Here is a 220,626-nt window from a genome sequence, read left to right as displayed (position 1 = left end):
GCTGTGAGGCGTTGAGCTAACCAATACTAATTGCCCGTGAGGCTTGACCATATAACACCCAAACAATTTGGCTGTTAGACGGAAAGTCGACAAACAGACCGAAAATCTGCACGAACACGCAATACCAATTCATCACATACCCGATTGGCTGCAGCGGCTAAACCCCGAGGCAGCAACTGAATTGCTTGACGACCATAGAGCGTTGGAACCACCTGATCCCTTCCCGAACTCAGTAGTGAAACGACGCATCGCCGATGGTAGTGTGGGGTCTCCCCATGTGAGAGTAGGTCATCGTCAAGCTCCTTTCCCAAACCCCCGACCCGCGTAAGCTGGTCGGGGGTTTGCTTTTGGGGCAGAGAAAAGCACAAGGCGCTAAGGCGGTACTGGAATTGCCGATAGTGCAACTGAACTGCAGTTATCTTGTGCTGTTTTCGTCTGCCTGGAGCCGGGGGGCGACCAACCACGTAGTCCTTTGCAGTTTTTCCGGCTCCGCGTACCGTTAGTGCTTCAGCACTTCCACAGCCATTCATTCGCTCATCGCCCAGCATCTACAGCTGGTGTAATGCATGTGCCACGCTGTCAAAATGCGTAAAATCGCCCCTCAATCTGGCGACCAGACTGTGAGTCTATCTAGTGGAAATATTCAAAGAGTTTACGTTTGAGTCAGCACATCGTTTGCCGAATGTACCGCAGGGACACAAATGTGGCCGACTGCACGGGCATTCTTTCCGGGTAGCGTTATATATCAGCGGTACGGTGGATCCGCATACGGGCTGGATCCGCGATTTTGGTGAAATCAAGTCTGTCTTCAAGCCGTTGTATGAGCTGCTGGATCACAATTACCTGAACGATATTCCTGGGTTAGAAAACCCTACAAGCGAGAATCTTGCGAAATGGATCTGGACTGAGCTCAAACCGCTTCTGCCTGAGCTTTCGCGCATCCGTATTCATGAAACCTGTACAAGCGGTTGTGAATACTGCGGCGATTAGGCATTGCCTAGAGCGTGCGGTCTGATCATTCCTATGCTTGGCATCTATATCAGACAAAGGTGGGCTAAGTAGGCATTTGGGTAAAGCATTCTCGTGCCAGCGCGTTGCCCAGGTAGATACGTGTAAGTTGCTTATCGTGCAGATCTGCTTTTGACACCCCAGTTCCGTTATTGCAGAGTACGGCGTTTTTTTCGCGACGTTTGTCGTTTGTATGGAGAGTTCAATGAACGCAGTTGTTGCGGCTGTTGGCATCATGCTGATCCTGAGTCTTTGCCGCGTGCATGTAGTGGTCGCGCTCATCGCTGGAGCCCTGGCTGGCGGTTTGATTGGTGGCTTGGGAATTGAGGGTAGCTTGGCGGCATTCAACAAGGGGCTAGGCGGTGGCGCAACAGTTGCCTTGTCTTATGCGTTGCTGGGTGCGTTTGCCGTTGCCATTGGAAAAAGCGGGTTGGCTCACGCCCTTGCTGACAAGGCGCTAGCTTTGGTTGGAAAGCAAGGAGCGCAAGGGGGCGGAGCGGTCAAGTGGATGATGATCGGCTTGCTGCTTGCCGTTGCTGTTTCATCACAGAATATCCTTCCTATTCATATCGCATTTATTCCCCTACTGGTTCCCCCGCTGCTTTTTGTGCTGTCGAAGATGAAGATCGACAGGCGTTTGATTGCATGTGTGCTCGCGTTCGGTCTGATTACCCCGTATATGTTTCTCCCGGTCGGGTTCGGCAATATTTTCTTGAACGAGATCTTGCTGGCAAACGTTGCTAAAAGTGGCGTGGATGTAACTGGAATCAAAGTCACGCAGGCAATGCTGATCCCCGCAATCGGGATGCTCGCGGGATTGCTGATTGCTTTTTATAGCTATCGAAAGCCCCGCGAATACGACCTCGTGCGTGTCGAGCAGCTTGAAAAAACTACAGTGACCTACAGTCCCCTCACGCTGCTGGTGGCTGCTGTCGCAGTTGCAGCGGCCTTCGTGATTCAGCTTTGGCTGGACTCGATGATACTTGGCGCGCTTGCTGGGTTCGTGATCTTTTCCGTTTCCGGCGTGGTGCGCTGGCGCGAAGCGGATGACCTGTTCACCGACGGGATGAAGATGATGGCCATGATTGGCTTCATCATGATCGCGGCCGCTGGTTTTGCCGAGGTGATGCGTGAAACGGGCGAGGTCAAGTTGCTGGTAGACGCTTCGACTCAATGGATCGGCGACAGCAAGGCTGTCGGCGCGCTGTTGATGCTCCTGGTGGGATTGCTGGTAACTATCGGAATTGGGTCTTCTTTTTCCACAGTGCCGATCATTGCCGCGATTTTTGTTCCCCTAGGTGTCGAGCTGGGTTTTAGTCCGTTGGCGATCGTCAGTCTGGTCGGGACTGCCGGCGCGCTGGGCGATGGCGGTTCTCCCGCATCCGACTCCACTCTCGGTCCGACCGCCGGCTTGAATGCGGACGGTCAGCACAATCATATCTGGGATACTGTCGTGCCGACGTTTCTACATTACAACCTGCCACTTCTGGCATTTGGTTGGTTGGCGGCAATGACGCTGTAACGCATCAAATTCAGTGTCAGCTGTACGCCTAACCCCGGCCTCACACTGAATCATCTGCCAGACCCGCACTCGTACCGTCGCTCGTTGACTAAACAGAACCAAACGCAGCGACAGGGTCAACAATGGACAATTCGAGGCTCGAGCAGAAGGTCTTTCTTGCGCTGCTGGTGGTGGTGTCTCTGGCTTTTGGGTGGATCCTGCTGCCGTTCTATGGGGCAGTCTTCTGGGCGGTGATACTGGCGATCATCTTCGCCCCCTTGCAGCGCTATCTTTACAGACGGTTTAGCCAGCGACGCAACCTGACAGCTCTGATCACCTTGCTAGTTTCGTTGCTGGTCGCCGTACTGCCGGTGATTCTGATCGCCGGGATGCTGGTTCAAGAGGGGGCGATCCTCTACAAGCAGATCGAAAGTGGCGAGCTGGACATCGGCAGCTGGGTCGTCAACTTCCGCGAGCTGCTGCCTCAATCGATCCAGCTGCAGCTTCAGCGCTTCGGTTTCGGTGACCTCGATTCCATGCGTGAACGGCTGGCCTCTGGGGCGCTCGAGGGAAGTCAATTCCTCGCGACAAAAGCGTTCAGTTTTGGCCAGGGGACGTTCCAGTTTCTGGTCAGCTTCTTTGTCATGCTGTACCTGCTGTTCTTCTTGATTCGCGACGGGCGTGATCTGGTGGCGCGTATCAGGAAGGCCATTCCGCTCAGCGATGCTCAGAAGCGGCGCCTGTTCAGCAAGTTCACGCGAGTCGTACGCGCGACGGTAAAAGGAAACATTGTCGTCGCCGTTACCCAAGGAGCGCTCGGCGGAATCATCTTCGCCGTGCTCGGGATCTCCGGGGCGCTGCTGTGGGGCGTGCTGATGGCATTCCTGTCATTGTTGCCCGCTGTCGGGGCGGGCCTGATATGGACGCCGGTAGCCATCTATTTCCTGATGACCGGCGCGATCTGGCAGGGCGTGATACTCACGCTTTATGGTGTGTTGGTAATCGGCTTGGTGGATAACATCCTCAGACCAATTCTGGTTGGAAAGGATACAAAGATGCCGGACTACGTCGTGCTTATCTCGACGCTGGGGGGGCTGGCATTGTTCGGACTGAATGGTTTCGTGATCGGCCCGCTGGTCGCGGCGCTATTCATATCGACCTGGGGCCTTTTCACCTCACCAGATGAGCCTTGAGTGTGGTCAGTGGATTTATGGGGGGCCAGCCTTGCGGCTTGGCCCCTCCGCAGTTACATCAGGCGCTTTCCGTCGTCCCGCGTGACGATGACGGTTGCTGAGCGGGGTCTGCGACCCGGCCCGTCCGGCCACGTGCTCGTGTAGTTCGTCGCGGTCGAGTCTTCGCCAGGGTGCTGGATGTTGACGAACAGGGTCCGGAAGTCCGGTGTAGCTGTGATTCCGGTTACCTCAGCGCCCTGAGGCCCGACGAGAAACCGTTTGGTCTCACCGGTTCTGGGATCGGAAACCAACATCTGATTGTTACCAAACGGCCCGCTGCGCAGTTGGCTACCGCTCATGTCAGTCTGAATCCACAGTCGACCCTCGTCGTCGAACCACAACCCATCCGGGCTGGCCATGATGTTGCTTTCATCCAGCGCTCGACCCTTCGGCCCCCGGCTGTTGTCCTGTGGCCCGGCAAGCAAATAGATATCCCAGTTGAATCGCGTGCCTGCAAAGTCGCGGCTCGCTTCACGCCAGCGAATGATGTGACCAAATGCGTTTGGTGCTCGCGGATTGGAGGCGTCGGTTTCCTTGCGTCCGCTGTTGTTGGTGAGGGTGAAGTAGACCTCACCGCTATCTGGGTTAACCGCCCCCCATTCTGGGCGGTCCATCTTGGTGGCTCCGACGATGTCGGCGGCCAGACGGGTGTTGATCAGAACTTCACCTTGATCTGCAAATTGAACGCCGGCGGTCTCGCAGGCCCGCTGGAAGGCCGGATTGGCATGATCGAGAGCGAGCCAGTCACCACTGCCGTCGGTGTTGAAACGCGCGACATAGAGGGTCCCCTCGTCCAGCAGCCGCCCATCGCTTCGTTGCGGCCGATAGCGGTCGCGGCTGACGTACTTGTAGATATATTCATTCTGCGAATCGTCGCCGGAATAACAGACAACGGGGCGGCCCGGCCTGACGGGGGCAAACACCAGTCCTTCGTGGGCGAAACGGCCGAGGGCCGTGTGCTTGACTGGCGTTGAGTTCGGATCGAACGGATCTATCTCGACGATCCAGCCAAAGGTGTTGGGCTCGTTACGATAATCCGCTTGTGGATCGGTCGCGATGCGCGAGGCGTTGAAGCGCTCGAACTCATCGCCGGCAACTGTCTCCCAGCCATAACGACCGCTACCGCGCACACCATAGCGGCTAAGTTCACGAGGTAGGTCGCTGTCGGCGGTGGCGAAGTAACCTGCCCAGTTTTCCTCACAGGTGAGGTAGGTACCCCAAGGCGTATGCCCGTTGGCGCAGTTGTTAAGGGTTCCGCGGGTTGAGGTGCCGCTCGGGCTGTAGCGGGTGCGCATCAGCGCATGGCCGCGCGCGGGGCCTTCAATGCGCATCGGCGTGGCACCCGTAATGCGGCGGTTACGGGCTGTCGGCAAGACCGACCAATCGCCGCGCGGGCCCCGGCGGATTTCTACTACCGAAACGCCGTGGGCGTTGATTTCCTTGCGGACCTCGTCGACATCGACACGCTTACCATCGACCACCGTCGGGCCGTTGGGGTGGAGCAGAGGCGCTTGAATGTATTCGTGATTTAGCACCAGCAAGCCGTGATCGCTCTGGCGCCCGCCGAGTTTTGCGTTCATCGGGAAGAAATGCATTCCGTCGTGATGCATGCCGACTTGTTGAGCCTGGTCTTCGGCGCTATTGCTCGCGTCTTCCATCCAGGTCGGGTAGCTACCGGTAATCGGGGTGCCCCATGGAATGAAAGTGGTCGCGGAATAGCCAGCAGGAACGGTAATAGCATCGGCCCGCGTTACCGCCACTGGCGAAAACGGCAGACGGGTACGGCGTCGGAAGGGGAGCTCCTTGAGTCCTTGCGCGGATGGTTCAGCCGCTCGCGCAAGTCCGGGAATAGCCGCACCTAGAAAGGCCATGGCTCCCAGGGCTGCGCCGCCAACCACTACCTTTCGACGGCCAGCAGAGATCACATCCTGAATGTGTGGGTTCGTCGATTGGTTACTGGGCAACTCGTCCCCGTTGCCAAACAAAATGTCGTTGTTCTCAGTAGTCACGGCGCAGCTCCATTACGATTTTTGTCGGACCCATGACGCTAAATTCGATATGCGACAACAGAATGACAGGTAGGGGTCGTGCCGACGAAATGTCGCCTCGTCTACGCAGTCTGCTTGCTCGCAAAAAAAAAGCCTCGGCAGATGCCGAGGCTTTTTGTTAACACCTGCGGCCGGTGAGGGCCGCGAACCGATTCTTAGTGGAACTGGTTCATGGTGTTGTCTTTACCGCTTGCCTTCAGAGCGGCTTCGCCAGCGAAGTACTCCTTGTGGTTGTCGCCGATGTCGGAACCAGCCATGTTCTGGTGCTTGACGCAGGCGATGCCCTGACGCAGTTCCTGACGCTGAACGCCCTTCACGTACGCCAGCATACCCTGGTCGGCGAAGTACCCCTTGGCCAGGTTGTCGGTGGACAGCGCGGCGGTGTGGTAGGTCGGCAGGGTGATCAGGTGGTGGAAGATGCCGGCGTGAGCCGAACCGTCGCGCTGGAAGGTACGGATCTTCTCGTCTGCAACCTGGGCCAGTTCGGTTTCGTCGTACTCGACGCTCATCAGCTTGGCGCGGTCGTAGGCGGAAACGTCCTTGCCTTCGGCAACCATGGCGTCGAACACCTGCTGGCGGAAGTTCAGGGTCCAGTTGAAGGACGGGCTGTTGTTGTAAACCAGCTTGGCGTTCGGGATGGTCTTGCGGATTTCGTCAACCATGGCCGCGATCTGACCAACGTGCGGCTTCTCGGTTTCGATCCACAGCAGGTCAGCACCGTTCTGCAGCGAGGTGATGCAGTCCAGTACGCAGCGTGCTTCACCGGTGCCAGCGCGGAACTGGAAGAGGTTGGACGGCAGACGCTTCGGACGCAGCAGCTTGCCTTCGCGGTTCAGAACTACGTCACCGTTGTTCAGATCGGCGGCGGAGACTTCTTCACAATCCAGGAAGGAGTTGTACAGGTCGCCCAGGTCGCCCGGCTCTTTGGTCACGGCGATCTGCTTGGTCAGGCCGGCACCCAGGGAGTCGGTACGAGCAACGATCACACCGTTGTCGATGCCCAGTTCGAGGAAGGCGTAACGCACAGCTGCGATCTTGGCGAGGAAGTCGGCGTGGGGAACGGTCACTTTACCGTCCTGGTGGCCGCACTGCTTCTCGTCGGAAACCTGGTTCTCGATCTGGATGCAGCAAGCGCCTGCTTCGATCATGCGCTTGGCCAGCAGGTAGGTGGCTTCCGGGTTACCGAAGCCAGCGTCGATGTCTGCGATGATCGGTACGATGTGGGTTTCGTAGTTATCGATCTGGTTCTGAATGTCGGCAGCCTTGGCGCTGTCGCCAGCTTCGCGAGCGGCGTCCAGAGCGGTGAACAGCAGGTCCAGCTCGCGGCTGTCAGCCTGACGCAGGAAGGTGTACAGCTCTTCGATCAGGTCGGAAACGGCAGTCTTCTCGTGCATGGACTGGTCCGGCAGCGGGCCGAACTCGGAGCGCAGAGCAGCAACCATCCAGCCGGACAGGTAGAGGTAACGCTTGTTGGTGGTCTTCAGGTGCTTCTTGATGGAGATCAGCTTCTGCTGACCGATGAAGCCGTGCCAGCAACCGAGGGACTGCGTGTAGACGGACGAGTCGGCGTCGTACTCGGCCATGTCCTTGCGCATGATGTCGGCGGTGTACTGAGCAATCTCCAGACCGGTCTTGAAGCGGTTCTGGGCGCGCATGCGAGCGACGGACTCAGGGTTGATGGCGGCCCAGCTGCTGCCGTGTTGCTCTTTCAGGGCGGCAACTGCCTTGATGTCGTCTTGATATGCGGACATGTTCAATCCTTCAAAAATGAGTGTGGTTGAGCACCGACTTTTCCCACCGAAACCTACGTGCTATCGCTGATCATTGCGGGCAACACGCGGCAGAGCGTCGAAATATCGACCGGGACGAGGATTGAACCAAGAGAAGGGGGGATACGACCGCCGGGCTGGTTCCGGTTGCTGCGCCCACAGCCGGCGTGGCTGCCGTGTGCGCTACAACAACGAGAAGCTTTCAGTCTGGCTGATGCGTCAATCGCTACCCCGTCCCTCAGGACGACTCGTTCCAGTCGCAACCTCGTCAGTCCGCCTTGTGGGCAGTACAGTCACGGAACGGCTCGGCTGGTTGGCTTGAGCACGCCCCGGAGACCCTTGCCAGGGCCCCTGGTTAGCGGGAGCGGGGCAATAATGCTCCGCTGAAATTGCATCGTCAATCGTTTTGTAGTGTTTTCTTTGGGGCACTACATCGTGGCGTGGCTGTCAGGGACCTGCTGATGTTCAGTCCAGAACATCGACCTTGAGGCGCATCGACAGGTTCTGGCCGCTTTGGGTGGAATAGCGACGTAACGTGCCTTGCTGCTCGGAGCTCGCGCTTTCATCGACGCCGCCGATGGTGATCCATTCACCGATACGACCGCTTACCCGAGTGTCCGCGTTCTGAACCTCCACCACGCCACCACGGCCTTGCGCAAGCCGGTCTCGGGTACTGCTTATGGTAACTTGCACCCGGTCGCCGTGCACTGTGGCGGTGGCGTAGAAGCCGCGGAGAACGTCGCGATATTGCGTCTGCTGGTAGATCTGGCCGTAGCCATCTGTGCCCTGGGTGGTCAGCGGCACACTCTGGCCCACCTGAATCAGCGCCGGATAACCCTCGCTGGCCTGAACCTGCTGAACGCCGCCATCCCTGCTGTTCGTGCTGCGGCGGATGATTCGCACCCGATCACGCCCACCAATCTCTCCGCGTCCGGTTTCAAACTCCACGTCGCCGGAGCGTACCGAGCCGTCCACCTGATAACCGCCTGCGGAGCTGCTGGCCGAGTCCTGAGTATCGACACTGATGAGCAGACGCTTGGGCTCGACGTCCAGCTGATCGATCACCTGCCGCAGTTCGCTGATGAGCGCGTCCGGTGCATTGACGATCAGCTGGCTGCCGTAGGCTGTGACCCGTCCCTGACCACCGAGCACCGACTCCGCTACGGGAATAACGTCTTCGGCCATGCGGTTGTCGAGCTGAATGACTTCGGTCGCCGCTTGCAACGGAAGACAGATGCTGACAGCAACGGACAGCAGAAAGATTCGAGGGCTCATAGCAGAAAACTCCGCAGGTTTGCATCCGCTAATCCATGTTCCCAGGCCTTGTCGAATTCCGCTTGGCGTATGCGCACCCGGGCGAGGTCGTGGTACAGGGCATAGCCAGCGTATTGGTCAGCCTTGGGGCGTTGCAGCAGACCACAATCATCGGCGATCAGATAGGCGCCGCTCTGCTCGGGATAATCGGGGTTCAGCTTGCGGATATGTACATTGCTGGTCAATCGCCGAGCAAGCTGCAGAAGACGGTGGCCTTTTTTGATCGCTCGTGTCGGGTCGCCGATCAAGATACGCAGGCGGTTGCGCGGGTGGGCCAGCAGTAGGCGAGTGCAAGCCTGCTGAACGCTGCTGTGATGATAAAGCCAGGGTTCCAGATCCGTGCTGTAGATGCACAGCGAGCGAGTCGCCTGCTGCAGCATGGCCAAAGCATGCTGGCGAACCTCGTTGGGTTCGCTGAAGCGTTGCAGTTCGGTGTCCTGTCCAAGCTCAAAGGTGGCCGCTCTCCAAGCGAGAGGCTCGGGAAGGTCGGCTTGGGGGTTGTGAACGGCAAAACGCCCCGGAGAGTGAAAGTCTATGGCCGGGAGTTCGGCCTGATCGCAACTTTCGTCAGGGGCGCTGTCGCTCATACGGCTCAGTGGCTCCGGCGGAGCATGTCGACGTGGGGGATTCCAGCTTCGAGAAACTCGTCGCTGACCACTTCAAAACCAAGTCGCTCATAGAAGGCGGTGGCGTGAACCTGCGCAGTCAGTGTCTGCTCCGTCAGGCCCCGGCGCTCCGCCTCCGCAAGGACGGCGCGCATCAGCGCATCGCCCACGTTCATGCCGCGCCAGTCGCGCAGGACTGCTACCCGGCCAATCTGCCCGTCGGCCAGCAACCGTGCGGTACCGATCGGATAGTCGCCCTCGAGGGCGAGAAAATGCACGGCTTCGCTATCGTCGGCATCCCACTCCTGCTCGGGCGGAACGGCCTGCTCGGCAATGAACACGGCCTCCCGAATGCGCCGCAGTTCGGCGTTGTCCTGCTGCCAGTCGGCGATCCGTACCTGAACGCTATTCATCAGCAAACTCCAGACTTCCTTGTTTGACCAGTTCGCACAAAAGCCCCCGGCCATCGTCGTCGCTCAGCCAGTCGCCGATGTTATCGGCGTGCAACGCATCAGCCGAGCAGATCAGTTTCAACAGTTCGCGCAGCTTAGAGGGAAGCAGGCGACTCTGGCCACTGGCGAACAGTAGCAGGCCGATGTCGACTTCGCTCCAGGCCAGGCGTGCCGCCGGGTTGCGGACCAGCAGGGCGCCATCTTCGATTGCCGAGCGCAGATCGATCTCATCCAGCTCAGGCCCCTCCACGCGCTCCGGATAGCGCGGCTCGGTCATGAACTGGCCGAACCAGGTGAGCAACAAACGCTCGTCGCTCATGTGCTCGGCAAGCAGCGCTTTCAATCGGTCCAGTGCGTCGCTCTGGATCTGGTAGGGGTCGTCGCTCGGTTGCAGATCGGCGTCGCTGTAACGATCCTCGTCCGGCAGGAACTGCGCCAGGAAGTCGGTGAAATGGGTCAGTACCTCGGCAGCGCTAGGGGCACGGAAACCGACCGAATAGGTCATGCAGGCATCCTCTGCGGTGCCGAAGTGGGCCAGGCGAGGCGGAAGGTAAAGCATGTCACCGGGTTCCAGCACCCATTCATCGGTGCCTTCGAATTCGGCCAGGATGCGTAGATCGCCGTGGGTCAGCATCGGGCTTTCGCTGTCGCACATCTGCCCGATGCGCCAGCGGCGCTGACCATGCGCCTGCAGCAGGAATACGTCGTAGTTGTCGAAATGCGGGCCGACACCGCCGCCCGGTGCGGCATAGCTAATCATCACATCGTCGATGCGCCAGTTGGGAAGGAAGCGGAAGTGCTCGATCAGATCGGCGACTTCCGGTACCAGCTGGTCGACGGCCTGGACCAGTAGGGTCCAGTCACGCTCGGGCAGCTGCTGGTAGGTGTCTTCGGCAAAGGGACCGCGACGCAACTCCCAGGGGCTTTCGCCGTGCTCGATGATCAGGCGGGATTCGACTTCCTCTTCCAGCGAAAGGCCGGCCAGTTCGTCCGGCGAGATGGGGCTCTGAAAGTCTGGGATGGCCTGGCGAATGAGCAGCGGTCTCTTCTGCCAGTAGTCGCGCAGAAATTCCCGGGCGCTGATGCCGCCCAGAATTTGAAGTGGAATATCAGAAGTCATGCGTAATACCTTGCTCTATATACAGAGCTGAAAATAAAAACGCCCGGCACAGCCGGGCGTGCATACATGGTCGTACTCAGATGCGCTTGGCCTGGGCAACGGCGTTGCCGATGTAGTTGGCCGGCGTCAATTTGCGTAGTTCGGCCTTTGCTTCGGCAGGAATATCCAGACCGTCGATGAAAGACTGCAGGGCTTCGGGCGTAATGCCTTTGCCGCGGGTCAGGTCCTTCAGTTTTTCGTAGGCGTTTTCCACGGCGTAGCGGCGCATGACCGTCTGTACCGGTTCGGCCAGCACTTCCCAGCAAGCGTCGAGGTCTTCGGCGATGCGGGCGATGTTGAGCTCCAGCTTGCCGATACCCTTGAGGCTCGCTTCGTAGGCTATGACGCTGTGGGCAAAGCCGACGCCAAGATTGCGCAGCACGGTGGAGTCGGTCAGGTCACGCTGCCAGCGGGAGATCGGGAGCTTGCTGGCCAGGTGCTGGAACAGTGCATTGGCGATACCCAGGTTGCCTTCGGAGTTCTCGAAGTCGATCGGATTGACCTTGTGCGGCATGGTCGACGAGCCGATCTCGCCAGCAACGGTCTTCTGCTTGAAGTAACCGAGCGCGATGTAGCCCCAGACGTCGCGGTCGAAATCGATGAGGATGGTGTTGAACCGGGCGATGGCATCGAACAGTTCGGCAATGTAGTCGTGCGGCTCGATCTGCGTGGTGTAGGGGTTCCATGTCAGGCCGAGGTCGCCTTCGATGAACTCGCGGGCGTTGGCTTCCCAGTCGATCTCGGGATAGGCGCTCAGGTGGGCGTTATAGTTGCCCACTGCGCCGTTGATCTTGCCCAGCAGCGGAACGGCGGCGACATGGGCGATCTGGCGCTCCAGACGGTACACCACGTTCGCCAGCTCCTTGCCGAGTGTCGTCGGCGACGCCGGCTGGCCATGCGTACGCGAGAGCATCGGTACGTCAGCGAAATGCACGGCCAGGCTGCGGATCGATTCGGCAAGCTGGCGCATCAGCGGCAGCAGAACGCTGTCGCGGCCTTCACGCAGCATCAGCGCGTGGGAGAGGTTGTTGATATCTTCGCTGGTGCAGGCGAAGTGGATGAATTCGTTGACCTTGGCCAGTTCCGGCAGCTGCTTGGCCTGCTCCTTGAGCAGGTACTCGACGGCTTTTACGTCATGGTTGGTGGTTCGCTCGAATTCCTTCACGCGCTCGGCGTGCTCCAGCTGGAAGTTCTCGGCCAGCTGGTTCAGCACCGAGTTGGCTTCGGCGGAGAAGGGGGGGACTTCCGGAATGCCTGGGTGGGCTGCCAGGCGCTGGAGCCAGCGGACTTCGACCTGAACGCGGCAGCGAATCAGGCCGAATTCGCTGAAGATCGGGCGCAGGGTGCTGGTTTTGCCGGCGTAGCGGCCGTCGACGGGGGAAACCGCCGTGAGCGAGGAAAGCTGCATAGAGGGCATTCTCGGACAGTCAGGCAACGAAAAGAGGGCGCAGATTATACACGAATGGACCGGGCGGGCCCGGTACATTCGCCACCGTTAGCGGTCGTCATCCTGGGTCGAGCGCAGCCGTGGATAGAGCGCATCGAGCAGCTTGCGGCGGCTGAAGATCAATTGCCAACGGTGCCCGCCGAGCTGGCGCCACAGACGTGCCGAGCGAATTCCGGAGAGCAGCAGGGCGCGAATCTTGGCTGCATTGTCCGTCTGCTGCAGGTGCCGCATGTCGCCTTGAACCTGAATGCGCTGGCGAAATGTGCTCAGGGTGTCCTGGTACAAACCGCCGAACGAGGCCACGACATTTTCGTGGGTGATGCCGAAGTGCTCGACCTGCTGTTGAATCTGATCCAGACGGCTGCCAATGACCTGAAGCATGTCGTCGCGCTTGTCCAGCTGGCGCTCCAGACCGATCATCGCCAGTGCGTAACGCAGTGGTTCTCGCTGCAGTGCGCTGCTGTCGCGCTCCAAGGCACCGACCAGAGCGCGATAGCCATCACGCAGATTGAGGTCATCACCGCCGTAGATTTCCAGTGTGGTTTCCGGATTGCGGGCCAGCAGGCTGCCCAGCATGCAGCCGAGCGAGGCGTTCGGAACCTGGCCGGTGCGAGCGATGCGGTCCACCAACGTTGCTGATTCGAATACTGCGCCGAGTGCGATCAGCTGTTCGTCGAGCGTATTCATGCTCTGCCCTCGAACCAGGGTTCGGCCTGCTCGATCACACCGCCGCCCAGGCAGATTTCGCCGTCGTAGAACACGACCGACTGGCCCGGTGTCACCGCCCGTTGTGGCGCTTCGAAGACGGCACGATAGCCGTCTGCCGTCTTTTCCAGCGTGCAGGCCTGATCGCTCTGGCGATAGCGGACCTTGGCGGTCAGCTGGAGCGGAGCGCTGAGGTCGATGAGGTTCACCCAGTAGATTTCCGACGCCAGCAGCGCGCGCGAGAACAGCCACGGATGATCGTTGCCCTGGCCGACCACCAGCACGTTGCGCTGCAGGTCCTTGCTCAGCACGTACCAGGGCTCGTCGGAAGCATCCTTGAGGCCGCCTATGCCCAGGCCCTGGCGTTGACCGATGGTGTGATACATCAAGCCGTGATGACGACCGATCACTTCACCATCGATGGTTTCGATATTGCCGGGCTGGGCCGGAAGGTATTGCTTGAGAAAGTCGCTGAAGCGTCTTTCGCCGATGAAGCAGATCCCGGTGGAATCCTTTTTCTTCGCCGTGGCAAGCCCGTACTTCTCGGCGATCGCCCGCACTTCGGGCTTTTCCAGCTCGCCGACAGGAAACAGCGTCTTGCTCAGCTGCTCGCCACCAACCGCATGCAGGAAATAGCTCTGGTCCTTGTTCGGGTCCAGCCCTTTGAGCAGCTCGCTGCGATCGTCCACGTCGCGCCGGCGCACGTAATGGCCGGTCGCGATGAGATCTGCCCCCAGCATCAATGCGTAGTCGAGAAAGGCCTTGAACTTGATCTCCCGGTTGCAAAGGATGTCGGGGTTCGGCGTGCGCCCCGCCTTGTATTCGGCGAGGAAATGCTCGAAGACGTTGTCCCAGTATTCAGCTGCGAAGTTTGCCGTATGCAGCTTGATGCCGATCCGATCGCACACTGCCTGAGCGTCGGCCAAGTCTTCCTTGGCGGTGCAGTATTCCGTGCCGTCGTCCTCTTCCCAGTTCTTCATGAACAGGCCTTCGACCTGATAACCCTGCTCGAGCAGCAGGAGGGCGGAGACGGAAGAGTCCACTCCACCGGACATGCCGACGATGACACGTGTTTTTTCCGGGGCGGTGAGGGTGGTTACAGACATAGGAACACGCTGAGGCTCTGCAAAGGGGCGGATTCTATCAGGCTGCAGCAGGCATGACGAAGCCGCGTTCAGTTGCGAATCACGTCAAGCGAATGCAGCGGCCCGGCCAGATAATCATCGATGCAGCGTGGCACCAGTTCGCTGCGCCAGCGTTCAGGTTGCGCCTCCAGCTCGTCGCGGCTCAGCCACCGAGCCGCGACAATGCCCTCGTCGAGCTGACGCTGCGGATCATGCTGCAGGGGCCTGGCGGCGAAGCACACGCGCTGATAGGTCACGCCATTGCTGGGCGCGGTGTACAGATAAATTCCCACGACGCCAATGAGTTTGACGTCCCAGCCGGTTTCTTCGAGGGTTTCCCGTACTGCCGCCTGGCGCAGATTTTCATTGGCTTCGAGATGCCCGGCAGGCTGATTGAGGACGAGACGGCCCGCCTTGAGTTCTTCTACCAATAGAAAGCGTCCTTGGTCCTCGATAACGGTCGCGACGGTGATATGCGGTTGCCAGTCCATAAGAGCTGCCTTGTTTAAATGACGGGGATGATAACAGTCACCTCCGTTCAGAAAGCACGAACCCCGGCACCAGGCCGGGGTTCGTGGTAACGCTCAAGCGTTGACTCAGGCGTTCAGCGCGGCCAGGGCTGCGTTGAAGGTTGCGCTGGGGCGCATCACCTTGCTGGTCAGTTCCGGATTGGAGCGATAGTAGCCACCGATATCCACCGGCTTGCCTTGCACCTCGGCCAGTTCGGCAACGATGGTTGCTTCCTGCTCGGTCAGTTGCTTGGCCAGCGGGGTGAAATGGGCCTTCAGTTCGGCGTCTTCGTCCTGAGCGGCCAGAGCTTGTGCCCAGTACAGCGCCAGGTAGAAGTGGCTGCCGCGGTTGTCGATCTGACCTACCTTGCGCGCCGGCGACTTGTTGTTGTCCAACAGTTTGCCGGTGGCCTGGTCAAGGGTCTTGCCGAGGATCTTGGCCTTGCTGTTGCCGGTTTTGATTCCGGTTTCTTCCAGGGACACAGCCAGAGCAAGGAACTCACCCAGGGAATCCCAGCGCAGGTAGTTCTCTTCTACAAGCTGCTGCACATGCTTTGGTGCGGAGCCGCCGGCACCGGTCTCGTACATGCCGCCGCCCGCCATCAGCGGAACGATGGAGAGCATCTTGGCCGAAGTGCCCAGTTCCATGATTGGGAACAGATCGGTCAGGTAGTCGCGCAGCACGTTGCCGGTCACCGAAATGGTGTCCTGGCCAAGAATCATGCGCTCCATGCTGACTCGGATGGCTTCGTTGTAGCCCATGATGCGGATGTCCAAGCCGCTCAGGTCGTGTTCCTTGAGGTAGGTTTCGACCTTGTTCTGCAGCTGACGATCATGGGCGCGTTCCGGGTCAAGCCAGAAGATCGCCGGAGTGTTCGACTGGCGGGCGCGGGTCACGGCCAGCTTGACCCAGTCGCGGATCGGGGCGTCCTTGGTCTGGCAAGCGCGCCAGATGTCGCCCTTCTCGACTTCGTGCTGCATCAGAGCAGTGCCATCGGCCAGCACGACGCGCATGGTGCCGTCGGCCTGCATCTCGAAGGTCTTGTCGTGCGAGCCGTATTCCTCGGCTTTCTGTGCCATCAGGCCGACGTTCGGCACGCTGCCCATGGTGACCGGGTCGAAGGCACCGTTGGTTTTGCAGAAGTTGATCATTTCCTGGTAGATGCGGGCGTAGGTGCTCTCCGGCATTACCGCTTTGGTGTCCTTCTGCTTGCCGTCCTTGCCCCACATCTGACCGGAGTTGCGGATCATCGCCGGCATCGAGGCGTCGACGATGACGTCGCTCGGGATGTGCAGGTTGGTGATGCCCTTGACCGAGTCGACCATCGCCATTTCAGGGCGGTGGCTGTAAACCTCATGGATGTCGTGCAGGATCTCTTCCTGCTGCGAGACCGGCAGCGACTTGATCTTGTCGTACACGCTGCTGATGCCGTTGTTCGGGTTGACGCCCAGTTCCTTGAACAGCTCGCCGTACTTGTCGAACACGTCCTTGTAGTAAACGCTGACCGCATGACCAAAGACGATCGGGTGAGAGATCTTCATCATGGTGGCCTTGACGTGCAGGGACCACATCACGCCGGTTTCCTTGCAGTCCTGCAGGGTGTCTTCGAAGAAGGCGCGCAGCTTGTTGCAGCTCATGAACATGCCGTCGAGCACTTCGCCTTCCTGCAGAGACAGCTGCTTCTTGACCTCGACCTGGCCGTCCTTGCCAACGAACTCGATGCGCACGTCACCGGCTTTTTCCATGGTGATCGACTGCTCGCTGGAGAAGAAGTCGCCGCCGCGCATGTAGTCGGCATGGGACTGCGAAGCCTTGCTCCACTTGCCCATCGAGTGCGGGTGCTTGCGGGCGTAGGCTTTCACGGCGGCCGGAGCGCGGCGGTCGGAGTTGCCTTCGCGCAGCACGGGGTTCACGGCGCTGCCGAGTACCTTGCCATAGCGGGCGCGGGTATCTTTCTCCGCATCGGTCTGCGGGTCTTCCGGGAAGTTGGGGATGTTGTAGCCCAGGGCCTGCAATTCGGCGATGGCGGCCTTGAGCTGCGGCACGGAAGCGCTGATGTTGGGCAGTTTGATGATGTTGGCATCGGGCTGAACGGTCAGCTCGGCAAGCTTGGCCAGGTCGTCGTCGACTTTCTTGTCAGCGTCGAGCTGGTCGGCAAAGCTCGCAAGAATGCGCCCTGCAAGAGAGATGTCGCGTGTTTCGACGGCTATGTCAGCGGAGGCGGCGAAGGCTTCTACAATAGGAAGAAGCGAATAGGTAGCCAGCGCAGGGGCTTCGTCGGTGAAGGTATAGATGATCTTCGAAGGGGTGGACATTTAGCGATAACTCTCTTCTTGCAGGGCGTGCACAGAATCCCGAGTGCGCCGGGTAGGCGCTCTGGCTCTCCGTCTAGATGAAACCAGAAGGGGGATTCGCCGCGGTGATGATGGATGCACCAATAGAGTGTCGAGCATTTGAACCGCCGAGCCGCGGTAGCGACTCTGAGGTTTCAAGGGGCGGGACTTGTACAAGACAGGTTCGTCCCTTATGACTTGTGAGTCATCGCGGCAGTATACCATCGAGCCAGCCTCGGGCAGAACGGCATTGCGCATACGACGAACGAACATGTAGTTTCAGGCAATTCGAGTGGGTTACCCTCAAAGATGATCGATGTCTAACCACGAAGACGGAGTCCAGCATGGGATACCAAAAGATCCAGGTGCCATCCAGCGGTGACAAAATTACCGTTAACGCCGATAACACCCTGAACGTCCCCGACAACCCGATCATCCCTTATATAGAAGGGGACGGTATCGGCGTCGACATCAGCCCGGTGATGATCAAGGTCGTGGATGCCGCTGTTCAGAAGGCCTATGGCGGCAAGCGCAAGATTGCCTGGATGGAGATCTACGCGGGCGAGAAGGCTACGCAGGTCTACGATCAGGATACCTGGCTGCCGAAGGAAACCCTCGAAGCTGTCCGCGATTACGTCGTGTCGATCAAAGGCCCCCTGACCACTCCGGTCGGCGGTGGCATCCGCTCCTTGAACGTTGCGTTGCGCCAGGAGCTTGATCTCTATGTCTGCCAGCGTCCGGTTCGCTGGTTCACCGGTGTGCCGAGCCCGGTCAAGAAGCCGGGCGACGTGGATATGGTGATCTTCCGGGAGAACTCCGAAGACATCTACGCCGGTGTCGAGTGGAAGGCAGGCTCCCCGGAAGCGGAGAAGGTCATCAAGTTCCTTACCGAGGAAATGGGCGTCAAGAAGATCCGTTTTACCGAAAACTGCGGAATTGGGGTCAAGCCGGTTTCACTGGAAGGTACGAAGCGTCTCGTTCGCAAGGCGTTGCAGTACGCCGTCGACAATGACCGCAGCTCCGTCACCATTGTCCACAAGGGCAACATCATGAAGTTCACCGAGGGTGCCTTCAAGGAGTGGGGCTATGAAGTGGCCCGCGACGAGTTTGGCGCCGAGCTGCTGGATGGCGGGCCCTGGATGCAGTTCAAGAACCCTAACACCGGCAAGAACATAGTAGTCAAGGACGCCATTGCCGATGCCATGCTTCAGCAGATCCTGCTGCGCCCGGCCGAGTACGACGTCATCGCAACACTCAACCTGAACGGTGACTACCTGTCCGATGCGCTTGCCGCTGAGGTTGGCGGTATCGGTATTGCCCCCGGGGCAAACCTTTCTGACACGGTCGCCATGTTCGAAGCTACGCACGGTACCGCGCCGAAGTACGCCGGTCAGGACAAGGTCAATCCGGGCTCGCTGATTCTCTCGGCTGAGATGATGCTGCGCCATATGGGTTGGTTGGAAGCGGCAGACCTGATCATCAAGTCGACCGAGAGCGCTATCGCCGCCAAGACCGTCACCTACGACTTCGAGCGTCTCATGGAGGGCGCCCAGTTGATGTCATGCTCGCAATTTGGCGACGCGATGATCAGCCATATGTAAGGCGTGGAATGAAAAAAGGCCGATCAGATGATCGGCCTTTTTTTGTTTTGTTTCAGGACAAATCAGGCATCTACCGTCGAGACGCCTTGGGCAGCAGCAGGGGTCGTCGCCTCGGACACGGCCTGCTGTGGCCTGATGTCGGTTGCGTGAAGGCCTTTCGGACCCTGCAGGATGTTGAACATGACCGCTTGCCCAGCTTTCAGAGTTCGATAGCCTTCCATCTGGATGGCCGAGTAGTGGGCGAACAGGTCCTCATCGCCGCCGTCTGCTACGATGAACCCGTAGCCTTTGGCGTTGTTGAACCACTTGACCTTACCGCTTAGCATGCTGTTATCCCTCTGCAAAGGAGTCCATTACTGGAGTAACATCCATTTCATTCCGCGCTTATGCAGCCCGAGGCCTCATGTTGCGCAACCCGTTTGCCCTTGTAGGCACATACTGTTTGTATCACCGTTTTGCCGATAGTCAAGGCGACTCGTCAGCTGGCTGCGAAGCTGTCCATATTTATCTGGCCCCCGCGCCACGACCTAGAACCGTTATGCGCATGCATGCATTTGCTCAGATTCGACTAACATTCAATCAGGACCGGCCTCAACGGGACGAAGACGACGCGTCTGGTCTCGCTGTCCAAGAGGCCAAGCCGGAATTAAAGGCACCACCGATGTATAAAGTTGTCATGTTCAATGACGACTACACACCGATGGATTTCGTCGTCGAGGTGCTAGAAGGCATTTTCAATCACAGCAGGGAGCAGGCCACCAAGATCATGCTGGCCGTCCATACCGAGGGGCAGGCCGTCTGCGGGCTCTATACGCGCGACGTAGCCGAAACCAAAGCGATGCAAGTGAATCAATATGCAAGGGAATGCCAGCACCCGCTGCTCTGTGAGATCGAGAAGGACGGTTAACTCCGACTGCTGGAGAAGAGGTGAAAGCTATGTTGAACCGTGAGCTCGAAGTCACTCTGAATCTGGCTTTCAAAGAGGCACGTACCAAACGTCATGAATTCATGACGGTTGAACACCTCCTGTTGGCCCTACTGGACAATGAAGCGGCAGCCACCGTGCTGCGGGCTTGTGGCGCGAGCCTGGACAAGCTGCGCCATGATCTGCAGGAGTTCATTGATTCCACCACTCCACTAATTCCACAGCACGATGAGGAGCGCGAAACCCAGCCTACGCTTGGCTTTCAGCGCGTACTGCAGCGTGCCGTATTCCATGTCCAAAGCTCTGGCAAGCGGGAAGTGACCGGGGCAAACGTGCTGGTCGCGATTTTCAGCGAGCAGGAGAGCCAGGCCGTATTCCTTCTCAAGCAGCAGAACGTCGCGCGTATCGACGTCGTCAACTACATTGCTCACGGTATTTCAAAGGTGCCTGGCAATGCTGGTAGCCCGGAGAACGATGCGGAGATGCAGGATGAGGACGGTGGCGAGCCGGGTGCGTCAGGCAATCCTCTGGATGCCTATGCGAGCAATCTGAACGAGCTGGCGCGTCAAGGACGGATCGACCCGCTGGTTGGGCGTGAGAACGAAGTCGAGCGTGTCGCGCAGATTCTCGCGCGTCGGCGTAAGAACAATCCGCTTCTCGTAGGTGAAGCTGGCGTCGGTAAGACCGCTATTGCTGAGGGCTTGGCAAAACGCATAGTGGATAATCAGGTTCCGGACCTGCTCGCCGATAGCGTCGTCTACTCGCTAGATCTGGGTGCGCTGCTGGCGGGTACGAAGTATCGAGGTGATTTCGAGAAGCGCTTCAAGGCGTTGCTCGGAGAGTTGCGCAAGCGGCCGCATGCCATTCTTTTTATTGATGAGATCCATACGATCATCGGTGCCGGAGCTGCGTCTGGCGGCGTGATGGACGCGTCGAACCTGCTCAAGCCCTTGCTTTCTTCCGGTGAAATCCGCTGCATCGGTTCTACGACCTTCCAGGAATTCCGTGGGATCTTCGAGAAGGATCGCGCCCTCGCGCGTCGCTTCCAGAAAGTCGATGTCAGCGAACCTTCAGTCGAAGACACGATCGGTATTCTGCGTGGCCTTAAGGGGCGTTTCGAGCAGCATCACAACATCGAATACAGCGATGAGGCGCTTCGTGCCGCGGCAGAATTGGCCTCGCGCTACATCAATGATCGGCATATGCCTGACAAGGCCATCGACGTGATCGATGAGGCGGGCGCCTATCAGCGCCTGCAGCCGGAAGAGCAGCGGGTCAAGTGCATTGATGTCGAACAGGTCGAAGACATCGTGGCAAAGATTGCGCGGATTCCTCCGAAGCACGTCAGCAGTTCGGACAAGGAGCTGCTGCGTAACCTCGAGCGCGATCTGAAACTCACGGTTTTTGGCCAGGATGATGCGATCGACTCGCTGGCGACAGCCATCAAGCTTTCACGGGCTGGATTGAAGGCTCCGGACAAGCCGGTTGGATCGTTCCTTTTTGCCGGGCCTACCGGCGTGGGTAAGACAGAGGCTGCACGCCAGCTGGCTCGAGCGCTGGGCGTCGAGCTGATCCGTTTCGACATGTCCGAGTACATGGAGCGTCACACCGTATCTCGTCTGATCGGTGCGCCTCCGGGATACGTTGGGTTCGACCAGGGTGGCTTGTTGACCGAGGCCATCACCAAACAGCCGCATTGCGTGCTGTTGCTGGACGAAATCGAAAAGGCGCACCCCGAGGTCTTCAACCTGCTGCTGCAGGTCATGGATCATGGCACGCTCACGGACAATAACGGTCGCAAGGCCGACTTCCGCAACGTGATCATCATCATGACCACCAATGCTGGTGCGGAGACCGCGGCGCGGGCTTCTATCGGTTTTACCTTGCAGGATCATGCCTCTGACGCGATGGAGGTCATCAAGAAGAGCTTTACGCCAGAGTTTCGCAATCGTCTGGATACCATCATCCAGTTCGGCCGTCTGAGTCACGAAGTCATCAAGAGCATCGTCGACAAGTTCTTGATCGAGCTGCAGGCGCAGCTCGAAGACAAGCATGTGACGTTGGAGGTGTCAGATGCTGCGCGCAGCTGGCTGGCGGAGCATGGCTACGATGCGCAGATGGGTGCGCGGCCGATGGCACGGCTTATTCAGGACAAGATCAAGAGGCCGTTGGCTGAGGAGATCCTGTTCGGTGAGCTGGCCGAACATGGTGGCGTGGTTCACATCGATATTCGGGGCGGCGAGCCGTTCTTCGAATTCGAGACCACTGCAGAGCTGGCCTGACCTTAGGTGGTATCGAGCGCCCGGCTTCGGCCGGGCGTTTTTCGTTCCGGCATTGCGTGCTGCCGCCTCCGCCTGTTTGCTGCTGCAACAAAAAAGCCCGGCATAAACCGGGCATTTTTCTCGCGGCTCGCTTAGCGGGCGCGGTAGGTGATGCGACCCTTGCTCAGATCGTAGGGGGTCAGTTCCACGCGAACCTTGTCACCGGTAAGAATCCGGATGTAGTTCTTGCGCATCTTTCCGGAGATGTGCGCAGTAACGACGTGCCCGTTTTCCAACTCCACACGAAACATGGTGTTAGGCAGGGTGTCGACGACAGTACCTTCCATTTCGAAGCTGTCTTCTTTCGACATTCAGTAAAGTCCTCGGTGTCCAAATGAGTGACCCGACGCATGCATGCGCGGGCAAAAGCGGCAAGCATTGTGCCCGAAATGGGTCGATGAGCCAAGGACTTCAGCTGAGCGTCACCCAGCGCTGGTTGACCAGCAGTTCGATGGGGCGATATTCGGTCTTGTAATTCATCTTCCGGCAGTTCTTGATCCAGTACCCGAGGTACACGGCCTTCAGGCCGAGACGCGCTGCTTCGCCGATCTGCCAGAGAATCGCGTAGCGCCCCAGGCTGCGCCGTTCTTCTTCGGGATCGTAGAAGGTGTAAACGGCGGACAGTCCATTGGGCAGTACATCGGTGACGGCGACTGCGAGCAGTCGTCCATCCAGCCTGAATTCGTAGAATCGACAAAACGGTAGGTCGCGCACGAGGAAGGTATTGAACTGCTCGCGGCTGGGGGGGTACATGTCGCCGTCCGCATGGCGCTTTTCGATGTAGGTCGCGTAGAGCGCGTAGAGCTCCTCGCTGAACGCCGGGCGAACACAACGTACCTGCAGGTCAGCGTTGCGTTTGAGGATTCGTTTCTGTTGCCGGCTGAGCTCTGGCGAGTTTGCCGGAATGCGAGCCGGAATGCAGGCCGAGCACCGCTGGCAGTGGGGGCGGTAGAGGTGATCGCCGCTACGCCGGAAGCCCATCTCGGAGAGTTCCGCGTACACCTGCGCGTCCATCGGCTGGCTAGGGTCGAGGAACAGCGTGGTGGCCTGTTCATCGGGCAGATAGCTGCACGCATGGGGCTGTGTGGCGTAGAACTTGAGGCGAGCCAGTGAAGTCATGGTCAACTCTCAGAAATCATGAGCTGAGTGTAGGTTAGCTTGCGGTAGCCGGCTAGGCGCGCCAGTCGGCTGCGCTGGGCTGATCCAGATGCTCGGCAAGTGCGGCGGCGAATTGCTCACGCGCAATGCTGCGGGCGCCAAAGCTTTCCAGATGACGTGTCGGCATCTGGCAGTCAATCAGGACAAAACCCCAGTCACGCAGCTGTTCCACCAGTGTGACGAATCCAACCTTGGACGCATCGGTAGCGCGACTGAACATCGACTCGCCGAAAAATAGCTTACCGATTGCCAGTCCGTAGAGTCCGCCGACGAGATGCTGCTCCTGCCAGACTTCTACCGAATGTGCGACACCCATTTCGTGCAACTGAACATAGGCTTGCTGCATCGGTGTGGTGATCCAGGTTCCGTCCGAATAGCTACGAGGCCCGGCACAGCCTTGGATCACGTCGGTAAACGCTTGATCGAAGGTCACCTGAAATTCGCCCTGACGGATGCGCTTGCGCAGGCTGCGCGACACATGCAGTTCGTTCGGGAACAGCACCGTTCGCGGATCGGGAGACCACCACAGCAACGGCTGCCCATCCTGGTACCAGGGAAAGCAGCCGTGGCGATAGGCGGCCAGCAGGCGTTCATGGCTAAGGTCACCCCCAGCAGCCAAAAGGCCGTTGGGTTCTCGCAAAGCCGCTTCGAGAGGGGGGAAGCAGAGATCGTCGCGCTTTAGCCAGGTCAGCATGTCGCCACGCATATGCAGGTAGGAGAGGGCGGGCCGAGGGCCCGCCACTAGATCAGTTGTCGAGGTACTTTTCTGCGTCCAGAGCGGCCATGCAGCCGGCACCGGCCGAGGTGATCGCCTGGCGATAGACGTGATCAGCCACATCACCAGCAGCGAAGACGCCAGGAATGCTGGTGCAGGTGGCATCACCCTCGCCGCCACCTCTAATCTTCAGGTAGCCATCCTTCATTTCCAGCTGGCCCTGGAACAGGTCGGTGTTCGGCTTGTGGCCGATGGCGATGAATACGCCGGCGAGGTCCAGCTTGTTCTCTTCGCCGGTGAGAGTGCTCTTCAAACGGACACCGGTCACGCCGCTGGCATCGCCGAGTACTTCCTCGAGGGTATGGTTCCAGTGCAGGCGGATGTTGCCGTTGGCCGCCTTGTCCATGATCTTGTCCTGCAGGATCTTCTCCGACCGCAGTTTGTCGCGGCGGTGGATCAGGTGGACTTCCTTGGCAATGTTGGACAGGTACAGCGCTTCCTCGACCGCAGTGTTGCCGCCGCCGATCACCGCGACGACCTGGTTGCGATAAAAGAAGCCGTCGCAGGTGGCGCAGGCCGATACACCACGGCCAGCGAACGCATCTTCAGAGGGCAGACCGAGGTATTGTGCCGAGGCACCGGTGGCGATGATCAATGCGTCGCAGGTATAGACGCCGCTGTCGCCGCGCAGGGTGAATGGGCGCTGCTGCAACTCTGCGGTATGGATGTGATCGAAGACGATCTCGGTGTCGAAGCGCTCGGCGTGCTTCTGCATGCGGACCATCAGGTCCGGGCCGGTCAGACCTTCGACATCGCCGGGCCAGTTGTCGACTTCGGTGGTGGTGGTCAGCTGACCGCCGGGCTGGATGCCGGTGATCATCAGTGGCTTCAGATTGGCGCGGGCAGCGTATACCGCAGCGGTATATCCGGCCGGGCCGGAGCCGAGGATGATCAGACGCGAATGCTTGACTTCACTCATAAAAAGCCCTCATAAGCCTTTGTTGCAAATAGAGAAGCGTGCTCCAGTCGAGCCGCGTCGGGAAATCGGGCGTTTATGCTACACCGAAGCATCGGCAAAAGCCCAAGCCGCCGCGGAACCTGCATGCCATCGAATCGACAAACCCGTACAATGCCGGGGTTCTGGCTGACTACGGTTCATCGCGCCGCAGGCGCAGGAAAGAAAGCGTTTTGAAGAATTCCTCATCTACCGCGCCGGCAACCGTCTGGCGACAACAATTGCACTATCGCCTCAAGGAAGGCGCGTTGATAGCGCTCGGTGCGCTCTGCGTCTACCTGTGGATGGCGTTGCTTACCTACGATCCGGGCGATCCTGGCTGGACCCACACCAGCAATGTCGATCAGGTCCGGAACGCTGCCGGCCGTGCCGGCGCCTGGTTTGCCGATGTTCTGTTCATGGCGCTGGGCTATTTCGCCTATTTGTTTCCCCTGCTGCTTGGCGTCAAGGCCTGGCAAGTGTTCCGCGCGCGTCATCAGCCCTGGGTGTGGAACGGCTGGCTGTTCTCCTGGCGCCTGATCGGTCTGGTGTTCCTGGTCCTGTCCGGGTCCGCGCTGGCCTATATTCATTTCCAGGCCGCTCCTGGCTTGCCCGCGTCTGCCGGCGGAGCGCTGGGAGAGAGCCTCGGTCAGTTGGCCGTTCTGTCCCTTAACGTACAGGGCAGCACCCTTGCGCTGTTGGCGTTTTTCCTGTTCGGTCTAACGGTGTTCACCGATCTGTCCTGGTTCAAAGTGATGGACATCACCGGCAAGATCACTCTCGACCTCATCGAGCTGATCCAGAGCTTCTTCAGTCGCTGGTGGAGCGCCCGCGCCGAGCGCAAGCAGATGGTCGCCCAGTTGCGAGAAGTCGACGATGTCGTGAGCGAGGTGGCTGCGCCGATGGTGCGCGACCGTCGTGAGCAGGCCAAGGTCAAGGAGCGCATCATCGAACGTGACGAGTCCCTGGCCAAGCACATGAGCGAGCGCGACAAGCGTGTGGCTCCGGTGATCGCTCCGCCTGCTCCTGCCAAAGCCGCCGAACCGAGCAAGCGCGTGCTGAAAGAAAAGCAGGCCAACCTGTTTGTCGATCCGCTGATCGAGGGCAGCCTGCCGCCGATCTCGATACTTGATGCTGCCGAGAAACAGCAGAAGCAATACTCGCCTGAGTCGCTGGAAGCGATGTCGCGGCTGCTGGAGATCAAGCTGAAGGAGTTCGGTGTAGAGGTCATCGTCGAGTCGGTACATCCAGGCCCGGTGATCACCCGCTTCGAAATCCAGCCGGCGGCCGGTGTGAAGGTAAGCCGTATCTCCAATCTGGCCAAAGACCTTGCGCGCTCACTGGCAGTGATCAGCGTGCGGGTGGTCGAAGTGATTCCGGGCAAGACCACTGTAGGTATCGAGATTCCCAACGAGGATCGTCAGATCGTGCGCTTCTCCGAGGTGCTTTCCTCGGCCCCCTACGACGACGCCAAATCACCGGTCACCCTGGCACTCGGCCATGATATCGGCGGTAAGCCGGTCATCGCCGACCTGGCGAAGATGCCGCACCTGCTAGTGGCTGGTACCACTGGTTCCGGCAAGTCGGTGGGCGTCAACGCGATGATTTTGTCGATCCTGTTCAAGTCCACGCCGGAAGAGGCGCGGTTGATCATGATCGATCCCAAGATGCTTGAACTGTCGATCTACGAAGGCATTCCGCACCTGCTTTGCCCCGTCGTCACGGACATGAAGGAGGCGGCCAACGCACTGCGCTGGAGCGTCGCCGAGATGGAGCGGCGCTACAAGCTGATGGCGGCCATGGGCGTTCGTAACCTCGCGGGCTTCAATCGCAAGGTCAAGGAAGCCGAAGAGGCTGGCACACCGCTTACCGATCCGCTGTTCCGTCGTGAGAGCATGGATGACCAGCCGCCGCCGCTGAAATCCCTGCCGACCATCGTCGTGGTGGTGGACGAATTCGCCGACATGATGATGATCGTCGGCAAGAAGGTCGAAGAGCTGATCGCGCGTATCGCACAGAAGGCACGCGCGGCGGGTATTCACCTGATCCTTGCCACCCAGCGTCCGTCGGTGGATGTGATTACCGGCCTGATCAAGGCCAACATTCCGACCCGAATGGCATTCCAGGTATCCAGCAAGATTGATTCGCGCACCATCCTCGACCAAGGTGGTGCCGAGCAGTTGCTGGGGCACGGTGACATGCTCTACCTGCCGCCGGGCACCGGCCTGCCGATTCGTGTCCATGGCGCGTTCGTTTCCGATGAGGAAGTGCACCGGGTGGTCGAGGCCTGGAAGGCCCGTGGCGCGCCTGACTACATTGAAGACATTCTTGCTGGCGCCGAAGAGGCGGGTAGCGGCTTCGATGGTAGCAGTGGCGAAGGCAGCGGAGAGGGCAGCGAAGAAGACCCGTTATACGACGAGGCGGTTCGCTTCGTCACTGAAAGCCGCCGTGCGTCGATTTCCGCCGTGCAGCGCAAACTCAAGATTGGCTATAACCGCGCCGCGCGGATGATCGAGGCCATGGAAATGGCTGGCGTGGTGACATCCATGAACACCAATGGCTCGCGCGAAGTCATCGCGCCGCCGCCTATGCGCGATTGAATCGCTTCGAGGGCTAAATGCAATTGATCCGTTTGCTGTGTGCATCTGTCCTGATGGTTGCCCTGGCCCCGGCACACGCCGACCAGGCTGCATCCACCAAACGACTGACTGATTTGCTGAACCAGGCTGAAACCCTGACCGGCCGTTTCTCGCAGCTGTCGCTCGACGGCAGCGGCACCCAGCTGCAGGAAACCTCCGGTGAACTGGCGCTCAAGCGCCCCGGGCAGTTCCGCTGGCACACCGATGCACCGATGGAGCAGCTGCTGGTCTCCAACGGCGAAAAGGTCTGGTTGTATGACCCAGACCTGGAGCAGGTTACCGTCCAGCAACTCGACCAGCGCTTGACGCATACGCCGGCGCTACTGCTCTCCGGTGACGTGTCGACCATCAGCGAGAACTTCGAGGTTTCCCACAAGGAGGCCGGTGAGGTTGTGGATTTCACCCTCAAGCCCAAGGCCAAGGACACGTTGTTCGATAATCTGCGCCTGTCGTTCCGTAGCGGCGTGATCAACGACATGCAGCTGATCGACAGCGTCGGTCAGCGCACCAATATCCTCTTCATGGGCGTGAAGATGAATCAGCCGCTCAACGCCGACATGTTCACCTTCGAGATTCCTGAGGGTGCCGACGTCATTTCCGAGTGACCCTCATCTGACATTCGTATCAGGCGGCCTGCGCAGCGGCTGGCCGCTGCAATCGAGGTAACCGTCCGCAATGGACCTGTTCAGCCGCGAACCTGTCGCCCAACCCCTTGCTGCGCGTCTGCGTGCAGCCAGCCTCGACGAGTACGTCGGGCAGGAGCATCTGCTCGCGCGTGGCAAGCCGTTGCGCGAGGCGCTGGAACAGGGCGCGCTGCATTCCATGGTGTTCTGGGGGCCGCCCGGGGTTGGTAAGACCACTCTGGCGCGGCTCCTGGCAAAAGTGTCCGATGCCCATTTCGAAACGGTTTCCGCCGTGCTCGCCGGGGTCAAGGAGATTCGCCAGGCGGTCGAGATCGCCAAGCAGCAGGCAGCCCAGTATGGACGGCGCACCATCCTGTTCGTCGATGAAGTGCATCGCTTCAATAAGTCCCAGCAGGACGCCTTCCTGCCTTACGTCGAAGACGGCACGCTGATCTTCATCGGTGCGACCACCGAGAATCCCTCCTTCGAACTCAACAACGCCTTGCTCTCGCGTGCCCGCGTCTACGTGCTGAAAAGTCTCGACGAAGCGGCGCTGCGTAAACTGGTCGCCCGTGCGCTGAGTGATCCAAAAGGGCTGGGTGACTTGCATCTGGAGCTGCCGGAAGAGAGCTTCCAGATGCTGCTGGCTGCTGCCGATGGTGACGGTCGTCGGCTGCTCAACCTGCTGGAGAACGCATCGGACCTGGCCGAGGAGGGCGGTAGCATCAGCACCGACTTGCTGCAGGATCTGCTGGGCGACAGCCGTCGCCGTTTCGACAAGGGCGGTGAGGCGTTCTACGACCAGATTTCGGCACTGCACAAGTCCGTGCGCGGCTCCAATCCCGACGCGGCACTGTACTGGTTCGCGCGTATGCTCGATGGTGGCTGCGACCCGCTGTACATCGCCCGGCGCGTCGTGCGCATGGCCAGCGAGGAGATCGGCAATGCCGACCCACGCGCGCTCCCGCTGTGTCTGAACGCCTGGGACGTGCAGGAGCGTCTGGGTAGCCCGGAAGGGGAGCTGGCCGTGGCGCAGGCAATCGTCTACCTCGCCTGCGCGCCGAAGAGCAACGCCGTCTACACCGCGTTCAAGGCGGCCATGCGTGATGCCGCCGAGAACGGCTCGCAGGAAGTGCCGCTGCATTTGCGTAATGCACCGACCAAGCTGATGAAAGAACTCGGCTACGGCAACGAATACCGCTACGCCCACGACGAACCGGATGCCTATGCTGCAGGCGAGGATTATTTTCCCGAAGCGATGGAGCCGCGGCGTTACTACCATCCGGCCCCGCGCGGGCTGGAAAGCAAGATCCGCGACAAGCTCGAGCACCTTGCCCGGCTCGACCGCGAAAGCCCGAAACAACGGAGAAAGGAATGATCCGCATGGCCTTCGCCGTCGCCTGTGGCGGCGTGATCGGGACTCTGTTGCGCTTTGCGCTGGCGACCTGGGTCAGCAATCAATGGCCACGGCATTTCTATCTGGCCACGTTGGCCGTGAACCTGCTGGGGTGCCTGCTGATCGGCTATCTCTATGCAACCTTTCTCGCCCGACCGGAGATCTCGCCGGAGCTGCGTGGCGCATTGATCATCGGCTTTCTTGGCGCACTGACGACCTTCTCCAGCTTCTCACTGGACGCACTGCGGCTGCTTGAAAGCGGTCAGCTGGCGACTGCCTTCGCCTATGTCGGCGGCAGCGTGTTCGGTGGCCTGTTGGCGGCCTGGGCCGGTCTGGCGCTCGCCAGGTTATGAACCGGCGCGCGTTCACAGTAAACTTCGCTCCCTCTTCGCCCTTCATCCAAGCTTTCACAGACGAGACCCACCATGCTTGATTCGAAACTGGTACGCACTCAGCTACAGGACGTGGCGGCCCGCCTGGCCACACGTGGCTACCAGCTGGACGTGGCGCGCATCGAAGCGCTGGAAGCTCAGCGCAAGACCGTGCAGACCCGCACCGAACAACTTCAGGCCGAGCGCAACGCGCGCTCCAAATCCATCGGCCAGGCCAAGCAGCGCGGTGAGGACATCGCGCCGTTGCTCGCCGACGTGGATCGCATGGGCTCGGAGCTCGACTCCGGCAAGCAGGAGCTGGATCGCATCCAGAGCGAACTCGACCAGCTGATGCTGAGCATTCCCAACCTGCCGCACGAGTCGGTGCCGGTGGGGGTGGATGAGGACGAGAACCTCGAGGTTCGCCGTTGGGGTACGCCGAAGACCTTCGACTTCGCCGTTCAGGATCATGTTGCCCTGGGCGAGCAGCATGGCTGGCTGGACTTCGAGACCGCGGCCAAGCTGTCCGGTGCGCGCTTCGCCCTGATGCGCGGCCCGATTGCCCGCCTGCATCGCGCCCTGGCGCAATTCATGATCGACCTGCACACCCGTGAGCATGGCTATGAAGAGGCCTACACGCCGTATCTGGTACAGGCGCCGGCGCTGCAGGGAACCGGCCAGCTGCCGAAGTTCGAGGAAGATCTGTTCAAGATCAGCCGCGAAGGCGAAGCCGACTTCTACCTGATCCCGACCGCCGAGGTGTCGCTGACCAACATCGTTGCTGGCGAGATCCTCGATGCTAAAGAGCTACCGCTGAAGTTCGTCGCCCATACGCCGTGCTTCCGCAGCGAGGCCGGAGCGTCGGGACGCGATACCCGCGGCATGATCCGTCAGCACCAGTTCGACAAGGTCGAGATGGTGCAGATCGTCGAGCCGTCTAGGTCCTTCGAGGCGCTGGAAGAGCTGACCGGCAACGCCGAGAAGGTGCTGCAGTTGCTGGAGTTGCCTTACCGTGTGTTGTCGTTGTGCACCGGTGACATGGGTTTCGGCGCGACCAAGACCTACGACCTGGAAGTCTGGGTGCCGAGCCAGGACAAGTACCGCGAGATTTCTTCCTGCTCCAACTGTGGCGACTTCCAGGCGCGGCGCATGCAGGCGCGTTACCGCAATCTGGAAACCGGCAAGCCGGAGCTCGTGCACACCCTCAATGGTTCGGGCCTGGCGGTCGGTCGTACCCTGGTCGCCGTACTGGAGAATTACCAGCAGGCTGACGGAAGTGTTGTGGTGCCCGACGTACTGAAGCCATACATGGGTGGTATCGAAACCATCGGCTGAGGCTGCAGCAGCGGTTCGGCATCAGGCCGGATCCTTGATATTCGACAAGGGGCATCGCGGCCGTAATGGCTGTCATGCCCATACCACCAACGACCCTCCAGGATTCGCCCATGGAATACCTCCCGCTGTTCCACAACCTCAAAGGCCGCACGGTGTTGATCGTCGGGGGTGGCGAGATTGCGCTGCGCAAGGCTCGGCTGCTGAGCGAAGCTGGAGCACGGCTGCGGGTGGTGGCGCCGAGCATCGAGGCGCAACTGGCCGAACTGGTAGGAGCGGGCGGTGGCGAATGCCTCAATCGCGGCTATGACCCGCAGGACCTCCAGGGCTGTGTGCTGGCCATCGCCGCCACCGATGACGAGCCGCTGAATGCCGCGGTTTCGCAGCATGCCAACGCGCTGGGTATGCCAGTCAACGTGGTCGACTCGCCGCAGCTGTGCAGCGTGATCTTTCCGGCGATCGTCGACCGCTCGCCGCTGGTGATTGCGGTTTCCAGTGGTGGCGATGCTCCGGTGCTGGCGCGGTTGATCCGCGCGCGTATCGAGACCTGGATTCCAGCGGCCTACGGGCAGCTGGCTGGGCTGGCCAAACAGTTCCGCGCTCAGGTCAAAGCCAAGTTCGCCAATGTTCAGCAGCGGCGGGTGTTCTGGGAGGAAACCTTTCAGGGACCGATCGCCGAACAGGCGTTGGCTGGGTGCAGCGCCGAAGCCGAGCGCCTGCTGGCGGAGAAGCTTGCCGGTGCAGCGCCGCGCGCGCTGGGCGAGGTTTATCTGGTAGGCGCTGGCCCGGGCGACCCTGACCTGCTGACTTTTCGTGCCTTGCGCCTGATGCAGCAGGCTGATGTCGTGCTCTACGATCGCCTGGTGGCGCCAGCGATCATCGACCTGTGCCGGCGCGATGCCGATCGCATCTACGTTGGCAAGCAGCGTTCGGAACACGCGGTGCCGCAGGAGCAGATCAATCAGAAGCTGGTGACCCTGGCCAAGGAAGGCAAGCGCGTTCTACGGCTCAAGGGCGGTGATCCATTCATCTTTGGCCGCGGAGGCGAGGAGATCGAGGAGCTGGCAGCCAACGGTGTGCCGTTCCAGGTCGTGCCGGGTATCACTGCCGCCAGCGGCTGTGCAGCCTATGCCGGCATTCCGCTCACTCATCGCGATCATGCGCAGTCGGTGCGTTTTGTCACCGGTCATCTGAAAGACGGCAGCTGCGATCTGCCCTGGGCGGAACTCGCCGCGCCGGCACAGACGCTGGTGTTCTACATGGGCCTGGTGGGTTTGCCGGTGATCTGCCAGCAACTGATAGCCCATGGACGTTCGGCGGATACGCCGGCGGCGCTGGTGCAGCAGGGCACCACCACCAATCAGCGTGTCTTCACAGGGACGCTGGAAACCCTCGCCCAGCGTATCGCCCAGGAGCAGGTGCAGGCTCCGACCCTGCTGATCGTCGGTGAAGTGGTTCAGCTACGCGAGAAACTGGCCTGGTTCGAAGGCGCCCAGGCGAGCGCCTAGCAGAAGATCGACGCTATCTGCGCCGTTTCAGCGGCGCAGATAGGCGGTGAAGTCGATGTCCCCGGCAGAAAGGATCGCCTGTACACGGTTGTGCACGTTGAGCTTGCGCAGAATCGCCGAGACATGTGCCTTCACGGTGGTTTCGGCGATGTCGAGGTTGTAGGCGATCTGCTTGTTGGATTCACCCTTGGTCATGCGCTCCAGTACCAGTAGCTGCTTGCGGGTCAGCGCCTGCAACAGTTCCGGCGGGATCGATTGCTCGTTGTGATGGGAGTGGCGGCTGCTGGGCTTCTGGCTGCGGATGATGTCCGAAGGAAGGTAGACGTTGCCGTTGAGGATCTGCTCGATGGCGTCGGTCATCTGCGCACGCGGCGAGGATTTGGTGATAAAGCCGACGGCGCCGTAGGTAATGGCCTGCAACACGATCTGCTTGTCCTGCTCGGCCGAGACGATCACCACCGGAATGGTCGGTGCTTCGTTGCGCAGATTGATCAGGCCGTTGAGGCCGTGCATGCCGGGCATGTTCAGGTCCAGCAGCACCAGATCGAGATCGTCGTGTTCCAGAGTCAGCGCCAGCGCGCTGTCGAGGTCGGCAGTTTCAAGGATTTCGCTGTCGGGGAAGCCGTCGCGAATGACGTTATGGATGGCTTCACGGAACAGCGGATGGTCGTCCGCAATCAGGATCTTGTACAAGGCCGGTCACCTCTTTGTTGTGATTATGGTGGGGGCATGCTGGTCAGGTGATGCTACTCATCGCCAGGCAGAGGCTCCGGAGTAGCAGGGTGCAAGGGCAGGCCCGCCTGTTCCCAACCGTCCACCCCATCGCGATACCAGTACAGTCGTTTGTAGCCCAGCGCATGGGCGCGCCTGGTGGCGTTCCAGCCGAGCCAGCAGTCAGACCGGCAGTAGAACACGATTGGCTGCTCGAGATTGCCCTGGCTGGCGCGGGCAAGGTTTTCGCTGAGGTAGCTTGCCCATTCGGGCTGCAGATCTCCATCGCCGGTGTTCGCCAGCCAGATGCTGCCGGGAAGGTTTGCATGGGGTTCGCTGTCGATGAAACGGCCGGCGAGCCACTGGCTCCGATACACGTCCACCAGCACCACATCGGATTGTTCTTCCAGCAAAGCCTTTAACGCGGTCGTATCCAGAGTCTGTGCACCGTCGATGGAAGGCGGTGTCGGGCTGCGGTACTGCGTCTGGCGATAGCCGTCGGTGGAGAACAGGGCGAGCTGCTCTTCGGCCGCGGCAATCGTGGGTAGGCAGACCCCAGGCAGCGCGGCGATCAGCAAGGGCAGCAGCGACCTGAACATAGTCCGTATTCCATGGCGTTTCGATAGGTCGATTACAGAGCAAAGGGCCTGTCTTTTAAATCCTACGATGGAGGGGAAAACCGATACCAAAGTAGTAGATCGCTCAGGCTGAGCGGCGCAAGGCCGCATGTTGTGGGTTGAAACTGATTACTGCGAGAAGACTGAACAGCAGGGTCAGTCCGAGGCAAACCATCAGTGCGGTCGGCGCCAGGCGCAGATAAAGCGCATGACGAACCAACTCCGCAGCGTGGGTGAAGGGGTTGAGGGCGCAGATCCAGTACAGCCACTCGCTTGCCTCACGCATCTTCCACAGCGGGTAGAGCGCCGACGAGAGAAAGAACATCGGAAAGATCACGAAATTCATCACGCCGGCAAAGTTCTCCAGCTGACGAATGCCGTTGGAGAGCAGCAAACCCAGGGCGCTGAGCAGCAGCGCCACCAGCAGCAGGGCGGGCAGGGCGGCGATCAGCCCAAGCGGTGGAGGCTGTACGCCGTAGAACCAGGCGATGGCGAGAAACGCATAGACCTGCAGCAAGGAGATCAACGCCGTGGCGACGAGCTTGCTGGCCAGCAGAAAGCTGCGCGGCAACGGGCTGGTCAGCAACACGCGCATGCTGCCCATCTCGCGGTCGTAGACCATCGAGAGTGAACCCTGCATGCCGTTGAACAGCAGGATCATGCAGGCCAGCCCCGGCACGATGTAGGTTTCGTAGGTAATGTAGGTGTCGTACGGCTCGATGATCGCGATGCCGAGCGCCGCGCGAAAGCCTGCGGCAAACACCACCAGCCAGAGTAGTGGCCGTACCAGGGCACTGAAGAAGCGCGAACGCTGTTGCACGAAGCGCAGCCATTCGCGCAGAACGATGCCGCGCAGGCATTCCCAGTAGATGATCATGAACTTTTCCGCCCGGAATCGAGGGTCGCGCGCGTGCCGGGAGCAGCCCCAGGGTTGGAAGCCGGCGTCGCAGACGCCGCGTGCCCGGTTTCGACTGCTCGCGGCGCGCTGTTGAGCAGGGCGCTCTGGTGATCGAGGCCGCTGCCGGTCAGCCGTGCAAAGCTCGCGGCCAGGTCTTCGCCTTCGGTGGCCAGGGTCGCGGCACGCCCCTGAGCCACCAGGCGGCCGCGGTTGAGTATCAGCAGATCGTCGTCGTCTTGGACTTCATCGAGCAGGTGCGTGGTCCACAGCACGCTCATACCCTGCTCCTGGCAGAGTAGGTGTACATGCTGGTTAAGCCCCTGGCGGCTGGCGGGGTCGAGGCCGGCGCTGGCCTCATCGAGCAACAGCAGCTCCGGTCGGTGCAGCAGGGCACGGGCGATTTCCACACGGCGACGGTGACCACCGTTGAGTTCGCGCACCTTGCTGCGTCGCCGCTCGCCGAGCTGCTGGCGCTGCAGTTCCAGCTCGATACGTTCGTTGGCCAGGGCCCGCGGCATGCCATGCAGCGCCGCGTGGTAGCGCAGGTTCTGCTCCACCGTAAGGTCCAGGTCCAGCGTGCTCTGCTGGAACACCACGCCAAGACGCGCAAGGGCCTTGCGCGGCGTTTCACGCAGATCGAAGCCAGCGATACGGATCTGCCCCTGCTGTAGATCGTACAGGCGGGTCAGCAACGCGATCAGTGTCGATTTGCCGGCTCCGTTCGGACCGAGCAACGCAGTGAAACGCCCCTGCGCTGCGGTAAAACTCACCCCGTCCAGCGCCCGCCGCTCACCATAGGCGAACGCGACGTCGCTGACCTCCAGCGCGTTCATGGAGTGACCACCACGCCCCATGGATAGCGGCCGACCTTGATCGACTTGGTGACCTTGAGCTTGTCGACGTCGATCACCGAGACGTCGCCGCTGACGCCGTTGGTGGTCAGCAGCAGGCTTTCGTCAGGGTTGAATGCCATGTGCCAGACGCGGCGGCCTACCAGCAGGTAGTCGAGCACCTCGTAGGTTTTCGCATCGACTACGGCGATGTGATTGGCCGGGCCGAGCGCAACGAAGGCGTACTTACCGTCGGAGCTGAGTTTGATGCCCACCGGCTGGACCTTGTCCGGGTGCACGCCCTTGATCTTGAACGTCAGGGTCTTGAGGATCTCGCGCTTGTCCACGTCCACCACGCTGACCGTGCCGCCGATCTCGGCCGATGCCCATAGCTGCTTGCTGTCCCTGGTGAACTCCACGTGGCGGGGGCGCTGGTCGACCAAGGTGTTGTCGACCAGTTCGTTGGTGCTGGTATCGATCCAGTGAAGCATGTTGGTGGTTTCGCTGGTGTTGACCGCCCACTTGCCATCCGGGCTCACCCCCATGCCCTCGGGCTCGACGCCGACGTCGATCTGCGCCAGCACTTCTTCCTTGTCGACGTCGACCACGGTCACCAGCGCGTCGTCTTCATTGGAGATGTACAGCCATTTGTTGTTCGGGTGCAGGGCGAACTGCTCGGGATCGGCGCCCGACGGTAGCTGCTTGATGATCTGCCGCGTGGCCAGGTCCATCACCTGCACGGTGTCCGAGTCGCTGGCGCAGATGTACAGCAGCTCGTTGTCATGGGAGAGCGTGAGGCCGCGCGGACGCATGCCGACTTCCAGGGTCTCGACGGTTTCCATCGTGTCCAGATTGATCACGCTGATGCTGTCGTCTTTTTCGTTGGAGACATAGGCGGTGGCGGCGACAGCCGAGCCTGCGGCAAGGCTGAGGGCAATGGCGATGGCGGAGGCAAGGGCAGTTCTGGGCATGGTTGGACTCTCTTGTCGTTATTGTGTGATGGGGGCAGTGGCGTCGCTGCTGTCCAGCTGACGCAGATATTCTTCGGCTTCTTCCTGGCCGCCGGCGGCTGCGCGCTGCAGCCAGTGGCGTGCGGCGACCTGATCGGCTTCGACGCCACGACCTTCGGCCAAGGCGACGCCCCAGTGGTAGCGCGCCAGGCTGACATAGCTGGCATCGTCCGGTTGCTCCGCGCCTTGCTTCAGCAGTTCGGCGGATTTGCGCAGGTCCGGCGCCATGCCGCTGCCGCTCTCGTACATTTGCGCCAGCGAGATCATCGAGTAGACGTCGTTCCAGCGCTTCACGCAGTCTTCGAAGATCGCCTTGGCGGCATCGAAGTTGCCGGTCTTCGCCGTCACGTAGCCATAGAGGCATTTGATGCGCTTGGGGCTGTCGACATAGGCCTCATAGCCCAGCTCGTCGGCGCTGGCGGGCAGTGTGGCAAGGCCAAGCAGCGCGGCTGCAGGCAGACGAATCATGGGCGCGCCTCGTTCAGGCGGCAGCTGCTTTCCGGTGCGTCGAAGCCGAGGGTGTCCAGTTCGCTGGTGGGATGCAGGAAGCCGTCCTGCGGCGAGTTCGATACCAGGGCGCGCGGGTGTACCAGCGGGATCGGCTGGCGCAGCTGGCCATTCCATGGGCGGAAGCTCAGCTTGCGACCCTTGAAACCATCCAGTGGCAGCTCACCGCTGAGCGACAACTGACGGATTGCCGCAGCGTCCGTGCTACGCAGGCGGGTGACCGCCGCCGCGAGGCTGCGTACGCCCATCCAGGCGGCGAAATCGCGGTCGTTCATCCAGCGCTTGGCATGCGCCTCGAAGCGTTTCTGCAATTGCGCGGCACCGTAGGTTTCCACCGTCTTGTGCCAGCCGGTGGCAGTCAGGCCCTGGGTGCCTGCCACCGGGCGCGGCAACCAGGTGTGATATGGCACGTATTCACCGAAGTCGCCACGTTCGTCGGCCACCAGCACCACGTCGTATTCGGCGCCCTGGGTGAACAACGGCATCTCGGCCTGGGCGCTGCGGCGTTGGTCGTTATCGAAGCTCCAGGGCTTCTCCACCACGATGCGGTGACCGAAGCGCTTGGCCGCGCGGCGCAAAGCATCGGCATAGGCCTGATCCTCAGCGGTCGGACCGACGATCAGCATCCAGCGATTCCAACGGCGTGCCGCGAGGAACTGGCCGAGCGCATCGGCGAGCATGCTGCGGCTGGGCAGGGTGTGCAGGACATTCGCCAGGCAACTCTGGCTGCGCAGTGCATCGTCGGCACTGCCGGCGTTGATCAGCAGCGCTTCCGGCATGGCGTCCGACAGCTGGCGCAGGGACGCAGCCGGAGCGTTGACCACGAACAGGCGCAGACCGTCGGCGTATTGCTTGCCAGCCTGTTCCAGAAGTTCTTCCGGCGTTTCGCTGGTGGCTGCTTCGAGCACATAGCTGTGCTTGAGAAAACGTCCCGTGCTGTTGCTGTCGGTGATCGCCAGTTCGGCGCCGCGCAGGCCGGCGTCTTCGGACTCAGGAATGACGTTGGAGAGCACCGGGCCGGTGTCTGGGCGATAACCGAGATAACCGATGCGTATCGCCAGCTCCGTGCTGGCAGCCGCTGCAGCGAACTGCGTGCAGCAAGTGAGGGCGATCAGGAAACCGGCTCGTCGTAATACGTGGCTCATGGGCAGCTCCTGTGACGTTGCAGGCAGCATAGGAACCATGGCAGAGCGGGGGAATATGCAGAAAGTACCAGTCGCTGTGTACCAAGGTCGTAGAAGTGACGATGAAAAGGCGGCGCAGGCCCTGCGCCGCCCCGGCCCTTAGCGGACTCGCCTGACCTTGAATCGGCCACCTGCACGATCATTTGCTGCGCTTGCTGCGTCAGCTCCTGTGCGGCCTGCGTCGATTGCTCGGAGTTGCTGCTGTTGTGGTGCACCACTTCATCGATCTGGCCGATGGCCAGGCTGACCTGTTCGATACCGGACGCCTGCTGGCTCGACGCCGAGGCGATCTCGTCGACCAGCTGCGAAACCTGTGCCGCGCCCTGAACGATCGCTTCCAGCGCCCGTGCCGTGTCGTCGGTGAGCTCCATGCCCTTGATCGTCCGCGCATTGGATTCCTGGATCAGACGGGTAGAGCGCTGTGCGGCCTCGGCACTGCGGGCTGCCAGCTGACGGACTTCATCGGCGACCACCGCGAACCCGCGGCCGTGCTCGCCGGCACGGGCCGCCTCGATGGCCGCGTTCAGCGCGAGGAGGTTGGTTTGCGTGGCGATCTCTTCGATTGCCCTGATGATGTTGGTGATATCCAGACCCGACTGGTTGATCTCCTGCATTGCCGCTTTCAGGGTGACCATCAACTCGTTGCCACCGCGGGCCGAATGCTCGGAATCGCGCGAGAGGGCGTTGGCTTCGCTGGCGTATTCGGAGGTCTGGCGAATCTGCGCAGCCATCTGGTTGATGGTGGCGCTGATTTCGGTCACCGCGGAGGCCGATTCCGTTGCGCCGCTGGAAAGATCCTGGCTGAGGCTCGTCACCTGGCCGGCCTTGTCGTTGATCAGCCCTGAGCTCTGCTGGACCTGGAATACCAACTCGTTGAGGTTGTCGACCATTCGCCTGAGCGCAAGCCCGAGCTGGTCGTGCTCCGAAGCCAGACGGACTTCCACCGCCAGGTCGCCCTGGGAGATGCGTTCCGCCACGTGTACCTGCTCCTGCAGGCTGTCGGCCATCCGGTCGAGGCTGGCGGATAGCTGGCCGACTTCGTCCGCGGACTGGTGCGCCAGGCGCTGGGAAAAGTCGCCTTTCTGAATGGCACCGGCCAGCTGCGCGGCTTTGCGAATGGGCAGGGCGACCGAGCGGGAAGAAAACCACAGCGCAAGCACGGCGAGGATTGAGATGAGCACGCCTGCGCCGATCTGCTGCAGCATGCTCCGATCGCTCTTGGCGTCCATCTCGGTCTTCAGCTCGGTGGCCTTGGCCAGCACGATTTCCTTGTTGATCTTCAGCATCATCGACCAGGGCTTGCCGGTACGACCCAGCTCGATGGGTGCGAACACCACGATCGTGCCGTCTGCATCCAGACGGGCGAGTTCTTCGCCCTTTTGCACGGCGCTCAGAGCCGTCTGCCACTCGTTCGGCAATACCTTCTGGAAGTGCTGGCCAATCAGGTCTGGCGAGCGGCTCTCCGCCACGATCAGCCCCTGGTCACTGATGATCGCCACTTCGCCCCGGCCCTCGAACAGCTTGCCGGATACTTCCTGGCTGATCTTCTGCACGAAGTCGAGGTTGTAGTCGGTGCCCGCCACACCCATGAAGCGGCCATCGACGATGATCGGAACCGAAAGCGTCGCCAGCCATACCTGCTTGCCCTGCACGATGTAGGGCAGCGGGCCGAGCACGCTTTCCTTGAGCGTTTCCCGCGGCCCGATGTACCAGCCGCCCTTGAGTACGCCGTTGGGGTGCTTGTCCATGGTGTCGTACTCGACCAGCGGCTGCACCGCGATCTTGCCGTCTGCGCCCCGCGTCCAGTAGGGCGTGAAGCGACCGGTCTGCTCGTTGTTACCGTTCTGGCCACCAGTGAATAGGAAATCCTGGCCGTCGATCGCGTCCGGCTCCCAGCACGAGTAGGTGCCGTTGAAGTCCGGATAGCTTTTCAGCACGTTGAGCAGAATCGAGTTCACCTCGTCCCGGCCAACCTGCAGCCCACCCGAACCCGCCGGGTTCAGCTTGCCGACCGCAAAGGTGGCGGCCCCGGAGATGTAAACGGTCTCGCACGGGGCGGCCTGAAACGGGTGATGCCCAAACGACATCATGCATACCTGGATATTGCGGCCGCGCTGGCCGGAAGTTGATCGCTACCTTGGTACCGCTACCTTGGTACTGATTCGGCTCGCTCGGCACTCCGGGTTTGCGCCGCAAGGTTGCCTCAGCAGGTGACGCCGCCGGTGTTTGGCTGGATTCGGCTCGCCGCAACTCCCATGAAAGTGGCCGGTACGCCCGATCCGTCGGTGCCAGAGCGCTACCAAGGTAGGAAGCTGGGCAGGGCGGGGCGCCTTAGGATGGCGCCACCGAAAACAATAACGAGGCCATTCCCATGCCCACTTACAAAGCGCTGTTGCTCAACCTGCTGTTCGTTGGCAGCCTGGTCGGATTCGATCACAGCCACGCCGCTGGCGACCTGACCCGTCGTACGCAGGCTTTGCCGGATCTGAAGTTCGGTTCCGAGCAGAGCGACTACGCGGTGTCGCAGAAGGAATATCAGCTGGAAACCGGCGTCGCCTACCAGCTCAAGGTCAGCTCCGATGGCCAGAAGGAGTGCGCGTTCCAGGCGCCTGAGTTCGCCCAGTCGATCTATCTGCGCAAGGTCGAGGCCGGTGGTGTGGAGATCAAGGCGATCACGCTGGTCGAGCTGGAGTTCGAGGATGCCGGCGAGGCGGAAATCTTCTTCCTGCCCGTCAAGCCGGGCAGCTACCCGTTCTACTGCAAGGGGCTGCAGAACAAGGGCATGGAAGGCCGGTTCGTGGTCAAGTGAAGCGGACTGGCGCTCGGCGCTGATCACGGGGAGTTGCCGATATGTCCGCACTCTGGCGAATCAATCTGCTGGTCACGTTGCTCTTCACCCTGATCACCATGGTCTGTCTGGCAGTATTGCTGCGCCAGGCCGCCCACGATGTAAAGCGTGAGCTCGATGCCGCGGCGGCGGTGGTTGGCTATCTCGGCGAGATGGCCGAGCGCGATCCCGACTCGCTGCGCCCGGGCCTGACCGATAGCCTGCGCCACATTCGTGTGCGCTGGCTGGACGCCACTGAATCGATGCCCGTCGGGGGCGATCCAGCGCTCGACAACTGGCTCGGGTCCTGGCTGTACCCCGCCGAACTGTCGTCACCCAGCGTCCTTCAGCTTTCCAACGGCCAGCGGCTGCACATCAGCGTCGATCCGCATGACGAAGTCGAAGAGGTCAGCGATTCGTTGTTGCAGTTGCTTGTGCTGTTCGGCCTGGCGCTGCTGCTCTGCCTGCTGGCGATCCGCTGGGCCGTGCGTCCGGGCATGCGAGTGCTCAGCGAGTTGCTTGGTGCACTGGTGAGCATCGCCGACGGCCGACTCGACACCCGCCTGCCATCGCATCGCTTCGCCGAGTCGCGCAGGCTCGCCGAACGCTTCAATCACATGGCCGCTGCACTCGAAGATGCGCGGGCCGACAATGAGCAACTGACCCAGGCGCTGCTGGCGCTGCAGGAACGTGAACGCACCCGTCTGGCGCAAGCGCTGCATGACGACCTCGGCCAGTACCTGGCCGGCATCCGCGCGCGGGCCTGTCTGCTGCGCGTCCAGGCGGACCAGCCCGACGCCGTTCGCGATACCGCGGCGCACCTTGAGCAGCACAGCCTCGATCTGCAGAACGGCTTTCGCACGCTGGTGCGAGACCTGTATCCGGTGATGCTCGATCACCTGAACCTGGAAGACGCCATCGGGCAACTCGCTGAGCAGTGGCAGAACACTCAAGGTATCCAATGCGATGTCCAGCTGCGTGGAGCTATTCCAGCACTGTCGATGGACGCCAAGGTGCATCTCTATCGCATGGTGCAGGAGGCGCTGACCAACGTGGCGCGGCATGCGCGTGCGACTCGCGTGTGCCTGCATCTGTGTGGGAATCACAACGGGCTGCGCCTGTTGCTGCGAGACGATGGCCATGGGTTGCCGCCAGAACGGCCGGGAGTCGGCCTGCGCTCGATGGTCGAGCACGCGCGCTGTCTGGGTGCCCGGCTGCGTGTGCGCCACCGCGCCGGCAAGGGTTGGACGCTCTATCTCAAGTTGCCTTTGCAAGGAGCCACGTCATGAAGATTCTGCTGGTGGATGACCACGCGGTAGTGCGTCAGGGCTACGCGAGCCTGCTCAAGGCTTTGCTTCCCGAGGTGACAGTCAGTGAAGCCGCCAGCGGTGAGCAGGCGCTGGAGCAGGTGCAGGAATCGATTCCCAGCCTGGTCGTGCTCGACCTCGGTCTGCCGGGCATCAGTGGGCTGGAAACCTGCCGGCGCCTGCGTCAGCGGTTGCCGCTGATGCCGGTGCTGATCTTCAGCATGCACGACGAGCTGGCACTGGTCCGGCAGGCACTGGATGCTGGCGCCTCCGGCTATCTGACCAAGCGCTGCGCGCCGGACGTGCTGGTGGAGGCGGTGCGCAAGGTGCTTGCCGGGCAGACCTTCATCGAGCAGCCGCTGGCGACCGAACTGGCCTGCCAGCGCCCTTCGCAGTCGCCGATGAAGGGGCGACTGGCCGATATGACGCCGCGTGAAATGGAAATCTTCATCATGCTCGCGCGCGGCATCGGTAATCGGGAGATCGCCGAGCGGCTGTGCATCAGCAGCAAGACCGTCTCGAACCATATGGCCCTGCTGAAAAGCAAGCTGGAAGTCAGCTCCCAGGCCGAACTCGTGCACCTGGCCATCGATCAGGGCTTGCTTCGCGTCGGCGACCGCATGGTGTGCGAGGCCTGATCGGCCTTAACCGTTTCGGATATTCCTGGCTCCCTGCGGCGATGCGGGGCATGCCTGTCTGCTGGGTCCGCAGCACCTCTTCAATCTACTCCCAAAAAACGCCTGCCCGCCTGTACACGGTGGGCGGGGCGCTTGTGCCTTGCGAAAGTCGTGGGCCCCAGCTAGTGCGCTGGTCGTAAGACCAATCTCCATGCGGCCGGGAATTTTTCCCGCTAGAGCCGGGAATTCTTCCCTGTCGGCACCGCGCCACGGCTCTTGATAATCGCGTCTGGCAGGTTGCCAGCATGCAGTAGTCCGCGGGTCTCGCCGCGTTGCTAATGCGGGTGGCCTGGCCAGTCCGATCGGCCAACAAGAACAAGGACCACCCATGCCGTACCAGCTCTGTTGCAGCGCGACGCCCCGACGTACGTTGCTGTCCCTCGCCATCGCCGCACTGTTGCCGGCGTCCGTTCATGCCGAGCAGACGCTCGATCTCGGCAGTCAGGAGGTGATCGGTACCACACCGTTGCCGGGCATCGAGCTGCCAAAGGATCAGGTACCGTCCAACATCCAGTCGCTGGATGACGAAGACCTGCGGCGGCTCGGCGGCCAGTCGCTGGCCGAGAAGCTGCAGCGCGGACTGCCCAGCGTCAACGTCAACGAGATCCAGGGCAATCCGTACCAGGCGGACCTCAACTATCGTGGCTTCACCGCCTCGCCGCTGCTCGGTACGCCGCAGGGTCTTTCGGTTTTTCTCGACGGCGTGCGGGTCAACGAAGCGTTCGGCGATGTGGTGCACTGGGACCTGATCCCGAACACCGCCATTGCCAACATGGCCCTGGTGCCGGGCTCGAACCCGCTGTACGGCCTGAACACCCTGGGCGGCGCGCTGGCGCTGCAAACCAAACGTGGCGATACCCATCCAGGTGGCTCGGCGGAAATCTACGGCGGCTCGTTCGGACGCCAGGGCGGTGCAATCGAACAGGGTGGTAGCCATGAGGCGTTCTCCTGGTACCTGGCCGCCGAAGGCATGGATGAGGACGGCTGGCGTGACCATTCGCCGTCCGAGGTGCGCCAGCTGTTCGGAAAGTTCGCCTGGACTACCGACACCACCGATCTGGCCCTTACGCTGGCGCATGCCGACAACGATCTGATCGGCAACGGCCTGATCCCGGAGAGCATGTACGACCAGCGGCGCGAGTCGATCTTCACCTATCCCGACCAGACCGAGAACCGCAGCCACCTGATGGCCCTGTCCGCCAGCCACTGGCTCAACGACAACGATCGGCTTTCCGGCACGGTCTATCTGCGCCGCACACGTACCGCGACGCTCAATGGCGACGGCAACGATGAGTACGAGGACGAATACGAGGCGTGGGAAGACGGCGGCTTTATCGACGAAGGGCCGGAAAGCGGCGTGCTGAACCGTACCCGCACCGCGCAACGTGCCTACGGTCTGGCGCTGCAGTGGGCGCGGCATGTAGGTGCGCATCAATTCGCCTTAGGACTGTCCCACGACAACACCCGCGCCAGCTTCCACCAGAGCGAACAGGGCGGCGAACTGACCGACGAGCGCGGCATCGCTGCCAGCGAAGAGGAGGAACAGGCCAACAGCCTGCTGGGGCGCACCCGTACTTCCAGCCTCTATGCCACCGACACCTGGGCGCTGACCGACGCGCTGCAGCTGACCGGCTCGCTGCGCTACAACCGCACCCGCGTGGTGAACACCGATCGCATGGGCGATGCACTAAATGGCGACTTCACCTATCGCAAGCTCAATCCCGCGCTGGGTTTTGCCTGGCAGCTGCAACCGGCGGTCACCGTCTACGGCGGCTTCTCCCATGGCAATCGCGCGCCGACGCCAATCGAACTGGGCTGCGCCGATCCGGCGAACCCGTGCAGCCTGCCAAACGCCATGGCGGCCGATCCCTTCCTCGAGCAGGTGGTCACCCGCACGCTGGAACTCGGTGTGCGTGGCGAACTGGCGGGCGGCACCCGCTGGAACCTCGGGGCCTTTCGCAGCGTGAACCATGATGACCTGCTGTTCGTCGGCACCGGCGGCAGCATGGGTTACTTCACCAACTTCGGTCGCACCCGCCGCCAGGGCATCGAACTGGGGCTGGCCGGCACGCAAGGGCCACTCGACTGGCGAGTGGACTACACCTATCTGCATGCGACCTTCCGCTCCGCGGCCTGCATCCTGGCCGAGAACAACAGCACCGAAGGCGAGGGCGGCTGCCCGGACGACGAGATTCGCGTGTCCAGCGGTGACTATCTGCCAGGCCTGCCGAAGCACAACCTCAAGCTGGGGCTGAACTGGAATCTCAATGAGCGGCTGCGAGTCGGCACCAGCGTCCTGGCGTACTCGTCGCAGTACGTGCGCGGCAACGAGAACAACCGTCATCAGCCCAACGACGAGGTAGAGGGCAGCGGCAAGCTGCCAGGTTACGCGGTGGTAAACCTCACTGCCGATTATCGCTTCGCCCGTGACTGGACGCTGTTCGGCCGGGTCGACAACCTCTTCGACAAGCGGTACGCCACCGGCGGTGCGTTGGCCGAGAATTCCTTCGTCGGTGCTGGCAACGCTTTCGAGTCGGACCCGGATGAATGGCGCCACGAGCAGTTCATCGCCCCAGGCGCGCCCCGGGCGGGCTGGGTGGGCGTGCGTTATCGCTGGGATGCGCTATAACCGATCAGTCGCAGCAGCACCGAGCATGCCGGGCCTTTGCGCCCGGCATGTTCGCGTCCGGCCTGGCTGCGGTGTTCGGTGTGCTCGCGGTTCAAGGTTCTGACGTGAAATCGTCACGGGCGATTGCGTATCCTGGCGAGCTTGGCCGATTGGTTGACGGCAGCACAGGAGCACGGATGAACCGCGTCCATCATTACCCCCTCGTCTCGCAACGTGCCGCTGGCGGGTGCCGCTGAGCATGCGGTCACGTCTGCGCATCGTTCTTGCACTCGGCAGTGCACAGACCCTGGCCTGGGGCTCGACCTACTACCTGCCTGCCATTCTCGCCGAACCGATGGCGAGCGAGCTGGGCATTTCCACCGGCAATGTATTCGCTGCATTTTCCCTGGCACTGATCGTCACGGCCGTCCTCGGGCCGCTGTCGGGCAAGCGCATCGACCATCATGGTGGGCGCGATGTGCTGGCGCTTTCCAGCATCGTTTTTGCCGTTGGCCTGGCCATGCTCGGCCTGGCCAACGGACCGCTGATGCTCTGGGCCGGCTGGTTGGTGATCGGCATCGGCATGGCGCTCGGCCTTTACGAGTCGGCCTTCTCCACGCTTGCCGGCATCTACGGTCGCGATGCACGCGGCGCGATCACCGGTATCACCTTGCTCGCCGGCTTCGCCAGTACGGTGTGCTGGCCGATCAGCGGCTGGCTGAACGCCGAATTCGGCTGGCGCGCCACATGCCTCACATGGGCCGGAGCGCATCTGCTGCTCGGGCTGCCGTTGAACCGGTTGCTGATCCCGGTTGGCGTGCAGCCGGCTCCGACCGCGGCAGAGCAAGCGCAGACAGAAGGACGTCCAGATGCAGGATTGACCATGGCGTTGCTGGCCTTCGTCTTCGCCGCCACTTGGTTCACCAGCACGGCGATGGCGGCGCACCTGCCGCGTCTGTTGCAGGAGTCCGGGCTGTCAGCGGCCGCGGCCATCGGAATCGCGGCGCTGGTCGGGCCGGCCCAGGTCGGGGCGCGCTGCCTGGAGTTCGTCCTGCTGCAGCGCTTCCATCCACTGATCTCGGCCCGTCTCGCCGCTATCGCCCATCCCATCGGCGCGGCTGGCGTGATGCTGGTGGGTGCACCTGCGACCACCGCATTCGTGCTTCTGCATGGCGGCGGCAACGGCATTCTGACCATTGCCAAAGGAACCTTGCCGCTGGCGATATTCGGCCCCCATGGCTATGGCCTGCGCCAGGGGCTGCTGATGGTGCCGGCACGTTTCGCCCAAGCGTTTTCGCCGCTGGTGTTCGCGCTGCTGATCGACGACTTCGGTACGCGGGCGCTGTGGCTGTCGGCGGCGCTGGGCGTCCTGGCGTATGCAGCGCTGACCTTCCTGCAACGCCGGGCGCATGGGCTGGCCTGACTCCTGTTGACTGCCGCCGAAGCCCTGTCAGCGCGGTAGCGCCGCGAGCAGCATCGCCTGCTGCTCTGCGCTCAGGCCGAGGAACACGCGCAGCGCGGCGTAGGCATCGTTGGCTGCGTAGGCCTGCTGTGCCACGGTCAGCGCGGGGTTCGCCCAATTCGAGGTGGCCACGCTGCGGGATTTTTCGATCCGTGCGTCGAGCACCGCGGCCACCGCACCGCGCAGGCCGACCTGACCTTTCTTGCCCTGATAGCGAAGCACCGAGCCCAGGTCCAGCAGACTGGTCGGCCGGATGCCCAGCTTGCCGTGCAGCCTGGAACGATCCGACTTCAGCCCGAAACCGATCTTCGCCAGCGCGGGCGATTGCAGGATTGCGCTGCCCGCTTCGATGCAGCCGGGCACGCCGATCCTGAACAGGTAGGCCTTTGCCGGGGTGGCGAACTGGATCAGGTGCGGACCGCTGGAGACTTCGCCCACCTTGAAGGTCGGTTTGGATTCGGTATCGAAACCGATGCAGGCAAAGCCCATGATTTCCTCCACCGCCGCGCGAAACTCGTCCGCCGTCGCGGGGGTGACGATGCTCGGCGACGTCAGCCCGTCGAAGCGCGGCAACCGGTCGATGTCCGGCTGCTGGCGGATATGAATGATCAGCTTCTGCGTCAAGCTGGCGTCCTCCGAACGCTGATGATCGAGTCAGCCTGCAGCGGTGCCGACTCGGCTGTAGCGCGGCCATCCCTCATGTGCCGATCTGCTGTGGACAGGCTCGCCATCAGTTCTTCAACTGGCTGGCAAACTGCCCGACCGCGCCGACCACGCGCTGCGCGCCGTCCTGGATCTCGACGATCACCGCGCCGGCCTGGTTGGCGAATTCCAGTCCCTGCTCGGCCTGGTCACGGCTCGCGCTCATGCTGTGCACGGCGGCTTGCGCCAGGTCCTGGTTCTTCTGCACCACGCCGACGATCTCCTCGGCGGCCTTGCTGGTACGGGCTGCCAGCTGGCGAACCTCGTCGGCCACCACGGCGAAGCCACGGCCCTGATCACCGGCCCGTGCGGCTTCGATGGCGGCGTTGAGGGCCAGCAGGTTGGTCTGATCGGCAATACCGCTGATGGTCTTGAGGATCGCCCCGATCAGCTGCGATTGCTTGTCCAGCGCTTCGATACCGTCGGAGGCTTCCTGCATCTGCTGGGCGATGCGATGCATCACCTCGACCGTCTGCTGGACCACTTGCGCGCCGCGCTGGGCACTGAGGTCGGTGTGCTGCGAGGTGTCGTAGGCAATCGTTGCGGCGTCGGCCACGGCCATCTCCCGGTTGACCTGATCGGTGATGACGGTGGCGAACTTGATCACCTTGTACAGCTTGCCGTAGGCATCGAGCACCGGGTTGTAGGATGCCTCGAGCCAGACGGTCTGACCGTGGGCATCGATACGCTTGAAGCGTTCGGCGATGTACTCGCCACGGTTGAGGCTAGCCCAGAATTCGCGATAGGCCGGCGACTCGCTTTCCTCCCGTTCACAGAACATGCGGTGGTGCTTGCCGTTGATCTGCTCGAGGCGGTAGCCCATGCCGTCGAGAAAGCGCTGGTTGGCGGTGATGACATGCCCGCCGAGGTCGAACTCGATCACCGCGGTGGAGCGCAGCAGCGCGTTGACCACGCTCTCGTGTTCGCGCGAGGTTTCGATGGTTCGTGTCAGGTTAGTGGCGCACAGGGTGTAGTGGTGCAACGTGCCATCCGAGCCCTTGATCGGCTGCCAGATCGAGCGCAACCAGGCTTCCTTGCCGTCGACCCGCAGCAATCGGTAGGCGCCTCTGTGATGCTCGGCGCGCTGCATGGCGGTCTTGAGGCGTGTGTAGTTCGGTTCGGTACGAAACTGCTGGCTGAAGAAGTCGTCGACGGCGCGGCCGATCAGATCGTCGCGGCGATAACCCATTTCGCTGAGGAACAGCTCGTTGGCGTGCTGAATGCGTCCTTGCGGGTCCAGTTCCAGGACCATCATCTCACTGTACAACGAGTTCTTGATCTGCTGATTGATTGCGGCTTCCTCGCGCAATTCAGCCAGTTCTCGTTTCAGGTTCTTGTTGAACATTTATTGGCATCCAGTGAAGGGCAAGATCGCCCAGTCACTTGATCGGCGCAGGAGTCATTTTCCTGAGGTCGATGGCCAATGGTTTGTTCTGTACCGGCGATTGAACTGGTCTATCGGCGGCGCCTTCATTTCTCCCAATCGACCGGGCAGTCCTTGCAGCCTTCCATGTTGGTGCCTTGAAACGTCGCGTAGTGCCGGCGCGCGCCGGTCAGCACGGCGTTGCCCAGGTTGGCGTCGTTGAGCTTGGCTTCCTGCAGGTTGGCATCGGTGAGGTCGGCGCCCAAGAGGTCGGCCTTGCTCAGCCAGGTCATTTCCAGATCGGCGGCGTGCAGCGTGCTGTCGTGCATTTTGGCACCACTCATGCGAGCGAACTCGAGGTAAGCGCCGGTGAGGTCGGCGCCCTTGAACTGGGCGGCCTGGGCGAACAGGCCCCAGCCCTGAACGGCGATCAGCCGGGCATTGGTGAAATTGGCCAGGCGCAGGTTGGCCTGTTGCAGGCTGGCGCGGTTAAGCGTGGCGCCCGTGAGGTCGGCTTTTTCCAGATTGGCCAGGTCGAGGTTGGCGTGGCGCAGGTTGGCGCCGGAGAGGTTGGCACCGGCGAGGTTGATGCGGCGCAGATCCTGATTGCTGAGGTCGGCGCCGCGCAGATCGGCGTTGGCACATTGGCTTTCGGGCTGGAGCACGCAGCCGTTGATCGTCAGAGGACCGTTATCCGCGGCGAAGGCGGACGCACTGGCCAACAGGGTCAGTAACAGGAGCAAGCGGTTAGGGCTGTTCATGGGAAGTCACCTGGGGCAGGTAAAAGAGAGAAAGCAGTCGCGCGGCGTTTCTGGCCTGTCGGCGAGAGCGCCAACCCGCAGCCGGCTAGGCCAGGCATGCCGCGCGAGCCGCTGTACGTTGAAAACAAGAGGCGTGCCCGCGCGGTGGCGGGCACGGCTCGGCTCATCGCTTGGCGGTCTTCTTCTCCCAATCCGGAAGCTTGAATACCCAGAAGGAACCACCCTGAGCGACCGGCTTGGTCAGTACGGCCATGTCGCCGCCCCACAGCGGCACGGCACCGCCGTAACCGACCGTCACGCCGATGTACTGCTCGCCGTCCTGTTCCCAGGTCACAGGCGGGGAAATCACGCCGCTGCCAGTCTGGAATTTCCACAGTTCATCGCCGGTTTTGGCGTTGAAGGCCTTGAAGTAGCCGTCGCTGGTGCCGGTGAAGACCAGGTTGCCTTTGGTCGCCAGGACGCCGGCCCACAATGGCAGTTTTTCCTTGTGTTCCCAGGCCACCTTGCCTGTGGTCGGGTCCATGGCGCGCAGGATGCCGACGTGATCGTCGTACATGCGCTTGATGCGGAAGCCCTGGCCGAGATAGGCCGAGCCCTTCTTGTAGCTGACTTCTTCGGTCCAGTAGTCCTCCTTCCAGTGGTTGGCCGGGACGTAGAACAGGCCGGTGTCCTGGCTGTAGGCCATGGGGTTCCAGTTCTTGCCGCCGAGGAAGGGTGGGGATACTTCAACCGACTTGCCGTGCTTCTCGCCCGGCTCCGGTTTGGGTGGGCGCTGGCCCTCGTTCTCCACTGGTCGCCCGGTTTTCAGATCGATATGGCTGGCCCAGGTGATACCGTCGACGAAGGGGAAGGCGTTCTGCAGCTTGCCGTCCTTGCGGTCGACGACATAGAAGAAGCCGTTGCGGTCGGCGTGGGCGGTGGCCTTGACGGTCTTGCCGTTCTTGTCCTTGTAATCGAACAGCACCAGCTCGTTGTTACCGGAGAAGTCCCAGGCATCGTTCGGGGTGTGCTGGTAGAACCACTTCACCTCGCCGGTGCTCGGATCGACGCCGACCTGCCCGGAGGTGTAGAGGCTGTCGTAGTCCTTCGGGTCGCCGCCATCGCTGGTGCGCTCCCAGCCGTTCCACGGGGCGGGGTTGCCGGCACCGACGATGATGGTGTTGGTTTCCGGGTCGAAGCTCGCACTCTGCCACGGCGCGCCGCCGCCCTGGCTCCAGGCTTCCTTCTTGCCGGTCGGGTGGTTGGGATCGTCCGGCCAGGACGGCGCCTTGATGTCGCCGGTCGGCGTGCTGTCCTTGCCGTTGAGACGGCCCATGTGGCCTTCGACGAAGGGGCGCATCCAGACTTCTTCGCCGGTATCCGGGTCGCGGGCGAACAGCTTGCCGACGACGCCGAACTCGTCACCGGAGCTGCCGTGTACCAGCAGCACCTTGCCGGTCTTGGCGTCTTTGACCAGCGTCGGAGCGCCGGTCATGGTGTAGCCGGCGCCGTGATCGCCGAACTTCTTGTTCCAGACGACTTTGCCGGTGTCCTTGTTCAGCGCCACGACACGGGCGTCGAGGGTGCCGAAGTAGATCTTGTCACCGTAGATGGCGGCACCGCGGTTGACCACGTCGCAGCACGGGCGGATGTCGTCGGGCAGGCGATGGGCATAACTCCACAGGCGCTTGCCGGTCTTGGCGTCGAGAGCGAATACGCGCGAATAGGAGCCGGTCACGTAGATCACGCCGTCATGGACGATGGCCTGGGATTCCTGGCCGCGCTGCTTCTCGTCCCCGAAAGAAAACGACCAGGCCGGGGTCAGTTTGAATACGTTGCTCTCGTTGACCTGCGCCAGGGGGCTCCAGCGCTGTGCATTGGTGCCCATGCCGTACTGCAGGACGTTTTCGGTGGACAGGTGATCGTTGGCGATGTCTTCCCAGTTGACCGGCTTGGCCTGGGCGGCTGCGGCCAACGCGAGGCTGCCGGTCAGCGCCAGGCATTGCACGGCAATGGCGAGGGGGCGTTTGCTGCCGGGGTGCGATCTTGTTGTCATGGTTGCGATTCCCTTGGTCGATTCGGACGAGGCCGCCGTATGCCGGTGGCCTGGCGATTCGATTATTGGGAGCGCGCCTTGGGCGCCGACACGGAAAAGCTCCCGCCGATGCCGGGAATCCTTCCCGAACCCTGCTGATTTAGCCTTGCTACCTCTGGGGGGCGGGAGGCGGTAGCAAAACCCAGTACCAAGGGAGGAGATGCAGGCATCCAAAGCAGGATTCTGCCGATGCACTGACACGGCCAACATGACCACCATGCGCTCCGATGGGGCTGCCTTGCACAGGTTCTCGAATAGAGGGTGGTAGTCATGAATAACAAGATCTTTTTGCGCTCACTGCTGGCAGCGGGTGTTCTCGGTATGTCCGGCCTGGTTCTGGCGCATGGCGACGTGACGCCGCAAGCGGTCAACACCAAGGGCCTGCCGCAACTCGGTGAAGAATGGCTGGACGAGAACCCCTATCGTGCGCCCAACGAGCACCACGACCTGGCGGTCGAGATCGGTTCCTCCGCCTACAACCAGAACTGCGCGCGTTGCCACGGTCTGGAAGCCATTTCCGGCGGTATCGCCCCCGACCTGCGTGAGCTGGAAGCCAGCTACGACGGCGACGAGTGGTACAAGGAGCGCGTGATCAATGGCGCGGTCCGTGATGGTGCCGTGTACATGCCGCGCATGGCCGACACCCTCAGCCAGGAAGCGCTGTGGGCGATCCGGACCTATATCGAAAGCGAAGCGGCCAAGCAGTGATGAACGCCGTCCGGCTGGTTCTGTCGCTGTGGCTGGCCCTGTGCTGCGCACTGGCGCAGGCGGACGTGGTCAAGGTGCGCGCCTTCGATGACATCATCGAATCCGGCGTGCTCAAGGTGGCGATGTACGAGAATTTCCCGCCGTACAGCTACCAGCAGGATGGCCAGCCGCGCGGTGTCGATGTGGAACTCGCACGCAAGCTCGCCGAGGGGCTGGACCTGAAGCTGGAAGTGCTGTGGGTAACGCCGGACGAAACCCTCGACGACGACCTGCGCAACTTCATCTGGAAGGGCCACTACCTGCGGCCTGGTGTACTGGCAGACGTGATGCTGCGTGTGCCCTACGACCGCGAGTTTGCCTACAAGCGCAACGAGCTGGGTGAAGTGATCAACGAGCTGGTGGTGATGTTCGCGCCCTACCAGCGCGAGCGCTGGCAGACCGCGTATGACGACCGCCGCATCGACGAGGTGCCGAGCGTGGCGGTCTTTCAATATCACCCGATCGGCGTCGAAGTGGACAGCGTGCCCTCGTTCTACCTGTCTTCGGTATTCGAGGGTCGACTGGCGAAGCACACCCACCACTACCCGAGCATCCGCGAGGCATTCGCTGCGCTGCAACAGGGCGAGGTGGACGCCACCATGGCCATGCGCGCGGAGATCGAGTGGCTGCTCGATCAAGCCGACGACAAGCACCTGAAGCTCGCCGAGAACGCTTACCCGAACATGGGCAAGCAGGTATGGGATCTTGGCATGGCAGTGCATGAATCCAACCGCCAACTGGCCTATGCGCTGGAAGAAGTGCTGGAGCCGCTGATTCTCGAAGGCGAGCTGGATAAGCTCTACGCCAGCTACGGCCTGAGCTACGAGCTGCCCGGGTTGTACCAGGATGTGGAGAGCGACGTGGCCGGGCGCTGACCGGTTGCGCCATGCCGATCCCGCTGCGGATCGCTGTTCGAGGAGTCGACATGAGCGTCCGAGTCTTGCTGCTGCTGATGGTCTTTCACGCGCCCAGCGCCCTGGCGGCGGAGGCCGATCCGCTGCAATCGGTGATGTGGGAATACCACCACAAGGGCTTGCTCAACAGCGAGCCCTATGTGTTTGACGAGCGCGTAAAGGTCCAGGTGCCGCCATTCGCCGAGGATTCGCGACAGGTGCCGGTGCACATCGATGCCAGAGCCCTCGGTGACGAGGTGGTGCGTATCGAGGCCTGGGCCGACCTCAATCCCATTCCACGTATTTTCACCTTCACGCCCGGCGAGCAGGTCGTGCCGCTGGTCGCCATCCGCATACGCGTGGAACAGGCAACACCGATCCGTGCGGCGGTGCTGACCCGTGATGGCGTCTGGCACATCGGTTCGGCCAAGGTCGATGCTGCCGGTGGCGGCTGTACGGCGCCGAGCGTGGTGCGTGCCCAGCCAGGCTGGGAAGACCGCCTCGGTGAGGTCATCGGTGGGCGCTTCGCCCGCGGCGATTTCAGTCGTTTGCGCCTGCAGGTCTCCCATCCGATGGATAACGGCCTGGTCGGCGGCATTCCCGAATTCTTTCTCAACCAGGCCGAGTTGCGCGATGCCGACGGTCAGGTCCTGGCGGAGCTGGAACTGTATCCGGCGGTCGCCGAAAACCCGAGTCTGAGCCTGGAAGTGAAGGGCGCGCAGGACACCCGCCTGTGGCTGCGTGACAACAACGGCAACGAGTTCGAAGCCGCGCTCTGAGCTGACCAGCCCGCGTTTTCTCCGAGAGCCAGCAACCAAGTCAAGGAGGCGTCATGCGCCTGTTGCTCCTGATGTTCGCGTTCTGTCTGACCCTGCCCGCATACGCCGAGCTGCGTTACACGCTGCAGCCGCGGCAGATTGCCGATGACGTGTGGCTGCTGGAAGGCTCGACCGACAACTTCGACAAGGCCAACGGCGGCAATATCGTCAACACCGGCTTCATCGTCACCGCGGCCGGCGTGGTGGTGATCGACAGCGGCCCGTCGCGGCGTTATGGCGAGGCGATGCGCGCGGCCATCGCGAGCGTTACCGATCGCCCGGTTATCAAGCTGCTGCTGACTCATCATCACCCCGACCACGTCCTCGGCAACCAGGCATTTGCCGACGTGCCCATCGCTGCGCTCGCTGGCACGACCGAGCTGTTGCGCGAGCAGGGCAACGCCATGGCCGAGAATATGTACCGCCTGGTTGGTGACTGGATGCGCGGTACGGAAGTGGTGCTGCCATCCGAGACCCTGGCGCCCGGCACGCTGGAAATCGGCGGGCGTTCCCTGCGTCTGCTGGCGTTGCGTGGTCATACCGGGGCCGATCTGGCCATTCTCGACGAACGCAGCGGCGTACTCTTCGCCGGCGACATCCTGTTCTACCAGCGCGCGCTGACCACGCCCAACAGTCCAGGCCTGGATGTCTGGCTGGAGGATCTGGATACGCTCGAGGCATTGCCCTGGAAGCGGCTGGTCGCCGGCCACGGCCCGGTGGCCGACGATGCCGCACCGTTCGTGCAGATGCGTGACTACCTCGGCTGGCTGGACGGCTTGTTGCGAAAAGCCGCCAACGGCGGGGCGGACATGAACGAGGTGATCCAGAGCCCGATTCCCGAGCGCTTCGCCGGCATCAGCCTGACCCGCTATGAGCTGATCCGTAGCGTCAGCCATCTGTATCCGCGCTATGAAGCGATGGCGCTGCAGCGCGTCGACGAGTGAAGGCGCGCCCGCGGCGCGCCGATTGGTGTTCCATTCCAGTCGCTGCATCCGGTCACTGCAGCTGTAGCTGATCGCCGCGCTCCTGCTGCCAGTCGTCCAGGCTAGGCGCGGCTTCCTCGCCATCCATGCGATGGATGATGGTGAAGTAGTCCTGCTTGAAGCGATCCTGCATGATCTCGCTGCGATCGCGAACCCGTACCGCGTAGATGCTCTGGACGTTCTGGTGGTCGAAGTCGCGCCAGTACTGCTCGTCCTTCAGCAGGCTGTAGCGATGGTTCTCCAGCGCGGCGATGACGGCTTCGCTATCCAGTCGGCCCGCCCGCCCCACGGCATCGGCCCACTGCCGGACGATGCCGTAGGCCGACGCCGCGGTGCTGCCGGGGTAGGCCTGATGCAACGCGATGTAGCGCTCGACGAACGCCTGACCGGTTTCGCTTTTCTCGCGCTGCGGTACCCGCCAGGTCCAGGCTTCGGTGCCGATCACGTTTTCCATCACCAGCGGTCCGGCTTGCTCGACGATGCTCTGGTTGAGGTTGGGCGCGATGATCTGCATGCGCTTGCCCAGCTCCAGGGTGTGCGCCAGGCGCATGGTCTGCACCAGATCCTGGCCGAGCAGAACGATCACCAGCACATCCGCATCACTGGCGGCAGCCTTCTGCAATGCGCTCAGGTAGTCGTCGCGGCGGGCACCTCGCGCGGCGATCTTCGAGTAGCCGTGGCGTGCGCGGTCGCGGCTCTTGGTCGCCTCGCGCAGGGCCTGCTCCATGCTGTGGCCCCAGGCATCGTCGAGGCTGATGTAGTGATAGCGGCGATTGGGCATGTGCCAGCTGAGGTACTCGCCGAGTACCCGCGCGCTCATCCAGGCACTGTTGGATTCGCGGAATAGATGCCGATGGCCGTCTCGTCCGGTGATCTCGTTGGCGTAGCCGAGGGTGGGGAAGTACAGCAGTCCGAGTTCGCGGGCGCGCTGGCCGGCGCTCAGCGCCTCTTCGCTGTTGGCGCCGCCGAAGATCATCGCTGCGCCCTGTTTGGCGAAACGGTCGACGTTGGCACGCGCCTTTTCCGCGCGCGCGGCAGAATTCAGGCTGACCAGCTCCAGGCGTCGGCCCAGCAAACCACCACCCTGGTTGATCTGGTCGACGGCAAGCAGGGCGCCACGGCGTAGCTCCAGACCTTCGGACTTGTAGTTGCCGGTGCTCGGGTAGTTGAGACCCAGACGGATCGGTTCGGCCGCATGGGCGCTTTGTAGTGTGAAGACGAGGAAGGCGATGATCAGGGTGGGGTGAAGCATGGCTCTTATCCTTCTGAGCGAGGGGGCATCCGTTTTAGGGGGTAGGGTGGGCCCGGCGGAATTGTCTTTTCCGGCCGAATAGGTGCGACTTTCGGTGCCACCCGGCATTGGCAGCGGGCGGAATCACGCGTCTTTTTTGGCCTGCGGCGGCGTATTGCTACCAAGGGAGGAGGAAAATCGGTACTGCGGGCAATTGTTGGCGAGGCGGTGCAAACCAAGAATCAACAACAGACCGGGAAAATTTCCCGGCATAACAATGAACCCGCAGAGGTAGCCGCAATGAAGCACACCGGTCTTCGCAAGCCCTTCGCCTTGACGGCGCTATGCGCCGCGGTGGCGATGTCCAGCCTGCACGCCTGGGCCGTAACCGACCAGGAAATCCTCAACGACGCCAAATCCACCGATCAGATCGTCACCAACGGTCTGGGTTTGCAGGGCCAGCGCTACAGTACGCTGGACACGTTGAATACCAATAACATCAATCAGTTGCGACCGGTTTGGGGCTTCTCTCTCGGCGGTGAAAAGCAGCGCGGTCAGGAAGCGCAGCCGCTGATCAAGGACGGCGTGATGTACATCACCGGCTCCTACTCGCGTGTATATGCACTGGACGCCCGTACCGGCAAGGAACTGTGGCAGTACGATGCCCGCCTGCCCGACGGCATCATGCCGTGCTGTGACGTGATCAACCGTGGTGTCGCGCTGTATGGCGATCTGGTGATCTTCGGCACCCTGGATGCCAAGCTGGTCGCCCTGAACAAGGACACCGGCAAGGTGGTCTGGAAGAAGACTGTCGCCGACTACAAGGCTGGTTACTCGCTGACCGCCGCACCGCTGGTGGTGAACGGCAAGCTGATCACCGGCGTCTCCGGTGGTGAGTTCGGCGTGGTCGGCAAGGTCGAGGCCTACGACGCGAAGAATGGTGAGCTGCTGTGGACCCGTCCGACCGTGGAAGGCCACATGGGTTACGTCTGGAAGGACGGCAAGAAGGTCGAAAGCGGCATCTCCGGCGGCGAAGCCGGCAAGACCTGGCCGGGCGACCTGTGGAAGACCGGTGGTGCCGCTCCGTGGCTGGGCGGCTACTACGATCCGGACACCGATTCGCTGCTGTTCGGTACCGGTAACCCGGCGCCGTGGAACTCGCACCTGCGCCCTGGCGACAACCTGTACTCGTCCTCGCGTCTGGCGCTGGACCCGAATGACGGCTCGATCAAGTGGCACTTCCAGTCTACCCCGCATGACGGCTGGGACTTCGACGGCGTCAACGAGCTGATCTCCTTCGACTACAAGGACGGCGGCAAGACCATCAAGGCTGCCGGCACCGCAGACCGTAACGGCTTCTTCTACGTGCTCGATCGCACCAACGGCAAGTTCATCCGTGGCTTCCCGTTCGTTGACAAGATCACCTGGGCCAAGGGCCTGGACAAGACTGGCCGTCCGATCTACGACGAAGCCCACCGCCCAGGCAATCCTGCCGACGCGGACAAGGGCAAGTCGGTGTTCGTCGCACCGTCCTTCCTCGGTGGCAAGAACTGGATGCCAATGGCCTACAGCCAGGACACCGGCCTGTTCTACGTGCCGTCCAACGAGTGGGGCATGGACATCTGGAACGAAGGCGTATCCTACAAGAAGGGTGCCGCCTACCTGGGTGCCGGCTTCACCATCAAGCCGCTCAACGACGACTTCATCGGTGTGCTGCGCGCAATCGATCCGAAGACCGGCAAGGAAGTGTGGCGCTACAACAACTACGCTCCGCTGTGGGGCGGCGTGTTGGCCACCAAGGGCAATCTGGTGTTCACCGGCAACCCTGAGGGCTACCTGATGGCCTTCGACGCCAAGACCGGCAAGAAGGTCTACGAGTTCAACACCGGCTCGGGCGTCATCGGTTCTCCGGTCACCTGGGAAATGGATGGCGAGCAGTACGTTTCCGTTCTCTCCGGCTGGGGTGGTGCGGTACCGCTGTGGGGCGGCGAGGTCGCCAAGCGCGTGAAGGACTTCAACCAGGGCGGTATGGTCTGGACCTTCAAGCTGCCGAAGGATCTGGTCGCCAAGCGCTGATCAGCCTGCGTTACGCAAACCCGGCGACCGTCGGGTTTGCGCAAACAGAACCCCGGTCGTCATGGCCGGGGTTTTGTCGTTCTGGCGCTATGCAAAGGCAGCTCATGCCTGGCGATAGGCGCTGGGGGTGACGCCCACCTCGCGGCGGAATACCTGGGAGAAGTGGCTCGGGCTCGAATAGCCCACTTCCAGCCCGATATCGATGACGCTGCGCTGCGTTTCGATCAGCAGCCGTCGCGCCCGCGCCATGCGCAGGCCGATGAAGTACTGAGACGGCGAAAGCCCGGTGGCTCGTTTGAACATCCGGCTGAAGTGGTACTCGCTCAGCTCGGCGGTTCGTGCCAGCTGAGCAAGACTGAAATCGTCGGCCAACTGCGCATCCATCGCCTCGACGACCCGGCGCAGCTTGTAGGCCGGCAAGGCGTTGCTGCGCCGGACGGCGTCTTGCCGATCCCGATAGTGGCGCACCAGATGCACGGCCAGCGCCTGGGCCAGGCCGCGAACGCAGAGCGGGCTGGGCTGGCGCTGCTCGACCAGCTCGTGGTGCAGCTTCTCCATCAACCAGCGAACCGTGTCGTCGTGGGCGCCGGAGACGTCCCGCAAGGCAACCGCTGTGCTCTGCGGCCCGAGCAGTTCCCGTGCGGCCTGGTCGATGAGCGGCAGGCCGAGATACAGGTGCATCACCTCGAATTGCTCACCTTCCAGCGTCTGCCAGCGCATTTCGTACGGCTCGTGGGTATCGGTCAGGAAGAAGTCGCCGGCGCTGACGGTTGCTGCGCTCCATTGCCCACCCGGCGCACGTTCCTCGACTCGTGCCGCACCGGCCAGTACCAGCACCAGCAGCGGCTCCAACACTGCCGGTACCTGTATCGGCTCGACGATCGTGCGATGGCTGAACAGCTGCACCACCACGTCCTGCATCGGCGGCTGCTGTGCGGTCGCGCGCGCTTCACCAGGCAGGTAATGGCTCATCAACTGGGGACAGGTCTGCCCCGCATGGGGCCGTGGTGGGGCTTGTGATAACCGCGGCATGACGTGCTCCTGGCAAACATTTGAAAGCGTTCAGCGCCGAAAGGTTAGCGCAGGACCCTGCGCGCCGGCAGATCACTGCTGCGCGCAAAACCGCAACAGCCAGCGCAAGCGTGCGAAAGCCCGGCCTCCTGCGATGGGAGACAGTTAACCCATCGCGCCTCGTGGCGCAGCCCGAAAGAGAGGAGAGCACCATGACTGATTCGAATCACATCGTCGTTCAGGAAGTTGCAGGCAAGGTCGCGCTGGTCACCGGCGCCGCCAGCGGCATCGGCAGGGCGATTGCCTTATTGCTGCACGATCGGGGCGCCAAGGTCATCGCCGAAGACATCAACCCGGCTGTCGAGAAACTCGCTCGACCGGGGCTGGTGCCGCTGCTGGCGGACATTACCGAGGATGGCGCAGCAGAACGTGCGGCCGGCCTGGCCATCGAGCATTTCGGCCGGCTGGATATCCTGGTCAACAACGCCGGCATCATCATCAACAAGCGAGTGGTGGACATGAGTCGCGAGGATTGGGAGCGCATCCAGGCGGTCAATGCCACGGCGGCGTTCCTGCATTGTCGCGAAGCGGTCAAGGCGATGATGCCCAACCGCTCAGGGACGATCGTCAACATCGCTTCCTACGCGTCCTATTTCGCCTTCCCGACCATCGCCGCGTACACGGCCTCGAAAGGCGCGCTGGCCCAGCTGACCCGCACGCTGGCGCTGGAGGCGATCGAGCATGGCATCCGGGTCAACGCCATCGGTGTTGGCGATGTGGTGACCAACATCCTCAACGACGTGGTCGAGGACGGCCCGGGATTTCTTGCTCAGCATGGCGAAGCCGCACCCATCGGGCGCGCGGCGCAACCGGAGGAAATCGCCGAGATCGTCGCCTTTCTCGCTTCGGAGCGGGCCAGCTTCATGGTGGGCTCGGTGGTCATGGCCGATGGCGGCATGACGGTTACGGCCGGCTGAGCCGCTGCGCAGAAACACGAACCCCGCCAGCAGGCGGGGTTCGGTGCTTACGTAGACGGACGCGGGATCAGTCTTCCAGCGAGCCCATTGCGGTGGTGTTGAAGCCGCCGTCGACGTAAAGGATCTCACCGCTGATGCCGGAAGCCAGGTCCGAGCAGAGGAAGGCGCCGGCATTGCCGACTTCGTCGATGGTGACGTTGCGACGCATAGGGGTCTGCTTCTCGTTGGCAGCCAGCATCTTGCGGAAGCTGGCGATGCCGGAGGCGGCCAGAGTACGGATCGGACCGGCAGAGATGCAGTTCACGCGAGTGCCTTCCGGGCCGAGGCTGCCGGCCAGGTAACGAACGCCAGCTTCCAGGCTGGCCTTGGCCATGCCCATGACGTTGTAGTTCGGCATGGTGCGCTCGGCACCCAGGTAGGAGAGGGTCAGCAGGCTGCCGTTGCGGCCCTTCATCATCTCGCGACCGGCCTTGGCCAGGGCGACGAAGCTGTAGGCGCTGATGTCGTGGGCGATCTTGAAGCCTTCACGGGTGGTGACTTCGGTGAAGTCGCCGTTGAGCTGGTCGCCCGGAGCAAAGCCGACCGAGTGCACGATGCAGTCCAGGCCGTCCCACTTCTTGCTCAGTTCTTCGAATACGCGCGCGATCTCTTCATCGTTGGCGACGTCGCAGGGGAAGCACAGCTCAGGGCTCGAGCCCCAACCGGAAGCGAATTCCTCGACGCGACCCTTGAGCTTGTCGCCCTGGTAGGTGAAAGCCAGTTCTGCACCTTCGCGATGCATGGCGGCGGCGATGCCGGAGGCAATCGAAAGTTTGCTGGCAACGCCGACGATCAGTACGCGCTTACCGGTGAGAAAACCCATGTGCTTGTCCCTCTTCTGGTTGTTCGGCAGTGCCGGGCGCCATGAAGGCGGATTCCAGCAGCTGCTGTGTATACGGATGTTGTGGTGCCGCAAAAATGTCAGCGGCCGCACCTTGTTCCACCACCTGGCCCTGCTTGACCACCATCATCTGGTGGCTCAGCGCCCTGACCACCGCCAGGTCATGGCTGATGAACAGGTAGGTCAGGTTGTACTTGGCCTGCAACGAGCGCAGAAGCTCTACCACCTGGCGCTGTACCGTGCGATCGAGCGCCGAGGTCGGCTCGTCGAGCAGTATCAGCGCCGGCTTCAACACCAGAGCTCGGGCAATGGCAATGCGCTGCCGTTGTCCGCCGGAAAACTCATGGGGATAGCGATGCCGGGTTTCCGGATCGAGGCCAACCTCCACAAGCGCGTCAATGATTGCCTGTTCCTGCTCCTTGGCATTGCCCATCCGGTGGATGTGCAACCCTTCGCCAATGATCTGCCCGACCGACATACGCGGGCTCAGGCTACCGAAGGGGTCCTGAAAGACCACCTGCATCTGCCGCCGCAACGGTCGTACCTGGCGCTGCGACATGCTTTGCAGCTGCTGACCCTGGAAACGGATTTCACCGCGACTACCCAGCAAGCGAAGAATAGCCAAACCAAGCGTGGACTTGCCGGAGCCGCTCTCGCCGACGATACCCAGTGTCTGCCCCTTGGGCAGACTGAAGTTGACGCCGTCGACTGCCTTGATGTGGTCGACGGTGCGACGCAGCAAGCCCTTCTTGATCGGGAACCACACCCGCAGGTCGTCCACTTCCAGCAATGGTGCCGCTTCTTCGACCGCCACCGGACCGCCACTGGGCTCGGCCGCGAGCAGTTCCTGGGTATATGGATGCTGAGGTGCGCGGAACAGATCTTCACACAACGCCTGTTCGACGACGCGACCGCGCTGCATGACACATACGCGATGGGCAATACGCCGAACCAGGTTGAGGTCGTGGCTGATCAGCAGCAGCGCCATGCCCAGGCGTGCCTGCAGTTCCTTGAGCAGTTCGAGGATCTTCAGCTGCACGGTGACGTCGAGTGCTGTGGTCGGTTCGTCGGCGATCAACAGCTCAGGCTCGTTGGCCAGCGCCATGGCGATGACCACCCGTTGCCGCTGGCCGCCCGACAGCTCGTGCGGGTAGGCGCGGATGCGCTTGCGCGGCTCCGGGATACCGACCAGTTCCAGCAACTCCAGGGTGCGAGCGGTTGCGGTCTTGCCGCGCAGGCCCTTGTGAATCTCCAGCACCTCGTTGATCTGCTTGCCCACGGTGTGCAGCGGGTTGAGCGAGGTCATCGGCTCCTGGAAGACCATGGCGATGCGATTGCCACGGATTTTACGCATGGCCTTTTCGTCGGCCTTGAGCAGGTCCTGCCCGTGGAAGAGGATCTGCCCTTGCGGATGGCGGGCGAGCGGGTAGGGCAGCAGTCGCAGGATGGAATGAGCCGTCACGGACTTGCCCGAGCCGCTTTCGCCGACCAGGGCCAGGGTTTCGCCCTTGCGAATGTCGAATGTCACGCCTTCGACGACACGCTGGACCTGCTCGCCGGTGACGAACTCGACGGCCAGATCGCGGACCTCGACCAGATTCTCGGCTATCGGTTGTTCGGCCATGTTATTTCCTTGGGTCGAAGGCATCGCGCGCCGCCTCCCCGATAAACACCAGCAAGGTCAGCATGATTGCCAGCACCATGAAGGCGCTGATGCCCAGCCATGGCGCCTGCAGGTTGGCCTTGCCCTGGGCGACCAGTTCACCGAGCGACGGAGAACCGGCCGGCAGACCGAAACCGAGAAAGTCCAGCGCGGTGAGCGTGCCGATGGCGCCGGTGAGGATGAACGGCATGAAGGTCATGGTGGAAACCATGGCGTTCGGCAGGATGTGGCGGAACATGATGGCGCCGTTCTGCATGCCCAGCGCACGAGCGGCGCGCACGTACTCGAGGTTGCGCCCACGGAGGAATTCGGCACGTACCACGTCCACCAGGCTCATCCAGGAGAACAGCAGCATGATGCCCAGCAGCCACCAGAAGTTCGGCTGCACGAAGCTGGCCAGAATGATCAGCAGATAGAGCACCGGCAGCCCGGACCAGATCTCCAGCAGGCGCTGGCCAACCAAGTCGACCCAGCCGCCATAGAAGCCCTGCAGGGCGCCGGCGATGACGCCGATGACCGAGCTGATCAGGGTCAGGGTCAGGGCGAACAGGACCGAGATGCGAAAGCCGTAGATCACCCGGGCGAGTACATCGCGGCCCTGGTCATCGGTGCCCAGCCAGTTCTCCAGTGACGGCGGCGCAGGCGCTGGTACCTGCAGTTCGTAGTTGATGCTCGAGTAGTTGAAGGGAATGACCGGCCAGACCATCCAGCCGTCCTTCTCGGCAATCAGTTCCTGGATATAGGGACTCTTATAGTTCGCCTGCAGCGGGAACTCGCCGCCGAAGGCCGTTTCCGGATAACGCTTGAACACCGGGAAGAACCATTCGCCGTCGTAGCGCACCACGATCGGCTTGTCGTTGGCGATGATCTCCGCGCCAAGGCTGAGTACGAACAGCGCGAGGAAGATCCACAGCGACCACCAGCCACGCTTGTGTGCCTTGAACAGCGCCAGCCGGCGCTGGTTGAGGGGGGACAACTGCATCTCAGGCCTCCCTGCTTTCGAAATCGATGCGCGGGTCGACCAAGGTGTAGGTCAGGTCGCCGATCAGCTTCACCACCAGTCCGAGCAGGGTGAAGAGGAAGAGGGTGCCGAACACCACCGGATAGTCGCGGTTGATTGCCGCCTCGAAGCTGAGCAGGCCGAGCCCGTCAAGGGAGAAGATCACCTCGATCAGCAGCGAGCCGGTGAAGAACATGCCGATGAAGGCAGACGGAAAGCCGGCGATGATGATCAACATGGCATTGCGGAACACGTGGCCGTAGAGCACGCGATTCTTGCTCAGGCCCTTGGCCCGCGCCGTGATCACGTACTGCTTGTTGATCTCGTCGAGAAAGCTGTTCTTGGTCAGCAGCGTCAGGGTGGCGAAGTTGCCGATCACCAGGGCGGTGACGGGCAGGGCCAGGTGCCAGAAGTAGTCGATGATCTTGCCGGCCAGGGTCAGGTCATCGAAGTTGGCCGACGTCAGTCCGCGCAACGGGAACCAGTTCCAGTAACTGCCGCCAGCGAACAGCACGATCAGCAGAATGGCGAACAGGAACGCCGGTATGGCGTAGCCGACGATGATCGCCGAACTGGTCCATACGTCGAACTTGCTGCCGTGACGCGTGGCCTTGGCGATGCCCAGCGGGATCGAGGCCAGGTACATGATCAACGTGCTCCACAGACCCAGCGAGATGGAAACCGGCATCTTCTCGATGATCAGGTCGGTCACCTTGGCGTCACGGAAGAAGCTCTCGCCGAAATCCAGCCGCAGATAGTTGCTGAGCATGATCCAGAAGCGCTCTGCGGGTGGCTTGTCGAAGCCGTACAGGCGCTCGATCTCGGCGATCAGCTCGGGGTCCAGACCCTGGCCACCCCGGTAACTGGTGCCGGCGACCGCGACTTCCGAGCCACCGCCAGAGATCCGGCTGGTGGCGCCTTCGAAGCCTTCCAGCTTGGCGATTGCCTGCTCCACCGGGCCGCCGGGGGCGGCCTGGATGATGATGAAGTTGATCAGCAGAATGCCGAACAGTGTGGGGATAATCAGCAGCAGTCGGCGAACGATGTAAGCCAGCATGCTTAGCGCTCCGCCTCGACGCTATCAGCCGGGACCGCAGCGCCAGCTTCCTCGGCCTTCTCCGCTTCGACGGGATCGGCGACAGGTGTCTTGACGTCGGGTTTGCGCCACCAGGTCATCAGGCCGATATCCTGCCGGGGCGTCACCTCTGGATGCGCGAGGTGATTCCAGTACGCCACACGCCAGGTCTTTATGTGCCAGTTCGGCACCACGTAATGCCCCCAGAGCAGCACACGATCGAGCGCGCGGGTGTAGGTGATCAATTCCTTGCGTGAGTCGGCCCCTATCAGACCTTCCACAAGGCTGTCGACTGCCGGGTCCTTGAGACCGATGAAGTTACGGCTGCCCGGGTTGTCGGCACTCGCCGAGTGCCAGTACTCGCGTTGCTCGTTACCGGGCGAGTTGGATTGGCCGAAGCCGCTGACGATCATGTCGTAATCGCGCGAACGCAGGCGGTTGATGTACTGCGAAACGTCTACCCGACGAATTTCCAGTTCGATTCCGAGGTCGGCCAGATTGCGCTTGTAAGGCAGCAGCACCCGTTCGAACTCGGCCTGGACCAGCAGGAACTCGAGCTTCACCGGCTTGCCGGCAGCGTCCAGCATGCGGTCGTTCTCGACCTTCCAGCCTGCTTCGGTGAGCAGCCGGTATGCCTTGCGCTGCTGTTCGCGGATCACACCATTGCCTTCGGTACGTGGTAGCTCGAACGGTTTGTCGAACACCTCGGCCGGGATCTTGCCGCGAAGCGGCTCGAGCACCTTCAACTCGTCGTCATTTGGCAAGCCGGATGACGCCAGCTCGGAGTTGTCGAAGTAACTGCGGGTGCGGGTGTAGGCACCGTTGAAAAGCTGGCGATTGGTCCATTCGAAGTCGAACAGGAGCCCGAGGGCTTCACGGACGCGGCGGTCCTCCAGCTGCGGGCGGCGGATATTGAAGATGAAGCCCTGCATTCCCGCAGGGTTCTCGTTCGCAATTTCGTCACGAACGATCCGACCGTCTCTCACCGCTGGTATGTCATAGGCGGTGGCCCAGCTTTTGGCTGTGCGCTCCTCCCAATAATCAAAGTGCCCGGCCTTGAACGCCTGCAAGGCGACGGTGTTGTCGCGGTAGTAATCGAAATTGATGTGATCGAAGTTGTAGAAACCGCGATTCACCGGGAGGTCCTTGCCCCAGTAGTCTGCTACGCGCTCATAGCGGATCGAGCGGCCGGCCTGGACCTTCTCGACGCGGTATGGGCCACTGCCCAGAGGCGGTTCGAGGCTGCCCGAAGTGAATTCCTTTCCTTCCCACCAATGCTTCGGCAACACTGGCATCTGCCCGAGGATCATCGGCAGTTCGCGATTGCCAGCGTGCTTGAAATCGAAGCGCACCCGCCTCGGGCTTTCCGCTGTCACTTTCTCCACATCGGCGTAGTAGGCGCGGTATTGCGGGGCACCCTGGCTCATCAGGGTTTCGAAGGTGAACACCACATCCTCGGCCTCTACCGGCTCGCCGTCATGGAAGCGTGCCTGCGGGCGCAAGTGGAAGCGCACCCAGCTGTTGTTCGGTCCCTTTTCTATCTTTTCCGCGAGCAGGCCGTAGACGGTGAAGGGTTCGTCCAGGCTGTTGGTCGTGAGGGTGTCGTAGATCAGACCGATATCGTCGGCTGCAACGCCCTTGTTGATGAAGGGGTTGAGCGAGTCGAAGCCGCCGAAACCAGCCTGTCGCAACGTCCCACCCTTGGGAGCGTCTGGGTTGGCATATTCGAAATGCTGGAAATTGGCCGGGTACTTCGGCTTCTCGTCATACAGCGTCAGGGCATGGCGAGGAGCGGCTTCGGCGATAGCAGCGAGGCAGAGCAGCCCCAGCAGCCCGGCGCGGAGCAGCGGATGGCGCGCGCGATCATTCATTTGGTCTTCTCCAGGCTCTTCAGCCACCAGGCGCGCAAACCCAGCGTATAGGGTGGCGTGGTGACGTGGGCGAACCGATTGCGGTACGCCAGGCGGTGGTTACTGATGAACCAGTTCGGAATGGTGTAGTGGTTCCACAGCAGCACGCGGTCGATTGCGCGGGCGGCGGCGACTTGCTCGTCGCGGGTCTGCGCGGCGAGCAGCTTGTCAATCAGGTCGTCGACGATCGGATTGGAGATGCCGGCGTAGTTGCGACCGCCCTTGACGTCGACCTGACTGGAATGAAAGTACAGATACTGCTCGATCCCGGGGCTGAGGCTCTGTGCCAGCGTCATCAGGATCATGTCGTAGTCGTAATGATCGAGGCGCTGCTTATACTGCGCGCTATCGACGGTACGCAGGTTGGCCTGAATGCCGATGCGTGCCAGGTTCTCGACGTAGGGTTGGAGGATGCGTTCGAGCCGCGGGTTGACCAGCAGGATCTCGAAGCTCAGCGGTTGTCCGGCGCTGTTCAACAGGCCGGCATCCGAGGCTTTCCAGCCTGCGTCGGCGAGCAGTTTTAGCGCGTGGCGCAAGGTTTCCCGCGGAATCCCGCGGCCTTCGGTCTGCGGAAGCTGGAAGGGCTCGGTGAACAGTTCGGGCGGGAGCTGCTTGCGGTACGGCGAGAGCAACAGCCACTCACCGCCTTCGGGCTTGCCTGTCGCTGTGAAGTCGCTGTTGGGGTAGTAGCTTTCACTGCGGCGGTAGGCGCCGTAGAACAGGGCGCGATTGGTCCATTCGAAGTCGAACATCAGGCCGAGCGCTTCGCGCACACGATTGTCGGCGAAGATCGCGCGGCGCCCGTTCATGAACAGCGCCTGGGTCTGGGTCGGAATCTGGTGGGGAATTTCAGCGCGAATGATGTCGCCGCGCATCACCGCCGGAAACTGGTAGCCATTGGCCCAGTTCTTCGCCTGGTGCTCGATGAAGAAGTCGAACTCGCCGACCTTGAAGGCTTCGAAGGCCACCACGCTATCGCGATAGAACTCGACCGAGACTCGGTTGAAATTGTATTTACCCTGATTGGCCGGCAGCTTGGCGCCCCACCAGTCCCGCACTCGCTCGAAGACTACCTGCCGGCCCGGCTGCACATGCGTGATGCGGTAGGGGCCGCTGCCCAGTGGGGGTTCGAAGGTGGTCGCGCTGAAGTCTCGATTCTTCCAGTAGTGCTGTGGCAGCACAGGCAGTTCGCCGAGACGCATGATCAGCAGCGGATTTTTCGGTTGCTCGAATACGAAACGAATGCGATGTCGGTTGAGGATGTCGACCCGCTTCACCCCCTGCAGGTTGGAGCGGTACTGGGGGTGCCCATCCTTTATAAGGGTGCGATAGGAGAAGGCGACGTCATAGGCGGTAATCGGCTTACCGTCATGAAAGCGGGCTTCCTTGCGCAGGTTGAAAACCACCCAGCTGTAGTTATCGCTGTGCTCCACTGACTCGGCAATCAGACCGTAGCTGGAGGCAGGCTCGTCGCCGGACGGGTCGTAGATGCCGGTGCCGACCATCAGTGGCTCGTTCAGCTCGCTGATGCCGTATTGCAGAAAGCCGGGCGCCGAACTCAGGCTGGTACCCTTGAAAGTGTAGGGGTTCAGGGTGTCGAACGTCCCGGAGGCCATCAGTTTGATCTGGCCACCCTTCGGCGCGCGCGGATTCACCCAATCGAAGTGGGTGAAGTTGGCCGGATACTTAAGAGTGCCGAACTGCGCATAACCATGGCTTTCGCTGATGGTGGCGAAGGCGGGAAAGCTCAAGGCCAGGCAGGTCAGTAACGGTAGCAGGGCTCGCATCAGACGGGGAATCCGATCCTTGGCGCTTAGGGGCTTCTCGGGCCGGTACAGTAACAGCTTGTATGCGCTGGAAAAAGGCCGGGCAACTCGGGCAAACTGCCGGTCATTTCCCGTAATGGCATTGTGCAGAGGTGACCTCTTGGATGTACGTGCCCAGGGTCTTCAGGCATGGATAGACCGCCTGAATCAATCGGAGCTGCCTGCGTTGGCGTCCGTGGTCAAGGATCTGCAGCGCCTTGCCGTGCATGAACATGCTTCGGTGCAGCAACTGGCCGATGTACTGCTTCGTGATGCCTCGCTGACTTCCAAGGTGCTGAGGGTCGGCAATAGCAGCTATTACAACCCCTCCCAGGAGACCATCAAGACGATTTCTCGGGCCATCGTGATGATCGGCTTCGAGAACGTGCGCCTGATCAGTCTGTCGGTCACGCTGATCGACAGCCTGCTTGAGCGCGCCCCGAGGGAGCAGCTGCTGGAACTGCTGGCTCGTTCGTTTCACGCCGCGGTGCAAGCCCGCAACATCGCCGGCTATGTGCTTTCGCGTCACGAGGAAGAAGTATTCATTGCCGCGCTGCTCTACAACGTGGGCGAGCTGGCGTTCTGGGGCTGCGGTGGAGAGCAGGCGGATGAGCTGGCCCTGCTGCTGACGCAGCCGGGCATCAAGCCTGACGATGCGGTGCAGAGCGTGTTGGGCACCAGCTTCCGGCAGCTCAGCCTGGGTCTGGTCAGAAGCTGGAACCTGGGAGAGTTGACCAGTCTTGCACACACTCAGGTGGCCAGCAGCGATCCGGCCGCTCGCGCGGTCGCGCTGGGCGTACAGATCAGCGAAGCCGCACTCGGAGGCTGGGAGTGCGAGCGGATGACGTCACTGACCAGGGCCGTGGCCGAGTTCACCGGCGTGGATGAAGCTGATGCGTTGCAGCAGATACTCGCCAGCGCCGATGAAACCGTGCAGGTGGCGACCACATTTGGCGCAAGTCGTCTGGGCCGGCTCATTCCCAGTACCGATCCCGAGCAGATCCGCCTGCAGCAGGCCCAGCGTCAGGCAGCCTTGCTGCAACCGGATCTGTTGCTGATGCAACAGGCGCTGCAGGACCTGGGGCTCATGGCCTCGGGCGGCGGCGATGCCACGTTGATTCTGGATACGCTGCTGAAGGGGCTGCACCGCGGGGTTGGCCTGGAACGTGTGATGGTGGCGGTGCTGGCCGATCAGCAGACGCGTTTCAAGGTGCGTTGCGCCGTCGGTGAAGGGACCGAGACCTGGATTCAGGGCTTCGTGCTTCCCGCTGACCAACCCGAGCAGCCGAACGTGTTCAGTTACGCACTGCGCCATCGGCAGTCGCTCTGGATGGGCGTGCCGGCAAGTTATGACTTGGCCGACCTGGTGACCCAGCCGCTGCGAAAGTGGTTTGGCAATGGCATGTTCTTCATCGCACCGCTGATGGCGGGGACGCGTGAAATAGGTGTGATCTACGGCGATTGCCGGCTTTCGGGGCGGGCGCTGAAACACGAACAGTTCGTCGCGTTTCAGCGCTTTACCCAGCTGACTGGACGCTGCCTGGAGTCCCTGAGCAAGCGTCCGGCTGGGTGAATGGCGGAGGGCTAGTTGGCGAGGTATAGCGTCAGCAGCTGGCCAGGGCGCAGCACGCTGGTGCCTTTCGGGTTCCAGGTCTTCAGGTTGTTCAGCTGTACGTTGAAGCGCTTGGCGATCTGGTACAGCGAGTCGCCTTTCTGCACTTTGTAATAGGTAGGCGAATTTCCCTTGCTCTGCGCTTTGGCTACTGCCGGGCCCTGCAGGAACAGCGCCTGGCCCACTTTGAGCTGGCTGCCGGAGAGCTTGTTCCAGCGCTGCAGGTCGCGTACCGAGACGCGCTGAGCCTTGGCGATGTCCCAGAGATTGTCGCCAGATTTGACCCGGTAGCTGCGCGGCGTGGCGGCCGGCTGACGCGCTACAGCGTGCAGCAACTCCCGCGAAGCGCCGGCATCACCGCTGGTTGGGAGGCTGAGGACCTGCCCGATCCGCAACGTGTCGCTCTTCAACCGGTTCACGTCGCGGATGATGTTGACGGTCAGATGATGACGGTTGGCGATGACGCCCAGGGTGTCTCCTGCGCGCACCTGATACTGCTGCCAGTCGACCAGGTCCTGCGGCTTCATCAGCGCCAGGTTGGCTGCCAGCATTTCAGCCTTTTCCATTGGCACCAGCAGCTGCTGCGGACCATCCAGGGTAATTCGGCGGGTGAAGGCAGGATTCAGCTGGTAGAGCTCGTCCTCGTCCAGGTCGGCGAGTTTGGCGACCCGCGCCAGATCCATGCGCTGCTTGAGCGCGATGACTTCGAAGTAGGGCTCGTTGGCGATCGGATTGAGATTGATGCCATAGGCCTCAGGGGCCTGGATCAACTGCGACAGGGCCAGCAGCTTCGGCACGTAGTCGCGGGTTTCCTGCGGCAATGGCAGGTTCCAGTAGTCGGTCGGCAGGCCTAGCTTCTGGTTGCGTTCGATGGCCCGGCTCACGGTGCCTTCACCCGAGTTGTAGGCAGCCAGTGCCAGCAGCCAGTCACCGTTGAACAGGCCGTGCAGGTAGCTCAGATAACGCAGGGCTGCATTGGTCGAGGCGGTGATGTCACGGCGGCCGTCGTACCAGCTTGTCTGCCGAAGATTGAAGTGCCGGCCGGTGGCGGGAATGAACTGCCAGAGCCCGACGGCGTGGGCGGGCGAATAGGCGAAGGGATCGTAGGAGCTTTCGATAATCGGCAGCAAAGCCAGTTCCAGCGGCATGTCGCGCTCTTCGAGGCGCTCGACAATGTAGTGGATATAGGGGCTGCCGCGCTCGCTGGCGATTTCGATGGATCTTGGGCGACTGGAGAACAGCAGGCGCTGTTGCTCGATGCGGGGGTTGCTGTCCAGATGCTCTTGAAGCTTGTAACCCTCGCGGATTCGCTCCCAGATGTCCTGGTGTTCGGTGATGACGGGGGTGTCGTTCAGCCAGATGGGCTCTTGTGCCACAGGCGCCGTGGTGCGGCTTGCCTGATCGCGTGCATCATCACGCACGGCGTTGCTCTGACAGCCCGCTAGGGCGACGCAAACGGCTAGAGCCAACGCCCGACCAGAGGCTGCCAAGGCGTCCGGTTCGAGGCGTTTCTTGGGAGCTGGCGGCATTGGCTGGAATCTTCCCCGGAAACAAAATTCGGGGGATTCTAGGAACGCCCCCTGATGGGGTCAAGGCTGCATGCCGCGTTTCGGGAACCTGTCGACCTTGTCAGAAGGCGTCCTTCCAGGCGCGCAAAGCCGCGAAAACCGCCACATCGCCGTCTAGCTGGCCGCCGCTGCGCTCGCTTGCCGCATGCTGAACGGCGGCGACACCACAACGCAGAAAAGGGTTGGTCGCGCGCTCGATATCCATTCTGCTTGGCAGGCTGAAGCGGTTCGATTCGCGCAGTTCGGTCACCTCGCGTATGCGTTTTCCAATGACCGGGTTGTCCGGTTCCACTGCCCGGGCAAAGCGCAGATTGCTCAGCGTGTATTCGTGGGTGCAGTAGACGAGGGTGCTATCCGGTGTATCGGCCAGGCGCTGCAGCGAGCGGAACATCTGCTCGGGCGTGCCTTCGAACAGACGCCCGCAGCCGGCGGCGAACAGCGTATCGCCACAGAGCAGCCAGGGCTGCACGGGGGCGGCATGGAAATAAGCAATATGGCCAAGCGTGTGGCCAGGGACGGCGATGACCTGCAAGTCCGCCCCGAGTACCTCGAGGTGCTGGCCGTCGCTCAGCGCCTCGTCGCGCGCGGGAATGTTCTCGGCCGCCGGTCCATGAACGCGCGCGCCGGTCTGTGTCTTGAGCCGTTCGACGCCGCCGACGTGGTCGTGATGGTGGTGGGTAATCAGGATGTCACTGAGCTGCCAGTCCGAGTGGTCGCGCAGCCACTTCAGGACTGGCGTGGCATCACCGGGATCGACGGCAGCGCAGCGTTGAGTGGCCTCGTCCAGAAGCAACCAGATGTAGTTGTCGGTGAAGGCGGGCAGGGCTTCGATCTTCAACATGGGCGGGTCGCCAATTGAGTGACAAAGGCGCATCCTAGCAGTCCCATGGAAAAGTTGAACCCGAGCGAACTCAGCGCCGCGCAGATCGCGCGGCGAACGGAGCCGAGCGATGAACGATCGACCGTCCACCCAAGGCAGCGACCAGTGGCTGTCCATGATCAATGAGGCGTCCGCCTGGTTCGAGGGGCCGCTGGGCCAGCAGTTGCTGGTTCAGGAGAAGCAAGTCCTGACCGAAGAGCTGGCGCGTTGTTTCGGCAGCTATCTGGTGCACAACGGTCCGTTCAGCGGCGAGCCGGTGCAACCACAGAACATCAAACGCAGCGTTCGCCTCGGTGCGCCACTGCCTGGTGTGGAGATTCATTGCGAGGAGCAGGCCTGGCCGCTCGGCGAGCATGCTGCTGATGTCGTGGTGCTGCAGCATGCATTGGATTTCAGCCTGTCGCCCCATGGGTTGTTGCGTGAAGCGGCGCGTGGCGTTCGTCCGGGCGGGCATCTGCTGATCGTCGGTATCAACCCCTGGAGTGCCTGGGGCCTGCGTCATCTGGTCTCTCGCGAGGCGTTTCGGCAGGCGCGTTGCATTCGTCCGTCAAGGGTAGGGGACTGGCTGAACCTGCTGGGATTCGCGCTGGAGAAACGTCGCTTCGGATGCTATTGTCCGCCGCTTTCTTCGAGCGACTGGCAGGCGCGGTTGTCTCGTCTGGAGTCCGTCGGGCAGCAGTTGCAGGCGCCAACTGGCGGTTTCTATCTGCTGGTCGCGCGCAAGTTGATGATCGGCCTGCGGCCCTTGCGCCAGGAGCGGCGCGAACGCATGGGCAAGCTATTGCCGATGCCCGTCGCCAAAGTCAGCCGCCGCGAAGCCGAACAACACCGACTCCCTTGACGCCCCGAGCCTGTCGGCAAACAGAGTAAGCAATCCACATGAGCGACGATTGGGTCGAGATCTACACCGACGGTGCCTGCAAGGGCAATCCCGGCCCGGGCGGCTGGGGGGCGCTACTTATTTATAAGGGCGTCAAGCGTGAGCTCTGGGGCGGCGAGCCCGACACCACCAACAACCGCATGGAGCTCATGGCGGCAATCCGCGGGTTGGCGGAGCTGAAGCGCTCGTGCAAGGTTCGTTTGGTGACCGACTCGCAGTACGTCATGCAGGGCATCAACGACTGGATGCCCAACTGGAAGAAGCGCGGGTGGAAAACGGCGAGCAAGCAGCCGGTGAAGAATGCCGACCTTTGGCAGCAGCTCGACGAGCAGGTCAACCGCCATCAGGTGAGCTGGGAGTGGGTTCGCGGTCATACCGGCCATCCCGGTAACGAGCATGCCGACCTGCTTGCGAATCGCGGCGTAGTACAGGCCAAACGACAACCGATTGTGTAAGTGAGCTAAACGATATGCGCAGCGTAGTGCTGGATACCGAAACGACCGGCATGCCGGTGACCGATGGCCACCGGATCATCGAGATTGGCTGTGTCGAAGTCATCGGCCGCCGCCTGACCGGGCGGCACTACCACGTCTATCTGCAACCTGATCGTGAAGTGGACGAGGGCGCGATCGCCGTTCACGGCATCACCAACGAGTTTCTTGTCGACAAGCCGCGGTTCCGCGACATCGCCGACGAGTTCTTCGAGTTCATCAAGGACGCGCAGCTGGTCATCCACAACGCCGCGTTCGACCTTGGCTTCATCAATAACGAGTTCGCGCTGCTCGGTCAGCAGGAGCGTGCCGAGATCACCGACCACTGCTCGGTGCTCGATACCCTGCTGATGGCTCGGGAGCGTCACCCGGGCCAGCGCAACAGCCTCGATGCCTTGTGCAAACGCTACGGCGTGGACAACTCGGGCCGCGATCTGCACGGCGCTCTGCTCGATGCCGAGATTCTCGCCGACGTCTGGCTGACCATGACCGGCGGGCAGACCAATCTGTCCCTCGCGGGTGATGGTGAAAGTTCCGACGGCGGTCGCCCCCAGCCCACGCCGATCCGCCGGCTACCGGCCGATCGGCCGCGCACTGCGGTGCTGCGCGCTACCGAAGAAGAGGTTGCCGCGCACATGGCGCGAATGGCAGCGATCGAGAAAGCCGCCGGGGCCGCTCCGCTCTGGACTCAGCTCGAAGTCTGAATGGCTCGGCATTGCCGCCTGCTTGCGACGCTGCCTCACAACCGCTCGTTTCAATGCGCTGTTCCTTTGCTGCGGACGCTTCTACCCTGTAGGTGGATCGTTCGCAGAGAGTGCGCATGTACAAAGACCTGAAATTCCCCATCCTCATCGTTCACCGTGACATAAAGGCCGACACCGTTGCCGGTGAGCGAGTGCGCGGCATCGCTTCCGAACTGGAGCGCGACGGCTTCAATATCCTGCCTACAGCCAGCTCGAACGAGGGACGAATCGTCGCCTCCACGCACCATGGGCTGGCCTGCATCCTGGTTGCGGCAGAAGGCGCCGGTGACAATCAGCGCCTGCTGCACGACGTGGTGGAACTGATCCGCGTCGCTCGTCGCCGCGCGCCGCGTCTGCCGATCTTCGCGCTGGGTGAGCAGATCACCATCGAGAATGCGCCTGCCGAAGCAATGGCCGATCTCAACGAGTTGCGTGGCCTGCTTTACCTGTACGAGGACACCGTGCCGTTTCTGGCGCGCCAGGTCGCCCGCGCCGCACGCGGTTATCTAGAGGATCTGCTGCCACCGTTTTTCAGCGCGCTGGTACGCCATACCGGCGAGTCGAACTATTCCTGGCATACGCCGGGACACGGTGGGGGCGTGGCCTACCGCAAGAGTCCGGTCGGCCAGGCGTTCCACCAGTTCTTCGGTGAAAACACCTTGCGCTCGGACCTGTCGGTTTCGGTGCCCGAGCTTGGCTCGCTGCTCGATCACACCGGGCCGGTTGCGGCTGCTGAAGCCCGCGCTGCGCGAAACTTCGGCGCCGACCACACGTTCTTCGTGATCAATGGCACCTCGACGGCGAACAAGATCGTCTGGCATTCGATGGTCGCGCGGGACGATCTGGTGCTGGTGGATCGCAACTGCCACAAATCGATTCTGCACGCCATCATCATGACGGGCGCGATACCGCTGTACATGAGCCCGACGCGCAACGAGCTGGGCATCATCGGCCCGATTCCGCTGGAAGAATTCACTCGCGAGTCCATCCAGGCGAAGATCGCCGCCAACCCGCTGGCGCGTGGCCGACCGCCGAAGGTCAAGCTGGCGGTGGTGACGAACTCGACCTACGACGGGCTCTGCTACAACGCCAACCTGATCAAGCGCACCCTGGCTGACAACGTAGAAGTGCTGCACTTCGACGAGGCCTGGTACGCCTACGCAGCATTCCACGAGTTCTATGACGGCCGCTACGGCATGGATACGCGGGAGCAGGGCCCGCTGGTGTTCACCACCCACTCGACGCACAAGCTGCTGGCAGCGTTCAGCCAGGCCTCGATGATCCATGTGCTCGACAGCCAGACACGGCAGCTCGACCGCGATCGCTTCAACGAAGCCTTCATGATGCACATCTCCACCTCGCCGCAGTACGGCATCCTCGCATCGCTGGACGTGGCGTCGGCCATGATGGAAGGCCCGGCGGGACGCTCGTTGATTCAAGAGACGTTCGATGAGGCGCTGAGCTTTCGTCGGGCGCTGGCCAACCTGCGCCAGCACATCGATGCCGACGACTGGTGGTTCAGCATCTGGCAGCCACCGCTGGTCGACGGCGCCGAGGCGCTGGTGACCCCGGACTGGCTTCTTGAGCCAACGGCTGACTGGCATGGCTTCGGCGATATCGCCGACGATTACGTACTGCTCGACCCAATCAAGGTCACGCTCGTCACTCCGGGCCTTACCGCATCCGGCGCGCTGGGTGAAAGTGGCATACCGGCGGCGGTGGTCAGCAAGTTTCTCTGGGAACGTGGTCTGGTGGTGGAAAAAACCGGGCTGTATTCGATGCTGGTGCTTTTCTCCATGGGCATCACCAAGGGCAAGTGGAGCACCCTGCTGACCGAGTTGCTGGAGTTCAAGCGTCACTACGACGCCAATATCCCGCTGGTCGAGGCCCTGCCATCAATTGCGCGCGCCGGTGCAGCGGCCTATACGGGTATGGGGCTGCGTGATCTCTGCGATGCGCTGCATGCCTGTTATTGCGAAAATGCCACGGCGCGGGCCATGCGCAGGATGTACACGGCGTTGCCGGAGCCTGCGATGACTCCGGCCCAAGCCTATGACAAGCTGGTTCGCGGCGAGGTCGAAGCGGTGCCGATCGAGGCACTGCAGGACCGGATCGCGGCGGTCATGCTGGTGCCGTATCCGCCGGGTATCCCGTTGATCATGCCGGGCGAGCGCTTTACCGAAGAGACTCGCTCGATTCTCGATTACCTTCGTTTCGCCCGTGATTTCGCCGAGCGTTTCCCCGGGTTCGATGCCGACGTTCATGGCCTGCAACATGAGGCAGGCGCGGATGGATGTGTGTACACCGTCGACTGTATCCGCGAAGAATGATGCGTCGATGCTCGCCACCGTCTACAACGGCATGAACAGGTCGTCTGGCGGCGTGGTCTGTATCACATCGTCTGCATCGACATTCACTCGTCGTGGTGGCAGTTGTTATAGTTGCCCGCCGTCGTACGGGTTTGCCCGCCACGGCGCTCCCCATGCGCCCTTGCTGTCGAGGATGATAGCGTGACCGAATACAAAGCCTTCCGCGTAGAGTTGGCAGACAAGATTGCCCGCGTCGTGATCAATCGGCCTGAAAAGATCAATGCGATGGACGCTGCGTTCTGGTCGGAAATCATCGATATCTTCAACTGGATCGATGCAACCGACGAAGTGCGCGTAGTCGTCCTAAGTGGCGCCGGTGACCACTTCTCTTCCGGTATAGACCTGCAGATGCTCGCTTCGGTCGGCAGCCAGCTTGGCAACGACGTCGGCCGCAATGCAGAGCAGCTGCGGCGCAAGATCCTCTCTCTGCAGGCATCGTTCAATGCCGTGGACAACTGCCGCAAGCCGGTCATCGCCGCGATCCAGGGTTACTGTCTGGGCGGCGCCATCGATCTGATCTCCGCTTGCGACATGCGTTACAGCACGGCGGACGCGAAATTCTCGATCAAGGAAATCGACATGGGCATGGCGGCCGATGTCGGCACCTTGCAGCGGCTACCTCGCATCATCGGCGATGGCATGATGCGCGAACTGGCCTTTACCGGCCGCACCATCAGCGGCGAGGAAGCGCGCAGCATCGGGCTGGTCAATCGCACCTATGCCGATCAGCAGATGCTGATGGACGCCGTGCTGGAGCTGGTCCGTGACATCGCCAGCAAATCACCGCTCGCCATTCGCGGCACCAAGGAGATGATCCGTTACATGCGCGATCACCGGGTCGACGATGGTCTCGAGTACATCGCCACCTGGAATGCGGCCATGCTGCAGTCGGCCGACATCAAGGTCGCCATCGCCGCTCATATGAGCAAACAGAAGCCGGACTTTGCCGACTGATGCGTCACCACACGTTTGCGCGGGAGGCGCACTAGGCATGGTTACTGGAGCTACTTCACTCGGTCTGGTACGTGACGAACTGTTCGCCACCATGGAAGAAGCCGAGCAGAGCCTCGAGCATTTCATCATCGACCGCAACAACGGCGGCCTGTTGCAGCAGGCCGTGGAGAACCTCAAGCAGGTGCGCGGCACGCTCAACCTCATCGAGCTGACCGGCGCCGAGTTGCTCGCGCAAGAAATACTGCAGCTGGCTACCGACATCCCGGTCGGCGCCGGCGAGGACCGCGACGTGCAACTCGCCGCGCTGAGCAACGCGCTCTACGTGCTGCGGCGTTATCTGGAAAGCGTCGATGCCAGCCGCCAGGAAATCCCCGAGCTGCTGCTTCCAGCCATCAACGCGCTGCGCCAGGCGTGCGCGCAGCCGCCGTTGCCGGAAAGTTTCTTTTTCAGCGTCCGGCTCGACCATGCCCGTCCTGCGTTGGACGTGCCGGTTCGTTCGGGAGTCGCGCCAGTTGCCGAGGCCCGGCGGCTGCGTCAGATGTATCAGGTCGGGTTGCTCGGCTTCATTCGTGAAGAGAATCTGCCAGCCAGCCTGAAACTCATGGGCCGCGCTTTGACGCGGCTGGATCATCTCTTCGTCGAGTCGCCAGGAGGTCGGCTGTGCTGGATCGGCAGCGCCGCTGTCGAATCGCAACTGGACGGCCAGCTATTGCCGCGCAAGTCGCGCAAGCAGCTGTTTTCCCGTCTGGACCGGGAACTCAAGCAGGTCATTGGCAACCCTGCATACGAGGCGCCACGCAGCCTGCTCAAAGAGCTGCTATACGTCGTCGCGCTGGCGGACACCCATGGGCCTATCGCCAGCCAGGTCCGTCAGGTGTTCTCGCTGGGTTCGCTGCCGTTCACCGACCACCTGCTGGAAGATGAATCCCAGCGCCTGGCCGGCCCGGGCCAGGCCGTCATGCGTTCGCTGTCCTCGGCGATCCGTGAGGAACTGGCGAGCCTGAAGGATCTGCTGGATCTGATCGAGCGAGGTACCGCCCAGGCGGAAGCCTACTCGAACCTGCATAACCTGCTCGGGAAGATGGCCAAGACCCTCGGCATGGTTGGCCTTTCATCTGCGGCCAGCACGCTGCAGGCGCAGCTGGGTGACGTGTCTGGCTGGAGCCTGGAGCATGCGCCGGAACCGCATGTCATCCAGCGTCTTGCCGATGCCGTGCTGTATGTCGAGAGCATGGTCGCCAGCCTCGAGCGCGGCGATCGACGCGATAGCAAGCCTCAGGTCGCCCGACCCGGCATGGAAGCGGAAGCCTTTGCCAATCACCAGCTCACCGAAGCGTGCATCGTGGTAATCGATGAGGCGACCGCAGGCCTGGCGCTGGCCAAGCGGGCAATCACCGCTTATCTCGAGTCCAACGGGGAGAAATTGCACCTGGCCAACGTGCCGTTCAGCCTGCAGGCCGTGCGCGGCGGTCTGCGTTTTCTTGAGCAGGAGCGCGCGGCGGACCTGATCGGCGCCTGCGCTGATTTCATTCAAAAGCACATGCTCGAATCGAACCAGATGCCCCCCGAGCAACTGCTGGAAACTCTGGCCGATGCGCTGACCAGCCTGGAGTACTACCTTGAAGGTGGTGCGGTATTGCGACGTGACGACTCGCGCGTGAGCGTGCTTGATCTGGCCAGCGAGAGCGTACGCGCGCTGGGCATGCCGGTAGCCGCCTGATGAGCTTGCGCTGGCAGGCGGCGCTGCTCGATCCCTTGATGGCTGGGGGCTGGGCGGTGGTGCACTGCCGGCAACAGTTTCTGCTCGATGGCAACGGTGCGCTCTTTCCGCGGGACTGGCTCAAGCGCCTGGATCTGCCGCTGCTCAGCGAACAGGGTCTGGGGCACTTCGACGGAGAGCCGGTGTTTCTTTTCGAACTGGACTTTCCGGCCGATGTGCCAGGCGCGCGCTGGCAGGGCCTGCGCCAGTTCATGCAGGAGGACGATCGCGATCTGTTCCGGCTCCTCGGCTATGCCACGCAGATCGGTACCTGGGTCAGCCAGCATCGTTTCTGTGGCAGCTGTGGCTCGCCCATGCAGGCGCGAGCCGGTGAGCGTGCCATGTACTGTCCAGCCTGTGGAGTTCAGCACTATCCGCGGCTTTCACCGAGCATGATCGTCCTGGTCACCCGTGGAGACGAACTGTTGCTGGCGCGCTCACCGCGTTTCGCGCCTGGTGTCTACAGCACGCTGGCCGGTTATGTTGAGCCGGGTGAGTCGGTGGAGCAGTGTGTCGCACGCGAGGTAAGAGAAGAAGTCGGTGTGGCCATTCATGCGCCGCAGTACATCGCCAGCCAGGGCTGGCCGTTTCCCCATTCCCTCATGCTCGGATTCCACGCGGAATATGCCGGTGGCGATATCGTGCTGCAGCCCGAGGAAATCGAGGATGCCCGTTGGTTCGCCATCGACAACCTGCCGGCGTTGCCCGCGCGCCAATCCATCGCCCGCTATCTGATCGAGCTTTATCTGGCCCGTCGGCTAGGCCACCCCGAACCAGTGTTGCCAGGCTAGCCGCAGACTCATCGCCAGTACGACCAGAATGAATACCGGACGGATGAACCGCGAGCCACCGCGGATCGCCGTGCGCGCGCCGAGGTAGGCCCCTGCCATCAAGGCCAGCCCCATCCCAATGCCCAGCACCCAGGCGACGTGACCGCCGATTATGAATACTGCAAGCGCCATGGCATTGCTGACGAAATTCATCGTCCGCGCCACGCCGCTCGCTCTCAGCAGGTCGAGCGGGTAGAGCAGCATGCTGCTGACCGTCCAGAAGGCGCCGGTTCCCGGGCCGGCTACGCCGTCGTAAAAGCCCAGTGAAAGGCTCTGTGGCCATTGGCGTCTGCGGCCGATGACCACTGCATCGCTGGCTGATTTGGCCGGCATATGGCTGAAGAGCAGATAGATCCCGCAGGCAGAAACCACCAGCGGCAATAGCTGGTTAAGCCAGCTTGCCGGCATGAATTGCGCGACTACTGCGCCAACTGCGGCGCCGATCGCCGTGCCCGTGAGCGCTCGTCGCCACAGGCCCGGCTCGAATAGTCGGCGGCGATAGAAGGTGTAGCTGGCTGTGGCCGAGCCGAATGCGGCGCACAGCTTGTTGGTGCCCAGCACGAGATGCGGTGGTAGGCCGGCAGTCAGCAGGGCAGGAATGGTCAACAACCCGCCGCCCCCGGCGATGGCGTCGATGAACCCTGCAGTGAAAGCTACGGCGACCAGAATCACCAGCGTGGCAGGATCGAGCGCGAGCTCAAGTGCGAAGGGCATGCGGGCCTCAATAGGCAGAACGGCAGCGGAGGATAATGCGACTGGCCACGTCGGCGAAAGAGCTTGCTCGTATGACCGAGATCCACGTCCTGATAGACAAGAGTGTCAGCGCGTGATGGCCGTCCCATGCAGATGCTGGCTGCTCTGATTGCTCCTGCGGATAATGTCGCACCCAATTGAAAGGACGCATGGTTATGCAATATCTCGGGCTTGCGATCGTGATCGCACTGCTGGCTGTGATCGTATTGCTGGTCGCGCTGCGCTTGCTACTGGGGGGGCACTGGCTGATGGGATGGTTGCGCGGGACTTGCGGCTTTTTGGTCCTGTTGTTCGCCGGATTGATTGGCCTGATTGGCTACGACGTCAGCACCTACGCTGCGCTGCCTGACAAGAAGCCGCTGGTCACTGTGAGTTTCCACGCCCAGGGTCCGCAGCGTTACGAAGTCAGCCTGGAACAGGGCAACGAGACGCGAACGGTGATGCTGGAAGGTGATCTATGGCAGCTCGATCTCAATCTGCTTCGCTGGAAGAGCCTGGCTGAGCTGATAGGTCTGGAGTCAGGGTATCGACTGGAGCGGCTTTCCGGACGATATCTCGCCGTGGAGCAACAGAACATCGCCCGCCATGGTCGCGTTGTACTGAGCGAGAACCCTCTGGGCGTGGATATATGGGACGCGCTGCAGCTCGAACGCCGCGATCTGAACTTCCTAGAACCGCAAGTACTTCGTGTCGACTACATGCCAATCGCCGATGGGGCCGTCTATGCCGTGGAACTGGCGCCTACGGGGCTACTGGCGAAACCGGTGAATGCCGCTGCGACCGAGGCACTGAAGAACTGGTAAGCGTGGGCAGACAAAAAAGGGAGCCGCTTGGCTCCCTTTTTTGTGCGGCGAACGATCAGGCCAGATAACCACCGTCGACGTTCAGCGACACGCCGGTGGTGTAGCTGGACGCGTCGCTGGCCAGGTAGAGCACCGCACCGGCCATTTCGCTCGGCTGGGCGACCCGGCTCAACGGGATGTGCTGCAGTGCCATCTCCAGGATGGACTCGTTCTTGACCAGCGCTGAGGCGAATTTGGTATCGGTCAGGCCTGGCAGCAGGGCATTGCAGCGAATACCGAACTGCGCGCATTCCTTGGCGAAGGCCTTGGTCATGTTGATCACGGCGCCCTTGGTGATCGAGTAGATGCCCTGGAAGTTGCCGGGCGTTACCCCGTTGATGGAAGCGACGTTGATGATGCTGCCGCCGCCGTGTTCGCGCATCAGCTTGCCGGCTTCGATGGACATGTAGAAGTAGCCGCGGATATTCACGTCGACGGTTTTCTGGAAGGCCGAAACATCGGTATCCAGCACGTGGCAGAACTGGGGATTGGTCGCCGCATTGTTGACCAGAATATCGAGGCGGCCGAACTGTTCGCGGATCTGGGCAAACACTGACTGGATCTGTTCCATCTCGCCGATGTGACAGGCGACCGGGGTGGCCTTGCCGCCTTCAGCGATGATCGCGTCGGCTACCGCCTGGCAGCCTTCGATCTTGCGGCTGGATACGATCACATGGGCGCCTTGCTGCGCGAGCAGTTTGGCGATGGCTTCGCCGATACCGCGGCTGGCGCCGGAAACGAAGGCGATTTTGCCGTCTAGGTCGAACAGGGTTGTCTTGGACATGGTCGTTCCTCTTTTCTTGTTCGGTCCTGTGGCGTGCCACAGGGTTTGGATAGCTTCAGAGCGTCGATTGCCCGATCACTTGCAGCGCCTTGTGTTCGAGCAACTTGTTCATGTGGATGAATGAGGCGAAACGCTGGTCCTGGGTCTGACCGTGATAGAAGCGGTAGTAGATCTGCTGAACGATTCCAGCCAGGCGAAACAGGCCATAGGTGTAGTAGAAATCGATGCAGGGAATCTCGATCCCGGCTCGTTGCGCGTAGTAATCGACGAAGCCCTGCCGGGTATGCATGCCGGGTAGATGACTCGGTTGGCGACGCATTGCCTGCATTGGCTGGGGATCAGCGGCTTCGATCCAGTAGGCCAGCGTATTGCCCAGATCCATCAGCGGATCGCCGATAGTGGTCATTTCCCAGTCCAGTACGCCGATGATCTCCATCGGGTTATCCGGGTTGAGGATGACGTTGTCGAAACGGTAGTCGTTGTGAATGATTCCCGGCTTAGGGTGATCCGCCGGCATCTTGTCCTTCAGCCAGGCCTTCACCGCCTCCCAGGCGGGCGCATCGGGAGTGATGGCGCGTTCGTAGCGCTCGCTCCAACCCTCGATCTGGCGCTTCACGTAGCCTTCCGGCTTGCCCAGGTCGCCGAGGCCGCAGGCCTGATAGTCGACATTGTGCAAGTCGACGAACTTGTCGATGAAGCTCTCGCAGAGGGCACGGGTCTGGCCTTCATCGAGGCTCAGTTCCGGCGGCAGCTCCGAGCGCAGGATGATGCCGTTGACGCGCTCCATCACGTAGAACTCCGCGCCTATCACTGAATCATCGGTGCAGTACACGTACGCCTTCGGGCAGTAGGGAAAGCCTTCGTTGAGCTGATTGAGAATGCGAAATTCGCGGCCCATGTCGTGGGCTGATTTAGCTTTGTGTCCGAAGGGAGGGCGGCGCAAGACCAGATCGCGATCGGGATACTGCAGCAGGTAGGTCAGATTCGATGCGCCGCCGGGAAACTGGGAAATCTGCGGTGTACCGTTCAGGCCAGGGATATGCGCCTTCAAGTATTGGTCGATGATATCGACCGGCAACTCCTCGCCTGCACGGACGCGGGTGGTTTGATCTGTAAGCGCCATTGTTATCCCTTCTACTTATGTTCGGTGCCCAAGATGATTCAGTAATCTAATGCTCAAGGTTGCGTAGACCAAGCGATGCGCGCTGTTATTGGCCGGAGTGTTGCTGGTTAATCAAGCTCCCTGATTCGTCCGCGTATGAATCGCTGGCATAAAAAAACCGAAGTCTGAGACTTCGGTTCCTTTGCATCTCAGCAATCAGCTTTCGCCTCAGGCTGGGAACAGTTCGCTGAGCTTCATGGCCAGCATCATGTCGCCTTCGGCGCGCAGCTTGCCGGCCATGAAGGCCTGCATGCCGTCGGTTTCGCCGCTAACGATGCCCTGCATGGTTTCGCTGTCCATGATCAGAGTGACGTTGGCGTCGTTGGAATCGCCCTGCTGCAGATCGCAGGTACCATCCTTGACCACCAGGTAGTAGTTTTCGGCATCAGTGATGTTGAACTGGAAGACCAGATCCAGGCCGGCAGCGGCGCTGGGGTTGAACTTCGACTGCATGCCTTTGAAAGTCTCGGCGACGTTGCTCATGAGGGTTTCCTTTTTGGTCGTTATGGGTACACGCAGCTTTTGGCCGCTTGGGGCTGGGCTCATCTATGGGTGACGAGCTCCGGATTCTTCAGGAGTTGCAGGTGCGCATGGCTGTTGAACGAAGCCAGCGCGACATCCCGATCACGAAATTTCAACAGGCTGAGCGAGGTGTTGACGATCTGCCAGTTCATCTCGAACGCCTTGATCGGCGGCACGCCTATGATCAGTTGCAGCAGCGCGGTGATAGTTCCACCGGAGGTGAAGATGGCGATACGGTCGCGTTTGCCGGCTTGATCGAGAACGCGCTCAAGACCACCACGTACACGGTCGAGAAAGTGCTGCCAGCTCTCCAGGTCGTCCTTCTCATGTTCACCGGATATCCAGCGATGCACTACATGGGTGAACAGGCGCTGAAAGTCGGCACGATGATCGGCGGCGTTGCGCAGGATGTGCATCGCATTCGGCTCCACCTGGAGCAGGTCGGGAAGATGCGCGCGGATAACCGCATCGGCGTGAAACTCATTGAAGGCAGCATCGACTTCAAGCTCAGGCTGAGCGCCTAGCCTCGCCAGCGTGGCGCGGGCGGTATTCTGCTGGCGTTCCAGCTCGCCGCTCAGGCATCTATCGAAAGACACATCGAGTTGCGCCAGGTAGTCACCCAAGGCTTCGGACTGGCGATATCCCAGCGGGGACAGCACGTCGTAGTTTTCTGCGCCGAAAGACGCCTGACCATGCCTGATCAGGTAGATACTGCCCATGCTGCTGCTCCGGCCGGCACTGTTTTTCGCGAGGGTAGGGACATCGTTCGGGAGTGTCAACGATAATTCGAACGTTTGTTTGAATCGCTCGCGCTGGCTCAGGTACAGGCCCGCCGGTATGCTGGCGGCATGCCGCCGAAGGTAGTTTGTCGGCGATCGGAACTCATCGAGGGGGATACGTGGAATTTCTTGTCGACTATGCCAGCTTCCTGGCAAAGACCGTCACGTTGGTCGTGGCGATCGTGATCGTGCTCATCGCGCTGGCTTCGATGCGGCGGGGGCGCAGCAAACAGAGTGGTGGGCACCTCGAGGTGCACAAGCTCAACGAATTCTACAAATCCATGCGTGAGCGCCTGGAGCAGGCCGTAATGGAGAAGGACGCGTTCAAGGCATTGCGCAAGCGCGAAGCGAAGGCGGCCAAGCAGAACAGGAAGGCCGAGTCTCCAGCTCGAGTCTTCGTTCTCGATTTCGATGGCGATATTCGCGCGTCTGCAGTAGACAACCTGCGCCACGAGATCACCGCGCTGCTGACCATGGCGACGCCGCAGGATGAGGTGGTGTTGCGCCTGGAAAGTGGTGGCGGCATGGTCCATGGCTATGGCCTGGCTGCCTCGCAGCTGGTGCGCATTCGAGATGCCGGCGTGCCTCTGACCGTCTGTGTCGACAAGGTCGCAGCCAGCGGCGGCTACATGATGGCCTGTATCGGCAATCGCATTCTCACCGCACCGTTCGCCATTCTCGGTTCCATTGGCGTGGTGGCACAGCTGCCGAATGTGCATCGACTGCTGAAGAAGCACGATGTCGATTTCGAAGTGCTGACCGCTGGCGAGTACAAGCGCACGTTGACCGTGTTCGGCGAGAACACCGAGAAGGGCCGCGAGAAGTTCCAGGAAGACCTGGAGACGACCCACGAGCTGTTCAAGAACTTCGTCGCGCGTTACCGGCAGAACCTGTCGATAGATGACGTGGCGACGGGAGAGGTGTGGCTGGGCATTGCCGCGTTGGGCAAGCATCTGGCGGACGAACTCAAGACCAGCGATCAGTATCTCGCCGAGCGCGCTCAGGAAGCGGAACTGTTCCAGTTGCATTACATACAGAAGAAAAGCCTGCCCGAGCGCTTCGGCATGGCGGCCAGTACGGTTATGGAGCACGGCTTGCTGAAAGGCTGGAGCCGGCTGAACGAACAACGTTTTTGGCAATGACAAGGGGAACCGCATGAGCAGCTTCAAGGCACTACAAGTCAGCGAGACGACCGAGGGTCGTTTCGAAACCCGTATCGTCGAACGTACTACCGACGAGCTGCCAGCCGGTGAGGTACTCATTCGGGTGCATTACTCCTCGCTGAACTTCAAGGATGCGCTATCGGCGAGCGGCAATCGCGGCGTGACCCGCTCATTTCCCCATACGCCAGGCATCGACGCCGCGGGTGTCGTGGCTTCGTCCAGCGTCGGTGAGTTCGCCGAAGGCGATGAGGTGATTGTCACGGGCTACGACCTGGGCATGAACACCGCCGGTGGCTTCGGCCAGTACATCCGCGTTCCGGCGGCCTGGGTGATCAAGCGCCCGCAGGGGCTTTCGTTGCGCGAGGCTATGATCCTCGGCACGGCCGGGCTGACCGCGGCCCTCTGCGTCGACAAGCTGGAACAGGCGGGTCTTGAGCCAGGCGAAGCGCCCGTGCTGGTCACTGGCGCGACGGGTGGCGTTGGCAGCATAGCGGTGGCGCTATTGGCCAGTCTTGGCTACAAGGTTGCGGCGGTCACGGGCAAGGCTGATCAGGCGGACTTCCTTACTCGCCTGGGGGCTAGCCAGATCGTCGAGCGCGCCGCACTGCAGGCTGGTGTGGAGAAAGCGTTGCTCAAGGAACAATGGGGCGGGGCGGTGGACACCGTTGGCGGAGACATCCTGTTCAACGTGGTGAAGTCGCTACAGCGCGGTGCCAGCGTGGCCTGTTGCGGCCTTACCGCCGGGACGCATTTCCAGGCCAGCGTGCTTCCGTTCATTCTTCGCGGCGTGAATCTGCTGGGTGTTGATTCGGTGGAGATCCCGCTGGTAGTCAAGGCTTCCATGTGGGACAAGCTATCGCTGCAGTGGAAGCTGGCCAATCTGGACGACCTCTCGCAGGAGGTCGGGCTGGAGGAGTTACCGACGGCGATCGTGCGCATTCTGGCCGGCGGCCAGGTGGGTCGAGTGCTGGTCCGCGTGGACTGAATTCCACACGTGCTGGCTTATCGCCGCGATAGTGGCAATGAATTTCCTCGGCAGCGGTAATTGGCGGAATCTAGCGCCACTCCTGATCGCAACCGAGGAAATGTCTCATGAAGAAGCTCGCCGAGAAGATCAAACAGATCGCTGCCGGAAAAAAGGCCGATGTAGTCACCACGCCGGTCGAACACCCCAACTTCTGGATGTATCAATGAAGCAATGAAAAGCCCGCCAATAGGCGGGCTTTTTATTTGTCGCAATCGACCGGGCTGGTATCAGCTCTGGCGACGGCGGAACAGCGGGCGCTCATCGTCGGCCGCGGCCTGATAGGTCACCGAAAAGTCCTTCAAGCCTTCCAGCGCGTCGACCGGGTCCCGATCGGCGCGAATGGCGAACGCATCGAAGCCGCAGCGACGCATGTAGAACAGCTGGTCCCGCAGCACATCGCCGATGGCGCGGATCTCGCCTTTGTAGCCGTAGCGCTCGCGCAAAAGGCGGGCACTGGAGTAGTGGCGGCCGTCGGTGAAGCTGGGGAAATTCAGCGCGATGACCTGGAAGTGCGCCAGGTCGTCTGCGATGTCCTCGATCTGCTCGTTGGCATCGAGCCAGACCCCGAGGCCGCCGTCGCGGGCTTTCAGCGCATGGGCATGGTCCAGCCAGAGATGCAGCGGCACGATCAGATCGTCGCTATTGCACAGGTCGTCGAGCGTCTGTTCCTTGGGCAGCAGATGCCAGGTCTCGTCGACCAGTTGATCGTTCTTAATGATTCGCTGCATAGACGCGCTCCTTGAAGGGATCAATGCCGATGCGGCGGTAAGTGTCGATGAACTGTTCATCTTCGGTACGCTGCTCCACGTAAACGTTGATGATCTTTTCGATCACATCTGGCATCGAGTCCTGGGCGAAGGATGGGCCGAGGATCTGGCCGAGGCTCGCGTCACGGCCGGAACTGCCGCCCAGCGAAACCTGGTAGAACTCCGCGCCCTTCTTGTCCACGCCCAGAATGCCAATATGGCCGACATGGTGGTGACCGCAGGCGTTCATGCAGCCTGAGATGTTCAGGTCGATGTTGCCCAGGTCGAACAGGTAATCGAGGTTATCGAAGCGACGCTGGATGGATTCGGCGATTGGGATCGACTTGGCGTTGGCCAGCGAGCAGAAGTCGCCGCCAGGGCAGCAGATGATGTCGGTCAGCAGGCCGATGTTCGGCGTGGCCAGACCCAATTCGCGCAGTTCATGCCACAGCTCGAACAGCTTGGCCTGCTCGACATCGGCCAGAATCATGTTCTGCTCGTGGGAGTTGCGCACCTCGCCGAAGCTGTAGCGATCGGCCAGATCGGCGATGGCATCGAGCTGCTTGTCGGTGACGTCGCCGGGCGCCACGCCAGTGCTCTTCAGCGAGAGGGTGACTGCCGCGTAGCCGGGCTTCTTGTGTGCGACCACGTTGCGCTGGCGCCAGCGGGCAAAGCCTGGATGCTCTGCGTCCAGCTGGGCGAGCGCAGCGCTCTGGTCTTCCAGGGCTTTGTACTCCGGATCGACGAAAAACTTGCTGACACGCTGAACTTCAGCTTCGGTCAGCGTCGTCGGGCCGTCCTTGAGATGCGCCCATTCGGCATCGACGCGCTCGGCAAAAACTTCTGGCGTGAGCGCCTTGACCAAAATCTTGATGCGTGCCTTGAACTTGTTGTCACGACGGCCATAGCGGTTATAGACCCGCAGGATGGCGTCGAGATAGCTCAACAGGTGCTGCCAAGGCAGAAATTCGTTGATGAAGCTGCCGACGATCGGGGTCCGGCCGAGGCCGCCACCGACCGAAACGCGGAAGCCCAGGTCGCCGGCCTCGTTCTTCACCGCTTCCAGGCCGATATCGTGCACCTCGATGGCGGCCCGGTCGCTGACCGCGCCGTTGACGGCGATCTTGAACTTGCGCGGCAGGAAGGCGAATTCGGGGTGGAAGGTCGACCACTGGCGAATGATCTCGCACCACGGGCGGGGATCGATCAGCTCGTCCTTGGCGACACCGGCGAACTGGTCGGTGGTGGTGTTGCGGATGCAGTTGCCGCTGGTCTGGATGGCGTGCATCTGCACGGTGGCCAGCTCGGCAAGAATTTCCGGCACGTCTTCCAGCTCGGGCCAATTGAACTGCACGTTGGTCCGGGTACTGATGTGCGCGTATCCCTTGTCGTAATGACGTGCGATCTCGGCCAGCTTGCGTACCTGGGTGGAGGACAGCAGCCCGTAAGGCACGGCTACGCGCAGCATCGGCGCGTAGCGCTGGATGTACAGGCCATTCTGCAGGCGCAGCGGGCGGAATTCTTCATCAGCGAGTTCGCCAGCCAGGAAGCGGCGAGTCTGGTCGCGGAACTGCCGGACCCGATCCTCGATGATGTGTTGGTCGTACTGATCGTAAACGTACATAAATGTCCTGTTTTCAGGCTGTCTACAGCATTCGCGCGCACGGCCGCGCACCCATTAAGGGAGGGCGGCACGATACCAGCTCGTGGTTATACGCAAAAGTGATGTTTGGGAATATGTTTAGAACCAAACCAAGCCAAATGGACTTATAACCCGCTGCCCTTGAGCAACGCACAACAGTGGTCTTAACTGCCTCAAAGAAGCTGTCGATATCATCGAACCGCTAGAGGAGAACTTCCGTGAGAAACGAACAGCGCGACAGTGTGGTGGACGCCGCGGCTATCTTCAGTCTGATCATGCTCGCGGTGGGCACCGCGATCTTCTGGGTCAGCCATCAGTAGTAAAAGCTCAGCTCCCAACCAGATAGAGCACCAGTTTCACCAACCCCAGGATCACCAGCACGAACAGAACGGTGAAACCCACGCCGAGAATGATGAAGTGGCTGGGTTTTCCATGGCTGAAATCCCGGGCTCTGTTCTTGCCGCTCTGTACGCCCAGTGCCGCAGCCAGAACGCTGCTCAGCATTTCGCGAAGCGTCAGAGTCTTTTCCTGATCGTCTTTCATTGGTGTCTCGGACATGACTGCCTCCAATCGCGGCTTCTCCGGAGTCTAGTCGAGCGGTACATTCTCGCCGCACGTTGTGGCGGGCTTCATCTAGAGACTCTCTTTGAGCCAGTCCCAAAGTCCCAACGAGAATCCCGGGAAAAGATTGATCCCCAGCGCTGACTTGAGCACGTACAGGATCACCAGCCCTACCAATGCAGAAAACAGCAGGAACAAGGTCGCCAATGCAGCCTTGGCCACCAGCGAGAGATTTTGCTGGGGACGGGTCAGGTTTCGCTTGTTGCGACCGGCGACGATTGCGAAGTAATAGCGGTCGCGCCACACCTTCACCGTCCCGCGCAGATCGACGCGGTGCTTGACCCATGACCGCGCGCCGAACACCCCACGCAGGGCATCGAGCTGCTCTTCGCTGAAGGATTCACGCAAGTGCTCGGGCAGGCGCTGTTTCAAACCACGGATGAACGGGTCCTGATCGACCGCCGCATCCGAGTAGGGTTTAGGGTAGGGCGTATGTTCTTCGTCTGCTTTGGGTGAGTTCATTGCGGGGTCGCTCCGGAAAGCGCGTCAGAGCGCGGCGAGAGTGGTGTGCAACTGACTGAAGTTTGGACGGCCTTCTGGCTGCTCTGACATGCACTGATTCTGTAGCTCGAACAGAGTGTGCCGATGCGAATCGTTTTCGAGGTCTGGGCAGCGTTGCAGCAACTCTTCCAGCAGACAACCGAAAGCGCGCGATTCGATGCGTTGCAGCGCTTGGCCAGTGGCACTCTCCGGCTCGAAGAACGAGGCAGCGCCGAAATCGCTGAGCAGGCATTCGCCCGTTGGATCGACCAGCAGATTATGGGCGTACAGATCGCCATGCAGGATGCCGCGCTGATGCAGGTGAGCGACCGCCGAGGCGGTGCCGCGGGCGATGCGCAGCGCCTGCTCCACGGTAAAGGTTCGATCCTCGGCGTAGCAATCGCGTGTGCAACTGACCAGCGACGGCGGACCAGCCAGCGGCAGGAAGGCCGACTCGACCAGATCCATCAGCAGACCCGGCGTTTGGCCCGGCTGATCAGCCAGCGGCCCGGCAACATCGATCAGATTTGGATGGGCGCCAGCGGATACGCAGGCTGCCATCTCGCTGTGGGGCAGGCCGTCGCTGGTGACATGGCCCTTGAACAGCTTGGCGGCCATTTGCTTGGGCGACTGTCCGCTCGGCTGCCATGCGGCACGGTAGATGATGCCCGACGCACCCTGGCCCAGTTGCTCGTGCAAAACGACTTGTTCGCGCGGGATCGCCGGCAGCGAATGACGAGCGAGCCTCATCGCTTCGCTGGTGTCGCTGAAGGGGTTGCCGGCAGCGGCCAGCCAGCTGAGTCGCGGCAGTGTCAGCACCCAGTCGGGCAGCGCTGGCAGGCGGTTGGCGGCGATGCGCAGCAATTCCAGGTTGACGCAATTGGCCAGCGAATCCGGCAGCGAAGACAGCTGGTTGCCAGCGAGCATCAGTTTCTGCAAGTGGCGGCAATTGCCGATCTCGTCAGGCAATGCCTGCAGCCGGTTGTCGGTGAGGATCAGCCAGCGCAACGCCGATGGCAACGCGGCGGCGGGCAGATGGCGAATCTGATTGGCTTTGAAGCCGATCATCTCCAACTGCTCGCAGTCGCCGAGGCAGTCCGGCACCCCGGTGAAGAGGTTGTCCGAGCAGAACAGAATGCGCAGCTTGCGCAGACGGGACAGGTCGGACGGCAGGCTCTTGAGGCGGTTGCCGGAGAGATTCAGCACTTCCAGCGTATCGGCGAGGGCGAAGATCGCCTCCGGGAAGCTCTGCAGGTCGGCCGAGAGATCGAGGCGGCGTATTCCGGCCAGCTCGCCACGTTCCAGTTGTTCCAATGTGTGCATGCGACTTGCGCTTTCCTTGCTGAGATGGGCGGTGTGGGCGGCGTGAGTATTGCGCTGGGACAGTGACGGGGGCTTGTGGGTTCAGGCCCCACGATCAACGCGTCGCTTGCGATCGAGCACCTGCTCGGCGCGGGCGCGGAGCTGGCCGCACCCGCCGTCGATGTCCTGGCCGGCCGAGTTGCGTACCTTGGTCAGCACGCCGCGACTGTGCAGGTAACGCACGATCTGCACGATGCGCTCGCCATCGGGACGCTGATATTCGTCATCTTCCAGACTGTTGTAAGGGATCAGGTTCATCACCGCGTACTTGCCCTTGAGCAGGCGCAGGATGCCATCCATCTCATCCTGGTTGTCGTTGATGCCCTTGAGCAGTGTCCACTGGTACTGGATCGGGAATCCGGTCGCGCGGGCGTAGGCCTCGCCGAGGTCGACCAGTTCGTCGGGTGCGATCTGTGGCGCGCGCGGCAGCAGGGCCTGACGCAGCGCCGCATCGGTACTGTGCAGGGACAGGGCCAGCGCCGGCTTGACCCGCTGCTGCGGCAGACGCTCGAACACGCGCATGTCGCCGACGGTGGAGAACACCAGATTCTTGTGGCCGATGCCGCCGTCCGTGCCGAGCAGGTCGATGGCTTCGAGCACGTTGTCGAGATTGTGTGCGGGCTCGCCCATGCCCATGAACACCACCTTCTTTACCGGGCGGAAGCGTCGGGCGAGGGCGACCTGGGCAACAATCTCGGCACTGCCCAGCTGACGCAGCAGTCCGCTCTTGCCAGTCATGCAGAACACGCAGCCAACGGCGCAGCCGACCTGACTGGACACGCACAGGCCGTCTCGCGGCAGCAGGACACTTTCCACCATCTGCCCATCGGTCAGCTCCACCAGCAGGCGCGCCGAACCGTCGGCCGCCGGATGTTCGGAACGCAGCCGCGCCAGACCGTCGATCTCGGCGCTCAGCGCCGGCAGCCCTGCGCGCACGCTCAGCGGCAGGAAGTCCTCGGCCTGTTGTTGGCGCCGGCCGACATCGAGCGGCAGGCCCCTGAGCCAGGCACGGGTCATTCGCCCGATATGACGGGGCTTGGCGCCGATATCGGCGAGGCGTTGCTGCAGGTCTGGGATTCGCATAGGGCGCGCATTCTATCCGGGGTCACGCGGTGAAGCGACGGCAGAACGGCACGATGCCGACCAGCAGGACGGCGAGCAGCGCGAAGGCCATGCCCAGTGAGCTGAAATGCGCGACCACGCCCATCATGGCCGGGCCCGCGAGGACTCCGGCGAAACCGATGGTGGTCGCCACGGTGACGGCCAGTTGCACCGGCATGCCGTCCTGCCGGCTCAGGGACGAAATCAGCACCGGCGAGACGTTCGCGCAGCCCAACCCGCACAATCCGTAGCCGATCAGCGCCACGGCCCAGTGTTCGGCGGCCAGGCTCAAGCCGATGCCGAACGCAGCGAGCAACCCGCCAAAGGCGATGACGCGGGCCGTGCCGAGTGCATTGACCAGCGGGCCGCCAGCGAAGCGCGCGATGGTCACCATGAGGGCGAAGGCTGCGTAACCCAGGCCGCCCTTGGCCACTTCGAGGCCTTTCTCACCGGTCAGGTAAAGCGCGCTCCAGTCCAGCACGGCGCCTTCGGCCAGATAGACGACAAAGCACATCAGGCCTACGAGTAACACCACGCCTGTGGGCCGCACGAAGGCGAAGCCGCCGCCCGGCGCACGATTCGGCAGAAAGCCGCGGGCCAGGCCGAGGTTCGCCGCAACGATCAGCCCGATCATCAGAAAGCTGCCGATCTCCGGCGCCAGGCCGAGGGTCAGCAGGCCGGTGAGCATCAGTGCGCCGCTGATGGCGCCAAGGCTGTACATGCCGTGGAAGTTCGACATCAGTCGACGGCCGACCGCAGTCTCCACCAGCACCGCCTGAATGTTCATGATTACGTCGATGACGCCCAGGCTGCCGCCGAAGCAGAACAGCGCCAGAGCCAGCAACAGCATCGAGTCGGTCAGGGCCATGCCGGCCAGCGCCAACGCCAGAAGCACGACGCTGCACAGCTGCACCGGGCGGATGCCCCAGCGGCTTACCAGCACGCCGGACAGTGGCATCCAGGTCAGCGAGCCGACGCCGATGCAGAGCAGCAAAAGGCCGAACACTGCATCTGTCATCTCTATGCGTTCGCGTACATAGGGCACCAGCGGCGCCCAAACGGACAGGCCGAAGCCGGCCATGAAGAAACCGCAACGGGTTGCGTTGCGCACGATAGGTGCGTCGATCTGAACGGTATTACGGACCGCAAGCATGGGCGGCATTCCTCGATGAACTGGGTTGGCGATGGGTTAAGTGCGCGGCGAGCCGCGTTTCACCACAGGGCCAGCAATCCGGTATCGAAGAGAAACAGCAGTCGGCTTCCCGCGGGCAGGCTTGAAGAGCAGGGGAGTGACGTGCTGGACATGGAAGGAGGGTAGCAGTTGGATGGATGCACAGAGGATACACAACCCGGGCTACTGAACAACCCGCGCGTAGGCCTGCGCACCATGGTGCGCCTCCCGCGTGGCTCACAACCGGTCCGGTTCGACGGGTGTGCATGCTATCGTTGGCCGCTTTGCCGCCATGTGCGCTGTCGGAGCAGTCGATGAAGTTCATACACCAGCGCGAGCACCTCAACGAGGACGACATCGTCGTCATCGAATGCTCGCAGACCTGCAACATCCGCCTGATGAACGATGCCAATTTCCGCAGTTTCAAGAACGGCGGCCGGCACACCTACCATGGTGGGGCGTTCGATAAATTCCCGGCGAAAATTGTCGTCCCGAGTACCGGCTTCTGGAACATCACCATCGATACGGTCACCCGGCGCCCCATCAGCGTGACGCGCAAACCGAACCTCAGTCACTCGATCAGGGTCATTCGACGGTCCCCCTCGCGTCTGTAATCGTCCCATGGGCTGCGAGGCAATTCACAGGGAGCGAGCTTTTGAACCGCAGCCACCATACGCACGCCATCAACACCAGCCTTGGCAACCACACGCCGGAGGCGCGCATGAGCGATAGCCGTGGCGGAACCACCCGCGCGCATCTGGGCATGCTGCTCTGGGCGCTATTTGTCGGGTTGTCGTTCCCCGCGGTGGGTTTGCTCACTGACGGGTTGCCGCCACTGCTGCTGACAGCCATGCGCTTCAGCATTGCGGCATTGGTCCTGGCGCCGCTGGCCTGGAGCCAGAGCGAAGGGCGACCGAGTTGGCGCACGCTGTTGCTATACGCCGCCATGGGGCTATGCCTGGCGGGCTTTTTCGGCACCATGTTCTGGGCGGCCCATCGGGTCAGTGCGTTGTCGATGGCGACGCTGTTCGTCAGCGTACCGCTACTGGCTTATTGCCTGGGCCGCGGGCTTGGTGTCGAGCAGCCAGCCGGCCGTCTGTTGGCTATCCTGGCGCTTGGTGCGAGCGGGGCGCTTGGGTTGGCATGGGCCGAGAACGGCGGCGATTTCTCCGGCATGCAGTTTGGCCTGGGCGAGCTGGGCTTCTTCTTCGGTTGTGTCGCTTCGGCGTTGTACCCAGTGCTCAGCAAATGGGGACTGGCGAACGGCACGTTGCCGCGACAGGCAGGTTTGCGCACCTTCTGGAGCCTGATCGCCGGCGCGCTGTTGATCGGCCTAATGGGCTTTATCTGGGAGCGACCGGCGTCGCTGCTGCGCATGAACCTGCTGGATCTGCTGCTGGTGACCTACCTCGGCGTTTTTTCCAGCGCCATGACTTTCTTCCTGCAGCAGCGAGCGACGTCCGTTCTCACGCCCGGTGCGGTCACGGCCTATAGCTACCTGGTGCCCTTCGTTTCGATGCTGCTGCTGTTCTTCGATCAGCCGGCGCGCATGGGTGTGCACTGGTTGCCGGGTAGCCTGTTGGTCGTGCTTGCCATCGGCCTGTTGTTGCGTCGCGACCGCCAGCCATAGGGCTTGCGGCCAGTCATTCGCCTAGCAGAGCACGGGTGTGGGCGATCGCCTGCCACTCGCGCTCGGTCCAGCCGCCGCTGACCTCGACGAAGGGCTGGTCCCGCTGCACCAACCAGCTGCGACATGCCTGGAAGAAGTCCATCCGTTCGCTGAGATCAGGCTGACAGCGCTGACCGTCGCCATGCCACTCGATTCCCTCGGGCGAGAGCAGCAGGTGCTGGTGGTAATCCCGCGCCAGCAGCTCGTCCTCAAGCCAGGCGGGGCAATCGCCGAACAGCGTATGACTCCAGAGCATGTTGCTCAGCAGATGGGTGTCGAGAATCAGCAGATGCGGTGCCTGAATTCTCGCGGCGTCTTCCCAGTCCAGCTGGCCATGGGCGATCGCAGGAATGTCGGCAAGCGTCGTGTCGCGTTGCGTCTGCTCGATGTAATGGCGAACGTATTCGCCCACCATCATTCCGCCGAAGGTGTGCAGCAGCCGCTGTGCAAGCCAGCTTTTGCCGGTGGACTCCGGACCGGTGAGCACCAGCACCTTCATCGCGTCGCCACCAGTGCAGTGCGCCACTCTCGCAACCCCATGATCGCGAGCCCGGTGAACAGCGCGTAGAGGCCGGCCGTCAGCCAGTAGCCCTGATAGCTGAAGAAGCCAATGAACAGCACATCCACGACGATCCACAGGAGCCAGCACTGCAGGCGCTTGAGGGCCATCCACAGCTGTGCGAGCAGGCTGAATGCGGTGAGTGCGGCGTCGATCCAGGGAAAGGCGGCCTCGGTGAAGCTCGCCATGGCGCTGCCGAGCAGCAGGCTGCCGAGCGCTGCACAGGCAATGCCTATAGCCACCTCACGCGGGCTGGCGCCGGTCACGGGCCTACCGTGTTCGCCTGCGGCACCTCGCGTCCAGGCCCACCAGCCGTAGAGCTGCATTGCGGCGAAAACACTATGCAGCAACACCTGTGAATACAGCCTGGCGTCGAGGAAAAACCAGGCGTACAGCGACACCATGCCCAGCCCGATCGGCCAGCACCATGGGTTCTGGCGCACCGTCAGCCATACGGCGATTACGCCAAGCAGCGAGGCGATCAGTTCGAGAGACGACATGGTGTGCAACCGGGCTTGCAGACGAGGGGCGCGATCATAGCGGACGTCTCCGCCGATGGCTGCATGTTGTGAGGCGCGCCAGGATTGAACGACGCCGGTATCGGCTGGTCATGGTTGAGGCGAGGGCGCAGCGGGAGGCTGGCCAGGTGTTGAACAAAGCCCCGAGGTAATGGAATCGATCCTGAATGACCCAGGCAATGGCTGGTAGTCGCGGTGGCTTGCGAATATCGGACTGCTTATGAGTGATGCCGGAGCGCGGCACGGCAAGAATCGCAATATTCAATTTCTCCGTGGGCTGGCGATCCTGATGGTGCTGCTGGCCCATGCGTCGGTGATGCTGGTTGGCGCGGAGGCCGACTGGTGGGACGGCCTGCTGCAGCGCTTCCTGCCAGGCGTTGGGGTCGATCTGTTCTTTCTTATTTCCGGCTACTTGATGGGCGCGACCTTTCTGCGCAAGCAGCAGGGTTTCGATGCCAAGGTTGTGTACGCCTTCTACAAGAAGCGCATCCGCCGTGTGCTGCTGCCGACCTGGTTCTGGGCGGCAGTGGTATTGCTGTTCAGCGTCATCGAGCCGCCGCGTGGGGCGCCGGCTTACTCGCTGGATACGTTGCTCGGCGTGACGGCGAGCGCGGCGTTTTTTCTCGCCAATGTCTTCAACGGGTTGCATGAGACAGATTTCGGCTATTTCTGGTCGATCGCTCTGGAGGTGCAGTTCTACCTGCTGTTCCCGTTGTTGCTCCTGCTGCGCCGGGCGTTCTGGCCGGCGGTGATCGGTATCGTGCTGTGGTTCAGCTTCGCCAATCCTTTCGCGCCCGAGTGGTTGTTCCGGGCGAACGGCCTGTTCATGGGGCTGCTGCTATGGAAGCTGTCGTCGCTGGATCAGTTTCGCGTCGTCGAGCGCGACATCGAGGCGATGACCGCCAGCAGCAAAGTGCTGGTGATCGGTCTGGCGGTGGTCTCGGCGAGCCTTCTGGCCATCGCGCTGGAACCGCTCGCGTCGTTCCGCTGGGCGGCGACGACACTGGTGCTGACTGTTCCATTCATGCTGGCTGTCTGTTCCAGCGAGGCGATCTTCGGCGCCTTGTCGCGTCCGTTGGAGACAGTCGGGCAGCTGTCGTTCTCGCTGTACCTGTGCCATATACCGGTCTGGCTGCTGTGCATGAGCTGGCTCGATGACCAGCCGCTGCTGCCGCGCGTGGCGGTTTGCTTAACCATGTCGCTAATCGTTGCCGGCCTGAGCTATCGCTATATCGAAAGGCCGCTGATGGAGGGTGCGAAGTCGGCGGCAGCCGCCGGAGAGGGGACGACTGCGAGTTCAATAGCCGTCGCCCGCGCAGGGCGAGGCGGCTAGAGGTGCGTTACTCGTCCTCGCCGCCGATGGCACTGAGGCACTGCAGTCGATGCGGGCCTTCCAGTAGCCAGCTTTCGCCATCGGGCTGGCGCTGGGCTTCCATGATCTGGTTGTAGCTGAACTGCCACTGGCGGCGTGTGCGGCCGTCGACCAGATCGATCGTCAGCAGGATGCCTTCACTGGCGAACGGCTGATTGGCTTCGGCCGCGGCGTCGGCATCGTCGAGCAGCGCCTCGTTCAGCGCGAACTGCCAGGCATGCAGGTCGTCGATGATCAGCATGTCGGCGGTTTCGAGTTCGTCGATCAGCAGCGGTGTTTCGGATGACATGGTGCAAGCTCCATTGAGCGGAACGACGGCGGGCGTTCACAAGCGCCCGCCGCGGGATCAGTTGTCGTAGCCCAGGTTCGGCATCAGCCAGCGTTCGCTGACGGCGATGTCTTCGCCCTTGCGCTGGCTGTAGCTTTCCACCTGATCCTTGTCGATCTTGCCGACGGCGAAATACTGCGCCTCGGGATGGGCGAAATACCAGCCGCTGACCGCTGCGGTCGGCAGCATGGCGTAGTGCTCGGTGAGGGTGACCTGGCTGATGCCGTCGGCATCCAGCAGCTGGAACAGCGTGCCTTTCTCGGTATGGTCCGGACAGGCCGGGTAGCCGGGGGCAGGGCGGATGCCCTTGTACTGCTCGCGGATCAGCTCCTCGTTGCTCAGTTGCTCATCCTTGGCGTAGCCCCAGTACTGCTTGCGCACCTGTTCGTGCAGCCATTCGGCGCAGGCCTCGGCGAGGCGGTCGGCGAGCGCCTTGACCATGATCGAGTTGTAGTCGTCGCCCTTGTCCTGATAGGCCTTGGCCAGCTCCTCGGCGCCGATGCCGGCGGTACAGATGAAGCCGCCTACATAGTCGGTGATGCCGCTGTCTTTCGGCGCGACGAAGTCGGCCAGGGACAGGTTCGGCTTGGCGTCCGGCTTGATGATCTGCTGGCGCAGGTGGTGCAGGGTGGCCAGCTTTTCGCCGCCGTCGCCGTACACTTCCAGGTCATCGTCCTGCACCTGGTTGGCTGGCCAGAAGCCGAACACCGCACGGGCGCGGATCAGCTTTTCATCAATCAGCTTGTTCAGCATCGCCTGGGCATCGCTGAACAGCGCGGTGGCCGCTTCGCCGACCACTTCGTCCTCGAGAATGCGCGGATACTTGCCGGCGAGGTCCCAGGCGATGAAGAACGGCGTCCAGTCGATGTACTCGGCCAGCGTGCGCAGGTCGATATCTTCCAGCAGATGGCGGCCGGTAAAGCTCGGCTTGACCGGCGTGTAGCTGGTCCAGTCGAACTGCGGCTTGTTAGCGACGGCCTGGGCATAGCTCAGGCGCTCGGTGCGTGCACTGCGGTTGGCGGTGCGCTCGCGGATCATGGCGTACTCTTCGCGGGTCTTCTCGACGAAGGCCGGCTTGAGCTCCTTGGAGAGCAGGGTAGTAGCGACACCCACCGCGCGCGAGGCATCGGTGACGTAGACCACCGCATCATTGTTGTACTGCGGGTCGATCTTCACCGCGGTGTGCGCCTTGGAGGTGGTGGCGCCGCCGATCATCAGCGGCAGGCTGAAGCCCTGGCGCTGCATTTCCTTGGCGACGTGGACCATCTCGTCCAGCGAAGGCGTGATCAGGCCGGAGAGGCCGATGATGTCGCACTTCTCGGCGATGGCGGTCTGCAGGATCTTTTCCGCCGGCACCATCACGCCCATGTCCACCACGTCGTAACCGTTGCAGCCGAGCACCACGCCGACGATGTTCTTGCCGATGTCATGCACGTCGCCTTTCACTGTGGCCATGAGGATCTTGCCCTTGGCTTCCGGCTTGTCGCCTTTTTCCGCTTCGATGAAGGGAATCAGATGGGCGACGGCCTGCTTCATCACACGGGCGGATTTGACCACCTGTGGCAGGAACATCTTGCCGGCGCCGAACAGGTCGCCAACCACGTTCATACCGCTCATCAGTGGGCCTTCGATCACCTCGATGGGTCGCTTGCACTGCTGGCGGCATTCCTCGGTGTCTTCGACGATAAAGGCGGTGATGCCCTTGACCAGTGCGTGCTCGAGGCGCTTGTCCACCGGCAGGCTGCGCCACTCTTCGGTTTCGGCCTCCTTGACCGAGCCGTCGCCCTTGTACTTGTCAGCGAGTTCCAGCAAGCCTTCGGTGCCGTTGGCGCTGCGGTTGAGCACAACGTCTTCGACCGCGTCGCGCAGCTCCTTGGGAATCTCGTCGTAGATCTCCAGCTGACCGGCGTTGACGATGCCCATGGTCAGGCCTGCCTTGATCGCATGGAACAGGAATACCGAGTGGATCGCTTCGCGCACCGGGTTGTTGCCGCGGAAGGAGAACGACACGTTGGATACGCCGCCGGAGGTCAGCGCGTAGGGCAGGTTGTCGCGAATGAAGGCGCAGGCTTCGATGAAGTCGACCGCGTAGTTGTTGTGCTCCTCGATGCCGGTGGCGATGGCGAAGATGTTCGGGTCGAAGATGATGTCTTCCGGCGGAAAGCCGACTTCATTGACCAGAATGTCGTAGCTGCGCTGGCAGATCTCGCGCTTGCGTGCGGCTGTATCGGCCTGACCGGCTTCGTCGAAGGCCATTACGACCACGGCGGCACCGTAGCGCTTGCACAGGTGGGCCTGCTGCTTGAACTGCTCGACGCCTTCCTTCATGGAGATCGAGTTGACGATGCCCTTGCCCTGAATGCACTTCAGACCCGCCTCGATCACTTCCCACTTGGAGGAGTCGATCATGATCGGCACGCGGGAGATATCCGGCTCGCCGGCGATCAGGTTGAGGAAGGTGACCATGGCCGCCTTCGAGTCCAGCATGCCCTCGTCCATGTTTATGTCGATCACCTGGGCGCCGGCTTCGACCTGCTGCAGGGCGACTTCCAGGGCCTCGGTGTAGTTCTCCTCGCGGATCAGGCGGGCGAACTTGGCGGAGCCGGTGATGTTGGTGCGCTCACCGACGTTGACGAACAGCGAGCTGCGGTCGATGGTGAACGGCTCCAGGCCGGACAGGCGGCAGGCCTTGGGAATGTCTGGAATTGCTCGCGGCGGGTACTTGCTGACAGCCTCGGCAATCGCCTGGATGTGAGCAGGCGTGGTACCGCAGCAGCCGCCGATGATGTTGAGAAAGCCGGAGGAGGCGAATTCCTCGACTACCGCAGCCATTTCCGCCGGGGTTTCATCGTATTCGCCGAAGGCGTTCGGCAGGCCGGCGTTCGGGTGTGCGGAAACGAAGGTGTCGGCCTTGCTGGAGAGTTCTTCCAGGTACGGACGCAGATCCTTGGCGCCGAGAGCGCAGTTCAGGCCGACGGAAATCGGCTTGGCGTGGCGCACCGAGTTCCAGAACGCTTCGGTGGTCTGGCCGGACAGGGTGCGGCCGGAGGCGTCGGTGATGGTGCCGGAGATCATGATCGGCAGTTCGACGCCTTCGTCCTCGAACACCTGCTGTACGGCGAAGATGGCCGCCTTGGCGTTCAGCGTGTCGAAGATCGTTTCGATCAGAATCAGGTCGGCACCGCCCTCGATCAGGCCGCGCGTGGCTTCGACATAGTTCTCTACCAGCAGGTCGAAGGTGACGTTGCGATAGCCGGGGTTGTTGACGTCCGGGGAGATCGAGCAGGTGCGGCTGGTCGGGCCGAGTACGCCGGCGACGAAGCGCGGACGGTCCGGCGTTTCGGCGGTCTTGGCGTCCGCCACTTCACGGGCCAGGCGTGCACCTTCGACGTTCAGCTCATACACAAGCGATTCCATGCCGTAGTCGGCCTGAGAAACCTGGGTAGCGTTGAAGGTGTTGGTTTCGAGGATGTCGGCGCCGGCGTCGAGGTAGGCCTTTTCAATGGCCTGGATGATATCCGGGCGGCTCAGCAGCAAGAGGTCATTGTTGCCTTTGACGTCCTGCGGCCAGTCGGCGAAGCGCGCGCCGCGGTAGTCTTCCTCTTCCAGCTTGTAGCTCTGGATCATGGTTCCCATGCCGCCGTCGAGAATCAGGATGCGCTCCTTGAGCGCTTGGTGGAGTGCCTGAAGACGGGAGCTGCGAGAAGACATGAGAACTACCTGAAAAAAGCGAAAACAAAAGAGTGCGAATGATAGCAAAGCTGCATGCTTTTTTAGCTTCTGCGCTTTTGCATGAAGATTATTCAGGTTGGCAGGCGTTGGCCGTGACCCGGTAGAGGCGAATAGAATGCGCGCTCATCTCAAGGCGTTCGATGCATGTCATTTCGTTTCTGGCTCGCTTGCCTTCTATTCCTCTCGTTCACCGCTGCGCGCGCCGAAGCCCTCTCTTATCAGCGTGATATCCAGCCGATATTCACCGCCAAGTGCGTCGCTTGCCACGCCTGTTATGACTCGCCCTGCCAGCTCAATCTCGGCAGTGGTGAGGGCGCATCCCGCGGCGCGAACAAGCTGCCGGTATACAACGGCGTACGGGTAAAGGCCCAGGAGCCCACGCGCCTGTTTCTCGACGCCGATCACGACGCCGCGTGGCGGCGCAAGGGCTTCAATTCGGTACTCAATGGCGAGGGCAACCAGGCTGCGCTGATGGCACGAATGCTCGAGCTAGGTCGCAGCCAGCCGCTGACGCCCAATGCCAAGCTGCCGTCGGCGCTGGAGATCGGCATCGGCCGGGAAAACACCTGCCCGCTGCCGGATGAGTTCGACCGCTACGCCCGACGCAACATGCATGGCGGCATGCCTTTCGCCGTAACCGGGCTGAGCGATGCGGAGTACGCACTCCTGCAGCGTTGGCTCGAGCAGGGCGCCTCAGTCGAGGCGAGTTCGCCGCCCGAGCCTTCGGCAACCGAGTCCGTGCAGATCGACGAGTGGGAAAGCTTGCTCAACACTCCCGGTGCACGCGGCAATCTGGTTGGCCGCTGGTTGTATGAGCACCTTTTCATCGCGCATCTGTACTTCGAAGGGGAGGGAGGCGGTCGCTTCTATCAGCTGGTACGTTCGCGCACGCCCAGTGGCGAGCCGATCGACGCCATTGCGACGCGACGGCCGAACGATGATCCGGGTACCCGGTTCAGCTATCGCCTGCGACCGATTACCGACGTGATCGTGCACAAGACGCACATCACCTATCCACTCAGCGCTGCGAAGCTGGCGCGGGTCCGTTCGCTGTTCTTCAGCGGTGACTCGACGGTGGATGCCATCCCAGGTTACGGGGCAGATCACAGAGCCAATCCGTTCAAGACTTTCCAGGCTATTCCCGCCGAGGCGCGGTACCAGTTCATGCTGGATAACGCCGAGTATTTCGTCCGCACCTTTATCCGCGGGCCGGTGTGCCGCGGGCAGATCGCCACGGATGTGATTCGCGACAACTTCTGGGTGTTCTTCCAGGACCCGCAGCACGATCTGTACATTATCGACCGGCGCTATCGCGAACAGACCACGCCGCTGCTGGCGATGCCCGGGCAGTTCGATGAAATGGGCGACCTGCTGGCGTTCTGGAAGAGCTACCGGGTCAAGCGCAACCAGTACGAGCAGCTGCGCATGAATGCCTATGCGGGCAAGCCCGCGCAGTGGAAGCAGATCTGGTCCGGCAATGACAATGCCTTGCTGAGCATCTTCCGCCAGCATGACAGCGCCTCGGTGCGCAAAGGGCTGATCGGTGAGACTCCACAGACGCTCTGGTGGATGGACTATCCGCTGCTCGAGCGCACCTACTACCAACTCGTGGTCAATTTCGACGTGTTCGGCAACGTCTCCCATCAGGGCCAGACACGGCTTTACTTCGACCTGATTCGCAACGGCGCGGAGCTGAACTTCCTTCGGCTGCTACCGGCCGCCTCACGCCAGGCCATCCTCGATGGCTGGTACGAGCAGGGTGGGCAGCTGAAGCTCCTCTTGGCCTACACCTCCATCGACGATTCCACACCCTCGCTGCTGACGCTGAATAGGGCTGATCCGAAGCGCGCGTTCGCTCGAGAGATGCTGGCAAGGTACGCCGGCATCAACGCAGCCCCCGACCCGATCAACCGTTGCCAGGGTACCCAGTGCTACCGCGCAGGGCAGCCAGCGAGCCTGCAAGGGGCCGAGCAGGCGCTCAGTCGTCTGACCAACCGACTCGCCGGAGGCTTGCCGGCGATCCAGTATCTGCCGGAGGCCACGCTGCTGCGCATCGAGTACGACGGCGATCGGCGTGAGATATACAGCCTGCTGCGCAACCGCGCCCACAGCAACGTCGCCTTCATGTACGGCGAGTCGCTGCGCTGGCAGCCGAGGTTGGACACCCTGACGGTGTATCCAGGGGTACTCAGCAGCTATCCGAATTTCCTCTTCAATGTGCCTGCCGCCGAGGTGCCGGCATTTGTCGCAGCACTGGAGGAGGTCAGGGCGAGTGATCAGCTGGAGCGCCTGGTCGACCGTTGGGGCGTGCGGCGCAGCCATCCGCGTTTCTGGGATTACTTCAACGATCTGACCCGCTATCTCGAAGAAACCGAGCCACTGGAAGCGGGCGTACTGGATATGAATCGCTACGAAAATCTCTGATTCGCCGCGAGCGGCGACTGCGGCCGGAACTCGACCACGTTTAACCCGACTAAAATACTAGGACTTAACCGCGGCAGTGGTTTGGCGTACACTGCGGCGCATGTCTGCGAGGAGTTCCCATGAGCGCGATCACCATTACCGAAGCTGCACACGATTATCTGGCCGACCTGCTCGAGAAGCAGAACACCACCGGCATCGGCATTCGCATCTTCATTACCCAGCCGGGCACCCCGTATGCTGAAACCTGCATCGCCTACTGCAAGCCGGGCGAGGAGAAGCCTGACGACATTGCACTGGCGCTGAAGAGCTTCACGGCCTGGATCGATGGCACCAGCGAACCCTTCCTCGAGGATGCACTGGTCGACTACGCGACCGACCGGATGGGTGGCCAGCTGACCATCAAGGCGCCGAATGCCAAGGTACCGATGGTCAATGAAGACAGCCCGATGAACGAGCGCATCAACTATTACCTGCAGACCGAGATCAATCCGGGCCTGGCCAGCCATGGCGGGCAGGTCACGCTGATCGATGTGGTCGAGGAAGGCATCGCAGTGCTGCAGTTCGGCGGTGGTTGTCAGGGCTGCGGACAGGCGGACGTCACCCTCAAGGAAGGTATCGAGAAGACCCTGCTGGCTCGGATTCCAGAGCTCAAGGGCGTGCGCGACGTGACCGATCACACCAACCGCGAGAACGCCTATTACTGATGCGAAACAGCCCGTCGGAGTAGCACCGCCGGGCCGCTCGGCAGTTTTTAAGGTGAAATGCCACTATTTTGCCTTCATGGTGCGCACAGCGCGCCTTTCCTGCGATAAGCTCTCGTGCCAAGGTTAATCGGGCAACGAGAGCTCGTACCACATGTCTGCCATTTCCCTGTTGATCTGCGATGACTCCGCGCTGGCGCGCAAGCAGCTTCTGCAAGCGCTGCCTGCCGGTTGGCCGGTCGACGTCAGTCAGGCGGCCACCGGCCTCGAAGCGTTGGAGCAGGTTCGCGAGGGTGGCGTCGACGTCCTCTTGCTCGACCTCACCATGCCCGAGCTGGATGGTTATCAGGTCCTCGCGCAGCTGCGCGAAGAACGGCTGCAGTGCAAGACCATCGTGATATCCGCCGACATTCAGGATGAGGCCGTGCGCCGTGTCCTGGCCCTCGGCGCGCTGGCTTTCATCAAGAAGCCCGCCGATCCGGTGCACCTGCATCAGACGCTGGCGAGCCTTGGCCTGCTGGATGATGTCTCGCCTCTGATCGCTAGGGTCGCCGGGGAAAAGATCGGTTTTCGCGATACCTTTCGTGAGGTGGTCAACATCGCCATGGGGCGAGCTGCGGCACTCCTGGCGCGGGTGCTGGGTGTGTTCATCCAGTTGCCGATTCCCAATGTAAATATTCTCGAAGTCGGCGAGCTGCATATGGCGCTGGCCGATGCCGCGCGCGGCGAGAAGTTGACCGCCGTCTGCCAGGGCTACATCGGCGGCGGTATCGCAGGCGAGGCGCTGCTGCTGTTCCATGACTCCGAAGTGGCCGACATGGCGCGGCTGATGCGGCGGCAGGACTACCTGGAGATGGAGATGCTCCTCGATCTGTCGAGCCTGCTGATCAGCGCATGCCTCAGCGGAATCGCCGAGCAGATCGAAGAGGTGTTTTCCCAGGGGCACCCGCAGATGCTGGGGCAGCACGCTTCGATCGACGAGCTGATCCGGCTCAATAGCGCCCGATGGAAGAAGACCCTGGCGGTCGAGATCAGCTACAGCCTGGAAGGGCACGATATCCACTTTGACCTGCTGTTGTTGTTCACGGAAGATTCGGTCGAGCTGCTGACCCGCAAGCTTGCCCACCTGATGGATTGAGCATGAGCAATTCCGCCGAGTTGAACGAGCTTCACTGGTTGCTGGCGATCGTCCAGAGCATCGACGTGGGCGTCGTCGTGCTGGACCGCGACTACCGTGTCGAGGTCTGGAACACCTTCATGGAGAACCGGTCCGGGTTGCATCCCGACAAGGCACGCGGCGTGACCTTCTTCACCCTCTTTCCCGAAGTGGATGAAGACTGGTTTCGACGCAAAGTGGAAAGCGTGATGACCCTCGGCACGCCGTCATTCACGATTTGGGAGCAGCGGCCGTACTTGCTGCGCTTCAAGAACTACCAGCCGATCACCGGTCTGGAAGATTTCATGTATCAGAACACCACGCTGCTACCCCTCAAAGGCACCAGCGGCAGCATTGACCAGGTGTGCCTGATTATCTATGACGTCACCGATGTAGCCGTGAACAGGCGCCAGCTCCAGGCCGCCAACGCCGAGTTGCAGCGCCTGTCCAGCACTGATCGGCTTACCGGGCTCTACAATCGCGGGCACTGGGAAGAGATGCTCCGCTTGGATTACGCCCGTCATCGCCGCTATGACAGCCAGGCGGCTTTGGTCATGTTCGATATCGACCACTTCAAGGCGATCAACGATACCTATGGACATCAGGTAGGCGATACCGTGATTCAACAGGTCGCGGAGCTGATTCGCGAGAATTTGCGTGATTCGGACGTGGCTGGCCGCTACGGCGGTGAAGAGTTCGTGGTACTGCTACCGGATACCGACAAGCAGGGTGCAATGACCTTTGCGGAACGTTTGCGGCATGCGGTGGAGAGCCACGAGGTTCAGCACGAGCAGCACCGCATTCGCTTCACCATCAGTCTGGGTGTTGCGGACCTCAGCGTCCCCACCCACAGTCATGCGCAACTGATCGAATGGGCCGATTCGGCGCTCTATGCCTCGAAGGCGGCCGGTCGCAATCGCGTCACACTGCATCAGCACTAGCGCGTCAGCCCGCCGCTTTGCGGAGAAAAGCCAGCAACGCGACCTCTTCGGCGCTGAGCCACTTGCGTTTGCGCGCGGCGCGCACATCAGCCAGTTCGCCTGCGCTGAAGGCTTGCAGAATCGCCGGGTGGATGTAGCACTGGCGGCAGACCGCAGGGGTGTTGCCCAGCTGGCTGGCGACCTGCTTCACCGTCTCGACCAGATTCTGCTTGGCGACGGCTTCCGTGGATGCGTCCAGCTTGCGTAGCCGTTCCAGTGCCAGCGCGCTTCCGGCCCAGGTGCGATAGTCCTTGGCGGTGAAGTCGCGACCGGTCATTTCGCGAAGATATAGGTTCACGTCGTTGGAGCTGACCGCGCGGCGCTGACCATCTTCATCCAGGTACTGAAACAGCTGCTGGCCCGGCAGCTCCATGCAGCTGCGCATCAGCCTGGCCAACCGACGGTCGCGCAGGGTGACTTCGTGCTCCACGCCGCTCTTGCCTCGAAAGTGGAAGCGGATCGAGGTTCCTTTGACATCCACGTGACGCGTACGCAGGGTCGTCAGCCCGTAGGATCGGTTGTCCCTCGCGTAGCGCGAGTTGCCGATCCGGATCAGGGTCGACTCCAGCAACATGACCACCAGGGCCATGACCTTCTCACGCGCCATGCCGGGTCTAGCCAGGTGTTTTTCCAAGTCGCGGCGCAGTTTCGGCAAGGCTTCACCGAACTCGAGCATTCGTTCGTACTTGTCGCTGTCGCGAATCTCTCGCCAACGTGTGTGATAGCGGTATTGCTTCCGTCCACGGGCGTCGCGCCCGGTCGCCTGAAGATGCCCTTGAGCATCCGGGCATATCCATACGTCACGATAAGCGGGTGGGATCGCCAGCTTGTTGATGCGACGAATTTCCTCCTCGTCGCGAATGCGCTCGCCGTTCGGCTCGAAGTAGACGAACTTGCCGCGCAGTCTCCTGCGGCGGATGCCCGGCTGGGAATCATCGACGTAATGCAGGTCCGGCGGCAGTGTTGGACACAGTAGCGTACCGGTGTCGCCGGTCTCATCGGCAGGAACAGGGCGAGTGCCCTCGGCCAGGGGCACCGGGTCGTCCATCAGGGTGTCGTTGCGCATGTATGACCGTTCCCGCTATGGCCTCGCCGGTAGCTACCGGCGAGGCTTTTGGATGGGCTCAACTGTCCTTTTCGTTGCTGTTGCGCATCAGCAATCGAATGGCTGCGACCAGCTCGTCGATGGCTTCGCGATAGAGCTCGGGTTTGGCTTCGGTTTCAGCCTGATCGGCATGTTTGCGCGCGGTGTCGAGGTGATCGTTGATCGATGAATAGTCGCCAAGCATGGTGTGCTCCTGCTGCAGTGAGTAGAGAAGGCGTATCCAGAAAGCGGGTTCCGGCGCCTCTAACAACTGACCGGCCAGCGGGATGGCGGTTCTGACCGTGTATCAGCGCGATCTCTGTGTGGAAAGCGCCTTCGACCAGGTTGGATTGGAACACCGCGGGCATTGTTGGCTTTGCTGGCTCTCCAGCGCCTGGGGAAAACCGCAGCGGCTGCAGGCGTACATGCCGGCCGCCGGCACCTGACGGAAGACTGGCCGGTACTCCGGCGGGAGGACGGACAAACCTGGGCGTACTGCATGGTCCTCATGGAAGAACAGGCTGACGTTGCCATCGTTCTCGAGAATGCCGAGCCTGACCTGGCCAAGATGCTCGACCCCTTGCTGGCGCAGCTCCATGAAGAATTCATCGGCAGAAATGTTCAGGCTGTCGAGGCTGCGCAGCTCATAGATGCCATCGCGAATAATGGTGACTGGATGGCCTTCGAGCCAGGCTTCGAATCGCGGGCTGCGATTCATGAAGAACACGGTGAGGCGGTACAGCGCCAGCAGGGTGGCGAACACCGCCGCCACTGGCAGCAACGGCACGTCTTCGTAGAATGAAACGTCGCCTGCGGCCGAGCCGAGGGTCAGGATGATCACCAGCTCGAATACCGAAAGCTGGCGAATGCCGCGACGGCCGCTGACCTTGAGAAAGACGAATACGGCAACGAAGGCCAGCAGTGCCCGCAGGGCGACTTCGGCGACGAACATCAAGGGAAATTCGTGCAGCAGCATGCGCTGCATGTCAAAGGGGGTCATCTTGAATCGTCCTTCCAGGCGTTCGGTGCGATTTCTTCAAGCTCGGCTTTAGCTGACGCCCACGTCCACCACGGTCAGCGCGCGGCTGCTATCTCGAATTCCAGGTTGATTCCGTCACCGCTGCCGTCGCCCACCACCGAGCCGGTTGCGGGCTTGTGGCTGACGGCTCGACCGTCATAGAAATCGCTCAGGTGCCGCTGTGCGATTTCGCCTATGTGCGTGATCAGGCCCGGCATCTGGGCATCTCGCGGCACGATGAAGTGCAGTATGACGGTATGGGCGCCGGGGTCTTTCGGAAGGTCGGCGAGGCCGCAGCTTTGCCATTGATCGTTGACGTACGCTTCAGCACCTTTCATGAGCTTCTCCTGTTTCACGTGTTGCTGTTAGGACCGTCAAACACGCGAATGGATCAGTAGAGCAGTTGGCGTAGCCGTTTCGGGACATGAAAAAAGGCCTGGGGCACCGCCGCAGGCCTTTGTTCGTTGCAAGCCATGGTTACTCTGGCATGTGCCAGGGCGACAGATGCGCGCCGTCGCGGCTCAGCTGCGCGCGAGTCTGTTCCAGGGTTTCGCCGAGCTTCACGGGATCGGTGAACACGCTGCTGGACATCTTGCAGCGGCCTAGCAGACGGGCCTCGTCGCGGTCGACGACGGTGATGCTGACTTCACCGTTGCCTTCGGGCAGCGTCCAGGCAACGCACTGGAAGGGCTTGAACGCGCGGTCGGTGATCAAAAGGGCTTCATTGATACGCAGCGGGGTGTGCATGGGGCATGTCTCTCTGTGTGATACCCAAAATACCTGCAGCCAAGCTCGTTGGCGTTGGCCTTACATTGCAGTTGATGTACCCAGAGGACTGACGAGTCACATGCGAGTTCGAAAAAATTTGAAGGGCTTTGCAATTAGCCAAAAGTATAACGTTGACGCCTGGCCGAGTCGGCTTAGTACGTTTGAGCTAACTCCCTGTAAATATTGAAAAACTTCGCAACGCCATGCGCAGCGTGAGGGAATCGGCGCGGGCCGCAAAAAAAATCCCGTGCGACAACCTGTCGCGACGGGAAATGTATCGAATCTCTAAGGGCGTGCTCCGCGATGGAGCGTGGGGCGGGGCGACTGCTTCGTCGAAGTGCCTGCGGCCTGCTCATCTGGCGGGCCGCAGGCAGAGGGTTTATCAGACCTTGAACTGGCTCAGCAGACGATTCAGCTGATCGGCGAGTTCGCCAAGGCGCTTACCAGCTTCACTGGACTGCTCGGCAGCCAGGGTGCTTTCCTGTGCCAGCCCGGCCGCCTGGGTCACGTTCTGGTTGATGTCCTCGACCACGTGGGACTGTTGCAGCGTGGCACTGGCGATGGATGCGTTCAGGCCTGAGAGGTTGCGCAGCGCCTGGGCAATTTCGCCAAGGCTCTCGCCGGCCTGGCTGGCTTGCTCTACGGTGAGCTGGGAGGCGCGATTGCTTTCCATGATCACGTTTACCGCAGCGCCGGAGTTCTTCTGCAGGCGTTCGATCATGCTATGTATCTCGGCAGTCGATTGCTGCGTGCGCTGCGCCAGCAGACGAACTTCGTCGGCCACCACGGCGAAACCGCGGCCCTGTTCACCGGCTCGGGCAGCTTCGATCGCGGCATTGAGCGCGAGCAGGTTGGTCTGCTCGGCGATTGAGCCGATCACTTCCAGTACCGAACCGATCTTGGTGGTTTCATCAGCCAGCGACTGAATCACGTCGACGGCCTGGCCGATGGTCGCGGAAAGCTCGTCGATTTGCTGCAGGCTCGTTTCGATATTGCGCTGACCCTGGCCCGCCTGATTTTCGGCGTTGCCGACTTCGCTGGAGGCATGCTCGGCGTTCTTCGCGACTTCCTGTACGGCGTAGGTGACTTCGTTGACGGCGGTGGCGACCTGCTCCATTTGCAGCATCTGCTGCTGGCTCTGCTCATGGGCCTGACCGGAAAGCTGGCTGAGCGAACGGGAGGATTGATCCAGCGCGCCGGCTGTCTCGAACAGCTGACCGACCACGGTGCGCAGTTTCTGGGTGAAGCGGTTGAAGTCACGGCCAAGGGTGCTCAGCTCGTCGTTGCCGGATACATCCAGAGTACGCGTCAGATCGGCTTCGCCACTGGCGATATTCGCCATCGCCGACATGGTGTGGCGCAGGGGGCGCACGATGCTGCGGATCAGGATCGCCACCAGAACGGCCATGATTGCCGAGATAAACAGGCCGATCAGGGAGAAACGAGTCAGATAGTTCCAGAATTCCTGCTCGACATCGTCCACGTAGATGCCCGAGCCGATGATCCAGCCCCAAGGCTTGAACAACTGCACGTAGGAGATCTTCGGCACCGGATCTGCCTCACCGGGCTTGGCCCACATGTAGTCGACCAGACCAGCCCCGTCCCGCTGGGCGATCTTGACCATCTCGTTGAACAGTTCCTTGCCTTCCGGATCCTTGATCTTCGACAGGTCCTGGCCGTCCAGCTTCGGCTGCATAGGATGCATGATCATGGTCGGGCCGAGGTCGTTGATCCAGTAATAGTCCTGACCGTCGTAGCGCAGCAGGCGGATCTGCTCCATGGCCGCCTTCTGGGCTTCAGTCGTGGTCATGGCGCCACTGGTCTCCTGTGCCCGGTAGTACTCGAGCACGCCGGATGCAGCCTCGACTATGTTCCGAGTTGCCTCCTGCTTGCCACGATACAAATCGGAGCGGACCTGCTGAATCATCAGCATGCCGAGGATGAACAGCATGAAGACGGCGACCACGGGGATCAGCCAGAGACGCTTGCTAATGGGAACGTTTCGCAGCAGATTCATGAATAGGGCTCCTGATGGGACTTTCTTATCGTTTTGTTCTGGCTGATCGGTGGGTCTGTCGCGCCGCTGTCGACCTTCTGAATGCGGTCGTTTCGCGGCACCCTGTATAGCTTTTCGGCCGCCCGTGGCTAAAAATGAGCCCCGTTTCGTTTGCAGAGGAATTTAGTTCTCTCGAACGAGTCAGAACAGCCGGCCAGATGGCTTTCTGACATATACCTTGGTTGCATTGAGTCGCGATGGGCTGCATCGCTTTAGGGGAATAGATGGATCTTTGGGTTGCGATTCAGGCGTTGATTCTGGGCGTGGTCGAGGGTGTAACCGAGTTTCTGCCGGTATCCAGTACCGGTCACCAGATCATTGTTGCTGACCTGATCGGTTTTGGTGGCGAGCGGGCGCTGGCCTTCAACATCATCATTCAGCTCGGGGCAATTCTCGCGGTGATCTGGGAGTATCGGCGCAAGATCCTGGACGTAGTGATTGGCCTGCCCAAGGAGTCTCAGGCACAGAAGTTCACCTTGAACCTGCTGATCGCCTTTATGCCTGCAGTTGTCCTCGGTGTCGCTTTTGCCGACCTGATCCACGAATACCTGTTCAACCCCATCACCGTAGCCACCGCGCTGGTGATCGGCGGTGTCGTGATGCTCTGGGCCGAACGGCGTGATCACATCATTCGTGCCGAAACCGTCGACGACATGAACTGGGCACTGGCACTGAAAGTCGGCTTCGCCCAGTGCCTGGCACTGGTGCCCGGCACCTCGCGGTCGGGGTCGACCATCATTGGCGGCCTGCTGTTCGGCCTGTCGCGCAAGGCGGCTACCGAGTTTTCGTTCTTTCTGGCCATGCCGACCATGGTCGGCGCGGCGGTGTACTCCGGCTACAAGTACCGCGAGCTCTTTCAGCCGGGCGATTTCGCCGTGTTCGCGGTCGGATTCGTCACCTCGTTCATCTTCGCGATGATTGCAGTGCGGGCGCTGCTCAAGTTCATCGGCAATCACAGCTACGCGGCGTTCGCCTGGTACCGGATCGGCTTCGGCCTGCTGATTCTGGCTACCTGGCAGTTCGGGCTGATCGACTGGGCCAGCGCCCAGGGCTGATCCATCGGCGGGATGTCGCGGCCTTCGCCCTGCTGATACAGCGCACACGCGCGCCTGGCTTTGCCATAGTGAGGCCTCCAGTCAGGAGGCCTCATGAACAGTACAGCGGACCATTTCCAGCTCGACCTGAACGGTATATCGCTCAGTCTTTATAGCGCCGGACCCGAAGAGGGCAGGCCTGTTTGGCTGCTGCATGGCTTTCCCGAGTGTTGGTATTCCTGGCGCAATCAGATCGATTCACTGGTGGCGGCTGGTTATCGCGTGTTCGTTCCCGAGATGCGTGGCTACGGGCTCAGCAGCGCGCCAGTGGACGTCTCGGCCTACGATGTGCTGACGCTGTGTGGGGACGTTCGTGCGGCCATGGATCATTTCGGTCACCGGCAGGTGGCGCTAATCGGGCACGACTGGGGCGCAATGGTCGCCTGGTATCTCGCGTTGCTGGAGCCGGAGCGGGTCACCGCGCTGGTGACCATGTCGGTGCCCTTCGCCGGAAGGCCGCGGCGGCCCGCGACCGAAATCATGCGCGAAGCCAGCGGTGATCGATTCAACTACATCCTCTATTTCCAGCAGCCCGGTCGCGCCGAGCAAGAACTGGATGCCGATATCGAGCGTACCCTGCGCCTGTTGATGTATTACCAGGAAAGGAACCTGTTGCTGCAGAACAAGCCTGCCGGCGGCACCTTGTTCGAGGACGACATGCAGCCGGGGCCGTTGCCCGACTGGTGCTCAGAAGACGATCTGGCGGTGTATCGGCAGACGTTCGCCGAGCACGGTTTTCGCGGTGCGCTGAACTGGTATCGCAACTTCGAACGCAACTGGCAGGTTACCAAGCCACTGCAGGGGCGCAAGATCACCCAGCCGACCATGTTTCTGATCGGCGACCATGACCCGGTTGGTGAGCTTGAGGCCTACACGCTGAAGAAGATGCCGGAATGGGTGCCGGATCTGGAACGACACGAACTGGCGCCGTGTGGCCACTGGATTCAGAACGAACAGGCGGGGAGGGTGAACGCGCTGCTGCTGGACTTTCTCGGCAGGCGCGTTACCTAGCTGAAGCACCGCGCCGCGCGTTACCGGGAGTTGCCTATGAATCTGCAGCGCCCTCGATGAAGGCGCTGCGATACGCGGGCAGGGTGAGGATCAGACGATTACGCCCTGGCTGCGCAGGTAGTCGTCGTAGCTGCCGCTGAAGTCGGTCACGCCGTTCTCCGACAGCTCGATGATGCGGGTCGCCAGCGAGCTGACGAATTCACGGTCGTGGCTGACGAAGATCAGCGTGCCCGGGTAGTTCTCCAGCGCCAGGTTCAGTGCCTCGATGGATTCCATGTCGAGGTGGTTGGTCGGTTCGTCCATCACCAGCACGTTGGGCTTCTGCAGGATCAGCTTGCCGAACAGCATGCGGCCCTGTTCGCCACCCGAGATGACCTTGACCGACTTGAGGATCTCGTCGTTGGAGAACAGCATGCGGCCGAGGGTGCCGCGCACCAGCTGCTCGCCGCCCTGAGTCCACTGGCTCATCCAGTCGAACAGACTGACGTCATCCTGGAAGTCATGGGCATGGTCCTGGGCGTAATAGCCGTAGTCGGCGCTTTCGGTCCATTTGACGCTGCCGCTGTCCGGGGTCAGTTCGCCAACCAGGGTGCGCAGCAGGGTGGTCTTGCCGATACCGTTCGGACCGATGATCGCCACGCGCTCGCCGGCCTCGACGGTGAAGCTGAAGTTCTTGAACAGTTCCTTGTCGTCGAAGCCCTTGGACAGGCGCTCGACGGTCACTGCCTGGCGGTGCAGCTTCTTGGTCTGCTCGAAGCGAATGAACGGGCTGATACGGCTGGACGGCTTGACCTCGGCCAGCTGGATCTTGTCGATCTGCTTGGCGCGGCTGGTAGCCTGCTTGGCCTTGGAGGCGTTGGCCGAGAAGCGGCTGACGAAGGTCTGCAGTTCGGCGATCTGCGCCTTCTTCTTGGCGTTGTCCGACAGCAGCTGCTCGCGCGACTGGGTCGCCGCGGTCATGTATTCGTCGTAGTTGCCCGGGAACAGGCGCAGCTCGCCGTAATCCAGGTCCGCCATGTGGGTGCAGACCGAGTTCAGGAAGTGGCGGTCGTGGGAAATGATGATCATGGTGCTGTTACGCGCCGTGAGGATCGTTTCCAGCCAGCGGATGGTGTTGATGTCCAGGTGGTTGGTCGGTTCGTCCAGCAGCAGCACATCCGGATCGGAAAATAGCGCCTGGGCCAGCAGCACACGCAGCTTCCAGCCGGGAGCGACTTCGCTCATCGGGCCGAAGTGCTGTTCCAGCGGAATACCCAGGCCAAGCAGCAGTTCGCCGGCACGAGATTCGGCTGTGTAGCCGTCCATTTCGGCGAACTCACCTTCGAGTTCGCCGACTTTCATACCATCCTCTTCGCTCATTTCCGGTAGCGAATAGATGCGGTCGCGCTCAGCCTTGACCTTCCACAGTTCCTCGTGGCCCATGATCACCGTGTCGATCACGTTGAATTCTTCGTAGGCGAACTGATCCTGGCGCAGCTTGCCCAGGCGCACGTTCGGCTCGAGCATCACCTGGCCAGCGGACGGTTCCAGATCGCCACCGAGAATCTTCATGAAGGTCGACTTGCCGCAGCCATTGGCGCCGATCAGGCCGTAGCGGTTGCCACCGCCGAATTTGACGGAAACGTTTTCGAACAGCGGCTTGGCACCGAACTGCATGGTGATGTTGGCGGTAGAAATCAAAGACTTGTCCTGCGGGTGTAACAGCGGTGGTTAATCGCCTGCCTCCGTTCCCCATACCAAGTACGTACCAGTTTGATTCTGGCAGGCAGCTTTTCGAGCTCGTTCCAATCGGAGGCCGAGCTCAGCCATTTGGCATAAGTTGAGAGCAACATCTGGACGCGGTACCCAATGGGTTTGGCCATGAACGAAGAGGGTTCATGGCTAATCGTCAGGTACATGGTTGCGTAGGTGTGTCGGGCGTCGTATTGCCGGCTGCCGGTGCTTTGAGCATCTAGCGCGGCGTGAAAGTCGACAATGGTAACACTTGGCTCTCCGTTCCACAGCCCGCGCGTGCTCGGCGGCTAGACGAAAGGCCATTGCCTAGGTGGGCATGGCGGTCACTGTTATTGGCTATCGCCCACGAGACCCGCGCTTGGGTCACGGGCTCGGCGAGCGATACAGGTGCGTCGTGTCCACGTTGTACAGCGCCGAATCGGCAAACGCCTCGGCCGTCAGCACTCGGCCGACGAGGATCAACGCCGTACGGCGAAAGCCCTTCTCGCTTACCTTGGCTTCGATGTCGGCCAGGGTGCCTGTCACCCAATCCTGATCGGGCCAGCTGGCGCGGTGCACCACGGCAATCGGGCAATCCAGGCCGTAATGCGGTAACAGCTCGGCGACGATGCGGGACAGGTGCTGAACGCCAAGATGAATCGCCATGGTCGCGCCGTGGCGGGCCAGGTCGTGCAGTTCTTCACCGGGGGGCATGTCCGACTTGGTGGCGTAACGCGTCAGGATCAGCGTCTGGGAAACCTGCGGCAGCGTCAGTTCGACGTCCAGAAGCGCGGCGCAGGCGGCCGTCGCGGTGACGCCCGGAACGATCTGGAAGGCGATGCCAAGCCTCCGCAGGTGGCGGATCTGCTCACCGATGGCGCCATACAGAGACGGGTCGCCGGAATGCACCCGCGCTACGTCCTGACCCTTGGCATCGGCCTGCCGGATCAGCTCGATGATCTCGTCCAGATGCAGCTCGGCGGTGTTGATCACCTGCTCGGCGCCATGACCTTCGAGTACAGCGGCCGGGACCAGCGAGCCGGCGTAGAGGATGACCGGGCAACTGCGCACCAGACGCTGCCCTTTGACGGTGATCAGTTCCGGATCGCCCGGGCCGGCGCCGATGAAATAGACGGTCATGCAAACTCCAATCAGGAAAGGCGGGTGACGGCGATCGCGCACGTTGCGTTGGCGGAGCGCAGCTTTCTGCACAGCAACCTGGCTTTGCCGTCACTCAGGGATTCAGCCTGTGCCAGGGCGCTGGCCTCGGCGAGTCCGGCGCTGCCAGTTAGCATCTTGCTGAGCGGCGAGGCCTCGCTGAGCGCCGCATCATACGGCGCGAGCTCTGCAGCTGACAGCAAGGCCAGGGGCAACTGCAGGTGCGCTGCCAGCTCGTGCAGGCCTGGCTCGTCCGTTTTGCGCTCACTGCTGGCCAGGCAGCTGAGCGCTGCGATCGCCAATCCATGCTCCCTCAATGCGCGATGCAGAAGCGCCTCGAGTTCGATCCGGCTGCAGCCCCTGCGGCACCCGAGGCCCGCGACGTACAACTGCGCACCCGACGCTGCAGAGGCATCGGGCGCGGACGAATCTTTGGCGGTTTGGAGGGGCATGGCGCTCAGTCGTAAGGACCGTAGCCGAACACGGTCAGGCATCAAGGGGGCGCAAGGACACCACGAAGCTTTTCCCGAGGTCAACCGTGGCGATTGACCCGCTCCAAGGCTCTGCGTAGCCTTCACGGGTCGAGGTTCTCTGGCGCTGCCAGAGCTAAGAGGGAACACGGAAAGCCGTGGCTGCCCCCGCAACTGTAAATGACTGACCCTTGGGTGCGCCGCGTAGCTGGCGCGCCAGCCACTGCAACTGACGCGGGAAGGCGAGGGTAATGGCAGACGCGCCACGCGTTGCCCGGTCGTGAGCCAGGAGACCTGCCTCGCTACACATTGACAACCGGGCGGGGTGCTCCGGTGGTGCTTGTTGGCGCACGTCGCCACGTAGTGTCCGCCTGCCTGCTCATCTATTTCTCGATGCTTGCAGGGCCACGATGAAAACCCTCTCTAAACTTCCCGTCACTATCGTTACCGGCTTTCTCGGCGCCGGCAAAACCACCTTGCTGCGCCACATGCTGGGCAATGCCGAAGGGCGTCGTATCGCCGTGATCGTCAACGAGTTCGGCGAGCTGGGCATCGATGGCGAAATTCTCAAGCAGTGCTCCATCGGCTGTAGCGAAGAGGAGGCCAACGGCCGCGTCTTCGAGCTGGCCAACGGCTGCCTCTGCTGCACGGTGCAGGAGGAATTCTTCCCGGTGATGCGTGAACTGGTGGCGCGCCGTGGCGACCTTGACCATATCCTCATCGAAACCTCGGGCCTGGCGCTGCCCAAGCCGCTGGTGCAGGCCTTCAACTGGCCGGAAATCCGTAACGCCTGCACCGTGGATGCGGTGATCACCGTCGTCGACAGCCCGGCGGTGGCCGCCGGCACCTTTGCCGCATTCCCCGATCAGGTCGATGCCCAGCGCAAGCTCGATCCCAATCTCGATCACGAATCGCCTCTGCATGAGCTGTTCGCCGATCAGCTGGCCAGCGCCGATCTGGTCATCCTCAACAAGGCCGACCTGCTGTCGCCAGAGGCATTGGCAGCGGTGCGGGCCGAGGTGGCCGAGGAGCTGCCCGAGGGGGTCAAAGTCATCGAGGCGCACGGCGGCGAGCTGCCGCTGAACGTGCTGCTGGGCCTGGATTGCGAAACCGAACTGCACATCGAAGGGCGCAAGACCCATCACGATCAGGAAGACCATGAAGAGCACGATCACGAAGCCTTCGATTCTTTCTCGGTCGAGTTGCCGGAGGCCGCTGACGACAGGCTGCTGCAGGCGTTGAAAGACGCGGTGGTCAAGCACGGCATCCTGCGCATCAAGGGCTTCGCTGCAATTCCAGGCAAGCCTATGCGCCTGCTGCTGCAAGGCGTGGGGCAGCGTTTCGACAAGCACTTCGACCGCCCCTGGCAGGCCGGTGAAGTGCGTACCACCCGGCTGGTCATCATCGGCCAGTCGCTTGACCCAGCAGCGATAGACGCCGAACTGAACGCGGCACTGGCGGGCTGACCGGCCGTGCATCTGCTGCGCACCCAGCCCGGCCAGCAACTGCCGGCCGACAGCATTGCCGACCTGGGCCAGACACCTGGGGACATCGTCGTGCTGTGCACGGGTGATTCGCATCTGTCACTGCTGGCCGAGGTGGCCGGCCAGCTGCCTGAGGATTACCCCAGCCTGCGGCTGGCGAGCCCGGCCCAGTTGGGCAACAACGCGTCGATAGACTTCTATGTCGAGCAGGTCCTGCAGCACGCCAAGGTCATCCTGATTTCCGTTCACGGTGGCGTCAGTTACTGGCGCTACGGAATCGAACGGCTGGTGGAGCTGGGCCAGCGCGGCGCCAAGATCATCATGGTGCCGGGCGATGACAGCCCTGATCCTGAGTTGAGCGAGCTCGGCAATGTGCCGGCCGAGGATAGCCATCGGTTGTGGCAGTTCCTGCGCCAGGGTGGCATCGACAACGCGCGCCAGTTCTACCACTGCATCGCCAGTCGCTGGTTGGGCCGAAACTATGCCTGGCACGAACCCGAGGCGCTGGCGCGGGTGGCGATCTATCACCCCCATCAGTCAACCGCGTCCTTGGATGATTGGCAGCGCGACTGGCGAGCGGACGCACCGGTGGTTGGGCTGATCTTCTATCGCACGCAGGTTCAGGCGGCGAATACGGCCTTCATCGACACCTTCTGTGAGCGGCTGACGGCTCAGGGCCTTAACCCCTTGCCTATCGCCGTGGCCAGCCTGAAGGAGGCGGCTTGCCTCACGCAGGTCGAGGCCTGGCTGGAGCAGAGCGGCGCTGCGGTGATCATCAATACAACAGGCTTCGCCCAGTCCAGCCCGGACGCTCCAAACCTGCGGCCCTTCCGTCTGGACATCCCGGTGCTGCAAGCCATCTGCGCCCTGGATAACCACGAACAATGGCAGGCCAACGCTCAGGGCCTGGGGTCGCGAGACCTGGCGATGCATATCGTGCTGCCGGAGCTGGACGGCCGACTGATTACCCGGCCTATCAGTTTCAAGGGCCTGGCCTGGCGCAGCGAACGCAGCCAGAGCGACGTGATCTGCTACCAACCGCATCTGCCAGGCATGGACCATGTCGCCGAGCTTGCCCAGAGGTGGGCTTGGCTTGCGCGGTTACCTAACGGCGACAAGCGAGTCGCGCTCATCCTGGCCAACTATCCCACCCGTGACGGCCGCATCGGCAACGGGGTCGGGCTGGATACGCCGGCCGCTGCGCTGAACATCCTTCGCGCACTGCAGGCGCAGGGATACCCGGTGGCCGATCTGCCCGAGAGCGGCACGGCGCTGATCCATGAGCTACTCGGCGGCGTTACCAACGACCTCGATAACCTCGATTTGCGGCCCTGTGCCCAGAGCCTGGCACTGCAGGAGTACCAGCCGTTCTTCGGTGGGCTACCAGTTGCCAACCAGCAGGCGGTGATCGATCGCTGGGGCACGCCCGAGCAGGACCCGATGTTTCGTTCTGGTCGGCTGATGATCGCCGGGCTGCGTTTCGGCTCGACCTTCGTTGGCATACAACCGGCGCGTGGCTATCAGCTCGACGCGGCCGCCATGTATCACGACCCCGATCTGGTACCGCCGCACGGCTACCTCGCGTTCTACGCCTGGCTGCGCATGCGCTACGCCGCTGATGCGGTGATCCACGTCGGCAAGCACGGCAACCTCGAATGGTTGCCGGGCAAAAGCGTTGGGCTGTCCGACTGCTGCTGGCCGGACGTGGTGCTCGGCCCGCTGCCGAATATCTATCCCTTCATCGTCAACGATCCGGGCGAAGGGGCCCAGGCCAAGCGCCGTACCCAGGCGGTAATCATCGACCACCTGATGCCGCCACTCACGCGCGCCGAAAGTTATGGCCCGCTGCGTGACATCGAGCGCCTGGCCGACGAGTACTACGAAGCCAGTCAGCTCGACTTGCGGCGCGCGTCCGAGCTGCGCAGCGAGATCCTTGTGCTGGTGCGCGAGGCCAATCTGGACCGCGAGCTGGGGCTGCAACTGAGCGACGATCCCAACAGTTGGCTGCCGCAGCTCGATGCCTATCTCTGCGATCTGAAGGAATCCCAGATACGCGATGGTTTGCACGTCTTCGGCGAGTCTCCCAGCGGACGACTGCGGCGTGACACCCTGCTTGCGCTGCTGCGCATTCCCCGAGGCAACGGGATAGGGGCCAACGCCAGCCTGTTGCGGGCACTGGCCGATGATCTGGGATTGGATTTCGACCCCATCAACTGTGACATGGCTGCGCCCTGGCTGGGGCCGCGGCCTGAGGTGCTACAGCGCTGCGATGCCAGCCTCTGGCGCACCCATGGCGACACCCGGGAGCGGCTGGAGATGCTTGCGCTGGGGCTTATCGACAGCGAGTCGCAGGGCTTCGGACCGGCCAGCAGCGAAGTGATCGAGCAGCTGCGTGGGCAGGTCGCGCCAATGCTGGACAGTTGCGGCGAGGAAGAAATGGCGGGCCTGCTGGCGGCTTTGCAGGGCCGCTTCGTGCCGGCTGGCCCCAGCGGTGCGCCGAGCCGTGGTCGCCTCGATGTGCTGCCGACAGGCCGCAATTTTTTCACCGTCGACGTGCGCAACCTGCCCACGCCGACCGCCTGGCGCATTGGAGTGCAAGCCACCGAGCGCCTGCTCGAACGGCATATGCAGGACCATGGCGACTACCTGCGGCAACTCGGACTGTCGATGTGGGGCACCGCGACCATGCGAACCGGCGGCGATGACATGGCGCAGGCCATGGCGTTGCTCGGAGTGCGGCCGGTCTGGCAGCCAGGGAGCGGCCGGCTGGAACGTTTCGAGATCGTGCCGCTGGAAGAACTGGGTCGGCCACGGGTGGACGTCACGTTGCGAGTGTCCGGCTTCTTCCGCGATGCCTTCGCCAACCTGATTCGCATCTTCGACGAAGCGGTGCAAGCGGTGGCCGATCTCGATGAGCCGGAGGATATGAATCCGCTGTCCGCGCGGGTCTGGCGTGAATCCCTCGAGCTTGAGGACGGCGGTCTGGACGAGGCACAAGCGCGGCGTCAGGCCGGCTGGCGCATCTTCGGGTCGATGCCCGGTGCCTACGGTGCGGGGGTGCAGAACGTCATCGAAGACCGCCGCTGGCAGAGCCGCGAGGACCTGGCTGAGGTCTACCTGAACTGGGGCGGCTATGCCTATGGCAAGGACGACGAAGGCGTACCGGCGCGAGCGCGCTTCGCCGAGAGACTGCAACAGGTACAGGCGGTGCTGCAGAATCAGGACAACCGCGAACACGACATTCTCGATTCCAACGACTACTACCAGTTTCAGGGCGGCATGCTGGCCGCCGCCGAAACCCTGCGCAGCGGATCGGTGGCGAGCTACCACGGCGACAACAGTCAGCCGGACAACCCGATAATCCGCAGCCTGAAAGAAGAGTTGGGCAGGGTGGTGCGTTCCCGCGCGGCCAACCCCAAGTGGATCGCCGGCATGAAGCGGCACGGCTACAAGGGCGCCTTCGAACTGGCGGCCACGGTGGATTACCTGTTCGCCTTCGATGCCACCACCGGGCTGATCGATGATCACCAGTACGCGCTGCTGGCCGATGCCTATGCGCTGGACCGAGATACCCGGGAGTTCATCCAGCTACACAACCCCGAGGCCCTGCAGGACATCCTCGAACGCCTGCTGGAAGCCCAGCAACGTGGGCTCTGGGAGGAGCCCGGCGAGTATCAGGAAGCGCTGGAAAATCTGCTGATCGATAGCGAGGAGTCATGAGCGAGCGCCTTTCCTCCATCCCACCCTACGTACCGCTTTCTGCCTCTACGGATGCCTGCCATGCGCGATAGCCATTTCCCCCTCGCCGCCGTGGTCGGAGCCGATGACCTCAAGCTGGCCCTTTGTCTGGCAGCAATCGATCCCGCGATTGGCGGTGTGTTGATCGAAGGCCCTCGCGGCATGGCCAAATCGACCCTGGCGCGAGGGCTGGCGGACCTGCTGCCGAGCGGCCAGTTCGTCACCTTGCCGTTGGGTGCCAGTGAAGAACGCATCGTGGGCTCGCTGGATCTCGATGCAGCTCTGGGTGAAGGGCGCGCCGAGTTCTCGCCGGGCTTGTTGGCCAAGGCCGATGGCGGCGTGCTCTATGTCGACGAGGTCAACCTGCTGCCGGATCACCTGGTCGACCTGTTGCTCGATGCGGCGGCCAGCGGCATCAATCATGTGGAGCGGGACGGCGTTTCCCATCGGCACCCATCGCGCTTCGTGCTCATCGGCACCATGAACAGCGAGGAGGGCGAACTGCGGCCGCAGTTGCTCGACCGTTTCGGCTTCAACGTTGCGCTGGACGCGCGGCCACAGCCTGCACAGCGGGCGGAAATCGTTCGCCGTCGGCTGAATTTCGATGCCGATCCGCAGCGCTTTCTATCCTCATGGTCGGAAGAGCAGGGGGCGCTGCGGGCGCGCTGCCAGCAAGCGCGCGCCCAGCTGCGCGATATTCCGTTGGACGAGGCAGCACTGGAGCAAATCAGTCAGCGTTGCTTTGCCGCCGAGGTCGATGGGTTGCGAGCTGATCTGGTCTGGTTGCGAGCTGCTCGCGCCCATGCGGCCTGGCGTGGCTCGGTACGCATCGAGGCCGAGGACATCGATGCGGTGGCCGATTTTGTTCTGCGTCATCGGCAGCAGCAGGCAACGCCGCCTTCACCGCCGCAGCAGCAGCCACAGCAGACTCAAGCCAAGGAAGACACCAGCGCTGGTCAGAATGATCAGGGCGCTGGCGACTGGGGGCAGCTGCCGGCCCAGGTTCAACCTGTGGGTGCTCGGCGTGAACCGCCTCGCTGGTCAAAAAAGCCCTGAGCATCCGCCCACGCAGCGCCTCCGGCGCGGATGCACGAGCAGCACCGGGTAGCGTGAATGGAGGGCGGCATGGCGCCAGTCGCGGCGGCGTGTCTGGGCGGATCGACTGGGCCGCGACCTTTATGCTCAACGGCAGGCCGCAGCACCGGAATGAGCTCGTCCTGAGACCTCGAAGTCGGCAGGCAAGCGAGGTGTGGCTGATCATCGTCGATGCCTCGGGCTCGACCCGTCGCCACGGTGCGCTGAGCAAGGCGAAAGGGCTGCTCGGCGAGGTGTTCGAGCAGGCCCGGCGGCAACGAGTGCGGCTGGCGCTTTTGCGGGCCAACGGCAAGCAAGCCGACTGGGTTTGGCCAGGTCACAAGGTGACCGGTGTGCAGCAACAATGGCTGGCTGATCTCGGCGCAGGTGGCGGCACGCCGCTATTGGATGCCTTGCAGCAGGCGGCAGCATGGCAGCGTCGTCGGCAGCAACTCAAGCCCGCCGAGCAGCATCGACTGCTGGTCCTCACGGACGGCCGCTTGCGTGAGTCGACAGCTCTGGAACCGAGTCTTTGCCCGGCTGTGCTGGTAGACATCGAGAGCGCGCCGATTCGCCTGGGTCGTGCACGGAAGCTGGCCGAAGAACTGGGCGCGGAGTATCAGCACATCGACACGCTCGCGACCCTGAACAACCCTGTCTAAACGACCAACCTTTAGCGCAATGGAGCCAGAACTTGTGAAAACACTACTGATCATCGGCATTGGCGCAGGCGATCCCGATTTTCTGACGGTCCAGGCGATCAAGGCGTTGAACCGTGTCGACGTGTTTTTCCTGATGGACAAGGGCGCCTCGAAGGATTCGCTTATCCACCTGCGCAAGCACATCTGCGAGCGCTTCATCGACACGCCGGGGTATCGCTTCGTCGAGGCCGAATGCCCTGAGCGCGTGCGAGGTGTCGCCGACTACCGGGCCAGCGTTGTCGACCTCAATCAGGACAAGCAACGGGTGTTCGAGCAGATGGTCCACCATGAGCTGGCCGATGGTGAGGTGGGCGGCTTTCTGGTCTGGGGTGATCCTGCGCTGTATGACAGCACGCTGCGCATCGTCGAGGACATCGTGCAGGCGAGCCCGGAGCCCATCACCTACGAGGTGATCCCCGGCATCACCAGCCTGCAGGCGCTGGCGGCCCGGCACAGAGTCTGCTTCAACAGTATCGGTCAGGCATTTCAAATCATGCCGGCCCGGCGATTGGCCGAGGGCTTTCCTGACGGGCTGGATAGCGTACTGGTGATGCTCGATGCGCGGGATACCTACTGCCTGTTCGTCGATCAGGAGATGGACATCTATTGGGGCGCATACGTGGGCACCGCGGATGAGGTGCTGATTGCAGGAAAGGTCGGTGAGGTGGCGGAGCAGATCCGCAGTACCCGCGCCGCGCTGCGCGAGCGACATGGCTGGATGATGGACAGCTACTTGCTACGTCGCCGCAGCGCTGACGAAGACTGATCGTCAGCGCTGGCGTGGCCTGATCAGGCGGTCGCGAGGGTTTTGACGGTTGTGAAGCGGCTGATCAGCGGGTTATCTGCAAAGCGCTTGAGCGTGCGGACCACCAGGCAGGTGAACAACGGCTCGAGCAGCACCAGCGGCAGGTAGGACACGGCGAACATCGCCCAATTCTGCAGCGGCGTGGGTTCGTTACCCAGCGACAGCCAGAAGCCGACCATCAGCACCACGCCGCCGTAAAAGGCTGCGTCGAACTTGACCACTTCGGCCCAGCGAATAACGCGTCCGCCTTGGGCGAAGAAGTGCCGGCCGAGCAGGCCGTGGGCGGCGATCAGCGGCAGGATCAGCGACAGCGAGTTGACCGCCAGGTGCACCAGATCGGACGGCTCGAACAGCAGCCCTTGCAGCAGCAGGCCAATAGCGAATCCGAACAGCGTCGGCACGAAGCCGAATATCACATAAACAGCCGACGCACCCACGAAATGCAGTTCCGAGGCGCCGACCGGCATGTGAAAGACCTCCATGAAGATGGAGAAGAACAACGCGGCGAGCAGGGTCTTGACCCAGATGTCGGGGCGCCACATCAGCTTGGGCAGGAACACTGCCAATGTTGAAACGGCTGCGGCGTTGGCAAAGACGATTTTTGCGGCGTTGAGTACGCCAGGTTCGATATGCATCGTTCTCCCTCCGAGGGATGCGGGTTGAAAGGCGCCGGGATCGGCACGCTGATGGCAGGTCTCCTGGCTCACGGGTCAATGTGCACCTGCGTCTTCCCAGCCGATCAGGCCAGTGACTTCAATTGCAGGTGAACTCGCCGTTCACAGTTGCGGGGGCAGCGCAGGAGTAGCCCGTGGGCGTACCTGCTTCCCTCTTGCCTCTGCCTTTGGGGCAGAACCATCAAGCGTCGCTAGGGTAGTGGGTTTATCGGCTTTCGGCACGTCTAAAACGAGGTTTCCGTTCAATCGGCAGGGTAACTTCTGGGGGTATAGACCCAGTCGCCACCGTCCGGCTTGGCAAACCGGCAGGTCTGCGACGAGCCGATGATGACCAGCGTGCGCATGTCCACCTGTTCGGGCGTGAGGTCGCCAAGCGTGGTGACAGTCAGGGCTTCGGCTGGGCGACCGATGTCGCGGCCAAGCACAACCAGTGTTTCCGGTGTGCGGTAATGGCGAAGTAATTCCAGCGCCCGCCCGAGCTGCCAGGGCCGCGCCTTGGAAATGGGATTGTAGAAGGCCATGACAAGATCGGCCGCAGCGGCGTGTTCCAGACGCTTCTCGATCAGCGTCCAGGGTTTGAGATTGTCCGATAGCGAGAGCATGCAGAAGTCGTGACCCAGCGGCGCGCCGGCTTTGGCGGCGGTGGCCAGCGCCGCCGATACGCCTGGCAGCACCTGCAGATCCACGGCGTGCCAGCGGGGGTCGCTTGATGCGTGCAGCGCTTCCAGTACCGCGGCGGCCATGGCAAACACACCGGGGTCGCCGGACGATATCACCACAACCCGGCGACCGCTGGCGGCCAGCTCGAAGGCGTGGGCTGCACGCTGCAGCTCCTCGCGGTTGTCGCTGCAGTGGCTGACCTGGCCTGGCCTTAGCGGGCCGGCCATCTTTATGTATGTCTCGTAACCGAGCAGGTCTTGCGCCTCGTCCAGCGCTTGGCGCGCCGCAGGCACCATGAATTCGGGAGCGCCCGGTCCGAGGCCAATCACCGTCAGCGAGCCGCGGGGCTGACCGATCTGCTTGATGTCGATCGGCTCATCTGCGAGCAATAGCCGTGCGCGCTGGCTGCGACTGTGCTGCGCCGGCAATTGCGTGGTGTCGTCGCTGTAGCGGATCGGCAGGCCAAGCTGGCTGGCCACGTGTTGCAGCTCGGTGCTGGACATGAGGTGGAGCGGTGCGATCAGGCAGGCAAGGCTGTGCGGCGAAAAGCTGGATTCATCGATCAGCTGCTGAACCTCGGTATCCAGTTCCGGGCCAACGCGTTCGACATGAATCGCGATCAGCCTGGGGTGGATGCTCAGGGTGCACGCATCGTCCTGCCGGAGCGGGCTGACGGATACCCGGTGTTGCGCTTGCGGGTCGAGCGGCAGGCTGAGTTCATCCAGCCAGGGCGCCGGACCTTCGACGCGCACAGGCGCACCAGCCAGCAAGTCGCTGACGAACCGCTTGCCTTGCTCCAGATCCGCCAGCACGTAACCGGGCGGCGGGGAGAGCAGGCAAGCGCCGAAGCGCAGCTCGCCGCTGGTGGTGATGGCCGGGCTGACCTCCAGTGCGGCGGCGATCTCCCGGGCCATCCGATTTACGCCTGCCAGGCCGCCGAGCAAGGGCACCACTGCGCTGCCATCCTCACCAACCACCAGTACCGGGGGCTCGTTGTCCTTGTCGCCCAGTACTGGGGCCAGACTGCGGATCACAATCCCCGCCGCGCACAGCGCGATGATCGACGTGTTGGCTCGATACAGATCGCGCAGATGCTCGCCAAAGTTATCGTACGGCCTGTCGGCTTCGACAGCGCGTCCGCTCAGCCCATGAACCTGTGCTCCCGGATAGACGCGCTGTATCCGTCTGGCGGTGTCGAGGGCGGAGGCGCCAAGTACGACGATGGCGGGTGCGGTAGTTGCGAGGCCGGGCATAGGGCATCCGAGAGTCGGGTGGAACAGGGGAATAATCGTAGCTTCAGCCGCGCCATTTCTCGCCGGGAACGAGGATCATCGAGAAGTAAGGAGACGACATCGGCTCCACCTCATCCAGCGGAACGATCTTCTGGTTGGCCATGGTGGCGCGTTCGACGTAGTGCGCGCGTTTCTCGAGTCCCAGCTCCTGCAGTACGCGGCGGACCTTTTCGAAGTTGCGCCCGAGCTTCATTACCACGGCCGCCTCTGCGTCACGCAGCCTTTGTTTGAGTTCCGCCTCCGGCAGCACGCCGGACAGCACGGACAGGCTCTGGTTGCGGTAAACCAAAGGCGTGCCGAGCACCGAGGTGCAGCCCAGCATCGAGCAGACGCCCGGCACGACCTCGACCGGGTAGTCCGCAGCCAGGCGGTCGTGCAGGTACATGTAGGAGCCGTAGAAGAACGGGTCGCCCTCGCATATCACGGCCACGTCTCGCCCGGCGTCGAGCTCGGCGGCAATCTGAACCGCGCAGGTGTCGTAGAAGTCGGCGATCACATCCTCGTAGGAGAGCGGCGGCGCGAGCTTTTCGGTGGTAACTGGATAAACCAGCGGCATGCGCTGCTGCTGGTCGGTCAGGTGCTGCTCGATGATGCCGAAGGCGTTGCCGCCGTGGCCCTTGCTGGCTTTCGCCTTGGCCACGAAATAGCCGACAACCGCCGCGCTTTGCAGCAGGCGCAGGGCCTTCAGGGTGATCAGTTCCGGATCACCCGGGCCTACACCCAGCCCGATCAGCCTCCCTTTGCCGTCCATCATTCCACCTCCGTGGCGAGGGCGTTGACCGCAGCCACCGCCATCGCACTGCCGCCGCGCCGGCCGCGAACCACTACATAGGGTACGCCGCGGCTGTCCGCTGCCAGCGCGTCCTTGGATTCCGCCGCGCCGATGAAGCCGACCGGCATGCCGATGATGAGTGCAGGTTTTGGCGCGCCGGCATCGAGCATTTCCAGCAGGTAGAACAGCGCGGTCGGCGCGTTGCCGATCACCACCACGCTGCTCTCCAGATGCTCACGCCAATGCTCCAGCGCAGCGGCAGAGCGGGTGTTGCCGAGCGCCTGAGCCAGGTCCGGCACGCCATCGTCATGGAGGGTGCAGATGACCCGGTTGTTCTTCGGCAAGCGTGGCCGGGTGATGCCTTCGGCCACCATCCGTGCATCGCAGAGGATCGGCGCGCCGGCGTGCAGGGCGGCACGGCCGGCCGCCCCGGCGCGTGGAGAAAAGGCGAGATCACTGACGATGTCCACCATCCCGCAGGCGTGGATTACTCGCACCGCGAGCTTTTCCATATCGGCTGGGATGGCGCTGAGGTCGGCCTCTGCCCGAATGGTGGCGAAGGAGCGCCGGTAGATTTCCTGACCGTCGCGGATGTAATCAAGCATGGGTGCGTCCCGTTGCGTGGTGCTGGGCGAGCCAGGCGCCCGCTTCGTCGATATTCATGGGTGGTGCCAGTGGTTGGCCGGAGCCGGTCTTGTTCTCGGTGCGTTCGAACAGCTGATAGCGGCTTTCGCCCACGGCAAGCAGCGTGTACGGCGCGACATGCGCAGCCGCGCAGGAGCGCGAGCAACCGCTGAGGTGTACCTGCGGACGCGCGTCATGCTGTTGCAGGCAGGCCGCCAACACCAGAGCGTCGTGCTTGGTGTCGGCCAGCCCGCGCGCGCAGCCGGCAGAACCGGTGCAGGCAATCAGGTTGGGCAGGGGAGCGGCTCTGTTGGTGAGCAGCCCGACTTGCGTGAGGGCTGCGAGTACGTTGTCCGCCTCGTGGATCTGCACATTTGGAATCAGTAGACCCTGCCAGGGCGTAAGCCGCAGGCTGCCATCTGCATGCCGCTGCGCCAGTTCGGCAACGGCGCCAAGTTGTTCGGCGCTGATCCGCCCCAGCGGCGCGCTGGCCGCGACCATCGCGAGCTCTGCCTGGCGTTGCGCGATGATGCCAATCGGCGGGGCAGCGGCAGGGATTTGGCGTTGGCATTCAACCGCTACGGGTGAAATTGCGAATGGCAGGCGCGCCTGAACCCGTCGCACCAGTTCATCGGCCGGGATGGATTCGAGCAGCTGACGCATGCGGCTCTGCTCCGGGCCGGCGCACTCCAGAAAGGTCAGCAGGATCGCTTCGACCAGCTGTACGGCGTTCGCAGCGGCAACCATGCCCAGCGGTTTGTCGGTCGGGCAGCCGGCCAGGCCGAATATCAACTGCGGGGCGCCGGGGAGGGCGCGTAACCAGAGGTCGTGAGGGTGTTCGAGCATGCATAGGCTCTCACCACCATCGAGCTGGATGGCGAACTTGGCGGACAGGACGTGCAGCGCGGAATTGTTTTGCAAGAGCGCCAGGAGTGCGTCGGCCAGCGGCCGGGTATCCATGTGCTGCTGAGGGTCCAGGCCGGCAGCGGGGCTGAGCATGAGATTGCGTACATCGTCGGCATCGAGCACCGACGGGCCGAGGTTCGCGGCGAGCAGTGCGCGGATCAGATCGTGCTCGGATTCGGCACGTACACCGCGAATCTGCAGATTGCTGCGGTTGGTCAGCTCGAGCACGCCGCTCGCAAAGCGCTGCGCCGCCTCGGCGATGGAGCGGGCCTGACTCGCGGCAAGAACGCCACCCGGCAACTTGACTCGGCAGATGCCGCCGTCCAGCGCCTGCACGATGCGCAGCAGGCCAGGGCAAGCGCTTGGGCGAGGAACGGGCAGTTCAGTCATGGGAGGCATGGTCGCGCACGGTGCACCTGTAACCAAAAAAGACGCGGCGACCAGACCGGGAGAGTTCGTTGAACTCAGTTGGCATCGGTACACCCCGCCCGATGTTGGCACTCGCGACCAGCGTCGTCGGCAGGTCTCCTGGCTGACAGGTCTTCATCATCCGCGGCCTTCCCGGTTTCCCAGTGGCGTGTGCGCGGAGGATTCGCTGTTTACAGTTGCGGGGGCAGCTCGGTCACGATCATCAGATCGCTCCGTATTCCCTCTTAGGCCCGTGGCGTGGTCGCGGCGGGCACCGACGAAGGCGCTATTATGCCCGCTTTGCCGGACGACGCGACAGCCAAGCCTGTCCCGACGAAGGCTTGGCATTGTGATGGAGAGGCGGGATGACGCCCTGGTTGACGGTGGTGGGGATCGGCGAAGACGGCTGGGCCGGGCTCGGCGAAGCGGCTCGGCAGGCTCTCGGTGAGGCAACACGCATCATCGGCGGTGATCGGCAGCTGGCGCTGTTGCCCGATCACCTGCAGGGCCTGGGAGAGTCCTGGCCGAAGCCGTTCAGTCTGGAACCGGTGCTTTCAGGTCGCGGCTCGCCTTTATGCGTGCTGGCAAGTGGAGACCCCATGTTCTATGGCATTGGCGCCACGCTCGCGCGGCAGTTGGATGCACAGGAGATGCGGGTGTTCTCAGCGCCGTCGTCAGTCTCGTTGGGCGCGGCACGTCTTGGCTGGGCGCTGCAGGAAACGGAGGTGCTATCCCTGGTTGCCAGACCGCTCGCGGCACTGAGCGCCAAAATATCTCCTGGTGTGCGGCTGCTGATCCTCAGCAACGACGGAACCAGCCCCACTCAGGTGGCGCAATTGTTGACGAGCAGGGGCTTTGGCGCGAGCCGTCTGACCGCGCTTGAGCATCTGGGCGGCGCCAGGGAACGGCGGCTGGATTCCCTTGCAGCGGACTGGTCATTCGATGTGATTGCCGATCTGAATCTGTTGGCTGTTGAATGCGTAGCGGACTCGAATGCCCAGCGCCTGCCGCTCACACCCGGTCTTGCCGATCAGCTCTATAGACACGACGGCCAACTGACCAAGCGGGACGTCCGCGCGCTGACCTTGGCTCGGCTCGCACCCATGCCGGGCGAGTTGCTTTGGGACGTCGGCGCCGGTTGCGGTTCCATTGGCATCGAATGGATGCGTGCGCATGCCAGTTGCCGGGCGATAGCGGTGGAGGCCGATGCCGGGCGTCAGGCCCATATCGAACACAACCGCGACGCGCTGGGCGTTCCAGCATTGCGTCTGGTGGCAGGCCGGGCGCCTGAGGCACTGGCAGGCCTCCCCGAGCCGGATGCGATCTTCATCGGCGGCGGCGTTACGGTTCCGGGCGTGATGGAGCAATGCTGGGCCAGCCTTAAACCGGGCGGGCGGTTGCTGGCCAATGCGGTGACCTTGCAGAGCGAGGCGCTGCTGATGAGCTGGCGTGAACGCATTGGCGGCGAGCTGACGAGGATATCCGTGGCGCATGCGCAGCCGCTGGGCGGTTTCGATACCTGGCGTGGAGCGTTGCCGATCACGCTGTTGCAGGTCGAGAAGCCGCGATGACCCGCATCCTCCTGCTCGGCGGCACGGGCGATGCCTTGCGTCTTGCTCGCGGCCTTGGCTCCTCGCATGTTTACAGTCTGGCCGGTCTGGGACGCGTGCCCGGCGACCTCCAGTGCCAGGTCCGCGTAGGCGGTTTTGGCGGTGCGCAGGGGCTGGCTGCCTTCATCGCGGCGGAACGTATCGAGCTGCTGGTCGATGCCACGCACCCCTACGCGGCGCAGATCAGCGCCAATGCAGCAATCGCGGCGGAACAGGCGGGAATTCCATGCTGGGCGTTACGCCGCCCGGCCTGGCAAGCAGGCGAGGGGGACAATTGGCACGAGGTGAACGACTGGGCTGAGCTGATCGGCGCCCTGGGCGATTTCCAGCGACCGTTTTTCACGCTCGGCCGCGAGCCGCTGGCGCACCTGCACGAAATTCCTGAACACCAACACTGGACCGTTCGTTGCCTGGACGCACAGGCACCGACTGACCGAGCCAAAATTATCGGCGACCGCGGTCCGTTCGACCTTGAGGCTGAACGGCAGCTGTTCGAACGTCTGAATTGCGATGTGCTCGTCAGCAAGAACAGCGGCGGCGACTCCACCGAACCCAAACTGCAGGTGGCTCGTGAGCGGGGCCTGCCGGTCCTGCTCCTGCGTCGCCCGTTGCTACCGGCGGTGAGCCGGGAATTCGCACGCCGTGATGAACTGTTTTCGGCGCTCAAAACCGTCGGCGTCGATTCCAGCGCCTGATCGCTCGCCTTCGCCCGTCGCTGCTAGACTGCGCGCCGCTAAGGAGAGAGCCAATGACTACCGCTGATTCACCCTACGCCCGCGTCCTGTTCGTCGGTCCCGACCTGTCTGAAGGCTCGTTCGCCGAAGTATTCCGTGCACGTCTGGCTGCTTTGCGCGACGAACAAGCGCTGCGGGACGTTATCGATACAGGCTCAGGCTACGAACCGCTGTGGAATGCGGTCAGTGAAAGCGGTCGGCCACTCTTGGTGATCGACCTCGAGCCGCAATCGAGCAGCGCTCATCTTGACTGGCTGCGTAGCGAACTCGTGCAGCTCGAAGGCGCTGAGCAAATCTTCGTGGCCAGTGCAATTGGCACCGCCGAGGCGCTGCCCGTCGAAGCGGCCTGCGCCTTGATCGACCGACCGGAGTTGCACCTGCCGTGCACCGACGTCGCACCGCTTCCAGAGGTGCACGCCTGGTCGAAGATTCCCCTGCATGAGCACCGCGTGCTGCTATGCAATGGCCCGCGCTGCACACGTCGCGGTGCCTTGCCGCTGTGGAAGGGGCTAAGGGAAAAGCTCAAGGCTGCCGGCAAGCTCGAATGCGCCGGTGGCGTCCACATCACCCGGACGCAGTGCCAGTTCCCCTGCGATCAGGGCCCGACGCTGAGCGTCTATCCGGCCGGCAAGTGGTACCGGGTTCGCAACGAGGCGGAGGTGACACGGTTGGTCGACGAGTTGTTCGTCGCCGGGCGCGAGGTGCCCGAAATGCTGATGCCGGATCAGTGACGCCTGACGGCGTTAGCTTAAGCATCCGGGGGTAGGGGGCCTATCAGGTAGCTCAACGCGACTTTGTCGGATGCATGGAGCCGCAGGAAAGGACGACCGAGGCGAACAGAGTTTCAGCCTGCCGCTTACCCAAAACCCTCACCTCAAGCGCTGAGTCACGACCGACACACCGATGCCGTTCGTTGCGCAACCCCTGATCAAAGAAGCAGATACGAATCGTTCCATTGACACTCGCTTGCTAAACCTACAGCATTGTTACGATATAACATCGGTGTCTGAGTTTTAGCATGAATAACGCAAGTGCAGTATTGAGGTGGGTGGGTGCCGGAACGGCGCTGATGTTGGCTGGCGTACCGCTGGCAGGGGCACAGGAAGCGGCGGTACTGGACTCCGTCACCATCACGGCAGATCAGGAACGCGCCGATGGACCGGTTCAGGGCTACCGCGCCAAACGCACGCGCAGCGCGACGAAAACCGACACACCCATCGAGGAAATACCCCAGTCGATCAGCGTCGTTCCAGCATCCGTGCTGCAGGATCTGGACAGCCCGCGCGTTGAGAAGGCGCTGGACTTCGCCGGCGGTGTCGCCAGGCAGAACGACTTCGGTGGCCTGACCATGTACGAGTACAGCGTGCGCGGGCTGACCACCGGAGAGTTCTACAAGGACGGTTTCAGCGTCAACCGCGGCTTCATGAACCCACCGGACGCTTCCAATATCGAGCGGGTCGAAGTGCTCAAGGGGCCTTCGGCGAGCCTTTACGGCCGCGGCGACCCCGGCGGCACGATCAATATCGTCAGCAAGCGCCCGCAGCTGGACAGCTTTGCCCGTCTCGATCTTAGCGCCGGTCGCTGGGACCGTTATCGCACTGCGCTGGACGTGAACACGCCGCTCGATGAAGACGGCAACATGCTCTATCGCATGAACATCGCCATCGAAGACAACAACAGTTTTCGCGACCACCGCGAGGCTGAACGGCAGTTCGTCGCGCCGTCCTTCAGCTGGGAGCTGAGCCCTGATACGCGGCTGCTGGTGCAGGCAGAGGTGGTGCGCAACCGCCAGACCTTCGATCGCGGCGTGGTCGCGCCCGGTGGCGACCTGAGCAAGGTGTCCCGCTCAGCGTTCTATGGCGAACCCTCGGATGGGCCGATCAGCAACGACAACGAAACGCTGCAGGCCGAACTCGAACACGACCTCAACGAGGTCTGGACGCTGCGCCTGGCCAGCCACTACAAGCAGGGCCGGATGGATGGCTACGCCACCGAAGCGGCAGAGGTCGCAGCAGACGACCGCACGCTGACCCGCAACCTGCGTTATCGCGACTACGACTGGCAGGACGCGATCACCCAACTGGAGCTGCGTGGGCGCTTCGATACCGGTTCGATCGAGCATCAGCTTTTGATCGGCACCGAGTACGAGCGTTACGCCCTGAGCGAGTTCATGCTGCGCTCCAACAACCTGCGCACCATCGATCTCTTCAACCCGGTCTACGGTACACCGCGTCCGGCGTTCAACCCGGCGCGTACGGTTGACCGCAATGAGCTGGTGCATAGCCGGGCGCTAAACCTGCAGGACCAGATTCGCTTTACCGACAAGCTCTTCGGGGTCATCGGCGCCCGCTATGACCACTACGAACAACGCCTGGACAATGAGGTTGCTGGCCGGCGCACCGAGCAGACTCATGAAAAGGTCACGCCTCGTGTCGGTGTGCTCTATCAGCTGATACCGGAGGTCGGACTGTTCGCCAACGCCTCGCAGTCGTTCAAGCCGAACAATGGCGCGGACTTCAGCGGCGCCACGTTCGATCCGGAAGAAGGCGTGGGTTATGAGGCAGGGGTCAAACTCGACCTGTTCGACGGCCGTTTGGGGCTCACCGCCGCAGCCTTCCACCTGACAAAGGAAAACGTGCTGACCAGCGATCCGGCGAACGACGGTTTTCAGATTGCCGCCGGTGAGGTGCGCAGCCGCGGGATTGACCTGCAGCTGGCCGGGCAGCTGACCGATGCGATTCGCGTGATCGGTGGTTACGCCTACGTGGATGCCGAGGTGACTCGCGACAACACCCTGGCCAGCGGCAGCCGGCTGCTCAACGTACCGCGCCACAGCGGCAGCCTGCTGACCACCTACGAATTCCTCGATGGTGATCTCAGCGGACTTTCCCTTGGCGGCGCCGTGAACTACGTGGGGGATCGGGCAGGGCAGGCCGATAGCGACTTCGAGTTGCCGTCGTACACGACCGTGGACCTGCTGGCGCGCTACAAGGCGACGCAAAAGCTGACCCTCGGCGTGAACCTGAACAACGCCTTCGACCGGACCTACTACGAGCGCTCCTACAGCAATGTCTGGATCATGCCGGGTGAGCCGCGCAACCTGAGCGTTAGCCTGTCCATGGAGCTCTGAGTCTGTGCATCAGCGGGCGGTGACGCCCGCTGATTTCGTCGGCTTACAGCCAACCCTTCTCCTTGTAATAACGCTCGGCGCCCTCGTGCAGTGGCGCAGTCAGCCCGACGCGAATCATGTCTTCGGCCTTGAGGTCGGCAAAGGCCGGATGCAGGCGCTTGAACCGGTTGAGGTTGTCGAACACCGACTTGACCAGCTGATAGACGACCTCCGGGTCGGTCTTGCTGGTGGTCGCCAGCACGGCCTTGCCGCCGATCGATGGAATGGCGCCTTCCACGCCCGGGTAGAGCCCTGCGGGGATTTCCACGGCGCTGTAGTAATCGGCCTTGGCCAGCAGGCTGTCGATCTCGGCGCCCTGCACGGGAATGATCCTGGCCTTTACATTGGTCAAGGCTTCCTGGATCGCACCGCTCGGATGGCCGACCACATAGGTGATGGCGTCCAGGTTGTTGTCACCCAGGGCGGAAGCCATTTCCGCCGGTTTGAGTTCCGCGGCCAGGGCGAAGCTGGCGTTCGTCCAGCCCTTGGCCTGCATGACTTCCTCGAAAGTGTCGCGACTGCCCGAGCCGGGCACGCCGATGTTTACCCGCTTGCCTTCGAGTCCGGCCAGATCGGTGATGCCGCTGTCGTTACGAACGACCACGGTGAGAATCTCCGACTGCAGCGAGAACACCGCGCGCAGTTCGACGGCGCCTTCCTTGTCGAAGGGCGCCAGGCCCTGCAGCGCCTTGTGCTGATGGTCGGACTGGATGAAGCCGAAGTCGTACTCGCCTTTGTGCAACGACACGATGTTGGTCACGCTGCCCGCGGTCGAGGGTGCGTTGCATTTGATGGCGGGCTTCACCTCGGCACGATTGAGGAAGCGGCACACCGACTGGCCGGCGGTGTAATACACGCCGGTCTGCCCTCCGGTGCCGATGGTGACGAAGCGCTCCTGCGCCAGCACGCTTGTGCTCGCCAAGGCGCTGGCGAGCACGCCGGCCAGGGTGATACCGAACAGGCCGTTACGGATCTGGTGGTTCATTGCGGTTCCCTCTTGTTTGTATTGTGGGTGGTTGCAACTGTGGTTGGCCGGCGCAGGAACGATAGACCGCTGTGGTCAGGCGCGCGCAGCGATCACCATGATCTCGACCAGCACCTCGGGCGAGGCCAGACGCGCCTGTACCGTCGCCCGTGCCGGTGCGCAGCCTGCTGGCAGCCAGTCGCTCCAGACCTCGTTCATGGCGGCGAAGTCGGCGTCGATGTCCTTCAGCCAGATCTGCGCGCTGAGCAGGTGCTCGCGACTGGATCCGGCGGCGGCCAGCAGCCGGTCGATCTTCGCCAGCACCTCGCGGGTCTGTCCGGCGGCATCCAGGCCGCGGTCGTCCGGCACCTGGCCGGCGAGGAACACAAGGTCTGCATGAATGACCGCGGCGGACATTCGCGGATTGCTCTCGATGCGTTGAACGGGCATATCGGTTTCCTCTTTGAGTGGTCAGGCGGGCAGGCTCAAGCCGTCCAGGGAGACAGCAGGTGGTGATCCGCCGATTACGCTGGCGAGCAGGTCGGCGCTGCCACAGGCCAGGGTGAAGCCGAGGCTGCCGTGGCCGACGTTGAGCCAGAGATTGTCGAAGCCGCTGCGGCCGAGCAGGGGCGTACCTTGGGGCGTCGCCGGGCGCAGGCCCGCCCATTGCCGCGCGTTTTGGTAGTCGCCGGCGCCGGGAAAGGTCTCGCCAGCCAGACGCTGCAGGGTGGCGATGCGCTGCTGGTCGAGTCCGGCATCCCAGCCGGCGATATCCACCATCGCCGCGACGCGCAGCTGGTCATCGAGGCGGGCGTAGACGACCTTGTTGTCATAGTCGGTGACGTTGGTTTGCGGCACGCGGTCTCGGTCGGCCAGCCCAAGGGTCAGGCTGTAGCCCTTGAGCGGGTAGATCGGCAGGTCAATGCCCAGCGGTTTGAGCAGCCCGACGCTGCCGGTGCCGGCCGCCACTACCAGATGGTCGACGGCGACTTCTTCGCGCCCGAGCACGACCGCGCGGACGCGCTTGCCTTCGCTGCGCAATGCGCTTACCGATTGGCCGGTATGCAGGAGAAACGCAGGCGATGCCCGCAGTCGCCGCAGCAGTTCGGTGCAGAACAGATGGCAGTCGGCAACCTCGTCGCCGGGCGAATAGATGCCGCCGTGCAGCGATGACGCCAACGGTGTCAGCGCCGGCTCGACGTCGACGCATTGCGCGGCGTCCAGCAGCCGCTGCCCTGATTCGTCGTCGATGGCCGCTGCGCCCTTGTGCAGGCTGTGTTGATCGCGATAGATCACCAGTTTGCCGTTGGCGCGCCAGGCGAAGCCGTCCAGCTGGTCCTGCTCGCGCCAGCTGCGCAGGATCTGCTGGCTGTGCAGGGCGAGCCGCAGCAAGTGAGCCGCGTTGCGCCGGTTGACCGAACGCCGGCACGCTAGCAGGAACTGCAGGCACCAGCGCCACTGATGCAGGCTCGCCTGCGGCCGGAAACGCAACGGGGCATCGGCTCCGCGCAGCATCCAGCCAATCGCCTGCAGCGGCACGCCGGCATCGGCCAGCGGCGAAACGTAGCGATAGCTGAGCTGCCCGCCATTGGCGAAGCTGGTCTCCAGGGCGACATCGTCGCGCCCTTCGATCAGCTCGACACTGTGCCCCTGGCGCACCAGTGAATAGGCTGTGGCAAGCCCGATAACGCCTGCGCCGATGACTGCTACCCGCATGCAACTGCTCCTCCGACTCGATCAGCGCAGCCTAGGCCGCGTGCCAGCGAGGCGGCCAATGAAAGGATGGAGCGTTCCCATAACCTGCGGTTATGCTCGATTGACTGAAGGGGGACATGCATGCGGCTGCGTCATATCGAACTGTTCCAGGCGATCCTGCAAACCGGCAGCCTGACGGCCGCGGCCGAGCTGCTGCATATCTCCCAGCCGGCGGCAAGCAAGATTCTCAAGCATGCCGAGCAGCAACTGGGCTTTGCGCTGTTCGACCGGGTGCGGGGCAAGCTGCAGCCCACTGCCGAGGCGCGGGTGCTGCAGCAGCAGACCGAACGCCTGGCCATCGACCTGCAGAATCTGCGGCGGCTAGCTGACAGCCTCGGCCGGGGCGAGGAGTGCGCGTTGCGCCTGATCTGTACGCCGGCCTTGGCTCAGGCGCTGCTGCCGCAGACGTTGCGCACCTGGCGCGAGCGATTTCCACGTACGGTCTGTCAGCTCGCCACGCAGCACACGGCGGAAATCGTCGAGGCCCTGCTACTGCGCGAAGCCGATCTCGGGCTGACTTCACAGGCGGTGGAGCATCCGGGACTGAGCAGCCGGCTATTGTCCGAGGGACGCATGCACGTGATCGCGCCGCCTGGCTGGTGGCAGCCGGATGAACTGCACCGCCCGCTGCGCCTGCAGGCCTTGGCGGGTAAAGCGCTGATCGGCATCGACGCCCGCGATGCACTGGGCAGCCTGTTGCGCGGCCACATCGAGGAGCTCGATCCGCCGCCGCGCGTCGTTACCTGGGTGCAGACCTATCAGCTGGCGCGGCAGCTGGTGTCTGCGGGGCAGGGCGTGGCGCTGGTCGATCCGTTCACCGCGCTGGCGGCCACTGGCGGCGAGGTGCAGACCCGTCTGCTCGAGCCGGCCATCAGCGTGCCGGTCTATGCGTTGACCCGTGTTCACGAGCAACTGTTGCCGGCGCAGGCGATGCTGCTGGAGCAGCTCGGCGCCCAGGCCGAGCGACTGCTGCTGCATGATGGGCACAACTGAGCGGTCGCGCGCTACCATGGCGGCTTTTGCGCCGGACGATCATGCACGCCGACTCGCCCCTTGAACGTTATCAGCAGGCCATCGTGCAAGACGGTTTCTTGCCCGACGCGGCTCAGCAGCGCGCTGTGGCACGGCTCCAGGCCTGCCATGAGGCATTGATTTCAGGTGCGCAACTGCCGCTTGGCGTTTATCTGTGGGGGCCGGTCGGGCGTGGCAAGACCTGGCTGATGGATCTGTTTCACGCAAGCCTGGCCGTTCCGTCACGGCGGCAGCATTTCCACCATTTCATGCGCTGGGTACACATCCGACTGTTCCAGCTCAACGGTACGGCCGATCCGCTGCAGGCGTTGGCCAAAGAGCTCTCGGAAGAGATTCGCGTGCTCTGCTTCGACGAGCTGTTCGTCGGTGACATCGGTGACGCAATCATCCTGGGACGCCTGTTCCAGGTGCTCTTCGAGCACGACGTGGTGATCGTCGCTACCTCCAACCAGCCGCCAGAGCAGCTGTACGCCGACGGCTTCAATCGCGAGCGTTTTCTGCCGGCCATCGATGCCATCGTGCAGCACATGCATGTGGTGGATGTGGATGGTGGCGCCGATCACCGCCTGCGTCCCGGCGCTGCGCTGCAGCGCTACTGGATCGCCCCGTTCGACGGCGCCACTGCGTTAGCCGCGACGTTCGAGGCGCTGGCCGATGGAGCGGTCAGCACCGAGCCATTGGCGCTCAGCCGCCGCCAGCTCGACGTCGTGCGGCGTAGCGAATCGGTGCTCTGGTGCCGCTTCGCCGATCTGTGCGAACAGCCGTTCTCGGCGTTGGACTTCATCGAGCTGTGCGACCGTTTCACGGCGATCCTGATTGGTGACGTGCCCGAGCTCGGCGGCACGCAGCGCGATGGGCGCATTGCCCGTGGCACCGAGGATGGAGTCGCGCGGGTGGTGGCGGGTGATCGCCAGTTGCCCAGGCTCGCCGCGCGGGATGATGCCGTGCGCCGCTTCATCGCGCTGGTGGACGAGTGCTACGACCGGCGGATTCCGCTCTATATCGAAGCCGACGTGGCACTGGACGAGCTGTATACCGAGGGCTATCTGGCATTCCCGTTCCGCCGCACGCTCAGCCGTCTGCGGGAGATGCAGCTGCAGCGCTTTGGCTGAGCGCTGGCTCAGTCGCGGTAGAACACCTGCACCAGGTGGTAGCCGAACTGGCTCTTTACCGGGCCGTGCACTTCGCGCAGCGGCTTCTTGAAAATCACCTGATCAATGCTGCGCACCATCTGCCCGGGGCGCACTTCACCGAGGTCGCCACCCTTCTTGCCGGACGGGCAGGTCGAGTACTTGCGCGCCAGCACGTCGAATGCTTCGCCATTGGCGATGCGCTTTTTCAGCTGCGCGGCTTCGGCCTCGGTCTTGACCAGAATGTGGCGGCACATGGCTTTTGGCATGCTTGGTGTCCTCGATTACAAGGGACGCGATTGTAGTCGTGCCGCCGCGAAAGTCGACCGCAATGCCGTGCGAAAACAGCCGTATCGTGACCGGATGGTCGACGAGCGGTAGTTCTATCGTGATGCGTGATAGCGCTAACATCAGGCCAAACAAGCAAAACAATGGATTCCTCGCATGCCTTCAGTGCATACCTCAAAGGCTTCCGCGCTTCCGGTTCTGGTCGTCATGGGCGTCAGCGGTTCCGGCAAGACGGACACCAGCCACGCCGTAGCCGATGCGCTCGGCCTGCCGCACATCGAAGCGGACAACTTTCATCCGGCAGAGAACGTGGCGCGCATGCGTGCCGGCACGCCGCTGTCCGACGCCGATCGCGTGGAGTGGCTGCACGCGCTGATCGCCGAAATGCAACGCACCCTGGCGGCGGGCAGCGGCTTCGTGCTGGCTTGCTCGGCGCTCAAGCGCAGCTACCGGGAGTTGCTGCGCAGCGCGGTCCCGGAGCTGCGTTTCGCCCATCTGGCCATCGATTACGAAACCGCCATACAGCGAGTCGGTGGCAGGGCGGGGCATTTCATGCCGATTTCCTTGGTCGACAGCCAGTTCGCCACCCTCGAATGCCCCGAGGGCGAACCGGGCGTATTGACCGTGGATGCCAGTCAACCGCGCGAGGTCGTCTTGCGCCAGATCGTCGAATGGATGCAGGGCGCCGGTCTGGATGAGCTGATCGAAACCCGTGTCGATCTTTCTTCGCGTCCGTTTGATAGCGCTACCACTGCGCCGCCTTTGACCAACGAGCCGATCTACAGCGGCACGGTCGCGCAACACTTCGACCGTCTGACCGACTGGCTGATGGCCGCGCTGATGGCCTTCATGGTCGTCGTTGTGTTCTCGAGCGTGGTGCTGCGTTACGCCTTCGGCACCGGTTGGACGGGCGCCGAGGAGCTGTCGCGGCTGGCATTCGTCTGGCTGGTGTTTGTCGGTGTCGCTTCGAGCATGCGCCGCGGCGAGCTGATGAGCTTTTCCATGCTGCGCGACCGCTTCCCGCGGCTGTTCCGCCGCGTCGTCGACTCCCTTAGCTGGCTGCTGGTGGCCGGTGCGAGCTGCCTGGCGGCCTGGGGCGGTTGGAACCAGATGCAGTTCGGCTGGACCATCAACAGCCCGGTGGTCGGTTATCCGCTGGGCCTGGCGATGTTGCCGGTGGCTGCCAGCATGGTCGCGCTGGCGGTACTGGCGCTGCTGCAGTTGGTCAACGTTTGGCGGCGTGATCAGCCATCGACCGTTGCTGCTGCGAATGTCACCGCGGACTGAAGCGACGCCGCATTCAGAACAATACGGGCACTGCCCATCCGAGGACCTTGTATGACCGTCGTCGTCTTCCTTTCATCGCTGCTGGGCTTCATGACCCTTGGCATGCCCATCGCCTTCGCACTGCTGCTCACCGGCTCGGTGCTGATGTGGTACCTGGATTTCTGGGACGTGCAGCTGCTCGCGCAGAATCTGCAGGCCGGCGCTGACAGCTTCCCGCTGTTGGCGGTGCCGTTCTTCATCCTTGCCGGCGAACTGATGAATGCCGGCGGCATCTCGCGGCGCATCATCGCCATGGCGCAGGCCTATTTCGGCCACAAGCGCGGCGGCCTGGGTTACGTGGCGATTGCCGCCTCGGTGCTGCTGGCCAGCATGTCCGGCTCGGCCCTGGCCGATACCGCCGCGCTGGCGACGCTGCTGCTGCCGATGATGCGCGAGCGCGGTTACCCGCTGAGCTCGTCGTCGGGCCTGGTGGCGGCTGGCGGGATCATCGCCCCGATCATTCCGCCGTCGATGCCGTTCGTGATCTACGGCGTGGTGACCGGCACGTCGATCAGCCAGCTGTTTCTCGCCGGCATGGTGCCGGGGCTGATCATGGGCATGGGTCTGATCGTCGCCTGGACGCTGATCGCCCGGCGGATCGACGAACCGAAACAGGAAAAGGCCAGCGCTGCAGAGCGCCGCCGCGTGCTGGTCGACGGTGCTGCCGCGCTGATGCTGCCGGTGATCATCGTCGGCGGGCTGCGTGGCGGTCTGTTCACCCCGACCGAAGCGGCGGTGGTCGCCGCCGTCTACGCCCTGGCCGTTTCGACCCTGCTGTATCGCGAGCTGAACTGGGCCGGACTGGTCGAGGTGCTGACCCGTGCCAGCCGCACCACGGCCTCGGTGATGTTCCTCTGCGCCGCCGCAACCGTGTCGGCGTACATGATCACCCTGGCGCAGCTGCCCGACGAGATCGCGGCGATGCTCGGCCCGCTGGCGCAGGACCCGAAACTGCTGATGGTCGCCATCATGCTGCTGATGATCGCCGTCGGCATGGTGCTGGACCTGACGCCGACCATCCTGATCCTCGGTCCGGTGCTGGCGCCGATCGCGATCAAGGCCGGCATCGACCCGGTGTACTTCGGCGTGATGTTCGTGCTGATCGGCTCCATCGGGCTGATCACGCCGCCGGTGGGCACCGTGCTCAACGTGGTCGGCGGCATCGGCCGATTGCGCATGGAAACCCTGGTGCGTGGCGTGATGCCGTTCTTCCTTATCTATCTGGTAATCGTCGGGCTGCTCATCGCCGTACCTTCGATCATCACCGTGCCCCTGGCCTGGCTGCGGTAGCGCCGGTCTTGCAATTCAAGCGCTTTACAACCCAACGTCCAACAACAAGAAGGTAACGCGACATGAAACGACTTCTCATCAGCACCCTGGCTGCCGCCTTGCTCGGCAGCACACTCAGCCTTGGTTACGCGCAGGCGGCGGACGACATCCGCCCACGCATGATCCGCTTCGGCTACGGGCTCAACGAAGACAGCAACCAGGGCAGGGCGGCCAAGCTGCTTGCCGAGGAAGTGGCCAAGGCCTCGGGCGGCAAGCTGAAGGTGCGTACCTTCGCCTCCGCCAGCCTCGGTTCGGACGACCAGATGCAGAACGCCCTTATCGGCGGCGCGCAGGAGATGATGGTTGGCTCGACCGCGACGCTGGTCGGCATCAGCAAGGAGATGGCGGTGTGGGATACGCCATTCCTGTTCACCGACCCGCGCCAGGCCGATCAGGTACTGGACGGTCCCGTGGGCCGGCAGGTGATGGACAAGCTCGAGGAGAAAGGCCTGGTTGGGCTGGTGTACTGGGAAAATGGGTTTCGCAACGTGACCAATAGCGCCCGGCCGATCGAAAAGTACGAAGACTTCAACGGAATCAAGCTGCGCGTGATGCCCAATCCGGTGTTCATCGACACCTTCAAACGCATGGGCGCCAACGCGGTGCCGCTGCCGTTCTCCGAGCTGTTCACCGCACTGGAAACCAAGGCAGTCGATGGCCAGGAAAACCCGTTCAACACCATCCTCTCGTCCAAGTTCTATGAGGTGCAGAAGTATCTGAGCGTGACCAATCACGTATACAGCCCCTGGATCGTCACGGTTTCCAAGCGCTGGTGGGATGGGCTGTCCGCGACCGAGCAGGACATCCTCATGAAAGCCGCGGAAAAGGCGCGCGATGCCGAGCGTGAAGACACCCGCCGCGAGGCCAGCCAGGCATTGGCGACGTTGAAAGGGCGTGGCATGCAGATCAATGAGGTCAGTGCCGACGAGATCCAGCGCATGCGCGAGAGGGCGCAGCCCGCGATCCAGACGGTGATCGACGCGGTCGGCCAGGAGCTGTTCGACCAGGTGCAGGCCGAAGTGGAGAAAGCGTCCCAGTAGGGCGCTGCCTTCCATACCGCTGATAGAATTCGCCGCCTTCAGATGCTGGATTGATCATGACCACACGCCGTCGCCGCTCTGCCGAGCGGATAACCCTCTCGGATGTCGCACGTAGCGCCGGCTGCTCGCTGATGTCGGCATCCCGCGCGCTGTCGCAACCGGATCTGGTTTCCGATGCATTGCGTGAGCGTGTCGAGCAGGCGGTCAAGGCGCTCGGCTACGTGCCGCATCCGGCGGCGCGCAGCCTGGCCAGTTCGCGCTCCAATCTGGTTGCGGTGATCATCCCCTCGCTGTCCAACGCGGTGTTCGTCGACACGGTCGAGGCCATCCAGCGCGTGCTGATGCCGGCGGGTTACGAAATGATGATCGGCGTCAGCCACTATCGCCCCGAAGAGGACGAGCGATTGCTGCGCGCCTACCTGGCCCATCAGCCGGCCGGCCTGCTGATCACTGGGTTCGAGCGCAGCGAGGCCGCGCGTGCGGTGTTGGCCAGCTACACAGCACCGATGGTCACCCTGATGGAGCTGAGCGAGCGGCCGGATGACTACTGCGTAGGCTTCTCGCAGCTGGAAGCCGGCGTGGCCATGACCCGCACGCTGCTTGAGCGCGGCTACCGTCACGTCGCCTTCGCCGCGGCGCAGCTCGACCCTCGGACCCTGCAACGCGCCGAAGGCTACCGTCAGGCCATGCGCCAGGCCGGTCGCTATGAGCCGACGCTGGAGCTGCTGACGCCGCAGCTGTCGTCCATCGGTCTTGGCGCGGAGCTGCTGGATCGGCTGCTGGCGCAGCATCCGCAGATCGACGCGGTGTTCTTCAACAACGACGACCTGGCCCTCGGGGCGCTGTTTCGCGCCCATCAGCTGGGGCTCGACGTGCCGGGGCGGCTGGCGATTGCCGGTTTCAACGACCTGCCGGCCGCGGCCTGGATGCATCCGGCGCTAAGCACAGTGCGCACCCGCCGCGGCGAGATCGGCGAGCTGGCGGCGCAGATGCTGCTGAGTCTGATGCGAGGTCAGCAGCCTGCGGAGCGTTGTATCGATGTGGGCTTCGAAGTGGTGATGCGCGACAGCGCCTGAGGCGGGCTTTCACCCGCCATGGCATCAGAGGTCCTGCTGCGCGGTGACCTGCTGGGCGATCTCGATCATCTGCTCGCGCATCCAGCGGTTGGCCGGATCCTGATCGGTGCTTTCATGCCAATAGATGTGGGTTTCCAGCGGCATGATGTCCACCGGCAGGTCGACCTGGTGCAGGTTGTGGCGCCGGGCGAAACGCTCGGGAACGGTCACAGCCATGTCGGTCTGGTCGATTACCTGAGTCGCCATCAGGTAGTGCTGTGAGCGCAGGGCGATCTTGCGCTGCAGACCCATCTTGCCCAACGCCAGGTCCACCAGACCGAGCCCGCTGCGGCGGCTGGAAATGTGGATGTGCGACAGCGACAGGTACTGCTCCAGGGTGAGCTTGTCCTTGGCCAGCGGGTGGCCACGGCGCATGGCGCAGATGTAGCGATCTTCCAGCAACTTGACGTGGCGCACCTGCGGGTCGGTGTTGAGCGGTGCATCCATGGCGAAATCCAGGCGGCCGGCGGCCAGTTCCTTGGTCGTCTCGCGGCGTTTGGCCAGCATGCTCTCGATCTTCACGTTCGGTGCCAGGCGGCGCAGGCGCTGGAACAGCGGCGGCAGCATCACCGCCTCGGTGAGGTCGGTCATGCTGATGCGGAACGTCTTGTTCGCCTGCGCCGGGCTGAAGGTCCGGCTTTCCTGCACCGACACCCGCAGCAGCTGCAGCGCATTGCGCACCGGGCCGATGATGTTCTGCGCCATTGGCGTCGGCACCATGCCCTGCGCGGTGCGCACGAACAGCGGATCGTTGAAGGTTTCGCGCAGGCGGGCAAGGGCGTTGGAAACCGCGGGCTGGGTGATGCCGACGATCTGCCCGGCGCGTGTCAGGTTCGCTTCGGTGTAGATGGCGTCGAAGACGATGAATAGATTCAGATCGACCTTGTTCAGGTTCATTGTTGTGCTCTCCGGCGTGTATCGGAATTCGCCGATCATATATCGGTGATGAATGTTTATACACGAGGAAAATAGCTTAGATAAATCACCAGGCCTCCTCTAGCATTCAAAACTACAAAACATTACCTGCCAGAAGGTTGTCGCCCATGAATTTCGCCTACTCCCCGAAGGTTCAAGAGCTGAGAGAGCGCGTGCAAGCGTTCATGGATGCTCACGTCTATCCCGCCGAAAAGGTGTTCTACCAGCAGGTCGCCGAAGGTGACCGCTGGCAGCCGACCGCTATCGTCGAGGAGCTCAAGGCCAAGGCCAAGGCAGAAGGGCTGTGGAACCTGTTTCTGCCGGAATCGGAACTGGGCGCTGGCCTGACCAACACCGAATACGCGCCGCTGGCGGAAATCATGGGCAGCTCGGGCCTCGGCCCGGAAGCGTTCAACTGCTCGGCACCGGACACCGGCAACATGGAAGTGCTGGTGCGCTACGGCAGCGAGGCGCAGAAGCGCGAGTGGCTGGAACCGTTGCTGCGCGGCGAAATCCGTTCGGCCTTCGGCATGACCGAGCCGGGCGTGGCTTCGTCCGACGCCACCAACATGGAAGCCCGCGCGGTGCGCGAGGGTGACGAGTGGGTCATCAACGGACGCAAGTGGTGGACCTCCGGTGCCTGCGACCCGCGCTGCAAGATCATGATCTTCATGGGCCTGACCAACCCGGACGCGCCGCGCCATGCCCAGCACTCGATGATCCTGGTGCCGATGGATACCCCCGGCGTCAAGGTGCTGCGCCCGCTGCCGGTGTTCGGCTACGACGATGCCCCGCATGGCCACGCGGAAGTGTTGCTGGAAAACGTGCGAGTGCCCTACGAGAACGTCCTGCTCGGTGAAGGCCGCGGCTTCGAGATCGCCCAGGGCCGTCTTGGCCCAGGGCGCATCCACCACTGCATGCGCTCGATCGGCGTTGCTGAACGTGCACTGAAGCTGATGTGCGAACGCGCCGTCAGCCGCACCGCCTTCGGCAAGCCGCTGGCCCGGCTGGGTGCCAACTTCGATTACATCGCCGAGTGCCGCATCGAGATCAACATGGCGCGCCTGCTGACGCTGAACGCGGCGTACATGATGGATACCGTGGGCAACAAGATCGCCGCCAGCGAGATCGCACAGATCAAGGTGGTCGCACCCAACGTGGCGCTGAAGGTCATCGACCGCGCCATCCAGATCCACGGTGGCGCCGGGGTTTCCGAGGACTTCCCGCTGGCTCACTGGTGGGCGATGCAGCGCACGCTGCGCCTGGCCGATGGCCCGGACGAGGTGCATCGGGTGGCCATTGCCCGTCACGAGCTGGGCAAGTACGTCCCGCGCGAGGCGCTGCGCAGCCGCTAAGGCGTCGTCCCGGGGAAAGGACCAAAGGCAAAGCCACGCACCGTGGCTTTGCCTTTTTTATGACCGTTTGCCTGTGACCGAGCGCTGCGCCTCAGGAGGCGACCGGCGTCAGCTCCGGTGGTGTCTGCCCGCCGTAGGTGCTGGCCACCAGCTCCCGATAGCGCCGATAGGCCTGCTCATAGGCCCGGACCGACTCGGCGACCGGCGCGACCGCGGTGTCTTCGTCCAGGCTGACGCAGCGCGAGCAGATGGCTTGGAGGCTGGCTTCGGGATCCTGCTGTCGCGCATGGCACCATGCCGCCTGGATCGCGCCGCCCAGCGCCGCGGCCTCGCTGTGGCGGGTGCAGACCACCGGCGTGGCCATCAGGTCGGCGACGATCTGTCGCCACAGCGGGTTCTTCGCGCCGCCGCCGATGAGCTGGATCCGCTCGCTGCGAATGCCGCTTTCGCGCAGCAGGTCCAACCCGTAGCGCAGGCCGAAGGTCACGCCTTCGAGCACGGCGCGGCAGAGGTTGGCGCGGCTCAGGTTGTCGGCGGTCAGGCCGTGCAGGCTGGCGCTGCCGTGGGGCAGGGCGGGGACGCGCTCGCCGTTGAGAAACGGCAGCATCGTGACGCCTTCGCAGCCGATCGGCGCCTGCGCCACCAGCGCGTTGAACGCCTCCAGGTCCAGCTCCAGCAGGCCGCGCATCGCCGCGTTGGCATTGGTCAGGTTCATGGTGCAGATCAGCGGCAGCCAGCCCCCGCTGGACGAGCAGAAGGTGGCCACCGCCGGCTGTGGGCTGATACGGGGTTCGCCGGAAAAGGCGTAGAGCGTGCCGGATGTGCCCAGGCTCATGGTGATGGCGCCGGGGCGGATATTGCCGGTACCGATGGCCCCCATCATGTTGTCGCCACCGCCGCTCGCCACCATGGCCTGCGGATTGAGCCCCAGCCGGGCAGCCAGTTCGGGCCGGATGCGGCCGACCGGCTGGTGGGACTCGATCAGCTCGGGCAGCGCGGCCTCCAGACGACCCTCGGCATCGATATGGCGCAGGATCTCGGGTGCCCATTGCCGCGCGCGCACGTCGAAATAGCCGGTGCCGGAGGCATCGCCGTATTCGCTCGCGCACCGTCCGGTCAGCCAGTAGTTGAGGTAGTCGTGGGGCAGCAGGATATGGGCGATGCGTGCGAACAGCGCGGGGTGCTGCTCCTTCATCCACAGCAGCTTGGAAACCGTGTAGCCCGGCGCGATGACGATACCGAGGCGCTGCAGCGAACCCTGTTCTCCGCCCAGCCAGTCGAGCAGGCGCTGATTCTCCGTAGCCGACTCCGTGTCGCACCAGAGCTTGGCCGGGCGCAACACGCGGCCCGCGGCATCGAGCGTGACCAGGCCATGCTGCTGCCCGGAGACACCAATGCCCAGCACGGCGCCGCCGTCGACCCCGGCCTCTGCCAGTGCCGCAGCGGTAGCGCTGGCGAAGGCGGAGGTCCACTGCCCGGTGTCCTGCTCGCGCCGGCCGTTGGGCCCGCTGATCAGATCGTGGCTGGCCGAGCCCTGGCCGAGCACGCGCCCGTTGCTGGCGTCGAGCAACAGCGCCTTGGTGCCCTGGGTGCCACAATCGATTCCGAGAAACATGCCGCACCCCGTCACTGCGTCAGCAACAGATCAAGTGTGCCGCTGACCCCCAGCGTGCGCAGCCGCAGCAGGTTGCGCTCGAAGGCTTCGCGGAAGGCGAGCGAACGCGGAATCTGCGTGCCAAAGATCTCCTCGCGCCCGAGCAGTCGTTCGGCGAGGCCGTCGTTCTCCGCGACAAGGGACCGGCAGAAATCCGCGCGCGGATCGGGGATGTGGTACGGCACGCCGTTTTCATCTACGCCCCGCAGATACAGCGCCCAGGCGGCGACCACCAGGGCGGCCCGGTCCAGGGCAGCGTTAGCGGCGATCAGGCGGTCGATGGTCGGCACGGTGAACTTGGGAAACTTCGACGAGCCATCGGAGCACACCCGTTCCAGCTGATCGGCGATGGCACGGTTGGAGAAGCGCTCGATCAGCGTCTGCTTGTAGCGAGCGAGATCGATGCCGGGCACGGGAGCCAGTTGCGGAGTGACGTCCTCGTTCATGTAGCGGCGGATGTACTCGACGAACAGCGGATCGGCCATGGTTTCGTGGACGAAGCGATAACCGCGCAGGAAGCCGAGGTAGGTCAGCGCGAGGTGGCTGCCGTTGAGCAGCTTGATCTTCATCTCCTCGTAGGGCGAGACGTCGTCAGTGAACTGCACTCCGACCTTTTCCCAGGCCGGGCGGCCGGCGACGAAGCGGTCTTCCAGCACCCATTGCACGAAGGGTTCGCAGACCACCGGCCAGACGTCATCGAGGCCGTGCTGACGCTCCAGGTCCTGGCGATGGGTCGCGCTGGTCATGGGCGTGATGCGGTCGACCATGGCGTTGGGGAAGCTGACGTTGCGCTCGATCCAGCCGGCCAGGTCGGCATCGACCAGGCCGGCGAAGGCCAGCGTGGCCTTGCGGGTCACGTCGCCGTTGTGGGGGAGGTTGTCGCAGGACATCACCGTGAAGGGGCCGACACCGTCGCCGCGGCGCTTGGCCAGCGCCGCGCAGAGCAGACCGAACACGCTGACCGGGCGGCGAGGGTGCTGCAGGTCGTGTTGAATCTGCGGCAGTTGTGCATTGAACTGGCCGGTGCTGTCGTCCAGGCAATAGCCGCCCTCGGTGATGGTCAGCGAGACGATGCGAACCGCCGGATCGGCCAGACGGACAACCACCGCCTCGGAACCATCCTCGCCCACCAGCAGCATGTCGCGAATGCTGCCGATCACCCGGACCTCGGTGTCGGGCCGGTCGTCGAGCTCGACCAGGGTGTAGAGGTAGTCTTGCGCGGCCAGTGCATCGCGCATCGCGCGCTCCTCGGCGCGTGTGCCGATGCCGCAGATGCCCCATTCCAGCCCCTCGCCGGTGTTCATCAAAGCATCGGTGTAGGCCGCCTGATGGGCACGGTGAAAACCGCCCACGCCGATATGGGCGATGCCGGTGGTGACCTCGGCCAGGCGGTAGTCGGGGCGCGCGATAGGGCCCGGCAGCTGTGGCAGATTCGCTTCGTTCAACTTCATCTCGGGCCTCGCTGGGCTTGAATGTGGGAAAGCCGGGGGCGGGATCGCTGCCATTGCGGGCGCAGCGATCTGCCGGTAAGTCAGGGCTTGGGTGGCGGGGTGGTCAGGCCGCCTGCTGCAGCGACTGGCCGACTGCGACGCCATTGCTGTCGAAGAGGTGGCAATGGGTGGCTTCCAATGTCAGGGACAGCGACTCGCCATAGCGCGGGGTGAAGTCACCGCGGATGCGCATGGTCAGCTGCTCGCCGTTGCCGGTGACCACGTGGCAGTAGGTGTCGCTGCCCAACCGCTCGCTAACGTCCGCCTTCACGGTCAACTGGCAGTTGCCTTCGCTGCCACGGTTGAGGTGTTCCGGGCGGATGCCGAGGGTGACCGGATCGCCCGTCTTCAGCGTGGCGCCGCTCACCGGCAGGAACAGACGGCAACCGGCGTCGAGCTCGACTTCGCAGCCGCTGGCTTCGACACGGCTTGCGCGGCCTTTGAGAAAGCCCATCTTCGGTGTGCCGAGAAAGCCCGCGACGAAGAGGTTGGCGGGATTGTGATAGAGCTCCATGGGTGAACCCACCTGCTCGATGCGTCCTCCATTGAGTACCACCACCTTGTCCGCAAGGGTCATGGCTTCGACCTGGTCGTGAGTCACGTAGATCATCGTCGCCTGCAGCTCCTGGTGCAGGCGCGAGAGCTCCAGGCGCATCTGCACGCGCAAGGCGGCATCGAGGTTGGACAGCGGCTCGTCGAACAGGAAGACCTTAGGGTTACGCACGATAGCGCGGCCAATGGCGACACGCTGGCGCTGGCCACCGGAGAGCTGGCGTGGCTTGCGTTCGAGCAGCGGTTCCAGCTCCAGGGTGCGCGCGGCCGCTTCGATCTTGCGGGCAACCTCCTGTTTGTCGGCACCGGCCAGGTCCAGGGCGAAGGACATGTTCTTGCGCACCGTCATGTGCGGGTAGAGCGCATAGGTCTGGAACACCATGGCCAGGTCGCGCTTGGCCGGGCTGACATCGGTGATGTCGCGCCCGTCCAGTTCGATCCGCCCGCTGCTGACCTCCTCGAGCCCGGCGATCAGGCGCAGCAGGGTGGACTTGCCACAGCCGGAGGGGCCGACGAAGACGACGAATTCGCGGTCGCGGATGTCCAGGTCGATGCCCTTGATGATCTCGTTGCCGTCGAAGCCTTTCTTCAGGTTGTGGATCTTCAGGTCTGCCATGTTCGAATCCTCAGTTGTTCTTGGTTGTCAGGCGGCGCTCATTTCACGGCGCCGAACGACAGGCCGCGCACCAGCTGCTTCTGGCTGATCCAGCCGAAGATCAGGATGGGGGCGCAGGCGAGGGTGGAGACGGCCGAGAGCTTGGCCCAGAACAGGCCTTCGGGACTGGAGTAGGAGGCGATCAGCGCGGTCAGTGGCGCGGCGTTGGACGAGGTCAGGTTCAGCGACCAGAAGGCTTCGTTCCAGCACAGGATCAGCGACAGCAGCATGGTCGAGGCGAGCCCGCCCTTGCTGATCGGCAGGAGCACGCGAAGCATCTCCTGCAGCAGCGTGGCACCGTCCATGCGGGCCGCTTCGAGGATGTCGCGGGGGATGTCCTTGAAGTAGGTGTAGATCATCCACACCAGGATCGGCAGGTTGATCAGCGTGTAGATGATGATCAGCACCGCGCGGCTGTCGAGCAGGCCGAACTGCTTGGCCAAGAGGTAGATCGGCACCAGCACGCCCACCGGCGGCAGCATCTTGGTCGAGAGCATCCAGAGCAGCGTGCCCTTGGTGCGCTTGGTCTCGTAGAAGGCCATCGAATACGCGGCGGGAATGGCGATCAGCATGCCCAGGGCGGTCGCGCCGAAGGAAATGGTCACCGAGTTCCAGGCGTACTTGAAGTAGCCGCTGCGATTCTGGATGTGCAGGTAGTTTTCCAGCGTCGGCGTGAAGATGAACTGCGGCGGCGTGGCGAAGGCGTCGATCTCGGTCTTCAGGCTGGTCAGCAGCATCCAGAAGATCGGGAAGAACAGCAGCAGCGCCACGGCCCAGGCGAACAGCCCGACCACCAGGGTGTTGAGGCGGCGACTTTGTTTGAGCGTCAGCATCGGTCTGTCCTCAATATTTCTCGGTGAGATTCTTGCCGAGCATCCGCACCAGGATGATCGCCGCGATGTTGGCGATCACCACCGCAATCAGGCCGCCGGCCGAGGCCATGCCGACATCGAACTGCAGCAGCGCCTGGTTGTAGATCAGGTAGGCGAGGTTGGTGGATGCGTAGCCGGGACCGCCGCTGGTGGTGGTGAAGATCTCGGCGAATACCGAAAGCAGGAAAATGGTTTCGATCATCACCACTACGGCGATCGGGCGTGCCAGATGCGGCAAGGTCAGGTGCCAGAAGATCGCGATGGGCCCAGCGCCATCGAGGCGGGCGGCTTCCTTCTGTTCCTGGTCGAGGGACTGCATGGCGGTCATCAGGATCAGGATCGCGAAGGGCAGCCACTGCCAGGACACGATGATCACGATGGACGCCAGCGGATGCTGTGCGAGCCAGTCCACCGGCTGTGCGCCGAAGAACTTCCATACCGCCGCGAGAATGCCCGAGACCGGGTGATAGATGAGGTTCTTCCAGACCAGGGCGCTGACGGTCGGCATGATGAAGAACGGCGAGATCAGCAGCACGCGGACGATCCCGCGCCCCGCGAAGTCCGCCGCCTCCAGCAATGCGGAGATGAGCACGCCGAGTACCACGCTGATCAGCAGCACGCTGCCGACCAGGATCAGGGTATTGGTCATGCCAGGGATGAAGCCGGCATCGGTCAGGAAGTAGTGGAAGTTTTCCAGCCCGACGAAATCCTTTTCGCCCGGATAGAGCAGGTTGTAGCGAACGAGCGAGAAGTACAGGGTCATCGCCAGTGGTACCAGCATCCACAGCAGCAACAGCGCGACCGAAGGGCTGACCAGGAACCAGCTCGGGGCCAACCTCGGCCGGCGGCGCTCGGCAGGTTGCGGTGATGCGTTGCTCGCAGGGGCCTTGGGCAAGGCAGTCGTTGTGGTCGCCATGATGATGCTCCGGCTGAAGAGGGGCCGATGAGGGCTCGTGGAGCCCTCGCGGGTTTACGCCTTCACGGGACGTGCGGCTGGTCTACTTGGGATAACCGGCGCGTTTCATTTCGCGGGTGGTCGACTGCTGCACCGCGGTAAGCATCTGCTCGACCGGCATCTGCCCGGTCAGCGCGGCGGAGAACATCTTGCCGACCTGGGTACCGATGGCCTGGAACTCAGGGATGGTGACCAGCTGGATACCGACGTAGGGCACCGGCTTGGCCGATGGCGAGGCGGGATCGGCCTGCTTGAGCGACTCCAGGGTGATCTCCGCGAACGGCGCGGCCGCCATGTACTGCTCGTTGTAGGTGGACTCGCGCGTGCCCGGCGGCACGTTGGCGACGCCATCGGTCTCGGCGACGAGCTTGGCGTAGGCCTTGGACGTTGCCCAGGCGGTGAAGGTCTTGGCGGCGTCCTTCTGCTGGGAGCTGGTCGGGATCGCCAGTGCCCAGGAGTACAGCCAGGCCGAGCCCTTGTCGGTGGTCTCCTGCGGCGCGAAGGTGAAACCGACCTTGTCGGCGACCTTGCTCTGCGATTCATCGGTCATGAAGGAGCCGGCGACGGTCGCATCGACCCACATGGCGCATTTGCCGCTGTTGAACAGCGCCAGGTTTTCGTTGAAGCCATTGCTGGAGGCGCCGGGCGGGCCGTATTGGCTGAGCAGGTCGACATAGAAGTTGGCCGCCTTGGTCCATTCGGGGCCATCGAATTCGGGCTGCCACTTCTCGTCGAACCAGCGCGCGCCGAAGGCGTTGGCGACGGTGGTGACCAGCGCCATGTTCTCGCCCCAGCCGGCTTTGCCGCGCAGGCAGATGCCGTACTGGTCCTCGCCAGGCTTGTGCAGCTTTTCGGCAAACTCGGCCATCTGGCTCCAGGTGGGGTGCTCGGGCATGTCCAGCCCGGCCTGTTCGAACAGGTCGGTACGGTAGTAGGTCATCGAGCTTTCGGCATAGAACGGCAGCGCGTAGAGCGTCCCGTCGACTGAAAGGCCTTCGCGAACCGAGGGGAAAACGTCGTCCAGGTCGTAGTCGTCAGGGAGGTTCTTCATCGGAGCCAGCCAGCCCTTATCGCCCCACAGTGACGCCTCGTACATGCCGATGGTCAGCACGTCGAACTGGCCGCCCTGGGTGGCAATATCGGTGGTCAGGCGTTGGCGCAGCACGTTCTCTTCGAGCACCACCCAGTTGAGCTTGATGTCGGGATTCTGCTGTTCGAAGGTCTTGGAGAGGCGCTGCATGCGGATCATATCCGCGTTATTGACGGTGGCAACGGTGAGGGTTTCGGCGGCCTGGGCCAGCGCAATCGAGGCCATGCAGGCGGTACCGAGCAGCAAGTTGAATGCTTTCATTCGTGGACTCCTCTTCCAGATCAGGGCCTGGAAGCACTTATTGTTTTTGTTGTTACCCGCGTACTGCGCTACGAGCGTCTGGCAGGCATTACAACGCCGGCAGTGGCCGCGCGACAAAGCCGTGACTGCACTCGCTTCGATACTTTTTTGCACTCGCTTGACCGCGGTAGGCTGCCCGCACCGGCACCGTCCAGACCTGTCGCAGGGGCTCAAGAACGAGGCTTTGCCACGATCATAAAGACGCGAGTGGAGCAGCGGGCGAGGAACAGGGCGCTGGAGCCGGCCGGCCGGAAGCGTATCAGCTGGCCAGGTTCTGCTCGGTCAGGCGTTGTTCGACGAGGCGTCGATAGCACGATGGGGTCATGCCCTTGAGCTGCTGGAAGCGGCGATTGAAATTGGACAGGTTGTTGAAACCCGATTCGAAACAGACATCCGTGACCGGCTTGTCCTGATCGAGCAGCAGTTCGCAGGATTTGCTGATGCGCAGGCTGTTGACGAACTCGACGTAGCAGCGCCCGGTGGCGCGCTTGAAGAAGCGCGAGAAGTAGGTGGGTTTCATGCCGAGATGGCTGGCGACTTCCTCCAACGGCAGCTCGCGCATGTAGTGTTCGAAGATGTAGTTGACCGCCATGTTGGTCCGGTCGGCCTGCTGCTCGTCGCTCAACTGTGCCGAGGTGGCGCCGGAGAGCAGCTGGTAGTCGTCGCACCTGGCAAGCAGCTCGAGCATGATCAGGAAGTAGCCGAGGCGAGTGGCGCCGCGGCTGTCGGCGATCTGCTGCATCAGTTGGCGTGCCTGGGCGATGGTCTGCGGACAGCGAAACTCGATTCCGTAGCGCGAGCGCTCGAGCATCGGCGTGAAGGTCCGCAGCTCGGAGAAGACAGCGTGGCCCGCTTCGAGCATCTCGTCCGTGAAGTTGACCAGCATGTCGCGTTTGGCCACGACTTCGCCTTCCTGGACTTGGCTGATCCAGTTGTGCGGCAGGTGCGGGCCGGTGAGGAACAGGCTGTCCGGCCCGAAATTGCCCACGTAATCGCCAACGAACACCTTGCCCGAGCTGGCCACGATCAGGTGCAGCTCGTATTCCTTGTGGTTGTGCCAACGCACCAACGGGCAAGGGAAGCCATGTTCGCGGTAGATCAGCGAATTGCCGTGGTGGTCGTCCATCAGCTCGTAGGACGGGTCGGTAATCTTCAACGCTCTCATGCAGGGTCCGTTGTCGTGAAAGGCCACGAAGGGTTATAGCTGCTGAGGGCGCGATGGCCAAACCGGTCAGTCAATTTCGTATCGGTAGGGCAGTTCCGGGCCGCGTCTGGAACAAGTGATAGCGGCCGCGCTGCTGGCGAAGGCGAGCATGGCCTGCAGTTGGATAGGGCTCATCTGCGCGAGCCCGTGCGGCGAGTCAAGCTGCTGTTCGGCCAGGTAGGCGAGCAACGCGGCCTGGAAGGTGTCGCCGGCTCCCACGGTGTCACGCACCGTCACCGCCTGCGCTGCCACGTGCAGCTGGCCGTGCTTGCGGCTGAAGAGCTGTGCGCCGTGGGCACCGCGGGTTAGCACCACCAGTTCGGCGTGATGGTCCAGCCAGCGCTGGGCGATGCTCGCTGGCGCCATGCCCGGATAGAGCAGGGCCAGGTCCTCGTCGCTGACCTTGATCAGGTGTGCGCGTTCGGCGAACGCCTCGACCCGCTCGCGCCAACGTTCGAGGCTGGGTTCGACGTTGAGGCGAATGTTCGGATCGAGTGAAATCAGGCGCTGGGCATGCTCGCGATGCAGCAAGGCCAGCAGCGTATCGGCAATCGGCGGCGTCACCAGCGAATAGGAACCGAAATGGATGCCGCGAATGCCAGCAGGCAGCGGCTGCAGCTGTTCGGTATGCAACAGGCGATCGGCACAGCCTTCGCCGCGAAAGCTGTAGACCGGACTGCCATCGGCGCCGATGGCGATCATCGCCAGGGTGGTCGGCGCATCGAAGATGGCGAGATGCTCGGCGGCAACGCCTTCTTCCTGCAGCAGCGCTAGCAGGCGCTGACCGAAATGATCGCGGGAGAGCCCACCGAGCAGCGCGGCCTGCGCGCCCAACCGGGCCAGTCCGACGGCAACGTTGAACGGCGAGCCACCTGCAACGGCTTCCAGATGCAGACGACTGCGGCTGTCGGTCGAGGCCGCGAACACATCGAAAAGCGCTTCACCACAGACGAGGTACATGGACGATTCCTGCTGGCGGAAATCGCCCGAGCTTAAACCCGACGCCTGCACCGGGACAGTACGCCCGCGGCAGGCGGCCGATACGATCTTGCACTCTTTTCAGTACACCCAGACTTCGACGCGGCGATTCTTGATGCGGCCAGCTTCGCTGTTAGATGCCACTGGAAGTTGATCACCCAAACCGTTGATTTCCTTTACAAGGATGCCACCACGCGCCAGTTCGCGACGCACCGCCATGGCGCGCAGCTTGGACAGCAATGCAGTCCGCGCGGGATCGTTGCGGGCGTCGCCGAAGCCGACCAGCACCGCCGCGTTCATCTGCTTGTCGTGGCTGTTGAGATAGTCGATCAAACGCTGCACATCGCGCTGGGCCTTGTTGTCCAGTTGCGCGCTGCCTTCGGCGAAGCGGAAGTTGACGGTCAGTCGCTGTGCCTCCTTGGCCAGCTGCTGATAGGCCTCGGGCATCGTCGTCTGTAGCGGCAGCCTGATCGGCGCGATGGCCTGGGCCACGTAGCCGGATTTCTCGACGATGGCTTGCCCCGCAGGACTATGCACGAACGTCAGGAATTCGCGGGTCCATTTCGATTGCTTCTGCGGATCGGCGTAGAGGAACAGGCGCCGCGACAGAGGATAGTCTTCGGTGGCGACCAGGGCCGTGGTCGGTGGCATGGGCTGGGAATCGCCGTCGGTGATTGCCAGCGCTTTCGACTTGCCGACGGAAGCGAGACCGACGAAGCCGATGGCGCCGCTACGGCGGCTGACCGCCTGGGACAGGGCGTCGTTGGATTCATAGCGCACGGCGCTGGTGGCTAATGCCTGCCCCTGACTGTTCAGCACCAGCTCCTTGAAGGTGTCGTAGGTGCCGGACTGGTCATCACGCGCGTGCAGCTCGACGGCAACGTCCGCGCCGCCCAGCTCCCGCCAGTTGGCGATCTGCCCGGCGAACAGGTGTGCCACCTGCTCCACGCTGAGGGACTGCACCGGGTTGTCGGGATGAACGATCACCGCCAGACCATCGATGGCGATGACCTGTTCGCTCCCGGCGCTGCGCATGTCGCCCAGGGCGGCGAGGCTCTGCGCTTCGCTCTGTTTGATCGGTCGCGAAGCAGCGGCCAGATCGGCAGTACCGTCTTTTAGCCCAGCGAATCCGGTACCGGTGCCATGCGCGGCGACCAGTGCCTGCACGGTCCGACCGCGCTCGTCGAGGGCAGTGATGCGCTGCTCGTTTTCCTTGCCGGCCGGGGCGATGCGGACCGACTGCAGGCCCTTGGCCTCGAACAGGCCGGCCACCAGCATCGGTGCCAGCTTGGCACCCACGGTATTGGAGCCGTGGACGCGCAGCACGGCCGATCCGTCTGGCGGGGTGGGCGGGGCGGCGAGGCTGTTGCCGGAGACGCTCCCCAGCGTGACCAGCAGCAGGGGCAGTGCCCGATTCCAGAACCGTCCAAACACACGTGGCGTCATCTCGCGACCTCCTTGTAGAAGGCCGCGAGATTAAGACGGTTCGGTTACCAATAAATGACAGCGCGGGCGGCGCTGCCGGAATTGCGCAGCGGTCGTCAGCGCAGCTCGATCCACACCGGGCAGTGGTCGGAAGGCTTCTCCATCGCGCGGATGTCGTAGTCGACGCCGCAATCGATCACGCGCTGGTGCAGCGCTGCGGTGGTCAGGATGTAGTCAATGCGCAGGCCGCGGCGCGGGTCGTCCTCGAAACCGCGGCTGCGATAGTCGAACCAGCTGAAGCGATCGACGACTTCCGGGTTGAGGGTGCGGAAGCTGTCCTGCAGTCCCCAGCCCTTCAGGCGCTCGAGCCACTCGCGCTCCTCGGGGAGAAAGCTGCATTTGCCGGTGCGCAGCCAGCGCTTGGCGTTCACTTCGCCGATGCCGATGTCGCAGTCCTGCGGGGAGATATTGAAGTCGCCCATCAGCGCGAGCGATTCTTCGGGGCGGAACTGCTGTTCGAGCAACGCCTGCAGGTCGGCGTAGAACTTGGTCTTGGCGGGAAACTTCACCGGATGGGCGCGGCTTTCGCCCTGGGGGAAGTAGCCGTTCATCACGGTAACCGGCTCGCCATTCGCGTCGGCGAACCGGCCCCAGATAAAGCGCTTCTGCGACTCCTCGCCATCGCTGGGAAAGCCCTTGTGGATCTCTAGCGGTGCCTGGCGCGAGAGCAGGGCGACGCCGTAGTGGCCCTTCTGCCCGTGATAATGGACGTGGTAGCCGAGCGCCTCGATCTCCGCCTGGGGAAACTGTTCGTCAGAAACCTTGGTTTCCTGAAGGCCGATGACGTCCGGCTGATGCTTTTCAATGATCGCAGAAAGCTGGTGAGGTCTTGCGCGTAATCCATTGATATTGAAGGAAACGATTTTCATGGGATTCCGTGAAGGCTGGCTGAGGCTCAAGGGGGAAGGACACCCGGCGCGGCACTGCCGATGCCGATCTGTCGTGGGCAAAGAACGCCGATTCTAGAGCCGCGGCGCCGCGCATACCAAGTTTCGCGCTGAAACAGACAGCAACGGCATTGTCTTTGGAGCAGCGTGAACGGCAGGTGCTCCGGCGGCGTGGCGGGGCGGGCGAAGCGCTGCTAAGTTGCAAGCATCCCTCTGGAAAAAGCCGAGAGTTGCCATGCCGATGTCTGCCGAGGTTCGCACGCTCGATAGTGGTTATGACCGCGAAACCCGTTCGCTGCTGTATCACGCGTATCGTCACGAACCGACCTTTGCCTACCTGTTCGAGGCGGACCGGCCCGGCTATCAGCAGCGCGTGCGCGCGACTGTGCGGGAGCTGGTAAACCAGCATTTCCTGCAGCAGCAACCAGCACTCGGGCTGTTGCTGGACGACCGCCTGATAGCCGTCGCGCTGATCGCGCCGCCGCAACGGCGGCTGGATGTCACCGAAAGCTGGGCCTGGCGCGCGCGCATGCTGCTGACCGCCGGGTTCCGCTGCACCAGGCGCTATCTGGACTACCACGCGGCGGTACTGGCGTGTCTGCCGACCGGCGCGGTACATCTGCTGCCGTTGCTCGGTGTGCATCCGCAGTTTCAGGGGCAGCAATATGGTGAGCAGCTGCTGCAGGCGGTGCACGAGTGGTGCGCCGAGGATGAAACCTCCCAGGGACTGGTGATCGATACCGGCAACCCACGCTACCTGAACTTCTACCAGCGGCAGGGCTACGAGGAGATCGGCCAGATCGCCGTCGGCCCGGTGGTCGAACACATCTTCTTTCATCCAGCGCCCAGGCGGATGGAAGCGGCGCGTTAGGTGTGGCCGAATTTTATCCGGGCGGGCCAGTCTGACTGGTCTGAAGCCACGCGATGTCAGCCGATGCCCGCCCCACCGCAAGATCGCCTTACACACTGTCTAGCCCGCACGTTCGGACTTGCTCGGAAACACGTGCTAGCATCGCTGGCCATGTGCAAATCGAACCGAATCGGCCCGCTGGTAGCCGCACTCGTGATGTTGAGCGGCATCCATGCCAGCGCCGCTGAACTCGACGTTCGCATCGAGCCCGAGAACCAGGCGCTCCGGGAAAATATCGAGAACTACATTGGCGACCTGGGCGACCGTGACGCGCGCGAGCTGCTGCGCTACAGCCGGGTCGCGCAGAGTCAGGCGGAAAAGGCGCTGCAAGCGCTGGGTTACTACCGCAGCCGCATCCGCACCGATGTGCGTGAGGGCGAGGAACCGGCGCTGGTGTTGCGTGTGCGAACCGGTGAGCCGGTGAAGCTGCGCAACATCACCGTCCGGCTGGACGGGCCTGCCGCTGAGTTCTCCGGCTTTCGCGTCGCCGAACGCACCCTGCGTCAGGGCGATGTGCTGAACCACGGACGGTACGAAGAGGTGAAGCAGCAGTTTCTCAACCAGGCCTCGCGCTTCGGCTATTTCGATGGCCGCTTCACCCAGCAGCGGCTGGCCGTCGATCCGCGGGAGAACGTCGCCGACGTCGAGCTGGTGTTCGACAGCGGGCCGCGCTACCGCCTGGGCGACGTGCGCTTCGAGGGGGATTCGCCATTCGATGACGACCTGCTCGCGCGCATGGTGCCGTTCGAGACGGATACACCGTACGACTCCGAACTGATCGCCGAACTCAGCCAGGCGCTGCAGTCGAGCGGCTATTTCGAGGGCGTGCGCGTCGATGCCAACCCGAGCGGCGCCAACCAGCAGCGCATCCCGGTTTCGGTCGCGCTCACCACGCGCAAGCCGCGCACCTTTGGCTTCGGCCTTGGTTATTCCACCGACGTCGGCCCGCGGGTCCGGCTGGACTGGACACGCCACTGGGTCAACCCGCAAGGCCATAGCTACGGGGCCGAGGCGGAACTGTCGGCGCCGCGGCAGAACGTCGGGTTCTGGTACGACATCCCGCTGGACCCGCCACTGACCGATAAGCTGCGCTTCGTCGGCGGCTACCAGTATGAAGAGATCGCCGGCACCGACAGCCTCAGCCGTCTGCTCAAGGTCGGGCCGGAATGGCACAGTCAGCTGCCCAGCGGCTGGTTGCGCGTGCTGTCGCTTAAGTGGCAGCACGAGGAATATCGCCTCGGGGACGATTCCGGAACCAGCACCTTGCTCATGCCCGGCGTCGCCTACAGCTACCTGCGTAGCGACAATCGTATCGATCCGAGCCGGGGCTATCGCTTGCAGTTCGAAGTAGCCGCGGCGAAGGCCGGGGTGCTTTCCGATGCCGACCTGGTCCACGCCAACGTGCAGCTGCGGGGGCTGACCACCTTGGCCCAGCGGCATCGCTTTCTCGGTCGCGTGCAGCTTGGCGGCAACTGGACCGATGAATACGTCAACGTGCCGCCGTCACTGCGCTATTTCGCCGGTGGTGATCAGAGCGTGCGTGGCTACGATTACCAGAGCCTGTCACCGACCAACTCCGATGGCGACAAGATCGGCGGCCGCTATCAGTTCGCGGTCAGTGCCGAGTATCAGTATTCGATCGCCGAGAAATGGCGTGTCGCGACCTTCGTTGATCAGGGCAACGCCTTCAACTCGCTGGAAATTCCCACGCTGAAAAGTGCCGTTGGCGTTGGTGTGCGTTGGGTATCGCCGGTTGGCCCGATTCGCGTCGATGTCGCTCATCCGCTGGACGGCGACGGTGGCGTCCGTCTGCATTTCTCCATGGGGCCGGAGCTGTGATGCGGGTACTGCGTGGGCTCGGCTGGACGCTGCTTGGGCTGATACTGCTCGTGCTCATCGTCACCGCCGTGCTGCTCGGCACCGCCAGCGGCAGCCGCTGGCTGCTGGGGCAGGTGCCGGGGCTGACGGTCGAAGCGTTCGAGGGCCGACTCGGCCAGCGTTGGCAGGCCGAGCGGCTGATCTGGGAGCAGAACGGCAGCCGTGTCGAAGTGCAACAGCCCCGTCTTGCCTGGTCGCCGGCGTGCCTGCTCAAGCGCACGCTGTGCATCGACGAGCTGGTCACTGGCGACATCGACCTCAGCTTCCCGCCCAGCGAGCCCGACCCGGCGGCGGAGCCCTTCAGCTTGCCTGAGCTCGATCTGCCGCTGGCGCTGCAAGTCGAACGCATCGAAATCGGCCGGGTGAGGCTCAATGAAAGCGAGCAGGTGCGAAATCTGTCTCTGCAGGCAAATTGGCGTGCGGATGGCCTGGATATCCAGCACCTCGGCCTGCGCAGGGCGGATGTGGACCTGTCAGTGACTGGTCGACTGCAGCCCAGCGGTGATTGGCCGTTGACGCTGGACGGGCAGGCCGCGTTGCAGTCGCCGGACGAACAGCCGTGGACGCTGATGATCACCGTGGATGGCGCCCTGCGCGAGCAGCTGCAGGTGCAGGTGCAAAGCCAGGGCTATCTCGACGGCACCCTCAGCGGGCAGCTGCGGGCCCTGGATGAGCAATTGCCGGCGACGCTCCGGCTGAACGCCGACGGGTTCAAGCCGCTGCCCGATCTGCCGGACACCCTGCGCCTGAACGATCTGGAGCTGACAGCGAGCGGCAACCTGCAGGACGGCTACCGGCTGCTCGGTACCACCGAACTGCCGGGCGAGGGCGGCGCAGTGCGGCTGGCGCTGGAGGGCGTCGTCAGTCCGAGCGGAGCGCAGATCGAGATGCTCGAGCTGGATGCGGGGCAGCAGCGCGATGTGCGGCTGAGTGGTGATGTCGACTGGCAGGACGGCCTGACCGCGAATGCCGATCTGCTCTGGCGCGATTTTCCCTGGCGACGGCTCTACCCGGCGATCGAAGAGCCGCCGGTGACGCTGCGCGAGCTCAAGGCGCAGATTCAGTACGACGACGGCAGCTATCTCGGCAATTTCGAATCGGCCATGACTGGCCCGGCCGGGGATTTCACACTGAACAGCCCGGTCAGCGGCAATCTCGAAGCGGTGCATCTGCCGCAACTGCAGCTGCAAGCCGGGCAGGGCAGTGCGACGGGTTCGTTGAGCGTCGGCTTCGCCGCGGGCATCGACTGGAAAACCGACCTGACGCTGAGCGAGCTCGATCCGGCGTACTGGCTGGCCGAACTGCCGGGCAATCTCGGCGGTTCGCTGAAGAGCCAGGGCACCTTGCGTGACGAGCAGCTGCAGGCCGAGGCGAGCCTCGACCTCGCCGGGCGCCTGCGCGGTCAGGATACCCGTCTGCAGCTGCAAGCCAACGGCGAGGGCGAGCGCTGGGATCTGCCGGTCATCGACCTGCGCATGGGCGATAACCGCGTACAGGGCAACGGCACCTGGGCACAGACGCTGGATGGTCGACTGCAACTGGAACTGGGCCGCCTGGCGCAGCTGTGGCCCGGTCTCAGGGGGCGGGTGAACGGTGAGGTCACGCTGGCGGGAACCGCAGCGGCGCCGAGCGCGCAGCTCGAGCTGAACGGTCGCAACCTCGCTTATCAGGACAATCGGCTGCGTCGCCTCAACGTGCAGGGTCAGCTATCCGATGGGGAACGTGGTCGGCTTGCGCTGAACGCCGAGCGAATCCGCGCAGGCGAGACGGACCTCGGCGCACTGCGGATCAATGCCGAAGGCACTGCGGAACGGCATCAGGCCGAGCTGCAGCTGCAAGGTCCCTTGGTCGACCTGGCGCTGGCTTTCGATGGTGGATTGCGCGGTGAGGATTGGCTTGGCCGGCTGACGCGCGGCGAGCTCAGCGCACAGCAGCAAGACTGGGCCCTGCAACGGCCGGCCACACTGCAGCGTTTCGCCGATGGCCGACTGGAGTTCGGTGCGCATTGCTGGCGTTCCGGGCCCGCCAGCCTCTGCGCGGAGAATCAGCGTCTGCTGCCGGAGCCGCAGATTCGCTATCACCTTCGCGATTTCTCACTGCAGACCCTGGCCGACTACCTGCCCGAAGATTTCCGCTGGCAGGGCGAACTGAATGCCGATATCGAGCTCGACCTTCCCGCTGACGGACCCCGTGGTCGGGTTCTGGTCGACGCCGGCCCCGGCGTGCTGCGCATTCGCGATGTGGACGAGTGGCACGACTTCCCCTATCAGACCCTGGTGCTGAACAGCCGACTGCTACCGGAGCGGATCGACAGCCAGCTGCGCTTTCTGGGCGGCGAGCTGGGCGAGCTTGACGTGCAGCTGCAGATCGATCCGCGGCCCGCGGCCAAGCCGATCGATGGCGCGTTTCGCCTGAGTGGTCTCGATCTGTCGGTGGCGCGCCCATTCGTGCCGATGGTCGAGCGTTTGCGCGGCGAACTGAACGGCAGTGGCCAGCTGGCCGGCACCCTGCAGCAGCCGTCACTCAACGGCCAACTGCTGTTGAGTGACGGTGAGATCGCCGGCAGCGAGTTGCCGACGACGTTCGAAGACCTGCGGGTGCGCATGCTGATCGAGGGTGAGCGGCTGAACATCGACGGCAACTGGCGTGCCGGCGAGCAGGGACGCGGCAGCCTGGCCGGCTCGCTGGACTGGCGGAACGAACTGGATCTGGATCTGGCGATCAAGGGCAGTCGCCTGCCGGTGGTGGTCGAGCCTTACGCCGACCTGGAAGTCGAGCCCGACCTGCGCATCGTGCTTAGCGGGCAGGACCTGGCGGTCAGCGGTCGGGTCGAAGTGCCGCGAGGAGCGATCACGGTTCGCGAGCTACCGCCGGCGACGGTCAAGGTCTCCGAGGACACGGTGATCATCGGTCGCGAAGCCGAGGAGCCGGCGACCCCACTGGCAGTGAAGATGGACATTGATGTCGAGGTGGGCCAGGACCGCCTGCGCTTCTCCGGCTTCGGCCTGACCGCGGATCTCGCCGGCTATCTGCACATCGGCGACAACCTGGATGCACGTGGCGAGCTGCAGCTGAAGAACGGCCGATACCGAGCCTACGGCCAGCGACTGACCATCCGCCGCGCCGAGTTGCTGTTCACTGGCGTGATCAGCCAGCCGTTCCTCAACATCGAGGCGATTCGCCGTATCGATGCGGAGAATGTGATCGCCGGCCTGCGCATCACCGGCAGCGCCGAGCAGCCACGCATCGACGTGTTTTCCGAGCCTGCCATGAGTCAGGAGCAGGCACTGGCGTATCTGGTACTGGGGCGGCCGCTGGGTGCCGATACCGGGGACAGCAACCTGCTGGCACAGGCGGCGCTGGGCCTTGGCCTGGCGGGTAGCTCATCCATCACCGGCGGCCTGGCGCAGCGCCTGGGCATCCAGGACTTCCAGCTGGACACCGAAGGCACCGGCGTTGGCACCAGCGTGGTCGCTACCGGGCGGCTGACGGAACGGCTGGCATTGCGATATGGCGTCGGCGTGTTCGAGCCGTCGAATACCATTGCGCTGCGCTATCAGGTGACGCGGCGGATCTTCCTCGAAGCCGCCAGCGGATTGGCCAGCTCGTTGGACCTGTTCTATCGCCGCGACTTCTGATCGATTGCGCGGCGCCGGAACACCGCCGGTGCGCCATGATCGAGGAGGCGCAGAGGCATGATGAAGCATTCGCGCTCTCATCGGTCGGGCGCACCAAACTGCATCAATCCGCACTGGCGGGCGCACTAGGCTGGGCTACGCTGATTTCGCTTTCCATGCCATTCCTGGCTCGACTGAGTCGAGCTGTCGGGGTCTGACCGTTCGGTCTGGTTTTCGCGTCGATTCGATCATCGAATCTGGCGCGATTGCCCCGAGCCCAATGGGCGAATGCAGTGGTAGCATCCACGCTTCCGAACGTCGCGGTCATAACCGCGCAACGCTCTAGCACGAGTCTTGCAAAGCGCTCGCGGACCTCAGCGCAGCGCAAGCTCCAGAGGCGTATCGGAATCGCCGTTACCTGGTCGCTGAAAAACCACCGCCACAAGCGTCATGTTTTTCAACGGCTCCACGGTAGCGCGACCCTAACGCGAGGGAACTCGCCTATAAGAAATAAGGTGCTCGAATGGAATTTCTGAATAACCTCGTCAATAGCGTCAACGGCCTCGTCTGGGGCCCACCCATGCTGGTGCTGATCCTTGGTACCGGTCTGTTCCTGATGATCTTCCTCAAGTTCATGCCGCTGACCCGCATCCCGACCGGCTTGGCGCTGATGTGGCGCGGACGCACCAAGGGTGACGAAGCCACTGGCGAAATCAGCCCTTTCCAGGCGCTGATGACCTCGCTGGCGGCGACCGTGGGTACCGGCAACATCGCAGGCGTGGCCACGGCCATCTTCCTCGGCGGGCCGGGTGCGCTGTTCTGGATGTGGTGCACCGCGCTGGTGGGTATGGCCACCAAGTACTGCGAAGTCGTACTAGCGGTCCACTACCGTGAGAAGGACGACCGCGGCGAGCACGTTGGCGGCCCGATGTACGCGATCAAGAACGGCCTGGGCAAGAAGTGGATCTGGCTGGGTACCGCCTTCGCCATTTTCGGTGGCCTGGCCGGCTTCGGTATCGGCAACATGGTGCAGGTCAACAGCATGGCCCACGCGCTGGAAACCTCCTTCTCGGTACCGCTGTGGGCGACCGGCCTGATCACAATGGTGATCGTCGGCCTGGTGATTCTCGGCGGTATTCGCCGCATCGGTGTGGTCGCCGCGTCGCTCGTACCGTTCATGTGCCTGGCGTACCTGATCGCCGCGGCCGTGGTGCTGGTAGTCAATGCCTCGGCCATTCCGGCGGCATTCGACCTGATCTTCACCCACGCCTTCACGCCGATCGCGGCAACCGGTGGCTTCGCCGGCGCAGCGGTCATGGCGGCGATTCGCTTCGGTGTTGCCCGCGGCATCTTCTCCAACGAGGCGGGCCTTGGTACCGCTGGTATCGCTCAGGCAGCCGGAACCACCACCAGCTCGGTGCGCTCGGGCATGATCGGCATGCTGGGTACATTCATCGACACCATCATCGTCTGCTCGATGACCGGTCTTGCGATCATCTGCACCGGGGTCTGGACCAGCGGCGAAAGCGGCGCAGCGCTGTCCGCGGCAGCCTTCGAGTCGGCCATGCCCGGTATCGGTGGCATCATCCTGACTATCGCGCTGGTGGTCTTCGCCTTTACCACAATCCTTGGCTGGAGCTATTTCGGCGAGAAGTGCTGGGAGTTCCTGGTCGGCACGCGAGCCATCTGGCCGTTCCGCGTGATCTGGGTTCTGGCAGTGCCGTTCGGCGCCATCGCCCAGCTCGACTTCGCCTGGCTGTTGGCCGATACCCTCAACGGCCTGATGGCGATCCCCAACCTGGTTTCGCTGTTGCTGCTGAGTCCGGTAGTGGTCAAGCTGACCAAGGAATATTTCGCACGTAGCTGATGTCCGATAGCGACCGGTGCAGGCCAGCCAGCGCTGCATCGGTCGTGCAACAGGAACAAGCCCGTGTCGACCACCCAGGTCGTGGAGCTGCGCGTTCCACGACCTTTTTTATGCCTATTCATATCGAGGAGCGAAGCAAATGACTGAAATCACCCTGAAAGGCACACCGATCCAAGTGGCCGGTGACTTCCCCCAGGCCGGCCAGCAGGCCAAGGCGTTCCGCCTGGTGGGCGCTGACCTTTCCGATGTCGAGCTGTCGAGCCTTGCCGGCAAGCGCAAGATTCTCAACATCTTCCCGAGCATCGATACACCGACCTGCGCCACCTCGGTGCGCAAGTTCAATGCTCAGGCCAATGCCTTGGAAAACACCGTGGTGCTGTGCATCTCCGCCGACCTGCCGTTCGCGCAGAAGCGCTTCTGCGGCGCCGAGGGGCTGGAGAATGTCATCAACCTGTCCACCATGCGCGGTGCCGAGTTCCTCAAGGATTACGGCGTAGCGATTGCCAGCGGCCCGCTGGCCGGGGTCGCGGCTCGCGCGGTAGTCGTGCTCGACGAACAGAATCGCGTCCTGCACAGCGAGCTGGTCAACGAGATCGGCAGTGAACCGAACTACGAGGCAGCCATCGCCTCGCTTGGCTGATCTGCCTTGCTACGACGAAACGGCGAGTGGCTTTCAATAGCACTCGCCGTTTCGTTTTCTGGCGACAGAAATCCATCGGTTGGTGCGAAACCGCCCGTCGTCGTCAATTAGCGTGAACCCTCCGAGACAACTACTTTCAGGCATGCCGCCCGGCTTCAGCGTCGCGGGTGTGGAGAAGTCTGCAAAAGTGGCAAATAGGCAGCTTTTCAAAAATCTTTTCGCTCAGCTGCTGTCATAGCGCTGATGCCCATTGAATGGATTCAGTTTATGCCTACCTCAGAGATCAAGAAAATCGGTGTTTCCGGAACCGGAATGATCGCCCGCGGCTTTGTGCGGTTAATCAAGAAACACTATCCGGACATGGAAATCTCGCGCGTCCTGACACGCCGACCGCTCTCAACGATGGCTGACTTCCCGTTGGCAGACGTCCTCACCAATTCGCTGGACGAGCTGATCGATCATTCCGATCTGATTGTCGAGTGCAGCGGCGACGTGTTCCATGGGACTTCAGTTATCGAACGCGCTTTCGAAGCGGGCTTACAGGTGGTGACGGTCAACGCCGAACTGCAGGTGACCACGGGCTCCTTCCTGGCTGGCAGGGGTTTCCTCACCGAAGCCGAGGGCGACCAGCCAGGTTCGCTTGCGGCCCTGCATGAAGACGCGCTGCAGATGGGCTTTCAGCCGCTGGTGTACGGCAACATGAAGGGCTATCTGAACCATGATCCGTCACCGGAAGACATGGCCTACTGGGCCAATCGACAGGGGATCAGCGTCGATCAGACCACGTCCTTCACCGACGGCACCAAGGTGCAGATCGAGCAGGTGATCATCGGTAACGGCCTGGGCGCCACCATTACCCGTCGGGGCATGGAGGGGCTGGCCTCGACCAACCTGGACGACAGCGCCAGCCTGCTCGGCATGATGGCCGAGCGAGCAGGGCAGCCAATCGTCGACTACGTCATACCTTCCGGCTACCCGGCCGGCGGCGTGTTCCTGGTGGGCAGGCACGACGAGGATCAGGCGCAGGCAATCGAGTACTTCAAGCTGGGCCGCGGGCCGTTCTACACGCTGGTGCGTCCGTTCCACCTCTGCTCGCTGGAAGTGGGCAAGACCGTGCGCCGCGTGCTGAATGGCGGTGGTGTGCTGCTCAACAACTCGACCGAGCCGACCCTCGGCGTTGCGGCCATCGCCAAGCGCGCCATGAAGCCGGGTGAGCTGATCGAGCGCGGCATCGGCGGTTTCCAGTTCCGCGGCGAGGCGATCAAGCTGGCCGAGCACCCGGATCACGTGCCGATCGGTCTGCTGCGCAAGACTGCGCTCAAACGCGCCGTCGAGCCTGGCCAGATCATCACCTTCGACGACATCGACATTTTGCCGAGTCGTGCGCTGGATATCGTGCTGGAGCAGCGCAAGCCGCGCATGACCCAGGTCGAGAGCAAAGGGTCGACCGCACCAGGCATCAGCACCATGGGAATGCTCGCCTTCGGTGGTTGAACGACGCTCAAACAAAAAGGCCGCTGTCTGACGTCAGCGGCCTTTTTGTTTCTGTTGTCGGTGATGATCGAAAGAGCGGCGATGCAGGACCGCCGCGTTGCCGTCAGGCCTTGCGCATGGACCAGTAGCGTGGCTTGAACAGGTCGCGCTCGCCGAGCAAGGTAACGCCGGCGGCGAAACCGATCAGCACCAGGCCGATATAGGCGCAGAGTTCGATAAAGCCTTGTGGCTGGGGCACGAAGTGCAGCGCGGCGCCCAGTACCGCTGCTGTCGCGGCCCAGCGCGCGAGCACAGCCACACCGGCGCCCTTGGGCGAGGCGCGATAGACGAACAACCCCATGAACAGCGTCTGCAGCGTGACACCGCTGGAGAAGGCCAGTGCCAGGCCTGCGGCGCCATAGTGCTTGTAAAGCGCGGCATCCAGGGCGATGGTCATGGCCGAGCTGATCAGCGTGATTACCAGAAACAGGCGAACCTGGTGCTGGGCGAGCAGGGCGCGGCCCCAGAGCAGGGCGAGCCCCATCGACGGCAGACCAAGCGCGTAGATGACCATCAGCGAGGCGGTTGCCTGGGTTTGCGTGGCGCCGAACTCGCCGCGCTCGAGCAGTACCGCGACCACCGCTTCCGGGAAGGAGCAAAGCACGACGGTGGCCGGCACGAGGAACAGCAACGTCGCCAGCAGCCCCTTGCGAATCACCGCGGCATGAGCGCTGTGATCCTGCTCGTTCCAGCTGGAGGAGAACTGCGGAAAGAGCACGGAAAGCACGGACATCGCGTACAGCGTCAGCGGGATGGTGACGATGCGGAAGGCGAACGACAGCATGGTGATGCTGCCTTCCTCAAGGAACGAGGCGAACATTCGCTCGGCCAAAATGCACGCCTGCTGAGCGCCAGCGGCCATCAGTACCGGGGCGAATGCCAGGCCGAACTGACTGCCGTGACCTTTTTCCAGCGGTTGCGCCTCTCCCCGCAGGTAATGAATACGGCGGTGCTGCACGACGATCAGGGCCAACTGCGGCAAAAGCATGCCGAGAAAGATCACCATGCCGCTGGGTTCGAACAGCAGAATCCCGATGATGGCCCCGGCATTGAGCAGCAGGGTTCGTGTCATCGGCATGACGAACACGTTGTCCATGTTGAGCAACGCGCCCTGGCAGTACAGCGCGGCCTGTACGCCGATCAGCAGCGCGCCGACGCAGAAGACCAGTTGTCCGTTGGCGACCTGTTCCGGTGTCCAGCCCGGTGCCAGGGCGTTCAGCACCCAGTAGCTGGTCAGCAGTATCAACAGGCAGGCCGCGCCACCGAGCAGCATGATGCGCCAGTAAAGCCAGCGCGCGACCGCCTCGAACAGCGATTGCGACTGGCTGCGCAGCTTCTGCAGGTAAGGGATCATGGCGTCGCGCAAGGCGAGGCCGAGGAAGTTCTCGAAGAACAGCGGCAGGATCAGAGCGACGAAGATGAGGTCCGCTTCCCAGCTGAGGCCGAAGGAGCGGGCGATGAACAGATCGCGAAGAAACCCGAGAAGAAAACTGGCGACGGTCAACGCCAGAATGACCAGCGATACATTCATTCCTTGATCCTTGCTGGCCATCGATGATGGCCCGTTAGCGACACGACAATGTCCGATTCGACGTGCTGGCAGACCACACGGCCTGCTTACAGCTCTTCCCCTCGCAGCTCGGTGCCCGAGAAGAACGCTAAATAGACTTAAGACCCGGCACATGGTTCCGACGCACACCGGCCTGTCTGGGGGCTCTTCATACATGCCGATACGTAAAAATGCCGTAAAGGCACTTTGCGAGCGGTTCGCGACTGCTTATGGTTCACGCTCCTTTTCAAGCGAACCCCGTTCATGACCGTGGCTCATCCTTCTTCCGCGCGTTCCAGCCTTCGTTGGCTGCTCATCATCCTCGCCGTAGCTGCCATCGGGCTGCTGGTCTGGTGGCTGTGGCCTGCACCTCAGGAAACCCCTCAGCGGCCGGGCGGGCGGCCGGGCTTCGGCGCGTTTGGCGGGCCAGTGCCCGTGCGCGTGGCCAAGGTGGAGCAGGGTCAATTCGAGGTCTTCAACAAGGCGCTCGGCAGCGTGACGCCGTTGAATACCGTCAATCTGCGCAGCCGGGTCGGTGGCGAGCTGGTCGAGCTGCGTTTCGAGGAGGGGCAGCGTGTCAAGAAGGGCGATCTGCTGGCGGTGATCGACCCTCGCCCATACAAGGTCGCGCTGCAGCAGGCGGAGGGCACCCTGCAGCAGAACCGCGCGCAGCTGAAGAACGCGCAGGTGGATTTCGAGCGTTATCGCGGTCTCTACGCCGATGACAGCATCGCCAAGCAGACCCTGGATACCCAGGAAGCGCTGGTCAGCCAGTACCAGGGCACGCTGGCCGCCAATCAGGCGTCGGTCAACGAGGCGCGCCTGAATCTCGAGTTCACCCAGATTCGCTCGCCCATCGATGGTCGGGTCGGCCTGCGCCAGCTCGATGTGGGCAATCTGGTCGCTGCCAACGACACCACGCCGCTGGTGGTGATCACCCAGACTCAGCCGATGTCCATCAGCTTCACCCTGCCCGAAGGCGAGTTGCTGCCGGTGCTGACGCGCTATCGCCAGGGCGATGAGCTTGCAGTGCAGATCTGGGATCGCGGTGAAAAGATCCAGTTTGGCGAGGGCGTGCTGGAGAGCATCGATAACCAGATTGATGCGACTACCGGCACGCTGCGCCTGAAGGCGCGTTTCGACAATGAAGCGGAGCTGCTGATCCCCAACCAGTTCGTCAACGTGCGCCTGCGGGTGGAGACCCTGCGTGACGCCGTGTTGATTCCGTCTGCGGCGCTGCAGTTCGGCTCGCGTGGCACCTTCGCCTATGTCGTCGGCGACGACAACAAGGTTGAACTGCGGACGTTGCAGGCCGGGCCTACCAACGGCGCGACCACGGTGGTGCTCGAGGGCTTGAAGGTGGGCGAGCGGGTGGTGATGGAAGGCACCGACCGACTGCGCGATGGAGCTGAAGTGGAGGTTGTCGGCAGCCAGCGCATGGCCGAGCAGGCAGCGGAAAATCCGGTGCTCGCGGGCGGTGAGGCTGCGGAGCGCGAAGAGCGATGAACATCTCGCGGTTGTTCATCCTGCGACCGGTTGCGACCACGCTGAGCATGATCGCAATCCTGCTGGCAGGACTGATCGCCTACAAGCTGTTGCCAGTGGCGGCATTGCCACAGGTGGACTACCCGACGATCCGTGTGATGACGCTGTATCCCGGGGCCAGCCCCGAAGTCATGACCAGCGCCGTTACCGCACCGCTGGAGCGCCAGTTCGGGCAGATGCCGGGGCTCGAGCAGCTGTCATCCACCAGTTCCGGCGGCGCCTCGGTGATTACCCTGCGTTTCTCGCTGGATGTGGCGCTGGATGTGGCCGAGCAGGAAGTGCAGGCCGCGATCAACGCGGCGAACAACCTGCTGCCCAACGATCTGCCGGCGCCGCCGGTGTACAACAAGGTCAACCCGGCCGACACGCCGGTGCTGACCCTGGCCGTGACGTCCGAATCGCTGCCGCTGCCCAAACTGCATGATCTGGTCGACACGCGCATGGCGCAGAAACTGGCGCAGATCAACGGCGTCGGCATGGTCAGTATCGCCGGTGGCCAGCGGCCGGCGGTGCGTATCCGCACCAACCCGGAAGCACTTGCCGCGTACGGCCTTTCGCTGGCCGACGTGCGCTCGCTGATCACCAGCTCCAACGTCAACCAGCCCAAAGGCAACTTCGACGGCCCGACCCGGGTGTCGATGCTCGACGCCAACGACCAGCTGAAGACGCCTGAGGAATATGCCGAGCTGATCCTCACCTACGAGGATGGCGCCGCGCTGCGGCTTAAGGATGTCGCCGACATCATCGACGGCGCCGAGAACGAGCGCCTCGCGGCCTGGGCCAACGACAGCCAGGCGGTGCTGCTCAACGTCCAGCGCCAGCCCGGTGCCAATGTCATCGACGTGGTCGAACGCATCCAGGCGCTGCTGCCGGAAGTGACGGCCAGCATGCCGGCCGGCCTGGATGTGGTGGTGCTCACCGACCGTACCCAGACCATCCGCGCCGCCGTCACCGATGTGCAGCACGAGCTGATGCTCGCCACCTTCCTGGTGGTGATGGTCACCTTTGTCTTTCTCAAGAAGCTTTCGGCCACGGTGATCCCGTCAATTGCCGTGCCGCTGTCACTGGTCGGCACCTTCGCGGTGATGTACGTCTGCGGTTTCTCCCTGAACAACCTGACCTTGATGGCGCTGACGATAGCCACCGGCTTCGTGGTGGACGATGCAATCGTCATGCTGGAGAACATCGCGCGGCATCTGGAGGAGGGCGAGACACCGCTCAACGCCGCGCTGAAGGGCGCGAAACAGATCGGTTTCACCCTCATCTCGCTGACTTTCTCGTTGATCGCCGTGCTGATTCCGCTGCTGTTCATGCAGGACGTGGTCGGCCGGCTGTTCCGCGAGTTCGCCATCACCCTGGCGGTGGCGATTCTGATCTCGCTGGTGGTGTCGCTGACGCTGACGCCGATGATGTGCGCCAAGCTGCTCAAGCCGCAGACGGCCGTCGAGGCCAAGCCTGACTGGGTCGAGCGCCTGATCGGCGGTTACTCGCGCTGGCTGACCTGGGTATTGCGCCACCAGACGCTGACCCTTCTGGTCGCGGTTGCGACGCTTGGCCTTACCGTCGTGCTCTATCTCGCCGTGCCCAAGGGATTCTTCCCGGTGCAGGACACCGGCGTGATCCAGGGCATCAGCGAGGCACCGCAGTCGATCTCCTTCCGCGCCATGAGCGAGCGTCAGCAGGCACTGGCGCGGGTGATTCTTGCCGATCCGGCGGTGGACAGCCTGTCGTCCTACATCGGCGTGGATGGCGACAACGTCACGCTCAACAGCGGCCGCCTGCTGATCAATCTCAAGCCCCACGGCGAGCGAGACCTGACTGCCAGCCAGATCATCGACCGGCTGCGACCGGAGCTGGCCAAGGTGCCAGGTATCGAGCTGTACCTGCAGCCGGTGCAGGATCTGTCCATCGAGGACCGGATCAGTCGCACGCAATTCCAGTTCAGCCTCGAGACGCCAGACGGCGAGCTGTTGCAGGAGTGGACGCCGCGGCTGGTCGAGGCGCTGCGCGAACGACCGGAGCTGACCGATGTGGCCAGCGACTTGCAGAGCAACGGCCTGCAGATCTATCTGGACATCGACCGTGATGCCGCGGCGCGCCTGGGCATCCAGGTCGCGGATATCACCGATGCGCTGTACGACGCCTTCGGCCAACGGCAGATTTCCACCATCTTCACCCAGGCCAGCCAGTACCGCGTGGTGCTGGAGGCAGAGGCGGGCAACCGCATCGGCCCGCAGGCGCTGGAGCAACTATTCGTGCAGAGCGAAGGTGGCACGCCGGTGCGGCTGTCCAGCCTGGCGACGCTGGAGCAACGCAACGCGCCCTTGCTGATCAACCATATCGGCCAGTTCCCGGCGGTGACCCTGTCGTTCAACCTGGCCAGCGGCGTGTCGCTCGGCAAGGCGGTGGAAGTGATCGAAGCGGTGGAGCAGGAGATCGGCCTGCCGGCCGGTATCCAGACGCGCTTCCAGGGTGCGGCCGAGGCATTCCGCGCCTCGCTGTCGAGCACGCTGCTGCTGATCCTCGCCGCGGTGGTGACCATGTACATCGTGCTCGGCGTGCTCTACGAGAGCTATATCCACCCGATCACCATCCTCTCCACGCTGCCCTCGGCGGCGGTCGGCGCCTTGCTAGCCTTGTTACTGACCGGTAACGACCTCGGCCTGATCGCGATCATCGGCATCATCCTCCTGATCGGCATCGTCAAGAAGAACGCGATCATGATGATCGACTTCGCCCTGGAGGCCGAACGGCAGCAGGGCATGAGTCCGCAGGACGCGATCTATCGCGCGGCGCTGCTGCGTTTCCGGCCGATCCTGATGACCACGCTGGCGGCGCTGTTCGGTGCGATTCCACTGATGCTGGCATCCGGCTCCGGTGCCGAGTTGCGCCAGCCGCTCGGCCTGGTGCTGGTCGGCGGTCTGCTGCTCAGCCAGCTGCTGACGCTGTTCACCACACCGGTGATCTACCTGTTCTTCGACCGCCTCGGCCAGCGCTTCGGGCGTCGCCGCGAGCCGCTGGCGGAGGCTCAAGCGTGAGCCGGACTCAGATCGCGCGGGGGCGGGTATGAACCTTTCCGCACCCTTTATCGCCCGTCCCGTGGCAACCATGTTGCTCAGTCTGGCGATCCTGTTGCTGGGTGGTGTCAGCTTCGGCCTGCTGCCGGTATCGCCGCTGCCGAACATGGATTTCCCGGTAATCACCGTGCAGGCCAGCCTGCCCGGCGCCAGCCCGGAGATCATGGCCTCCAGCGTGGCCACGCCGCTGGAGCGCTCGCTGGGCAGCATCGCCGGGGTCAGCCAGATGACCAGCCGCAGCAGCCAGGGCTCGACGCGGATCATCATCCAGTTCGACCTGGACCGCGAGATCAATGGCGCCGCCCGCGACGTGCAGGCGGCCATCAACGCCGCGCGCAACCTGCTGCCTAGCGGCATGCGCAGCATGCCCACCTACCGCAAGATCAATCCGTCCCAGGCACCGATCATGGTGCTCTCGCTGACCTCGGACGTGCTGGACAAGGCCGAGCTGTACGACATCGGCTCGACCATCCTGGCGCAGAAGCTGTCGCAGGTGTCCGGCGTCGGCGAAATCCAGGTCGGCGGCAGCTCGCTGCCCGCCGTGCGCATCGAGCTGCAGCCGCAGCAGCTGGAGCAGTACGGCGTGTCGCTGGACGAAGTGCGCCAGACCATCGCCAACGGCAACGTGCGCCGACCCAAGGGCATGGTCGAGGACGCGGACCGCCACTGGCAGGTTCGCGCCAACGATCAGCTGCACGAGGCGGCCGACTACTCACCGCTGATCATCCGCTACCAGGACGGTGCGGCGCTGCGCCTGGGCGATGTCGCAAAGGTGCGCGATTCGGTGGAGGACCGCTACAACAGCGGCTTCTTCAACAACGAGCAGGCCGTGCTGCTGATCGTCAATCGCCAGGCCGGCGCCAACATCATCGAAACCATCGAGGGCATCCGCCGCGAACTGCCGGCGCTGCAGGCGATCATGCCCGGCAGCGTCGATCTGAACATCGCCATGGACCGCTCGCCGGTGATCCGCGCCACGCTGCACGAGGCCGAACGCACGCTGCTGATCGCGGTGGCACTGGTCATCGTGCTGGTGTTCCTGTTCCTCGGCAGCCTGCGTACTGCATTGATCCCGGCGCTGGCGGTGCCGGTGTCGCTGGTCGGTACCTTTGCCGTGATGTACCTGTTCGGCTTCTCGCTGAATATCCTCTCGCTGATGGCGCTGATCCTGGCCGCGGGCCTGGTGGTGGACGATGCCATCGTGGTGCTGGAGAACATCGCCCGGCATATCGACGACGGCATGCCGCCGTTGAAGGCCGCCTACGTCGGCACCCGCGAAGTCGGTTTCACGTTGCTGTCGATGAACCTCTCACTGGTGGTGGTATTCGTCTCCATCCTCTACATGGGCGGCATCGTCGAGCGGCTGTTCCGCGAGTTTTCCATCACCCTGGCGGCGGCGATCCTGGTCTCCCTGCTGGTTTCGCTGACGCTGACACCGATGCTCTGCGCGCGCTGGCTCAAACCGCATCAGCCCGCGCAGGAAGGGCGCCTGCAGCGCTGGAGCCACCACGCCCATCAGTGGCTGCTGCGTCACTACGACCGGTCGCTGAGCTGGGCACTGCGGCACCGTCGCATCACGCTGCTGAGCCTGCTGGCGACCATCGCGCTGAACGTGGTGCTCTACGTGCAGGTGCCAAAGACCTTCCTGCCGCAGCAGGACACCGGCCAGCTGACCGGCTTTATCCGCGGTGATGACGGCCTGTCCTTCCAGGTCATGCAGCCGAAGATGGAAGTCTTCCGCAAGGCGGTGCTGGCGGATCCGGCGGTGGAGAGCGTGGCGGGCTTCATCGGCGGGCAGGGCGGCATCAACAACGCCTTCATGATCGTGCGCCTCAAACCGCTGAGCGAGCGGAAGATTTCGGCGCAGAAGGTCATCGAGCGCATCCGCAAGAACCAGCCCAAGGTGCCTGGCGGGCGCATGTTCCTCATGGCCGATCAGGACCTGCAGTTCGGCGGTGGCCGGCAGAGCAGTTCGGCCTATTCCTACACGCTGCTGGCGAGCGACCTGAACGACCTGCGTACCTGGGTGCCACGGGTCACCCAGGCACTGTCGGCGCTGCCGGAACTGACCAGCATCGATGCCAATGACGGCGAGGGCGCGCAGCAGATCAGCCTGAAGATCGATCGCGATGCGGCCAAGCGTCTGGGCATCGACATGAGTACGGTGACCACGCTGCTCAACAACGCCTTCAGCCAGCGGCAGATTTCCACCATCTATGAATCGCTCAACCAGTACCAGGTCGTGATGGAGATCGACCCCAGCTACGCGCAGTACCCCGAGGTACTGGAGCAGATCCACATCATCACCGAGGATGGCCGGCGCGTGCCGCTCGCCGCGTTCGCCCGCTACGAACGCAGCCTGGAGGAGGATCGGGTCAGCCACGACGGGCAGTTTGCTGCGGAGAACATCGATTTCGACCTCGCGCCTGACGTCAGCCTCGATCAAGCGACCCTGGCCATCGAGCGCGCCGTCGCCGCCATCGGCATGCCGAGTGAGGTACAGGGCCGCCTTGGCGGCACCGGCAGCGCCTTCGAGAGCACCCAGCAAGGCCAGCCACTGATGATTCTCGGCGCCTTGCTGCTGGTCTACATCGTGCTGGGCATCCTCTACGAAAGCTACATCCATCCGCTGACCATTCTCTCGACACTGCCATCGGCCGGGGTCGGCGCGCTGCTGGCGATCATCCTTACCGGCGACCAGTTCAGCCTGATCTCGCTGCTCGGGCTGTTCCTGCTGATCGGCGTGGTGAAGAAGAACGCGATCCTGATGATCGACCTGGCCCTGCAGTTCGAGCGCAACGACAGGCTGTCGCCCGCCGATTCGATCCATCGCGCCTGCCTGCTGCGTTTCCGGCCGATCCTGATGACCACCATGGCTGCCATTCTCGGCGCGCTGCCGCTGCTGCTCGGCGGCGCGGAGGGCGCCGAGATGCGCCAGCCGTTGGGTCTGACCATCATCGGCGGTCTGCTGCTGAGCCAGATCCTGACCCTCTACACCACGCCGGTGGTCTATCTGTACCTCGACCGCCTGCGTCATCGTTTCAACAGCTGGCGCGGTGTTCGCACCGATGCCGCCCTGGAAAACCCGCTATGAATCCGTCGTCGCTGAACCCCTCATCGCTGAAGCATGCCCTGCGGCCCCTCGCAGCTGTCGTGCTGGCCCTGTCGTTGGGCGCCTGTACCCTGGGGCCGGACTATCAACGTCCGGAGCTGCCCGTGGCTACCGAATTCAAACAGGCCGAAGGCTGGAAAGCCGCGGCGCCGGCCGATGTGCTGGAGCGTGGCGAGTGGTGGCGACTTTATGGCGATGCCGAGTTGGATGCCCTGGTCGCCCGGCTGAATGTCGACAATCAGAACCTGGCCGCGGCCGAGGCGCAGTTCCGTCAGGCCCGGGCACTGGTACGTGGTGCACGCTCGCAGCTGTTCCCGATCCTTTCCGGCAGCGCCGGCGTGACCCGTTCGGCGCAGCGCAGTGGTAGCTCGGACACCAGCGGCGGCTCGTTCGGCAGTGGCGTCAGCGAAAGCTACGAAGCGGGCCTGAGTGCGTCCTGGGAGGCGGATATCTGGGGCCGACTGCGGCGCAATCTGGAAGCGAACCGCGCCAGCATGCAGGCCAGCGCCGCAGACTTGGCCGCAGTGCGGCTGAGCCTGCAGGCCGAGCTGGTGCAGGCCTACCTGCAGCTGCGGGTGATCGACGAACATCAACGCCTGCTCGACCAGACCGTCGCGGCTTACGCACGCTCGCTGCGCCTGACCGAGAACCAGTATCGGGCCGGCATCGTGCCGAAATCCGACGTCGCCCAGGCGCAGACGCAACTCAAGAGCACCCAGGCCCAGGCCATCGACCTGCGCTGGCAGCGGGCGCAGATGGAACATGCGATCGCCGTGCTCATCGGCGTTGCGCCCTCGGAGCTGGACATCGCGGTGCGCGAGGACATCCCGGCGCTGCCGGGCGTGCCGCTGGCTGTGCCGTCACAGCTGCTGGAGCGCCGCCCCGATATCGCCGCCGCCGAGCGCCAGGTCATGGCGGCCAATGCCAACATCGGCGTTGCCGAAGCGGCCTGGTACCCGGACCTGACGCTTTCGGCGAGCGGTGGTTACCGCAACAGCAGCTTCAGCGACCTGTTCAGTGTGCCCAACCGTTTCTGGTCGCTCGGCCCGCAACTCGCGCTGACACTGTTGGACTTCGGCAGCCGGCGCGCCGAACTGGAGCGTGCCGAAGCCAGTTACGACCAGACCGTGGCCACTTACCGGCAGACCGTGCTCGATAGCTTCCGCGAGGTGGAGGATTACCTGGTGCAGCTGCGGGTGCTGGAAGAGGAGGCGGTTGTGCAGCGCGAGGCGCTGGAGGCGGCACAGGAGTCTCTGCGTCTGATCGAGAACCAGTACCGGGCAGGCACCGTCGATTTCCTCAGCGTTGCCACGGTGCAGACCACCGCGCTGAACAACGAGCGCACCAACCTGACCCTGCTGGGCGATCGGCTGACCGCCAGTGTGCTGCTGATCGCCGCGCTCGGCGGTGGCTGGGATAGTCAGCAGCTGGATCAGCCACCGACGGCTGCGACTTTGCCGGACGCGCCCTGATTCCGGCCGCGAAGCCGGCACCCAAAAAAAAGCCCCGCCGGATCGGCGGGGCTTTTGCGTTTTATGCGGCGTCGTTTTCGGGGGTCAATTGCGCTGCTTGCGATTGACGGTCTGGGCTGCCTTGATGATGTCCGCGCCGATCACCGGCTCGAACTGCTGCCAAACCGGACGCATCGCTTCGCGCCAGCGCTCGCGCTCTTCCGGGGTCAGGCTGACGATCTCGGTCGTTCCCGCCTGGCGAATGCGTTCACGATCAGCCTGATTCAGCTCCTCAGCCTCGCGGTTGACCATGTAGCTCACCTCGTCGAGGATGGCTTCCAGCTCGAAACGGATCTTGTGCGGCATGCCCATCCAGAAACGGGTGTTGCTGACCACCATATAATCGAGCACACCGTGGTCGCTCTCGATGATGTAGGGCTGCACGGTATGCATCTTCTTGCTGTAGATGTTCGACCAGGGATTCTCCGCGCCCTGTACGGTGCCGGTACGCAGGGCGTCGTAGACATCGGCGAAGGCGATCTTCTGGGTCGATGCGCCGACAGCGCCGAACTGCGCCTCAAGCACGGCCGACGGTTGAATGCGGAAGCTCAGCCCCGAGGCATCGCTCGGCAGGCGTAGCATGCGGGTCGCCGAGAGCTGCTTCATGCCGTTGTGCCAGTAGGCCAGGCCGGTGATGTTCTGGTCTTCCATCGAGCGCAGCAGCTGCTTGCCCTTGGTGCGCTTCTGGAAGCGGTTTACCGCGTCGATATCGTCGAACAGGAAGGGCAGGTCGAATACCTGCAGCTGCTTGGTGTATTGCTCGAACTTCGCCAGTGACGGTGCCAGCAGCTGCACTTCGTTGTTGCGCAATGCCTCCAGCTCCGTGGCATCACCGAACAGCGTCGAATTCGGGTAGACCTCGACGCTTACCTGGCCGGGCAGGCGCTCTTCGGCCAGGCGTTTGAACATCAGCGCACCCTTGCCCTTGGGCGTGTCTTCGGCCACTACGTGAGAAAACTTGATGACGATGGGCTCCGCCTGGGCGAATGCGCTGGTGACCGCCAGCACAAGCCCGGCAAGGGTAATGATCGGCTTCATGAAAGACTCTTTATTCTGGTTGGTTGGCAGTGCATCCAGGCGGACCGACCGCGAGGACGCTTCTAGGCTTTCAGCCGCTCCTTATGCCAAAGATAGGTGACGACTGAAAGCGCTTTCCCCAACCAACCCGGCGGGAGCGGCACCGTGTCACATTTCTGCGCGACTTCCCTCGGACTGCAATTGCTCTGCCGCGGCCGTTCGCGGCGTCTGCTCAGGGACTTCCCAGCCACCGCCAAGGGCCTTGTACAGCGCCACCACCCCGCGATAGAGCTCCACTTCGGCTTGCGCCTGAGCGTCTTCGGCCGTCAGGCGCTCGCGCTCGGCATCGAGCAGCACGAGGAAATCGGCAGTGCCTTCGCGATAGCGGATCTCCGCCTGCTGCGCGGCGGCGCGGCTGGCTGTCGACTGGCGGACCAAAGAAAGCAGGCGCTGCTGGGCGTTGGCGTAGTCGCTGAAGGCGTTCTCTGACTCTTCCAGTGCCAGCAATACCTGTTGCTCATAGCTGGCCAGCGCCGCATCGGCGTCGGCTTCGGCACCACGCAGGCGGGCCCGCACGCTGCCCAGGTCGAATGCTGCCCAGCTGATGCTCGGCGCCACGCCCCAGGCCCGCGCCGCGCTGGAACCGATCTGCGAGCCGCGCCCGGCAACGAAGCCGAGAAAGCCCGACAGACTCACGCGCGGAAACAAGTCGGCCGTCGCCACGCCGACATCGGCAGTAGCCGCGGCCAGCTGACGCTCGGCTGCACGAATGTCCGGGCGCCGGCGCAGCAGCTCGCCGGGATCGCCAATCGGTAGCGACTTGGCGATTGCCGGCAGCTCGCGGGGCGAGAGGTCGACGCTGAGCTGATCGGCGCGCTGGCCGAGCAGGGTGGCGATGCGGTTGCGCGCACGCGCCTGCTGCGCCCTGAGCTGCGGCAGGCTGGCTTCGGTGGCCGCCAGACGGGCATCGGCGCGCAGAACGTCGAGCTCGCTGCCGACGCCCGCTTCGCGAAGCTGTTCGGTCAGCTCATGGGAATTGCGCTGGTTGGCCAGGTTGTCGCGGGCGATGCGCTCACGCAGCTGGGCACCGCGCAGCTGACCGTAGGCATCCACCAGCTCGGCAATCAGGCTGACCTGCAGCTGGTAGAGCTCGGCCTCGACGGCATCGGCCTGCGCCTCGCTGGATTCCAGGCGGCGCTGGATGCGGCCGAACAGGTCCAGCTCCCAGGCCATGTCCAGCCCGAGGTCGTAGCGTTCGGCATTCACACGCTGTTCGGTCACGCCGGGTTGCTGGGCCTTGCCGATATCGGCGCTGGCGCCCGCGGTGACGGTGGGCAGACGATCATTGCTGACGTCATCGCGAATAGCCCGTGCCGCCCGTAGGCGGGCATAGGCGATGCGCAGTTCGCGGTTCTCGGCCAGCGCTTCGCCGACCAGGGCGTCCAGCGTCGGGTCGTCGAACTGCTGCCACCAGGCCGCTTCGAAGCGTGAGTGGTCGTATTCGCCAGCCGAAGCGCTGTCGATACGCGCCGGTTCCTGCTGCGGTGCCCGGTAATCGGGGCCTACCGCACAGGCGCTCAGTGCCAGTGTGAGCAGGGAAAGGGCGAAGAACTTCATGCGCGGGCCTCCTTGTAAACCGCTTTGCGGGCTTCGCGTTTCTCGACGAAGGCACGAATCACCAGATAGAACACCGGGGTCAGCAGCAGGCCGAAGAAGGTCACCCCGAGCATGCCGCTGAACACCGCAACACCCATGGCATGACGCATCTCGGCACCGGCCCCGCTGGAAAGCACCAGCGGCACCACGCCCATGATGAAGGCGAAGCTGGTCATCAGGATCGGCCGCAGACGCAGGCGGCAGGCTTCGAGTATCGCGGCCAGCCGGTCCATGCCTTCTTCCTGTTTGTCCTTGGCGAACTCGACGATGAGGATGGCGTTCTTGCACGCCAGGCCCACCAGCACGATCAGGCCGATCTGGGTGAACACGTTGTTGTCGCTGCCGGCCAGGATCACCCCTGTGATGGCTGAAAGCAGCGTCATCGGCACGATCAGGATCACCGCCAGCGGCAGGCTCCAGCTCTCGTATTGCGCGGCCAGCACCAGGAAGGCCAGTAGCACGCAGAGCGGGAAGACGAATATCGCGGTGTTGCCGGCGAGGATCTGCTGGTAGGTCAGCTCGGTCCATTCGTAGCTCATGCCATTCGGCAACTCAGCCTTGAGCAGACGCTCCATGGCCGCCTCGGCCTGACCGGAGCTGTAGCCCGGTGCGGCGGCACCGTTGATCTCGGCGGTGAGGAAGCCGTTGTAGTGCATCACCCGATCCGGGCCGGCGCTGTCCGTGACGTTGACGAAGGTCGACAGCGGGACCATTTCGCCGCGGTTGTTGCGCACCTTCAGCTGGCCGATCTGCTCTGGTGCCAGGCGGAACTTCTGGTCCGCCTGGACGTTGACCTGATAGGTGCGGCCGAAGCGGTTGAAGTCGTTGGCATACAGCGAGCCGAGGTAGACCTGCATGGTGTCGAAGATGTCATCGATGGCCACGCCATGGGTCTTGGCCTTCTCCCGGTCGATATCGGCGTCCACCTGCGGCACATTGACCTGATAGCTGGTGAACAGGCCGGCCAGCTCCGGATAGTCGGCGCTCTTGGCGATGACGTTCTGCACCTGCTTGTACAGCTCCTCATAGCCGAGGTTACCGCGATCCTGCACCTGCACGCGGAAGCCGCCGATGGTGCCCAGGCCCTGTACGGGTGGCGGCGGGAAGATGGCGATGAAGGCATCCTGGATCTGCGCGAACTGGCCGTTCAGATCTGCCGCGATGGCGTTGGCCGAGAGCGATGGGTCCTTGCGCTCATCGAAGGGCTTGAGCGGGGTGAAGACGATGCCGCTGTTCTGGCTGTTAGTGAAACCGTTGATCGACAGCCCCGGGAAGGCCACGGTGTTCTCCACGCCCGGATGCTTGCCGGCGATTTCCGACATGCGCTTGATCACGTCCTCGGTGCGGTCCAGGGTGGCGGCGTCCGGCAGCTGGGCGAAGGCGACCAGATACTGCTTGTCCTGCTGCGGAACGAAGCCGGTCGGGGTGCTGGCAAAGCCCATGTAGCCCAGGCCCACCAGGCCGACGTAGACCAGCAGCGCCACGGCACTGCCGCGCAGGATGCGCCGCACCACGCCGACGTAGCCGTGGCTGGCGCGGTCGAACATGCGGTTGAACGGCGCGAACAGCCAGCCACCGAACATGCGGTCGAGCAGCCGCGAGAAGCCGTCCTTCGGCGCGTCGTGGGCCTTGAGCAGGCTGGCAGCCAGTGCCGGCGACAGGGTCAGGGAGTTGAACGCCGAGATCACCGTGGAAATGGCGATGGTCAGCGCGAACTGTTGATAGAACTGCCCGGTGAGGCCGGAAATGAACGCGGTCGGGATGAATACGGCGCAGAGCACCAGCGCCGTGGCGATGATCGGCCCGGTCACTTCCTTCATGGCCTGACGGGTCGCTTCCTCCGGCGACTTGCCGAGGCCGATGTTGCGCTCGACGTTCTCCACCACGACGATGGCGTCGTCCACCACGATGCCGATGGCCAGCACCAGGCCGAACAGTGACAGCGCGTTGAGCGAGAAACCGAGCAGGTGCATGACCGCGAAGGTACCGATCAGCGACACCGGCACCGCGGCCAGCGGAATGATCGAGGCCCGCCAGGTCTGCAGAAACAGGATCACCACCAGTACCACCAGCACGATGGCCTCGAGCAGGGTGTGTACCACCGCTTCGATGGAGCCGCGCACGAAGATGGTCGGGTCGTAGACGATCTCGTAGTCCACGCCTTCCGGGAAGTCGCGTTTCAGCTCGGCCATGCGTGCGCGCACCGAGTCGGAGATCTCGATGGCATTCGAACCCGGGCGCTGGAATACCGGAATGGCGACTGCGGGCTGGTTGTTCAGCAGCGAACGCAGCGCGTACTGGCTTGAGCCCAGTTCGACACGGGCGATGTCCCGCAGGCGGGTGATCGAGCCGTCTTCGCCGGCGCGGATGATGATGTTCTCGAATTCTTCCTCGGTGACCAGACGGCCCTGGGTGTTGATCGACAGCTGGAAGTCCGTCGCACCGGGTGCCGGCGGCGCGCCCAACGAGCCCGCGGCGACCTGGCGGTTCTGCTCGCGGATCGCGTTGACCACGTCCGACGCGGTGAGGTTGCGCGAGGCGACCTTGTTCGGGTCAAGCCAGACGCGTAGCGAGTAATCGCCCATGCCGAACAGCTGCACGTCACCGATGCCGTCCAGCCGCGCCAGCTCGTCCTTGACGTTGAGTGCGGCGTAGTTGGACAGGTAGAGCATGTCGTAGCGCTGATCCGGCGAGGTCAGGTGCACCACCATGGTCAGATCGGGCGAGGCCTTGTCCACGGTCACGCCGAGGCGCTGTACCTCGGTGGGCAAGGTGGGCATGGTGCGCGTGACGCGGTTCTGCACCTGCACTTGGGCGTTATCCAGGTCAGTGCCCAGGCCAAAGGTGATGGTCAGGGTCAGCTTGCCGTCGGCGGTCGCCTGGGACGACATGTAGAGCATGCCCTCGACGCCGGTGATGGCCTGTTCCAGCGGCGAGGCGACGGTTTCGCCGATCACCTTGGGGTTGGCGCCGGGGAAGTTGGCGCGCACCACCACGGTGGGCGGGACGACTTCGGGGTATTCGCTGATCGGCAGCTGGAACAGCGAGATGGCCCCGCCGATGAGGATCACCAGCGACAGCACGGCGGCAAAAATCGGCCGCTTGATGAAGAATTGCGAGAAATTCATGGCGCACTCCGGGGTAGGGCGCGCGTCTGGCGCCCTGGCGGATCGATCGGATTGGCGCGGCAGGCGCGCCGGAGTTCAGGTCAGTTGCGGGAGGTGCTCAGCTGCTAGGACGCTGAGCCAGGCTGCGCTCGACGACCTGCGGTTTCATCGCCTCGCTGATCGCACGGTTCTGCTGGCGCAGGGTGGCCAGCGTTTCGGCGTCGGCCATCGGCACCGATTCCGGCTGCACCGGGCTGCCCGGGCGCACGCGCTGCAGGCCGTTGACCACGATGCTTTCGCCCTTGGCCAGACCGCTGCGGACGATGCGCAGCTTTTCGAGCTTGGGACCGAGCTCGACCGGGCGGTAGGCTACAGTGCCGTCTTCGGCCAGTACCAGGACGAACTTCTTGCCCAGATCCGTACCTACGGCGACGTCCTTGATCAGCACGGCGTCGTAGGTCGCGCTGCCGACCAGCTTCAGGCGTGCATACAGGCCGGGGGTGAAGCTGCCGTCGCGGTTGTCGAACACGGCGCGACCGCGGATGGTGCCGGTGCGCGGGTCGACCTGGTTGTCGACGAAGTCCATGTGGCCCAGGTGCGGGTGACCGTCCTCGCTGGACAGGCCGAGGTAGACCGGGGTCGCCTCGCCACGGTCGCCGTTGCGCGCCAGCTCGCGGTACTTGAGGTAGGTACGCTCATCGGCCTCGAAATAGGCATAGACCTTGTCGGTGGAGACCAGCGTGGTCAGCAGCGCCTCGCCAGCGTTGACCAGGTTGCCGGCGGTGATCAGCGCCCGGCCGACGCGGCCGTCGATGGGCGCGGTCACGCGGGTGAAGGAGAGATCCAGCTGCGCGCGGTCCAGTTGCGCCTGAATCGCCGCGGTTGCCGAGCGGGCTTCGCTGGCGGCACTGACGCGGGCGTCGGCGAGCTCGTCGGAAATCGCGTTCTTCTTGCGCAGGCGTTCGCCGCGTTCGGCTTCGGCAACGGTGCGCTGCTGGTTGGCGCGAGCCTGTTGCAGTTGCGCCTGCAGGCGCTTGACCTCAGCCTGGAACGGGCGCGGGTCGATCTGGAACAAGAGGTCGCCTTTCTTCACCAGCGCGCCTTCCTCGAAGGCCACCTTGTCGATGAAACCGGACACGCGCGGGCGAATCTCCACCGACTCCGGCGCTTCCAGGCGGCCAGTGAGTTCGTCCCACTCGGTCACCTGCTGCTCGATGACTTCCGCGACGCTGACGGCGGGCGGCGGCATGCCCGACTGGGTGGCCTCCGGTGCCTTGCCACAAGCGGCGGTGATCAGCACCGTCAGGGCGATAAGGGGAAAACGCAAGGCGTTGAACGAACGTTCCATGCTTGACTCCGCAAGTCGGATTTGTTGATGGCAGGAGTCTGCGTGGTCAAGCCGTTCAGCAAAAATCGAACGAGGCGAAGGTGAATATCACTGGCGGTGATGGTTGCGCATTCGTTATCAGCGCAGCGCGAGGATATTGCTCACCTATGCGTGGGAGCGGTATTGGCCGCGAATGAACCCTGCCGCCGCCGAAGCCTCGACGCGGCATTCCCCAGCGACCACGCTGGAGCCACGAAAAACCGGTCAGCGCATCACTGGCGGGAGCAGGCCTGTCTACCCGGCACGCGCCGCGAAGCCCCAGGCGTCGGGCCTGTCAGAGACTATCCGGATCGCCGACGAACATCTGGATGCGCGAGCGCAGCCAGCGCTCGGCGGGGTCGTTGTCCTGGGCGCCGCGCCAGGCCATGGACAGCTCGAAATCCTGGCTGGTCTGAAACGGCAGCGGTTCGGCGCGCACGCCACCGTTGGCCGCCAGCGCCGCGGCGGCGTAGTCCGGGACGGTGGCGATGATGTCGGTGCCGGCAAGCAGGCTGGCCAGGCCGTTGAACTGCGGCACCGCCAGGACCACCTTGCGCTTGCAGCCGTGCAGCGCCAGTTCCTCGTCGATATAGCCGTTGAGATCGCCGGCAAAGGAGACCATCGCATGCGGACGGCTGCAGTAGTCCTCCATGCTCAGCCGGCCGGGAATGCTGTCGGCACGCAGCAGCATCGGCTTGGGCCGGCGCAGTACCTTGCGTTTGGCATTGGCCGGCAGTTCCTCGGTGTAGCAGACGCCCACCGAGATCTCACCGGACGCCAGCAGGCCGGGCATCAACAGATAGTTGGCGCGGCGCACCACCAGCACCACGTCCGGCGCTTCGGCGCGCAGGCGGCGCAGCAGCGGCGGTAGCAGGGCGAACTCGACTTCATCGGTCAGGCCGATGCGAAACACCTGGGTGCTGGTCGCCGGGTCGAAGGTCGAGGCGCGGCTAACGGCGGTGGAGATCGAGTCCAGCGCCGGTGAAAGCAGCTGGGCGATCTCCAGCGCGCGGGCGGTCGGCTCCATGCTGCGGCCGGTACGGACGAAGAGCGGATCGTCGAACAGCGTGCGCAGTCGTGCCAGGGCGGCACTGATCGCCGGCTGGCCGAGAAACAGCTTTTCCGCGGCGCGGGTCACGCTGCGCTCGTGCATCAGCGTTTCGAAGACGATCAGCAGATTGAGGTCAACACGGCGAAGGTCGTTGCGATTCATACCTGGTTCACGTCGAGCCTGCAGCCGGACCAGGAGGCGTCCGGCTCTGGAGGGTGGTCTGCATTCTAGACAGCTTCGGCTGCCAACGGCATGCCCGATCCCGCTTTCGAAATGCACAAAGCTGCAATGCGCCGGCAAGCATACATACGTAGTTCCATCATTACTGCGCATGGGAACTATCGATGGGAATCCACGCCGTTCACTGGAGTTGTGACGATACTGACGATAGAGTCCGTTCGCACAGTAGTAAGTGAGGGGTCGAAATGTCCCGCATCATCCGTTTTCATCAGTTCGGCCCGGCCGACGTGTTGCGCCACGAGGAACGCGCAATGCCGGTTGCCGGCCCAGGCGAGGTGCTGATTGGCGTGCGCGCCATCGGCGTCAGCTGGAATGACGTGCTCTGGCGCCAGGACCTCGCGCCACGACACGCGCGTCTGCCTGCCGGGCTCGGCAGTGAGGTGGCGGGCGAGGTGCTGGCGGTGGGTGAGGGCGTTCAGGGCTTCAGTGTCGGCGATCATGTTGCCGGCTTCCCGGCCCACGATCTCAATCAGTATCCGCTCTACGCCGAGCATGCGCTGTTGCCGCAGCAGGCGCTGGTGCGTTACCCGGACATGCTCAGCTCCAGTGAGGCGGCGATCCACTATACGCCGATGCTGGTCAGCTATTTCGCGCTGGTCGAACTGGCCCAGCTGGAACGCGGCCAGTACGTGCTGATCAACCAGGCGGCTCACTGCACCGGGCCGGCAGCCGTACAGCTGGCCAAGGCGCTGGGCGGCCGGGTGATCGCCACCTGCGACACCAGCGAGGACCGCGACTACCTTCGCGAGCTGGGCGCGGAGACGGTGATCGTCACCGAAGAGGAAGACCTGGTCGGCCGCCTGCAGAAGGTGACCGAAGGCCGCGGCGTCGACGTGGTGCTGGATGCCTGTGGCGGTTCGCAGATGAAACTGCTCGGCGACGTCATGGCGCCGCTGGGCAAGCTGATCCTCTATGGCATGAACGGCGGCAACGAAACGGCGCTGCCGGTGTGTGCGGCCTTCAAGAAGAACTTCAAGTTCTTCCTGCACTGCCTGTGCGACTTCACCGGGCAGCCGGAGCTGGGCATCGAGCAGAACCGTGAAGCCGTGGAGCGTGCGCTGCAGCATATCAACCAGCTCACCGTGGACCGGCTGATCTGGCCGCAGCTCGACCGCCAGTTCCCGTTCGAGCAGGCAGTCGAAGCCCACCAGTATGTCGAAAGCGGCGTGCCCCGCGGCCGCGTTGTGCTGACGCTGAACTGACCCTTCTAGGGCCCTGTACAGGGCCCTCTCATCGCCCCGCAGAAACTTTTCTCGCGCCGTTCAAGTCCTCCGAAGACAGGCTCATAACCTTGACGGAGGATTTTCCATGGCTGAAGACAATCAGACCCTACCGCCGCAGGAGCAGCCCGAGCCCGGCAAGGAAGGGCTGATGAACCCGCGCCCGGAATACCGCGGCGAAGACTACAAGGCGGCGGGCAAGCTCGAAGGCAAGGTGGCGATCATCACCGGTGGTGACAGCGGCATCGGGCGCTCGGTGGCCGTGCTCTACGCCCGTGAGGGCGCTGACGTGGCGATTCTTTACCTCGACCAGCATCAGGACGCCAAGGAAACCCGCACTGTGGTCGAACAGTACGGCCGTCGCTGCCTGACCTTCGCCGGTGACGTGGCCGATCGCGACGTCTGCCGCAAGGTCATCGACGAAACCCTCGCCGCGTTCGGCAAGCTCGACATCCTGGTCAACAACGCCGCCGAGCAGCACCCGCAGGAAAAGCTCGAAGACATCAGCGAAGAGCAGTGGGAGAAGACCTTCCGCACCAACATCTTCGGCATGTTTCAGATGACCAAGGCGGCGCTGCCGCACCTGGGCAAAGGGGCGTCGATCATCAACACCACCTCGGTTACCGCCTACAAGGGCAGCCCGCAGCTGCTGGACTATTCGGCCACCAAGGGCGCGATCACGGCCTTCACCCGTTCGCTGTCGATGAACCTCGCCGAGCGTGGCATCCGCGTCAACGGCGTCGCGCCGGGACCGATCTGGACGCCGCTGATTCCGTCGACCTTCGATGCCGACGAGGTCGCCGAATTCGGCTCCAACACGCCGATGAAGCGCCCCGGCCAGCCCGATGAAGTGGCGCCGGCTTATGTCTACCTGGCCAGCAGCGATGCAACCTACGTGAGCGGCCAGGTGATCCACGTCAACGGCGGCACCGTGGTCAACGGCTGACCCATTGCCGGGCCAACGAATGGCTCGGCCACATCAACGCTTGGAGAACGACCATGCCACGCACGATCTGGAAAGGCGCAGTCAGTTTCGGACTGGTACACATCCCGGTGGCGCTGGTACCGGCCACCACCCGCCAGGGCATCGATTTCGACTGGCTGGACAAACGCAGCATGGACCGGGTCGGCTACAAGCGCATCAACAAGACCACCGGCGAAGACATCGACAGCGAGAACATCGTCAAGGGCGTGGAGTACGAGAAGGGCCACTACGTCGTGATCAGCGATGACGAGATCAAAGGCGCGCACCCCAAGGCGACCCAGACCGTGGATATCGTCGCTTTCGTCGATGCCAAGGACATTTCCTTTCTCTACATCAACACGCCGTACTACCTGACGCCGGACCGCCGCGGGGAAAAGGTCTACGCCTTGCTGCGCGAAACGCTGATCCAGACCGGCAAGGTCGGTATCGCCAATGTGGTGCTGCGCAACAAGCAGCACCTAGCGGTGGTAATGCCGCTGGGCAAGGCGCTGGTGATGAACACCCTGCGCTGGGCCGACGAGGTGCGCGGGGTCGAATACCTGGAGCTGAAGGACGAAGCGCTCGATCCGGACCTGGCCGAGCGTGAGCTGGACATGGCCAAGCGCCTGGTCGATGACATGACCGAGAAATGGAAGCCGGAACAGTACAAGGACACCTTCCAGGACCAGATCATGGAGCTGGTGGAGAAGAAGGCCCGCGAAGGCAAGCTGGAAGCGGTCGGCGGGCCGGAGGAAGCGGTGGATCGTCGTTCGGCGGATGTCATCGACCTTACCGAACTGCTCAAGCGCAGCCTCGCTGCCAAGCCAGGCAAGGCCAGCAAAGAGGACGACCACGAGGAGAAGGAAAAGGCGCCGGCCAAGCCCAAGACTGCGAGCAAGGCCAAAACGAGCAAATCTTCCTCGGCGGCTTCGCGCACGCGCAAGGCGCCAGCGGCGGGCAGCAAATCCAGCAAAAAGGCGAGCTGATCGGGGTAGCCCATGCCAGAGCAGCGCAAGAGCGCCGGCCGCCCGCTGGTGGGCGGCGTCGGCATCAGCAATCCACAGCGAGTCATCGACAAGGCCAGTGGTGCGAGCAAGCTTGCGCTGGCCGAGTACTACCTGGCGGTCGCCGACCGATTGGTGCCGCAATTGGCTGGCAGGCCACTGTCCATCGTTCGTGCACCTGAAGGCGTCGACGGCGAAAGCTTTTTCCAACGCCATTGCGGTCGGCTGAAGATGCCGCACATGCGCGCACTGCCGAAAAACCTCGATCCCGAGCATGCGCGGCTGATCCAGGCGGACAACATCACCGCGGTCATCGAGGCCGTGCAGATGGGTACCGTCGAGTTCCACACCTGGAACGCGCGCAGTGATCGCGTCGAGCGACCCGATCGAGTCATTTTCGATCTCGACCCCGATCCCGCGTTGCCCTGGTCGAGCATGGTGGAGGCGACCGAGCTGACGCTGCGGCTGCTGGACGACCTGGGGTTGCAGGCCTTCCTCAAGACCAGCGGAGGCCGCGGCATGCATGTCGTGATGCCGCTCGATCGTCGGCACGACTGGGACCTGGCCCGGCAGTTCGCTCGCTCGGTCACCGAGCGGCTGGCGCGCGAGGCGCCGGAGCTGATCGTCGACAAGATGGGCCCGCAGAATCGGGTCGGGCGAATTTTCGTGGACTACCTGCGCAACCAGCGCGGGGCGAGCACCGTTGCCGCCTATTCGGTCAGGGCGCGTCCGGGGCTGGCGGTATCCGTGCCTATCGAGCGTGAGGAGCTGGCGCAGCTGGAGAGAGCCGATCGCTGGAACATCGGCAACCTGGATGAGCGTTTGCGGGCATTACGCAGCGACCCGTGGGCCCGCTACGGCGCCGTTCGACAGAGGCTGACGCAGGCACTGCTCAAGCGCCTGGAGAAGGGTTGAGACAACGGTGTGGCGGCGAGCGATCAGGTCGTCTGGGGATCGTCGGTATCCGCCACGGTCTGGTTTCCATATGGCGCGCCGGGCTTGTGTTCGTCCAGCTCCTCGGCACAAGGCACCTGCGGCACATCGCCCGGCTTGTCATGCACGATCGGGTCGGGTTGCGGCACATCGGGTCGCACGTGAGTCATCGTCGTTCTCCTGGTGTTAGCCAGCTCAGCCTTGGCGGCCGTTCTGCATTGATCGGCTTACATGGGCGAGGTTCCGGCCAATCGTCGCTGCTCGCGGCGCTGGCGACATTCGGCGTGGTCGGGTTCGGCACCCGCTCACGGGGGGCTTGAAACCGGCAACTACCGTATTGCGCTCCCACCAGGCTCGACCGGTCGCCGGACGGGCTGGCTAACGGCCGCCCGGGGCTGAACTTTCCAGGGTCACTTGGCTCGGAAGAAAGAGCCGACGAAAACCGTACCGGTCGCCTCCCGAACCGCACGTTGACGCGTCCAGAGGCGGCTCGGGCACCCCGAACCCATGCGCCCCAGGAGCCCGTTCGATGAGCGATGCACAGCCTACCGCGACGATTCACCCTCGACTCGAAGAAGCCCTGCAGATGCCGCGCATCGCCATCGAATCCACCTTGCCGGTGCTGGATGAGGGGCGCTTTGCCGCCAAGGCGGTCATCGGCCAGCCAGTGGTCGTGACCAGCAAGATTTTCGCCGACGGCCACGACCAGCTGGCCGCCGCCGTGTGCTGGCGTGAAAAAGGCGAAACCAGCTGGCGGCGGGCACGGCTGAAGCTGCTCGGCAACGACGCCTGGCAAGGCCAGTTCACGCCCACCCAGGTCGCCGAGCATGAGTTCGTCATCGAAGCCTGGTGGGATGTGTTCGAGAGCTATCGCTACGAGCTGTCGAAGAAGCACACGGCCGGCGTGCCGGTGCATCTGGAGCTGGAAGAAGGGCGTCTGCTGCTGGAGAAGGCCACCGCTCGCGCCCAGGGCGAGAACCGCGCGGTGCTTGACGATCTGATGCACCGTCTCGGCATGGCGCATACCGATGACGAGCGCGTGTCACTGCTGCTCGCACCGGAGACGGCCGTGGCGATGGCTGCCGCAGACCCACGCGAGCACTGCAGCCGCAGCCGTTTGTATCCGCTGGATGTGGAACGTCCGTTGGCGCAGTTCGCCAGCTGGTACGAACTGTTCCCGCGCTCGGAGACCGACGATCCCAATCGCCACGGCACCTTCCGTGATGTGCACAAGCGTCTGCCGGCGATTCGCGACATGGGCTTCGACGTGCTGTATTTCCCACCGATCCACCCGATCGGTCGCCAGCACCGCAAGGGCCCGAACAACAGTCTGCACGCCGGGCCGAACGATCCGGGCAGTCCCTATGCCATCGGCAGCGAAGAGGGCGGCCACGACGCCATCCATCCCGAGCTGGGCACGCTGGATGATTTCCGCGAGCTGGTCGCAGCGGCTCGCGAGCATGGTCTGGAGATCGCCCTAGATTTCGCCATCCAGTGCTCGCAGGACCACCCCTGGCTGAAAGAGCACCCGGGCTGGTTCTCCTGGCGCCCGGACGGCACGATCAAATACGCCGAGAACCCGCCGAAGAAGTATCAGGACATCGTCAACGTCGACTTCTATGCCGAAGATGCCATGCCCGACCTCTGGCTGGCGCTGCGTGACTTGGTCTGGCACTGGGTGGAGCAGGGCGTGAAGATATTCCGGGTCGACAACCCGCACACCAAGCCGCTGCCGTTTTGGGAGTGGCTGATCGCCGATATCCGCCAGCGCGACCGCGACGTGATGTTCCTCTCCGAGGCCTTCACACGCCCCGGCATGATGGCGCGTCTGGGCAAGATCGGTTACAGCCAGAGCTACACCTACTTCACCTGGCGCAACACCAAGGCCGAACTGAGCGAGTACCTCACCGAACTGAACGAGCCCCCGCTGCGCGACTGCTACCGGCCCAACTTCTTCGTCAACACGCCGGACATCAATCCGTTCTTCCTGCAGGACTCTGGCCGCGCCGGGTTCCTGATCCGCGCTGCGCTGGCGACCATGGGCTCGGGGCTGTGGGGCATGTACTCGGGCTTCGAACTATGCGAGTCGGCGGCGATTCCGGGCAAGGAAGAGTATCTGGACTCGGAGAAGTACCAGATTCGCGTCCGCGACTACCACGCACCGGGCAACATCATCGCCGAGATCGCCCAGCTCAACCGCATCCGACGGCAGAACCCGGCACTGCAGACGCACCTGGGCTTCAAGGCCTACATGGCCTGGAACGACAACATCCTCTACTTCGGCAAGCGCACACCAGACCTGTCGAACTTCATTCTGGTGGCCATCAGTCTCGATCCGCACAACGCCCAGGAAGCGAATTTCGAGTTGCCGCTGTGGGAGCTCGGCCTGCCGGATGACGCCCATACCCAGGGCGAGGACCTGATGAATGGCCATCGCTGGACCTGGTACGGCAAGACCCAGTGGATGCGCATCGAACCCTGGCATTTGCCGTTCGGCATCTGGCGCCTGACCGCACAGGAGCCGGACCCGGACCTCAAGTAATTTCTCGGGCGCAGCTGTTAATTCATTTGAATCATACGTTTATAACGCTTTGTTGATGTGAATTCAGCTGTTGCTCTGCCGTTGCCTAATGCGCCGATCCGGCCTGGGCCTTCACACCGCGACAGGAATGAAGAACATGGCAAAACCGCGCAAACCCGCCGCTTTCATCAAGGACCCGCTCTGGTACAAGGACGCGGTGGTGTATCAGGTGCACCTGAAGTCCTTCTACGACTCGAACAACGACGGCGTCGGTGACTTCCCCGGCCTGATCGAGAAGCTGGATTACATCGCCGACCTTGGGGTGAACACCATCTGGCTGCTGCCGTTCTATCCGTCGCCGCGGCGTGACGATGGTTACGACATCGCCGATTACCGCGGCGTGCATCCGGAATACGGCAGCATGGCCGACGCCCGGCGCTTCATCGCCGAGGCGCACAAGCGCGGATTGCGGGTGATCACCGAACTGGTCATCAACCACACGTCCGACCAGCACCCCTGGTTCCAGCGCGCGCGCAAGGCGAAGAAGGGCTCGGCAGCGCGGGATTTCTACGTCTGGTCGGATACCGACAAGAAGTACGACGGCACACGGATCATCTTTCTCGACACCGAGAAATCCAACTGGACATGGGACCCGGTGGCCAAGCAGTACTTCTGGCACCGCTTCTATTCGCACCAGCCGGACCTAAACTTCGACAACCCGCAGGTGATGAAGGCCGTGCTGGCGGTGATGCGCTACTGGCTGGACATGGGCATCGACGGTCTGCGCCTTGACGCGATTCCCTATCTGGTCGAGCGCGACGGCACCAACAACGAGAACCTGCCGGAAACCCATGCGGTGCTCAAGGCGATCCGCGCCGAGATCGATGCCAATTACCCCGACCGCATGCTGCTGGCCGAAGCCAACCAGTGGCCAGAAGACACCCAGCTGTATTTCGGCGGAGAAGACGGCGGCCCGGGTGACGAATGCCACATGGCCTTCCACTTCCCGCTGATGCCGCGCATGTACATGGCTATCGCCCAGGAAGACCGCTTCCCGATCACCGACATCCTGCGCCAGACGCCCGACATCCCGGAGAACTGCCAGTGGGCGATCTTCCTGCGCAACCACGACGAGCTGACGCTGGAGATGGTGACCGACAAGGAGCGCGACTACCTGTGGAACTACTATGCCTCGGACAAGCGCGCACGTATCAACCTGGGCATACGCCGGCGCCTGGCGCCGTTGCTGGAGCGTGATCGCCGGCGGATCGAGTTGCTCAACAGCCTGCTGCTCTCCATGCCCGGCACTCCGGTGATCTACTACGGCGACGAGATAGGCATGGGCGACAACATCTTCCTCGGCGACCGCGACGGCGTACGCACGCCGATGCAGTGGTCGGTGGACCGCAACGGCGGCTTCTCCCGCGCCGATCCACCGAACCTGGTGCTGCCGCCGGTGATGGACCCGCTCTACGGCTACTACACGATCAACGTCGAGGCCCAGCAGCGCGATCCGCATTCGCTGCTCAACTGGACGCGGCGGATGCTGACCATCCGCAAGCAGTTCAAGGCCTTCGGCCGCGGCACCCTGAAGATGCTCGCGCCGAGCAACCGCCGCATCCTCGCCTACATGCGCGAATTCACCGGAGCGAACGGCGAAACCGAGATCATTTTCTGCGTCGCCAACGTCTCGCGCTCGGCCCAGGCCGCAGAACTGGAAATGTCGCAATATGCCGGCATGGTGCCGGTGGAGATGGTCGGCGGCAGTGCCTTCCCGCCCATCGGTCAGCTGCCGTATCTGCTGACCTTGCCGCCATACGGCTTCTACTGGTTCCAGCTCGCGCTGACCAACCAGATGCCGAGCTGGCACCAGGAGCCGGTAGACACCATGCCGGACTTCCAGACGCTGGTACTCAAGCGCCTGGATACCCTGACCGCCGCCAACCGGCGCATTCTGGAAACCGAAGCGCTACCGGCCTATCTGCCGAAACGGCGCTGGTTTGCCGCCAAGGACGTGGCGATCGAGTCGGTCCGCATCAGCTACTGCGTGCCATTCGGCGACCCGAATCGCCCGGTTCTGCTCAGCGAGCTTTGCGTGGAATCCGCCGGGCGCAGCGATCTGTACCAGCTGCCGCTGGGTTTTCTGGCCGAGACCGAATTCGAGGTCGCATTGCCGCAGCAACTGGCCCTGGCGCGGGTACGCCGCGGGCCGCAGGTCGGCCTGATGACCGATGCCTTCGCCCTCGAGCAGTTCAGCGCCGCGGTCATTCAGGGCCTGCGCGACGAGCTGGTGCTGCCTTGCAACGACGGTGAGATCCGCTTCGTGCCGATGCCGCAACTGGCCGACCTGCAATTGCCGGCGCATCCCGAGGTGCGCTTCATCTCTGCGGAGCAGTCGAACAGCTCGGCGATCATCGACAACAAGGTGATGATCAAATTGCTCCGTCGCGTGGCACCGGGCGTCCACCCTGAACTGGAAATGGGCGGTTTTCTCACCGAACGCGGTTTCGCCCATATCTCCGGCATGCTCGGTCAGGTCAGCCGCATCAACAAGCAGGGCGAGCCGGTTGCCCTGATGGTGATCCAGCACTTCCTCGACAGCCAGGGCGATGCCTGGGTGTGGACGCTGAACAACCTCGACCGCGCGGTGCGCGACGAAATCGCTGGTGGCGTGTCGATGCACGAGAACCAGTTCAGCGCCCTCGACGAACTGCAGGCCTTCAACCGCCTGCTCGGTCAGCGGCTCGGCGAGATGCACATGGCGCTTGCCACGCAGACCGAAGATTCGGCCTTCGCCTACGAAAGCACCAGCAAGGCCGACGCCAAGCAGTGGGAGCAGAGCGTCAGCGCGCAGCTGGAGCAGGCCCTGCAGCGCCTCGAGGAACATCGCTCGAGCTTCGATCGCAAGGAGGGTACCGCGCTCGGCCAACTGCTGGCGCGGCGCGACAAGCTGCTCGAACAAGTGCAACGTCTGGCTGCTAGAACCGTTGGTGGCGTGCGGACCCGTGTCCACGGCGACCTGCACCTCGGCCAGGTGTTGGTGGTGCAGGGTGATGCCTACTTCATCGACTTCGAAGGGGAGCCGGCCCGCTCGCTGGATGAGCGGCGCGCCAAACATAGTCCGTTCAAGGATGTCTCAGGCCTGCTGCGTTCGTTCGAGTACGCCGCGGCCATGACCATCCGCGGTGCGCAGATCAGCGACAGCACGCCCGAGGCCGATCAGGCGCGGCAGCGTATCGCGGCGAGTTACCAGAGCAGTGCGCAGGCGGCCTTCCTCGAAGCCTACCGCGAGGCCACCGCCGAGTTGCCGCACGACTGGCGCGACGCGGATGGCGCGAATGCTGCACTGCTGCTGTTCAGCCTGGAAAAATGCGCTTACGAGATCGTTTACGAAGCGGAGAACCGACCAACCTGGTTGCCCGTCCCGCTACAGGGATTGCTGGCCCTGGCACAACAGCTTTTCGATGGAGGCTCCAATGACTGATCGTCCGGTTCTGACCATGCCAGGGGAAACCCTGATGCCCAGTTTCGCCGATGTAGACGCACTGGTGCGAGCCGAGCATGGCAACCCGTTTTCCATTCTCGGGCCGCATCCTGACGGCGAGGGAATCGTGATTCGCGCCTACCTGCCCAATGCCCTGGGTGCCGAAGTGCTCGATCGCGATGAGCAACTGCTTGCCGTGATGGAGCAGGGGCAGGTGCCCGGATTCTTCTTTATCCGCCTGCCACATCAGCAACCCTACCTGCTGAAGATTCGCTGGGCCGGCGGCGAGCAGATCACCGAAGACCCCTACAGCTTCGGTCCGCAACTGGGCGAGCTGGACATGCACCTGTTCTCCGAAGGCAATCACCGGCAGATCGGCCGGGTATTCGGCTCGCAGGTGCTGGAAGTGGACGGTGTGCAGGGCGTGCGCTTCGCCGTGTGGGCGCCCAACGCGCGCCGAGTGTCGATCGTCGGCAGCTTCAATGGCTGGGACGGTCGCCGTCATCCGATGCGGCTGCGCTTTCCGTCCGGCGTGTGGGAGTTGTTCATCCCGCGCCTGCAGCCCGGCGATACCTACAAGTACGAGATTCTTGGGCCGAACGGCATCCTGCCGCTCAAGGCCGACCCGATCGCCCTGGCAACCGAGCACCCGCCGGGCACCGCTTCGGTCATCGCCCGGCCGCTGGACTACCAGTGGAAGGACCATGGCTGGTTGCAGCAGCGCGCCGCGCGCCAGTCGGTCAAGGCGCCGATGAGCATCTACGAGCTGCATGCGGGCTCCTGGCGACGCGACGGTGGTGACGATGGTCGCCTGTACGACTGGCACGAGCTGGCGGAGCGGCTGATTCCCTACGTGGTGGACATGGGCTTCACCCACATCGAGCTGATGCCGATCATGGAGCATCCCTTCGGAGGCTCATGGGGCTACCAGCTGCTCTCGCAGTTCGCGCCGAGTGCGCGCTACGGCAACGCCCATGATTTCGCCGAGTTCGTCGACGCCTGCCATAACGCCGGCATCGGTGTGATCCTCGACTGGGTGCCGGCGCACTTTCCCACCGACGCCCATGGCCTGGGCGAATTCGACGGCACCGCGCTGTACGAATACGCACACCCGTTCGAGGGCTTCCATCAGGACTGGGATACCTACATCTACAACCTCGGCCGCACCGAGGTGCACGGCTTCATGCTCGCTTCGGCGCTGCACTGGCTGCGCGAGTTCCACGTCGATGCCCTGCGTGTCGATGCGGTGGCGTCGATGCTCTATCGCGACTACTCGCGCAAGGACGGCGAGTGGATTCCGAACCGCCATGGCGGGCGTGAGAACCTCGAGGCGATCGACTTCCTGCGCCATCTGAACGACGTGGTGGCTACGGAAACCCCTGGCGCGCTGGTGATCGCCGAGGAATCGACAGCCTTTCCGGGGGTCAGCAAGCCCACCAGCGAAGGTGGCCTCGGCTTTTCCTACAAGTGGAACATGGGCTGGATGCATGACTCGCTGAAGTACATCCAGGAAGACCCGATCAATCGGCAGTACCACCACGACAAGATGACCTTCAGCATGGTCTACGCCTATTCCGAGCACTTCGTCCTGCCGATTTCCCACGACGAAGTGGTCCACGGCAAAGGCTCGCTGGTCGACAAGATGCCCGGGGATCGCTGGCAGAAGTTCGCCAACCTGCGCGCCTACTTGTCGTTCATGTGGACGCACCCGGGCAAGAAGCTGCTGTTCATGGGCAGCGAGTTCGGCCAGTGGCGCGAGTGGAACCATGACCGCGAGCTGGACTGGCATCTGCTCGAAGAGGCCGATCACCGTGGCGTGCAGAACCTGGTGCGCGATCTGAACCGGCTGTACAGCCAGGAGCCGGCGTTGCACGAACTGGACAGCGACCCACAGGGTTTCCAGTGGCTGATCGGTGATGACCGCGCCAACAGCGTGTTCGCCTGGCTGCGCAAGAGTTCGACCGGGCATCCGCTGTTGGTGGTCGCCAACTTCACGCCGGTGGTACGTGAGGCGTACCGCATCGGCGTTCCGGTGGAGGCCAAGTGGCTGGAGGTCTTCAACAGCGACGCGGCCTGCTACGGCGGCTCGAACACCGGCAACGGCGGCGGCATGCTCGCCGAGCCGATCGAGAGCCACGGCGAGAAGGTCTCGCTGTCACTGACCTTGCCGCCACTTGGCGTGCTGGTACTGCGGCCGCAGGTGTAAGGCTGCCGCGCTGAAAAGAGCCGCTCGGGGCCAACCTGAGCGGCGTTTTTTTTAGAGTAGGATGCGGCGCCGGGGAATCCGCTCTATGAGGGCTTGTGCGCTCTAATGCGGCGGCACCGCGATGGTCACGGTCAAGCACTCACTGCGGGAGGGGCCTTGGCGGAAGCGCTGCGGATTCCTACTCGCGGTCAAGACCGCTCCCACGGACGCCGCGGTCGAGCATGTCGTGGATTGTCATGTCGTGGATTGAGCTGCTGACAGAACCGACCGGTGAGGCAGTGCCACCGTGGCTCCGTTCAAGTATCCGCCTTTGTAGCAGCGGGCCCTGGCCGCGAACGGAGCACATCTCGAATCGCGGTCTTCCCGGAAATTGCTTCGCTGACCCTCAGCCCGTTTCCTGGGAGACGGGCTGCTGATCGCCGGCCTGGTTGCTGCTGCGCAATTTCTTCGCCCGGGCTTCGAGCACCACATAGACGAGGGTGGCGAACAGCAGCGGGATCAGGAAGTAGATCACCCGGTAGCCGATCAGGCCGCCGACGATGGCGCCTTTGCTCATCTCGTCGGCGAGCATCGCCACGAATACCGCCTCGATGACACCGAGGCCGGCCGGGATGTGGGTGACCACGCCGGCGATGCTGCTGATCATCAGGATACCCAGCACTTCGGGGTAGGCGGCCTTCTGGGAAAGCATGAAGTACACCACCAGCGCCATGAGTGACCAGTTGGCCGCGCCCAGCACCAGCTGGATCAGCGCCAGGCGCAGCGAAGGCAGTTGAATCTCGTGGCCGCGAATGGTCCACGAGCGACGCTTGGAGAAGCCGCACAGCCACAGATACACCACACACGCCACCAGCAGGCCGACGCCAAGCACCCGCAGGGCGGTGAAGCCGATTTCCCAGCTGGCCGGCGGCTGAATCCAGCCCATGGCGAAGATCATTCCGGCCAGCCACATGTAGCCCAGCCAGTTGGTGAGGATGCTCATGGTGAACACCCGGGTGATCTGCGAGGGTTTCAGCCCCAGGCGCGAGTACAGACGGAAACGCAGGGCGATGCCGCCGACCCAGGCGCTCAGGTTGAGGTTGAAGGCGTAGCAGACGAAGGTCACCGGCAGGATCTGTCGGATCGGCAGGTCATGCCGTGCGTAGCCTTTGCCCAGCACATCGAAGAAGCAGTACACCAGGTAGCTGCCAAAAGCGGCAGCGCCAGCCATCCACAGCGTCTGTGCCTGGTAGTTGCGCAGGGTCTTGTAGACCTCACCCCAATCGAGGTTGCGCGCGAGACCGACTAGCAGGCCGACGACAAGTGCGAAGAACACATAGGTGAGGATTTTCTTGATCAGCGGCCAGCGTCGGCGGCAGCCGCTCTTTGCCCCGGCCTGGTTGGTCTGGCTCATTGGTGGTCTCGCTGCAGGGGAGAAGGCACGGGATCGAGTGGGCGGGTGGTGTCCGGATCGATCAACTCCAGGCGTGGCTTGTGCTCGGGGAACAGGCTGACCAGTCCCGGGAAGTGCCGCAGGAAGTGGAAGATCAGGAAGGCCAGCGGCGCACGCCACCAGAATCCGCGGACGATCCGCTCCAGCGGAATACGCCGGCAGTCGGTCTGCAGCAGGTGATCAAGGCGCTCGTGCAGGTGGCGGTTGAACACATGATCACGAATGATCAGGTTGGCCTCCAGATTGAGCGACAGGCTCAGCGGATCGAGGTTGCTCGAGCCGACAGTGGACCACTCGTAGTCGGCCAGCGCGACCTTGCCATGCAGCGGGCGGCGGCAGTACTCGTGGATCTCCACGCCGTCGCGCATCAGGTAGTTGTAGAGCATGCGCGCGCCGAACTTGGCGATGGGCATGTCCGGCTCGCCCTGGAGGATCAGCCGCACCCGCACCCCGCGCCGCGCGGCGTTGCGGATTTCCCGCAACACACGATAACCGGGGAAGAAATAGGCGTTTGCAATCAATAACCTAGAGCGAGCATCTCGAATCGCTTGCAGGTAGTGCTGCTCGATGTCGTTGCGGTGCTGGTCGTTGTCGCGGATGACGAACAACGCCCGCGCCTCGCCACGGCTGACGCCACCGTAACCCGGCGTCTGATGACGCATGCGCCGCCGCCACCAGCGATGGGTCGGCTTGTCCGGTGCGATCTGCGCCAGTGCGAAGTGGTGGATATCACGCACCACAGGACCTTCCACCTGCAGGGCATAGTCCTGCTTGGCGGCCGGCCCGAAGTCACCCAGGTGATCGGCGGAGAAGTTGATGCCGCCGATGAAGGCGACCTCGCCATCGACCACGACGATCTTGCGATGCATGCGCCGGAACACGTTGAGCCGGCGGCCGAGTAGGCGCTTGCCGGGATCGAACATGTGAATACGCACGCCGACCCGGGTCATGGCGGTGACGAAATCACCGCACAGGTCCGCCGAGCCGTAGCCGTCCACAGTCACATCGACGCTGGCGCCGTTTTCCGCGGCGGCGATCAGCGCTTTCTGCAGCTCCGCGCCTACCTTGTCCTGGAACAGGATGAAGGTTTCCAGCAGCACTTCTTTCTTGGCCTGGGCGATGACCTCGAACACTCGAGGAAAGAACTCTTCGCCGTTTTCCAGTAACTGAAGGCGATTCCCGTCTCTCCAGTGGTAACTCATAGATGTATCTCCACCGCTAGGGGCAGATGATCTGACAAGTGCGTCCAGGGTTTGTTACCGAGGATTCGCGCATCGTGGCTGCTGGCATTGCGCACATAGATGCGGTCCAGGCGCAGCATCGGCCAGCGTGCCGGGAAGGTTTTCGCCACCTGACCCTGGGAAACGGCGAAGACCTCATGCAGGCCAGCACAGCGGTCCAGGGTCCTGGTGGCCTTGAGTCGCCAGTCGTTGAAGTCTCCCGCGACCACCACGGGCGCACCTTCGGGCAGCGAGTCGAGCAGGTTGCAGAGCAGTTCCAGCTGCTGCTGGCGGTGCGACTCGCGCAGCCCAAGGTGTACGCAGATCGCGTGAAACTCGTCGTGCCCCGGCACCTGCAGCACGCTATGCAATAGGCCGCGGCGTTCCGGGCCGGCGATGGAAATGTCGAGGTTCTCGTAGCGGGTGATCGGAAACTTCGACAGCACGGCATTGCCATGGTCGCCGTCCGGGTAAACCGCGTTGCGGCCGTAGGCGAAATCGGTCCAGATGCTATCGGCCAGGAACTCGTACTGCGGCGTGGAGGGCCAGTTGTGAAAGCGCATTGCGTGCTTGTCGTGGGTGCCGAGAACTTCCTGCAGGAACACCACATCCGCCGAGACACTGCGCACCGCTTCACGCAGCTCGGGAAGGATGAAGCGACGGTTGAGTGCGGTGAAGCCCTTGTGCGTATTGACCGTGAGAATGCGGATCGAATTGACCGCTGTCGCCATGTGGGCATCGAGGTCGGCGCTTTCGATCGGGTGATTTTTGTCCAGAGTCAAACCATTGCTCCTTCCAGTTGGCCAGGCGTGGCCTGCAGGTGTTCATCCAGGCCGAGCCGGCGCAGCAGTTGCCGCGCGTCATAGGGCGCGCGAACCTTCACGTCGTTGTCGAAATAGCAGTACACCGCGCGGGATTTGCGCGGCCGCGGCTTGCGCGGGCTGGTCAGTCGCGCGTCATCGGGCTGGTCGCCGTCGCTCCAGCGCTGGATGCGTTGGCACCAGTGGTCCAGCGCGGCATCGGTGTAACCGCTGGTATAGAGCTCCTCCGCGCCATGCAGGCGGATGTAGACGAAGTCGCTGGTGAGGTCTTCTAGGTGCGGCCACTTGCCGGCGGTGTCGGCCACCACCAGCGCGACCCGGTACTTGCGCAGCAGGTCGATGAATTCGGGCGCGGCGAAACTGGCGTTGCGGATTTCCACCGCATGCCGCATCGGCCGCTTGCGGTCGATGGACAGGTAGCTGCGCCCCTCCATGCGGGGCTCGCATCCTTTGGCGATGGCCAGCGCGGCTTCGGTGTCGTGGGGCAGCTGGCGAAGAAAAGTCTCGAACAGTTCCGCATCGAATTTGAACGAAGGCGGGAACTGCCAGAGGATCGGCCCGAGTTTTTCCTTGAGCTGGAAGATTCCCGAAGCGAAGAAGTTGGCGATCGGTTTCTCCACATCGTTAAGACGGCGCACGTGGGTTATGTAGCGCGGCCCCTTGATGCTGAAAACGAAGCCCTTTGGCGTATCGGCGTACCAGTCGGCATAGCGTTCCGGGGTCTGCAGCGAATAGAACGAGCCATTGATCTCGATGCTGCTCACCGCGCGCGAGGCGAACTGCAGTTCCTTCTTCTGCGTCAGCCCCTTGGGGTAGAAATCGCCGCGCCAGGGCGCATAACGCCAGCCGGATATACCGATATGAATGTTCGCCATGGACGGGCCCTACCGTGCAATCAGGACAGACGAGGCGCTTGCCGGATTACTGGCGGCGGTAGCTGCTACGCAGGGCGTTTCACCGGTGATGGGGTTGACCGCTTTCATAACCACTCCAATTCGCCCAGACAGGTGCGCAATCGCCGATGCGCACATCTGTTCCGACTTTTGCGCGCAGTAGCGGTTCACCTTTTCTATCGCGGTGGTGGCAGTTTTAGCGTGCGGGTTGCGCTCTGGACCGCGGTCTTGCGGCTGTACTGGACCGGATTCAGTCCGGCGACAGGCTCCACGGCAGGTCAGCGGAAAAGGCGTCGACCAGATAATCGATCATCACCCGGACCTTGGCCGGAGGACGTCTATCGGGCGGGTAGACGACGTGAATTCCACCAAGCTCGACGCACGGCTGATCCAGCTCGAGGGCGACCAGTTCACCGCTGCGCAACGCCCTGGCGACAATGAATTGCGGCTGGTAGATCACGCCCTGTCCACCGACCGCGGCGGCCACCAGGGCTTCCCCATTGTTGGCGACCAGGTCGCCGTTGACTGCGATCCGCACCTCGGCATTGCGACCGAACGGCCAGACCTTGCCCGCGGCGAGGCTAGCCAGGCTGTAGCCGAGACAGTTGTGCTGCCCCAGGTCGGCGACGCTGCGCGGCACGCCTCGCTCATCCAGATAGCGCGGCGCGGCACAGACCAACAATGGGGAATCGGCAAGCTGGCGGGCCTGCATGGGACTGTCCTGCAGCCTGCCAATGCGAACGGCCATGTCCCAGCCGCCATCGATCAGGTCGATCCGGCTGTCGGTCAGGCCGAGTTCCACTTTCACCGCGGGATGGCGACGGCTGAACTCCGGAATGAGCGGGGCGATAAATTGCGTGCCGAACGTCAGCGGCACATTCATGCGCAACAGCCCGGTGGCCTCGATCCGCTGCGACGCAACGCTGGCCTCGGCTTCCTCTATCTCCGGGAGGATGCGCTGGCAGGCCTCCAGATAGTTGCTGCCGGCCTCGGTCAGGCTCAGGCGGCGGGTGCTGCGGTGGAACAACTTGACCCCGAGACGGGCCTCCAGCGCATCGACATGTTTGCTGGCCATCGCTGGCGACATTTCCAGATGGCGCGCCGCCGCCGAGAGGCTGCCAGCCGTGGCAGCGCGGGCGAATACGCGCATGCCAGTGATTCTGTCGAGCATCGCAGCTCCTACTAATGGTTAAAACTGTCTGTGCTTTTTAGCATGTTCTATCACTATTGAGTGTAGGTCATGCTTTGTCGCACGTCCTTCAGGGAGCCCGATGATGATTGCCAGTGATCCTGCTACCGATCGAACCATGCCGACGCTGTTCGTGCCGCATGGCGCCGGGCCTTGCTTCTTCATGGAGTGGAACCCGCCGACCGCCTGGAACGCCATGGCTGATTTCCTCAGGGGCATCGCCGCGACACTGCCGGCGAAACCGACGGCCATCGTGCTGATTTCCGGGCACTGGCTGCAGTCGACGTTCAGCGTCACCAGCGCTGCGCGGCCGGCATTGGTCTACGACTATCACGGCTTTCCGCCGCACACCTATGAGCTGCGCTATCCGACTGCAGGTGAGCCGCGGCTGGCTGCGCGTATCGCCGGTCTGCTCGAAGACGCTTCGCTCGGTGGCCATGAGGACGCACAGCGCGGCTTCGACCACGGCGTGTTCATCCCGCTGAAGCTGATGTTTCCCGACGCGGATATCCCGGTGGTGCAGCTTTCGTTGCGCAGCGACCTCGACCCGCAGGCACATATCGAGGCCGGTCGTGCCTTGCAGGGCTTGCGCAAGGACGGGGTGCTGATCGTCGGCAGCGGCATGAGCTTTCACAACATGCGTGGCTACGGCGACCCTCGTTTCGCGCCGATCTCCGACGAGTTCGATCATTGGCTGAGCGCTGCGGTCGAAACCGCGCCCGCGCAACGCGACCTCGCGCTGCAAAGCTGGGACCAGGCGCCGTCTGCACGCCTCTGTCATCCGCCGCGCGCCGAGGAACATCTGCTTCCGCTGCTGGTGGCGGCCGGCGCGGGTGGCGACTCCATCGGACGCAAGGTCTTCAGTGACCGCGTCATGCACACCACGCTGTCCGCCTATCGCTTCGGCTGACAGGGCAAATTTCTACAGGAGAACAAGCGATGTATCGATCACATGCCCGTATCGCGGCAGAGAACCCGTTGCGGCTGATCAAGCGGCTGTGCAACCACTGGCGGCACAAGTTTCCCGTGCAACTGGACGAGCAGGGCGGGACCATCGAGCTGCCGATCGGCCGCTGTGATCTGCACGCCGGTGAGGGATACCTGAACGCGCATCTGGAAGCAGCCGATCAGGACAAAGCGCTGCAGTTGCAGAAGGTAGTGGCCGATCACCTGGCGCGTATGGCGGGGGAAGAGCGCCTGCGGATCGACTGGCAATCCGAAGCGGGCCAGCCGCCCGGAGCCGCTGCGAACGCGAACTCGGCGGTCGACTCCAGAAGTCGCTACGGCACGGTTTCGCGAGCATTCCACTGGCTGATGGCACTACTGATCGTCTGGCAGTTTCTCAAGCTCGGCGACCGCATCGCCGAAGGCGAGCACTGGGTCGGGCAGACCCTGGTGCCCTGGCATGTTTCCCTTGGCGCGGTGCTGCTGGTACTGGTAGTGCTGCGCATCGCCTGGGCGGCGAGCCAGCTCAAACAGCGCCCGCCGCATGACCCGGCCACAGCATGGCTGGTCAAGGGCGGTCATCTGGCACTGTACGGCTGCATGTTGCTGATGCCGATCAGCGGTCTGCTGTATCTGATCGGCAATGGCTACGGGGTCAAGGTGTTCGGCCAGCAACTGGTGGAGAAAGGCCCGGAGATCGCCTGGGCCGCCTCGCGCGGCAGCGTGCATTCACCGCTGGCCTGGCTCACCGTTCTGCTGGTGCTCGGGCATATCGGCGCTGCGCTGTATCACCGCCTGGTCAAGCGCGACGACATCATGCAGCGCATGCTCTAGGCCCTGGCTTTACTGACTGCTCAGCGCAAAGTTGGGCAGCGAGCTAACCGGCTGGTTGAAGCGGAAGGGGATCGACAACATCGAGCTGCCATAGGCCTTTTGCACCACGAAGTGCAGGTGTGGTCCGGTGCTGCGGCCGGTGTTGCCGGACTTGCCCAACAGCGTGCCGAGCTTGACCTGCTGCCCTGGCTTGACCCGCACCGATCCGCGGCTCAGATGCAGGTAGGCGCTGTGGGTGCCGTCCTCGTGTTCGATGCGCACGTAGTTGCCGGCCGGGTCGGGAAACCGGCCGCCCTGGCCGTTGCGAATCTTCACCACGGTGCCCGCCCGAGCCGCCACGATAGGGGTGCCGACAGGCATGGCGATATCCACCGCATAACGACCGCTCGGCGAGTTGTGGCTGAAGTCGCCGCCAGCGCCTTGGGAGATGCGGAACGGCCCGCCTTGCCACGGCAGCGCGTACGCCGGCCCTTCGATCGAAACCGAGTCAGGCTGATCCGGCTCCGGCGAGAACAGCATCGCGTAGCTGAACGAATGCTTGAACATTATTGGCCCGCCGGCCTTGCGCTTGCTCAGGGTAGCCACGCGAACGCGGCTGTTGGCCGGTATGGTCTTGCGAATCACACCCTTGCCGACGCCGGCCACGTTGACCATGCGCGTCAGCCGCAAGGTGACCTCGACCGGCACTTCCAGCGTGTTGCTGACGTCCATCGCCTTGCCGCTGCCGGCACGGTTGATGAACAGGCGCACCGAGCCCGGTTTGTCGGCTTTTGCCTGGTTGCTGGCGGCCAAGGCCGGCACCAGAGGTGCCAGCCCGAGCAGGAATAGAAGGGGATACAAAAGCGGTCGCAGAGAGAGCATGACGTGTGATCCATCACGGAAAAGACAAGGCTGCCGGCGACGAGCAGAACGAATCCGTTGGGTTGGTTAGGGGGCCGCGCTGGTTTTGGGACTTGAGTCACGCGATGAGGTTCACTACCGCGTGTCGTTTTTTGCGCGTGGGCGCGGGACTAAGTCTGTGGCGGTACAGGAGCTTTGCGGTCGAGATCGCTCCCACATCCGTTATGGATTTGGCGTGAGGTGGGAAGGGCGTCTATAGCCCGATTTCCGCGCGGCGAAATTCAGGGACGCCAAGCCAGCCGTGCCGCTGAACTGTTGAAGCACCTCTTCGCGGTCGAGGCCTTGCGGCCCCGCCCCACAAAACAAGTTGGTGTGGAAGGGGCAGCAATGGATGCCAGGCACGCGATCCCGGAGAAAGCCAGCATAAGCGCCCCGGCCGCACTGGGCCGAGGCGCATTTGCTCACTCGTCGGACTTGATCAGTTCGAGCAGCAGCAGCGAACGGCCGGTCACGGCGTATTCGTTGTTGAAGTCGAACCGTTCCGGTCGAGCGGTCGGGTGGTTGGTGTCGATCAGGCGATTCCAGTAGATCCCTTGCGGCACCTCCGGCAGCGTGAAGTTCACCAGGTCATGATGCGCGTTTACGATGATCAGCAGCGTTGCGTCGGAGCCTGCACGTCGGATGCCCGTGGGCTGGGCTCGACCGTCAAGCAGCATGCCCATGCAGCGGTTGTGTGCGTCCTCCCACTGCTCGATGGACATTTCCTCCGCATTCGGCGCCAGCCAGGTCACGTCCTTCACACCGAGCTCTTCGTGGTAGGCGCCGACCAGAAAGCGCCCACGGCGAAGCATGGGGAAGCGCTGGCGCAAGCGGATCAGCTTACGAGCGAAACCCAGCAGGCCGTAGCTGTCTTCGCTGATGTCCCAGTTGACCCAGCCGATCTCGCTGTCCTGGCAATAGGCATTGTTGTTGCCGTGCTGTGTTCGGGCGAACTCGTCACCGGCGACGATCATCGGCGTGCCCTGGGAGAACAGCAGCGTGGCGAGGAAATTGCGCATCTGCCGATAGCGCAGCTCGTTGATCTCCGGGTCGTCTGTATGGCCTTCGACGCCATGGTTCCACGACAGGTTGTTGTCGCTGCCGTCGCGGTTGTCTTCGTCGTTGTCCTCGTTGTGCTTGTGGTTGTAGGACACCAGGTCCTTCAACGTGAAGCCGTCATGGGCGGTGACGAAGTTGATCGAGCTGAACGGACGTCGCCCGCGCTGGTTGAACAGGTCGCCGGAGCCGGTGAGACGGCTGGCAAAATCAGCCAGCTGGCCGTCGTCGCCTTTCCAGAACGAGCGCACCGTATCGCGGAACTGGTCGTTCCACTCGGCCCAGCCCGGCGGGAAACCGCCAACCTGATAGCCGCCGGGGCCGCAGTCCCAGGGCTCGGATATCAATTTGGTCTTGGCCAGCACCGGGTCCTGGCGACAGGCGACGAGGAAGCCGTGGCGCTCGTCGAAACCGTCATGCTCGCGGCCGAGAATGGTCGCCAGATCGAAGCGAAAGCCATCCACGTGCATCTCGGTCGCCCAGTAGCGCAGCGAGTCGGTGACCATCTGCAGTACGCACGGGTGGCTCATGTCCAGCGTGTTGCCTGTGCCGGAATCATTGATGTAGTAGCGTTTGTCGTCCGGCATCAGGCGGTAGTACGAGGCGTTGTCGATGCCGCGCATGGAGAGGGTCGGGCCGCGCTCGTTACCCTCGGCGGTGTGGTTGTAGACCACGTCGAGAATCACCTCGAGGTCGGCGTTGTGCAGGTGCGCGACCATCTCCTTGAATTCGGTGATCTTGCCGCTGGCCAGATACTTGGGGTGCGGCGCGAAGAAGGCGATGCTGTTGTAGCCCCAGTAGTTGGCCATGCCTTTTTCGAGCAGATGCTGGTCTTGCACGAAGGCATGGATCGGCAGCAGCTCGATCGAGGAGACGCCAAGCTTGCGGATGTAGTCGATCACTTCCGGCGTCTTGAAGCCGGCGAAGGTGCCGCGCACATCGTCCGCTACCGCCGGATGGCGCATGGTGTAACCGCGCACGTGGGTCTCGTAGATGATCGTCTTGTCCCAGGGCACCTGCACGGGGTGATCGCGGCCCCAGGTAAAGGCCGGATCGATGATCTTGCACTTGGGCACGAAGGGTGCGCTGTCGCGCTCGTCAAAGCTGAGATCGCCGTCAGGGTGGCCAATGGTGTAGCCGAACAGCGCTTCGGACCATTTCAGCTCGCCTACCAGTTGCTTGGCATAGGGGTCGATCAGCAGCTTGTTCGGGTTGAAACGATGGCCGTTCTCCGGGTCGTACGGACCGTATACGCGGTAGCCGTAGATCTGCCCGGGATGCGCATCCGGCAGATAGCCGTGCCAGATCTCATCGGTGTACTCGGGCAACTCGATACGCTCGAGTTCGATCTCGCCGCTGGAGTCGAACAGGCAGAGCTCAACCTTGGTGGCGTGGGCGGAGAAAATGGCGAAATTGACACCCAGGCCGTCCCAGGTTGCCCCGAGAGGGAAGGGCAAGCCCTCACTGATCCTGGACGGGGTCGTAACCTGCGGCACGTAGGGCTTCTTCTTACTCATGAAATCTCCAAAGGCGGATTCCGGATGGCGTGCCGAGGCGGGTGTCGGCGCGGACGATCATTCGACCGATCCGACGCCGACAAGATGCCTGCCGCCGGTCAGCTTTCCTTCTTCGCGCGCGGGGTGCGTGTTTTTTTGATGGTTTCGGGTGTACCGGCCTTGGCATCGGTGCCAGCCTTGGGTGCGGCACGGCTCGCGCGGGGTTTGGCAGCTGGCGCGTCCTTCGCATCCTTCACGTCCTTGGCTTTGGCCTTGGCTTTTGGTGTGGCGTCGGTGGGTTTGGTAGCGGTCTTGCGTGGACGACTGGCGGGTTTGGCATCGGCAGCGCCGTATTCGGCCTCGACCAGCTTGCGCGCCATGGCCCAATGGCGTTCATCTTCCCCTTCCGGGCAACCTTCGGATTGCCAGATCTGATAAGCGAACTCGCGGATACGTTGCTCTTCTGAACTCATTGTTGGGATTCTCCATTTGCGGTCATAGACGTATGCAGGACGGCCGCCGATAGTCCGTCCAGAACGCGCGCAACCTCTAGGCTGGCTTGTTGGGATGAGACTGTCGTTCCGTCGAAAAGTCGCTCGAATTCACTACCGTTTAGCGCCTCGGGCAGTTCGATCCGGGTGTTGCCCCAGCGCTGCGCCGGAATGCTCGGTACTCCACGATCCCCCAGCAGATCCGCTGCCAGCCGCGGCACCACGACTACCACCCACTCGCCTTCCAGCTCGCGGGCGAATGCCAGCAGCTGCTCGGCCTGCTCGCCAGAAACCGCAAGCGGCAGATAGCGGCCTTCGCTGAACAGCCGCGGGTAGCGTCGACGCAGCTGCAGTGTGCGGCGGATCACAGCTTGCTTGATGCGACCGTCGTGCCAGCTTTGCAGCAGCTCATCGAGTGAGGCCGCGCTGGCGAGGCTGTGCTGCCGTGCAGTGAAGTCCACCGGCCGCCGATTGTCGGGATCGACCAGGCTGAAGTCCCAGTACTCGGTGCCCTGATAGAGGTCGGGCACGCCGGGGGTGGTCATGCGCAGCAGACTTTGCACAAGGCTGTTCAACGCACCGGCAGGGGCCAGTTCGGCAGCGGCCGCAGCGATTTCGTCCCGTAATGGTGCACCTTCGCCGGTGAGTAGCAGGTACTCGACGTGCTGGCGGCAGGCGCTTTCGTAATCGCTGTTGGGGTCGCTCCAGGTGGTGCGCAGCTTGGCCTCGCGCAGGGCTTTCTCCTGCCATTGCAGGATGCGTGTGCAGTACTGCTCCATCGCCGCCTTGTCGTCGGCCCGCAGCTCCAGCGGCCAGCTGCCGAGCAGAATCTGGAACAGCATCAGCTCATCGCCGGGCGAGGGCGCCGCACCGTCACCAAGCTGCTGGATGTGGCTGGCACTCATCTCGCGCCAGCGCCGCACCTTGCCGGCAAACCATTCGGCGCGCTCGCTGATTACCGCGATGCGGGCGCGGGTATCCTCGCCACGCTTATGGTCGTGAGTTGCGGTGGTCAGCATGTTGCGCGGGAAGTGCTCGGCGCGTTGCAGGCACTCGTCGTGGAATGCCTGCAATGGCGCGCTGAAGTGTTGCGGGTCGAAGCCGACATCGTTGCGCGACAGCAGAATGCCGGAGCGGTAGCAGGCGGTATCCTCCACGGCCTTCGCCGCAGCCGGCGAGGTCAGCTGCTGGAAGCGTGTGCAGGCGTAACGGCGAATCTTGCGCAGGCTGCGTGGCAGTTGCCGCAGGCTTTCGCCGCCGAGCCAGCGCTGCAGATGCTCGAGCAACGGCCAGTCGGCTTCGCTCAAGGTCGTCTTCGCGCCGTCCAGCGCCTGCTGGAAGAACGGTTCATCGGCCTCGCGGCGTCCCGGTGCGGCAATGTAGGTGCGATACACCGGGAAGTGAATGATCAGCTCCAGCAGGGCGCGGCGAATCGCGCCGAGGGTAATGTCGCGGGTCATCACGTCGCCGCGGGCGACCTGCAAAAGCGACAGGGCGACGGTTTCGAAGTCGCCCGCCAGCGGGCCGGTCAGCACCAGCTGGCGAGCCTGGCGAGCCTCTTCCATGAAATCGGTGGTACGCCCGCTGGTCTCGCTCCACAAGGCGCAGAGCAGCGATTCACCGGCCGGGTCATGCTGCAGCAGCGACACCTGATTCATGAATTCGTAACCGGTGGTGCCGTCCACGCCCCAGTCGTCATGCAGCCGCTCGCCACCGGCGAGAATCTTCTCGACGTAGATCGGCACGTGATCCTGCACCGCGTCCTGCGGGCGCCCGGCATTCAGCCGATCGACACGCCGGCGCAGGCGTCGGCAATAGCCGCGCGGGTCGGCTAGCCCGTCGATATGGTCGATGCGCAGGCCGTCGACCAGGCCATCGCCGATCAGCTCGAAAATCTTGGCGTGGGTTTCCTCGAACACCACCGGACGTTCGACGCGCAGGCCGCCCAGCTCATTGATGTCGAAGAAGCGCCGCCAGTTGATGTCGTCACCCGCGGTCCGCCAGCTGGCCAGCCGATAGTTCTGACGTTCCAGCAGGCTGTGCAGGCGGCGGAAGCCGTCATCGGTAGTGGAGTCGTAGCAATTGAGCGCCTGCTCCAGCGCCTGGCGAGTACTGGCGTCCTGCAGCTGCTCGGCGAGCTCGGTGCGTAGCAAGCGAGCGGCCTGGTACGGCGCGGGCTCGGTCTTCAGAGCATCGAAGTGCTGCGCCAGGGTACGCAGCTGCGGATGATCGGCGGCACGCAACACCTCGCCGTAGCTCGGCGGGGTGATCGGAAAACGGTGCTCGTAATGCTCGGCGTACAGCGAGCCGTTATCAACGTCCAGGCGCAGCTTCACGGTGCCCTGCTGCAGCGCCTCGCCGTAGTCGCTGCCAAGGAAGGGCACCAACAACTGGCCTTCGAGCAGGGGGTCCGGCGAATTCCACTCGATGTCGAAGAACTGCGCGTACGGGCTGCGGCGGCCCCACTCGAGTACGTCCAGCCACCAGGCGTTGCCCGAGCCACCGACAGCCATGTGGTTGGAGACGATGTCGAGGATGAGCCCCATGCCCTTGCCGCGCAGGGCCTCCACCAGACGCTGCAACGCCGGTTCGCCGCCCAGTTCAGGGTTGATGCGGGTCGGGTCGATCACGTCATAGCCGTGCATGGAGCCGGGGCGGGCGGTCAGCAATGGGGACGCATAGATGTGGCTGATGCCGAGTTCCGCGAAGTAGTCGACCAGCGCGGTAGCGTCGTCGAGGGTGAAGTCGCGGTGAAACTGCAATCTCAGGGTTGCGGTTAGGTCTTTCATCGATGCGCAGCTCCACGATGGTTACGACGGGCCTGCGCAAAGGACGCCAGCCGACGGCTACTGGCCGGGCTGTCGAGCAATGTTGCACTGTCGCCGGGATAACGGCGACGCCAGTTGGGATGGGTTTCGACGATGCCGGGCATGTTGGTCTGTTCTTCCAGACCGAGCGCATCTTCCACCGGCACCAGTACCAGCGGCGCGGGCGTGTGCGCCAGGAAGCAGATGGCGGCATCGACCGCCTCCTCGGCGTTCAGCAGCACGTCCGGGTTCTTGCCGCTGTACTCGCACAATGCGCGATTCAGCCCTGCGCGTTCTTTCTCACGCGCTTGCCACTGGGCATCACGGTCCGATTCGGGCACCTGGCCGACCTTGATGCGCCAGTCGATATCGTGACCGTGCCACCAGCCCGTCAGGGTCGGGATATCGTGGGTGGTACTGGTTGCCAGCGCCTGCGCCGGGTACTGGGCAGGCGTCTGGAAATGGCCGTCGTGCTGTTCGAACAGCAGCACCCGCATACCGAGGATCCCCCGTGCCGCGAGTACGTCACGCAGGCCGTGGGGAATGGTGCCGAGGTCTTCGCCGAGGATCACCGCCTGGTGGCGCCAGGCCTCGAGGCAGAGCAGGCGCAGCATGTCGTCGAAGGGGAAGTTGAGGTACACGCCGCGCTTCGGGTCGGCACCGGCGGGTACAACCCAGAGACGCTTCAGGCCCAGCACGTGGTCGATACGCATGCCGCCGGCATGGGCGAGGTTGGCGCGCAGCATTTCGATATAGGCGCGGAAGCCGTTCTGCCGCAGGCCCCAGGGCGAGAAAGCGGAAATGCCCCAGTTCTGGCCATCGCGATTCATGATGTCCGGCGGCGCGCCAACACTCAGCGATGCCAACAGCTCGGCCTGGCGGCTCCAGGCCTGACTGCCGCCGCCATCGGCGCCGACGGCGAGGTCGGAAATCAACCCGATGCGCATGCCGGCACTGCGCGCGGCAACCTGGGCGCGCTCCAGGCCGCGGGCCATCAGCCATTGGCCAAAGGCGTGGTAACTCACCTCATCGGCATGTTCGCGGGCAAAGGCCTCAACAGCCGGGCTGGCGGGATCGCGGTATTCGCTTGGCCAGTCGTTCCAGTGCTGCGTGTGGCCCTGTGCGTCCCGCAGATGAGTGTGCAGAGCTTCAAAGCGGCAGTGGTTTTCCAACGCCTCGCCACCGCTCGCGCGGAAGCTGTCGAAATCCACCTGCAGGGCGTTGCCGCCCTTGCTGAAGTCGTCGAACAGCTGCCGCAACAGGCGATGCCGCGATTGCGCCACGGCCGGCCAGTCGATCAGCTCCAGGCGCTCGAGCCGTTTCAATTCCTCGCCTAACCCGCAAGTCTCGATGGCTTGGCGCAACGGCCGCTCACCAAGGATCGACCCGGGCGCGGCGTGCAGCACGTTGAAGAACAGCCGGCTCGACGGTGAGTAAGGGCTGTACTGGTCGATATGTGCGCCGAACATGGCATGCACTGGGCTGATTCCAAGTGCATCGGCTCCGTGGGCAGCAGCGTTGCTGACCAGCGCCTCCAGTGCCTGGGTGTCGCCCAGGCCACCATCGTCCGCGCGGCGCAGCCCGTATAACTGCACCGTCAGGCCCCAGGCGTCCGCCCCGGCGATCTCGGCAACTGTGGGGCAGGAGAGCGGGGCGATAGCCACGGTCAGCTGATACTTGTCGATGGTCAGCCGGTAGTAGCCGGGCGTGTCGATGGCGGGCAGGCGCGCCTGGTTGTCGAGCGTGCCCTGCTGAACGCCACCATCTTCTGCCTGCAACTCGAAACGACTGGCCGCCGGAAAGTAGGCGGAAAGGTCCAGTACAGCGTGCTGATCGCAGGTCAGCAGCGGCGGCACGCCGCCGTGGTTGTTCTTGTGCGCGAGAATTTCGAGGCTGGCTTCGATATCTGCATCGGTTTCCGCCGCCAGCCCGAGGCAGGTCAGTACGTCACGCAGTACGGCCGGCTCGACCCGTTGTTCGCGGTTGTCGGCATCGACCCAGTCGATGGAGAGCCCGGCGGCTTCCGCCAGGCGGATCAGGGATTCGTCGCTCATTTGGCTTTCTCCAGATACAGCTTGGCCATA

179 protein-coding genes, 1 rRNA gene and 3 riboswitches (1 of these 183 cut by a window edge) are annotated in these 220,626 nt (G+C 62.9%); of the genes, 79 read left to right on the top strand and 101 right to left on the bottom strand.

Translation table 11 applies throughout. From position 1 onward, the window contains the following. The first annotated feature begins 184 nt into the window (after positions 1-184). The 4 genes from rrf (at position 185) to BM275_RS08045 (ending at position 3,702) form a co-directional block, all read left to right on the top strand. Positions 185-300: ribosomal RNA gene (gene rrf / locus BM275_RS08060) — 5S ribosomal RNA — on the top strand. 333 nt (positions 301-633) lie between these two features. Then, positions 634-990 (top strand): 6-carboxytetrahydropterin synthase QueD, encoded by a 357-nt coding sequence (gene queD, locus BM275_RS08055; protein WP_014820063.1) that lies wholly within the window; start codon positions 634-636, stop codon positions 988-990. Between the two features lie 223 nt (positions 991-1,213). Further along, positions 1,214-2,530: a Na+/H+ antiporter family protein gene (locus BM275_RS08050; protein WP_090520505.1), complete on the top strand. Its 1,317-nt coding sequence runs from the start codon at positions 1,214-1,216 to the stop codon at positions 2,528-2,530. Between the two features lie 122 nt (positions 2,531-2,652). After that, complete coding sequence (locus BM275_RS08045; protein WP_041013682.1) at positions 2,653-3,702, top strand: AI-2E family transporter; 1,050 nt, start codon at positions 2,653-2,655, stop codon at positions 3,700-3,702. Positions 3,703-3,755: 53 nt separating this feature from the next. On the opposite strand, the gene BM275_RS08040 is transcribed toward BM275_RS08045, so the two are convergent. The 11 genes from BM275_RS08040 to BM275_RS07990 all read right to left on the bottom strand — a co-directional run bounded on the left by BM275_RS08040 (position 3,756) and on the right by BM275_RS07990 (position 17,189). Further along, positions 3,756-5,750 carry a PhoX family protein gene (locus BM275_RS08040; protein WP_090520502.1) on the bottom strand — a complete coding sequence of 665 codons (1,995 nt, stop codon included), beginning with the start codon at positions 5,748-5,750 and terminating at the stop codon, positions 3,756-3,758. A gap of 194 nt (positions 5,751-5,944) precedes the next feature. After that, positions 5,945-7,540 carry an isocitrate lyase gene (locus BM275_RS08035; RefSeq protein WP_090520500.1) on the bottom strand — a complete coding sequence of 532 codons (1,596 nt, stop codon included), beginning with the start codon at positions 7,538-7,540 and terminating at the stop codon, positions 5,945-5,947. Between the two features lie 483 nt (positions 7,541-8,023). Beyond that, the gene (locus tag BM275_RS08030; protein ID WP_090520498.1) at positions 8,024-8,833 is read right to left on the bottom strand and encodes a secretin N-terminal domain-containing protein; all 810 of its coding nucleotides are present in this window, start codon (positions 8,831-8,833) and stop codon (positions 8,024-8,026) included. Beyond that, positions 8,830-9,459 carry a DUF7931 domain-containing protein gene (locus tag BM275_RS08025; RefSeq protein WP_090520497.1) on the bottom strand — a complete coding sequence of 210 codons (630 nt, stop codon included), beginning with the start codon at positions 9,457-9,459 and terminating at the stop codon, positions 8,830-8,832. Before BM275_RS08025 ends, BM275_RS08030 begins: the two co-directional genes overlap by 4 nt. A 5-nt stretch (positions 9,460-9,464) precedes the next feature. Then, positions 9,465-9,890, bottom strand: coding sequence for a GNAT family N-acetyltransferase (locus tag BM275_RS08020; protein ID WP_023446962.1), 426 nt, complete (start codon positions 9,888-9,890; stop codon positions 9,465-9,467). Continuing rightward, the gene (locus tag BM275_RS08015) at positions 9,883-11,049 is read right to left on the bottom strand and encodes a ribosomal protein uL16 3-hydroxylase (RefSeq protein WP_090520495.1); all 1,167 of its coding nucleotides are present in this window, start codon (positions 11,047-11,049) and stop codon (positions 9,883-9,885) included. The genes BM275_RS08020 and BM275_RS08015 overlap by 8 nt, the downstream gene beginning before the upstream one ends. Before the next feature lie 76 nt (positions 11,050-11,125). Next, positions 11,126-12,496: an adenylosuccinate lyase gene (gene purB / locus BM275_RS08010; RefSeq protein ID WP_090520493.1), complete on the bottom strand. Its 1,371-nt coding sequence runs from the start codon at positions 12,494-12,496 to the stop codon at positions 11,126-11,128. Between the two features lie 87 nt (positions 12,497-12,583). Continuing rightward, complete coding sequence (gene hflD / locus BM275_RS08005; protein ID WP_090520491.1) at positions 12,584-13,222, bottom strand: high frequency lysogenization protein HflD; 639 nt, start codon at positions 13,220-13,222, stop codon at positions 12,584-12,586. Beyond that, complete coding sequence (mnmA, locus tag BM275_RS08000; RefSeq protein ID WP_139229571.1) at positions 13,219-14,346, bottom strand: tRNA 2-thiouridine(34) synthase MnmA; 1,128 nt, start codon at positions 14,344-14,346, stop codon at positions 13,219-13,221. The genes hflD and mnmA overlap by 4 nt, the downstream gene beginning before the upstream one ends. Before the next feature lie 68 nt (positions 14,347-14,414). Beyond that, positions 14,415-14,855, bottom strand: a complete 441-nt coding sequence (locus BM275_RS07995) for an NUDIX hydrolase (RefSeq protein WP_090520488.1) — start codon at positions 14,853-14,855, stop codon at positions 14,415-14,417. A gap of 105 nt (positions 14,856-14,960) precedes the next feature. Next, entirely contained in the window at positions 14,961-17,189 is a 2,229-nt protein-coding gene (locus BM275_RS07990; RefSeq protein WP_090520485.1) for an NADP-dependent isocitrate dehydrogenase, read from the bottom strand. 362 nt (positions 17,190-17,551) lie between these two features. On the opposite strand from BM275_RS07990, the gene icd reads away from it, so the two are divergent. Next, positions 17,552-18,808 (top strand): NADP-dependent isocitrate dehydrogenase, encoded by a 1,257-nt coding sequence (gene icd / locus BM275_RS07985; RefSeq protein WP_090520483.1) that lies wholly within the window; start codon positions 17,552-17,554, stop codon positions 18,806-18,808. A gap of 62 nt (positions 18,809-18,870) precedes the next feature. Here the strand turns inward: icd and cspD are convergent, their stop codons facing one another. Then, positions 18,871-19,134 carry a cold shock domain-containing protein CspD gene (cspD, locus tag BM275_RS07980; protein ID WP_003298830.1) on the bottom strand — a complete coding sequence of 88 codons (264 nt, stop codon included), beginning with the start codon at positions 19,132-19,134 and terminating at the stop codon, positions 18,871-18,873. A gap of 218 nt (positions 19,135-19,352) precedes the next feature. Here cspD and clpS point away from each other — a divergent pair, with 218 nt between their 5' ends. Continuing rightward, positions 19,353-19,715, top strand: coding sequence for an ATP-dependent Clp protease adapter ClpS (gene clpS / locus BM275_RS07975; protein WP_003298832.1), 363 nt, complete (start codon positions 19,353-19,355; stop codon positions 19,713-19,715). Between the two features lie 29 nt (positions 19,716-19,744). After that, positions 19,745-22,015, top strand: coding sequence for an ATP-dependent Clp protease ATP-binding subunit ClpA (gene clpA / locus BM275_RS07970; protein WP_014820078.1), 2,271 nt, complete (start codon positions 19,745-19,747; stop codon positions 22,013-22,015). 131 nt (positions 22,016-22,146) lie between these two features. Here the strand turns inward: clpA and infA are convergent, their stop codons facing one another. From infA to trxB, 4 genes are all read right to left on the bottom strand, one after another. Beyond that, the gene (gene infA / locus BM275_RS07965; RefSeq protein WP_002553999.1) at positions 22,147-22,365 is read right to left on the bottom strand and encodes a translation initiation factor IF-1; all 219 of its coding nucleotides are present in this window, start codon (positions 22,363-22,365) and stop codon (positions 22,147-22,149) included. 100 nt (positions 22,366-22,465) lie between these two features. Then, complete coding sequence (locus BM275_RS07960; protein ID WP_090520481.1) at positions 22,466-23,173, bottom strand: arginyltransferase; 708 nt, start codon at positions 23,171-23,173, stop codon at positions 22,466-22,468. Between the two features lie 52 nt (positions 23,174-23,225). Next, positions 23,226-23,906 (bottom strand): leucyl/phenylalanyl-tRNA--protein transferase, encoded by a 681-nt coding sequence (gene aat, locus BM275_RS07955; protein WP_045665570.1) that lies wholly within the window; start codon positions 23,904-23,906, stop codon positions 23,226-23,228. Between the two features lie 52 nt (positions 23,907-23,958). After that, a complete protein-coding gene (gene trxB, locus BM275_RS07950; RefSeq protein ID WP_090520479.1) occupies positions 23,959-24,906 on the bottom strand; it encodes a thioredoxin-disulfide reductase in 948 nt (315 codons plus the stop codon). Between the two features lie 161 nt (positions 24,907-25,067). Here trxB and ftsK point away from each other — a divergent pair, with 161 nt between their 5' ends. The 6 genes from ftsK (at position 25,068) to cysG (ending at position 32,790) form a co-directional block, all read left to right on the top strand. Next, positions 25,068-27,521, top strand: coding sequence for a DNA translocase FtsK (gene ftsK, locus BM275_RS07945; RefSeq protein WP_172602807.1), 2,454 nt, complete (start codon positions 25,068-25,070; stop codon positions 27,519-27,521). A 17-nt stretch (positions 27,522-27,538) separates the two neighbouring features. Next, positions 27,539-28,165, top strand: a complete 627-nt coding sequence (gene lolA, locus BM275_RS07940; RefSeq protein ID WP_044313927.1) for an outer membrane lipoprotein periplasmic chaperone LolA — start codon at positions 27,539-27,541, stop codon at positions 28,163-28,165. A 70-nt stretch (positions 28,166-28,235) separates the two neighbouring features. Next, positions 28,236-29,561, top strand: a complete 1,326-nt coding sequence (locus BM275_RS07935) for a replication-associated recombination protein A (protein ID WP_090520476.1) — start codon at positions 28,236-28,238, stop codon at positions 29,559-29,561. After that, entirely contained in the window at positions 29,558-29,932 is a 375-nt protein-coding gene (gene crcB / locus BM275_RS07930) for a fluoride efflux transporter CrcB (protein WP_090520473.1), read from the top strand. The genes BM275_RS07935 and crcB overlap by 4 nt, the downstream gene beginning before the upstream one ends. Before the next feature lie 72 nt (positions 29,933-30,004). Continuing rightward, a complete protein-coding gene (gene serS, locus BM275_RS07925) occupies positions 30,005-31,285 on the top strand; it encodes a serine--tRNA ligase (RefSeq protein ID WP_090520470.1) in 1,281 nt (426 codons plus the stop codon). A gap of 110 nt (positions 31,286-31,395) precedes the next feature. Then, entirely contained in the window at positions 31,396-32,790 is a 1,395-nt protein-coding gene (cysG, locus tag BM275_RS07920) for a siroheme synthase CysG (RefSeq protein WP_090520468.1), read from the top strand. Between the two features lie 27 nt (positions 32,791-32,817). Here the strand turns inward: cysG and BM275_RS07915 are convergent, their stop codons facing one another. From BM275_RS07915 to BM275_RS07880, 8 genes are all read right to left on the bottom strand, one after another. Beyond that, positions 32,818-33,483 carry a response regulator transcription factor gene (locus BM275_RS07915; protein WP_014820088.1) on the bottom strand — a complete coding sequence of 222 codons (666 nt, stop codon included), beginning with the start codon at positions 33,481-33,483 and terminating at the stop codon, positions 32,818-32,820. Positions 33,484-33,536: 53 nt separating this feature from the next. Beyond that, positions 33,537-34,100: a PQQ-dependent catabolism-associated CXXCW motif protein gene (locus tag BM275_RS07910; RefSeq protein ID WP_042923584.1), complete on the bottom strand. Its 564-nt coding sequence runs from the start codon at positions 34,098-34,100 to the stop codon at positions 33,537-33,539. Between the two features lie 103 nt (positions 34,101-34,203). Then, complete coding sequence (locus BM275_RS07905; protein ID WP_020307413.1) at positions 34,204-34,995, bottom strand: ABC transporter permease; 792 nt, start codon at positions 34,993-34,995, stop codon at positions 34,204-34,206. Continuing rightward, a complete protein-coding gene (locus tag BM275_RS07900) occupies positions 34,992-35,849 on the bottom strand; it encodes an ABC transporter ATP-binding protein (RefSeq protein WP_090520466.1) in 858 nt (285 codons plus the stop codon). The genes BM275_RS07905 and BM275_RS07900 overlap by 4 nt, the downstream gene beginning before the upstream one ends. Next, a complete protein-coding gene (locus tag BM275_RS07895) occupies positions 35,846-36,817 on the bottom strand; it encodes a YVTN family beta-propeller repeat protein (protein ID WP_020307415.1) in 972 nt (323 codons plus the stop codon). Before BM275_RS07895 ends, BM275_RS07900 begins: the two co-directional genes overlap by 4 nt. 18 nt (positions 36,818-36,835) lie before the next feature. After that, positions 36,836-37,324 (bottom strand): tetratricopeptide repeat protein, encoded by a 489-nt coding sequence (locus BM275_RS07890; RefSeq protein WP_020307416.1) that lies wholly within the window; start codon positions 37,322-37,324, stop codon positions 36,836-36,838. After that, positions 37,321-38,508: an ABC transporter substrate-binding protein gene (locus tag BM275_RS07885; RefSeq protein WP_090520463.1), complete on the bottom strand. Its 1,188-nt coding sequence runs from the start codon at positions 38,506-38,508 to the stop codon at positions 37,321-37,323. The genes BM275_RS07890 and BM275_RS07885 overlap by 4 nt, the downstream gene beginning before the upstream one ends. Next, positions 38,505-40,634, bottom strand: coding sequence for a methyl-accepting chemotaxis protein (locus BM275_RS07880; protein ID WP_244153866.1), 2,130 nt, complete (start codon positions 40,632-40,634; stop codon positions 38,505-38,507). Before BM275_RS07880 ends, BM275_RS07885 begins: the two co-directional genes overlap by 4 nt. Positions 40,635-40,918: 284 nt before the next feature. Between BM275_RS07880 and BM275_RS07875 the strand changes: the two genes are divergently transcribed. The 5 genes from BM275_RS07875 (at position 40,919) to BM275_RS07855 (ending at position 47,389) form a co-directional block, all read left to right on the top strand. Beyond that, complete coding sequence (locus BM275_RS07875) at positions 40,919-41,356, top strand: cupredoxin domain-containing protein (RefSeq protein ID WP_014820096.1); 438 nt, start codon at positions 40,919-40,921, stop codon at positions 41,354-41,356. Positions 41,357-41,397: 41 nt separating this feature from the next. Next, positions 41,398-42,663: a HAMP domain-containing sensor histidine kinase gene (locus BM275_RS07870; RefSeq protein WP_090520460.1), complete on the top strand. Its 1,266-nt coding sequence runs from the start codon at positions 41,398-41,400 to the stop codon at positions 42,661-42,663. Continuing rightward, a complete protein-coding gene (locus BM275_RS07865) occupies positions 42,660-43,319 on the top strand; it encodes a response regulator transcription factor (protein WP_041013699.1) in 660 nt (219 codons plus the stop codon). The genes BM275_RS07870 and BM275_RS07865 overlap by 4 nt, the downstream gene beginning before the upstream one ends. A 367-nt stretch (positions 43,320-43,686) precedes the next feature. Further along, positions 43,687-45,987 carry a TonB-dependent receptor gene (locus BM275_RS07860; RefSeq protein ID WP_090520458.1) on the top strand — a complete coding sequence of 767 codons (2,301 nt, stop codon included), beginning with the start codon at positions 43,687-43,689 and terminating at the stop codon, positions 45,985-45,987. A gap of 238 nt (positions 45,988-46,225) precedes the next feature. After that, positions 46,226-47,389 (top strand): MFS transporter, encoded by a 1,164-nt coding sequence (locus tag BM275_RS07855; protein ID WP_090520456.1) that lies wholly within the window; start codon positions 46,226-46,228, stop codon positions 47,387-47,389. Between the two features lie 27 nt (positions 47,390-47,416). Here the strand turns inward: BM275_RS07855 and BM275_RS07850 are convergent, their stop codons facing one another. The 4 genes from BM275_RS07850 to exaA all read right to left on the bottom strand — a co-directional run bounded on the left by BM275_RS07850 (position 47,417) and on the right by exaA (position 52,289). After that, on the bottom strand, positions 47,417-48,052 hold the full coding sequence (locus BM275_RS07850; protein ID WP_090520455.1) for a 3'-5' exonuclease family protein: 636 nt from the start codon (positions 48,050-48,052) through the stop codon (positions 47,417-47,419). A gap of 106 nt (positions 48,053-48,158) precedes the next feature. Continuing rightward, a complete protein-coding gene (locus BM275_RS07845; RefSeq protein ID WP_090520453.1) occupies positions 48,159-49,475 on the bottom strand; it encodes a methyl-accepting chemotaxis protein in 1,317 nt (438 codons plus the stop codon). Between the two features lie 125 nt (positions 49,476-49,600). Further along, on the bottom strand, positions 49,601-50,254 hold the full coding sequence (locus BM275_RS07840; RefSeq protein ID WP_090520450.1) for a pentapeptide repeat-containing protein: 654 nt from the start codon (positions 50,252-50,254) through the stop codon (positions 49,601-49,603). 163 nt (positions 50,255-50,417) lie between these two features. Then, on the bottom strand, positions 50,418-52,289 hold the full coding sequence (exaA, locus tag BM275_RS07835) for a quinoprotein ethanol dehydrogenase (protein WP_090520445.1): 1,872 nt from the start codon (positions 52,287-52,289) through the stop codon (positions 50,418-50,420). Positions 52,290-52,598: 309 nt separating this feature from the next. On the opposite strand from exaA, the gene pedF reads away from it, so the two are divergent. Genes pedF through BM275_RS07815 form a run of 4 tightly spaced genes read left to right on the top strand, consistent with a single transcriptional unit; the run spans position 52,599 to position 55,730 of the window. After that, positions 52,599-53,036 carry a cytochrome c-550 PedF gene (pedF, locus tag BM275_RS07830; protein WP_023445273.1) on the top strand — a complete coding sequence of 146 codons (438 nt, stop codon included), beginning with the start codon at positions 52,599-52,601 and terminating at the stop codon, positions 53,034-53,036. Next, positions 53,036-53,950 carry a substrate-binding periplasmic protein gene (locus BM275_RS07825; RefSeq protein WP_090520443.1) on the top strand — a complete coding sequence of 305 codons (915 nt, stop codon included), beginning with the start codon at positions 53,036-53,038 and terminating at the stop codon, positions 53,948-53,950. The genes pedF and BM275_RS07825 overlap by 1 nt, the downstream gene beginning before the upstream one ends. A gap of 50 nt (positions 53,951-54,000) precedes the next feature. Further along, complete coding sequence (locus BM275_RS07820) at positions 54,001-54,747, top strand: quinoprotein dehydrogenase-associated SoxYZ-like carrier (protein ID WP_014820106.1); 747 nt, start codon at positions 54,001-54,003, stop codon at positions 54,745-54,747. 53 nt (positions 54,748-54,800) lie between these two features. After that, positions 54,801-55,730: a quinoprotein relay system zinc metallohydrolase 1 gene (locus BM275_RS07815; RefSeq protein WP_090520441.1), complete on the top strand. Its 930-nt coding sequence runs from the start codon at positions 54,801-54,803 to the stop codon at positions 55,728-55,730. A gap of 52 nt (positions 55,731-55,782) precedes the next feature. Here BM275_RS07815 and BM275_RS07810 read toward each other — a convergent pair whose 3' ends face one another. Beyond that, entirely contained in the window at positions 55,783-57,021 is a 1,239-nt protein-coding gene (locus BM275_RS07810) for a substrate-binding protein (RefSeq protein WP_090520439.1), read from the bottom strand. Between the two features lie 279 nt (positions 57,022-57,300). On the opposite strand from BM275_RS07810, the gene BM275_RS07805 reads away from it, so the two are divergent. Beyond that, positions 57,301-59,076: a PQQ-dependent methanol/ethanol family dehydrogenase gene (locus BM275_RS07805; protein ID WP_090520437.1), complete on the top strand. Its 1,776-nt coding sequence runs from the start codon at positions 57,301-57,303 to the stop codon at positions 59,074-59,076. A gap of 102 nt (positions 59,077-59,178) precedes the next feature. On the opposite strand, the gene BM275_RS07800 is transcribed toward BM275_RS07805, so the two are convergent. Then, positions 59,179-60,048 carry a helix-turn-helix domain-containing protein gene (locus BM275_RS07800; protein ID WP_090520435.1) on the bottom strand — a complete coding sequence of 290 codons (870 nt, stop codon included), beginning with the start codon at positions 60,046-60,048 and terminating at the stop codon, positions 59,179-59,181. Between the two features lie 251 nt (positions 60,049-60,299). On the opposite strand from BM275_RS07800, the gene BM275_RS07795 reads away from it, so the two are divergent. Beyond that, positions 60,300-61,064 (top strand): SDR family NAD(P)-dependent oxidoreductase, encoded by a 765-nt coding sequence (locus BM275_RS07795; RefSeq protein ID WP_090520433.1) that lies wholly within the window; start codon positions 60,300-60,302, stop codon positions 61,062-61,064. A 67-nt stretch (positions 61,065-61,131) separates the two neighbouring features. On the opposite strand, the gene fabI is transcribed toward BM275_RS07795, so the two are convergent. Genes fabI through BM275_RS07765 form a run of 6 tightly spaced genes read right to left on the bottom strand, consistent with a single transcriptional unit; the run spans position 61,132 to position 69,379 of the window. Then, positions 61,132-61,926, bottom strand: coding sequence for an enoyl-ACP reductase FabI (gene fabI / locus BM275_RS07790; RefSeq protein WP_003282073.1), 795 nt, complete (start codon positions 61,924-61,926; stop codon positions 61,132-61,134). Further along, positions 61,907-63,568 carry an ABC transporter ATP-binding protein gene (locus BM275_RS07785; protein WP_090520428.1) on the bottom strand — a complete coding sequence of 554 codons (1,662 nt, stop codon included), beginning with the start codon at positions 63,566-63,568 and terminating at the stop codon, positions 61,907-61,909. The genes fabI and BM275_RS07785 overlap by 20 nt, the downstream gene beginning before the upstream one ends. Before the next feature lies 1 nt (position 63,569). Continuing rightward, positions 63,570-64,589 (bottom strand): ABC transporter permease, encoded by a 1,020-nt coding sequence (locus BM275_RS07780; protein ID WP_014820114.1) that lies wholly within the window; start codon positions 64,587-64,589, stop codon positions 63,570-63,572. Position 64,590: 1 nt separating this feature from the next. After that, entirely contained in the window at positions 64,591-65,664 is a 1,074-nt protein-coding gene (locus tag BM275_RS07775; protein ID WP_014820115.1) for a microcin C ABC transporter permease YejB, read from the bottom strand. A 2-nt stretch (positions 65,665-65,666) separates the two neighbouring features. Beyond that, entirely contained in the window at positions 65,667-67,553 is a 1,887-nt protein-coding gene (locus BM275_RS07770; RefSeq protein ID WP_090520426.1) for an extracellular solute-binding protein, read from the bottom strand. Next, positions 67,550-69,379: an extracellular solute-binding protein gene (locus BM275_RS07765; RefSeq protein WP_090520424.1), complete on the bottom strand. Its 1,830-nt coding sequence runs from the start codon at positions 69,377-69,379 to the stop codon at positions 67,550-67,552. The genes BM275_RS07770 and BM275_RS07765 overlap by 4 nt, the downstream gene beginning before the upstream one ends. A 139-nt stretch (positions 69,380-69,518) precedes the next feature. On the opposite strand from BM275_RS07765, the gene BM275_RS07760 reads away from it, so the two are divergent. Continuing rightward, positions 69,519-70,970: an HDOD domain-containing protein gene (locus tag BM275_RS07760; RefSeq protein WP_046618956.1), complete on the top strand. Its 1,452-nt coding sequence runs from the start codon at positions 69,519-69,521 to the stop codon at positions 70,968-70,970. Between the two features lie 11 nt (positions 70,971-70,981). Here BM275_RS07760 and BM275_RS07755 read toward each other — a convergent pair whose 3' ends face one another. Then, the gene (locus BM275_RS07755; protein ID WP_180982699.1) at positions 70,982-72,538 is read right to left on the bottom strand and encodes a lytic transglycosylase domain-containing protein; all 1,557 of its coding nucleotides are present in this window, start codon (positions 72,536-72,538) and stop codon (positions 70,982-70,984) included. A 100-nt stretch (positions 72,539-72,638) separates the two neighbouring features. Further along, positions 72,639-73,418: a hydroxyacylglutathione hydrolase gene (gene gloB / locus BM275_RS07750; protein ID WP_090520420.1), complete on the bottom strand. Its 780-nt coding sequence runs from the start codon at positions 73,416-73,418 to the stop codon at positions 72,639-72,641. Positions 73,419-73,527: 109 nt separating this feature from the next. Between gloB and BM275_RS07745 the strand changes: the two genes are divergently transcribed. The 7 genes from BM275_RS07745 to nudC all read left to right on the top strand — a co-directional run bounded on the left by BM275_RS07745 (position 73,528) and on the right by nudC (position 81,444). Then, on the top strand, positions 73,528-74,298 hold the full coding sequence (locus tag BM275_RS07745; protein ID WP_014820121.1) for a class I SAM-dependent methyltransferase: 771 nt from the start codon (positions 73,528-73,530) through the stop codon (positions 74,296-74,298). 38 nt (positions 74,299-74,336) lie between these two features. Continuing rightward, positions 74,337-74,792, top strand: coding sequence for a ribonuclease HI (rnhA, locus tag BM275_RS07740; protein WP_014820122.1), 456 nt, complete (start codon positions 74,337-74,339; stop codon positions 74,790-74,792). 14 nt (positions 74,793-74,806) lie between these two features. Further along, a complete protein-coding gene (dnaQ, locus tag BM275_RS07735; protein ID WP_044315820.1) occupies positions 74,807-75,532 on the top strand; it encodes a DNA polymerase III subunit epsilon in 726 nt (241 codons plus the stop codon). A gap of 116 nt (positions 75,533-75,648) precedes the next feature. Then, a complete protein-coding gene (locus BM275_RS07730; RefSeq protein ID WP_090520417.1) occupies positions 75,649-77,901 on the top strand; it encodes an Orn/Lys/Arg family decarboxylase in 2,253 nt (750 codons plus the stop codon). A 180-nt stretch (positions 77,902-78,081) separates the two neighbouring features. Beyond that, positions 78,082-78,894 carry a crotonase/enoyl-CoA hydratase family protein gene (locus BM275_RS07725; RefSeq protein ID WP_090520414.1) on the top strand — a complete coding sequence of 271 codons (813 nt, stop codon included), beginning with the start codon at positions 78,082-78,084 and terminating at the stop codon, positions 78,892-78,894. A gap of 37 nt (positions 78,895-78,931) precedes the next feature. Continuing rightward, positions 78,932-80,614, top strand: coding sequence for a FimL-related protein (locus BM275_RS07720; RefSeq protein ID WP_045666311.1), 1,683 nt, complete (start codon positions 78,932-78,934; stop codon positions 80,612-80,614). Next, positions 80,614-81,444 (top strand): NAD(+) diphosphatase, encoded by an 831-nt coding sequence (gene nudC / locus BM275_RS07715; RefSeq protein WP_090520412.1) that lies wholly within the window; start codon positions 80,614-80,616, stop codon positions 81,442-81,444. Before BM275_RS07720 ends, nudC begins: the two co-directional genes overlap by 1 nt. Here the strand turns inward: nudC and BM275_RS07710 are convergent. Then, positions 81,412-82,197, bottom strand: coding sequence for a TSUP family transporter (locus BM275_RS07710; protein ID WP_090520410.1), 786 nt, complete (start codon positions 82,195-82,197; stop codon positions 81,412-81,414). The genes nudC and BM275_RS07710 overlap by 33 nt on opposite strands. 194 nt (positions 82,198-82,391) lie before the next feature. On the opposite strand from BM275_RS07710, the gene BM275_RS07705 reads away from it, so the two are divergent. Then, the gene (locus BM275_RS07705) at positions 82,392-83,039 is read left to right on the top strand and encodes a hypothetical protein (RefSeq protein WP_090520523.1); all 648 of its coding nucleotides are present in this window, start codon (positions 82,392-82,394) and stop codon (positions 83,037-83,039) included. Between the two features lie 55 nt (positions 83,040-83,094). Here the strand turns inward: BM275_RS07705 and BM275_RS07700 are convergent, their stop codons facing one another. From BM275_RS07700 to BM275_RS07685, 4 genes are all read right to left on the bottom strand, one after another. Next, positions 83,095-83,862: an SDR family oxidoreductase gene (locus BM275_RS07700; RefSeq protein ID WP_023445295.1), complete on the bottom strand. Its 768-nt coding sequence runs from the start codon at positions 83,860-83,862 to the stop codon at positions 83,095-83,097. 55 nt (positions 83,863-83,917) lie between these two features. After that, entirely contained in the window at positions 83,918-84,985 is a 1,068-nt protein-coding gene (locus tag BM275_RS07695) for a phosphotransferase family protein (RefSeq protein ID WP_014820130.1), read from the bottom strand. Between the two features lie 207 nt (positions 84,986-85,192). Then, the gene (locus BM275_RS07690) at positions 85,193-85,507 is read right to left on the bottom strand and encodes an SCP2 sterol-binding domain-containing protein (protein WP_090520408.1); all 315 of its coding nucleotides are present in this window, start codon (positions 85,505-85,507) and stop codon (positions 85,193-85,195) included. A gap of 59 nt (positions 85,508-85,566) precedes the next feature. Next, the gene (locus tag BM275_RS07685) at positions 85,567-86,265 is read right to left on the bottom strand and encodes a histidine phosphatase family protein (RefSeq protein ID WP_041013727.1); all 699 of its coding nucleotides are present in this window, start codon (positions 86,263-86,265) and stop codon (positions 85,567-85,569) included. A 179-nt stretch (positions 86,266-86,444) separates the two neighbouring features. On the opposite strand from BM275_RS07685, the gene sohB reads away from it, so the two are divergent. Both sohB and BM275_RS07675 read left to right on the top strand, forming a co-directional pair. After that, complete coding sequence (gene sohB / locus BM275_RS07680; RefSeq protein WP_041013728.1) at positions 86,445-87,467, top strand: protease SohB; 1,023 nt, start codon at positions 86,445-86,447, stop codon at positions 87,465-87,467. Positions 87,468-87,480: 13 nt separating this feature from the next. Next, complete coding sequence (locus BM275_RS07675; protein WP_090520406.1) at positions 87,481-88,473, top strand: YhdH/YhfP family quinone oxidoreductase; 993 nt, start codon at positions 87,481-87,483, stop codon at positions 88,471-88,473. Between the two features lie 269 nt (positions 88,474-88,742). Here the strand turns inward: BM275_RS07675 and BM275_RS07670 are convergent, their stop codons facing one another. The 7 genes from BM275_RS07670 to BM275_RS07640 form a co-directional block, all read right to left on the bottom strand. Next, positions 88,743-89,243, bottom strand: coding sequence for a DUF934 domain-containing protein (locus BM275_RS07670; RefSeq protein ID WP_041013729.1), 501 nt, complete (start codon positions 89,241-89,243; stop codon positions 88,743-88,745). After that, a complete protein-coding gene (locus tag BM275_RS07665) occupies positions 89,227-90,885 on the bottom strand; it encodes a nitrite/sulfite reductase (protein ID WP_023445300.1) in 1,659 nt (552 codons plus the stop codon). Before BM275_RS07665 ends, BM275_RS07670 begins: the two co-directional genes overlap by 17 nt. Before the next feature lie 345 nt (positions 90,886-91,230). Continuing rightward, a complete protein-coding gene (locus tag BM275_RS07660; RefSeq protein WP_023445301.1) occupies positions 91,231-91,446 on the bottom strand; it encodes a DUF2970 domain-containing protein in 216 nt (71 codons plus the stop codon). Between the two features lie 90 nt (positions 91,447-91,536). Next, positions 91,537-91,986 (bottom strand): 3-phosphoshikimate 1-carboxyvinyltransferase, encoded by a 450-nt coding sequence (locus tag BM275_RS07655; protein ID WP_046618974.1) that lies wholly within the window; start codon positions 91,984-91,986, stop codon positions 91,537-91,539. Between the two features lie 24 nt (positions 91,987-92,010). After that, a complete protein-coding gene (locus BM275_RS07650; protein ID WP_046618976.1) occupies positions 92,011-93,327 on the bottom strand; it encodes a leucine-rich repeat-containing protein kinase family protein in 1,317 nt (438 codons plus the stop codon). Between the two features lie 81 nt (positions 93,328-93,408). Beyond that, positions 93,409-94,449, bottom strand: a complete 1,041-nt coding sequence (locus BM275_RS07645) for an RNA methyltransferase (RefSeq protein ID WP_090520404.1) — start codon at positions 94,447-94,449, stop codon at positions 93,409-93,411. 22 nt (positions 94,450-94,471) lie between these two features. Then, positions 94,472-95,620, bottom strand: a complete 1,149-nt coding sequence (locus tag BM275_RS07640) for an MFS transporter (protein ID WP_041013732.1) — start codon at positions 95,618-95,620, stop codon at positions 94,472-94,474. 332 nt (positions 95,621-95,952) lie between these two features. Here BM275_RS07640 and BM275_RS07635 point away from each other — a divergent pair, with 332 nt between their 5' ends. After that, entirely contained in the window at positions 95,953-96,252 is a 300-nt protein-coding gene (locus BM275_RS07635; RefSeq protein WP_003279791.1) for a DUF1883 domain-containing protein, read from the top strand. A gap of 41 nt (positions 96,253-96,293) precedes the next feature. After that, a complete protein-coding gene (locus BM275_RS07630; RefSeq protein WP_090520401.1) occupies positions 96,294-97,268 on the top strand; it encodes a DMT family transporter in 975 nt (324 codons plus the stop codon). 13 nt (positions 97,269-97,281) lie between these two features. Here the strand turns inward: BM275_RS07630 and BM275_RS07625 are convergent, their stop codons facing one another. Together BM275_RS07625 and pnuC are read right to left on the bottom strand one after the other, a co-directional pair. Further along, entirely contained in the window at positions 97,282-97,806 is a 525-nt protein-coding gene (locus BM275_RS07625) for an AAA family ATPase (RefSeq protein WP_090520399.1), read from the bottom strand. Then, positions 97,803-98,366, bottom strand: coding sequence for a nicotinamide riboside transporter PnuC (pnuC, locus tag BM275_RS07620; protein ID WP_090520521.1), 564 nt, complete (start codon positions 98,364-98,366; stop codon positions 97,803-97,805). Before pnuC ends, BM275_RS07625 begins: the two co-directional genes overlap by 4 nt. A 238-nt stretch (positions 98,367-98,604) precedes the next feature. On the opposite strand from pnuC, the gene BM275_RS07615 reads away from it, so the two are divergent. After that, on the top strand, positions 98,605-99,717 hold the full coding sequence (locus BM275_RS07615; RefSeq protein ID WP_090520396.1) for an acyltransferase family protein: 1,113 nt from the start codon (positions 98,605-98,607) through the stop codon (positions 99,715-99,717). 7 nt (positions 99,718-99,724) lie between these two features. On the opposite strand, the gene BM275_RS07610 is transcribed toward BM275_RS07615, so the two are convergent. Both BM275_RS07610 and metH read right to left on the bottom strand, forming a co-directional pair. Next, the gene (locus BM275_RS07610; protein WP_090520392.1) at positions 99,725-100,045 is read right to left on the bottom strand and encodes a DUF5629 family protein; all 321 of its coding nucleotides are present in this window, start codon (positions 100,043-100,045) and stop codon (positions 99,725-99,727) included. A 57-nt stretch (positions 100,046-100,102) separates the two neighbouring features. Next, positions 100,103-103,795: a methionine synthase gene (metH, locus tag BM275_RS07605; protein WP_090520389.1), complete on the bottom strand. Its 3,693-nt coding sequence runs from the start codon at positions 103,793-103,795 to the stop codon at positions 100,103-100,105. A gap of 165 nt (positions 103,796-103,960) precedes the next feature. Between metH and BM275_RS07600 the strand changes: the two genes are divergently transcribed. From BM275_RS07600 to BM275_RS07585, 4 genes are all read left to right on the top strand, one after another. Further along, positions 103,961-106,240: a fatty acid cis/trans isomerase gene (locus BM275_RS07600; RefSeq protein WP_090520387.1), complete on the top strand. Its 2,280-nt coding sequence runs from the start codon at positions 103,961-103,963 to the stop codon at positions 106,238-106,240. Between the two features lie 119 nt (positions 106,241-106,359). Continuing rightward, positions 106,360-106,944, top strand: a complete 585-nt coding sequence (nfuA, locus tag BM275_RS07595) for a Fe-S biogenesis protein NfuA (protein ID WP_003300421.1) — start codon at positions 106,360-106,362, stop codon at positions 106,942-106,944. A gap of 151 nt (positions 106,945-107,095) precedes the next feature. After that, complete coding sequence (locus BM275_RS07590) at positions 107,096-108,079, top strand: response regulator (RefSeq protein WP_090520385.1); 984 nt, start codon at positions 107,096-107,098, stop codon at positions 108,077-108,079. A 2-nt stretch (positions 108,080-108,081) separates the two neighbouring features. Beyond that, on the top strand, positions 108,082-109,038 hold the full coding sequence (locus tag BM275_RS07585; protein ID WP_090520383.1) for a sensor domain-containing diguanylate cyclase: 957 nt from the start codon (positions 108,082-108,084) through the stop codon (positions 109,036-109,038). 4 nt (positions 109,039-109,042) lie between these two features. Here BM275_RS07585 and BM275_RS07580 read toward each other — a convergent pair whose 3' ends face one another. From BM275_RS07580 to BM275_RS07560, 6 genes are all read right to left on the bottom strand, one after another. Further along, positions 109,043-110,143: a DNA topoisomerase IB gene (locus tag BM275_RS07580; RefSeq protein ID WP_090520381.1), complete on the bottom strand. Its 1,101-nt coding sequence runs from the start codon at positions 110,141-110,143 to the stop codon at positions 109,043-109,045. A gap of 58 nt (positions 110,144-110,201) precedes the next feature. Continuing rightward, positions 110,202-110,366 (bottom strand): hypothetical protein, encoded by a 165-nt coding sequence (locus BM275_RS22250; protein WP_003300414.1) that lies wholly within the window; start codon positions 110,364-110,366, stop codon positions 110,202-110,204. A gap of 102 nt (positions 110,367-110,468) precedes the next feature. Next, entirely contained in the window at positions 110,469-111,161 is a 693-nt protein-coding gene (locus BM275_RS07575) for a DUF421 domain-containing protein (protein ID WP_090520379.1), read from the bottom strand. Between the two features lie 74 nt (positions 111,162-111,235). Next, a complete protein-coding gene (locus BM275_RS07570; protein ID WP_090520377.1) occupies positions 111,236-111,517 on the bottom strand; it encodes a hypothetical protein in 282 nt (93 codons plus the stop codon). Between the two features lie 139 nt (positions 111,518-111,656). Then, positions 111,657-111,926, bottom strand: coding sequence for a hypothetical protein (locus tag BM275_RS07565; RefSeq protein ID WP_003300411.1), 270 nt, complete (start codon positions 111,924-111,926; stop codon positions 111,657-111,659). 403 nt (positions 111,927-112,329) lie between these two features. After that, positions 112,330-113,964 (bottom strand): methyl-accepting chemotaxis protein, encoded by a 1,635-nt coding sequence (locus BM275_RS07560; protein WP_090520375.1) that lies wholly within the window; start codon positions 113,962-113,964, stop codon positions 112,330-112,332. 263 nt (positions 113,965-114,227) lie between these two features. Between BM275_RS07560 and BM275_RS07555 the strand changes: the two genes are divergently transcribed. Together BM275_RS07555 and BM275_RS07550 are read left to right on the top strand one after the other, a co-directional pair. Further along, the gene (locus tag BM275_RS07555) at positions 114,228-115,058 is read left to right on the top strand and encodes an undecaprenyl-diphosphate phosphatase (RefSeq protein ID WP_090520371.1); all 831 of its coding nucleotides are present in this window, start codon (positions 114,228-114,230) and stop codon (positions 115,056-115,058) included. Between the two features lie 93 nt (positions 115,059-115,151). Further along, positions 115,152-116,108, top strand: coding sequence for an alpha/beta fold hydrolase (locus BM275_RS07550; RefSeq protein ID WP_090520368.1), 957 nt, complete (start codon positions 115,152-115,154; stop codon positions 116,106-116,108). Between the two features lie 90 nt (positions 116,109-116,198). On the opposite strand, the gene BM275_RS07545 is transcribed toward BM275_RS07550, so the two are convergent. From BM275_RS07545 to BM275_RS07530, 3 genes are all read right to left on the bottom strand, one after another. Continuing rightward, positions 116,199-117,788 (bottom strand): ABC-F family ATPase, encoded by a 1,590-nt coding sequence (locus tag BM275_RS07545; RefSeq protein WP_090520366.1) that lies wholly within the window; start codon positions 117,786-117,788, stop codon positions 116,199-116,201. Positions 117,789-118,205: 417 nt separating this feature from the next. After that, positions 118,206-118,961: a precorrin-4 C(11)-methyltransferase gene (gene cobM / locus BM275_RS07535; protein ID WP_090520364.1), complete on the bottom strand. Its 756-nt coding sequence runs from the start codon at positions 118,959-118,961 to the stop codon at positions 118,206-118,208. Positions 118,962-118,972: 11 nt separating this feature from the next. Then, positions 118,973-119,431 (bottom strand): cobalamin biosynthesis protein, encoded by a 459-nt coding sequence (locus tag BM275_RS07530; protein ID WP_090520362.1) that lies wholly within the window; start codon positions 119,429-119,431, stop codon positions 118,973-118,975. A 115-nt stretch (positions 119,432-119,546) separates the two neighbouring features. Then, positions 119,547-119,765: riboswitch (cobalamin riboswitch) on the top strand. 94 nt (positions 119,766-119,859) lie between these two features. Between BM275_RS07530 and cobW the strand changes: the two genes are divergently transcribed. The 5 genes from cobW to cobF are packed head-to-tail and all read left to right on the top strand — an operon-like array spanning position 119,860 to position 127,212. Further along, positions 119,860-120,915 (top strand): cobalamin biosynthesis protein CobW, encoded by a 1,056-nt coding sequence (gene cobW, locus BM275_RS07525; RefSeq protein WP_090520361.1) that lies wholly within the window; start codon positions 119,860-119,862, stop codon positions 120,913-120,915. A gap of 6 nt (positions 120,916-120,921) precedes the next feature. Continuing rightward, the gene (cobN, locus tag BM275_RS07520; protein WP_090520359.1) at positions 120,922-124,653 is read left to right on the top strand and encodes a cobaltochelatase subunit CobN; all 3,732 of its coding nucleotides are present in this window, start codon (positions 120,922-120,924) and stop codon (positions 124,651-124,653) included. Positions 124,654-124,713: 60 nt separating this feature from the next. Then, entirely contained in the window at positions 124,714-125,727 is a 1,014-nt protein-coding gene (locus tag BM275_RS07515; RefSeq protein ID WP_090520357.1) for a magnesium chelatase ATPase subunit I, read from the top strand. Next, complete coding sequence (locus tag BM275_RS07510) at positions 125,709-126,407, top strand: vWA domain-containing protein (RefSeq protein ID WP_167362153.1); 699 nt, start codon at positions 125,709-125,711, stop codon at positions 126,405-126,407. The genes BM275_RS07515 and BM275_RS07510 overlap by 19 nt, the downstream gene beginning before the upstream one ends. A gap of 34 nt (positions 126,408-126,441) precedes the next feature. Next, entirely contained in the window at positions 126,442-127,212 is a 771-nt protein-coding gene (cobF, locus tag BM275_RS07505; protein ID WP_090520355.1) for a precorrin-6A synthase (deacetylating), read from the top strand. Between the two features lie 23 nt (positions 127,213-127,235). On the opposite strand, the gene BM275_RS07500 is transcribed toward cobF, so the two are convergent. The 5 genes from BM275_RS07500 to cobG form a co-directional block, all read right to left on the bottom strand. After that, positions 127,236-127,886 (bottom strand): energy-coupling factor ABC transporter permease, encoded by a 651-nt coding sequence (locus BM275_RS07500; RefSeq protein WP_042927056.1) that lies wholly within the window; start codon positions 127,884-127,886, stop codon positions 127,236-127,238. 36 nt (positions 127,887-127,922) lie between these two features. Further along, positions 127,923-128,123: riboswitch (cobalamin riboswitch) on the bottom strand. A 44-nt stretch (positions 128,124-128,167) separates the two neighbouring features. Beyond that, positions 128,168-129,838: a precorrin-3B C(17)-methyltransferase gene (gene cobJ / locus BM275_RS07495; protein ID WP_042927054.1), complete on the bottom strand. Its 1,671-nt coding sequence runs from the start codon at positions 129,836-129,838 to the stop codon at positions 128,168-128,170. Between the two features lie 43 nt (positions 129,839-129,881). Continuing rightward, the gene (locus tag BM275_RS07490; RefSeq protein WP_036991894.1) at positions 129,882-130,631 is read right to left on the bottom strand and encodes a precorrin-2 C(20)-methyltransferase; all 750 of its coding nucleotides are present in this window, start codon (positions 130,629-130,631) and stop codon (positions 129,882-129,884) included. Beyond that, positions 130,628-131,254: a precorrin-8X methylmutase gene (locus BM275_RS07485; protein WP_090520353.1), complete on the bottom strand. Its 627-nt coding sequence runs from the start codon at positions 131,252-131,254 to the stop codon at positions 130,628-130,630. Before BM275_RS07485 ends, BM275_RS07490 begins: the two co-directional genes overlap by 4 nt. Next, on the bottom strand, positions 131,247-132,578 hold the full coding sequence (gene cobG / locus BM275_RS07480) for a precorrin-3B synthase (RefSeq protein ID WP_090520351.1): 1,332 nt from the start codon (positions 132,576-132,578) through the stop codon (positions 131,247-131,249). Before cobG ends, BM275_RS07485 begins: the two co-directional genes overlap by 8 nt. Positions 132,579-132,680: 102 nt before the next feature. After that, positions 132,681-132,881, bottom strand: a riboswitch (cobalamin riboswitch). 71 nt (positions 132,882-132,952) lie between these two features. Here cobG and cbiE point away from each other — a divergent pair. The 4 genes from cbiE (at position 132,953) to BM275_RS07460 (ending at position 138,061) form a co-directional block, all read left to right on the top strand. Beyond that, on the top strand, positions 132,953-134,158 hold the full coding sequence (gene cbiE / locus BM275_RS07475; RefSeq protein ID WP_090520349.1) for a precorrin-6y C5,15-methyltransferase (decarboxylating) subunit CbiE: 1,206 nt from the start codon (positions 132,953-132,955) through the stop codon (positions 134,156-134,158). Then, positions 134,155-134,892 carry a cobalt-precorrin-6A reductase gene (locus BM275_RS07470; protein ID WP_090520347.1) on the top strand — a complete coding sequence of 246 codons (738 nt, stop codon included), beginning with the start codon at positions 134,155-134,157 and terminating at the stop codon, positions 134,890-134,892. The genes cbiE and BM275_RS07470 overlap by 4 nt, the downstream gene beginning before the upstream one ends. Before the next feature lie 53 nt (positions 134,893-134,945). After that, positions 134,946-135,662, top strand: coding sequence for a (2Fe-2S) ferredoxin domain-containing protein (locus BM275_RS07465; protein ID WP_042928316.1), 717 nt, complete (start codon positions 134,946-134,948; stop codon positions 135,660-135,662). 338 nt (positions 135,663-136,000) lie between these two features. Then, positions 136,001-138,061, top strand: a complete 2,061-nt coding sequence (locus tag BM275_RS07460; RefSeq protein WP_090520344.1) for a TonB-dependent siderophore receptor — start codon at positions 136,001-136,003, stop codon at positions 138,059-138,061. Between the two features lie 43 nt (positions 138,062-138,104). Here the strand turns inward: BM275_RS07460 and BM275_RS07455 are convergent, their stop codons facing one another. From BM275_RS07455 to BM275_RS07445, 3 genes are all read right to left on the bottom strand, one after another. Then, positions 138,105-139,085 carry a TAXI family TRAP transporter solute-binding subunit gene (locus tag BM275_RS07455; protein ID WP_090520341.1) on the bottom strand — a complete coding sequence of 327 codons (981 nt, stop codon included), beginning with the start codon at positions 139,083-139,085 and terminating at the stop codon, positions 138,105-138,107. A gap of 75 nt (positions 139,086-139,160) precedes the next feature. Further along, positions 139,161-139,514 (bottom strand): RidA family protein, encoded by a 354-nt coding sequence (locus tag BM275_RS07450; protein WP_090520339.1) that lies wholly within the window; start codon positions 139,512-139,514, stop codon positions 139,161-139,163. 21 nt (positions 139,515-139,535) lie between these two features. Beyond that, complete coding sequence (locus BM275_RS07445; protein WP_090520337.1) at positions 139,536-140,780, bottom strand: D-amino acid dehydrogenase; 1,245 nt, start codon at positions 140,778-140,780, stop codon at positions 139,536-139,538. Between the two features lie 120 nt (positions 140,781-140,900). Here BM275_RS07445 and BM275_RS07440 point away from each other — a divergent pair, with 120 nt between their 5' ends. Together BM275_RS07440 and zapE are read left to right on the top strand one after the other, a co-directional pair. Next, positions 140,901-141,812, top strand: coding sequence for a LysR family transcriptional regulator (locus BM275_RS07440; protein ID WP_058065815.1), 912 nt, complete (start codon positions 140,901-140,903; stop codon positions 141,810-141,812). A gap of 41 nt (positions 141,813-141,853) precedes the next feature. Continuing rightward, positions 141,854-142,963: a cell division protein ZapE gene (gene zapE / locus BM275_RS07435; RefSeq protein ID WP_090520334.1), complete on the top strand. Its 1,110-nt coding sequence runs from the start codon at positions 141,854-141,856 to the stop codon at positions 142,961-142,963. 8 nt (positions 142,964-142,971) lie between these two features. Here the strand turns inward: zapE and BM275_RS07430 are convergent, their stop codons facing one another. Beyond that, positions 142,972-143,250 (bottom strand): peptidylprolyl isomerase, encoded by a 279-nt coding sequence (locus tag BM275_RS07430; protein ID WP_003285081.1) that lies wholly within the window; start codon positions 143,248-143,250, stop codon positions 142,972-142,974. Between the two features lie 175 nt (positions 143,251-143,425). Between BM275_RS07430 and BM275_RS07425 the strand changes: the two genes are divergently transcribed. The 4 genes from BM275_RS07425 to gntR all read left to right on the top strand — a co-directional run bounded on the left by BM275_RS07425 (position 143,426) and on the right by gntR (position 148,040). Then, entirely contained in the window at positions 143,426-144,556 is a 1,131-nt protein-coding gene (locus BM275_RS07425; protein WP_090520331.1) for a gluconokinase, GntK/IdnK-type, read from the top strand. 51 nt (positions 144,557-144,607) lie between these two features. Then, positions 144,608-145,885, top strand: a complete 1,278-nt coding sequence (locus tag BM275_RS07420; protein WP_014820165.1) for a TRAP transporter large permease — start codon at positions 144,608-144,610, stop codon at positions 145,883-145,885. A gap of 62 nt (positions 145,886-145,947) precedes the next feature. Beyond that, positions 145,948-146,964 (top strand): TRAP transporter substrate-binding protein, encoded by a 1,017-nt coding sequence (locus BM275_RS07415; RefSeq protein ID WP_090520330.1) that lies wholly within the window; start codon positions 145,948-145,950, stop codon positions 146,962-146,964. A gap of 56 nt (positions 146,965-147,020) precedes the next feature. Beyond that, positions 147,021-148,040: an HTH-type transcriptional regulator GntR gene (gene gntR, locus BM275_RS07410; protein WP_058065819.1), complete on the top strand. Its 1,020-nt coding sequence runs from the start codon at positions 147,021-147,023 to the stop codon at positions 148,038-148,040. A 24-nt stretch (positions 148,041-148,064) separates the two neighbouring features. Here gntR and BM275_RS07405 read toward each other — a convergent pair whose 3' ends face one another. After that, complete coding sequence (locus BM275_RS07405; RefSeq protein ID WP_011913327.1) at positions 148,065-148,976, bottom strand: LysR family transcriptional regulator; 912 nt, start codon at positions 148,974-148,976, stop codon at positions 148,065-148,067. Between the two features lie 146 nt (positions 148,977-149,122). Here BM275_RS07405 and BM275_RS07400 point away from each other — a divergent pair, with 146 nt between their 5' ends. Further along, positions 149,123-150,349: an acyl-CoA dehydrogenase gene (locus BM275_RS07400; protein WP_038659999.1), complete on the top strand. Its 1,227-nt coding sequence runs from the start codon at positions 149,123-149,125 to the stop codon at positions 150,347-150,349. 91 nt (positions 150,350-150,440) lie between these two features. Here the strand turns inward: BM275_RS07400 and xylB are convergent, their stop codons facing one another. The 10 genes from xylB to xthA form a co-directional block, all read right to left on the bottom strand. Next, positions 150,441-151,964 carry a xylulokinase gene (xylB, locus tag BM275_RS07395; protein ID WP_090520328.1) on the bottom strand — a complete coding sequence of 508 codons (1,524 nt, stop codon included), beginning with the start codon at positions 151,962-151,964 and terminating at the stop codon, positions 150,441-150,443. An 11-nt stretch (positions 151,965-151,975) separates the two neighbouring features. After that, positions 151,976-153,454 (bottom strand): mannitol dehydrogenase family protein, encoded by a 1,479-nt coding sequence (locus BM275_RS07390; protein ID WP_090520326.1) that lies wholly within the window; start codon positions 153,452-153,454, stop codon positions 151,976-151,978. Between the two features lie 103 nt (positions 153,455-153,557). Next, positions 153,558-154,661, bottom strand: coding sequence for an ABC transporter ATP-binding protein (locus BM275_RS07385; RefSeq protein ID WP_090520322.1), 1,104 nt, complete (start codon positions 154,659-154,661; stop codon positions 153,558-153,560). Between the two features lie 38 nt (positions 154,662-154,699). Further along, positions 154,700-155,533 carry a carbohydrate ABC transporter permease gene (locus BM275_RS07380; RefSeq protein WP_090520320.1) on the bottom strand — a complete coding sequence of 278 codons (834 nt, stop codon included), beginning with the start codon at positions 155,531-155,533 and terminating at the stop codon, positions 154,700-154,702. 10 nt (positions 155,534-155,543) lie between these two features. After that, on the bottom strand, positions 155,544-156,488 hold the full coding sequence (locus BM275_RS07375) for a carbohydrate ABC transporter permease (RefSeq protein WP_017244559.1): 945 nt from the start codon (positions 156,486-156,488) through the stop codon (positions 155,544-155,546). 82 nt (positions 156,489-156,570) lie between these two features. Next, positions 156,571-157,878 carry an ABC transporter substrate-binding protein gene (locus BM275_RS07370; protein WP_090520318.1) on the bottom strand — a complete coding sequence of 436 codons (1,308 nt, stop codon included), beginning with the start codon at positions 157,876-157,878 and terminating at the stop codon, positions 156,571-156,573. Positions 157,879-158,176: 298 nt separating this feature from the next. Beyond that, positions 158,177-159,082 (bottom strand): AraC family transcriptional regulator, encoded by a 906-nt coding sequence (locus tag BM275_RS22635; protein WP_090520316.1) that lies wholly within the window; start codon positions 159,080-159,082, stop codon positions 158,177-158,179. A gap of 66 nt (positions 159,083-159,148) precedes the next feature. Further along, positions 159,149-160,081 carry a carbohydrate kinase family protein gene (locus tag BM275_RS07360; RefSeq protein WP_090520315.1) on the bottom strand — a complete coding sequence of 311 codons (933 nt, stop codon included), beginning with the start codon at positions 160,079-160,081 and terminating at the stop codon, positions 159,149-159,151. A 99-nt stretch (positions 160,082-160,180) separates the two neighbouring features. Continuing rightward, a complete protein-coding gene (locus BM275_RS07355; protein WP_090520313.1) occupies positions 160,181-161,545 on the bottom strand; it encodes a substrate-binding domain-containing protein in 1,365 nt (454 codons plus the stop codon). Positions 161,546-161,640: 95 nt separating this feature from the next. Further along, entirely contained in the window at positions 161,641-162,453 is an 813-nt protein-coding gene (gene xthA, locus BM275_RS07350; protein ID WP_090520311.1) for an exodeoxyribonuclease III, read from the bottom strand. A 253-nt stretch (positions 162,454-162,706) separates the two neighbouring features. Between xthA and BM275_RS07345 the strand changes: the two genes are divergently transcribed. The 6 genes from BM275_RS07345 (at position 162,707) to BM275_RS07320 (ending at position 172,877) form a co-directional block, all read left to right on the top strand. Further along, positions 162,707-163,342 carry a GNAT family N-acetyltransferase gene (locus BM275_RS07345; protein WP_042928139.1) on the top strand — a complete coding sequence of 212 codons (636 nt, stop codon included), beginning with the start codon at positions 162,707-162,709 and terminating at the stop codon, positions 163,340-163,342. Between the two features lie 195 nt (positions 163,343-163,537). After that, a complete protein-coding gene (locus BM275_RS07340) occupies positions 163,538-165,220 on the top strand; it encodes an autotransporter assembly complex protein TamA (protein ID WP_208607450.1) in 1,683 nt (560 codons plus the stop codon). Then, positions 165,220-168,897 carry a translocation/assembly module TamB domain-containing protein gene (locus BM275_RS07335; RefSeq protein ID WP_090520308.1) on the top strand — a complete coding sequence of 1,226 codons (3,678 nt, stop codon included), beginning with the start codon at positions 165,220-165,222 and terminating at the stop codon, positions 168,895-168,897. Before BM275_RS07340 ends, BM275_RS07335 begins: the two co-directional genes overlap by 1 nt. 502 nt (positions 168,898-169,399) lie before the next feature. Beyond that, positions 169,400-170,743, top strand: a complete 1,344-nt coding sequence (locus BM275_RS07330; protein WP_090520306.1) for an alanine/glycine:cation symporter family protein — start codon at positions 169,400-169,402, stop codon at positions 170,741-170,743. 139 nt (positions 170,744-170,882) lie between these two features. Continuing rightward, a complete protein-coding gene (tpx, locus tag BM275_RS07325) occupies positions 170,883-171,383 on the top strand; it encodes a thiol peroxidase (protein ID WP_023445344.1) in 501 nt (166 codons plus the stop codon). Positions 171,384-171,695: 312 nt separating this feature from the next. Further along, positions 171,696-172,877, top strand: coding sequence for an NAD(P)-dependent oxidoreductase (locus tag BM275_RS07320; protein WP_090520304.1), 1,182 nt, complete (start codon positions 171,696-171,698; stop codon positions 172,875-172,877). Between the two features lie 103 nt (positions 172,878-172,980). Here BM275_RS07320 and BM275_RS07315 read toward each other — a convergent pair whose 3' ends face one another. Further along, positions 172,981-174,447, bottom strand: coding sequence for a lipid II flippase MurJ (locus BM275_RS07315; protein ID WP_090520302.1), 1,467 nt, complete (start codon positions 174,445-174,447; stop codon positions 172,981-172,983). A gap of 282 nt (positions 174,448-174,729) precedes the next feature. Here BM275_RS07315 and BM275_RS07310 point away from each other — a divergent pair, with 282 nt between their 5' ends. The 4 genes from BM275_RS07310 to BM275_RS07295 are packed head-to-tail and all read left to right on the top strand — an operon-like array spanning position 174,730 to position 183,671. After that, positions 174,730-175,971 carry an MdtA/MuxA family multidrug efflux RND transporter periplasmic adaptor subunit gene (locus BM275_RS07310; protein WP_090520300.1) on the top strand — a complete coding sequence of 414 codons (1,242 nt, stop codon included), beginning with the start codon at positions 174,730-174,732 and terminating at the stop codon, positions 175,969-175,971. Beyond that, on the top strand, positions 175,968-179,048 hold the full coding sequence (locus tag BM275_RS07305) for an MdtB/MuxB family multidrug efflux RND transporter permease subunit (protein WP_090520299.1): 3,081 nt from the start codon (positions 175,968-175,970) through the stop codon (positions 179,046-179,048). Before BM275_RS07310 ends, BM275_RS07305 begins: the two co-directional genes overlap by 4 nt. Before the next feature lie 28 nt (positions 179,049-179,076). Continuing rightward, positions 179,077-182,181 (top strand): efflux RND transporter permease subunit, encoded by a 3,105-nt coding sequence (locus BM275_RS07300; protein ID WP_090520296.1) that lies wholly within the window; start codon positions 179,077-179,079, stop codon positions 182,179-182,181. Then, positions 182,178-183,671, top strand: a complete 1,494-nt coding sequence (locus tag BM275_RS07295; RefSeq protein WP_090520294.1) for an efflux transporter outer membrane subunit — start codon at positions 182,178-182,180, stop codon at positions 183,669-183,671. The genes BM275_RS07300 and BM275_RS07295 overlap by 4 nt, the downstream gene beginning before the upstream one ends. Before the next feature lie 84 nt (positions 183,672-183,755). Here the strand turns inward: BM275_RS07295 and BM275_RS07290 are convergent, their stop codons facing one another. The 5 genes from BM275_RS07290 to BM275_RS07270 all read right to left on the bottom strand — a co-directional run bounded on the left by BM275_RS07290 (position 183,756) and on the right by BM275_RS07270 (position 192,069). Beyond that, positions 183,756-184,748 (bottom strand): TRAP transporter substrate-binding protein, encoded by a 993-nt coding sequence (locus BM275_RS07290; RefSeq protein WP_041013756.1) that lies wholly within the window; start codon positions 184,746-184,748, stop codon positions 183,756-183,758. A gap of 147 nt (positions 184,749-184,895) precedes the next feature. Then, entirely contained in the window at positions 184,896-186,344 is a 1,449-nt protein-coding gene (locus tag BM275_RS07285; RefSeq protein ID WP_090520292.1) for an efflux transporter outer membrane subunit, read from the bottom strand. After that, positions 186,341-189,511 (bottom strand): efflux RND transporter permease subunit, encoded by a 3,171-nt coding sequence (locus tag BM275_RS07280; protein ID WP_090520290.1) that lies wholly within the window; start codon positions 189,509-189,511, stop codon positions 186,341-186,343. Before BM275_RS07280 ends, BM275_RS07285 begins: the two co-directional genes overlap by 4 nt. 97 nt (positions 189,512-189,608) lie before the next feature. Next, the gene (mexE, locus tag BM275_RS07275; RefSeq protein ID WP_090520288.1) at positions 189,609-190,838 is read right to left on the bottom strand and encodes a multidrug efflux RND transporter periplasmic adaptor subunit MexE; all 1,230 of its coding nucleotides are present in this window, start codon (positions 190,836-190,838) and stop codon (positions 189,609-189,611) included. Positions 190,839-191,151: 313 nt separating this feature from the next. Continuing rightward, positions 191,152-192,069, bottom strand: a complete 918-nt coding sequence (locus BM275_RS07270) for a LysR substrate-binding domain-containing protein (RefSeq protein WP_014820192.1) — start codon at positions 192,067-192,069, stop codon at positions 191,152-191,154. A gap of 263 nt (positions 192,070-192,332) precedes the next feature. Here BM275_RS07270 and BM275_RS07265 point away from each other — a divergent pair, with 263 nt between their 5' ends. From BM275_RS07265 to ligD, 4 genes are all read left to right on the top strand, one after another. Beyond that, entirely contained in the window at positions 192,333-193,349 is a 1,017-nt protein-coding gene (locus BM275_RS07265; protein WP_090520286.1) for a zinc-dependent alcohol dehydrogenase family protein, read from the top strand. Positions 193,350-193,455: 106 nt separating this feature from the next. Continuing rightward, positions 193,456-194,313: an SDR family oxidoreductase gene (locus BM275_RS07260; RefSeq protein ID WP_090520284.1), complete on the top strand. Its 858-nt coding sequence runs from the start codon at positions 193,456-193,458 to the stop codon at positions 194,311-194,313. 53 nt (positions 194,314-194,366) lie between these two features. After that, positions 194,367-195,317 carry a non-homologous end joining protein Ku gene (gene ku / locus BM275_RS07255; RefSeq protein WP_090520281.1) on the top strand — a complete coding sequence of 317 codons (951 nt, stop codon included), beginning with the start codon at positions 194,367-194,369 and terminating at the stop codon, positions 195,315-195,317. A gap of 12 nt (positions 195,318-195,329) precedes the next feature. After that, positions 195,330-196,250 carry a non-homologous end-joining DNA ligase gene (gene ligD / locus BM275_RS07250; protein ID WP_090520278.1) on the top strand — a complete coding sequence of 307 codons (921 nt, stop codon included), beginning with the start codon at positions 195,330-195,332 and terminating at the stop codon, positions 196,248-196,250. A 23-nt stretch (positions 196,251-196,273) separates the two neighbouring features. Here ligD and BM275_RS22245 read toward each other — a convergent pair whose 3' ends face one another. Beyond that, entirely contained in the window at positions 196,274-196,438 is a 165-nt protein-coding gene (locus BM275_RS22245; RefSeq protein ID WP_003285031.1) for a hypothetical protein, read from the bottom strand. Positions 196,439-196,797: 359 nt separating this feature from the next. On the opposite strand from BM275_RS22245, the gene BM275_RS07245 reads away from it, so the two are divergent. The 3 genes from BM275_RS07245 to glgB all read left to right on the top strand — a co-directional run bounded on the left by BM275_RS07245 (position 196,798) and on the right by glgB (position 204,479). After that, complete coding sequence (locus BM275_RS07245) at positions 196,798-198,810, top strand: alpha-1,4-glucan--maltose-1-phosphate maltosyltransferase (protein WP_090520276.1); 2,013 nt, start codon at positions 196,798-196,800, stop codon at positions 198,808-198,810. A 136-nt stretch (positions 198,811-198,946) separates the two neighbouring features. Beyond that, complete coding sequence (gene treS / locus BM275_RS07240; RefSeq protein WP_090520274.1) at positions 198,947-202,273, top strand: maltose alpha-D-glucosyltransferase; 3,327 nt, start codon at positions 198,947-198,949, stop codon at positions 202,271-202,273. Next, entirely contained in the window at positions 202,266-204,479 is a 2,214-nt protein-coding gene (gene glgB, locus BM275_RS07235; RefSeq protein WP_090520272.1) for a 1,4-alpha-glucan branching protein GlgB, read from the top strand. Before treS ends, glgB begins: the two co-directional genes overlap by 8 nt. A gap of 385 nt (positions 204,480-204,864) precedes the next feature. Here glgB and BM275_RS07230 read toward each other — a convergent pair whose 3' ends face one another. The 5 genes from BM275_RS07230 to BM275_RS07205 all read right to left on the bottom strand — a co-directional run bounded on the left by BM275_RS07230 (position 204,865) and on the right by BM275_RS07205 (position 210,016). Continuing rightward, positions 204,865-205,872 carry a lysylphosphatidylglycerol synthase domain-containing protein gene (locus tag BM275_RS07230; RefSeq protein WP_090520270.1) on the bottom strand — a complete coding sequence of 336 codons (1,008 nt, stop codon included), beginning with the start codon at positions 205,870-205,872 and terminating at the stop codon, positions 204,865-204,867. Beyond that, complete coding sequence (gene clsB / locus BM275_RS07225) at positions 205,869-207,113, bottom strand: cardiolipin synthase ClsB (protein WP_014820201.1); 1,245 nt, start codon at positions 207,111-207,113, stop codon at positions 205,869-205,871. Before clsB ends, BM275_RS07230 begins: the two co-directional genes overlap by 4 nt. Beyond that, positions 207,110-207,913 carry an endonuclease/exonuclease/phosphatase family protein gene (locus BM275_RS07220; protein ID WP_042928118.1) on the bottom strand — a complete coding sequence of 268 codons (804 nt, stop codon included), beginning with the start codon at positions 207,911-207,913 and terminating at the stop codon, positions 207,110-207,112. Before BM275_RS07220 ends, clsB begins: the two co-directional genes overlap by 4 nt. Then, positions 207,910-208,827, bottom strand: coding sequence for a DUF72 domain-containing protein (locus tag BM275_RS07215; RefSeq protein ID WP_041013769.1), 918 nt, complete (start codon positions 208,825-208,827; stop codon positions 207,910-207,912). The genes BM275_RS07220 and BM275_RS07215 overlap by 4 nt, the downstream gene beginning before the upstream one ends. A 268-nt stretch (positions 208,828-209,095) precedes the next feature. Next, positions 209,096-210,016 carry a LysR family transcriptional regulator gene (locus BM275_RS07205; protein ID WP_090520266.1) on the bottom strand — a complete coding sequence of 307 codons (921 nt, stop codon included), beginning with the start codon at positions 210,014-210,016 and terminating at the stop codon, positions 209,096-209,098. 103 nt (positions 210,017-210,119) lie between these two features. Here BM275_RS07205 and BM275_RS07200 point away from each other — a divergent pair, with 103 nt between their 5' ends. Further along, positions 210,120-210,944, top strand: coding sequence for a DODA-type extradiol aromatic ring-opening family dioxygenase (locus tag BM275_RS07200; protein ID WP_090520265.1), 825 nt, complete (start codon positions 210,120-210,122; stop codon positions 210,942-210,944). A 29-nt stretch (positions 210,945-210,973) separates the two neighbouring features. Then, a complete protein-coding gene (locus BM275_RS07195) occupies positions 210,974-211,813 on the top strand; it encodes a DUF2218 domain-containing protein (protein WP_090520263.1) in 840 nt (279 codons plus the stop codon). A 9-nt stretch (positions 211,814-211,822) separates the two neighbouring features. Here the strand turns inward: BM275_RS07195 and BM275_RS07190 are convergent, their stop codons facing one another. The 6 genes from BM275_RS07190 to treZ all read right to left on the bottom strand — a co-directional run. Further along, a complete protein-coding gene (locus BM275_RS07190; RefSeq protein ID WP_090520261.1) occupies positions 211,823-212,674 on the bottom strand; it encodes a M23 family metallopeptidase in 852 nt (283 codons plus the stop codon). 440 nt (positions 212,675-213,114) lie between these two features. Continuing rightward, positions 213,115-215,265: a glycogen debranching protein GlgX gene (glgX, locus tag BM275_RS07185; protein WP_090520258.1), complete on the bottom strand. Its 2,151-nt coding sequence runs from the start codon at positions 215,263-215,265 to the stop codon at positions 213,115-213,117. Between the two features lie 98 nt (positions 215,266-215,363). Next, the gene (locus BM275_RS07180; protein WP_014820210.1) at positions 215,364-215,717 is read right to left on the bottom strand and encodes a DUF2934 domain-containing protein; all 354 of its coding nucleotides are present in this window, start codon (positions 215,715-215,717) and stop codon (positions 215,364-215,366) included. Then, positions 215,714-218,524 carry a malto-oligosyltrehalose synthase gene (locus BM275_RS07175; protein WP_090520256.1) on the bottom strand — a complete coding sequence of 937 codons (2,811 nt, stop codon included), beginning with the start codon at positions 218,522-218,524 and terminating at the stop codon, positions 215,714-215,716. The genes BM275_RS07180 and BM275_RS07175 overlap by 4 nt, the downstream gene beginning before the upstream one ends. After that, complete coding sequence (malQ, locus tag BM275_RS07170) at positions 218,521-220,596, bottom strand: 4-alpha-glucanotransferase (RefSeq protein ID WP_090520254.1); 2,076 nt, start codon at positions 220,594-220,596, stop codon at positions 218,521-218,523. The genes BM275_RS07175 and malQ overlap by 4 nt, the downstream gene beginning before the upstream one ends. Next, positions 220,593-220,626, bottom strand: the end of a protein-coding gene (gene treZ / locus BM275_RS07165; RefSeq protein WP_014820213.1) for a malto-oligosyltrehalose trehalohydrolase. Its footprint extends 1,739 nt past the window's final position; 34 of the gene's 1,773 nt are visible here — the last part of the coding sequence; its start codon lies beyond the right edge, outside the window — the gene reads right to left on this strand; it ends in the stop codon at positions 220,593-220,595. The genes malQ and treZ overlap by 4 nt, the downstream gene beginning before the upstream one ends.

The organism is Stutzerimonas kunmingensis (assembly GCF_900114065.1).
GTDB lineage: Bacteria > Pseudomonadota > Gammaproteobacteria > Pseudomonadales > Pseudomonadaceae > Stutzerimonas > Stutzerimonas kunmingensis.
This window is presented reverse-complemented; position numbering and strand designations above follow the sequence as displayed.

Bases quoted from the DNA above. Each gene is read 5' to 3' on its own strand.
- BM275_RS08050 (WP_090520505.1), top strand. From the start codon at position 1,214: ATGAACGCAGTTGTTGCGGCTGTTGGCATCATGCTGATCCTGAGTCTT.
- BM275_RS08045 (WP_041013682.1), top strand. From the start codon at position 2,653: ATGGACAATTCGAGGCTCGAGCAGAAGGTCTTTCTTGCGCTGCTGGTG.
- BM275_RS08035 (WP_090520500.1), bottom strand. From the start codon at position 7,540: ATGTCCGCATATCAAGACGACATCAAGGCAGTTGCCGCCCTGAAAGAG.
- BM275_RS08030 (WP_090520498.1), bottom strand. From the start codon at position 8,833: ATGAGCCCTCGAATCTTTCTGCTGTCCGTTGCTGTCAGCATCTGTCTT.
- BM275_RS08025 (WP_090520497.1), bottom strand. From the start codon at position 9,459: ATGAGCGACAGCGCCCCTGACGAAAGTTGCGATCAGGCCGAACTCCCG.
- BM275_RS08020 (WP_023446962.1), bottom strand. From the start codon at position 9,890: ATGAATAGCGTTCAGGTACGGATCGCCGACTGGCAGCAGGACAACGCC.
- BM275_RS08015 (WP_090520495.1), bottom strand. From the start codon at position 11,049: ATGACTTCTGATATTCCACTTCAAATTCTGGGCGGCATCAGCGCCCGG.
- purB (WP_090520493.1), bottom strand. From the start codon at position 12,496: ATGCAGCTTTCCTCGCTCACGGCGGTTTCCCCCGTCGACGGCCGCTAC.
- hflD (WP_090520491.1), bottom strand. From the start codon at position 13,222: ATGAATACGCTCGACGAACAGCTGATCGCACTCGGCGCAGTATTCGAA.
- mnmA (WP_139229571.1), bottom strand. From the start codon at position 14,346: ATGTCTGTAACCACCCTCACCGCCCCGGAAAAAACACGTGTCATCGTC.
- BM275_RS07995 (WP_090520488.1), bottom strand. From the start codon at position 14,855: ATGGACTGGCAACCGCATATCACCGTCGCGACCGTTATCGAGGACCAA.
- BM275_RS07990 (WP_090520485.1), bottom strand. From the start codon at position 17,189: ATGTCCACCCCTTCGAAGATCATCTATACCTTCACCGACGAAGCCCCT.
- icd (WP_090520483.1), top strand. From the start codon at position 17,552: ATGGGATACCAAAAGATCCAGGTGCCATCCAGCGGTGACAAAATTACC.
- cspD (WP_003298830.1), bottom strand. From the start codon at position 19,134: ATGCTAAGCGGTAAGGTCAAGTGGTTCAACAACGCCAAAGGCTACGGG.
- clpS (WP_003298832.1), top strand. From the start codon at position 19,353: ATGCATGCATTTGCTCAGATTCGACTAACATTCAATCAGGACCGGCCT.
- clpA (WP_014820078.1), top strand. From the start codon at position 19,745: ATGTTGAACCGTGAGCTCGAAGTCACTCTGAATCTGGCTTTCAAAGAG.
- infA (WP_002553999.1), bottom strand. From the start codon at position 22,365: ATGTCGAAAGAAGACAGCTTCGAAATGGAAGGTACTGTCGTCGACACC.
- BM275_RS07960 (WP_090520481.1), bottom strand. From the start codon at position 23,173: ATGACTTCACTGGCTCGCCTCAAGTTCTACGCCACACAGCCCCATGCG.
- aat (WP_045665570.1), bottom strand. From the start codon at position 23,906: ATGCTGACCTGGCTAAAGCGCGACGATCTCTGCTTCCCCCCTCTCGAA.
- trxB (WP_090520479.1), bottom strand. From the start codon at position 24,906: ATGAGTGAAGTCAAGCATTCGCGTCTGATCATCCTCGGCTCCGGCCCG.
- lolA (WP_044313927.1), top strand. From the start codon at position 27,539: ATGCAATTGATCCGTTTGCTGTGTGCATCTGTCCTGATGGTTGCCCTG.
- BM275_RS07935 (WP_090520476.1), top strand. From the start codon at position 28,236: ATGGACCTGTTCAGCCGCGAACCTGTCGCCCAACCCCTTGCTGCGCGT.
- crcB (WP_090520473.1), top strand. From the start codon at position 29,558: ATGATCCGCATGGCCTTCGCCGTCGCCTGTGGCGGCGTGATCGGGACT.
- serS (WP_090520470.1), top strand. From the start codon at position 30,005: ATGCTTGATTCGAAACTGGTACGCACTCAGCTACAGGACGTGGCGGCC.
- cysG (WP_090520468.1), top strand. From the start codon at position 31,396: ATGGAATACCTCCCGCTGTTCCACAACCTCAAAGGCCGCACGGTGTTG.
- BM275_RS07910 (WP_042923584.1), bottom strand. From the start codon at position 34,100: ATGTTCAGGTCGCTGCTGCCCTTGCTGATCGCCGCGCTGCCTGGGGTC.
- BM275_RS07905 (WP_020307413.1), bottom strand. From the start codon at position 34,995: ATGATCATCTACTGGGAATGCCTGCGCGGCATCGTTCTGCGCGAATGG.
- BM275_RS07900 (WP_090520466.1), bottom strand. From the start codon at position 35,849: ATGAACGCGCTGGAGGTCAGCGACGTCGCGTTCGCCTATGGTGAGCGG.
- BM275_RS07895 (WP_020307415.1), bottom strand. From the start codon at position 36,817: ATGCCCAGAACTGCCCTTGCCTCCGCCATCGCCATTGCCCTCAGCCTT.
- BM275_RS07890 (WP_020307416.1), bottom strand. From the start codon at position 37,324: ATGATTCGTCTGCCTGCAGCCGCGCTGCTTGGCCTTGCCACACTGCCC.
- BM275_RS07885 (WP_090520463.1), bottom strand. From the start codon at position 38,508: ATGAGCCACGTATTACGACGAGCCGGTTTCCTGATCGCCCTCACTTGC.
- BM275_RS07880 (WP_244153866.1), bottom strand. From the start codon at position 40,634: ATGTCGTTTGGGCATCACCCGTTTCAGGCCGCCCCGTGCGAGACCGTT.
- BM275_RS07875 (WP_014820096.1), top strand. From the start codon at position 40,919: ATGCCCACTTACAAAGCGCTGTTGCTCAACCTGCTGTTCGTTGGCAGC.
- BM275_RS07870 (WP_090520460.1), top strand. From the start codon at position 41,398: ATGTCCGCACTCTGGCGAATCAATCTGCTGGTCACGTTGCTCTTCACC.
- BM275_RS07865 (WP_041013699.1), top strand. From the start codon at position 42,660: ATGAAGATTCTGCTGGTGGATGACCACGCGGTAGTGCGTCAGGGCTAC.
- BM275_RS07860 (WP_090520458.1), top strand. From the start codon at position 43,687: ATGCCGTACCAGCTCTGTTGCAGCGCGACGCCCCGACGTACGTTGCTG.
- BM275_RS07855 (WP_090520456.1), top strand. From the start codon at position 46,226: ATGCGGTCACGTCTGCGCATCGTTCTTGCACTCGGCAGTGCACAGACC.
- BM275_RS07845 (WP_090520453.1), bottom strand. From the start codon at position 49,475: ATGTTCAACAAGAACCTGAAACGAGAACTGGCTGAATTGCGCGAGGAA.
- BM275_RS07840 (WP_090520450.1), bottom strand. From the start codon at position 50,254: ATGAACAGCCCTAACCGCTTGCTCCTGTTACTGACCCTGTTGGCCAGT.
- exaA (WP_090520445.1), bottom strand. From the start codon at position 52,289: ATGACAACAAGATCGCACCCCGGCAGCAAACGCCCCCTCGCCATTGCC.
- pedF (WP_023445273.1), top strand. From the start codon at position 52,599: ATGAATAACAAGATCTTTTTGCGCTCACTGCTGGCAGCGGGTGTTCTC.
- BM275_RS07825 (WP_090520443.1), top strand. From the start codon at position 53,036: ATGAACGCCGTCCGGCTGGTTCTGTCGCTGTGGCTGGCCCTGTGCTGC.
- BM275_RS07820 (WP_014820106.1), top strand. From the start codon at position 54,001: ATGAGCGTCCGAGTCTTGCTGCTGCTGATGGTCTTTCACGCGCCCAGC.
- BM275_RS07815 (WP_090520441.1), top strand. From the start codon at position 54,801: ATGCGCCTGTTGCTCCTGATGTTCGCGTTCTGTCTGACCCTGCCCGCA.
- BM275_RS07810 (WP_090520439.1), bottom strand. From the start codon at position 57,021: ATGCTTCACCCCACCCTGATCATCGCCTTCCTCGTCTTCACACTACAA.
- BM275_RS07805 (WP_090520437.1), top strand. From the start codon at position 57,301: ATGAAGCACACCGGTCTTCGCAAGCCCTTCGCCTTGACGGCGCTATGC.
- BM275_RS07800 (WP_090520435.1), bottom strand. From the start codon at position 60,048: ATGAGCCATTACCTGCCTGGTGAAGCGCGCGCGACCGCACAGCAGCCG.
- BM275_RS07795 (WP_090520433.1), top strand. From the start codon at position 60,300: ATGACTGATTCGAATCACATCGTCGTTCAGGAAGTTGCAGGCAAGGTC.
- fabI (WP_003282073.1), bottom strand. From the start codon at position 61,926: ATGGGTTTTCTCACCGGTAAGCGCGTACTGATCGTCGGCGTTGCCAGC.
- BM275_RS07785 (WP_090520428.1), bottom strand. From the start codon at position 63,568: ATGGCCGAACAACCGATAGCCGAGAATCTGGTCGAGGTCCGCGATCTG.
- BM275_RS07780 (WP_014820114.1), bottom strand. From the start codon at position 64,589: ATGCAGTTGTCCCCCCTCAACCAGCGCCGGCTGGCGCTGTTCAAGGCA.
- BM275_RS07775 (WP_014820115.1), bottom strand. From the start codon at position 65,664: ATGCTGGCTTACATCGTTCGCCGACTGCTGCTGATTATCCCCACACTG.
- BM275_RS07770 (WP_090520426.1), bottom strand. From the start codon at position 67,553: ATGAATGATCGCGCGCGCCATCCGCTGCTCCGCGCCGGGCTGCTGGGG.
- BM275_RS07765 (WP_090520424.1), bottom strand. From the start codon at position 69,379: ATGCGAGCCCTGCTACCGTTACTGACCTGCCTGGCCTTGAGCTTTCCC.
- BM275_RS07755 (WP_180982699.1), bottom strand. From the start codon at position 72,538: ATGCCGCCAGCTCCCAAGAAACGCCTCGAACCGGACGCCTTGGCAGCC.
- gloB (WP_090520420.1), bottom strand. From the start codon at position 73,418: ATGTTGAAGATCGAAGCCCTGCCCGCCTTCACCGACAACTACATCTGG.
- BM275_RS07745 (WP_014820121.1), top strand. From the start codon at position 73,528: ATGAACGATCGACCGTCCACCCAAGGCAGCGACCAGTGGCTGTCCATG.
- rnhA (WP_014820122.1), top strand. From the start codon at position 74,337: ATGAGCGACGATTGGGTCGAGATCTACACCGACGGTGCCTGCAAGGGC.
- dnaQ (WP_044315820.1), top strand. From the start codon at position 74,807: ATGCGCAGCGTAGTGCTGGATACCGAAACGACCGGCATGCCGGTGACC.
- BM275_RS07730 (WP_090520417.1), top strand. From the start codon at position 75,649: ATGTACAAAGACCTGAAATTCCCCATCCTCATCGTTCACCGTGACATA.
- BM275_RS07720 (WP_045666311.1), top strand. From the start codon at position 78,932: ATGGTTACTGGAGCTACTTCACTCGGTCTGGTACGTGACGAACTGTTC.
- nudC (WP_090520412.1), top strand. From the start codon at position 80,614: ATGAGCTTGCGCTGGCAGGCGGCGCTGCTCGATCCCTTGATGGCTGGG.
- BM275_RS07710 (WP_090520410.1), bottom strand. From the start codon at position 82,197: ATGCCCTTCGCACTTGAGCTCGCGCTCGATCCTGCCACGCTGGTGATT.
- BM275_RS07705 (WP_090520523.1), top strand. From the start codon at position 82,392: ATGCAATATCTCGGGCTTGCGATCGTGATCGCACTGCTGGCTGTGATC.
- BM275_RS07700 (WP_023445295.1), bottom strand. From the start codon at position 83,862: ATGTCCAAGACAACCCTGTTCGACCTAGACGGCAAAATCGCCTTCGTT.
- BM275_RS07695 (WP_014820130.1), bottom strand. From the start codon at position 84,985: ATGGCGCTTACAGATCAAACCACCCGCGTCCGTGCAGGCGAGGAGTTG.
- BM275_RS07690 (WP_090520408.1), bottom strand. From the start codon at position 85,507: ATGAGCAACGTCGCCGAGACTTTCAAAGGCATGCAGTCGAAGTTCAAC.
- BM275_RS07685 (WP_041013727.1), bottom strand. From the start codon at position 86,265: ATGGGCAGTATCTACCTGATCAGGCATGGTCAGGCGTCTTTCGGCGCA.
- BM275_RS07675 (WP_090520406.1), top strand. From the start codon at position 87,481: ATGAGCAGCTTCAAGGCACTACAAGTCAGCGAGACGACCGAGGGTCGT.
- BM275_RS07670 (WP_041013729.1), bottom strand. From the start codon at position 89,243: ATGCAGCGAATCATTAAGAACGATCAACTGGTCGACGAGACCTGGCAT.
- BM275_RS07665 (WP_023445300.1), bottom strand. From the start codon at position 90,885: ATGTACGTTTACGATCAGTACGACCAACACATCATCGAGGATCGGGTC.
- BM275_RS07660 (WP_023445301.1), bottom strand. From the start codon at position 91,446: ATGAAAGACGATCAGGAAAAGACTCTGACGCTTCGCGAAATGCTGAGC.
- BM275_RS07655 (WP_046618974.1), bottom strand. From the start codon at position 91,986: ATGAACTCACCCAAAGCAGACGAAGAACATACGCCCTACCCTAAACCC.
- BM275_RS07650 (WP_046618976.1), bottom strand. From the start codon at position 93,327: ATGCACACATTGGAACAACTGGAACGTGGCGAGCTGGCCGGAATACGC.
- BM275_RS07645 (WP_090520404.1), bottom strand. From the start codon at position 94,449: ATGCGAATCCCAGACCTGCAGCAACGCCTCGCCGATATCGGCGCCAAG.
- BM275_RS07640 (WP_041013732.1), bottom strand. From the start codon at position 95,620: ATGCTTGCGGTCCGTAATACCGTTCAGATCGACGCACCTATCGTGCGC.
- BM275_RS07635 (WP_003279791.1), top strand. From the start codon at position 95,953: ATGAAGTTCATACACCAGCGCGAGCACCTCAACGAGGACGACATCGTC.
- BM275_RS07625 (WP_090520399.1), bottom strand. From the start codon at position 97,806: ATGAAGGTGCTGGTGCTCACCGGTCCGGAGTCCACCGGCAAAAGCTGG.
- pnuC (WP_090520521.1), bottom strand. From the start codon at position 98,366: ATGTCGTCTCTCGAACTGATCGCCTCGCTGCTTGGCGTAATCGCCGTA.
- BM275_RS07615 (WP_090520396.1), top strand. From the start codon at position 98,605: ATGAGTGATGCCGGAGCGCGGCACGGCAAGAATCGCAATATTCAATTT.
- BM275_RS07610 (WP_090520392.1), bottom strand. From the start codon at position 100,045: ATGTCATCCGAAACACCGCTGCTGATCGACGAACTCGAAACCGCCGAC.
- metH (WP_090520389.1), bottom strand. From the start codon at position 103,795: ATGTCTTCTCGCAGCTCCCGTCTTCAGGCACTCCACCAAGCGCTCAAG.
- BM275_RS07600 (WP_090520387.1), top strand. From the start codon at position 103,961: ATGTCATTTCGTTTCTGGCTCGCTTGCCTTCTATTCCTCTCGTTCACC.
- nfuA (WP_003300421.1), top strand. From the start codon at position 106,360: ATGAGCGCGATCACCATTACCGAAGCTGCACACGATTATCTGGCCGAC.
- BM275_RS07590 (WP_090520385.1), top strand. From the start codon at position 107,096: ATGTCTGCCATTTCCCTGTTGATCTGCGATGACTCCGCGCTGGCGCGC.
- BM275_RS07585 (WP_090520383.1), top strand. From the start codon at position 108,082: ATGAGCAATTCCGCCGAGTTGAACGAGCTTCACTGGTTGCTGGCGATC.
- BM275_RS07580 (WP_090520381.1), bottom strand. From the start codon at position 110,143: ATGCGCAACGACACCCTGATGGACGACCCGGTGCCCCTGGCCGAGGGC.
- BM275_RS22250 (WP_003300414.1), bottom strand. From the start codon at position 110,366: ATGCTTGGCGACTATTCATCGATCAACGATCACCTCGACACCGCGCGC.
- BM275_RS07575 (WP_090520379.1), bottom strand. From the start codon at position 111,161: ATGACCCCCTTTGACATGCAGCGCATGCTGCTGCACGAATTTCCCTTG.
- BM275_RS07570 (WP_090520377.1), bottom strand. From the start codon at position 111,517: ATGAAAGGTGCTGAAGCGTACGTCAACGATCAATGGCAAAGCTGCGGC.
- BM275_RS07565 (WP_003300411.1), bottom strand. From the start codon at position 111,926: ATGCACACCCCGCTGCGTATCAATGAAGCCCTTTTGATCACCGACCGC.
- BM275_RS07560 (WP_090520375.1), bottom strand. From the start codon at position 113,964: ATGAATCTGCTGCGAAACGTTCCCATTAGCAAGCGTCTCTGGCTGATC.
- BM275_RS07555 (WP_090520371.1), top strand. From the start codon at position 114,228: ATGGATCTTTGGGTTGCGATTCAGGCGTTGATTCTGGGCGTGGTCGAG.
- BM275_RS07550 (WP_090520368.1), top strand. From the start codon at position 115,152: ATGAACAGTACAGCGGACCATTTCCAGCTCGACCTGAACGGTATATCG.
- cobM (WP_090520364.1), bottom strand. From the start codon at position 118,961: ATGACCGTCTATTTCATCGGCGCCGGCCCGGGCGATCCGGAACTGATC.
- BM275_RS07530 (WP_090520362.1), bottom strand. From the start codon at position 119,431: ATGCCCCTCCAAACCGCCAAAGATTCGTCCGCGCCCGATGCCTCTGCA.
- cobW (WP_090520361.1), top strand. From the start codon at position 119,860: ATGAAAACCCTCTCTAAACTTCCCGTCACTATCGTTACCGGCTTTCTC.
- BM275_RS07515 (WP_090520357.1), top strand. From the start codon at position 124,714: ATGCGCGATAGCCATTTCCCCCTCGCCGCCGTGGTCGGAGCCGATGAC.
- BM275_RS07500 (WP_042927056.1), bottom strand. From the start codon at position 127,886: ATGCATATCGAACCTGGCGTACTCAACGCCGCAAAAATCGTCTTTGCC.
- cobJ (WP_042927054.1), bottom strand. From the start codon at position 129,838: ATGCCCGGCCTCGCAACTACCGCACCCGCCATCGTCGTACTTGGCGCC.
- BM275_RS07490 (WP_036991894.1), bottom strand. From the start codon at position 130,631: ATGATGGACGGCAAAGGGAGGCTGATCGGGCTGGGTGTAGGCCCGGGT.
- BM275_RS07485 (WP_090520353.1), bottom strand. From the start codon at position 131,254: ATGCTTGATTACATCCGCGACGGTCAGGAAATCTACCGGCGCTCCTTC.
- cobG (WP_090520351.1), bottom strand. From the start codon at position 132,578: ATGCCTCCCATGACTGAACTGCCCGTTCCTCGCCCAAGCGCTTGCCCT.
- cbiE (WP_090520349.1), top strand. From the start codon at position 132,953: ATGACGCCCTGGTTGACGGTGGTGGGGATCGGCGAAGACGGCTGGGCC.
- BM275_RS07470 (WP_090520347.1), top strand. From the start codon at position 134,155: ATGACCCGCATCCTCCTGCTCGGCGGCACGGGCGATGCCTTGCGTCTT.
- BM275_RS07465 (WP_042928316.1), top strand. From the start codon at position 134,946: ATGACTACCGCTGATTCACCCTACGCCCGCGTCCTGTTCGTCGGTCCC.
- BM275_RS07460 (WP_090520344.1), top strand. From the start codon at position 136,001: ATGTTGGCTGGCGTACCGCTGGCAGGGGCACAGGAAGCGGCGGTACTG.
- BM275_RS07455 (WP_090520341.1), bottom strand. From the start codon at position 139,085: ATGAACCACCAGATCCGTAACGGCCTGTTCGGTATCACCCTGGCCGGC.
- BM275_RS07450 (WP_090520339.1), bottom strand. From the start codon at position 139,514: ATGCCCGTTCAACGCATCGAGAGCAATCCGCGAATGTCCGCCGCGGTC.
- BM275_RS07445 (WP_090520337.1), bottom strand. From the start codon at position 140,780: ATGCGGGTAGCAGTCATCGGCGCAGGCGTTATCGGGCTTGCCACAGCC.
- BM275_RS07440 (WP_058065815.1), top strand. From the start codon at position 140,901: ATGCGGCTGCGTCATATCGAACTGTTCCAGGCGATCCTGCAAACCGGC.
- zapE (WP_090520334.1), top strand. From the start codon at position 141,854: ATGCACGCCGACTCGCCCCTTGAACGTTATCAGCAGGCCATCGTGCAA.
- BM275_RS07430 (WP_003285081.1), bottom strand. From the start codon at position 143,250: ATGCCAAAAGCCATGTGCCGCCACATTCTGGTCAAGACCGAGGCCGAA.
- BM275_RS07425 (WP_090520331.1), top strand. From the start codon at position 143,426: ATGCCTTCAGTGCATACCTCAAAGGCTTCCGCGCTTCCGGTTCTGGTC.
- BM275_RS07420 (WP_014820165.1), top strand. From the start codon at position 144,608: ATGACCGTCGTCGTCTTCCTTTCATCGCTGCTGGGCTTCATGACCCTT.
- BM275_RS07415 (WP_090520330.1), top strand. From the start codon at position 145,948: ATGAAACGACTTCTCATCAGCACCCTGGCTGCCGCCTTGCTCGGCAGC.
- gntR (WP_058065819.1), top strand. From the start codon at position 147,021: ATGACCACACGCCGTCGCCGCTCTGCCGAGCGGATAACCCTCTCGGAT.
- BM275_RS07405 (WP_011913327.1), bottom strand. From the start codon at position 148,976: ATGAACCTGAACAAGGTCGATCTGAATCTATTCATCGTCTTCGACGCC.
- BM275_RS07400 (WP_038659999.1), top strand. From the start codon at position 149,123: ATGAATTTCGCCTACTCCCCGAAGGTTCAAGAGCTGAGAGAGCGCGTG.
- xylB (WP_090520328.1), bottom strand. From the start codon at position 151,964: ATGTTTCTCGGAATCGATTGTGGCACCCAGGGCACCAAGGCGCTGTTG.
- BM275_RS07390 (WP_090520326.1), bottom strand. From the start codon at position 153,454: ATGAAGTTGAACGAAGCGAATCTGCCACAGCTGCCGGGCCCTATCGCG.
- BM275_RS07385 (WP_090520322.1), bottom strand. From the start codon at position 154,661: ATGGCAGACCTGAAGATCCACAACCTGAAGAAAGGCTTCGACGGCAAC.
- BM275_RS07380 (WP_090520320.1), bottom strand. From the start codon at position 155,533: ATGCTGACGCTCAAACAAAGTCGCCGCCTCAACACCCTGGTGGTCGGG.
- BM275_RS07375 (WP_017244559.1), bottom strand. From the start codon at position 156,488: ATGGCGACCACAACGACTGCCTTGCCCAAGGCCCCTGCGAGCAACGCA.
- BM275_RS07370 (WP_090520318.1), bottom strand. From the start codon at position 157,878: ATGAAAGCATTCAACTTGCTGCTCGGTACCGCCTGCATGGCCTCGATT.
- BM275_RS22635 (WP_090520316.1), bottom strand. From the start codon at position 159,082: ATGAGAGCGTTGAAGATTACCGACCCGTCCTACGAGCTGATGGACGAC.
- BM275_RS07360 (WP_090520315.1), bottom strand. From the start codon at position 160,081: ATGTACCTCGTCTGTGGTGAAGCGCTTTTCGATGTGTTCGCGGCCTCG.
- BM275_RS07355 (WP_090520313.1), bottom strand. From the start codon at position 161,545: ATGACGCCACGTGTGTTTGGACGGTTCTGGAATCGGGCACTGCCCCTG.
- xthA (WP_090520311.1), bottom strand. From the start codon at position 162,453: ATGAAAATCGTTTCCTTCAATATCAATGGATTACGCGCAAGACCTCAC.
- BM275_RS07345 (WP_042928139.1), top strand. From the start codon at position 162,707: ATGCCGATGTCTGCCGAGGTTCGCACGCTCGATAGTGGTTATGACCGC.
- BM275_RS07340 (WP_208607450.1), top strand. From the start codon at position 163,538: ATGTTGAGCGGCATCCATGCCAGCGCCGCTGAACTCGACGTTCGCATC.
- BM275_RS07335 (WP_090520308.1), top strand. From the start codon at position 165,220: ATGCGGGTACTGCGTGGGCTCGGCTGGACGCTGCTTGGGCTGATACTG.
- BM275_RS07330 (WP_090520306.1), top strand. From the start codon at position 169,400: ATGGAATTTCTGAATAACCTCGTCAATAGCGTCAACGGCCTCGTCTGG.
- tpx (WP_023445344.1), top strand. From the start codon at position 170,883: ATGACTGAAATCACCCTGAAAGGCACACCGATCCAAGTGGCCGGTGAC.
- BM275_RS07320 (WP_090520304.1), top strand. From the start codon at position 171,696: ATGATCGCCCGCGGCTTTGTGCGGTTAATCAAGAAACACTATCCGGAC.
- BM275_RS07315 (WP_090520302.1), bottom strand. From the start codon at position 174,447: ATGAATGTATCGCTGGTCATTCTGGCGTTGACCGTCGCCAGTTTTCTT.
- BM275_RS07310 (WP_090520300.1), top strand. From the start codon at position 174,730: ATGACCGTGGCTCATCCTTCTTCCGCGCGTTCCAGCCTTCGTTGGCTG.
- BM275_RS07305 (WP_090520299.1), top strand. From the start codon at position 175,968: ATGAACATCTCGCGGTTGTTCATCCTGCGACCGGTTGCGACCACGCTG.
- BM275_RS07300 (WP_090520296.1), top strand. From the start codon at position 179,077: ATGAACCTTTCCGCACCCTTTATCGCCCGTCCCGTGGCAACCATGTTG.
- BM275_RS07295 (WP_090520294.1), top strand. From the start codon at position 182,178: ATGAATCCGTCGTCGCTGAACCCCTCATCGCTGAAGCATGCCCTGCGG.
- BM275_RS07290 (WP_041013756.1), bottom strand. From the start codon at position 184,748: ATGAAGCCGATCATTACCCTTGCCGGGCTTGTGCTGGCGGTCACCAGC.
- BM275_RS07285 (WP_090520292.1), bottom strand. From the start codon at position 186,344: ATGAAGTTCTTCGCCCTTTCCCTGCTCACACTGGCACTGAGCGCCTGT.
- BM275_RS07280 (WP_090520290.1), bottom strand. From the start codon at position 189,511: ATGAATTTCTCGCAATTCTTCATCAAGCGGCCGATTTTTGCCGCCGTG.
- mexE (WP_090520288.1), bottom strand. From the start codon at position 190,838: ATGGAACGTTCGTTCAACGCCTTGCGTTTTCCCCTTATCGCCCTGACG.
- BM275_RS07270 (WP_014820192.1), bottom strand. From the start codon at position 192,069: ATGAATCGCAACGACCTTCGCCGTGTTGACCTCAATCTGCTGATCGTC.
- BM275_RS07265 (WP_090520286.1), top strand. From the start codon at position 192,333: ATGTCCCGCATCATCCGTTTTCATCAGTTCGGCCCGGCCGACGTGTTG.
- BM275_RS07260 (WP_090520284.1), top strand. From the start codon at position 193,456: ATGGCTGAAGACAATCAGACCCTACCGCCGCAGGAGCAGCCCGAGCCC.
- ku (WP_090520281.1), top strand. From the start codon at position 194,367: ATGCCACGCACGATCTGGAAAGGCGCAGTCAGTTTCGGACTGGTACAC.
- ligD (WP_090520278.1), top strand. From the start codon at position 195,330: ATGCCAGAGCAGCGCAAGAGCGCCGGCCGCCCGCTGGTGGGCGGCGTC.
- BM275_RS22245 (WP_003285031.1), bottom strand. From the start codon at position 196,438: ATGACTCACGTGCGACCCGATGTGCCGCAACCCGACCCGATCGTGCAT.
- BM275_RS07245 (WP_090520276.1), top strand. From the start codon at position 196,798: ATGAGCGATGCACAGCCTACCGCGACGATTCACCCTCGACTCGAAGAA.
- treS (WP_090520274.1), top strand. From the start codon at position 198,947: ATGGCAAAACCGCGCAAACCCGCCGCTTTCATCAAGGACCCGCTCTGG.
- glgB (WP_090520272.1), top strand. From the start codon at position 202,266: ATGACTGATCGTCCGGTTCTGACCATGCCAGGGGAAACCCTGATGCCC.
- BM275_RS07230 (WP_090520270.1), bottom strand. From the start codon at position 205,872: ATGAGCCAGACCAACCAGGCCGGGGCAAAGAGCGGCTGCCGCCGACGC.
- clsB (WP_014820201.1), bottom strand. From the start codon at position 207,113: ATGAGTTACCACTGGAGAGACGGGAATCGCCTTCAGTTACTGGAAAAC.
- BM275_RS07215 (WP_041013769.1), bottom strand. From the start codon at position 208,827: ATGGCGAACATTCATATCGGTATATCCGGCTGGCGTTATGCGCCCTGG.
- BM275_RS07205 (WP_090520266.1), bottom strand. From the start codon at position 210,016: ATGCTCGACAGAATCACTGGCATGCGCGTATTCGCCCGCGCTGCCACG.
- BM275_RS07200 (WP_090520265.1), top strand. From the start codon at position 210,120: ATGATTGCCAGTGATCCTGCTACCGATCGAACCATGCCGACGCTGTTC.
- BM275_RS07195 (WP_090520263.1), top strand. From the start codon at position 210,974: ATGTATCGATCACATGCCCGTATCGCGGCAGAGAACCCGTTGCGGCTG.
- BM275_RS07190 (WP_090520261.1), bottom strand. From the start codon at position 212,674: ATGCTCTCTCTGCGACCGCTTTTGTATCCCCTTCTATTCCTGCTCGGG.
- glgX (WP_090520258.1), bottom strand. From the start codon at position 215,265: ATGAGTAAGAAGAAGCCCTACGTGCCGCAGGTTACGACCCCGTCCAGG.
- BM275_RS07180 (WP_014820210.1), bottom strand. From the start codon at position 215,717: ATGAGTTCAGAAGAGCAACGTATCCGCGAGTTCGCTTATCAGATCTGG.
- BM275_RS07175 (WP_090520256.1), bottom strand. From the start codon at position 218,524: ATGAAAGACCTAACCGCAACCCTGAGATTGCAGTTTCACCGCGACTTC.
- malQ (WP_090520254.1), bottom strand. From the start codon at position 220,596: ATGAGCGACGAATCCCTGATCCGCCTGGCGGAAGCCGCCGGGCTCTCC.